This window comes from Candidatus Merdisoma sp. HCP28S3_D10 (genome assembly GCF_052065835.1).
Lineage (GTDB): Bacteria > Bacillota > Clostridia > Lachnospirales > Lachnospiraceae > Laedolimicola.
In genome coordinates this window covers 115,043-312,859 of record NZ_JBQHTG010000004.1, presented here as the reverse complement: position 1 = coordinate 312,859, position 197,817 = coordinate 115,043, and the positions used below count along the sequence as shown (strand labels likewise).

The 197,817-nt window shown below is 51.5% G+C and carries 184 protein-coding genes, 2 tRNA genes and 3 pseudogenes (1 of these 189 running past the window's edge); 172 read left to right on the top strand and 17 right to left on the bottom strand.

Annotated elements, in window-relative coordinates:
* The first annotated feature begins 13 nt into the window (after positions 1–13).
* Positions 14–85: transfer RNA gene (locus tag ACTNCH_RS11830), tRNA-Asn, on the top strand.
* Positions 86–212: 127 nt separating this feature from the next.
* On the opposite strand, the gene ACTNCH_RS11825 is transcribed toward ACTNCH_RS11830, so the two are convergent.
* The 3 genes from ACTNCH_RS11825 to ACTNCH_RS11815 form a co-directional block, all read right to left on the bottom strand.
* Positions 213–1,409 (bottom strand): FprA family A-type flavoprotein, encoded by a 1,197-nt coding sequence (locus ACTNCH_RS11825; RefSeq protein WP_441017840.1) that lies wholly within the window; start codon positions 1,407–1,409, stop codon positions 213–215.
* A gap of 302 nt (positions 1,410–1,711) precedes the next feature.
* A complete protein-coding gene (locus ACTNCH_RS11820; protein ID WP_441017842.1) occupies positions 1,712–2,461 on the bottom strand; it encodes a DUF975 family protein in 750 nt (249 codons plus the stop codon).
* Positions 2,458–2,877 carry a hypothetical protein gene (locus ACTNCH_RS11815; protein ID WP_441017844.1) on the bottom strand — a complete coding sequence of 140 codons (420 nt, stop codon included), beginning with the start codon at positions 2,875–2,877 and terminating at the stop codon, positions 2,458–2,460. Before ACTNCH_RS11815 ends, ACTNCH_RS11820 begins: the two co-directional genes overlap by 4 nt.
* A 162-nt stretch (positions 2,878–3,039) precedes the next feature.
* Between ACTNCH_RS11815 and ACTNCH_RS11810 the strand changes: the two genes are divergently transcribed.
* Positions 3,040–5,346 (top strand): heavy metal translocating P-type ATPase, encoded by a 2,307-nt coding sequence (locus ACTNCH_RS11810; protein ID WP_441018360.1) that lies wholly within the window; start codon positions 3,040–3,042, stop codon positions 5,344–5,346.
* 60 nt (positions 5,347–5,406) lie between these two features.
* Here the strand turns inward: ACTNCH_RS11810 and ACTNCH_RS11805 are convergent, their stop codons facing one another.
* Positions 5,407–7,554, bottom strand: a complete 2,148-nt coding sequence (locus ACTNCH_RS11805) for a Tex family protein (protein ID WP_441017846.1) — start codon at positions 7,552–7,554, stop codon at positions 5,407–5,409.
* 160 nt (positions 7,555–7,714) lie between these two features.
* Here ACTNCH_RS11805 and ACTNCH_RS11800 point away from each other — a divergent pair, with 160 nt between their 5' ends.
* The 3 genes from ACTNCH_RS11800 to ACTNCH_RS11790 are packed head-to-tail and all read left to right on the top strand — an operon-like array spanning position 7,715 to position 11,066.
* On the top strand, positions 7,715–9,001 hold the full coding sequence (locus tag ACTNCH_RS11800) for a bifunctional folylpolyglutamate synthase/dihydrofolate synthase (protein WP_441017848.1): 1,287 nt from the start codon (positions 7,715–7,717) through the stop codon (positions 8,999–9,001).
* An 18-nt stretch (positions 9,002–9,019) separates the two neighbouring features.
* Positions 9,020–10,147, top strand: a complete 1,128-nt coding sequence (gene pheA / locus ACTNCH_RS11795; RefSeq protein ID WP_441017850.1) for a prephenate dehydratase — start codon at positions 9,020–9,022, stop codon at positions 10,145–10,147.
* A 43-nt stretch (positions 10,148–10,190) separates the two neighbouring features.
* Positions 10,191–11,066 (top strand): DegV family protein, encoded by an 876-nt coding sequence (locus ACTNCH_RS11790; protein ID WP_441017852.1) that lies wholly within the window; start codon positions 10,191–10,193, stop codon positions 11,064–11,066.
* Positions 11,067–11,259: 193 nt separating this feature from the next.
* Here the strand turns inward: ACTNCH_RS11790 and ACTNCH_RS11785 are convergent, their stop codons facing one another.
* Positions 11,260–12,276, bottom strand: a complete 1,017-nt coding sequence (locus ACTNCH_RS11785) for an alpha-hydroxy-acid oxidizing protein (protein ID WP_441017854.1) — start codon at positions 12,274–12,276, stop codon at positions 11,260–11,262.
* Between the two features lie 211 nt (positions 12,277–12,487).
* On the opposite strand from ACTNCH_RS11785, the gene ACTNCH_RS11780 reads away from it, so the two are divergent.
* The 25 genes from ACTNCH_RS11780 (at position 12,488) to ACTNCH_RS11660 (ending at position 39,945) form a co-directional block, all read left to right on the top strand.
* Positions 12,488–12,868 carry a BlaI/MecI/CopY family transcriptional regulator gene (locus tag ACTNCH_RS11780; RefSeq protein WP_441017856.1) on the top strand — a complete coding sequence of 127 codons (381 nt, stop codon included), beginning with the start codon at positions 12,488–12,490 and terminating at the stop codon, positions 12,866–12,868.
* A complete protein-coding gene (locus tag ACTNCH_RS11775) occupies positions 12,865–15,078 on the top strand; it encodes a M56 family metallopeptidase (RefSeq protein ID WP_441017858.1) in 2,214 nt (737 codons plus the stop codon). Before ACTNCH_RS11780 ends, ACTNCH_RS11775 begins: the two co-directional genes overlap by 4 nt.
* Before the next feature lie 52 nt (positions 15,079–15,130).
* Positions 15,131–15,790, top strand: a complete 660-nt coding sequence (locus tag ACTNCH_RS11770) for a hypothetical protein (protein WP_441017860.1) — start codon at positions 15,131–15,133, stop codon at positions 15,788–15,790.
* Between the two features lie 50 nt (positions 15,791–15,840).
* Entirely contained in the window at positions 15,841–17,868 is a 2,028-nt protein-coding gene (locus ACTNCH_RS11765; RefSeq protein WP_441017862.1) for a penicillin-binding transpeptidase domain-containing protein, read from the top strand.
* 22 nt (positions 17,869–17,890) lie between these two features.
* A complete protein-coding gene (locus ACTNCH_RS11760; protein ID WP_441017864.1) occupies positions 17,891–19,177 on the top strand; it encodes an AI-2E family transporter in 1,287 nt (428 codons plus the stop codon).
* Positions 19,174–19,956, top strand: coding sequence for a type III pantothenate kinase (locus tag ACTNCH_RS11755; protein WP_441017866.1), 783 nt, complete (start codon positions 19,174–19,176; stop codon positions 19,954–19,956). The genes ACTNCH_RS11760 and ACTNCH_RS11755 overlap by 4 nt, the downstream gene beginning before the upstream one ends.
* Positions 19,953–20,159 (top strand): hypothetical protein, encoded by a 207-nt coding sequence (locus ACTNCH_RS11750; protein WP_441017868.1) that lies wholly within the window; start codon positions 19,953–19,955, stop codon positions 20,157–20,159. Before ACTNCH_RS11755 ends, ACTNCH_RS11750 begins: the two co-directional genes overlap by 4 nt.
* Before the next feature lie 73 nt (positions 20,160–20,232).
* The gene (arcC, locus tag ACTNCH_RS11745; RefSeq protein WP_441017870.1) at positions 20,233–21,174 is read left to right on the top strand and encodes a carbamate kinase; all 942 of its coding nucleotides are present in this window, start codon (positions 20,233–20,235) and stop codon (positions 21,172–21,174) included.
* A gap of 92 nt (positions 21,175–21,266) precedes the next feature.
* Positions 21,267–22,379 carry an O-antigen ligase family protein gene (locus ACTNCH_RS11740; protein WP_441017872.1) on the top strand — a complete coding sequence of 371 codons (1,113 nt, stop codon included), beginning with the start codon at positions 21,267–21,269 and terminating at the stop codon, positions 22,377–22,379.
* Positions 22,380–22,538: 159 nt separating this feature from the next.
* Entirely contained in the window at positions 22,539–23,621 is a 1,083-nt protein-coding gene (gene rfbB / locus ACTNCH_RS11735; RefSeq protein WP_441017874.1) for a dTDP-glucose 4,6-dehydratase, read from the top strand.
* Positions 23,622–23,649: 28 nt separating this feature from the next.
* The gene (rfbA, locus tag ACTNCH_RS11730) at positions 23,650–24,519 is read left to right on the top strand and encodes a glucose-1-phosphate thymidylyltransferase RfbA (RefSeq protein ID WP_441017876.1); all 870 of its coding nucleotides are present in this window, start codon (positions 23,650–23,652) and stop codon (positions 24,517–24,519) included.
* A gap of 31 nt (positions 24,520–24,550) precedes the next feature.
* The gene (gene rfbC / locus ACTNCH_RS11725) at positions 24,551–25,102 is read left to right on the top strand and encodes a dTDP-4-dehydrorhamnose 3,5-epimerase (protein WP_441017878.1); all 552 of its coding nucleotides are present in this window, start codon (positions 24,551–24,553) and stop codon (positions 25,100–25,102) included.
* A gap of 1 nt (position 25,103) precedes the next feature.
* Positions 25,104–25,925, top strand: a complete 822-nt coding sequence (locus tag ACTNCH_RS11720; RefSeq protein ID WP_441017880.1) for a hypothetical protein — start codon at positions 25,104–25,106, stop codon at positions 25,923–25,925.
* Positions 25,912–26,700 carry an ABC transporter permease gene (locus ACTNCH_RS11715; protein WP_441017882.1) on the top strand — a complete coding sequence of 263 codons (789 nt, stop codon included), beginning with the start codon at positions 25,912–25,914 and terminating at the stop codon, positions 26,698–26,700. Before ACTNCH_RS11720 ends, ACTNCH_RS11715 begins: the two co-directional genes overlap by 14 nt.
* A gap of 9 nt (positions 26,701–26,709) precedes the next feature.
* A complete protein-coding gene (locus tag ACTNCH_RS11710) occupies positions 26,710–27,456 on the top strand; it encodes an ABC transporter ATP-binding protein (RefSeq protein WP_441017884.1) in 747 nt (248 codons plus the stop codon).
* A 32-nt stretch (positions 27,457–27,488) separates the two neighbouring features.
* Entirely contained in the window at positions 27,489–29,450 is a 1,962-nt protein-coding gene (locus ACTNCH_RS11705) for a glycosyltransferase family 2 protein (RefSeq protein ID WP_441017886.1), read from the top strand.
* Positions 29,451–29,474: 24 nt separating this feature from the next.
* The gene (locus tag ACTNCH_RS11700; RefSeq protein ID WP_441017888.1) at positions 29,475–31,328 is read left to right on the top strand and encodes a DUF6020 family protein; all 1,854 of its coding nucleotides are present in this window, start codon (positions 29,475–29,477) and stop codon (positions 31,326–31,328) included.
* A gap of 33 nt (positions 31,329–31,361) precedes the next feature.
* Entirely contained in the window at positions 31,362–32,321 is a 960-nt protein-coding gene (locus tag ACTNCH_RS11695) for a glycosyltransferase family 2 protein (protein WP_441017890.1), read from the top strand.
* Complete coding sequence (locus tag ACTNCH_RS11690) at positions 32,318–34,042, top strand: hypothetical protein (protein WP_441017892.1); 1,725 nt, start codon at positions 32,318–32,320, stop codon at positions 34,040–34,042. The genes ACTNCH_RS11695 and ACTNCH_RS11690 overlap by 4 nt, the downstream gene beginning before the upstream one ends.
* 4 nt (positions 34,043–34,046) lie before the next feature.
* Complete coding sequence (locus tag ACTNCH_RS11685; RefSeq protein ID WP_441017894.1) at positions 34,047–35,840, top strand: hypothetical protein; 1,794 nt, start codon at positions 34,047–34,049, stop codon at positions 35,838–35,840.
* Positions 35,837–36,967 carry a dTDP-4-amino-4,6-dideoxygalactose transaminase gene (gene rffA / locus ACTNCH_RS11680; protein WP_441017896.1) on the top strand — a complete coding sequence of 377 codons (1,131 nt, stop codon included), beginning with the start codon at positions 35,837–35,839 and terminating at the stop codon, positions 36,965–36,967. The genes ACTNCH_RS11685 and rffA overlap by 4 nt, the downstream gene beginning before the upstream one ends.
* Complete coding sequence (locus tag ACTNCH_RS11675; RefSeq protein ID WP_441017898.1) at positions 36,957–38,117, top strand: hypothetical protein; 1,161 nt, start codon at positions 36,957–36,959, stop codon at positions 38,115–38,117. Before rffA ends, ACTNCH_RS11675 begins: the two co-directional genes overlap by 11 nt.
* Positions 38,118–38,127: 10 nt before the next feature.
* Entirely contained in the window at positions 38,128–39,273 is a 1,146-nt protein-coding gene (locus ACTNCH_RS11670) for an ATP-grasp domain-containing protein (protein WP_441017900.1), read from the top strand.
* Complete coding sequence (locus ACTNCH_RS11665) at positions 39,270–39,617, top strand: EamA family transporter (RefSeq protein ID WP_441017902.1); 348 nt, start codon at positions 39,270–39,272, stop codon at positions 39,615–39,617. Before ACTNCH_RS11670 ends, ACTNCH_RS11665 begins: the two co-directional genes overlap by 4 nt.
* Entirely contained in the window at positions 39,607–39,945 is a 339-nt protein-coding gene (locus ACTNCH_RS11660; protein ID WP_441017904.1) for an EamA family transporter, read from the top strand. The genes ACTNCH_RS11665 and ACTNCH_RS11660 overlap by 11 nt, the downstream gene beginning before the upstream one ends.
* Here ACTNCH_RS11660 and ACTNCH_RS11655 read toward each other — a convergent pair.
* Entirely contained in the window at positions 39,942–40,892 is a 951-nt protein-coding gene (locus ACTNCH_RS11655) for a glycosyltransferase family 2 protein (protein WP_441017906.1), read from the bottom strand. The genes ACTNCH_RS11660 and ACTNCH_RS11655 overlap by 4 nt on opposite strands.
* 136 nt (positions 40,893–41,028) lie before the next feature.
* Between ACTNCH_RS11655 and ACTNCH_RS11650 the strand changes: the two genes are divergently transcribed.
* The 31 genes from ACTNCH_RS11650 (at position 41,029) to radA (ending at position 74,642) form a co-directional block, all read left to right on the top strand.
* Positions 41,029–42,819 carry an LTA synthase family protein gene (locus tag ACTNCH_RS11650; protein ID WP_441017908.1) on the top strand — a complete coding sequence of 597 codons (1,791 nt, stop codon included), beginning with the start codon at positions 41,029–41,031 and terminating at the stop codon, positions 42,817–42,819.
* Positions 42,820–42,828: 9 nt separating this feature from the next.
* Entirely contained in the window at positions 42,829–44,274 is a 1,446-nt protein-coding gene (locus tag ACTNCH_RS11645) for a glycerophosphodiester phosphodiesterase family protein (protein ID WP_441017910.1), read from the top strand.
* A 22-nt stretch (positions 44,275–44,296) separates the two neighbouring features.
* Positions 44,297–45,754 (top strand): glycerophosphodiester phosphodiesterase family protein, encoded by a 1,458-nt coding sequence (locus ACTNCH_RS11640; protein WP_441017912.1) that lies wholly within the window; start codon positions 44,297–44,299, stop codon positions 45,752–45,754.
* A gap of 6 nt (positions 45,755–45,760) precedes the next feature.
* A complete protein-coding gene (locus tag ACTNCH_RS11635) occupies positions 45,761–46,189 on the top strand; it encodes a GtrA family protein (protein ID WP_441017914.1) in 429 nt (142 codons plus the stop codon).
* A 46-nt stretch (positions 46,190–46,235) separates the two neighbouring features.
* On the top strand, positions 46,236–47,831 hold the full coding sequence (locus ACTNCH_RS11630; protein WP_441017916.1) for a CotH kinase family protein: 1,596 nt from the start codon (positions 46,236–46,238) through the stop codon (positions 47,829–47,831).
* A complete protein-coding gene (locus ACTNCH_RS11625; RefSeq protein ID WP_441017918.1) occupies positions 47,828–49,477 on the top strand; it encodes a CotH kinase family protein in 1,650 nt (549 codons plus the stop codon). The genes ACTNCH_RS11630 and ACTNCH_RS11625 overlap by 4 nt, the downstream gene beginning before the upstream one ends.
* 27 nt (positions 49,478–49,504) lie before the next feature.
* Positions 49,505–50,200: a polyphosphate polymerase domain-containing protein gene (locus ACTNCH_RS11620; protein WP_441017920.1), complete on the top strand. Its 696-nt coding sequence runs from the start codon at positions 49,505–49,507 to the stop codon at positions 50,198–50,200.
* 41 nt (positions 50,201–50,241) lie between these two features.
* On the top strand, positions 50,242–50,916 hold the full coding sequence (locus tag ACTNCH_RS11615) for a DUF4956 domain-containing protein (protein WP_441017922.1): 675 nt from the start codon (positions 50,242–50,244) through the stop codon (positions 50,914–50,916).
* Positions 50,917–50,919: 3 nt separating this feature from the next.
* A complete protein-coding gene (locus ACTNCH_RS11610; RefSeq protein ID WP_441017924.1) occupies positions 50,920–52,392 on the top strand; it encodes a glycosyltransferase family 2 protein in 1,473 nt (490 codons plus the stop codon).
* Positions 52,382–53,353, top strand: a complete 972-nt coding sequence (locus ACTNCH_RS11605) for a glycosyltransferase family 2 protein (RefSeq protein WP_441017926.1) — start codon at positions 52,382–52,384, stop codon at positions 53,351–53,353. The genes ACTNCH_RS11610 and ACTNCH_RS11605 overlap by 11 nt, the downstream gene beginning before the upstream one ends.
* A complete protein-coding gene (locus ACTNCH_RS11600) occupies positions 53,350–54,759 on the top strand; it encodes an undecaprenyl-phosphate glucose phosphotransferase (protein WP_441017928.1) in 1,410 nt (469 codons plus the stop codon). Before ACTNCH_RS11605 ends, ACTNCH_RS11600 begins: the two co-directional genes overlap by 4 nt.
* A gap of 30 nt (positions 54,760–54,789) precedes the next feature.
* Complete coding sequence (locus ACTNCH_RS11595; protein ID WP_441017930.1) at positions 54,790–55,947, top strand: LCP family protein; 1,158 nt, start codon at positions 54,790–54,792, stop codon at positions 55,945–55,947.
* Between the two features lie 59 nt (positions 55,948–56,006).
* Complete coding sequence (locus ACTNCH_RS11590; RefSeq protein ID WP_441017932.1) at positions 56,007–56,951, top strand: glycosyltransferase family 2 protein; 945 nt, start codon at positions 56,007–56,009, stop codon at positions 56,949–56,951.
* Between the two features lie 2 nt (positions 56,952–56,953).
* Complete coding sequence (gene hflX / locus ACTNCH_RS11585) at positions 56,954–58,189, top strand: GTPase HflX (protein WP_441017934.1); 1,236 nt, start codon at positions 56,954–56,956, stop codon at positions 58,187–58,189.
* Between the two features lie 107 nt (positions 58,190–58,296).
* On the top strand, positions 58,297–59,226 hold the full coding sequence (gene pyrF, locus ACTNCH_RS11580; protein WP_441017936.1) for an orotidine-5'-phosphate decarboxylase: 930 nt from the start codon (positions 58,297–58,299) through the stop codon (positions 59,224–59,226).
* 9 nt (positions 59,227–59,235) lie between these two features.
* Positions 59,236–60,006, top strand: a complete 771-nt coding sequence (locus tag ACTNCH_RS11575; RefSeq protein WP_441017938.1) for a dihydroorotate dehydrogenase electron transfer subunit — start codon at positions 59,236–59,238, stop codon at positions 60,004–60,006.
* Between the two features lie 18 nt (positions 60,007–60,024).
* Entirely contained in the window at positions 60,025–60,933 is a 909-nt protein-coding gene (locus ACTNCH_RS11570) for a dihydroorotate dehydrogenase (protein WP_441017940.1), read from the top strand.
* Positions 60,934–61,029: 96 nt separating this feature from the next.
* Positions 61,030–61,521 carry a prepilin peptidase gene (locus tag ACTNCH_RS11565; protein WP_441017942.1) on the top strand — a complete coding sequence of 164 codons (492 nt, stop codon included), beginning with the start codon at positions 61,030–61,032 and terminating at the stop codon, positions 61,519–61,521.
* A gap of 74 nt (positions 61,522–61,595) precedes the next feature.
* Positions 61,596–62,276, top strand: a complete 681-nt coding sequence (pyrE, locus tag ACTNCH_RS11560) for an orotate phosphoribosyltransferase (protein WP_441017944.1) — start codon at positions 61,596–61,598, stop codon at positions 62,274–62,276.
* Positions 62,277–62,289: 13 nt separating this feature from the next.
* On the top strand, positions 62,290–62,442 hold the full coding sequence (locus ACTNCH_RS11555) for a hypothetical protein (protein ID WP_441017946.1): 153 nt from the start codon (positions 62,290–62,292) through the stop codon (positions 62,440–62,442).
* Between the two features lie 18 nt (positions 62,443–62,460).
* A complete protein-coding gene (locus tag ACTNCH_RS11550; RefSeq protein ID WP_441017948.1) occupies positions 62,461–62,934 on the top strand; it encodes a VanZ family protein in 474 nt (157 codons plus the stop codon).
* Positions 62,915–63,226: a DUF6142 family protein gene (locus ACTNCH_RS11545; RefSeq protein ID WP_441017950.1), complete on the top strand. Its 312-nt coding sequence runs from the start codon at positions 62,915–62,917 to the stop codon at positions 63,224–63,226. Before ACTNCH_RS11550 ends, ACTNCH_RS11545 begins: the two co-directional genes overlap by 20 nt.
* A 130-nt stretch (positions 63,227–63,356) precedes the next feature.
* Complete coding sequence (locus ACTNCH_RS11540; protein WP_441017952.1) at positions 63,357–65,402, top strand: aminopeptidase; 2,046 nt, start codon at positions 63,357–63,359, stop codon at positions 65,400–65,402.
* A 202-nt stretch (positions 65,403–65,604) separates the two neighbouring features.
* Positions 65,605–66,105: a 5-(carboxyamino)imidazole ribonucleotide mutase gene (gene purE, locus ACTNCH_RS11535; protein WP_441017954.1), complete on the top strand. Its 501-nt coding sequence runs from the start codon at positions 65,605–65,607 to the stop codon at positions 66,103–66,105.
* A gap of 17 nt (positions 66,106–66,122) precedes the next feature.
* Entirely contained in the window at positions 66,123–67,148 is a 1,026-nt protein-coding gene (gene purM / locus ACTNCH_RS11530) for a phosphoribosylformylglycinamidine cyclo-ligase (protein ID WP_441017956.1), read from the top strand.
* On the top strand, positions 67,142–67,735 hold the full coding sequence (gene purN, locus ACTNCH_RS11525) for a phosphoribosylglycinamide formyltransferase (RefSeq protein ID WP_441017958.1): 594 nt from the start codon (positions 67,142–67,144) through the stop codon (positions 67,733–67,735). The genes purM and purN overlap by 7 nt, the downstream gene beginning before the upstream one ends.
* Positions 67,736–67,738: 3 nt before the next feature.
* Positions 67,739–69,010 (top strand): phosphoribosylamine--glycine ligase, encoded by a 1,272-nt coding sequence (gene purD, locus ACTNCH_RS11520; protein WP_441017960.1) that lies wholly within the window; start codon positions 67,739–67,741, stop codon positions 69,008–69,010.
* 155 nt (positions 69,011–69,165) lie between these two features.
* Entirely contained in the window at positions 69,166–70,206 is a 1,041-nt protein-coding gene (locus ACTNCH_RS11515; protein ID WP_441017962.1) for an SH3 domain-containing protein, read from the top strand.
* A 110-nt stretch (positions 70,207–70,316) separates the two neighbouring features.
* Complete coding sequence (locus tag ACTNCH_RS11510) at positions 70,317–72,767, top strand: ATP-dependent Clp protease ATP-binding subunit (protein ID WP_441017964.1); 2,451 nt, start codon at positions 70,317–70,319, stop codon at positions 72,765–72,767.
* A gap of 84 nt (positions 72,768–72,851) precedes the next feature.
* Positions 72,852–73,265, top strand: coding sequence for an endosialidase (locus ACTNCH_RS11505; protein WP_441017966.1), 414 nt, complete (start codon positions 72,852–72,854; stop codon positions 73,263–73,265).
* A 15-nt stretch (positions 73,266–73,280) separates the two neighbouring features.
* Entirely contained in the window at positions 73,281–74,642 is a 1,362-nt protein-coding gene (gene radA, locus ACTNCH_RS11500) for a DNA repair protein RadA (RefSeq protein ID WP_441017968.1), read from the top strand.
* Between the two features lie 60 nt (positions 74,643–74,702).
* Here radA and ACTNCH_RS11495 read toward each other — a convergent pair.
* Positions 74,703–74,773: transfer RNA gene (locus ACTNCH_RS11495), tRNA-Gly, on the bottom strand.
* A gap of 359 nt (positions 74,774–75,132) precedes the next feature.
* On the opposite strand from ACTNCH_RS11495, the gene ACTNCH_RS11490 reads away from it, so the two are divergent.
* From ACTNCH_RS11490 to ACTNCH_RS11415, 16 genes are all read left to right on the top strand, one after another.
* Entirely contained in the window at positions 75,133–76,011 is an 879-nt protein-coding gene (locus tag ACTNCH_RS11490) for an aldose 1-epimerase family protein (protein WP_441017970.1), read from the top strand.
* A 16-nt stretch (positions 76,012–76,027) separates the two neighbouring features.
* A complete protein-coding gene (locus tag ACTNCH_RS11485) occupies positions 76,028–77,497 on the top strand; it encodes a UDP-N-acetylmuramoyl-L-alanyl-D-glutamate--2,6-diaminopimelate ligase (RefSeq protein ID WP_441017972.1) in 1,470 nt (489 codons plus the stop codon).
* Positions 77,494–79,731 carry a replication restart helicase PriA gene (gene priA, locus ACTNCH_RS11480; protein ID WP_441017974.1) on the top strand — a complete coding sequence of 746 codons (2,238 nt, stop codon included), beginning with the start codon at positions 77,494–77,496 and terminating at the stop codon, positions 79,729–79,731. The genes ACTNCH_RS11485 and priA overlap by 4 nt, the downstream gene beginning before the upstream one ends.
* Before the next feature lie 30 nt (positions 79,732–79,761).
* Positions 79,762–80,241, top strand: coding sequence for a peptide deformylase (gene def, locus ACTNCH_RS11475; RefSeq protein ID WP_441017976.1), 480 nt, complete (start codon positions 79,762–79,764; stop codon positions 80,239–80,241).
* 5 nt (positions 80,242–80,246) lie between these two features.
* Positions 80,247–81,179: a methionyl-tRNA formyltransferase gene (gene fmt, locus ACTNCH_RS11470; RefSeq protein ID WP_441017978.1), complete on the top strand. Its 933-nt coding sequence runs from the start codon at positions 80,247–80,249 to the stop codon at positions 81,177–81,179.
* A 17-nt stretch (positions 81,180–81,196) separates the two neighbouring features.
* On the top strand, positions 81,197–81,910 hold the full coding sequence (locus ACTNCH_RS11465; protein WP_441017980.1) for a zinc metallopeptidase: 714 nt from the start codon (positions 81,197–81,199) through the stop codon (positions 81,908–81,910).
* The gene (gene rsmB, locus ACTNCH_RS11460; RefSeq protein WP_441017982.1) at positions 81,903–83,261 is read left to right on the top strand and encodes a 16S rRNA (cytosine(967)-C(5))-methyltransferase RsmB; all 1,359 of its coding nucleotides are present in this window, start codon (positions 81,903–81,905) and stop codon (positions 83,259–83,261) included. The genes ACTNCH_RS11465 and rsmB overlap by 8 nt, the downstream gene beginning before the upstream one ends.
* A 1-nt stretch (position 83,262) precedes the next feature.
* The gene (gene rlmN / locus ACTNCH_RS11455) at positions 83,263–84,354 is read left to right on the top strand and encodes a 23S rRNA (adenine(2503)-C(2))-methyltransferase RlmN (RefSeq protein WP_441017984.1); all 1,092 of its coding nucleotides are present in this window, start codon (positions 83,263–83,265) and stop codon (positions 84,352–84,354) included.
* On the top strand, positions 84,320–85,045 hold the full coding sequence (locus ACTNCH_RS11450) for a Stp1/IreP family PP2C-type Ser/Thr phosphatase (protein WP_441017986.1): 726 nt from the start codon (positions 84,320–84,322) through the stop codon (positions 85,043–85,045). The genes rlmN and ACTNCH_RS11450 overlap by 35 nt, the downstream gene beginning before the upstream one ends.
* A 12-nt stretch (positions 85,046–85,057) precedes the next feature.
* The gene (gene pknB, locus ACTNCH_RS11445) at positions 85,058–87,529 is read left to right on the top strand and encodes a Stk1 family PASTA domain-containing Ser/Thr kinase (protein WP_441017988.1); all 2,472 of its coding nucleotides are present in this window, start codon (positions 85,058–85,060) and stop codon (positions 87,527–87,529) included.
* Positions 87,530–87,552: 23 nt separating this feature from the next.
* Positions 87,553–88,431, top strand: a complete 879-nt coding sequence (gene rsgA, locus ACTNCH_RS11440) for a ribosome small subunit-dependent GTPase A (protein ID WP_441017990.1) — start codon at positions 87,553–87,555, stop codon at positions 88,429–88,431.
* A gap of 2 nt (positions 88,432–88,433) precedes the next feature.
* Complete coding sequence (rpe, locus tag ACTNCH_RS11435; protein ID WP_441017992.1) at positions 88,434–89,093, top strand: ribulose-phosphate 3-epimerase; 660 nt, start codon at positions 88,434–88,436, stop codon at positions 89,091–89,093.
* Positions 89,090–89,767 (top strand): thiamine diphosphokinase, encoded by a 678-nt coding sequence (locus ACTNCH_RS11430; RefSeq protein ID WP_441017994.1) that lies wholly within the window; start codon positions 89,090–89,092, stop codon positions 89,765–89,767. The genes rpe and ACTNCH_RS11430 overlap by 4 nt, the downstream gene beginning before the upstream one ends.
* Positions 89,754–90,050 (top strand): hypothetical protein, encoded by a 297-nt coding sequence (locus tag ACTNCH_RS11425; RefSeq protein ID WP_441017996.1) that lies wholly within the window; start codon positions 89,754–89,756, stop codon positions 90,048–90,050. The genes ACTNCH_RS11430 and ACTNCH_RS11425 overlap by 14 nt, the downstream gene beginning before the upstream one ends.
* On the top strand, positions 90,031–90,258 hold the full coding sequence (locus tag ACTNCH_RS11420) for an HPr family phosphocarrier protein (protein WP_441017998.1): 228 nt from the start codon (positions 90,031–90,033) through the stop codon (positions 90,256–90,258). The genes ACTNCH_RS11425 and ACTNCH_RS11420 overlap by 20 nt, the downstream gene beginning before the upstream one ends.
* A gap of 158 nt (positions 90,259–90,416) precedes the next feature.
* Positions 90,417–92,774 (top strand): ATP-dependent DNA helicase, encoded by a 2,358-nt coding sequence (locus tag ACTNCH_RS11415; protein ID WP_441018000.1) that lies wholly within the window; start codon positions 90,417–90,419, stop codon positions 92,772–92,774.
* A gap of 1 nt (position 92,775) precedes the next feature.
* Here the strand turns inward: ACTNCH_RS11415 and ACTNCH_RS11410 are convergent, their stop codons facing one another.
* Both ACTNCH_RS11410 and ACTNCH_RS11405 read right to left on the bottom strand, forming a co-directional pair.
* Positions 92,776–93,654 carry a LysR family transcriptional regulator gene (locus ACTNCH_RS11410; protein WP_441018002.1) on the bottom strand — a complete coding sequence of 293 codons (879 nt, stop codon included), beginning with the start codon at positions 93,652–93,654 and terminating at the stop codon, positions 92,776–92,778.
* A 4-nt stretch (positions 93,655–93,658) separates the two neighbouring features.
* On the bottom strand, positions 93,659–95,914 hold the full coding sequence (locus tag ACTNCH_RS11405) for a hypothetical protein (protein WP_441018004.1): 2,256 nt from the start codon (positions 95,912–95,914) through the stop codon (positions 93,659–93,661).
* A gap of 241 nt (positions 95,915–96,155) precedes the next feature.
* On the opposite strand from ACTNCH_RS11405, the gene ACTNCH_RS11400 reads away from it, so the two are divergent.
* The 6 genes from ACTNCH_RS11400 (at position 96,156) to ACTNCH_RS11375 (ending at position 108,806) form a co-directional block, all read left to right on the top strand.
* On the top strand, positions 96,156–99,905 hold the full coding sequence (locus tag ACTNCH_RS11400) for a phosphoribosylformylglycinamidine synthase (protein ID WP_441018006.1): 3,750 nt from the start codon (positions 96,156–96,158) through the stop codon (positions 99,903–99,905).
* A 15-nt stretch (positions 99,906–99,920) separates the two neighbouring features.
* Positions 99,921–102,986, top strand: a complete 3,066-nt coding sequence (locus tag ACTNCH_RS11395) for a glycosyltransferase family 39 protein (protein ID WP_441018008.1) — start codon at positions 99,921–99,923, stop codon at positions 102,984–102,986.
* A 1-nt stretch (position 102,987) separates the two neighbouring features.
* Positions 102,988–104,544: an ArnT family glycosyltransferase gene (locus tag ACTNCH_RS11390; RefSeq protein WP_441018010.1), complete on the top strand. Its 1,557-nt coding sequence runs from the start codon at positions 102,988–102,990 to the stop codon at positions 104,542–104,544.
* Positions 104,519–106,084, top strand: coding sequence for an ArnT family glycosyltransferase (locus ACTNCH_RS11385; protein ID WP_441018012.1), 1,566 nt, complete (start codon positions 104,519–104,521; stop codon positions 106,082–106,084). The genes ACTNCH_RS11390 and ACTNCH_RS11385 overlap by 26 nt, the downstream gene beginning before the upstream one ends.
* An 11-nt stretch (positions 106,085–106,095) precedes the next feature.
* Positions 106,096–108,387, top strand: coding sequence for a hypothetical protein (locus ACTNCH_RS11380; RefSeq protein ID WP_441018014.1), 2,292 nt, complete (start codon positions 106,096–106,098; stop codon positions 108,385–108,387).
* Positions 108,388–108,485: 98 nt separating this feature from the next.
* Entirely contained in the window at positions 108,486–108,806 is a 321-nt protein-coding gene (locus tag ACTNCH_RS11375) for a DUF1540 domain-containing protein (RefSeq protein WP_441018016.1), read from the top strand.
* Between the two features lie 18 nt (positions 108,807–108,824).
* Here the strand turns inward: ACTNCH_RS11375 and ACTNCH_RS11370 are convergent, their stop codons facing one another.
* A complete protein-coding gene (locus ACTNCH_RS11370) occupies positions 108,825–109,199 on the bottom strand; it encodes a TIGR04086 family membrane protein (RefSeq protein ID WP_441018018.1) in 375 nt (124 codons plus the stop codon).
* A 255-nt stretch (positions 109,200–109,454) separates the two neighbouring features.
* Here ACTNCH_RS11370 and scfA point away from each other — a divergent pair, with 255 nt between their 5' ends.
* From scfA to ACTNCH_RS11280, 18 genes are all read left to right on the top strand, one after another.
* Positions 109,455–109,598, top strand: coding sequence for a six-cysteine ranthipeptide SCIFF (gene scfA / locus ACTNCH_RS11365; RefSeq protein ID WP_158362647.1), 144 nt, complete (start codon positions 109,455–109,457; stop codon positions 109,596–109,598).
* Positions 109,599–109,677: 79 nt separating this feature from the next.
* A complete protein-coding gene (scfB, locus tag ACTNCH_RS11360) occupies positions 109,678–111,042 on the top strand; it encodes a thioether cross-link-forming SCIFF peptide maturase (RefSeq protein ID WP_441018020.1) in 1,365 nt (454 codons plus the stop codon).
* A gap of 6 nt (positions 111,043–111,048) precedes the next feature.
* A complete protein-coding gene (secD, locus tag ACTNCH_RS11355) occupies positions 111,049–113,190 on the top strand; it encodes a protein translocase subunit SecD (protein ID WP_441018022.1) in 2,142 nt (713 codons plus the stop codon).
* Positions 113,191–113,299: 109 nt separating this feature from the next.
* Positions 113,300–115,018 carry a single-stranded-DNA-specific exonuclease RecJ gene (recJ, locus tag ACTNCH_RS11350; RefSeq protein ID WP_441018024.1) on the top strand — a complete coding sequence of 573 codons (1,719 nt, stop codon included), beginning with the start codon at positions 113,300–113,302 and terminating at the stop codon, positions 115,016–115,018.
* Positions 115,019–115,070: 52 nt separating this feature from the next.
* Positions 115,071–116,339: an L-cysteine desulfidase family protein gene (locus ACTNCH_RS11345; RefSeq protein ID WP_441018026.1), complete on the top strand. Its 1,269-nt coding sequence runs from the start codon at positions 115,071–115,073 to the stop codon at positions 116,337–116,339.
* A gap of 137 nt (positions 116,340–116,476) precedes the next feature.
* Complete coding sequence (locus ACTNCH_RS11340; protein ID WP_441018028.1) at positions 116,477–117,001, top strand: adenine phosphoribosyltransferase; 525 nt, start codon at positions 116,477–116,479, stop codon at positions 116,999–117,001.
* A 20-nt stretch (positions 117,002–117,021) separates the two neighbouring features.
* Positions 117,022–117,444, top strand: coding sequence for a large conductance mechanosensitive channel protein MscL (gene mscL, locus ACTNCH_RS11335; RefSeq protein ID WP_441018030.1), 423 nt, complete (start codon positions 117,022–117,024; stop codon positions 117,442–117,444).
* 76 nt (positions 117,445–117,520) lie between these two features.
* On the top strand, positions 117,521–119,827 hold the full coding sequence (locus ACTNCH_RS11330) for a RelA/SpoT family protein (protein ID WP_441018032.1): 2,307 nt from the start codon (positions 117,521–117,523) through the stop codon (positions 119,825–119,827).
* 14 nt (positions 119,828–119,841) lie between these two features.
* A complete protein-coding gene (locus ACTNCH_RS11325; protein ID WP_441018033.1) occupies positions 119,842–120,471 on the top strand; it encodes an MBL fold metallo-hydrolase in 630 nt (209 codons plus the stop codon).
* Positions 120,472–120,509: 38 nt separating this feature from the next.
* Positions 120,510–121,967, top strand: a complete 1,458-nt coding sequence (gene hemZ, locus ACTNCH_RS11320) for a coproporphyrinogen dehydrogenase HemZ (RefSeq protein ID WP_441018035.1) — start codon at positions 120,510–120,512, stop codon at positions 121,965–121,967.
* A gap of 12 nt (positions 121,968–121,979) precedes the next feature.
* Complete coding sequence (locus ACTNCH_RS11315) at positions 121,980–122,594, top strand: HD-GYP domain-containing protein (protein ID WP_441018037.1); 615 nt, start codon at positions 121,980–121,982, stop codon at positions 122,592–122,594.
* Positions 122,591–123,832, top strand: coding sequence for a histidine--tRNA ligase (gene hisS / locus ACTNCH_RS11310; RefSeq protein ID WP_441018039.1), 1,242 nt, complete (start codon positions 122,591–122,593; stop codon positions 123,830–123,832). The genes ACTNCH_RS11315 and hisS overlap by 4 nt, the downstream gene beginning before the upstream one ends.
* Positions 123,833–123,879: 47 nt before the next feature.
* Complete coding sequence (gene aspS / locus ACTNCH_RS11305; RefSeq protein ID WP_441018041.1) at positions 123,880–125,655, top strand: aspartate--tRNA ligase; 1,776 nt, start codon at positions 123,880–123,882, stop codon at positions 125,653–125,655.
* A gap of 441 nt (positions 125,656–126,096) precedes the next feature.
* A complete protein-coding gene (locus tag ACTNCH_RS11300) occupies positions 126,097–126,696 on the top strand; it encodes a hypothetical protein (protein ID WP_441018043.1) in 600 nt (199 codons plus the stop codon).
* Between the two features lie 154 nt (positions 126,697–126,850).
* The gene (locus tag ACTNCH_RS11295; RefSeq protein WP_441018045.1) at positions 126,851–127,174 is read left to right on the top strand and encodes a PadR family transcriptional regulator; all 324 of its coding nucleotides are present in this window, start codon (positions 126,851–126,853) and stop codon (positions 127,172–127,174) included.
* Positions 127,167–127,949 carry a DUF1700 domain-containing protein gene (locus tag ACTNCH_RS11290; protein ID WP_441018047.1) on the top strand — a complete coding sequence of 261 codons (783 nt, stop codon included), beginning with the start codon at positions 127,167–127,169 and terminating at the stop codon, positions 127,947–127,949. Before ACTNCH_RS11295 ends, ACTNCH_RS11290 begins: the two co-directional genes overlap by 8 nt.
* A complete protein-coding gene (locus tag ACTNCH_RS11285) occupies positions 127,933–128,460 on the top strand; it encodes a hypothetical protein (RefSeq protein WP_441018049.1) in 528 nt (175 codons plus the stop codon). Before ACTNCH_RS11290 ends, ACTNCH_RS11285 begins: the two co-directional genes overlap by 17 nt.
* Before the next feature lie 7 nt (positions 128,461–128,467).
* Complete coding sequence (locus tag ACTNCH_RS11280) at positions 128,468–129,580, top strand: dipeptidase (RefSeq protein WP_441018051.1); 1,113 nt, start codon at positions 128,468–128,470, stop codon at positions 129,578–129,580.
* On the opposite strand, the gene ACTNCH_RS11275 is transcribed toward ACTNCH_RS11280, so the two are convergent.
* Positions 129,559–130,239: a gamma-glutamyl-gamma-aminobutyrate hydrolase family protein gene (locus ACTNCH_RS11275; RefSeq protein ID WP_441018053.1), complete on the bottom strand. Its 681-nt coding sequence runs from the start codon at positions 130,237–130,239 to the stop codon at positions 129,559–129,561. The two genes, ACTNCH_RS11280 and ACTNCH_RS11275, sit on opposite strands and share 22 nt — an antisense overlap.
* A 159-nt stretch (positions 130,240–130,398) precedes the next feature.
* On the opposite strand from ACTNCH_RS11275, the gene ACTNCH_RS11270 reads away from it, so the two are divergent.
* The 22 genes and pseudogenes from ACTNCH_RS11270 to ACTNCH_RS11165 all read left to right on the top strand — a co-directional run bounded on the left by ACTNCH_RS11270 (position 130,399) and on the right by ACTNCH_RS11165 (position 154,741).
* Positions 130,399–131,097: an ABC transporter ATP-binding protein gene (locus ACTNCH_RS11270; RefSeq protein ID WP_441018055.1), complete on the top strand. Its 699-nt coding sequence runs from the start codon at positions 130,399–130,401 to the stop codon at positions 131,095–131,097.
* A gap of 26 nt (positions 131,098–131,123) precedes the next feature.
* Positions 131,124–132,695, top strand: a complete 1,572-nt coding sequence (locus ACTNCH_RS11265) for an efflux RND transporter periplasmic adaptor subunit (protein ID WP_441018057.1) — start codon at positions 131,124–131,126, stop codon at positions 132,693–132,695.
* A 3-nt stretch (positions 132,696–132,698) separates the two neighbouring features.
* Positions 132,699–133,925, top strand: coding sequence for an ABC transporter permease (locus ACTNCH_RS11260; RefSeq protein WP_441018059.1), 1,227 nt, complete (start codon positions 132,699–132,701; stop codon positions 133,923–133,925).
* A 250-nt stretch (positions 133,926–134,175) separates the two neighbouring features.
* Complete coding sequence (locus ACTNCH_RS11255) at positions 134,176–134,976, top strand: PP2C family protein-serine/threonine phosphatase (RefSeq protein ID WP_441018061.1); 801 nt, start codon at positions 134,176–134,178, stop codon at positions 134,974–134,976.
* Entirely contained in the window at positions 134,970–136,646 is a 1,677-nt protein-coding gene (locus ACTNCH_RS11250) for a serine/threonine-protein kinase (RefSeq protein ID WP_441018063.1), read from the top strand. The genes ACTNCH_RS11255 and ACTNCH_RS11250 overlap by 7 nt, the downstream gene beginning before the upstream one ends.
* Positions 136,647–136,648: 2 nt before the next feature.
* Positions 136,649–136,897, top strand: coding sequence for a hypothetical protein (locus tag ACTNCH_RS11245; RefSeq protein ID WP_441018065.1), 249 nt, complete (start codon positions 136,649–136,651; stop codon positions 136,895–136,897).
* Positions 136,894–140,628, top strand: coding sequence for an Ig-like domain-containing protein (locus tag ACTNCH_RS11240; protein WP_441018067.1), 3,735 nt, complete (start codon positions 136,894–136,896; stop codon positions 140,626–140,628). Before ACTNCH_RS11245 ends, ACTNCH_RS11240 begins: the two co-directional genes overlap by 4 nt.
* Before the next feature lie 210 nt (positions 140,629–140,838).
* Positions 140,839–141,336 carry a translation initiation factor IF-3 gene (infC, locus tag ACTNCH_RS11235; protein WP_441018069.1) on the top strand — a complete coding sequence of 166 codons (498 nt, stop codon included), beginning with the start codon at positions 140,839–140,841 and terminating at the stop codon, positions 141,334–141,336.
* A gap of 80 nt (positions 141,337–141,416) precedes the next feature.
* The gene (gene rpmI, locus ACTNCH_RS11230; RefSeq protein WP_087165851.1) at positions 141,417–141,614 is read left to right on the top strand and encodes a 50S ribosomal protein L35; all 198 of its coding nucleotides are present in this window, start codon (positions 141,417–141,419) and stop codon (positions 141,612–141,614) included.
* A 51-nt stretch (positions 141,615–141,665) separates the two neighbouring features.
* Complete coding sequence (gene rplT, locus ACTNCH_RS11225) at positions 141,666–142,022, top strand: 50S ribosomal protein L20 (protein ID WP_158363222.1); 357 nt, start codon at positions 141,666–141,668, stop codon at positions 142,020–142,022.
* Between the two features lie 77 nt (positions 142,023–142,099).
* On the top strand, positions 142,100–143,149 hold the full coding sequence (locus tag ACTNCH_RS11220; RefSeq protein ID WP_441018072.1) for a GTP-binding protein: 1,050 nt from the start codon (positions 142,100–142,102) through the stop codon (positions 143,147–143,149).
* 13 nt (positions 143,150–143,162) lie between these two features.
* Entirely contained in the window at positions 143,163–144,107 is a 945-nt protein-coding gene (locus ACTNCH_RS11215; protein WP_441018074.1) for a TIGR03943 family putative permease subunit, read from the top strand.
* 170 nt (positions 144,108–144,277) lie between these two features.
* A complete protein-coding gene (locus ACTNCH_RS11210) occupies positions 144,278–144,730 on the top strand; it encodes an Lrp/AsnC family transcriptional regulator (protein ID WP_441018076.1) in 453 nt (150 codons plus the stop codon).
* A gap of 120 nt (positions 144,731–144,850) precedes the next feature.
* Positions 144,851–145,306 (top strand): DUF1653 domain-containing protein, encoded by a 456-nt coding sequence (locus ACTNCH_RS11205; protein WP_441018078.1) that lies wholly within the window; start codon positions 144,851–144,853, stop codon positions 145,304–145,306.
* A gap of 15 nt (positions 145,307–145,321) precedes the next feature.
* Positions 145,322–146,680, top strand: coding sequence for a Trk system potassium transporter TrkA (gene trkA / locus ACTNCH_RS11200; protein WP_441018080.1), 1,359 nt, complete (start codon positions 145,322–145,324; stop codon positions 146,678–146,680).
* A 12-nt stretch (positions 146,681–146,692) separates the two neighbouring features.
* Positions 146,693–148,135 carry a TrkH family potassium uptake protein gene (locus tag ACTNCH_RS11195; protein WP_441018082.1) on the top strand — a complete coding sequence of 481 codons (1,443 nt, stop codon included), beginning with the start codon at positions 146,693–146,695 and terminating at the stop codon, positions 148,133–148,135.
* A gap of 75 nt (positions 148,136–148,210) precedes the next feature.
* Entirely contained in the window at positions 148,211–149,035 is an 825-nt protein-coding gene (locus tag ACTNCH_RS11190) for an Mrp/NBP35 family ATP-binding protein (RefSeq protein WP_441018084.1), read from the top strand.
* A 199-nt stretch (positions 149,036–149,234) separates the two neighbouring features.
* Positions 149,235–150,599 carry a putative DNA modification/repair radical SAM protein gene (locus tag ACTNCH_RS11185; RefSeq protein WP_441018086.1) on the top strand — a complete coding sequence of 455 codons (1,365 nt, stop codon included), beginning with the start codon at positions 149,235–149,237 and terminating at the stop codon, positions 150,597–150,599.
* 49 nt (positions 150,600–150,648) lie between these two features.
* Positions 150,649–151,440, top strand: coding sequence for a TIGR03915 family putative DNA repair protein (locus tag ACTNCH_RS11180; RefSeq protein ID WP_441018088.1), 792 nt, complete (start codon positions 150,649–150,651; stop codon positions 151,438–151,440).
* 95 nt (positions 151,441–151,535) lie between these two features.
* Positions 151,536–152,834: a homoserine dehydrogenase gene (locus tag ACTNCH_RS11175; RefSeq protein ID WP_441018090.1), complete on the top strand. Its 1,299-nt coding sequence runs from the start codon at positions 151,536–151,538 to the stop codon at positions 152,832–152,834.
* A 20-nt stretch (positions 152,835–152,854) separates the two neighbouring features.
* Positions 152,855–153,244: pseudogene (locus ACTNCH_RS11170) on the top strand (HD domain-containing protein); the annotation flags it as partial.
* 210 nt (positions 153,245–153,454) lie between these two features.
* On the top strand, positions 153,455–154,741 hold the full coding sequence (locus ACTNCH_RS11165) for an aminotransferase class I/II-fold pyridoxal phosphate-dependent enzyme (protein WP_441018362.1): 1,287 nt from the start codon (positions 153,455–153,457) through the stop codon (positions 154,739–154,741).
* An 81-nt stretch (positions 154,742–154,822) separates the two neighbouring features.
* On the opposite strand, the gene ACTNCH_RS11160 is transcribed toward ACTNCH_RS11165, so the two are convergent.
* A complete protein-coding gene (locus ACTNCH_RS11160) occupies positions 154,823–155,647 on the bottom strand; it encodes an undecaprenyl-diphosphate phosphatase (RefSeq protein ID WP_441018092.1) in 825 nt (274 codons plus the stop codon).
* 345 nt (positions 155,648–155,992) lie between these two features.
* Between ACTNCH_RS11160 and ACTNCH_RS11155 the strand changes: the two genes are divergently transcribed.
* The 3 genes from ACTNCH_RS11155 (at position 155,993) to ACTNCH_RS11145 (ending at position 158,320) form a co-directional block, all read left to right on the top strand.
* A complete protein-coding gene (locus tag ACTNCH_RS11155) occupies positions 155,993–156,778 on the top strand; it encodes an ABC transporter substrate-binding protein (RefSeq protein ID WP_441018094.1) in 786 nt (261 codons plus the stop codon).
* Positions 156,779–156,888: 110 nt separating this feature from the next.
* Entirely contained in the window at positions 156,889–157,611 is a 723-nt protein-coding gene (locus ACTNCH_RS11150; RefSeq protein ID WP_441018096.1) for an amino acid ABC transporter permease, read from the top strand.
* On the top strand, positions 157,598–158,320 hold the full coding sequence (locus tag ACTNCH_RS11145) for an amino acid ABC transporter ATP-binding protein (protein WP_441018098.1): 723 nt from the start codon (positions 157,598–157,600) through the stop codon (positions 158,318–158,320). The genes ACTNCH_RS11150 and ACTNCH_RS11145 overlap by 14 nt, the downstream gene beginning before the upstream one ends.
* Positions 158,321–158,694: 374 nt before the next feature.
* Here ACTNCH_RS11145 and ACTNCH_RS11140 read toward each other — a convergent pair whose 3' ends face one another.
* Positions 158,695–159,342, bottom strand: a complete 648-nt coding sequence (locus ACTNCH_RS11140; protein ID WP_441018100.1) for a helix-turn-helix domain-containing protein — start codon at positions 159,340–159,342, stop codon at positions 158,695–158,697.
* A 142-nt stretch (positions 159,343–159,484) separates the two neighbouring features.
* Here ACTNCH_RS11140 and ACTNCH_RS11135 point away from each other — a divergent pair, with 142 nt between their 5' ends.
* The 7 genes from ACTNCH_RS11135 (at position 159,485) to ACTNCH_RS11105 (ending at position 162,174) form a co-directional block, all read left to right on the top strand.
* Complete coding sequence (locus tag ACTNCH_RS11135; protein ID WP_441038350.1) at positions 159,485–159,691, top strand: DUF6462 family protein; 207 nt, start codon at positions 159,485–159,487, stop codon at positions 159,689–159,691.
* Positions 159,692–159,694: 3 nt separating this feature from the next.
* Complete coding sequence (locus ACTNCH_RS11130) at positions 159,695–159,985, top strand: hypothetical protein (RefSeq protein WP_441018102.1); 291 nt, start codon at positions 159,695–159,697, stop codon at positions 159,983–159,985.
* Positions 159,982–160,296, top strand: a complete 315-nt coding sequence (locus tag ACTNCH_RS11125; RefSeq protein ID WP_441018104.1) for a hypothetical protein — start codon at positions 159,982–159,984, stop codon at positions 160,294–160,296. Before ACTNCH_RS11130 ends, ACTNCH_RS11125 begins: the two co-directional genes overlap by 4 nt.
* A gap of 283 nt (positions 160,297–160,579) precedes the next feature.
* Positions 160,580–161,200, top strand: a complete 621-nt coding sequence (locus tag ACTNCH_RS11120; RefSeq protein ID WP_441018106.1) for a hypothetical protein — start codon at positions 160,580–160,582, stop codon at positions 161,198–161,200.
* Positions 161,201–161,202: 2 nt separating this feature from the next.
* Positions 161,203–161,478 carry a hypothetical protein gene (locus tag ACTNCH_RS11115; RefSeq protein ID WP_441018108.1) on the top strand — a complete coding sequence of 92 codons (276 nt, stop codon included), beginning with the start codon at positions 161,203–161,205 and terminating at the stop codon, positions 161,476–161,478.
* 2 nt (positions 161,479–161,480) lie between these two features.
* The gene (locus ACTNCH_RS11110; RefSeq protein WP_441018110.1) at positions 161,481–161,933 is read left to right on the top strand and encodes a helix-turn-helix domain-containing protein; all 453 of its coding nucleotides are present in this window, start codon (positions 161,481–161,483) and stop codon (positions 161,931–161,933) included.
* 145 nt (positions 161,934–162,078) lie between these two features.
* On the top strand, positions 162,079–162,174 hold the full coding sequence (locus ACTNCH_RS11105; protein WP_441038348.1) for a putative holin-like toxin: 96 nt from the start codon (positions 162,079–162,081) through the stop codon (positions 162,172–162,174).
* A 179-nt stretch (positions 162,175–162,353) separates the two neighbouring features.
* Here ACTNCH_RS11105 and ACTNCH_RS11100 read toward each other — a convergent pair whose 3' ends face one another.
* On the bottom strand, positions 162,354–162,560 hold the full coding sequence (locus ACTNCH_RS11100; RefSeq protein WP_441018112.1) for a hypothetical protein: 207 nt from the start codon (positions 162,558–162,560) through the stop codon (positions 162,354–162,356).
* 352 nt (positions 162,561–162,912) lie between these two features.
* On the opposite strand from ACTNCH_RS11100, the gene ACTNCH_RS11095 reads away from it, so the two are divergent.
* The 25 genes and pseudogenes from ACTNCH_RS11095 (at position 162,913) to ACTNCH_RS10975 (ending at position 182,573) form a co-directional block, all read left to right on the top strand.
* Positions 162,913–163,188, top strand: a complete 276-nt coding sequence (locus tag ACTNCH_RS11095) for a hypothetical protein (RefSeq protein ID WP_441018114.1) — start codon at positions 162,913–162,915, stop codon at positions 163,186–163,188.
* Between the two features lie 124 nt (positions 163,189–163,312).
* The gene (locus ACTNCH_RS11090; protein ID WP_441018116.1) at positions 163,313–163,717 is read left to right on the top strand and encodes a helix-turn-helix domain-containing protein; all 405 of its coding nucleotides are present in this window, start codon (positions 163,313–163,315) and stop codon (positions 163,715–163,717) included.
* A gap of 68 nt (positions 163,718–163,785) precedes the next feature.
* The gene (locus tag ACTNCH_RS11085; RefSeq protein ID WP_441018118.1) at positions 163,786–163,938 is read left to right on the top strand and encodes a hypothetical protein; all 153 of its coding nucleotides are present in this window, start codon (positions 163,786–163,788) and stop codon (positions 163,936–163,938) included.
* Between the two features lie 161 nt (positions 163,939–164,099).
* Entirely contained in the window at positions 164,100–165,344 is a 1,245-nt protein-coding gene (locus ACTNCH_RS11080; RefSeq protein ID WP_441018120.1) for a tyrosine-type recombinase/integrase, read from the top strand.
* 757 nt (positions 165,345–166,101) lie between these two features.
* Positions 166,102–166,362, top strand: coding sequence for a hypothetical protein (locus ACTNCH_RS11075; RefSeq protein ID WP_441018122.1), 261 nt, complete (start codon positions 166,102–166,104; stop codon positions 166,360–166,362).
* Positions 166,287–171,248 (top strand): N-6 DNA methylase, encoded by a 4,962-nt coding sequence (locus tag ACTNCH_RS11070; protein ID WP_441018124.1) that lies wholly within the window; start codon positions 166,287–166,289, stop codon positions 171,246–171,248. The genes ACTNCH_RS11075 and ACTNCH_RS11070 overlap by 76 nt, the downstream gene beginning before the upstream one ends.
* Complete coding sequence (locus ACTNCH_RS11065; protein ID WP_441018126.1) at positions 171,245–171,613, top strand: SpoVG family protein; 369 nt, start codon at positions 171,245–171,247, stop codon at positions 171,611–171,613. Before ACTNCH_RS11070 ends, ACTNCH_RS11065 begins: the two co-directional genes overlap by 4 nt.
* On the top strand, positions 171,604–172,671 hold the full coding sequence (locus tag ACTNCH_RS11060) for a DNA cytosine methyltransferase (RefSeq protein WP_441018128.1): 1,068 nt from the start codon (positions 171,604–171,606) through the stop codon (positions 172,669–172,671). The genes ACTNCH_RS11065 and ACTNCH_RS11060 overlap by 10 nt, the downstream gene beginning before the upstream one ends.
* A gap of 72 nt (positions 172,672–172,743) precedes the next feature.
* On the top strand, positions 172,744–173,052 hold the full coding sequence (locus ACTNCH_RS11055; RefSeq protein WP_178038033.1) for a type II toxin-antitoxin system RelB/DinJ family antitoxin: 309 nt from the start codon (positions 172,744–172,746) through the stop codon (positions 173,050–173,052).
* Positions 173,049–173,378 carry a type II toxin-antitoxin system RelE/ParE family toxin gene (locus ACTNCH_RS11050; RefSeq protein WP_441018130.1) on the top strand — a complete coding sequence of 110 codons (330 nt, stop codon included), beginning with the start codon at positions 173,049–173,051 and terminating at the stop codon, positions 173,376–173,378. The genes ACTNCH_RS11055 and ACTNCH_RS11050 overlap by 4 nt, the downstream gene beginning before the upstream one ends.
* A 794-nt stretch (positions 173,379–174,172) precedes the next feature.
* Positions 174,173–174,607 carry a bacteriohemerythrin gene (locus tag ACTNCH_RS11045; RefSeq protein ID WP_349165450.1) on the top strand — a complete coding sequence of 145 codons (435 nt, stop codon included), beginning with the start codon at positions 174,173–174,175 and terminating at the stop codon, positions 174,605–174,607.
* Positions 174,608–174,851: 244 nt separating this feature from the next.
* On the top strand, positions 174,852–174,983 hold the full coding sequence (locus ACTNCH_RS11040; RefSeq protein WP_227750867.1) for a sporulation initiation factor Spo0A C-terminal domain-containing protein: 132 nt from the start codon (positions 174,852–174,854) through the stop codon (positions 174,981–174,983).
* A 235-nt stretch (positions 174,984–175,218) separates the two neighbouring features.
* Positions 175,219–175,497 (top strand): hypothetical protein, encoded by a 279-nt coding sequence (locus ACTNCH_RS11035; protein WP_441018132.1) that lies wholly within the window; start codon positions 175,219–175,221, stop codon positions 175,495–175,497.
* 179 nt (positions 175,498–175,676) lie between these two features.
* A complete protein-coding gene (locus ACTNCH_RS11030) occupies positions 175,677–175,886 on the top strand; it encodes a DUF6219 family protein (protein ID WP_008708189.1) in 210 nt (69 codons plus the stop codon).
* A 3-nt stretch (positions 175,887–175,889) separates the two neighbouring features.
* Entirely contained in the window at positions 175,890–176,345 is a 456-nt protein-coding gene (gene bcp / locus ACTNCH_RS11025; RefSeq protein WP_024854727.1) for a thioredoxin-dependent thiol peroxidase, read from the top strand.
* Positions 176,345–177,094 carry a peroxide stress protein YaaA gene (gene yaaA / locus ACTNCH_RS11020; RefSeq protein ID WP_441018135.1) on the top strand — a complete coding sequence of 250 codons (750 nt, stop codon included), beginning with the start codon at positions 176,345–176,347 and terminating at the stop codon, positions 177,092–177,094. Before bcp ends, yaaA begins: the two co-directional genes overlap by 1 nt.
* An 89-nt stretch (positions 177,095–177,183) precedes the next feature.
* Positions 177,184–177,591 carry a Fur family transcriptional regulator gene (locus tag ACTNCH_RS11015; RefSeq protein WP_441018137.1) on the top strand — a complete coding sequence of 136 codons (408 nt, stop codon included), beginning with the start codon at positions 177,184–177,186 and terminating at the stop codon, positions 177,589–177,591.
* Positions 177,584–178,204: pseudogene (locus tag ACTNCH_RS11010) on the top strand (flavin reductase); the annotation flags it as partial. The gene ACTNCH_RS11015 and the pseudogene ACTNCH_RS11010, both read left to right, overlap by 8 nt.
* 18 nt (positions 178,205–178,222) lie before the next feature.
* Positions 178,223–178,765, top strand: coding sequence for a rubrerythrin (gene rbr / locus ACTNCH_RS11005; RefSeq protein WP_441018368.1), 543 nt, complete (start codon positions 178,223–178,225; stop codon positions 178,763–178,765).
* An 11-nt stretch (positions 178,766–178,776) separates the two neighbouring features.
* Positions 178,777–179,151, top strand: a complete 375-nt coding sequence (locus ACTNCH_RS11000) for a desulfoferrodoxin family protein (RefSeq protein ID WP_441018139.1) — start codon at positions 178,777–178,779, stop codon at positions 179,149–179,151.
* A gap of 93 nt (positions 179,152–179,244) precedes the next feature.
* Complete coding sequence (locus ACTNCH_RS10995) at positions 179,245–179,403, top strand: rubredoxin (RefSeq protein WP_441018141.1); 159 nt, start codon at positions 179,245–179,247, stop codon at positions 179,401–179,403.
* Positions 179,404–179,557: 154 nt separating this feature from the next.
* Positions 179,558–180,304, top strand: coding sequence for an SDR family NAD(P)-dependent oxidoreductase (locus tag ACTNCH_RS10990; RefSeq protein WP_441018143.1), 747 nt, complete (start codon positions 179,558–179,560; stop codon positions 180,302–180,304).
* A gap of 92 nt (positions 180,305–180,396) precedes the next feature.
* Positions 180,397–180,702 carry a thioredoxin gene (gene trxA / locus ACTNCH_RS10985; RefSeq protein WP_441018145.1) on the top strand — a complete coding sequence of 102 codons (306 nt, stop codon included), beginning with the start codon at positions 180,397–180,399 and terminating at the stop codon, positions 180,700–180,702.
* Between the two features lie 12 nt (positions 180,703–180,714).
* On the top strand, positions 180,715–181,035 hold the full coding sequence (locus ACTNCH_RS10980; RefSeq protein ID WP_021737561.1) for a rhodanese-like domain-containing protein: 321 nt from the start codon (positions 180,715–180,717) through the stop codon (positions 181,033–181,035).
* 1 nt (position 181,036) lies between these two features.
* Positions 181,037–182,573 (top strand): annotated as a pseudogene (locus ACTNCH_RS10975) (FAD-dependent oxidoreductase).
* A gap of 120 nt (positions 182,574–182,693) precedes the next feature.
* Here the strand turns inward: ACTNCH_RS10975 and ACTNCH_RS10970 are convergent.
* Positions 182,694–183,248, bottom strand: a complete 555-nt coding sequence (locus ACTNCH_RS10970; RefSeq protein ID WP_441018147.1) for a Crp/Fnr family transcriptional regulator — start codon at positions 183,246–183,248, stop codon at positions 182,694–182,696.
* A 24-nt stretch (positions 183,249–183,272) separates the two neighbouring features.
* Here ACTNCH_RS10970 and ACTNCH_RS10965 point away from each other — a divergent pair, with 24 nt between their 5' ends.
* Both ACTNCH_RS10965 and ACTNCH_RS10960 read left to right on the top strand, forming a co-directional pair.
* On the top strand, positions 183,273–184,154 hold the full coding sequence (locus tag ACTNCH_RS10965; RefSeq protein WP_441018149.1) for a tyrosine-type recombinase/integrase: 882 nt from the start codon (positions 183,273–183,275) through the stop codon (positions 184,152–184,154).
* Between the two features lie 230 nt (positions 184,155–184,384).
* Positions 184,385–184,522 (top strand): hypothetical protein, encoded by a 138-nt coding sequence (locus ACTNCH_RS10960; RefSeq protein ID WP_441018380.1) that lies wholly within the window; start codon positions 184,385–184,387, stop codon positions 184,520–184,522.
* Positions 184,523–184,616: 94 nt separating this feature from the next.
* Here ACTNCH_RS10960 and ACTNCH_RS10955 read toward each other — a convergent pair whose 3' ends face one another.
* On the bottom strand, positions 184,617–185,897 hold the full coding sequence (locus ACTNCH_RS10955) for a galactokinase (protein WP_441018151.1): 1,281 nt from the start codon (positions 185,895–185,897) through the stop codon (positions 184,617–184,619).
* A gap of 214 nt (positions 185,898–186,111) precedes the next feature.
* Between ACTNCH_RS10955 and ACTNCH_RS10950 the strand changes: the two genes are divergently transcribed.
* The 11 genes from ACTNCH_RS10950 (at position 186,112) to ACTNCH_RS10900 (ending at position 196,733) form a co-directional block, all read left to right on the top strand.
* The gene (locus ACTNCH_RS10950; protein ID WP_441018153.1) at positions 186,112–187,284 is read left to right on the top strand and encodes a galactose ABC transporter substrate-binding protein; all 1,173 of its coding nucleotides are present in this window, start codon (positions 186,112–186,114) and stop codon (positions 187,282–187,284) included.
* 98 nt (positions 187,285–187,382) lie between these two features.
* Positions 187,383–188,882, top strand: a complete 1,500-nt coding sequence (locus ACTNCH_RS10945) for a sugar ABC transporter ATP-binding protein (protein WP_441018155.1) — start codon at positions 187,383–187,385, stop codon at positions 188,880–188,882.
* A 15-nt stretch (positions 188,883–188,897) separates the two neighbouring features.
* Positions 188,898–189,980, top strand: a complete 1,083-nt coding sequence (locus ACTNCH_RS10940; RefSeq protein ID WP_441018157.1) for a galactose/methyl galactoside ABC transporter permease MglC — start codon at positions 188,898–188,900, stop codon at positions 189,978–189,980.
* Positions 189,981–190,014: 34 nt separating this feature from the next.
* Complete coding sequence (locus ACTNCH_RS10935) at positions 190,015–190,596, top strand: InlB B-repeat-containing protein (RefSeq protein WP_441018159.1); 582 nt, start codon at positions 190,015–190,017, stop codon at positions 190,594–190,596.
* A gap of 22 nt (positions 190,597–190,618) precedes the next feature.
* Positions 190,619–190,891, top strand: a complete 273-nt coding sequence (locus tag ACTNCH_RS10930; protein WP_441018161.1) for a hypothetical protein — start codon at positions 190,619–190,621, stop codon at positions 190,889–190,891.
* 132 nt (positions 190,892–191,023) lie between these two features.
* A complete protein-coding gene (locus ACTNCH_RS10925) occupies positions 191,024–191,665 on the top strand; it encodes an endonuclease III domain-containing protein (protein ID WP_441018163.1) in 642 nt (213 codons plus the stop codon).
* A gap of 4 nt (positions 191,666–191,669) precedes the next feature.
* Positions 191,670–192,872 carry a class I SAM-dependent rRNA methyltransferase gene (locus ACTNCH_RS10920; protein ID WP_441018165.1) on the top strand — a complete coding sequence of 401 codons (1,203 nt, stop codon included), beginning with the start codon at positions 191,670–191,672 and terminating at the stop codon, positions 192,870–192,872.
* Positions 192,873–192,874: 2 nt separating this feature from the next.
* Positions 192,875–194,302, top strand: a complete 1,428-nt coding sequence (locus ACTNCH_RS10915; protein WP_441018167.1) for an RsmB/NOP family class I SAM-dependent RNA methyltransferase — start codon at positions 192,875–192,877, stop codon at positions 194,300–194,302.
* Positions 194,303–194,479: 177 nt separating this feature from the next.
* A complete protein-coding gene (locus ACTNCH_RS10910) occupies positions 194,480–195,211 on the top strand; it encodes an SIR2 family NAD-dependent protein deacylase (RefSeq protein ID WP_441018169.1) in 732 nt (243 codons plus the stop codon).
* Between the two features lie 37 nt (positions 195,212–195,248).
* Positions 195,249–195,818 carry a xanthine phosphoribosyltransferase gene (locus ACTNCH_RS10905; RefSeq protein ID WP_441018370.1) on the top strand — a complete coding sequence of 190 codons (570 nt, stop codon included), beginning with the start codon at positions 195,249–195,251 and terminating at the stop codon, positions 195,816–195,818.
* Complete coding sequence (locus ACTNCH_RS10900) at positions 195,819–196,733, top strand: YitT family protein (RefSeq protein WP_441018171.1); 915 nt, start codon at positions 195,819–195,821, stop codon at positions 196,731–196,733. It begins immediately after the preceding gene.
* A gap of 100 nt (positions 196,734–196,833) precedes the next feature.
* Here the strand turns inward: ACTNCH_RS10900 and ACTNCH_RS10895 are convergent, their stop codons facing one another.
* The gene (locus ACTNCH_RS10895; RefSeq protein WP_441018173.1) at positions 196,834–197,004 is read right to left on the bottom strand and encodes a DUF1540 domain-containing protein; all 171 of its coding nucleotides are present in this window, start codon (positions 197,002–197,004) and stop codon (positions 196,834–196,836) included.
* Positions 197,005–197,211: 207 nt separating this feature from the next.
* Between ACTNCH_RS10895 and sdaAB the strand changes: the two genes are divergently transcribed.
* On the top strand, positions 197,212–197,817 hold the 5' portion of the coding sequence (sdaAB, locus tag ACTNCH_RS10890) for an L-serine ammonia-lyase, iron-sulfur-dependent subunit beta (RefSeq protein ID WP_441018175.1). It continues 63 nt past the right edge of the window; the window shows 606 of its 669 coding nt (coding positions 1–606); the start codon lies at positions 197,212–197,214; its stop codon lies off the right edge, out of view.

The following is a 197,817-nucleotide window of genomic DNA, read 5'->3' as shown; positions in this document are numbered from 1 at the left end:
CTGAAATTGATATTCCTCGATAGCTCAGTGGTAGAGCGTTCGGCTGTTAACCGAAATGTCGTAGGTTCGAGCCCTACTCGGGGAGCTTGAAAACCCTGTAAGCGTTGCTTATAGGGTTTTTTGTTGTATAAAACAGGAAATCATTCAGATAATGGAGAATAAGACCTCTCAATTTTAATTCTGAGAGCTCTTAATAAAGGATGTAAAATTTCTTAGCAGAGCTCGTCTGCCAGAGCTTCTATCTGCGCGCTGCTGTCCTCGTTCAAAGCAGAGAGGATACGGACGTCGGTCTCGGCGAAGGTCAGCTTCTTGCTGCCCTCCAGCAGGTTTTTCATACCCTTTACGGCTGTCGGCGCCCAGGTACCATTTTCCATAAAGGCTACGGTACGGTTCTGGTAGCTGCGGTCAGTCAGATGTTCGATGAAATCACGCATAAACGGGAAGATACTGCCATTGTAGGTGGTGGTAGCCAGTACCAGCTTAGAATACCGGAAAGCGTCTCCCACGGCTTCTGCCATGTCAGAACGCGCCAGGTCGTGGACGATAACGTTGGAGCAGCCTTTCGCATGAAGCTTTTCTGCCAGCAGCTCTACAGCCTCCCTGGTATGGCCATATACAGAAGTGTAGGCGATTACGACGCCCTCGTTTTCAGCCGTATAGGAAGACCAGGTATCATAGAGATTCAGGTAGTAGCCCAGATTTTCCGTAAGGATTGGTCCATGAAGCGGGCAGATGGTCTGGATATCCAGCGTAGCGGCTTTTTTCAGCAAGTTCTGTACCTGTATGCCGAACTTACCGACGATACCGATGTAGTAGCGCCGCGCTTCCGAAGCCCAGTCTTCTTCCACGTCCAGAGCACCGAATTTACCAAAGCCGTCAGCAGAAAACAGAACCTTATCGCAGGTATCGTAGGTGACCATAACCTCCGGCCAGTGAACCATGGGAGCGGCCACAAAGGCCAGAGTGTGGTTGCCGAGGCAGAGCGTATCTCCTTCCTTGATGACAAGCTGTCTGTCAGCAAAGTCTGTGCCAAAGAACTGTTTCATCATGGCAAATGCTTTTGCGCTGGATACAACCATAGTCTTGGGATACTGTTTCATAAATTCAGCGATGTTTGCGGAATGATCCGGTTCCATGTGCTGCACAATCAGATAATCCGGATGACGATCTCCAAGCAGAGCATGGATCTGATCCAGCCATTCCTGTTTGAAACGGGCGTCTACGGTGTCCATAACAGCGATTTTCTCATCCAGGATAACATAGGAATTATATGCCATACCATTGGAAACCACATACTGGCCTTCAAAAAGATCTACGTCATGGTCATTGACGCCTACGTATCGAATATCTTTGGTAATTTCTATTTTCTTACACTCCTTTTGCGAAAAATACATTTGAATCGTTGACATGTCAGCCTGCTGACCTGCATATGTGGATTATAGCATATTTCAGAACAAAAAGGATCGAAAAAGAGCGCTGCCCGTCACATGTTTTTCAATGTGACGGGCAGCACTCTTTTTAACTCTATAGGAAACACCGTGTTATGTTAAAGTACGAAAGCTATGATTCCTATAGAGCAAAAAGCCCTCCGGGGGATCGCACTGCGGCGGAATGGAATGATGTCGCTAAAGCGACCCGCCGCAGGCGGAGAATCCTGCTTCGCAGGATTCTTTCTTAAAGCAGCTTCATAATCTGAAACAGAAATGACCGGCTACCAATTCTCAGATTCATCGCCCCGAAGTTCCAGATATACATGCCCCATACTTACATAAAAGTAAGGGCGGATCCATAAGAATGCAATTCCCATGGAACCGACACCCAGAAGACACAGAGGCAGAAAGCCGATCCACAGGCGGAGAATACGGGCATACTGGCCGCGCATCAGACGGCGGCTGGTGCGGAGCGCTTCAGCGGCAGAGCAGTAAGGGTCATCCAGCAGAACAAATTCCGTCAGGCACCAGGGCAGGGAAAATAAAACAGCCGGGATGCAGGCGATGAGAGCGTAGATAACCATATGTGTCAGCAACTGAAGAACCTCGGCCGACAGATTGGCCAGATCCAGGGAGAGAGGCAGCTTCAGGTAGCAATACAGTGCAGGCGCAAACCAGACGAAGGATACCAGGTAACGGAACAGATAAGTCAGGATAAAGGTATCCGGCTGGGTGCGGAAGGCATAAAAGAGAAGACCAGGCTGTATGAGCGGCTCTTTTTTGCAGAGGGAATAGAGAAAACGAATCAGTCCCACGCCGAGCAGCGCGTTTAACAGGATTACGATCAGGTTCAGAATCCAGAACAGCGCCTGGTTCAGCGGCAGGGGAGAGGTCCCCAGGCTGGTTGTCTGCAGGATAATCGTCAGAGCCATAGTAAAGAGCGTCAGGCTGATCGTCAGATTCACGGCAAAAAAGTATTTGCCCTCCAGAGTTATACGGGCCTTGCGGCGGATTTCCTTTGGTTTCATCATAATGCGCCACCTCCCGTCATCGGAAGCTGTGTGGACAGCTGATTGTAAAGATTGGAAATAGCCTGCTGGAGCGCGTCCGGATCCATCAGGGTTTCCAGTCCGAAAAGCTGAATTGCCAGATAGAAGCCCAGCACCAGTATGACAGCGGCGATGAGAATGGCAAGGATAGATGCGATCATGCCGCCGACAGCCTTTGGAGACATTCGGTAGCTGTCACCCTTGGAGAGATGGGCAAAGAGAATGCTCATACAGCCCAGGGGCAGGGCGAAATATATAAAATAAATGCTGACAACGGAAAGAATAGTCAGCACGCCCAGAACCAGGGACAGGTTCGCCATACGGTTGGGTTTTTTCCGGTAAGGGTTGAAATCCGGCTGTTGAAAGTTTATATTTGGTTGTTCTGTGTTGTAGTCCATAAAAAATCCTCCTGAATCAATATCATATCATAGACAGAAGGGAAAAACAAATTTTTATTAGAAATTATCACCTTGACAAGTATCGGAAAATGTGGTTAAATAAACACATGAACAGTTAATCATATGTAAATATAATTTAAGGAGATAGATACTATGGGAGATATGGAGAAGGAAATCCGGGAGCATGAACATCATCATCATGACCATGAGCACTGCGGCTGCGGTCATGACCATGAAGAGCATGAACACCATCATCACGACCATGAGCATTGCAGCTGTGGCCATGACCATGAAGAACATGTACATCATCACCAGGAACAGGACGCAGCAGATCCGGAAACTGTGGACACATCTGCAAATACAAAGGTCTATATCATTGACGGTCTGGACTGCGCCCATTGCGCAGCCAAGGTAGAGGATCGTATCAATCAGGTGCCCGGCGTCGAGAAGGCGGTTCTGACCTTTGCGACGAAGCAGCTTCGCATTACGGCAGAAAATCCGGACGCTCTGATAGATGAAATCCGCCGGGTCAGCGTGGCTCTGGAACCGGAGGTTACCATTACCGAACGGAATTTTTCCCCGAAAGCTGCTTCGGATAAAACCACAGGAACGGCAAAGGATGAGGAAAAAGAGGAACGCAGAGAACTGATTTCCATCATCATCGGCGCAGTCCTTTTCGTGGTCGGCGAGGTGCTGAGCCACACCGGCGCTGCTTCGATGGTAACGCTGCCTGTATTTATCATCGGCTATCTGATTCTGGGCGCAGGTGTCCTTATGACCGCTGCGAAAAATATTTCCCATGGACAGGTTTTCGATGAAAATTTCCTGATGAGCATTGCCACCCTGGGCGCGTTCGCCATCGGCATGTACCCGGAGGCCATGGGCGTTATGCTGTTCTACCGTATCGGGGAGTTCTTTGAGCATAAGGCGGTGGAGCGCAGCCGTACTCAGATCATGGATGCGGTGGATATGCGGCCCGAGGTAGTCAGCCTGGTACAGGGAAATGAAATCAAGGTAATTCCCGCAGAGCAGGCGATGGTGGGCGACATTCTCATGATTCGCCCCGGCGACCGGATTCCGCTGGATGGCGTAATTGTCGAGGGAGAAAGCCGTCTGGATACCTCCCCCATTACCGGTGAGCCGGTTCCGGTAGCAGTGAAAGCCGGAGATGGTATTACCTCCGGCTGCGTGAATACCTCAGGACAGCTGAAGATCCGTGTAGAGAAGCCGCTGTCGGAATCCATGGTTACCCGGATTCTGGATTCCGTGGAAAATGCGGCCGCCAGCAAGCCGAAGATTGACCGTTTTATTACCCGGTTTTCAAAGGTGTATACACCGGTCGTCGTAACCCTGGCGTTGGCTACCGCTATCATTCCCTCACTGGTCAGCGGAAACTGGCACCAGTGGATCTATACCGCGATTACCTTCCTGGTAATGAGCTGTCCCTGCGCGCTTGTTCTGAGTGTGCCCCTGGCTTTCTTCTCCGGTATCGGAGCAGGCTCCAGGAAAGGCATTCTGTTTAAGGGCGGTGTGGCGATGGAATCCTTAAGCCATCTGGGCGCTGTGGTAATGGATAAGACCGGTACCGTCACGGAAGGAAATTTCAAGCTTCAGAAAGTAGTTTCTGCAGGAACATTGTCTGAGGACGACCTGCTCCGTATCGCAGCCAGCTGCGAACAGTATTCGACCCACCCGATTGCGGCCAGTATTGTCGCTGCTGCCCGGGAAAAGGCTCTGCCCCTTGCGAAGCCTGTTATGCTGGAGGAAATCGCCGGACATGGCGTTTCCGCTTATCTGCCGGAGGGCAAGGTATTCTGTGGAAATAAAAAGCTGCTGGATAAAAATGGAATCGCTATGCATACCCCTGTGGACACCGGTTACGGCTCTGAGGTATTTCTGGCGGTAGACGGCCGTTTTGCCGGATATCTGGTGATCTCAGATACCCTGAAGGCAGATACCGGATCTGCAATTGCCCGTCTGAAGAAAATGGGGCTTCGCACCGTTATGCTGACCGGCGACGCGGAGGAAAGCGCGAAGGCCGTTGCGAAAATGGCGGGTATCGACGAAGTTCACGCAAAGCTGTTGCCGGAGGATAAGCTGAATATCCTGAAGACTATCCGGGAGCAGAAGGGTACGGTTATGTTCGTAGGCGACGGAATCAACGATGCGCCGGTTCTGGCAGGCGCGGATGTGGGAGCCGCCATGGGAAGCGGTGCTGACGCGGCTATTGAAGCGGCTGACGCAGTATTTATGACTTCCAGCATGGAGTCGGTTCCGACCGCCATCGCCATTGCCCGGAGCACCAACCGGATTGCAGTCCAGAACGTAGTATTCGCTCTGGTAATCAAGATTGCGGTTATGATTCTGGGTCTTGCGGGACACCCCAATATGTGGATGGCCGTTTTTGCGGACACCGGTGTGGCAATGCTGTGCGTGCTGAACTCCATTCGGATTCTATATAAGAAGTAAAGATTACAAATAAAAGAGCTTTCAATTTTCCAGATAAAGGAAAATCAGAAGCTCTTTTGTCTAGTTTACATCTTTCATGGTCAATGCAATTCTTTTTTTCTGCAAATCTACGCTGAGTACCTTCACGTCCACGATATCGCCCACGCTCAATACCTCCAGCGGATGCTTGATATACCGATCGGTAATCTGGGAAATATGTACCAGACCGTCCTGGTGGACGCCGATGTCCACAAATACGCCGAAATCAATGACATTTCGCACGGTTCCTTTCAAAACCATGCCTGGCTTCAAATCCTTCATTTCCAGTACATCTGTCCGGAGAATCGGTTTCGGCATTTCATCGCGGGGATCCCGGCCCGGCTTCTCCAGCTCCTTTACGATATCCCGGAGGGTCAGCTCGCCGATTTCCAGCTTTTGGGCCAGGTGCTTATAATCGTGGATTTTTCCGGATAAGCCCCGGATACCGCCCCGGTTCAAATCCTCCAGGGAATAGCCCATACTGTCCAGAAGCTTTTTCGCGCTTTCGTAGGATTCCGGGTGGACGCTGGTGGCGTCCAGGGGATTTTTTCCGCCTGTGATACGAAGAAAACCGGCGCACTGCTCAAAGGCCTTGGGTCCCAGCTTAGCCACCTTCAGAAGCTCCCGGCGGCTGGTGAAGCGGCCGTTTTCTTCCCGGTAGGCTACGATATTTTTCGCCAGTGTTTTACTGATACCGGAGACATACTCCAGAAGAGGCGCGGAGGCAGTATTCAGATCCACGCCGACCTTATTGACACAATCCTCCACTACGCCCGACAGGGCCTCTCCCAGCTTCTTCTGATTCATGTCGTGCTGATACTGGCCGACGCCGATGGAACGGGGGTCGATTTTTACCAGCTCTGCCAGGGGATCCTGCAGGCGGCGGGCAATGGACGCCGCGCTTCTCTGTCCCACGTCGAAGTTGGGGAATTCCTCTGTGGCCAGCTTGCTGGCGGAATAAACGGAGGCTCCGGCCTCATTTACGATGATGTAACGGACGGGGGTGGGCAGCTCCCGGATAAGCTCTACGATAACCTGTTCAGATTCCCGGGAGGCGGTTCCGTTTCCTACGGAAATCAGGGTAATGCCGTAGCGGGCAATCAGCTTTTTCAGTATAGTTTTTGCCTCCGCAACCTTATTCTGGGGCGCGGTGGGGTAGATAACGACCGTATCCAGTACCTTCCCGGTGGCGTCTACGACAGCCAGCTTACAGCCGGTACGGAAGGCCGGATCCCAGCCCAGCACTACCTGTCCCACGATGGGCGGCTGCATCAGAAGCTGCTGCAGGTTCTTTCCGAATACCCGGATAGCGCCGTCCTCGGCTTTCTCCGTCAGTTCATTTCGAAGCTCCCGCTCAATGGAGGGGGCAATCAGGCGGTGATAGCTGTCTGCGATAACGGCCTTCAGAACCGGCGTAGTATGGGGATTGTCCCGCAGGATCACCTTCTTTTCCAGATAACGCAGAATCCGTTCCTCCGGCGCCTCGATACGGACGGTCAGTATCTTTTCCGCTTCGCCGCGGTTCAGGGCCAGTATCCGGTGCCCGGCAGCCTTTTTCACCGGCTCCTCATAGTGGTAGTACATCTCGTAGACGCTTTGAGCCTTCTCATCCTTGGCCTCGGACAGAAGCTGTCCCTCGTCGAAGGTAGCCTTCCGGATATAAGCCCGGTAATCCGCCTCATCGGAAATGGCCTCTGCCAGAATATCTCCGGCTCCGGAAATGGCCTCCTCTGCGGTCAGCACTCCCTTTTCTTCCGAGAGATAAGCGGCAGCCTCTTCCGTAAGCGGCTTCCCTGTCTGCTGCAGGCGAAGGAGATCGGCCAGTCCCTCCAGACCTTTTTCCTTTGCGATGGTTGCCCGGGTGCGCCGCTTGGGCCGGTAGGGACGATACAGATCGTCCACAGCCACCAGGGTCTCAGCCGCCAGAATCTGATTTTTTAGTTCTTCTGTCAGCTTGCCTTGCTCCTCGATGCTTCCCAGCACCTGATTTTTCTTATCCTCCAGACCCCGCAGATAGGTGAGACGCTCGTACAGGCTGCGCAGCACCTCGTCATTCAAGGATCCGGTGGCTTCCTTTCTGTATCTGGAAATAAATGGAATTGTATTTCCCTCGTCGATGAGCTTGACCGCAGCCTCTGTCTGCCAGAGCTGGACGCCAAGCTCCCCGGTTAATTTTTTTAGGATGTCCATAGGGTATTCCTCCTGTTTTTATGTTCGCTGTCCTTTATTATACGAAAATCCGTGAAACCCCGCAAGCGGTAAGTTGCGGACGTTTGCTCTGGGAATGCTTGCAATCACCATAGCGGTAAAGTATAATAAGAGAGAATTTTAGAAAACCGAGGCGTGAAAAATGACATACGAGGAAGCAAGAGCGTTTATTGATGAGACGGCGAAATATGGATATGTGCTGGGACTGGACACGGAGCGTGAGCTCCTCCGGAGGCTTGGCAATCCGCAGGATGATTTAAAATTTGTGCACATTGCGGGCACCAATGGAAAGGGCTCCACACTGGCATATATTTCGACCATTTTAAAGGAGGCCGGCTATAGGGTGGGCCGTTATCTTTCACCGACCATCTTTGACTATCGGGAAAGAATTCAGGTGAATGAGGAATATATCACCAGGGAAGCGGTGGCAAGGTTGGCAGAGCAGGTGGAAGCAGCAGGCCGGGCTATGCTGGAGGCCGGATTCCATCATCCGACCACCTTTGAAGTGGAGACAGCCATGGCGTTTCTTTATTTTAAGGAAATGCAGTGTGACATCGTGGTATTGGAATGCGGTATGGGCGGTCTTACAGATGCGACCAACGTGGTGAAGACAACCGTAGTTTCTGTGTTTGCGGAAATTGGAAAAGATCACATGGGCTTTCTGGGGGATACGGTGGAAGAGATTGCGGCTGTGAAGGCCGGAATTATCAAGCCGGAAACCATTGCGGTCAGCGCGGCACAGCGGCCGGAGGTCAGCGCGGTGTTGAAAAAGACCTGTGCGGAAAAGAACACGGAATACCGTGAAGTCTGCAAAGCCGACATCAAAAATGTAACATATATCTTCGAAAATCAGAGCTTCACTTATAAGGCATATACGAAGCTTAAGCCGGGGCTGACCGGAAGCTGGCAGATTGATAACGCGGCGCTGGCGGTGGAGGCCGTACAGGCTCTGCGGGACCGGGGCTGGCAGATTTCCGATGAGGCTCTGCGGAAGGGACTGACAGAGACCGTATGGCAGGGACGCTTTACGGCAGTCAGCCGTCACCCGCTGTTTATCGTAGATGGAGCCCATAACCGGGACGCCGCAGACAGACTGCGGGAGACCCTGGAACTTTATTTCCCGGAGAAGCGGAAGATTTTCATCGCCGGAGTGCTGGCGGATAAGGAATACGATTATGTGATGAGTCAGCTGACGCCGCTGGCAGAGAAAGTCATTACGGTGATGACCCCCAACAATCCCCGCGCTCTGGAAGCGGATAAGCTGGCGGAGGCTGTGAAAAAATACAACCCCTGTGTGGAAGCGGCAGACAGTCTTGCGGACGCGGTACACCGGGCGCTGGCTTATGCAGGAGAAGACGATATCATACTTGCTTTCGGTTCCCTTTCCTATCTGGGGGATTTGATACGGGAGATCCGGGTACAGGAGTAAGGCAGACGAGGAAAGAGCATGAGAGACTTAAAGGAACTGAGAGTGGACATTGACCGGATTGACCGGGAGATGGTGGCGCTTTTTGAGGAGCGCATGGGAATCGCCAAAGAGGTGGCGGAGTATAAGATTGCCACAGGAAAGAAGATTCTGGATAAGGAACGGGAGAATCAGAAGCTTGAGGCGGTAAAGGCGCTGACGCACAATGACTTTAACAGTCATGGGGTGGAGGAGCTTTATAAGCAGATCATGGGTATCAGCCGGAAGCTCCAGTATCAGCTGATGGAGGAAAAGGCACTGGGACGTCTGCCCTTTATCATGGTAAATGAACTGGAAAAGAAGCAGGTGCGCGTGGTGTATCAGGGCGTAGAAGGCGCGTACGCGCAGCAGGCCATGTTTGCGTTTTTTGGTGAAGATGTAAATCATTTCCATGTGGAACGGTGGCGGGACGCCATGGACGCTATTGCAGAGGGAATGGCCGATTACGCAGTGCTTCCGATTGAGAATTCCACAGCGGGTATCGTAAATGATAATTACGATCTGCTGGGTGAATACGATAATTATATTGTGGGCGAGCAGATCATTTCCATTCAGCATGCGCTGCTGGGTACTCCGGATGCGAAGATTTCCGATATCCGGACGGTATATTCCCATCCCCAGGGGCTGATGCAGTGCGCGAAATATCTGGACGAACACAGAGACTGGCAGCAGATCAGCGTGCTGAATACGGCTGTGGCCGCGAAGAAGGTGGCAGAGGAGAAGGACAAAACCCAGGCAGCCATTGCCAGCACCCTGGCAGGAAGGCAGCAGGGACTGAAGATGCTGGACGAGGGTATCAACCGCAGTATGAATAACTCCACCCGTTTTCTGATTGTGACAAACCAGCCGATTTTCTGCAGGGACGCAAAGAAGGTCAGCATCTGTTTTGAGGTCACACATGAGAGCGGCTGTCTGTATAACGTGCTTTCTCATTTCATTTTCAATAACCTGAATATGTGCCGGATTGAGTCCAGACCCATTCCGGATCGTAACTGGGAATACCATTTCTTTGTGGACTTTGAAGGAAACCTGAATGACAGCGCGGTAAAGAACGCCCTGCGGGGCATCCGGGAGGAAGCGCTGAATCTGAAGATTCTCGGAAACTATTAAACAGCAGCGGAGTGATACATTGCTCATACAAGGAGGAAGTAAAATGAATCCATACGTAATTATGACAGATACGACAGCAGACTTACCGGAGAGCTATATCGGGGAACATGGACTGGAAATTCTTTCCTTAAATTATATTCTGGAGGGAGAAACCTATGACCGGGAGCACCCGCTGGAGGTAAAGGAGTTTTACGCGAAAATGCGGAATGGCTCCATGCCGACGACTTCACAGGTGAATCCGGAGCAGGCAAAGGAAGCGATGTGCGCCTGCCTGGAAAAGGGACAGGACGTTTTATATATCGCGTTCTCTTCCGGACTGAGCGGAACCTATAACAGCGGCCGGATTGCGGCGGAGGAGATTGCGGAGGAAGGACTTTATCCGGAGCGGAAGGTGATTGTTCTGGATTCCCTGAGCGCCTCCCTGGGAGAGGGCCTGCTGGTCCATAAGGCATGGCAGCAGAAGGAGGCCGGAAAATCCCTGGACGAGGTGGCAGAGTGGGTCGAGAAGAATAAACTTCGCATCTGCCATAATTTTACAGTTGACGATCTGTTCCATCTGCACAGAGGAGGCCGGGTATCCAAGGCTACGGCAGTGTTGGGAACGATGATGAATGTGAAGCCGGTGCTGCATGTGGACGATGAGGGACATCTGATTGCTGTGGGAAAGGTGCGTGGACGTAAGAAATCCATTTCTGCGCTGGTGGATCAGATGGCAGAGCAGATGAAGGGCTTCGAGGATCAGAATGATGTGGTATTTATCAGCCATGGAGACTGTATCGAGGACGTGGAGTACCTGGAGAAGATGATACGGGAACGGCTCGGAATTGAGGAGTTTCTGGTAAATTATGTGGGACCGACCATCGGAGCGCATTCCGGACCTGGAACTTTGGCGCTGTTCTTCGTGGGAGAACCACGCTAAGCAAACGATATAAAAACCGGGAGAAACCCCGCTGGATTTCTCTTGCACTACGGTGTCCGGCTTTTCGCGGATTGCTGTCTGGCTGGAGCGGACTGTAAAGTCCGTTCCGGACAAACAGCTGTCCGAGAAACGTCCGAACACCTCGCAAGAGCAATCTGGCGGAGGTTCTCCCGGTTTTTCTGCGTTTACAGCTTTATCTGCGGACGCAGTCCCGGGTGATCTCCGCCAGGGAAGATACGCCGCACATGGCCATGGTATCCTTAAGTTCGGAACCGATTTTGTTGATGTAGGCTTCTACGCCTTCCCGGCCGCCGCCGTATACAGCAGTGACGAAGGGGCGGGCGATGATGACAGCGTCGGCGCCCAGAGCCAGAGCCTTGAAGACGTCAGCGCCGGAGCGGATGCCGCCGTCCACCAGGATTTTCATGGAATCGCCTACAGCCTCAGCAATTTCTTCCAGAACTTCTGCGGTGGCAGGACACTGGTCGAGGACGCGGCCACCATGGTTGGAGACTACGATTGCCGCGGCTCCGGCTTCTTTGGCTTTCAGAGCGCCTTTGACCGTCATGACGCCCTTGACGATAAAGGGAACGCCGGCCTCTTCCGCGATGGCGTGCAGCTCTTCCACAGATTTACTTCCGGCAGGCGGATTCAGGTTCTGGAGGAACGGAAGGCCGGCAGCGTCGATATCCATGGCTACGGCAAAGGGAGCCGCGTCATGAACCAGGGCCATTTTCTCACGGATAGTTTCAATGTTCCAGGGTTTTACGGTGGGAATTCCGAAGCCTCCGGCATGTTTGATGGCTTTGGTGGCTGCTACCATGACATTGCTGTCGGTGCCGTCTCCGGTGAAGGCTGCAATGCCGAATTTGGCGCAGGCAGAAACCAGGATATCATTGTAGGATACATCGTTGAGAGAGTCGCCATAGTGGAGGTTGACTGCTCCTACGGGACCTGCGAAGAAAGGATACTGAAAAGATTTCCCAAACAGCTTCAGCGAGGTATCTATGGGGCGTTTTTCTACCAGGGTGTCCATCTGCACCCGGATTTCCTTCCATTTATCATAGTTACGAATGGCGGTGTCGCCGATTCCCTTGGAGCCCGGGCCCGGCATTTTGTTGCCGCAGGCGCGGCCGTTGCACTCGGGACAGGCCTTGCAGACCTTTCCCACAAGACCTCGGGCGTTCTGGATACATTCATTGTAGTTCATAGTGCGTACCTCTTTCTTTTGTAATCATGGTTCAAGTTTGTGATGATTATAGTATAATTTTTCTTTCTTTACAAGTAAGAATGGATGTGGGCTTGACAGATATGTTCGGCAAATGTAGAATGAAAATAGAATATTAATTCGGCAAATGCAGAAAAGAAACGCACCATGTGGAAAGTGAAAAATGGAATTTTACGAAAGGAGAAATCTGCGCATGAGACGATTACCAGACTCAGAGCTGGAGATGATGATGATTATCTGGGACGTCGGTCGTCCGGTGACCCGGGCTGAAATAGAAATGCAGCTGCCAAAGGAACGGCAGCTTTCAGCCACAACGATCCTGTCCTTCCTGTCACGTTTACAGGAAAAGGGCTTTGTGGACGTATACAGAGAGGGAAAAACCAATGTTTATAAGGCGGTGGTTCCGAAGGAGAAGTATCTCCAGGAGGAGAGCCGCAGTATCTGGAAACGGCTGTATCAGAATTCCGTAGGAAATTTTATGACGGCTCTGGGATCCGGAGAGGAGTTGTCAGAAGAAGATCTGGATGAATTACAGGAGTTCCTGAACCGGGAGAGAAGGGAGCGTGGAATATGAGGCAGGCGAAGTATCGAAAGATTTTCTGGCTGGTGCTGCTTCTGGAGCTGGTGCTTTTACATTTTGTCCTGATGTTCCGACTTTATGTGCTCCGCTGGACGTATCCGCAGGTGCAGAGCCTGAATATCCTGCTTCCGATCTGGGCAGCCGGGGCGGGATTGTTGCTTTTGTGGCAGTTGGGCTCCTATCAGATATTTCGCCGGAAGGCGATCGCGGCGGCAAAGCCGGTGGAGGAAAGCTGGGTGCACAGTGCCTGCGGGCAGGCCGCTTCCGAGGTAGGGCTTGGGAGAACCCCGGATCTTTATCAGAGCGCTGCAGTGACTACGCCGATGATTCTGGGTTTTATTTCGCCGGTGATGCTGATTCCGGATACCCGCTACAGCTACGGAGAACTTCGGATGGTTTTTCTTCACGAATGTACCCATGCAAAGAGACGGGATCTCTGGTATAAGCTGATTTTCACGCTGGGAAGCTGTATCTTCTGGTTTCAGCCTGCAGTCTGGTTTTTGAAAAACGCGGCTTTCAAGGATGTGGAGGTAGCCTGTGATCAGAGTGTGACGATGGAAAGATCAGAGGTAGAGCGGGATACCTACGCAAAATTTTTACTGGCTTCCCTCCGACGGGGACGGGAGCGCACAAAGGCTTATTCCGCATACTTTTATAACAACAAGGCAGTGATGCGCGCCCGGCTTCAGGTAGTGACCCGGGAGCAGGAGCCTGGAGTTTGGACCGGTCTGGCTGCCTTTGCGCTGCTGACGGCAGAACTGGTTGTCTGCGTGGGAATCTTTGGTATCGCGGTACGTCGGGATGTGCGGGAAGAAAATTACCAGCAGGAGGCTGCTGTCAATCTGTATCTGGGCCTGGATGCGCCGGACAGCTTCTCGGATACAGCGATAAAGAAAATGACAGGGCTTCAGCCGGTGGACGGTGAGAGCTATTATGATTGGCGAATGAGCGCCATGGAGCAGTACCCGGAGACGGAGTGGGCAGATATGAAGGAAGCGGTGGACGGTCCCTGGCAGCTGCGGGTAAAGACCCAGGCCTCCTATCTGGATTCTGTGTCGGATTTTGTGTACCGGTATATCATGTACTACGAGGATCCGGAGCGGGGAAGCGCCTACAATCCGGAGGAATCCAGCGGTTACAATACGCTTGAGGTTATCGATCGGACGCTATTGGCGGGAGACGCAGACGAGTATGTCTGCAGACTGCTGTTCCGGGATATTGTGTGGGCTGACGAGAAGCCGGAAAAAGACCTGCCGGTGGAGGGTAAGAGCTATGAGGAAAACGGAACAGAATACCGCTATAATGACTGGGCGGTTCATGTAAAACGGGTGGGCGAGTATACCTATGAGCTGGTGGGTGTGGCAGAGACCTCCCAGGTACTGGCAGCCATGGAGGAAGCCTATCCGGAGGAGGCTGGGACGGCTTATGCCTCACTTCCGACGCTGGATTTGAAGCAGCAGCATTCCGGTCGGGCGACTGTGAGAGACGGAGTGCCGGAGGTCTCCTGGGACAGCGGGGCAGAATGGACGGAGGTTCCGGTTTCGCTGGAAAAGCTTACAGAGCGGGGCGACGAGATGGACGGACAGCTTTCCGGTATACAGGAGAAAAGCTATGTGGTATCGGAGACCATAACCGCCTTTGCTTACGGTGGTTCCCGGACGGTTCCCGTATCCGTGACTTTCAGCTCAGATAAAGGGAAAAACTGGAAAACAATCATTGTGACAAGTGAGGCTGTTAGTGTAAGGCGTCTGTTTTTAAGCTTCCCGGATGCGGAACATGGCTTCCTGATATTCACTGGTGATCGGACTATGCACCAGGAGGGAAGCAGTATCTACCGGACAGAGGACGGAGGCGAAAACTGGTTTGAAGTGAAGCCGGAGCAGGGCTACAGTCAAAGCGGTGGTCATTCCCTGCTGACGGGGGCAGCCTTTGTGACGGCAGAGACGGGCTTTGTGACCGGTGGAGACGGCTGTTATCGGACAGAGGATGGCGGCAGAAGCTGGGAGCCGGTGTATATGGAGCTTCCGGCTGTAGACTGCGCGGAAAGCTATACCGTCTGCTATCCGCCGGAGGTACAGGACGAAAAACTGGTGCTATATCTGGGAATGCAGGAGTATTCAGAGCTTGGAGGGACGAAGCTTCGCTATGAATCCACCGATCAGGGACAGACGTGGACTTACACAGGTGTGGTATACAGAAGATGAGGTTTGCCGGGGATGTTCGGGTAAACGATAACAGGCCGGAGAGGAGAAACAGATGAAAATAGTGGATAAGGCTACGGAAAGACGCTGGAAGCGGAGGCTGGGGCGCCTTTTGTGGGAGCGGCGGTTGTACAGTCCCTGGTTCCTGCTAGTGTATTTCTGGTTCTGGAGGACGCTGTACCGGTTTTGCTGGTTGGGCGGTGTGCGAAGACGGGTGCCGGTTCTGGCAGGCTGTCTGGGATTATTTCTGTTCTATTTTTTCTGGTATCTGTGGGAACGGCGTTTGTATCGGAAAAACAGCTATCCAGGTATCTTAAAAGACATAGAGGTCGAGGACAACCGGCTGCTTTTGCCGAAAGACAAAAGGGTGGAGCTTCGGGAGCTGCGCTGGTACCGGAGCAAAAAAGAGCAGCTATGGATTTTTCTGAAGGGACACCGTTTTCTTTGGATTGATGTGACAGAATTGCCGGACAGGAAGAAGGAGCTGCTCCGGATGAAGCTGACCCAGCGGGGACTGCTGGCAGGACATTTCTGGAAGCTTCCGGTGGCTGTAGGCCTGGCAGCGATAACGATACTTGGAAGCGCTGGCGTAATCTGGATGGGAACACCTTATAACGGCAAGTTGTCCTGGAAGCTGGATCAGTTGCGAAATCCGGAAAAGTGGGAGCTGACAGTGCCGGAAAAAGAAAACACAGATGGGGATAGGCTTTTGTAAAAGAGCGTGTTACAATAGAAAAAAGTGGAATCGCCTAAAGGGGGATAAGAATGAGAAAGATCAAAGGGTTATCGGCACTGCTTCTTGGCATGGGACTGCTGGCCGGCAGCCTGTCCGGCTGTGGGAAAAAGCAGGCGCAGCCGGAGGAACTTCTGACAGAATATATCGGGCTTCTGAATCAGGAGAATTACGGGGATATGTATGAGTTTCTGACAGAGGAGGCGCAGGAAACCACGGACAAGGAAACTTATGCAAACCGGTATAAGAATATCTATGGCGGGATTGAGGCTTCGGATATCCGGGCAGATATTAAGGAGCCGGGCGAGAAAAAGGACGAAAAAGCGGAAACCCAGAGGGTGAAGTATACGCTGACCATGGACACTATTGCCGGGGAGCTGTCCTTTGATACGGTAGCAATCTTCACAAAAAATGAGGACGGGGCTTATAAGATGAGCTGGGACAGCCAGGATATTTTCCCCAATCTCTATAATGAAGATAAGGTGAAGGTCGTGACGACCTATGCCAAACGGGGCAATATCTACGATCGGAATCAGGTGGAGCTGGCCCGGGAAGGGGTGGCGTCTTCCGTTGGCCTGGTACCGGGTAAGCTGCCGGAGGATCGGGAGGGCGCAATCGCGCAGCTTTCCGAGCTTCTGGAAATCAGTACGGAGAAGATAGAGAAAGCCCTGAGCGCAGGCTGGGTGCGGGATGATACCTTCGTTCCCCTGCGGACGGTGGCAAAGGACGCCATGGAGCTGAAGGAACAGCTTCTGACCATTCCGGGCGTGATGATCTCCGATACGAAGGTGCGGTTCTATCCCTTTGGTGAAAAAGCGGCCCAGCTCACCGGCTATGTACAGAATATTACGGCAGAAGAACTGGAAAAACGGGCAGGACAGGGGTATAATAGGAACAGTATCATCGGCAAGGCCGGTGCGGAGCGTATCTATGAAGAACAGCTCCGGCCGAAGGACGGTTACACCATACAGATTCTGAATCAGCTGGGTGACGTGAAGGATACGGTGCTGGAAAAACCGGCCGAGGACGGGCAGGACGTGAGGCTGACCATAGATATCACGCTGCAGCAGTATCTCTATCAGGAGATGGAGGGCGATCAGGGCTGCGCGGTTGCCATGGATCCGACGACCGGGGCAGTCCGGGCGCTGGTCAGCACGCCGGCCTATGATCCCAATGATTTTGTCATGGGGTATACCGCAAGCGCATGGGAGGCCCTGAACGAGGACGAGGCGCAGCCGCTGTATAACCGTTATCTGGCGGCCTGGGTGCCCGGTTCCAGCTTCAAGCCCGTGGTGGCGGCTCTGGGACTGACCGCCGGAACCCTGGATCCGGAGGAGGACGTGAAGAATGAGGGACTCAGCTGGCAGAAGGACGAGAGCTGGGGCGATTACTACGTGACAACTCTGGAGGATTATCCGGTAAAGAATCTGGAAAATGCTCTGGTGCATTCGGATAATATTTATTTTGCAAAGGCAGCCTGCGCCATGGGGACAGACGGTTTTACAAAGGGTCTGAAGTCCCTGGGCTTCGGAGAAGCCCTGCCCTTTGATTTCTCGGCAACAGCCTCCTCCTTTGGCAGCGACGGTAAGATAGGCTCCGAGACGGAGCTGGCTGACAGCGGCTACGGTCAGGGCAAAATCCTGGTGAACCCCATTCACCTGAGCTCCATATATTCCGCGCTGGTGAATAAAGGCAATATGGTAAAGCCCTATCTGTTGGATGGGGAAAGCACTTCCTACTGGAAAGAGGGCGTCTTTACCGGAGAAGCCGCGGATACAGTGCTGGCGGATCTCTATCAGGTGGTGGAGAACAGTGAGGGAACGGCCCATTCCGCTCAGCGGGATGGATTCCGTATGGCAGGAAAGACCGGAACCGCAGAGCTGAAGAACTCGAAGGAGGATACGGCAGGGCAGGAGCTTGGCTGGTTTGTGGGTATCTGCGCGGAAGATACCGGGAAGCCGCTTATGATAACTATGATGATTGAGGACGTCAAGGGCCGGGGTGGAAGCCATTATGTGATTCCGAAGGTTATGAAGGGCTTTGACGAATGGATGAAATAAAGGACAGGAGAGCAGACGGCGTATGAAAGAGAACGGGCAACTGAAAAAATATCTGTATAAGAGTCTGGCGGGAGCAGGATCCATTATCATCTGTATTCTGGTATTCTTTGCCATATATCGGTTTGACCGGGTGATGGCCGCATACGGAGTGATAAAGGGAATTCTGACGCCCTTTATCTACGGAGCTGTTATCGCATATCTCCTGACGCCTGTCTGCAACTTTATAGAAGGGAATATCCTGGTTCTTCTGGAAGGGAAAATGAAGAATTCCCAAAAAGCGAAAAGCATTGCGGGTGCAGCCGGAATCGCTTTCAGCATGATCTTAGGCCTGCTGGTGGTCTATCTGCTGCTGGCCATGGTCCTTCCCCAGGTATTTACCAGTATTGGCAATATCGTAACGGCATTTCCGGGCATGGTCAATCAATGGTCGGACTGGATTCAGAAATTCCTCCAGGATAATGAAACGGTTTGGAATTATGTAAATCAATTTACCAATACCATCTATACCAATGTGGAGACCTGGCTGGAAACCAAGCTGCTGCCCAATATGCAGACCATCGTCAGCGGCGTATCCGCCGGACTGTGGAGCGCCATTGTTGTAATGAAAAATATTCTGATTGGTCTGATTGCGGCGATCTATATGATGGGGAACCGGCGGAAATTCGCGGCCCAGGCGAAAAAATTGATTTACAGCTTTTTCAAGGTATCATACGCAAACGCCATTCTGGACGAATGCCGGCTGATTGATCGGATGTTCGGCGGATTTATCAGCGGAAAGATCATTGATTCCCTGATTATCGGCTGCCTGTGCTTCTTCTTTATGAGTATCCTGAAGCTGCCCTACTCCATGCTGATCAGCGTGGTGGTAGGCGTAACCAACATTATTCCGTTTTTCGGACCCTATATCGGAGCAATTCCCAGCGCGATCCTAGTGCTGACGGTTAATCCGATGCAGTGTCTGTATTTCCTGATTCTGATTCTTTTATTACAGCAGTTTGACGGTAATTTCCTGGGGCCGAAGATCCTGGGCAATTCCACAGGACTTTCCAGCTTCTGGGTATTGTTCTCCATTCTGGTGTTCGGCGGATTGATGGGCTTTGTGGGAATGATTATCGGTGTGCCGGCCTTTGCGGTTATCTATGATCTGGTAAAGAAGAGCTCCAATTACCTGCTGAGGCAGAAAAAACTGACTACGGAAACCGGGGTTTACCAGGAACTGATGTCGGTGGAGCAGCAGGGGGAAGAGATCCGTTATATACAGAACGGGACGCAGCAAAGAGCGGAAGAAAAAGCGGAGGATAAGGCATGATTTTAGCAGTAGATATCGGCAATACCTATATTGTGGTGGGATGCATTCGGGGAGAGGAGATTGTATTCGTGGAGCGTCTGCACACGGATACTAAGAAATCGGAGCTGGAGTATGCCATTAGTATCAAGACGGTTCTGGAAATTTATGGAATCGACAGGAAAGAGCTGGACGGGGCGATTTTGTCCTCCGTAGTTCCGCCGCTGACCTCAGTCATGCGCCGGGCAGCCGAAAAGGTAACGGGACGGGAGGTCCTGGTGGTGGGACCGGGCGTCAAAACCGGTTTGGATATCCGCATTGACAATCCGGCCCAGCTGGGACCGGATCTGGTAGTGGGCGCAGTGGCCGCCATCGAGGAGTATCCGTGTCCGCTGGTGGTGGTGGATCTGGGAACGGCCACGACCTTTACGGTGGTCAATGAGAAAAAGCAGGTCATGGGAGGCATGATTATGCCGGGCGTGGGCGTAGCGCTGGATTCCCTGATTAACCGGACCTCCCAGCTTCCCAAAATCAGCCTGGATCCGCCGAAGAAGTTTATCGGCAGCAATACCGTGGACTGTATGAAGAGCGGTGTCCTCTACGGAAATGCGGCCTGTGTGGACGGAATGATTGGGCGGATAGAAGAGGAGCTTGGGCAGAAGGTATCTGTGGTGGCGACGGGAGGCATGGCAAAATACATCGCGCCCCATTGCAGGCGGAAGCTGCAGATGGACGACGCGTTGCTGCTGAAAGGTTTAAAGCTTATTTACCGGAGAAATCAGACGCAGGGAGAAAAAGTATGACAGAAAACAGAAAGATCAACGCCCGGGAGGAAGAACGGCGCTATACCCAGGTTTTTGAGGCAAAGTGTCCCGTAGATTCCTCAAAGGTAAAACATACGGTGACCTTTATCGCGGCCAGCTGCAGCCGGGTGGACGATATGATAGAGGATTTTCACTGCAGCAGGAACAGCAGCTGCGTCAAATGTCAGCAGAATTATCTGTAGACTTGACATTGCTTTTTATCAGTAAAACAACTATAATAACCCTAACAATTTGATTACAGCGAGGTAACGGAGGATGGAAAAGAAAAAAGTAGTAGTTGCTTTGGGACATAAGGCGCTGGGAACTACGCTGCCGGAGCAGATGGTAGCGGTAAAGGGAGCGGCGAAGGCAGTCGCGGATCTGGTGGAAGAGGGCTGTCAGGTGGCTATCTGCCACAGCAACGCACCCCAGGTAGGAATGATTCACGCAGCTCTGAACGAGTTCGGTAAGGAGCATGAGGAGTATACCTTTGCGCCCATGTCTGTCTGCTCGGCTATGAGCCAGGGCTATATCGGATACGATCTGCAGAACGCGATCCGCGAAGAATTGCTGGGAAGAGGAATCTTAAAGACAGTCAGCACCATTATCACCCAGGTGGTGGTGGATCCCTACGACGAGGCCTTTGGGGAGCCGATCAAGGTGATCGGCCGCTATATGACAAAGGAAGAAGCAGAGGCTGAGGAAGAGAAGGGGAACTTTGTTGTAGAAGAAAAAGGAAAGGGCTTCCGTCGTGTGGTTGCGGCTCCGAAGCCGACGGATATTGTGGAGATCGACGCTATTCGCGCCCTGTTTGCCGCGGATCAGGTGGTTATCGCCTGCGGAGGCGGCGGAATTCCGGTTTTGCGCCAGCGTGGACGGCTGAAGGGAGCCAGCGCGGTTATCGAGAAGGATTACGCAAGCGGTAAGCTGGCAGAGCTTCTGGACGCGGATATGCTGATGATTCTGACCGGAGAGAATAAGATTTGTATCAATTACGGTACAGAGCGGGAAAAGGAGCTGGATGTGGTGACGCCGGAGGAAGTGGAGTCCTACGCGGCGGCAGGACAGTTCCCACGTGCGTCCGTACTGCCGAAGATGGCAGCGGGAGCTTCTTTCGTGGCAGGCCGCGCAGGCCGTGTGGCTGTCATAGCGGATCTGGCTCAAGCAAAGGAAGCGCTGCATGAAAAAACCGGCACCATTATCAGAGAGGCGCAGTAGTTATAAAAATGAAAACCATTAGCTTGAAAATATTTATAGTACTGAGTCTGTTTTTCCCGGCGTTCTGGAGTACCTTTCAGGAAGACTATAAGATGGAATACTACGCGGTGTTCACAGCGGCCTACGCAGTACTGCTGCTGTATATGCTGCTATGTGTTCTGGAAGGAAAATGGAAAAAGAAAATCGGTTTTCCCGTTGTATTAGCAGGAATACTGGTTGTCTATAACGTCCTTTCCCTGTATTTTAACGTAAGTCATCTGCACTGGTACGGGGAACAAATCAATAACAGTATCGCTGTATTGTTTTTTATAGTATTGTGTATGCAGCAGGACGGCTTTGATGGGAAAAGGGAGGAACTGATAAAATTCTTCCTGGGCTGCGCGGTTTTATCGAATGTGCTGAGTATCATTTATTTTTTCGCAGGATACACAAGCTTCCTTGTATGCAACAATCAGCTGTATTTCATGAAACTTCCGGCAGATTATTACGAGTTTCGGCATTATTGGCTTTATAGCCATAAAAGCGATTACGCCCTGATGCTGACACTGTTTCTGGCTGTTGCAGTCAGATACCGGGCTTTGTTTAAAAGCCGTATTTGCTGGGTATTCAGTCTTCTGGTGTTTCTGACGGCTATGTTCCTGTCGCATTCCTGGACGGGATTCGGAGCGGCTGCGCTCGTACTGGCAGGCGGTCTGCTGGATAGTGTGGACTGGAAAAAAATCCATTTCCGGCTGTGGTATCTGGCTGCAGCGGCAGCAGTTCTGGCTGCGGCGGGAGCAGCTGGGAAAATACTTCTGGCAGAACGGAATATCGGATCGTTGGGAGGAAGAAGAGATATCTGGAGCGGAGCGGTAAAGGAGATACTGGCGAATCCGGGAGGCTGGGGAAAACAGTTTGGCGAGCGGCTGTTCCCGGCAACAGAGTACTGGAATGTAAATAACGCCCATAACGTTTTCCTGAACGCGCTGCTTCGGTTTTCCATTCCGGTGGGAATCTGTTTCACCGTAATGATTTTACTGATTATGGGGTATGCCCTGTGGAAGAGCAGAACCTTCCTGGCGGCAGGCCTGCTTCTCGGCCTGTTTGCGTTGATGAATATGGATTATTGTCTGCTGAATTATGAAGTGGGAATGTTTTTGTTCAGTATCTATCTGATATGTATCAGTAGGGAGAATAAAGGAAAAGCAGGAACAGAGTCTGAGTAACCTCAGACTCTGTTCTTATGTATATGTAATAGAAGAAGGGTGTTTGTCAACCGGAGGAGAGGGCCAACTTTTGAAAAACCTTGCCCTCTTTGCTATTTAATGCTATACTAAAAATAACTATGAAGAAAAATAAAAATAAAATCGGAGGATTTTTTTAAAATGAGAACTTATCTTGTAACCGGCGGAGCCGGATTTATCGGCTCCAATTACATTCACTACATGTTCCGCAAGTACGGCGATTCCATCCGCATTATCAATGTGGACGCGCTGACCTATGCAGGCAATCTGGAGAATCTGAAGGATATCGAAGATCGGGACAACTACACCTTTATCCGGGCAGATATCCGCGACCGTGAGGCCATTGAAAAGATTTTTGCGGAAAATGACATCGACCGCGTGGTCCATTTTGCGGCAGAGAGCCATGTAGACCGCAGTATCGTAAATCCGGAGATCTTCGTGGAGACCAATGTGCTGGGCACCCTGGTTATGCTGAATGCGGCGAAGAAGGCATGGGAACTGCCGGATGGCACCTTCAAGGAGGATAAGAAATTCCTGCATGTATCCACCGATGAGGTATACGGATCCCTGGAGGAGGGAGATACTTATTTCTATGAGACGACTCCCATCGATCCTCACAGCCCCTACTCTGCGAGCAAGGCTTCCTCTGACATGCTGGTGAAGGCATACTGGGATACTTACCGTTTCCCCATGAACATCACCAACTGCAGCAACAACTATGGCCCCTTCCAGTTCCCGGAGAAGCTGATTCCGCTGATCATCAACAATGCGCTCCAGGGCAAGAAGCTTCCGGTATACGGCGACGGCAAGAACGTGCGCGACTGGCTGTATGTGGACGATCATGCCAAGGCTATTGATATGGTACAGGAGAACGGACGCCTGGGCGAGCGTTACAACATCGGCGGACATAACGAGAAGCAGAATATCGAGATCATCAATATTATCCTGGAGACTCTGCAGGAGATGCTGCCGGACGGGGATCCGAGAAAGAAGCTGGTAAGCAAGGATCTGATTACCTATGTGACAGACCGTAAGGGCCATGACCGCCGTTATGCCATTGCCCCGGACAAGATCAAAGAAGAGATCGGCTGGTACCCGGAGACCATGTTCAAGGACGGTATCCGTCTGACTATCCAGTGGTTCTTTGAGCATGAGGACTGGATGAAGAACGTAACCAGCGGCGATTATCAGAAATACTACGAAGAGATGTATAAGAATAAATAAGGAACGGAACAGATAGGAGAAAAGATAAATGAAGGGAATTATTCTGGCCGGAGGTTCCGGAACAAGACTTTATCCGCTGACAAAAGCGATTTCCAAGCAGATTATGCCGGTATACGATAAGCCGATGATTTATTATCCGCTGTCTACCCTGATGCTTGCGGGCATCCGTGAGGTGCTGATTATCTCCACACCCCGGGATCTGCCTATTTTTGAGGATTTACTGGGCGACGGTTCCCAGCTGGGTATGAAGATGAGTTATGCGGTACAGGAGAGCCCCAGAGGTCTGGCTGACGCCTTTATCATCGGAGAGGAGTTTATTGGCGACGATCGGGTAGCCTTGGTTCTGGGAGACAATATCTTCTACGGACAGAGCTTCTCCAAGGTTCTGAAGAATGCGGCAGAGCGGGAAACCGGCGCTACCATCTTCGGCTATTACGTAAAGGATCCCCGTGAGTACGGCGTGGTAGAGTTTGACCGGGAGGGCAAGGCTCTTTCCATCGAAGAAAAGCCGGAGAACCCCAAGTCCAACTATGCGGTTCCGGGTCTGTACTTCTATGATAATGACGTGGTAGAGATTGCCAAGAACGTAAAGCCCTCCGCAAGAGGCGAGATCGAGATCACCAGCATTAATAACGAGTATCTGCGCCGGGGAACCCTGCGGGTGGAGACCCTGGGCCGTGGTTTTGCATGGCTGGATACCGGTAACCACGATGCGCTTTTGGACGCTGCAGATTTCGTAGCCGCATTCCAGAAGCGTCAGGGCATGTACATCTCCTGCATCGAGGAGATTGCATACAGACGTGGTTTCATTGACAAAGAACAGCTCATTGAACTGGCGCAGCCGCTTCTGAAGACAGCCTATGGTCAGTATCTGATTGACGTGGCAAACGGCTTATAATAGACAAAACAGATAAGGGAGATATGAAAAAATGGGTAAGATTACAGTCGAGACTTGTCCGATTGAAGGTCTGAAGGTGATTACTCCGACCGTATTCGGCGACGAGCGCGGTTATTTCATGGAGACATACAACTACAATGATTACAAGGAAGCAGGCATTGATATGCCCTTTGTACAGGACAACCAGTCTGCGTCCAAAAAGGGCGTACTGCGCGGCCTTCATTTCCAGATTAACCATCCTCAGGACAAAATTGTCCGGGTGGTAAGCGGCGAAGTGTTTGATGTGGCTGTGGATCTGCGCGAAGGATCCGCTACCTACGGACAGTGGTACGGCGTGCTTCTGTCTGCAGAGAACAAAAAGCAGTTTTTCATTCCGAAGAATTTCGCACATGGTTTTCTGGTATTGTCTGATTACGCGGAATTTGCGTACAAGTGCACGGATTTCTATCATCCGAACGATGAGGGCGGACTTCTGTGGAGCGATCCGGATATCGGCGTAGAATGGCCGATCCCGGAGGGAATGGAACTGACTATTTCTGAGAAGGATCAGAAATGGGGCGGAATTAAGGAGTTGAAGAAGTAAGATGAGTGAGAGCATACAGCTGACAGCAGAGGTATTTATCGATACAGGCAAGGATTTCCGTCCGGAGGATTCCCTGACGGTGCCCTATACCTGCACCCTGGGTGAAGCGGTAACTCTGGACTTTGATCTCACAGGCTTTGAGCATACCTGTGGTTTCCGGTTTGACCCGCTGCTGGAGGACAGCAGCATGGTCAGACTGGATCAGATTGCCCTGACCTATGAGAATGAAGAAACAAAACAGATAGAAGCGGATCGGATCAAAACCAACAGCGATGTGGACTTTGATCCTGTCTTTGTGTACCTGCATAACGATCCGAAGTTTTTCGTGGACGAGGCCCTGTGCCTGAAGCTTAAAGCAGCGAAGGTGACCTTCCGGGTACTGGAGCTGGGCAATGCAAAGCGGGAATACTGGCAGGAGATCAAGAAGCACAGTGTGTCGGAAAAGGAAAAGGCACAGCTTCTGGGCAAGCTTGATATTGCCATGAAGGAAACCCATGCCCTGGAGAAGGAAAACAGACGGCTGAAGGTAGAGGCGGAGGATATCTATTCCTCCGGTATCTGGAAGCTGCAGCATGACGCCCGGGGACCTATGAAGGTGATTTTGGGAAAGGGCAATATCCTGACTTTCCTGGCGGCTGTCTATCTGGCTCTTTGCAGTGAGCTGTTTATCTTCAACAATGCTTATTACTCTACGCCCAGACCCAACGATCAGGTGCTGTGCTTCAGCTTTTTCCGCTTTGGCATGGTATTTTTAGGCGCGTTTGTGCTGATTGCCGTGATAAATAGTCTGATTCAGAAAGGATACCGCCGTGAGCTTGCTTAGTGTGTTTGTAAAATACAGAGCCCTCATCAACCAGCTGGTGATGAGGGACATCAAAACCAAATATCGGCGTTCTGTACTGGGTCTGGTATGGACGGTACTGAATCCTCTTCTGATGATGACCGTACTGTCGATTGTATTTTCCTACTTTTTCTCCCGTTACGGAGATGTGGAAAATTTTCCGGTCTATCTGCTGTGCGGCCAGGTGATCTTCAACTTTTTCAATGAATCGACCAGTATCGCCATGGGCTCTATCGTCCACAGCGGCGAGCTGATCAAAAAGGTTTACGTGCCGAAGTATCTGTTCCCGATTACCAAGGTCATGTCCAGCGGTGTCAACCTGCTGTCTTCTATGATTGCGCTGGTAATCGTGATGGTAGTGACACGATCCCGTGTGACTCCCACCGTGCTTCTGGCGGTATTCCCACTTTTATATGTACTTTTGTTTTCCACAGGCGTGAGCCTGTTTTTGTCTGCGGCAGCCGTAAGCTTCCGGGATCTCATGCATCTGTACAGTGTGGTAACGACTGCCTGGATGTATCTGACCCCGGTCATTTACCCCATGTCCATCCTGGACGGCGCGCCCAGGTGGGCCGTATTTATCATCAATGCCAATCCGCTGACGGCATTTATTAAGATTTTCCGCGCGGTAGTGCTGGACGGCGTGACCGCGCCCTGGATACTCCATGTGCAGAGTATCATATGGTGTACGATTGCTCTGGTTGTCGGCTCCCTGGTATTTAAGAAATCCCAGGATAAGTTTATTCTGAAGATATAGGAGAGCAGCATGAAGTTAGAAAATGCCATAGAAGTAAATAATGTATCCATGTGCTTCAACCTCTCCAAAGAAAAGGTAGACAGCATCAAGGAATATGTCATCAAGGTGTTAAAGCGTCAGCTCTTTTACGAGGAGTTCTGGGCCTTAAATGATGTGAGCTTCGAGATTCGCAAAGGCGATTCTGTGGGACTGATCGGAATGAACGGTTCCGGTAAGAGTACCATGCTGAAAATCATTGCAGGCGTGCTGAAGCCCACCAAGGGAACGGTGGAAACCACGGGAACCATTGCACCGATGATTGAGCTGGGAGCCGGCTTTGATCACGATCTGACAGCCCGGGAGAATATTTTCCTGAACGGCGCGCTCATCGGTTACTCCCAGGAGATGCTGGAGGAGCGTTTCGACGATATCATTTCCTTCGCGGGACTGGAGCGGTTTGTGGATGTACCCATCAAGAATTTTTCGTCCGGTATGCTGGCCCGTCTGGGTTTTTCCATCGCTACCATCGTGGATGCGGATATCCTGATCATCGATGAGATTCTGTCCGTCGGCGATTATCAGTTCCAGAATAAATGTAAAAAGCGTATCCGGGAAATGATGGATCGGAATACCACGGTCCTTTTTGTGTCCCACAGCATTGAGCAGGTCAAGGAAATCTGCAATAAGGCCATCTGGATTGACCGGGGACACGTGCGGATGATCGGCGAGGCGGAAGAGGTCTGCGACGCCTACGAGGATCCCAACGCAAAGGAATAACAGGATTCGTTCACAGTAACATGGGGGAAGTTATGGAAAATAATCAGGAACAAATGGATTATAAAAAGCTTTATGAGGCAGAGCGGGAGAAAACCGAGGTTCTCGTAAGCAAAATCGAAGAGTCCGAGAAGGAGATCGAGGAGCTGAATTTCAAGCTGGATCGGATCAAGGGAAGCTTTGCCTGGAAGCTGGCGATTCCCCTCCGGAAGGGACTGCATTTTTATGAAAAGACAAGGGATCGTCTGACCCGTTACGGCTCTATCCCCGGGATTATGCGGAAGGTAAGAAGCAAGCTGCAGGAGCGCAAGAATATGAAGCGCCACGGCACTGCCAGTTTCCCAAGTCTGGAGGAAGCAAAGGCCCAGCGGGAGACCGTATTTCCCAATATGGTGAAGTTCAGCATTCTGACGCCCCTTTACAATACGCCGGAGAAGTTCCTGACGGAGCTTCTGGACTGCGTACAGGCCCAGACCTATCAGAACTGGGAACTGTGCCTGGCGGACGGCAGCGACAGCGAGCACGCTTACGTGGGCGAGATCTGCAGAAGATACGCGGAAAGCGACGCCCGTATCAAATATCAGGTGCTGGAGCATAACGAGGGAATCTCCGGCAATACCAACGAGTGTCTGAAGATGGCTACCGGCGATTATATCGCCCTGCTGGATCACGACGATATTCTCCATCCGGCGGTGCTGTATGAATACGCGAAGGTTATCAATGAGAAGGGCGCGGATTATATCTACTGCGATGAGATCACCTTTGAGGGAGACAGCATTGATCACATGATCGTGCTGCATTTCAAGCCGGATTTCGCCGTGGACAATCTGCGGGGCAATAACTATATCTGCCATTTTTCCGCATTTTCAAAGCACCTGCTGGACGAGACGGGCGTATTCCGGAGCCAGTATGACGGAAGCCAGGATCACGACATGATTCTTCGTCTGACCGCGAAGGCAAAGCTGGTATACCATGTACCGAAGGCCCTGTATTACTGGCGTTCCCATAAGGCAAGCGTGGCTCAGGACATCAACGCGAAAACCTATGCGGTGGACGCTGCCAAGCGCGCGGTACACGACCATATCAAGGACGTATATGGCATGGACGTCAAGGTGGAGAGCACCCGGGCGTTCCCGACCATTTTCCGGATCCGTTATCCGCTTCTGGAGCGGCCTCTTATTTCCATTGTGATTCCCAACAAGGATCATATGGAGGACCTGTCCCGCTGCGTGGAGTCTATCGTGAATAAGTCCACCTATGAGAATTACGAGATTGTCATTGTGGAGAATAACAGCGAGACAAAAGAGATCTTTGATTACTATAAGGCCCTGGAGCACAATCCGAAGATCCGGATTGTCAAGTACGAGGGCGAGTTCAACTACGCCAAAATCAACAATTTCGGCGTAAGCTTTACCAACGGCAAGTATGTGCTGCTCCTGAACAATGATATGAAGGTCATCACCCGTGACTGGATGGAGGAGCTTCTGATGTACGCCCAGCGGCCGGATGTGGCTGCAGTCGGCGGTAAGCTTTACTATGCGGACAATACCATTCAGCACGCAGGCATTGTCATCGGTCTCGGCGCCCACAGGGCGGCGGGCCATACCCATTACAAGGACGATAAGATGCACCTGGGCTATATGGGACGTCTGTGCTATGCCCAGGACGTGACGGCTGTCACAGGCGCGTGCCTGATGGTAAGCCGGGCCCAGTATGACGAGGTGGGCGGTCTGGACGAAGAATTCCGGGTAGCCTTTAACGACGTGGATTTCTGTCTGAAGCTCCGTCATGCAGGATATCTGAATGTATTTACGCCCTTTGCGGAGCTGTACCATTACGAGTCCAAGACCCGTGGTATGGAGGAGGGCGAGAAGCAGAAACGCTTCCAGCAGGAGGTAGACCTGTTCCGCCATAAGTGGAAGGCGGATCTGGATGCGGGGGATCCCTATTTCAATCCGAATTTCTCACTGGATTATTCTGATTACACGATTAAATAACCGGCAGGTTATCAGGAGAGCAACTTGAGCAGACGAGAGAAGACAGTACGAAACAGCATAGCGGCGCTGGCGGCCTTTCTGGCCGTATGCGGGATCAATGTTCTGTATCAGATCCGATCAGAGAGTACCATGCTGTCCAACAGCGTGACGGCCATGCTGATGTTTGGGGCGTTTCTCTATGTGGGTATGCAATTCCTGAAAAAGGAAGGAAATAGAAGACTTTGGATTTGCGGCGCGGCGGGCGGAATACTGTTCGCGGCGCTGACGGTCTGGGGCTTTTCTCTCAATTATACGGATACGGTATGGAATCCCCAGGTGCTTCCGGCTTTTCTCTGCCTGGCCCCGTTTTTCACGATTTGCGTGAGCGCAGGGTTACGGGCAATTGCGGGGGTGCCGGCAGTAGAGACAACATCGGAACCGGACGCGGCGCGGGAAACGAAGAAGCTGACCGGCGCGTATATTAGCCGTGCAGACGGCCCGACAGCCTACTTCATCGCCTACAGCTTCCCGGTACGAAAGTTTTACTGGTTCTGCTTTGCGGTTCTGTTCCTGTCCTGGGTTCCGGTGCTTCTGGCCTCTTGGCCGGGTATCTTTTCCTATGACTGCGGCTGGCAGCTGGCGGCGGTGGCCGATCACGCATGGACAGCCCATCACCCGATACTCCATACAGCTATGCTATGGCTGACGAGGGAGATTGGACGGGCGCTGACCGGGTCCAATCAGACCGGAGCTCTGCTCTATTCCCTGCTTCAGATGGTTCTGATGTCTGCTCTATACGCAGAGGTCTGCCTGTACCTGCGGCAGAAAAAAGCGCCGAAATGGCTGTGGATTGGATCACTTCTTTTCTTTGGCTTTCATCCGGTAAACAGTCTGATGGCCTTATGCGCCACCAAGGATTCCCTGTTTACGGCGGTATTCGCGGTATTGGTGGTACAGCTTTTGCGGATGGCAGAGTATCCGGAGGTCTTTTTTGCCTCCCGGCGCAGACAACTGTTATTCTGCGTCAATGTCTTTTTCTTATTTGCCTTCCGGAATAATGGGTTTCATACCTTTTTATTCTGTATTCCCTTCCTGCTGTGGGCGTACCGCAGATACTGGAAGAAAATGCTGCTGCTCTGTGTGATCTGCCTGGGACTGTATGGGATCTACACGGGGCCGGTTTACAGTGTGCTTGGCATTGAGCCGGGCGATCCCAGGGAAATGTGCAGCGTACTGATGCAGTCGGCGGCACGGGTCTACAGTCTGGATAACAGCGGACTTACGGAGGAACAGAGAGAAGGCATCCTGAGCATGATTGACGAGGAAGGCCTGAATTCCTATACGTCTCGATTTGCGGATCCGGTAAAGGCCTATTTTCACGGAAAGGAATTTGCGGAAAATCCCCTGCCGTTCCTGAAAACCTGGGTCAGTGTGGGAAGGTCTCACAAAAAGATGTATGTGGATTCCTTCCTGGCCGGAACCTTCGGATACTGGTATCCCGGCAACTCCATTGAAGATACCGGTTCGGGGAGAGATTACTTTGAATACTACTGTAAGGAGTTCCGGGAAGATGTGGACGTGACCATGGAATCCAGAATCTCGGCTCTTTCAGAATTTTATAGAAAAATTGGAAATGAAGCTTCTTTCCAGAAAGTTCCGATAGTTGCGGCAACGTTTAATCTGGGGGCGTATACCTGGCTGTGGCTCTTTACCATGCTGCTTCTGCTGTATAGCCGGCAATGGCGTCGGCTGATTGTGATGGCTCCCTTTACCGGATATTTTCTGACGAATCTTCTGGGACCTGTGGTGAAAATGCGGTATCATTACCCGTTCATAGCCTGCGCGCCGCTGCTGCTTTATCTGTGCTGGCGGGTCTGGCAGGAGAGACAGGAAGCCTGAAAACATGAATGAAAAAAGACGGAGGACGTCATTATGGATAAAGTAGCGGTATTGATTCCCTGCTACAATGAGAGTAAAACAGTAAAAAAGGTAGTAGAGGATTTCCGGCGTTCCCTGCCGGAGGCAGCCATCTATGTCTATGACAATAATTCCACAGACGGAACGGAGCAGCTGGCCCGGGAGGCAGGCGCGACGGTACGCTACGAATATCAGCAGGGTAAGGGCAACGTGATCCGGCGTATGTTCCGGGAGATTGACGCGGAAGTCTATGTGATGGTAGACGGGGACGATACCTATCCGGCAGAGGCGGCCCCTGCCATGGTGGAGAAGGTACGGAAACAGCAGTCCGATATGGTGGTGGGCGACCGGCTTTCGTCCACCTATTATACGGAAAATAAAAGACCTTTCCACAATTTTGGCAATTCCTTTGTGAAAAACTGTATCAACCGTTTCTTTGATACCAATATTCAGGATATTATGACCGGCTACCGGGCTTTCAGTTATTCCTTTGTCAAGACCTTCCCGGTGCTGTCCCATGGCTTTGAAATCGAAACCGAGATGAGCATCCATGCGGCGGACAAACATATGCAGGTGGATCACGTGATCATCGAATACCGGGACCGCCCGGAGGGAAGCGTGTCGAAGCTGAATACCTTCTCCGATGGCTTTAAGGTACTGACCCGGATCCTGAATCTCTATAAGAACTACAAGCCTCTGGGCTTCTTTTCCCTACTGGCGGGGATTCTGACCGTATTGGGCGTGGGCTTTCTGATTCCGATTCTGACAGAATACTGGCAGACCGGGCTGGTTCCCCGTTTCCCGACCCTGATTGTCTGTGGCTTTGTCCTGATTGCGGCCCTGCAGTCCCTCTTTGCGGGACTGGTGCTGCAGAGCATGGAGCAAAAAAACAAGCAGGATTTTGAAATGCAGCTGATTGCGGCCCATGAGAGATTTGCAAAACTGCAGAAGGAAGTAAAGGAGCGGGAAGCATGAACAGGGTGACAAAAAGAACAGGCGCAGCATGGACGGCGTCTGTTCTTCTTGCGTTTATCTGCGGCCTGGCGGTATACAGGAGCATGGGCTTCGTCTATGCCATTGCGGACGATGTGATTATGCGGGATATTGCTTCGGGAGCTTTCACAGGAACGCCGGACGGACATCTGATTTTTGTACAGTATGCGCTGGGCTGGCTGTTAAGCCGTCTGTACCTGGTGAACCGGACGGTGGACTGGTATGGTTTTTTTATGGCCGGAGCCATGTTTTTCAGTCTGGCGGCAGTGCTTTATAGAGGACTGGCGGCGGAAAAGAGCTTTCGCTGGAAGCTAATCTACGCGGTGGCTGCGCTGGGCGCCTGGACGACAACGCTTTTGTTTCACGCGGCCCAGTTCGAGTGGACAGTCAGTGCGGCGGCTCTGGGAGCGGCGGCTCTGTATCTCTATGTATCGGCGGGGCGGGAAAGCAGAACGGTGACAGAAGAAATTCTGATCTGGCTGCTTCTGGTTTTTACCTATGGAATCCGTTCAGACGTTTTTCTTATGACCCTGCCGGGTTTCGGGATCGCCTTTCTTTGGAAGACAGTCCGGAGAAATGGTAAAAAATGGGAAATAAAGTTTCGGGAACTGATTTTACCGGGATTGGTATTTTTCAGCGTTGGATTGCTGATCCTGACAGAGAAGAATGCCTATCGGGGCGAAGAATGGAAGGAATTTCAGCGGTTCCAGACGGCGCGTTCGGAGGTGTATGATTATGAGGGCGTGCCCTCCTACGAGGCCGACCCGGAATTCTTTCAGAATAAGCTGGGAATCAGCAGCGAGGAAGTGCGGGCGCTTCGCCACTATGCCCTGTATCTGGTAGACGGGCTGGATGCCGGAATGATGGAAGATTTAAGTCAGGAAGCCAGCCTTCAGAACGGAGCGGCCCTGGGACTGCGGGTTAGACTGAAAGCGGGGATAAAACTGGCTGTCACAGAGTTCCTGGGCAGCGCCTACGGGACAGTCAGCCTGGCAGCGGCAGCTTTTTTAGTGCTGGGCGTTATCCTGTTGTGGAAAAAGAAAAAAAGCCTGTACATTCCGGTATTCTTATTTCTGTGCGCCCACGGCGGGCTCTGGCTGGTCTTAGGCTATGCCGGGCGGCTGCCGGAGCGGGTGGCATTTTCCCTCCATCTGGTGATGTTGGGAGCCTTTGCCGGCCTTTTTATGGCAGTGTGGAACAGGGAGACAGAACAGAAAAAGAGAATGCAGTTTATTCTGGGCTTTCTCTGTCTTATTTTTGCGGGAGCAGCGGCGTGGCAATGGAAGATCTCCGCGGAAAGTAACCGGGAGAAGCTTGAACTTGATACCTGCTATCAGAGCTTCAAGGAAGCCTGCAAATCCCAGGAGGAACGGCTGTATTTTATCGAGACCTATATGGCGGAGCCGGTGGGCGGCGCAAAGGTAACGGCCCACGGAAATTTCGCCCTGAACCGCTGCCTGACGCTGGGAGACTGGTACAGCACCTCTCCCCTGGATCGGGAGCGTATGGAAGCTCTGGGAATCCGGAATGTGGGACAGACGCTGCTTGAGGATCCGCAGGCGTTTCTGGTAGTGCGGGACGATCCGGATCCGGGCTTCTATGCTTCCTATGTGGACTGGAAATATCCGGAAGCAGAGCTTGTATTAAAGGAAACAACGGAAGTAGAGGGAAGAAATTTCTATCTCTATCAGATACAGGAGTAGTGCGATGGAAAACATGGCTTTGAAAAAACAGAATAGAGGAGCCGGGGTTCCGGGAGCAATGCTGCTTTCTTTTCTGCTGACAGGGCTCTGGTTTATTCTGGTATACAAAACGGTTCCGTTTATCTATGATATCAACGATGATGTGGCCATGCGGAATGTGGCGGCGGGCGTTATTACAGGGACGCCGGACTCCCATCTGCTGCATATCAAATATCTGCTGGGGCTTGGGATCAGCGGTCTGTATCGCCTGCTCCCGGGGCTCGACTGGTACGGACTTACCATGATTGGCGTAATCCTGCTGTCCTTCGGGCTTTGCCTGTACCGTGGACTGGTTTCAAAAAAAGGGATTTTCTGGAAAATAATATATACACTGATTGCCCTGCTTCTGATGACGGCGCTGGGAATCCAACATGTATCGGCGTTCCAGTGGACCACAGCGGCCGGAATCGCGGGAGCGGCCGGAATCTATCTGTTTTATACGGCCGGAGACGGCCCGGACTGGCAGGTGATGATGGAAGAAGGACTGGCGGTCTTTCTGGTTCTGGTATCGCTTCTGATCCGGGACGACGTATTTTTGATCACAGTTCCGGCGGCGGCCCTCTGTTTTTTGTGGAAATATGCGGAGCGAAAAAGCTGGATCTGTGGAAAAGTCACGCTTCCGTTTCGGCTTGGGCATCTTTTCGTGCCGCTTATGCTGGCAGCGGGGGTGTTGGTGATTCTGGCGGTGGAGGCCTTCGCTTACCGGACTCCGGAATGGAGAACCTTCCGGAAGTACAATACAGATCGGGAAGCCATTATGGACTATTATGGCCTGCAGAATTATGAGAGCGATCCGGCTGTCTACGACAGACTGAAGATTACGCCGGAGGAGGCAGAAAATCTGCAGCGTTATTCCCTGTATCTGACAGAAGATTTTTATCCGGAGAAAATGGCGGAGCTGGCACAGCATGAGAAGGAGATCTACCGGGCGTCCCATCCGCTGACGGAACGTCTCCGGACAGCCTGGGTGGAGATTTATGAGCATTTTACCAAGGATACCTATCACCCGGCCAATCTGATAGCGCTTGCAGTCATTGCCATGACGCTGGGACTGTGCGCGGTGGCGGACCGGAAGGAGCTGGGACTGGGACTTGCGTTTCTGGTACTCTGGTTTGGATACTGGGGATATCTGGGCTACCGGGACCGGCTTTTGGAGCGGGTGGGCTTTGTACTGTATTTTATGGCAATCTTTCTGTTTCTGGGAATCTGGTATCGGATTTTGGAATCGGAGGGAGCGGAAGAGAAAACGCTTCAGCCGGGCAATCTGATACTGACCCTGGGAGCTCTTGGGATCCTGGCAATGACGGCTTCCAATACCTGGAAAAATGTGCAGGCTTACAATACCGGACGCCGGGACTATAACCTGGAATTCCTGGACGTGAACCGGTATATGGCAGAGCACCCGGATAACGTATATTTTATGACGACCTTTACCATAGAGACTTATACGGATAATTTTACAGTGAAACGGGAGTTTGCCTTCAGCAATCTGCTGTCGGTAGGCGGCTGGCACACCTTTTCCCCATTGGAAAATGAAAAGTGCGAAGAGCTTGGAATCACCGACCCGAAGCATGATATCGTGGAAAAAGATAAGGTATATGTGATTTCTCTGGAAAATGTGAATCTCAGGTATATGGACCGGTATTTCAAAAGTATCTATGGAACAGCCTATCAGGGAAGAGAACTGGTAGATACGCTTGCCTATGGCGAACAAAGCTTTGAAGTATATGATTTTAATGTCAGGGAGGTAGAAAAATGATTGGATTTAATGTAGCGCCGTTTACAGGGAAAGAATTTGATTATATCAGAGAGGCCATAGCGGCAGAGCATATCTGCGGCGACGGAATGTTTACGAAGAAATGCAATGCCTGGATCGAGGAAAAGACCGGGACAGCGAAGGCGCTTCTGACGACCTCCTGCACCCACGCCACAGAGATGGCGGCTTTGCTTTTGGATATCCAGCCCGGCGACGAGGTGATTATGCCGGCCTACACCTTTGTATCCACAGCGAACGCCTTCGTGCTCCGGGGCGCGGTCCCGGTGTTCGTGGATATCCGTCCGGATACCATGAATATCGATGAAACGTTGATAGAGGCGGCCATCACAGAGAAGACAAAGGCCATCGTTCCGGTTCATTACGCCGGCGTGGCCTGTGAGATGGATACGATTATGGCCATTGCGAAAAAGCATCGTCTGGCTGTAGTAGAGGACGCGGCCCAGGGCGTCTGTGCCTGGTATAAAGGGAAGGCCCTGGGAACCTTCGGGGACTATGGATGTTACAGCTTCCATGAGACAAAGAACTTTTCCATGGGCGAAGGGGGAGCCCTTCTGATCCAGAAGCCGGAAGCGATTGAAGACGCGGAAATCCTGCGGGAGAAGGGAACCAACCGTTCCAAGTTTTTCCGGGGACAGGTGGATAAATATACCTGGGTGAATTCCGGAAGCTCCTATCTTCCCAGCGATATGAACGCAGCCTATCTCTGGGCCCAGCTGGAAGCGGCGGATCTCATCAACGCGGACCGTATGAGCAGCTGGAAGCTTTACCGGGAGCTGCTTACCCCGCTGGCAGAAGAGGGACTGCTGACGCTTCCGACGGTACCCGAAGGCTGTGAACATAACGCCCATATGTTCTATATAAAAACAGCGGATCTGGAAGAACGTACCCGGCTGATCGCCTTTCTGAAGGAGCAGGGAATTCAGACGGTATTTCATTATATTCCGCTTCATACGGCTCCGGCAGGCCAGAAATTCGGACGCTTCTTCGGCGAGGATCGCTACACCACCAAAGAGAGCGAGCGGCTTTTACGGCTGCCCCTGTACTACGGCCTGAAAGAAGAGCAGGTAGTCTATGTGGGAGAAAAAATAAAGGAGTTTTATGGAAAATAAAAAACAAAGCTGGAAAACATGGGGCTTCTGGCTCTGCGTCCTGGTAATGTTCGCAGCGGCCTTTGCCATGACAAAAGTAGAAATCGGGAAAGAGTATACCGACTTTCGGACGCATTCCCGCTGGGCGGTGGGAGAAAAGCTGGAACCGCGGTTTAATAAGTTTTATTTTTACCCGGTATGGCATTTCTGTGTGCGTTTCATCAACTGGCTGCTTCCCTTCGGAAGGGAATTTTCAGCGGCCTTTGTGACAGCCTGTTTTCTTGGCGCGGCAGGGGCGCTTCTCTACAGCTTCCTCTGGAATGCCAATGGAAGAAAATGGGAAGTGTGGAAATGTGTCCTTCTGGGCTTAAGCCTGTTGTTCGTGACAGCCCTCTATATGCCCTGGTATAATCCACAGGTTTATCTGGGACAGAGCAGTCCCACGATCTGGTACAATCCCACGAATCTGGCAGTAAAGCCGCTGGCTCTTCTGATTTTCCTGTGCTTTGTAAAAATATACAGGGAGAGGGAAACCATCGGAAATGCCTGGATTGCCGGGGAATCCGCGCTTCTGCTGCTTAGCTGCTTTATAAAGCCCTCTTTTTTACAGGGCTTTCTGCCGGCAATGGTATTATTTCTGCTGATAGAACTGATACCCAACCGGGGAAACTCTTTTCTTTTCAGCCTGAAGCTGGCGCTGATGTGCGTGCCGTCCGGAATCTACTTTATCGTGCAGTATCTGGCCATGTTTGACAGCGGGGAAAACAGAAGCATTGAACTTTCGCCCTTTGAAGTAATCGGACTGGATGCGCCGAACCCGCTGTTTTCCATTCTGCTTTCCGTGGCGTTTCCGCTGTTTGTGCTGGTGGTTCTGGGAATAAAGAGAGTATTTCAGGACAAAGCGCTGTGGCTTGCCCTGCTGTTCTATATCTGCTCCCTGCTGGAATTTGTATTGCTGGTGGAGCGTCCGGAGGTGTCGGCGGGAAATTTTGAGTGGGCGCTTCAGCTGGCCCTGTTCCTGCTGTTTGTAATGACGGCGCTGCGTTTTTATCAGACCAGGTGGAAACAGAAGGCAATCTGCGTAACCGGGAACCTTCTGTTCCTGTACCATGTCCTGTCGGGACTCTGGTATTATATAGACTTACTGCTGTTCTCCGGATGGCAGTGTTAGGAGTGAGCGTGTGAAAAAGAAGAAGATCGTAATCATCGGCGCCAACAGCTTCCAGAATCCGCTGATTCTGAAAGCGAAGGCGATGGGCTATGAGACCCATGTATTCGCCTGGAAGGACGGCTCCATAGGAGAGCGGACGGCGGATTATTTTTATCCGGTCAGTATCATAGAGCGGGAGGCAATCCTGGAGCAGTGCAGGAAGATACAGCCGGACGCGGTGGCTTCCATCGGCTCGGATCTGGCCATGCTGACGGTCAATTATGTGGCGGAGAAGCTGGGGCTGCCCGGAAACAGTATGGAATGTACGGAAATTTCCACCAACAAATATGCCATGCGGAAGGCTTTTCAAAAGGCAGGGGTGCCGGTTCCCGGTTTCCGCGAGGCAGACCAGACTACAAAGCCGGAGGCTTTGACGGATCTGAAGCTTCCGGTGATCGTGAAGCCTACGGATCGCTCCGGCAGCCGGGGAATAACCAAGGTGACAGAATGGGGCCAGCTGGCTGACGCCCTGCAGGCTTCGGTGGAAAATTCCTTTGAAAAGAAAGCAATCATAGAGGAATACCTGAACGGGCCGGAATACAGCTGCGAGTGCATTTCCTTCCGGGGAACGCATCATTTTCTGGCAGTCACAAAGAAATACACCACCGGAGAACCCCATTTTATAGAAACCGGACATCTGGAGCCGGCGCCTCTGAGCGAAGAACAGAGGGAAGCCATAAAAAAGGCAGTTTTTGCAGGTCTTGACGCCCTGAAGGTAGAAAACGGGGCCTCCCATACGGAATTTAAACTGGAGGGCAATGAGGTCCGTATCATTGAAATCGGCGCACGGATGGGCGGCGACTGTATCGGCTCGGATCTGGTGGAGCTTTCCACAGGCTATGATTTCGTGCGCATGGTCATTGAGGTGGCTTCCGGGCGCAGACCGACCCTGGAAAGGGTGCGGGAACCAAAGACCGCGTATATTCATTTTATTTTTACAAAAGCAGATCGGGAGCTTCTTCAGAAACTGGAGAGAGAGATTCCGGAAAAAATACATTTTATCAGCGAGATGGAGGAAATTCACGAGGGAGCCGTTACCGACAGCTCCACCCGGTTCGGATATTTTATCCTGGCCTTTGACAGTCTCGCGGAAGCAAAGGAGTACGTAACCTTATGAAAAAGATTTCGCCGAAACTGATTCTGGCCCTGCAGCTGGTGGTAATGCTTTATACCCTGTCCAGCGTGGCGGCAAAGCTGGCCTCCGGCCAGCAGCCCCTGAGCCTGCCCTTTCTTGTCTATTACGGTGTGGAAATCCTGATTCTGGGAATCTATGCCATTGCCTGGCAGCAGATCATCAAGCGCTGCGATCTGTCTGTGGCATACGCCAACCGTTCCATGGCGATTCTGTGGTCGCTGGTGTGGACTGTGATTTTCTTCCACGAAGCACTGACGGTAAAAAATATCATAGGAGTACTCATTGTTTTCGCAGGAACAATGATTGTGAACAGCGATGGTGAATAAATATATGCTTCTTCTGGTGGCGTCGGTGGTAGTGGCGTCCCTTTCCCAGATTTTACTGAAAAAGAGTGCGGCAAAATCCTATGAATCTGTACTGCGGGAATACTTGAATCCCTACGTGATTGTAGGCTATGGAATGATGGTCTTCTCCACGCTTCTGACCGTGGGCGGCTACGCAGGCCTGGAATACAAGAACGGAGCGGTGATAGAATCCCTGGGCTTCGTCCTTGTAATGGTATTAAGCCGCCTGGTCTTTGGCGAAAAGATTACCAAAAAGAAACTTCTTGGAAATGCGCTGATTCTTCTGGGAATCTTTGTATTTTACAGTTAGGCCTCCGGTCCGGCACAGCGGTCGGAAGTTACAATCTGACGGACGGTGTACTGGGGCGCGTTGTTGATACTGATATAGATACGGCCGATGTATTCGCCGATCATACCAAGCATAATCAGAATCAGGCCGCCCAGGAAAAAAATGGAAGCAATGATAGAGCTCCAGCCCATTTCAATGGAGGTGTCCACCAGCTTTCGGATCACCACATAGATACCGTACAGAAAACCGATACAGGCACAGGCGGTTCCGCAGAAGGTGGCGACCCGCAGGGGTTTTACGGAAAAGGCGGTAAAGCCGTTGAACCACAGGGCCAGAAGCTTGCTGAAGTTATAACCGGATTCGCCTACCATGCGTTCATGGTGTGTGATGGGCACATTGGCGATGTTCCGGGTAGCCCGGAAGATCAGGCCCTCGATATAGGGGTAGGCGTTTTCGTAACGGAGAATCTCATCGGCAATGAAGCGCCGCATGATAAAGTAGCTGGTGACGCGGAGACCTTTTGGTTTTCCGATGAGACTTTCGGTCATGCGCTCATTCATCCAGGTACCGAAGTTGCGGAAGCCGCTGTGCATTTTATGGGCATAGGAAGCGTATACCACGTCCCAGCCCTCTTTCATCTTATCCACCAGGGTAAAGAGCTCGCAGGCAGGCGTCTGGCCGTCGTCGTCCAGTGAGATGACAAGATCGCCGGTACACTGACGGTAACCGGCCATCAGAGCGGCATGCTGGCCGAAATTTTTGGCCAGATCGATTCCGGTGATACGGGGGTTGGAAAGGGCCAACGCGCGGATACGGGTCCATACCTGATCCGGGGAACAGTCATTGACCAGAATGATTTCGTAATCATATTCCGGCCGCTGTTTCATGGTTTCTATGATTTCGTTTACAACAATTTCAATTGTGGTTTCCGAGCCATAGCAGGGAATCACAAAGGATAGCTTTTCCATGTAAAAATAGCTCCTGTTTTCTTAAGATTTGTTAAAATTCAGTATACCGTCTGCGGGAAGTCTTGTCAATCCGGGGAGAAGACTGTATACTGAATCAGAAAAAAAGCAATCGGGAAAGTGTACAGAGGAAGTTGAAATGAAAGAAAAATTAAAGTGGCCGGTAGCGGCGTTGACACCGGTATTCGGTTATCTTATCTTTGAAACGACAACAGGGAACCTGCTGTCAATCAGCCCCGCGCGGGCGCTGATCAACCTGGTATTTTACTATCTGCTGTATGGTCTGGTGTTTCTGGTGCTCAACCGGTTCCGGGCTGCGGCAGCCGGAACAACGATAGCGCTGTATATTCTGGCGACGGTCGATTATTATGTCCTGCAGTTCAAGGGAGCGCCGCTTCTTCTGCCCCAGGATCTGACGGCCTGGCGAACGGCGGCAGCGGTGGTATCCAATTACCATATCACTTTTTCCAAATCCGTGGCCTGTGGAGCGGTATTGCTGCTTCTGGTCCTGGTGGTTCTGTGGAACACGAGGATTGGAAAGCTGACGATAGGAAAACGGGGAATTGCCGCAGGCGGCTACGCCCTCTGCCTGGCAGCCTGGCTGCTGGCTTTTTATAAGTATGATATCAAATATACGCTGGCCGGGATTGACGACGATATTTTCTGGTGGAGCCTGGAGGGAAGCTATCAGGATTTTGGCTACGCCACCTCCACAGCCATTCTGGCCAAGTCCATGGTCTTTGAAAAGCCGGAGGGATATTCGGTGGAAGAGACAAAAAAGGATGCGGAAGCAGTGGAGTATGAAAGCAGGCCGGCTTCCGATACCAGTCCGGTGAACCTGATTGTTATCATGAATGAGAGTCTGTCCGATATGCGGGTAATCCGGGATTTCCAGACTAATCAGGAATATTTCCCATTTATAAAGAGCCTGGAAGAAAATACCATCAAGGGCGATTTGTATGTGCAGGTATTCGGCGGAGGAACCAGCAATACGGAGTACGAGGTGCTGACCGGAAACAGCATGGCTTTTCTGCCTTATGTCATCAGCGCCTATCAGGCCTACTGTAAACCGGAGGAATATGGTATGGCCAGTACGCTGAAGGCCCAGGGCTATACGACGGTGGCCATGCATCCCAATATCTCCGGCAACTGGAACCGGAAGAATGTGTACCAGTATATGGGCTTTGACGAATTCATATCCAGCGGCGGATTCCGGGATTCCGAGCTTCTGCGCAATTATGTGAGCGATCTGGGGGATTATCAGAGGCTGATAGAGCGTTACGAGGAAAAGGATCCGGGAGAGAAGCTGTTTGTGTTTAATGTAACCATGCAGAATCATGGCGGCTACGAGGAAGAGTCCCCGGATTTCCGGGAGGAGATAAAAGCAGAGGGGGATCTGGCCGGATACGAACAGGCTGACCGGTACCTCTCCCTGATGAAAAAGTCGGACGAGGCGTTCCAGTATCTGGTGGAATACTTTGAACAGGTGGAGGAGCCGACGATGATTGTCATGTTCGGCGATCACCAGGCGGCCGTCGAGACGGAATTTTATGAGACGCTTTATGGAAAATCCATGAAGGAGCTTACGGCAGAGGAAGCGGATAAGCAGTATGTGACGCCGCTGATTATCTGGACCAATTATGAGACAGAGGCACAGCCGGTAGATAAAATAAGTGCCAATTATCTGGGGGCGAAGATTCTGGATCTGGCGAATCTTAAGCTGACTGCCTATGACAGAATGCTGCTGGAGAACTGGGAATCTATACCGGTTCTGGGGAAAAATGGATATTACCTTACGGACGGCACCTATACGGCCTGGGGAAAAAATGCAGAGAAGCCGGATTTGATGAGGGCATATCAGCGAATGGAATATAATTACGTGGCGGATCGAAAAAACCGCGTGGATAGTTTATTTACTATCACACCATAGGGAGAGGGTATGAAAAGGATAAAGTATGTACTTGTGGCAGTAGCGGGACTTGCCCTGGCGGGACTGGTATATTATGGATTGTTCGTATTTCCGATCAAGGAGATCCGTGTGCAGCTTCCGATGGTGGAGGCGGGATACACGCTGATACGTTATACGGAAGACGTGGAGGAGACCATCGAAGCGAAGGTCCGGCGGACCGGTTCCCTGGCTTCGGAGAAGCTGACGTATCAGACCGGGGATCCGGAAGTGGCAGAGGTAACGGCGGAGGGGACTCTGATTGCCAAAAAGGCAGGCGTCACCACTGTGACCGTGAAGTCGAAGGGCAATCCCTTTGTGAAGAAGGTAATCCCGGTGACGGTGATTCAAAAAGCCCTGAGTATGCAGGTATCCATGCCGGAGGAGCTGCCGTCCAACGAATTTTATTATCTGGCGCATACGGGGGATCGGCCTGTTCTGCAGGCTCTGCCGGATCCGGTGGACGGACTGGTGGAAAATCTCACCTATGAAAGCAGCAATCCGGAGATTGTAACCGTTTCCGAAGACGGCGTGCTGGAAGCGCACCAGGGCGGTATTGCGAAAATCAGCGTATCTTGGGTGGGACCCTATACAGAAGCCGGAAAACAGGAGGATCTGGGATCCTTCTGGGTCAATGTATGCCGGAAACAGGATCACGATAAGCTGGAGGAGCATGAAATCCAGTGGTACGAGGAAAGCTGTCTGATTGCCCACGCCCTGGGAAATGCCGGAAATGAAACCTACACCAATACGAAAGACGCCCTGGAAGAGTCCATTGCCGAGGGCTATAAAATACTGGAAGTAGATCTGAACATGACGTCCGATAAGGAAGTAGTCTGCCGCCACACCTGGTATTCCGATGATTTCGGGGTATCCTATGATGGAAGGATCCCGGATCTGGCGACCTTTGAAAAGGAAAAGTATTTTGGAACCCTGACGACGCTGACGGGCAGGGAGCTTCTGAATATCTGGGCAGAGCATCCGGAACTTTATTTTGTAACAGATGTGAAGCAGGACGAGAACACGAATCTTTCAGAGGTTATGGATGGGCTGGTGGCGCTGGCGAAGGAACAGGGGCAGGAGAGCCTGCTGGATCACCTGATTATACAGCTCTATGGAATAGAGGATTATGATCGGATCCGGGAGATCTATCCCTTCCGCCACTGGCTGTTTACCACCTATCAGCTTCCGGATACGCCGGGGGCAGAGATAGAAGCCGCCGCCTTTTCCCAGGAGAAGGATTTTGGGGCCTTTACCTCCCCAGTCTGGTGTATGGGAGACGATTATTTTGTAAATCTGGCAAATGAGTATGATCTGAATCTGTTTATCCATGTGATTGATACGGAGGAGGAAGCGGAACGCTCCATGAAGCGGGGCATTTACGGCTTTTATACAGACTTTATGAGTCCGGCGGGACTGCGGGAAGCCAGAGAGAATTAGAAATACAGACGGAAATGACTACATGAAGAAAAAAATAATCACAACAGCAGCCCTCCTGCTCCTTTTTCTGGCAGCAGGAGGCGTTCTGCTTTATCGGTACATCTATATAGACGCCATCACCGGAATCCGGGTCCTGAACCTGCCGGAGGGCGGTTACACCCTGACCCGTTATACCCGGGAGGCGCGGGTGCCGGTGGCGGCGAAGGCGGAAGTCCGGAACGGACGGGCAGACGGGACGCTTTTGTATGAATCCTCGGATCCGGTAGTGGCAGAGGTGACGGCGGAGGGTGTTCTGATTGGCCATACGCCGGGAACCGTGACCTTACGCATAGCAGCGGCGGGAAATCCGAAGGTGTATATAGAGGTTCCCGTGACCGTGGTGCAGAAGGCGGTGGGTATGCAGGTATCGCTGCCGGAGGAGCTTCCGGCTAATGAGTATTATTATCTGGTGCACCGGGGAGACCGGATATCCTTTACGGCAAAGCCGGTTCCGGCCAGTGCAGAGACAGAGCATATTACCTATGAGAGCAGCCGCCCGGACGTGGCCTATGTGACAGAGAGCGGTGAAATCCGGGCCTTTCGGGGCGGAATCACTCTGGTCAGCGTCTACTGGACCGGACCCTACACCCTGGAGGGACAGAAGGAGCTTCTGGGGGAATTCTGGCTCAATGTATGCCGCAGGGGAGACCATGACAGCCTGGCCAACCATGAAATTCAGTGGTATGAGGAAAGCTGCCTGATTGCCCACGCCCTGGGAAATGCGGGCGAGTACCGCTATACGAATACCCGGGACGCCCTGGAGGAATCCATTTCCGAAGGTTTCCGGGTGATCGAGGTGGATCTGGCTAAAACCTCGGACGGAGAGGTGGTCTGCCGCCACAACTGGAAAAAGGATACCTTTGACGTATCTTATGACGGCAGGATCCCGGATCTGGCGACCTTTGAACGGGAAAAGTATTTTGGAACCCTGACGACCCTGACGGCCCGGGGACTTCTGGAAATCTGGGCAGAGCATCCGGAGCTGTATTTCATTACGGACGTGAAGCAGGACGAAAACACGGATTTGCCGGAGATTATGGGAAAGCTGGTGGAACTTGCCCGGGAAATGGGGCTGGAAAAACTGCTGGATCGTCTGATTGTACAGTTGTATAATGAAGAGGATTATGATAAAATCAATGCGATTTATCCCATGAAGCACTGGCTGTTTACCTTTTATCAGCTTCCGAAGACCAAAGAGGCCGAGGAAGCGGCGGCCAAATACTCCAAAGAGATGAATTTCGGAGCCTTTACCGTTCCGGTCAAATGGAAAAAGACCGGATATTTCGTCGGCCTGGCGGCAGATTTTAAGCTGGATCTGTTTGTACATGTGGTGGACGAGCCCGGGGAGATCCGGAAATATATGAAAAAGGGCATTTACGGCTTCTATACCGATTACTGGAGCCCTCAGGCCCTGGAAGAATGGAGAGAAAACGGAGAGTAGTAACGTATGAAAAAATTATTTGGACAGATTGTCAAATTCGGAGCCGTAGGCTTCCTGTGTTTCTTTATCGACTATTTTATTATGGTAGCGCTGACGGAGGCTGTGGGAATTCCCTCTATCATTTCCAGCGCCTGCTCCTATACCATTTCTACGGTAGTAAACTATATCTTAAGCATTACGGTAGTCTTTGACGCGGACAAGGAGGCCAACAAGACCGCCCAGTTTGCCATATTTGTTATCTTAAGCCTGATAGGTCTGGGCATTAACCAGCTTATGATGTGGGCGGGTACCGGATGGCTGGAGGGCCTGATGAACCGGAGCAGCCTGCTGGCGGCTTATTCCCGTTACGCGTACATGGTTGTGAAGATTTTCGCCACCGCAGTGGTAATGGTATACAACTTTATCACCCGCAAGATTTTTATTGAGAAGCATTGATTCCCTATAGAAGAAATAGAAAATATGATTTCGGAAAGGAGCAGAGATGAGGAAAAAAAGGATAGCACTGGCTGTCTGCCTTGTGCTGCTTCTGATTACCGGAATCTGGCTGGTGAAGTTCCCGGTGAAGGCTCCCGGCATGGAGCATCAGGTTCTGACGGTCAAAAAGTCGGAGAAGCTGATGAAGAGCCTGAAGCCTGCGGGGGAAGGGGAAAAGCTGCTGACGGCGCTTTATTTTGCCGGCGAGGAGCTTCCCTGCGATGTGGAGAGCCGGACCTGGTACCTTCCCGTGGATATGGAAAACCCGGAATGGGAGACAGGGACCTTTCAAGGCGCGGACAGCACGGAGGTCTATCTGCTGGAGGATCCCCTGGCAGATGACAAGCAGGAGGCCATACGGACGGGAAAGGCTTACCGGCTGTTGGCTATAAAGGGCGGAAGCTATGAGATCGCGCAGGTGGTATTTTCCGGTCTGCCCATGATAAGCCTGTCCACAGACAGCGGAGCGGAGATCCGCTATGAGGAAATCTACGGACGTATGCGGTTCTACGCAGCGGATACGAAGGAAAGCTGGGTGACGGAAAGCGTCATGAGCGCCCATATCCGGGGAGGTTCCAGCCGTCTGAATCCGAAGAAATCCTATAAAATGACTTTGTATAAACAGAATCAGATCGGAAGCGGAGCTTTGCGGAAAAACAAGCAGTCCTTCCTGGGAATGCGTACCGACGACGAGTGGCTTCTCTACGCTATGTACAGCGAGGATTCCAAGGTACGTGATAAACTTTCTCAGGATATATGGAACGAATCCGGGGCTTTGGGTATTGAATCCAATGGTTTTTATGGCTATCATATGGAATACATTGAGGTTTTTCAAAATGGGGAATACCGCGGAATTTACGGTCTGATGGAGCCGGTAGATTATAAGCAGCTGGGCCTGACCAGGGAAAACGGAAAGGGTCCGGAGGAATATCTGTATAAACAGAAGGATCCGGACGTCTATGAATTAAAGGGAAACCATTCCGCGGACGATGAAGCCCACAGAGAAGTCCTCGACACATACCTTGCATATCTGGGTGCGGACGACGAGACCTTTGCGGCCCATATCGGCGATTTGATTGATGTGGACAACGCTCTGGATGTCTGGCTGTATCTGCAGGCTGTCATTGGCATGGACAATATCCAGCGGAATATTTTCTATCCGGCGGTCTGGGTGGACGACCAGTACCGGATTCGGTTTCTGCCCTGGGACATGGATTATACCTGGGGAAATGTCCATGATTTTGACGCGGGAAACCGGACCCGGTTTTCAGAGGAAATCCTGACCATGCGGATTGCCTGGAAGATAGGCGACCGCCTGGTGAAGCTTGATGTGGACGGAGCCAGGGAAAAGGTGGCCGCCCGCTGGAAGGAGCTTCGGGAGGACGTATATTCGGACGCCTGGCTCTGTGAGCACATTGATACCTACGCCCACAGGGTAATGGATTCCGGAGCCTTTGAACGGGATCGGGATACCTGGGAGAACGGCGGGCACAATTCCGACTATGAGAGCCTGAAGCAGCTTGCCTGCGAACGGATGGCTTTTCTGGACGAACAGTTTAAAAATCCGCTTTCCTATCTGGATTTGGAGGAGTATGTGGAGTGAAAAAGCAGATAGCTCTTTTACTGAATTTGATATTGCTGTGCGGCTGTCTGGCCGTGCTGTTCTGCTGGCGCTCCCTCTGGAATCCCATGGGAGCAGGCGCGGCAGAGGCCGGCGAGATAGCGGCCATGAAGGAAACCCACCGGGAAGCGGAGGTTCCTTTTTTTACGGGACTCGCTTTTTCCGGGGAGCAGCTTCCCTATGACAGTACCACCTCGACCTTTTATCTTCCCCTGGACAGGGAAACAGAGGCCTGGGAAGGCGGGGAGCTGACCTCGCTGGACAGAAGCGTAAGGCTTCTCTTTGAGGAAGAGATCGCCGATACGGATAAGCAGGAAGCTATCCGGCAGGGAAAAGCCTTCCGTTTCTATGCGGTGAAGGACGGCGCGTACCAGGAATGTAGCCTGGTGGCCACCGGACTTCCGGTGATTTCCATTGAAACCGCGGAGAGTGCGGATACGGAGGTTTTCGGCGGCAGCGCCTTCTTCTGGGACAACAGCACCAAAATCAACTGGACCTCCTCCAGTATTCTGGAGGCCCATATCCGGGGCAATACCAGCCGGGTGTATCCCAAAAAGGGTTACAAGCTGAGCCTGAAAAAGCAGAAGAAAAACGGCGATATCGTGGCGGACAAAAAGTCCCTGTTCGGTCTGCGTACCGACGACGAGTGGATTCTGAATGCCATGTATACAGACTCCTCGAAAATCCGGGATAAGCTGAACGCGGATCTCTGGAGCGAGGTGGGAGCCTCCAGACCGGATTTTTCAAGCGCGTATTTCGGAACCCGGATGACCTATGTGGAGGTTTTCTTCAACCATGAATACTGGGGGCTCTACGTACTGTCCGAGCCGGTGGATTCCAAGCAGCTGAACCGGACAAAGGCAAACGAGGGCCGGGCGGAGGAATATTCCTATAAGTCGGTGACGCCCCAGAGCCTGCCGACCGAAGAACTTCTGAATCAGGCGGAGTACGGGCAGAGCCTGGACGGTTATGAATTGAAGGGAAAGCATGAAACCATCGGACGCTCCGACTGGGAACCGTTGCTTTCCTACCTGCGTCTCCGGGATATGGCTTCCGATACGGAATTCCGGGAAACAGCTTCCGAGCTTACCGATCGGGAGGGCGCGCTGAACGTATGGATGTTTCTTCAGGCGGTGCTGGGAATTGACAACCGTGGAAAAAACATGTATTATGTGGCAAAACAGACAGAACGTGGGGCAAAGATTTATTTTGCGCCCTGGGATATGGATATTACCTGGGGGGACGCTTTAAGCGAGAATGAAAATGGTGGAGATATCGCCTGGAAGGTAGGCCTGTTTACCGGTCTCTATTCCGAGCGGATCAACTGGGCCTACGGGGATCGGTTAATCGAGCTGGACGTGGACGAATCAAAAGATTATGTAAACCGAACCTGGAAAAAGCTCCGGGAGGACGTGTTCTCGGAGGAAAGCCTGACCGGACGTATCGATGACCTGGTGAGGCAGGTACAGGATTCGGGCGCATACGCAAGGGACGCCGCCCGCTGGCCGGAGAGCAACAGCGGACAGGATATGGAGCTGTTTAAGCGGATGGCCTTCTACCGGCTTGGAATTCTGGATTATTATTTTAACGGAAATCTGGAGGAATACCTGGGACTTGGTTATGAATAGGAAGTCCCGGTCTAAAGGAGTGAAAACATGGAGTATCGTCACGAGTTAAAATACGTGGTTACGGCAGCGCAGCTGGCGCTTCTGGAAAACCGGATCCGGGGGCTGATAAAGCCGGACCGTCATGTGGGACCGGACGGCATGTACCATATCCGAAGCCTGTATTTTGACGATTATTACAACAGCTATTATAATGAAAATGAGATCGGCAGCGATCCGAGAGAGAAGTTCCGGATACGAATCTACAATGCCAGCCCGGAGCGGATCCGTCTGGAGCTGAAGCGGAAGGAGCACGGTATGACCCAGAAGCTGTCCTGCCGCCTGAGCGAGGAGCAGTGCCGGGAGTTGATGGCCGGAAGACCCCTGCCGCCGGATCCTGCGTATCCGCCGGTCTTGCAGAAGTTGAATCTGCAGATGCGGACCCGCCTTCTCCGGCCCCGGATTATCGTGGAATACGACCGGGTGCCCTATGTGGATCCGCTGGGAAATACCCGTATCACCCTGGATTTGAATATCCGCTCTTCCAGCTATGCGAGCCTGTTCCTGGAAGAACAGATACCCATGCGGCCCATTATGCCGAAGGGAAAGAACATCCTGGAAGTGAAGTACGATGAATTCCTGCCGGATTCTATATACAGAAACCTGCAGCTGAACAGCTTACAGCAGACAACATTTTCCAAATATTATCTGTGCAGACGGTACTCCTTCACGGGAATACCGGATTGAGAAAAATAAAATTCGAAAATATAATGTGGAGGATATAAAAAATGGGATTTAAAGATGTATTTAAAAAGTCATTTCTGGAAGGCTTTACCAGCATGGACATTTCTGCCGGACGGATTATGGCGACCTTTGCAGTGACCTGTATTCTGGCCTGCTATGTATTTCTGATTTACCGTCTGGTAACCAGAAAGTCCTTTTATTCCAAGGGCTTCAATGTATCTTTGGCAGCCATGTCAGTGATTACGGCAGCGATTATCCTGGCTATGCAGTCCAACCTGGTGATCTCCCTTGGTATGGTCGGCGCTTTGTCTATCGTGCGTTTCCGTACCGCAATCAAGGATCCGATGGATCTGGTTTTCATGTTCTGGTCCATCAGTATCGGTATCGTCTGCGGCGCGGGACTTTACGAGGTAGCGCTGCTTACCTGTCTGGTAGTCACGATTCTGATTCTGGTTCTGGAGAATCTTCCGGCTTCCCGGGCTCCGATGATGCTGGTAGTCAATGTGACAGACGCGGCAAAAGAGGATACAATTCTGGATATCGTAAAGAAGTACAGCAAGTTTTATAAGGTAAAATCCAGAAACCTGACAGCGGGCGCGCTGGATATGGTAGTGGAAGTACAGGTAAAGGAAGAAAGCGCCTTTGTAAAAGAGGTTTCCGCAGTGGAAACCGTGCTTTCTGCTTCTCTGATTGCCCATGACGGCGAAGTCACCTTTTAAGCTATGAAAGAGATAGTGCGGCTTGGCGGGCGCGGACTGCGGTATATCCGGCAGTACGGGCTCGCCCGGCTTTATCGGAAGGTTATGGAGCGGAAGCGGCGCAACGTGGCGGAAGCCGGATATCCGGACTGGCTTATGAGCCAGCTTCCCACAGCGGAGGAGACCGAAAGACAGCGCTCTGTCCAGTTCGCGTACGAGCCATGTATCAGCATCCTGGTTCCGGCCTATGAGACCTCGGAGGTATTTCTGCGGCAGATGATGGATTCGGTGCTGAACCAGAGCTACAGCAGGCTGGAGTTGTGCATTGCCGACGGAAGCCCTTCGGATAAAGTCGAACGGATAGTGAAAGAATATGAAAAGAAGGATTCCCGTGTAAAATACCGTCATCTGACAAAGAATCTGGGGATTTCTGACAATACCAACGCGGCGCTTGCCATGGCGTCCGGCGAATATGTGGGCCTTTTAGATCACGACGATCTGCTGCTTCCGGGGGCTCTTTTTGAGATCCTGAGGAAGCTTAAGGAGGAAGGCGGCGCGGATGCGGTCTATACGGACGAGGATAAGGTCAATATGGATCTGACCCGTCATTTCCAGCCCCATTTCAAACCGGATTACAATCAGGAGTATCTGAGGAGCAACAATTACATTTGCCATTTCTTCGTGGTACGGCGGAGTATTGCCCTGGAGGTGGGTGGCTTCCGGGGGGAGTTCGACGGAGCGCAGGATCACGATTTTATCTTCCGCTGTACGGAAAAAGCGGATCGAGTGCTGCATGTGCCGAAGGTGCTTTATTCCTGGCGGAGCCACGAGGCTTCCACGGCCACCAATCCCGAGAGCAAGCTCTATGCCTACGAGGCAGGAAAGCGGGCGGTGGCGGCCCATCTTGCCCGGACCGGACGCTCCGGAACCCCGGAAAATACGGATAATTACGGCTTTTACCGGGTCTGTTATCCGGGAAGTCCCGCAATCTTAAAGAATTCTTTAGAAAAATTCCATGGACAAACGGGCGTAAACGTTGTATATTATGATATGATATGTAATAATTCCGTAATAAATTGGGGAGAAGATCCGTATGTACTGTTTGTGTCTGGCCGGAATCCGGAAGGCTGCAGGGTGAATGTGGATTTCTTTAGAACCCTTAAGGCCTGCTGTGACAGAGCAGAAACGGGAATGGCCTGTGCGCGGGTCTATGACGCGAAGCGGCGTCTGGCTTCGGAGCTTCGAATGCGCGGCGTCTCTGATCCCTTTTCCGATGGAAGGAAGGGACTGAAGCCAGGTTATACCGGATATTATCACAGGGCCATGCTTCAGCAGGAGCTGGAAGCTCCTACGGCCTGCTTCCTGATGCGGACCGAGGTACTGCGGGTCTGTATGCCGCAGGGAAAACCGCTGTCGATGGAAGCCCTGGCGGAGAGGCTTACGGAAGCCGGTTATCATATCTACTATGAACCCTGGGCGGTGATGTATGAAGGCTGACAGTCAGGTATCCATTGTGATACCCAATTACAATGGAATGGCTTTTATGGAGGCCTGTCTTCGTTCGGTACTGACGGATGCGCCGGAGGCGGAAATCCTGGTGGTGGATAACGGATCTTGGGACGGAAGCCCCGACTATGTGCGGGAGCATTTCCCGCAGGTACGGCTGCTGGCCCTGGATCAGAACTATGGCTTTGCCCGGGCGGTCAACGAAGGAATCCGGGCGGCAAAGCGCCCTTATGTAATTTTACTGAACAATGATACAGAAGTGGAGCCTGGCTTTACCGACGCCCTCTGGGAAGCGCTTGAGCAAAATCCGAAGGCATTTTCGGCCCAGGCGAAGCTGATTCAGCTTCATCAGCCGGAGAAGCTGGATGACGCGGGGAATTTCTACTGTGCCCTGGGCTGGGCTTTTGCCCGGGGAAAGGATCGGTCTTCCGCTCTTTACGAAGCTCCGGATCGGATCTTCGCGGCCTGTGCGGGCGCGGCCATTTACCGGAAAGAGGTACTGGAAGAGATCGGATATTTCGACGAGGCGCATTTTGCCTATCTGGAGGATATCGACCTGGGCTGGCGGGCCGGAATCTACGGCTATGAGAACCGGTATGCCCCGGAAGCCAGAGTGCTTCACGCGGGAAGCGGAACCAGCGGTTCCCGGTACAATGAATTTAAGGTGACTTTAAGTTCACGGAACAATATATGGATTATTTATAAAAATATGCCTCTGCTTCAGCTGGTGCTGAATCTGCCCTTCCTTCTGGTGGGCTTTGGGGCAAAGCAGCTGTTTTTCTGCAGGAAGGGACTGGGCGGAATCTATGCCCGGGGAATCCTGACGGGAATCCGTACCTGCGACAGGGAAAAGAAGGTCCGCTTCCGGTGGAAGCATGTTCCCGCGTACCTGCGGATCCAGTGGGAACTGTGGGCGAATATAGCAAGAAGATTTGTGGGTGAGAGATATTGATAAAAGACAATCAACAGCATTTTAACCGGCTTCACGTGCTGGTGGACGCGCTGGTAATTACCGTGGCCTATCTGCTGGCCTGGACCATACAGTTTAAAATACTGGACAAGATATCCGGTTTCCTGTTCGGGGACTACATGCTAATGCTGATCCCGCTGGTACCCGGCTATCTGCTGCTGTACACGGCTTTTGGAATGTACACCACCAAGAGCGTGCGCAGAAAGCGCGTGGAATTCGAGAAGATCGTACAGGCCAATACCCTGGGTCTTGGTCTCTTTATGATGGCCATGTTCCTGCTTCGCTGGAACACGGAGTTTACCAACAACTTTTCCCGGATGGTGCTGTTTTATTTCTACGCCATCAACATCGTGCTGGAGGCCATAGCCCGGAACTGTATCCGGATCACCCTGCGGCAGCTGCGGAAAAAAGGCTTCAACCAGAAGCACATGATTCTGGTGGGATACAGCCGGGCCGCGGAGGAATATATCGACCGTATCAAGGCCAATCCGGAATGGGGCTATGAGATCATGGGCATTCTGGACGACAATGTGGAACAGGGCATGAAGTACCGCGGGGTACAGGTCTTTGGCCGTACCGAGGAGATCGAGGAAGTGCTGGAGCGGGCCAAGCCCGACGAGATAGCCATTACCCTGGGCTTAAGCGAGTACTCCAAGCTGGAGCATATCGTAGCAGTCTGTGAGAAATCCGGCGTGCATACAAAGTTTATTCCCGATTACAATAATATCATTCCGACCCGTCCCTATACGGAGGATCTGATGGGGCTTCCGGTGATCAATATCCGGCATGTGCCTCTGACCAATACCTTTAACGCGTTTATAAAACGGAGCGTGGATCTGGTGGGGGCGGTCTGTGCCATTATCATTTTTTCTCCGATCATGCTGGTGACGGCTATTGTCATCAAGCTGACCTCTCCGGGACCATTGATCTATACCCAGGAGCGGGTGGGTCTCCACAACCGGAATTTTAAGATGTACAAGTTCCGTTCCATGGGCGTACAGTCTCCGAAAAAGGAACGGGGCGCCTGGACCGTACCGGACGATCCCCGTGTCACCAAGGTGGGCAAGATTATCCGGAAGACCAGTATTGACGAGCTGCCGCAGCTCTTCAATATCTTAAAAGGGGATATGAGTCTGGTGGGTCCCCGTCCGGAGCGGCCATTTTTTGTGGAGAAGTTCCGGGAAGAGATTCCCCGTTATATGATTAAACACCAGGTGCGTCCGGGTATGACCGGCTGGGCCCAGATCAACGGGTACAGGGGTAATACCTCGATTCGTAAGCGGATCGAATACGATCTCTATTACATTGAGAACTGGACGCTGGGGTTTGATATAAAAATCTTATTTCTGACGATCTTTAAGGGCTTTATCAATAAAAACGCCTACTAGACGTCAGCACAGGAAAGGGTTAATACGTTTATGAGAACCAATACAAAAGGCAGAAAGCATTCTCACAGCTCCGGCCATACAGCTCATACGCCGGAGGAGAGAAGACGGATAGCCAGAAGACGGAAGAAGGAAAGACGGAAAAAGAAGCTGATCGCAATTTTGACACTGGAGGTACTTCTGATTCTGGTGCTGGGACTGGGCGTTTTTGTCCTGGGAAAACTTGGAAAAATTCAGAACCTGGGCGTGGACGCTGACGATGTCACCATGAACGAGGATATGGACGCGGATACCGCAAAGCTTTTGAAGGGGTATACCAATATCGCCCTGTTCGGTATCGATACCCGGAAGATTGGCGAACTGGGCGCGGGCAACCGCAGCGATACCATCATCATCGCAAGTATCAACAATGAGACCAAAGAAGTGAAGCTTATGTCCGTATACCGTGACACTTACCTGAACCGTGCGGACGATACCTACGGCAAATGTAACGCGGCTTATAAGAGCGGCGGCCCCAAGCAGGCCATGGAAATGCTGAATGCCAACCTGGATCTGAATATCCAGTATTATGTCAGCGTGGACTTTGTGGCGCTGATCAAGACCATTGACGCCCTGGGCGGTATTGATATCGATGTGCAGGAGGACGAATGGGAGCTGGTCAACAGCTATATGTATGAGACTACGGAGATTTCCGAGGATTATCTGGATCACTACAGCCCCTTCCTGGAGGGACCGGGACTTCAGACCCTGGACGGTCTGCAGGCGACCTCTTATTGCCGGATCCGTTACACGGCCGGAAGCGATTTTAAGCGGACGGAGCGTCAGAGAACGGTTATCAGCAAGATTGTGGAAAAGGCAAAGGGCGCAGGTCTGGGAACCATCAATAAGATCATCGACGATGTATTCCCGCTGGTAGCGACCAATATTCCGAAGACAACGATGATTGGAATGGCGGCCAGCATGATGTCCTATGAGCTGGGTGAGAGCAGCGGCTTCCCCACCTATATCGAAAATGTGAAGCTCAACAAGCAGGCTATCGTGGCCCCGGCGGATCTGGAGCTGAACGTGAAGGAGCTGCATAAGTTCCTGTTCGGCGAGGAGGATTATTATCCGTCGCCGACGGTCCTGAAGATCAATGAGAAGATCAAACTGGATACAGGCGCGGTGGCAAAGACCGCAGCAAGCGAATAAGAACAGATGAGATGGACGGGGAGAAACGAGCCTCGTCCATTTTTTCAGAGGGAGAACCTATGAGAGAGGATGCAACCATTGATGTGATTATCCCGGCTTACCGCCCGGGAGCAGAATTCCGGGAGCTGCTGAAACGGCTGTCCGGGCAGACCAGAGCCGTAAACCGGATTCTGGTGATGAATACCCGGACGGAGGTGGACGTACGGGCGATGCTGGAGGGAATTCCGAAAGCAGAGCTTCACGAGCTTTCCAGAAATGAATTCGACCATGGCGGCACCAGAGACCGGGGGGCGCGGCTGTCCGAGGCAGACTATCTGCTTTTTATGACCCAGGACGCCCTTCCCGCAGACGAATTTCTGGTGGAGCGGCTGGCGGCGGCCTTTACCGGGCCGGAGATCAAAGCCGCATACGCAAGGCAGCTGGCAAAGGAGGATTGCCGGGAACTGGAGCGCTACACCCGGATCTTCAATTATCCGGAGGAGAGCCGCGTAAAGACAGCAAAAGATTTGGAAAATCTTGGAATCAAAACCTTTTTCTGTTCCAATGTCTGCGCCATGTATGAGCGGGAAACTTATCTCCGGCAGGGGGGCTTTATCCGGCGGACCATTTTCAATGAGGACATGATTTACGCAGGGGGACTGATCCGGTCCGGTTATGCCATCGCTTACGCGGCGGACGCTCAGGTCATTCATTCCCATAACTACAGTGGCAGGGAGCAGTTTCACCGGAATTTCGATCTGGCGGTTTCCCAGGCAGAGCATCCGGAGATTTTTGAAGGCGTACCCTCTGAGGGAGAGGGAATCCGGCTGGTGAAAAAAACGGCGGCCCATTGTATGAGGATTGGAAAGCCCTGGCTTGTGGCGGCGCTGATCTGGCAGAGCGGTTGTAAATTTCTGGGTTATAAGCTGGGAAAGAGTTACCGGAGGCTGCCTCGCCGGCTGGTGCTTCGCTGTACTATGAACCGGGCTTACTGGGAGCAGGAAAAGAAAGAGACGGAGGATTGAATTTGACAGAGGTATTTGAAAATACACAGGAAACCCGGGAGCGCGTCATTCTCATCGGCGTCTGTACCCGGGAAAATGAAATGGTAGAGGAATCTCTTTCCGAGCTTGCGGAGCTGGCGGATACAGCCGGCGCGGACGCCGTGGGCCGGGTGATCCAGAACCGGGAGTCCATGCATCCGGGCACCTATATCGGCAGCGGCAAGATCGACGAGGTCCGCAAGCTGGCAAGGGAGCTTGGGGCAGAAGGGGTTATCTGCGACGATGAACTGACGCCGGCCCAGCTAAGAGGCCTGGAGCAGGAACTGGATCTAAAGGTCATGGACCGGACCCTGGTGATTCTGGATATCTTTGCCCAGCACGCCACCACCAGCGAGGGAAAGCTACAGGTGGAGCTGGCCCAGCTCAGGTACCGGCTGGCGAGACTTACCGGAAAGGGTATCGCCATGTCCCGGCTTGGAGGCGGTATCGGAACCCGTGGCCCCGGTGAGAAAAAGCTGGAGACAGACCGGAGACTCATTAAGAGCCGGATTGCCCGCCTGAACCGAGAGTTAAAGGAAATGCAGCTTCACCGGGATACGGCGCGGAAAAAACGTCTGAACGAGAGCATTCCGGTAGCTGCCATCGTAGGTTATACCAACGCAGGAAAGTCTACTTTATTAAACGCCCTGACCGGGGCCGGGATTCTGGCAGAGAACAAGCTTTTTGCTACGCTGGATCCCACCACCCGGCGGCTTAAGCTTCCCAGCGGTCAGGAGATTCTGCTGACGGATACAGTAGGCTTTATCCGGAAGTTGCCCCATCATCTGGTAGAGGCCTTCAAGAGTACCCTGGAGGAAGCCCGTTACGCGGACTTTATCCTTCATGTGGTAGACAGCGCGAATCCGCAGATGGACGCCCAGATGGAGGCGGTTTACGAGACTCTGGATCGGCTGCAGATCGGGGGCAAACCGGTCATCACACTGTTCAACAAGCGGGATCTGGCTCCGGATACAGAGCTTCCCAAGGATCCGAAGGCGGTCCGGGTTCTCGGCATCTCCGCCGGAACCGGCGCAGGACTTACGGAACTTCAGGAGGCGCTGGAGGAGCAGCTTCGGAACAGCCGGGTACAGGTGGAAAAGCTGTTTCCCTACGCCCAGGCAGGGGATATCCAGCGCATTCGTAAAATGGGCCAGGTGCTCTGTGAGGAATACCGGGAGGACGGCATCTATATTAAGGCTTTTATGCCGCGAAATAATTAGGCGCAGAGGCGCTTATGGTTGCATTCTGAAATAAAATACGATATAATGCTTCCCAATAGGCTTTTTTGAGTAACAGAGCCACTCTATAAAAAGAAGGAGAACGTAACATGATTGATAAGCTGATTGCGAAAATTCAGAAAACAGGAGCGCCCATCGTAGTAGGACTGGATCCGATGCTTTCCTACATCCCGGATCAGGTGAAGGAGAAGGCCTTCGCGGAGTATGGAGAGACCCTGGAGGGAGCTGCAGAGGCTATCTGGCAGTTCAATAAAGAGATTGTGGACAAAACCTGTGACCTGATTCCGGCTGTAAAGCCTCAGATTGCCATGTACGAGCAGTTTGGTATCGAGGGTCTGAAGGCATATAAGAAGACCATCGATTACTGTAAGTCCAAGGATCTGGTTGTCATCGGCGATGTGAAGCGCGGCGATATCGGTTCCACCTCCGCAGCCTATGCGGTAGGACATCTGGGTAAGGTACAGGTGGGAAGCAAGTGTTATGTTCCCTTTGATGAGGATTTCGCCACAGTCAATCCCTATCTGGGCAGCGACGGCGTCAACCCCTTTATCGAGGTATGTAAGGAAGAAAACAAGGGTCTCTTTATCCTGGTAAAAACTTCCAATCCCTCCAGCGGCGAATTCCAGGATCAGCTGGTAAACGGCCGTCCGCTCTACGAGCTGGTAGGCGAGAAGGTAGCCCAGTGGGGCGAGGAGCATATGGGAATGTCCGACTACAGCTACATCGGCGCAGTGGTAGGCGCTACCTATCCGGAGATGGGCGCAGTGCTGAGAAAGCTCATGCCGAAGACCTTTATCCTGGTGCCGGGCTACGGCGCGCAGGGCGGAAAGGGCAAGGATCTGGTGAACTTCTTTAACGAGGACGGTCTGGGAGCCATTGTCAACTCCTCCAGAGGCATCATTGCCGCATACAAGCAGGAGAAGTACGCAAAGTTCGGTGCAGAAAACTTTGGCGACGCTTCCCGGGCAGCAGTAGAGGACATGGTTGCCGATATCAGCGGCGCACTGAACGCACGATAGGAGAAGGCTATGAAATATCAGGAAACAGCGCTTATCAAAGAGCAGCGTGAGATTGCCCCGGGCGTCTACAGCCTGTGGCTTCAGACAGAGCATATCGCGGAGGAGGCAAGACCCGGTCAGTTCGTATCCGTCTACTGCCACGATGAGTCCCGGCTTCTGCCCCGGCCCATCAGTATCTGCGAGATTGATAAAGAGAATAAAACCCTGCGTCTGGTATACCGGAAGGCAGGAGCCGGAACCGCGGAGTTTTCCGGCTACGGCGAGGGAGAGACCTTACGTCTCATTGGCCCCCTGGGAAATGGCTTCCCTCTGGACAAGGGCTATCAAAAAGTATTCCTCATCGGAGGCGGTATCGGCGTACCGCCCATGGTGGAGCTGTCAAAGCAGCTTCCCGGCGAGAAGATTGTGGTATCCGGTTACCGGGGCGGGGATCTGTTCCTGAAGGACGAGCTGTCCCGCCATGCGAAGCTTGTGGTAGCTACAGAGGACGGCAGCGCCGGAACCAGAGGCAATGTGCTGGACGCTATCAGAGAGAACGATCTCCACGCAGACGCGATTTTCGCCTGCGGACCGGGACCCATGCTCCGGGCCCTGAAGGCTTATGCGGAGGAGGAAGGTATCGACTGCTATCTTTCCCTGGAGGAGCGGATGGCCTGCGGCATCGGAGCCTGTCTGGCCTGCGTATGCAAGTCCAAGGATGTGGACGCCCATACGAATGTGAAGAACAAGCGTATCTGCAAGGACGGTCCGGTGTTTGCGGCAGATGAGATCGAACTGTAACCGAAGGAGAAAAGAGCTATGGAATACAAGACAAGTGTAAATCTGGCCGGAGTCGAGCTTAAGAATCCGGTGATGACAGCCTCCGGAACCTTCGGTTCTGCCGGAGAATACGGAGAATTTTACGACCTGGGCGAGCTGGGAGCCGTAGTAACCAAGGGCGTGGCCAATGTGCCCTGGCCCGGGAATCCGACCCCGCGTATCGCAGAGACCAGAAGCGGTATGCTCAACGCCATCGGACTTCAGAATCCGGGTCTGGACGTATTTCTGGAGCGGGATCTTCCGAAGCTTCGGAGATACGATACCAAGGTTATCGTCAATGTCTGCGGCAAGACCACAGAGGACTACTGCGACGCGGTGGAACGTCTGTCTGACGCGGACGTGGATATGCTGGAGATCAATGTCTCCTGTCCCAATGTGAAGGAGGGCGGCATCGCCTTCGGTCAGAAGCCGGACGCCCTGGAGGCCATCACAAAGGAAGTAAAGAAGTACGCGAAGAAGCCGGTTATCATGAAGCTGAGCCCCAACGTGACCGACATCACGGAGATGGCGCGGGCAGCGGAGGCAGGCGGAGCGGACGTACTGTCCCTTATCAACACCCTGACCGGAATGAAGATCGATATCAACCGCCGTACCTTTGCCATTGCCAACAAGACCGGAGGTATGTCCGGTCCGGCTGTGAAGCCTGTGGCAGTGCGGATGGTATATCAGGTGGCGAACGCCGTGAAACTTCCCATCATCGGCATGGGCGGCATTACCAACGGCGACGACGCCATGGAGTTTATCCTGGCAGGCGCAACGGCCGTATCGGTAGGAACGGCCAATTTTGCCAATCCCTATGCGGCAAAGGAGACGGCAGAGGGAATCCTGGCTTATATGAAAAAATATCAGGTATCCGACATCAACGAGCTTGTCGGAGCCGTAAGATAGCCCCAGGCGGGTTTACAAAGGCAAAAGCACTGGACAATCCCGGTGCTTTTTGTATAAGCGGGAAGCGGCTCTGCAATAAGGAGGATGAAAAGCCGGATGATTTTAGAGGGATTGTTACATTTGATATCTCCGGAGAATGCGGTAGTCTTTTGTTATCTTGGAATTTTACTTGCGGTGGCCTTGATTGACTGGCGCACCCGGGTCATTCCTAACCGGTTTCATATATTCATTTTGTTACTTGGAGTGGCGCAGCTGTTTCTGGTTCCGGAGCATGGACTTGGGGACCGGCTTACGGGTATGCTGCTTGTGTCAGTTCCCATGCTGCTTCTGACATTGGCTGTACCGGGATCCTTTGGGGGCGGAGACATAAAGCTGATGGCGGCATCCGGCTTTTTCCTGGGTATGGACGCCATCGTCTGCGCCATGATGTTCGGTCTGCTGACCGGGGGCGGCTATGCGGCCTTTATGCTGGCTACAAAGCGATTAAAAAAGAAGGATTCGTTTGCTCTGGGACCGTTTCTGGCTTTTGGTCTGGGGCTGGCGGCTCTGTGGGGAGACCGGATAGCGGCCCGGTATCTGAATTTTTAATTGCCGGATTGCGAAGCAGCGTACTTTATGCTAAGATAAAAAAAATATGGCTTAATACAGGAGGTTCAGATAAAATGGAAGCATACAAGCAGGAATTTATTGAATTTATGGTAGAATCCGACGTTTTGAAGTTCGGTGAATTTACATTAAAGAGTGGCAGAAAGTCTCCATTTTTCATGAACGCGGGCGCCTACGTGACAGGATCACAGTTGAAGAGACTGGGACAGTATTACGCCCATGCCATCCACGACAGATACGGCGACGATTTTGACGTGCTGTTCGGTCCGGCTTACAAGGGCATCCCCCTGAGTGTGGTAACAGCGATTGCCTACAGCGATCTGTACGGCAAGGAGGTTCGTTATTGCTCTGACCGGAAGGAAGAAAAGGATCACGGCGCAGATAAGGGAAGCTTCCTGGGAAGCAGCCTGAAGGACGGCGACCGTGTGGTTATGATTGAGGATGTGACCACCTCCGGCAAGTCCATGGAGGAGACCGTTCCGAAGGTAAAGGGCGCGGCTGACGTGGAGATTGTGGGTCTGATGGTATCTTTGGACCGTATGGAAGTCGGTAAAGGCGGTGTAAAATGCGCGCTGGACGAGGTGAAAGACCTGTACAGTTTTGAGACCAACGCCATTGTTACCATGGCGGATGTGGTAGAACACCTTTACAATCGTCCCTGCCAGGGCAGAGTCCTGATTGACGATACATTAAAAGCGGCCATTGACACATACTATGAGCAGTATGGAGCAAAATAAGGAGGCATAAGGTATGAACGAGAAAGCATATAAGACCATGACACAGACAGGGGCAGGTTCCATCGCCCTTGGAATTATTGTACTGGTGACCGGTATTGTGACCGGCATTCTCTGCATCGTAAACGGTGCCAGACTGCTGAAAAATAAATCAGACTTGATGTTTTAAGGTGGACAGACGGGCAGCATGAAAAAAGATTCCAGAGACAGACTGAGGAGGATTGGACGGGCACTGCTGATGATATATCTGGCGTGCCTGATCTATTTTATGTTTTTTTCCGAGGCTTACGGGAGAACCGATGTCAGTCCGGATTACCGGTATAATCTGGTTCTGTTTCGGGAAATTAAGCGATTTCTGACGTACCGGGACGTGCTGGGGACAGCGGCGGTGCTGATTAATATCTGGGGAAATGTGGCCATGGGGATTCCGCTTGGATTCGCTGTGCCGCTTCTTTTCCCCTCTGTCCGGAGGGCAGACCGGACGATTATTCTGTGCTTTCTGGCCAGCCTGCTGGCGGAGACCTGTCAGCTTATCTTACGGGTAGGCTGCTTTGACGTGGATGATCTTTTGCTGAATACCATCGGGGGAGTCATCGGCTACCTGTTATTTGTATGGTTTATGCATCACTGGAGAAAGAAATATGGCGAGAAGAAGTTATAAATTTACCAATAAAAAGCATACAAAGCAGGGACTCATGTCCGTGGCCTGCGCAGCTGCTTCCCTGATTTTTACAGGGATTTCCCTGGAAATCGCCTACGGAAAGTCAGGACAGGCCGGAAGCATTGTGGGGCTTCTGGGCGTACTGGCCATGGTATCCTGTGTCGCCGGGTTTATCCTGGCGCTGCGGGGAATGAAGGAGGAGGACGTCTATCTGATTTCCGCCCAGGCGGGCGTGGCGGTCAATGGAGTTCTGTTTATCCTCTGGGCTGTGGTATGCGTAATTGGGATGTAGCGATACCAGGGTACAAAGGTCGGAATCCACATGAGCTTGCTCATAAGTGGATGGAAGACCTTGGTACCCGCAACGGTATGAGCATAAAAGTGGGATGGAAATCCCACGATATATAAGGAGGCACTTTTTGATGGATGAGATCAGGGAACGATATGAGCTTACCATGGAGCGGATACGGGCGATGAAGCAGGAACAGACCGTGTCGGCTCCATTTTACGCGTATTTTCGGAGCATGGCAGACTTTATTCTGGAGATGGACGCATACCGAAGAGATGTGGAGGCGGGAAAGCAGGAGACCATGTCCCTGGAGGAATTGCAGGAGCAGAACCGCCGTCTGTACCGGGATCTGATCGGGGAGGCTTATGCGGAAAGTTACGCCAGTCCGACGAAGGCCGTGGAACTTCTGGGAGAAGGCTACGGACAGATCCTGAGTTTTCTGTATACAGAGCTTCGGGGCATGATCATCTGGGCCGCGGAGGGAAGAATGATGGATCTGACCATTACCGCAGAGCTTTTCGTAGAGTTTTACAATGCCTTTGAGGAAGATACGCCTTCCCCGGAGAAGCTGAAGGAGCTGCTGTACTGGCATATGAGCGACTACTGTGACGTCTTGATTCCGGATCGGATTCGGGAGCAGCTGGATCCCTCCCTGGATTTTGCGGCGGACATCATCTGTCATGCAGACTTAGGGGATCCCCGGTATCTGTACCGCTTCGGTGAATATATTTCGGAAAATGAGCTGGGCGTCAGCCGCTTTCTGGCAGGACTGCCGGAGGCAGAGATAGAGGCCATGGCGTCTACCTTTACCGAGGGCTACCGGATGGGATTTGTGGCGGCAGGCATCGATCTGGGCAAAAAGAAGACGGTAAATATCCGCTATTCCCTGGGCTTTGAGCGGGTGGTACGGGCAGCCATCGCCCAGTTTCGGAAGCTGGGACTGGAAAGCATCCTTTACCGGGAAGCCCGCCACAGTATCAACCGCCGTCCCCAGGGCAATCCGGGCTACGGAAGCACAAAGGCCAGCAGGCAGTATGAGTTTGATCACAAAGAGGATATGGCCCTGTATCTGGATAAGAAGCTGAACGAACGGCGCTTAAGCGTTCTGCACAGTGCTTATGAGGAATATAAGGAGTTAGCGGCTGTCCACGCGGGACCGGCGGTAATGGAGATTTTCGGCGAGCATCCCTTTATGCCGGAGAATTGTCCGGAGGCTATCCGCTTTGATGAAAAGCAGCAGGCGCTGATGGTTTCCTATAACAGCGAGGCGGGACAGCTTGTGAACCGGTATATCCCTGGGGACGAGCGCAGCTTTACAATTATCGCCTGGCCTATTCCGGAGATCGGAGAGAATTACGAAGAAATCTTCCGGGAAACGGTGAAGATCAATAACCTGGACTATCATCTCTATCAGGGTATCCAGCAGAAGCTGATCGACGCCCTGGACGAGGGCGAATCTGTTTATATCAAAGGCGCGGGAGAGAACCGTACGGAAATGTATGTACAGCTGTGGCAGCCTGCGGACCGGGAGAAAGAGACCATCTTTGAAAACTGCGTGGCGGATGTGAATATCCCGGTGGGCGAGGTATTTACCTCCCCGAAGCTTCAGGGAACCCACGGAACCCTTCATGTGAGCCAGGTGTATCTGAATGAATTCCGGTACGCGGATCTGGAGCTCACTTTTGAGGATGGGAAAATCACAGCTTATACCTGCCGGAACTTTGCGGATGAGGCGGAGAATAAGCAGTTTATCCGGGCAAATGTCCTGTTCAACCATGAGACCCTGCCCCTGGGCGAGTTCGCCATCGGCACCAACACCACCGCCTATATGGTAGCGAAGAAGTATGACATTGGGGCGAAGCTTCCGATTCTGATTGCGGAGAAAATGGGTCCCCATTTCGCGGTAGGCGATACCTGCTATTCCTGGTGCGAGGACAATCCGGTGTACAATCCGGACGGCAAGGAAATCATTGCCCGGGATAATGAGTGCTCCCTGCTTCGTAAAACCGACGTGTCCCAGGCGTATTTCAACTGCCATACAGACATTACGATTCCTTATGACGAGTTGGATCGGATTGAGGTGGTACGTCCGGACGGAAGAAGGATTGCGCTGATTGCGGACGGAAGATTTGTACTGCCGGGAACGGAGGAGCTGAACCGGCCCTTTGAGGAAGCCTAGAGTAAATCATTTCTGAGGATAGAGACAAGATTGTGCGTTGATTTGCACAAAATTTATACGTTTTAGGTGTTGACAGAGGCGGAAATAGCCTGTAAACTTGATTTATAAGTAAAACAAAATAAAAAGAAAATATTTATAAGTAAAACTAATTAATGCTTATTTGCAACAGAGAACAGAAGAGGAACGAAGGAGGTTCATAATTATGGCTAAGGTTGGTATTGTGATGGGCAGCGATTCTGATATGCCGATCATGAAGAAGGCAGCGGATGTGCTGGAGCAGCTCGGAGTGGAGTTTGAGATGACGATCATTTCCGCGCACCGGGAGCCGGATGTATTTTTTGAGTACGCGAAGAGCGCGGAGGAGAAGGGCTTCAAGGTAATTATCGCAGGCGCCGGTATGGCAGCTCATCTTCCAGGTATGTGCGCGGCGATTTTCCCCATGCCGGTTATTGGCATACCCATGCACACCACATCTTTGGGCGGAAGAGATTCCCTGTATTCCATCGTACAGATGCCTTCCGGAATTCCGGTTGCAACCGTAGCGATTAACGGCGGCGTCAACGCAGGTCTTCTGGCAGCGAAGATTCTGGCTACCTCAGATCCGGAGCTTCTGGCCCGGTTGAAGGCTTACTCCCGGGATCTGAAGGAGCAGGTAGAGAAGAAGGACGCACGGTTGAAAGAAGTAGGATATAAGAATTACTAGAAATGGAGGATAATAAAATGGATTATAAGAACGCAGGTGTAGATATTGAAGCGGGTTACAAGTCTGTAGAACTGATGAAGGAGCATATTAAGCGGACCATGCGTCCCGAGGTACTGACCGGTATCGGCGGATTTTCCGGCGCGTTTTCCATGGAAGCATTCAAGAACATGGAGAAGCCCACGCTGGTATCCGGAACCGACGGCGTAGGAACCAAGCTGAAGCTGGCGTTCCTAATGAATAAGCATGATACGGTAGGTATTGACTGCGTTGCCATGTGTGTAAACGACATTGCCTGCGCAGGCGGCGAGCCGCTGTTCTTCCTGGATTATATCGCATGCGGAAAGAACATTCCGGAGAGAATCGCTACCATCGTAAGCGGCGTGGCAGAGGGCTGCCGTCAGTCTAATGCAGCGCTTATCGGCGGTGAGACCGCTGAAATGCCGGGCTTCTATCCGGTAGATGAGTATGACCTAGCCGGCTTTGCCGTAGGCGTGGTAGATCAGAAGGATCTGATCACAGGCGCATCCATCAAACCGGGCGACGTACTGGTGGGTATGGCTTCCTCCGGCGTACACAGCAACGGCTTCTCCCTGGTAAGAAAGGTATTTACCATGAAGGAGGAGTACCTGAATACATATTTTGAGAGTCTGGGCAGAACCCTGGGCGAGGCGCTGATCGAGCCGACCAAGATTTATGTGAAGGCCCTGCGCACCGTAAAGGAAGCAGGCGTGACCATCAAGGGCTGCAGCCACATCACAGGCGGCGGTTTCTACGAGAATGTTCCGCGTATGCTGCCGGAGGGCGTGCGTGCCGTAATTAAGAAGGATAGCTATGAGATCCCGGCAATCTTCCATATGCTGCGTGAGGATGGCCGTATCGAAGAGCAGATGATGTACAATACCTTCAACATGGGTATCGGTATGGTAATGGCAGTGGATCCCACAGAGGTGGACAAGTGCGTGGCAGCCGTTCGCGCGGCAGGCGAGACGCCGTACATCCTGGGTCAGATCGAAGCAGGTGAAAAGGGAGTGACCTTATGCTAAAAGTCGCAGTTCTGGTATCCGGCGGCGGCACGAACCTGCAGGCGATCCTGGACGCGGTAGACGCGGGAAGGATCCGGAATGCAGAGATCGTATCCGTCATCAGCAACAATCCGAAGGCTTATGCCCTGGAGCGGGCGAAGAAGCATGAAATTCCAGCAGTCTGTATTTCCCGGAAGGAATGCGGCAGCACAGAGGCCTTTAACGCGGCGCTTCTGAAAGCTTTGCAGGAATGTGGCGCGGATCTGGTGGTTCTGGCAGGCTGTCTGGTGGTGATTCCGAAGGAAATCATTCGCGCTTACGAGGGACGTATCATCAACATTCATCCGTCCCTGATCCCGTCTTTCTGCGGCACCGGCTTCTATGGACTGAAGGTGCATGAGGAGGCCTTGAAGCGGGGGGTAAAGGTGACGGGAGCCACCGTACATATCGTAGACGAGGGAACCGACACAGGCCCCATCCTTTTACAGAAGGCCGTGGAGGTAAAAGAAGGAGATACACCGGAGATTCTGCAGCGGCGTGTCATGGAGGAGGCAGAGTGGATTCTGTTGCCGAAGGCTATTGACATGCTCGCCAATAAGGAGGCATAACCTATGAAGATTTTAGTCGTTGGTTCAGGCGGACGTGAGCATGCTCTTTGCTGGAAGATCGCCCAGAGTCCGAAAGCTGATAAAATATATTGCGCGCCGGGCAATGCGGGCATCGCGGAGTACGCGGAGTGCGTTCCCATCGGAGCCATGGAATTCGAAAAGCTGGCTACCTTCGCAAAGGAGCAGCAGATTGATTTAACCGTAGTCGGCATGGACGATCCGCTGGTGGGCGGCATCGTGGACGTCTTTGAAAAAGAGGGCTTACGTATCTTCGGACCCCGGGCCAATGCGGCGATTCTGGAGGGCTCTAAGGCTTTCTCCAAGGATCTGATGAAGAAATACGGGATTCCTACCGCAGCTTATGAGAATTTCGACGATCCGGAAAAGGCGCTTGCCTATCTGGAGACTGCCAAGTTTCCCATTGTCCTGAAGGCAGACGGACTGGCTCTGGGAAAAGGCGTTCTGATTTGTAATAATCTGGAAGAAGCAAAGGAAGGCGTGCGGACAATTATGCTGGACAAGCAGTTCGGCTCCGCAGGCAACCAGATGGTAATCGAGGAATTTATGACCGGCCGTGAGGTTTCCGTCTTAAGCTTCGTGGACGGCAAGACCATCAAATGCATGACCTCCGCTCAGGATCACAAGCGTGCCCTGGACGGGGATCAGGGACTGAATACAGGCGGTATGGGAACCTTTTCACCCAGCCCCTTCTATACAGAAGAGGTAGATCAGTTCTGCAGGGAGCATATTTACCAGAAGACCGTGGACGCTATGGCTGCGGAGGGCAGAGAATTTAAGGGTGTCATTTTCTTCGGCCTGATGCTGACCCCGAAGGGACCCCGGGTACTGGAGTACAACGCGCGGTTCGGAGACCCGGAGACTCAGGTAGTCCTGCCCCGGATGAAGACGGATATTGTGGATGTGTTCGAGGCCTGTGTGGACGGCACCCTGGATCAGATCGATCTGGAATTCGAGAACAACGCGGCAGTCTGCGTGGTGCTGGCTTCCGGCGGTTATCCGGTGTCCTATGAGAAGGGCTTCCCCATTCGCGGACTGGAGAACTTCAAGAATAAGGACGGCTACTATGTGTTCCATGCGGGAACTAAGCAGGCAGACGGACAGATTGTGACAAACGGCGGCAGAGTTCTGGGCGTTACGGCGGTAGGTCCGGATCTGAAGACGGCACGTGCCAACGCCTATGAGGCAGTGAAGCTGGTAAGCTTTGAAAAGGCCTTCTGCAGAAGCGATATCGGAAAGGCCATCGACGAGGCGTAAGATAACAGAATAAAAACCGGTCTCCGCGGGAGGCCGGTTTTTCAGATCTCCACAATCTGTCATTTGACAAGCTTTTATGATCCGATTATAATGGAATCAATATTATGAGGTTCAGGGAATTAAGACCACAATATGTGATGATGGAGGATAAAGCGATGATGAAAAGATACACAGGAGTACTGGCTGCGCTGGCGGCGGGCGTCCTGATTTTTACTTCGGGAATCACCGGAGAGGCAGCCAGAACCGGAACGATTACCACAGACGGTTCCAGAGTCCGCGCTACGGCAGACGCAGAAGGGCAGAAGGTATGCTCCCTTCCCCTGGATACGATCGTAGATATCACCGATGAGACCCAGAGCGGAGGAAAGACCTGGTATCAGATTAGCTTTACGCTGGACGGAGCCCAGAAGACCGGATGGATTCGCTCGGATCTGCTTTCCGTGACGGAGATCGAGGATCCCCAGGAGGAGCAGCCGACGGAAGAGGAAAGCGAGCCGGAGGAAGGAGCTGGCGGCGAAGCCGGAATCGCAGCCATTGGGGCGTATACGATTCAGGAGCCGGAGGCGGAATACGAAGGCGCGGATTCCCTGGAGAAAACTACGGTCAGCGTGGGGGAGCAGAGCTATACCGCTTATCAGAGCGCTCTTTCCGAAGAGCTGTACCTGGTCTGGGCAGCGAAGGACGACGGCAGCAAGGGCTGGTACTGGTACGATCCTTCTGAGGAAACCCTTCAGCGGGATGCGGGACAGTTCAGCCAGAGCGGTCTAATCAATTCTCTGCAGAATGAGCTGACGACCCTGAAAACTACGACGGCGAAGTCCTTAAGCCAGCGCCTGTATATCATGATTGGCCTGGGCGTTTTAAGTGTGATTCTTCTGGTTCTGACGATTGTGTTTGCGGTGAAGAGCCGGAACGCAGATTATGAGTATGAGGACGAGGAGGATTACAGCGGAGAAAGCGCGTATGACGAGGACGTTTATGACATGGTTGCCTGTGAGGAAGAAGAAAAGCCGGATCTCAGTCTGACGGCCAATTTGCCGGAGATTGATCTCAGCGCCCTGGAAGAGGTGGAAGAGGAGCAGGAAGAGAAAACCTCAGAGCCTGTAGAGAAGTCTGAACCTGAGACAGAGCCTGAAACCGACGAGGACGACGGACTGGATATCGAGATTCTGGATCTGGACGACTTAAATCTGTAAGAATAAGAGAATGCATACAAATGAGGCGGGGTGTAAACCCCGCCTGACTTTGCAGTTGCCAGGCAGCTGTAAGGATAACCGACAGAACAGACCGAAGGAAGTGAAACGATATGTTTGAACATTATACGGAAAAAGCGGCCCATGTGCTGAAGCAGGCCAAAAAGATATCTGCGCAGTGCGGGCAGAATTATGTGGGAACGGAGCACATTCTGATTGCGCTTCTCCGGGAAAAGAACTGTGCGGCGGCAGAGCTGCTGGCAGAACGGAAGGTGGAAGAAAGCACCCTGCTGGAGCTGATTCGGCAGCTGATTTCCCCGGAGGGAGGCGTAGCGCTGGCAGAACCGGATGGCTTTACCCCCAGGGCAGAGAAGATTCTCTATGAGGCAGAGCAGGAGGCAGCCCGCTTCCATGAGGAAAAGGCGGGAACCGAGCATCTTCTGATTGCCATGCTCAAGGACGTAGAGTGCGCGGCCAGCCGTCTTCTGAATACCATGGAGGTCAATGTGAAGGAGCTATATTCTGCTCTTCTGGATTCCATGGGCAGAGCCGGAAGGATCTATCGGGAAGAGGTGGCCCGGAACGCCAGAGCCCAGGGGAGAGGAACCTCGACCCTGGCCCAGTATACGAGGGATCTGACCTATCTGGCCTATGAGCATAAGCTGGAGCCCTGTGTGGGCCGGGAACAGGAAATTCGCCGCCTGATTCAGACCCTGAGCCGCAAGACCAAGAACAATCCCTGCCTCATCGGGGAGCCGGGCGTGGGCAAGACAGCCATCGTAGAGGGACTGGCCCAGCGTATCGTAGAGGGCGCCGTACCGGATTCCGTGCGGGGCAAGCACCTGCTGACCCTGGATTTGTCCGGAATGGTGGCAGGCACCAAGTACCGGGGAGAATTTGAGGAGCGGATCAAAAATGTCATGGACGAGGTACGGGCAGCAGGAGATGTGCTGCTGTTCATCGATGAGCTTCACACGCTGATTGGCGCGGGCGGAGCCGAGGGCGCCATGGATGCGGCCAATATCCTGAAGCCGGCCCTGTCCCGGGGAGAGCTTCAGATCATCGGGGCCACTACGGTAGAGGAGTACCGGAAGCATATCGAGAAGGACGCGGCTCTGGAGCGGCGTTTCCAGCCCATTACGGTGGAGGAGCCCTCAGAGGAGGAAACCATCGCCATTTTAAAGGGAATCCGGAAAAATTACGAGCAGCATCACCAGGTTAAGATTACAGACGAGGCGGTGGAGGCGGCTGCGAAGCTGTCCAGACGCTACATCAGCGATCGGTTCCTGCCGGATAAAGCCATTGACCTGATGGACGAGGCGGCGGCCCGGGTGCGCCTGGGGGATACCCAGACAGTACACGCGGCGGCAGAGCTGGAGCGCCGGAGCGGAGAATTGTTAGAGCAGATCGAGGACGCTATCCGGGCGCAGGATTTCGACCACGCGGCAGAGCTTCGCGGCGAGCGGAACCAGGTGGAAGAAAAGCTTGGAAAAGAGCGGGCAAAGGCGAAACGGGCGCGGGGCAGAAAGTCCCTGACCGTCGGGGAAAATGAGATTGCCCAGATCGTAGCGGACTGGACGAAGATCCCGGTCAGCAAGCTTCAGGAGACAGAGACCCAGCGGCTTCAGAAGCTGGAAAAGATATTACACAAGCGTGTCATCGCGCAGGAGGAGGCAGTGACGGCAGTGGCAAAGGCAGTGCGGAGAGGCCGGGTCGGCTTACAGGATCCGGGCCGTCCCATCGGTTCCTTCCTGTTTCTGGGACCCACCGGCGTGGGAAAAACGGAGCTTTCCAAGGCCCTGGCGGAGGTACTGTTCGGCAGGGAGGACGCCATGATACGGGTAGATATGTCGGAGTACATGGAGAAGCACAGCGTATCCCGGCTTATCGGAGCGCCTCCCGGCTATGTGGGGCACGACGACGGCGGTCAGCTGTCGGAGAAGGTGCGCCGGAATCCCTATACGGTGATTCTGTTCGACGAGATCGAAAAGGCCCATCCGGACGTGTTCAATATTCTTCTGCAGGTGCTGGACGACGGACGGATTACCGATTCCCAGGGCCGTACCGTAGACTTCAAGAATACCGTCATTATCATGACCTCCAATGCGGGCGCAGGCTCCATTATCTCCCCGAAGCAGCTGGGCTTTGCGGCAAAAAATGATGAGAAGCAGAATTATGAAGCCATGAAGAGCAGCGTGATGGAGGAGGTGCGCCGGATGTTTAAGCCGGAGTTCCTGAACCGTATTGACGAGATTATCGTGTTCCACGCCCTGAACAAGGATCAGATGAAGGAAATTGTATCTATTTTATTCCGGGATCTGATAAAGCGCTGCAAGAATCAGATGGGAATCTCCTTACGGGTGCGCGACAGCGTCCGGGGCCATATCGTAGATACGGCCTATGATGTGAAGTATGGCGCGAGACCCTTAAAACGGGCGATTCAGACGAAGGTGGAGGATCCTCTGGCCGATGAGATTCTGTCCGGACGGATCCGGCAGGGGGACGATGTGGTCGTAACCCTGCGCAAGGGGAAAATCGTATTTGTGGAAAGTAAAAAAGAGTAGAAAATACTCTGGTAATACAAAGCAGAATCGTATATAATCAGAGATAACAAAAGAAACGAAAGATCCATTAGGAGGACAAAAGAGATGGCAGCAGTAAAAGAATTAATCCGCGCAGAAGAAGACGGAAGCATCAGCTTCGGAGATTACGAACTGGCTTCCAAGACAAAAAAGCAGGATTTTGAATATCAGGGAGATTTGTATAAGGTAAAGACCTTCCGCGAGATTACCAAGCTGGAGCGCAACGACCTGTTCGTATACGAATCCGTACCCGGAACCGCTGTAGAACATTTCAAGGTAAGCGCAGACAGCGTGGAATTTCTGGTAGAAGGACCGGAGGACGCGCAGATTACCCTGGGACTGGAAGACGATACCGAGTATCTGACCCTGGTAGACGGCGTCAGCGCGGGAGCTATCACCACAGGTCTTGGCGGAAAGCTGGTTTTAAGCGTAGAACTGGGCGGCAAGGATGCTGTCTCCGTGAAGGTAAAGAAGGCGTAAGCAGGAAGCAGGTATATGGCAAAAGGAAAATCTACGGTATATTTCTGTCAGAGCTGCGGATATGAGTCGCCCAAGTGGCTGGGTCAGTGTCCGGGCTGCAGGGAATGGAATACCTTTGTAGAAGAAACGGTAGAAAAGAAAAGCGCCGGAAAGGCGCAGGAGAGAAGGGCAGCCGGTGGTCCGGTCTGCCTTTCTTCGATTGAGACGAAGGAAGAAGACCGGGTCACGACCCGGATGAAGGAGCTGGACCGGGTCCTGGGCGGCGGTATCGTGCCGGGCTCCCTGGTGCTGGTGGGCGGCGATCCGGGTATCGGAAAATCCACCCTGCTTCTGCAGGTCTGCCAGAAGCTGTCAGACGACGGACATGAGGTCCTGTATATCTCCGGCGAGGAGTCCTTAAAGCAGATTAAGCTTCGGGCCGAGCGTATCGGTTCGTTTTCCGATAAGCTGCGCCTGTTCTGTGAGACCAATCTGGAGCTGATCGGGGATACGATCCGAAATAATAAGCCGGAGGTCGTGATCATTGACTCCATTCAGACCATGTACAACGAGGACGTCAGCTCCGCGCCGGGCAGCGTGTCCCAGGTGCGGGAGTCCACGTCGGTGCTGATGCAGCTGGCCAAGGGACTGGGAATCTCGATCTTTATCGTAGGACACGTGACCAAGGAGGGTACGGTGGCGGGCCCCCGTGTGCTGGAGCATATGGTGGATACGGTGCTGTATTTTGAGGGAGACCGCCATGCCTCCTACCGGATTCTGCGGGCCGTGAAGAACCGGTTTGGATCAACGAACGAGATCGGCGTGTTTGAAATGCGGGAGAGCGGGCTGGCAGAGGTTGAGAATCCTTCCCAGTTTATGCTGAACGGCCGGCCGGAGGAAGCCTCCGGCTCCATCGTGGCCTGTTCCATGGAGGGCACCAGACCTATCCTGCTGGAGATTCAGGCCCTGGTGGCCCGAAGCCAGCTGGCCATGCCCAGGCGCACTGCGGCGGGAATGGATTATAACCGGGTGAATCTTCTGCTGGCGGTGCTGGAGAAACGGCTGAATCTGCACCTTTCCGGCAGCGACGTCTACGTGAATATCGCAGGCGGAATCCGGATTAACGAACCGGCCATCGATCTGGGCGTAGTGCTGGCTATCGTATCCAGCAGCCGGGATCAGGCCATTGACGAAAAGGTGCTCGCCTTTGGCGAGGTGGGCTTAAGCGGAGAGGTCCGCGCCGTCAGCCAGGCTGCCCAGCGGGTTCAGGAGGCCAAGAAGCTTGGCTTCACCACGGTGATTCTCCCGGAGGTCTGCCGGGAGCAGATCGGAGCGGTGACAGGCGTCTGCCTCATCGGCGTCCGCAGCGTCGGGGACGCGGTAAGGGCGATTTCATAAAAGCAAGCGCATACGAAAAAGGTACCGGTTCACAACGAGCCGGTACCTTTTTGAAACGAGAGCAGATAACGGGAATCGAACCCGCCTCCCCAGCTTGGGAAGCTGGTGTTCTACCGATGAACTATATCTGCGCAATCTGTTCTTTTTATATTACGTTTATAGTATCACTTTCATACACAAAATGCAAACTTCATTCTGCTTAAAATGAAGAAAATTTCAAAAGAAAAACCGCCCGGTTGCCCGGACGGCCTTTCTTTTTCTTATGAGGGGGGAGATAGTGATGTCTTAATCAACTATCTGACGTTTATTATACGCAGAAAATGTGTTCAAAGTATGTCCAGTTTCTAAAAGAATCATAAAAAAAGGACGGATTTTCTTATGAAAATCTTAACAGAAGCGAAAATCAGCCGTAAGGATTGGAAAAGAAGGGACAGGTATGCTATAATGAGCCTCAGAGAAACCGGCGCAGGATCGGGCAGGAGGTATAGAGATGGCAGAAATGCGGACACTGGAAAATGCATATCTTATGGTAGAGGTGAGCGACGCAGGCGCGGAGCTTTCCCGTGTATATGATAAGAAGAAGGAGCGGGAGGTTCTCTGGAACGCGGATCCGAAGTACTGGGGACGTCATTCACCGATTCTGTTTCCTTTTGTGGGAAAGCTGAACGGAGGCGTCTACCGTTATGAAGGAAACGAGTATACCATGGGCGCCCACGGCTTTGCCCGGGATATGGAATTTGCCTGGGTGGAGACGGGGGAAGATTTCGTGACCCATCGTCTGGTGTCTACGGCGCAGACAAAAGAAAATTACCCCTTTGATTTCGAGCTTCTGGTGACGCACCGGATCACAGACAACTGCATCCGTGTGGAGTGGACCGTAAAGAACCGGGACAGCAAAACCATGTACTATGCCATCGGCGGCCATCCGGCCTTCTATGTGGACGCTGTGATGGGTTGCCGTCTGGTATTTGAAGGAAAAGACAGACTGTCCTGTACCGGCATCGACTTGTCCACCGGAACCGCGGATGCGGAGCATCCGGTGACGCTGGCGCTGACCGACCATGTATACACAGTTGGTGAGCATACCTTCGACGCGGATACCATGATATTTGATAAAAGCCAGGTAAAGAAGGTAAGACTGGAGGAGGCAGACGGAACCAGACGGGTGACCCTGATCTGCCCGGACGCGGAGCAGGTGGGAATCTGGTCCCCGGTGCAGAAGCAGGCTCCCTTTATCTGTCTGGAGCCCTGGCTGGGCCGCTGTGACAACAAGGGCTTTACCGGGGAACTGAAGGACCGATACGGCGAACAAAGCCTGGAGGCCGGAGAGATCTTTACGACAGCATATGAAATCGTAGTAGAGAAATAAAGACAGGAGACATTCTATGAGAGCAGCAAGGGAATTATTGAAGGATCTGAAATACCAGGTCGTAAACGGCAGTATTGACGTCAATGTAAGCGAGCTTGTATACAATACAAAAAAAGTAAAGAAGGAGTGCATGTTCGTCTGCATTAAGGGCGCGAATTTCGACAGCCACGATGTGGCGGGCGAAGCGGCAAAGAACGGAGCAGTGGTCATTGTAGCCGAGCATCCGGTGGAGGTTCCGAAAGGGACGGCAGTGGTGATGGTGGAGGATACCCGCTATGCCCTGGCCCTGATTTCCGCGGCCTATTTCGATTATCCGGCGAAGAAAATGAAGGTTATCGGTATCACCGGAACCAAGGGAAAGACCACGACCACCTTTATGATCCGTTCGATTCTGGAGCACGCGGGAATCCCCACCGGTCTCATCGGAACCATCGAGGTCATCATTGGCGACAAGCATATCCCGGCCCACAATACCACGCCGGAATCTTATGAGATTCAGGAATACTTCGCCCAGATGGCGGCGGCAGGCTGCAAGGTAGCCGTGATGGAGGTATCCTCCCAGGGACTGAAGCTTCACCGGACGGCGGGGATTCAGTTTGACATCGGTATCTTTACCAATCTGGCGCCGGATCATATCGGGGAAAATGAGCACGCCAGCTTCGAGGAATATATGGAGTGCAAGAGCCGCCTGTTCCGTCAGTGCGAGATAGGCATTGTCAATGCGGACGATGAACACGGTGCGGATATCCTGAAAGGCCACACCTGTCAGGTGGAGACCTACGGTTTTTCGGAGAAGGCGGACCTTCGGGCTTCTCAGGTGAAGCTGGTGAACCGTCCGGGCTTCCTGGGCGTAGCGTATCACGTATCCGGTCTGATGGATTTCGATGTGGAGATCGATATGCCGGGCCGGTTCAGTGTATACAATTCCCTGGTGGCCATCGCGGTCTGCCGCCATTTTGACATTCCGAAGGAGGATATGCTGGCAGCCCTTAATGTGGTACAGACCAAGGGCCGTATCGAGAAGGTGAAGGTCTCCGACGACTTTACGCTGATGATTGATTACGCCCACAACGCCATGAGCCTGGAAAGCCTGCTGACCACCTTAAAGGAATACAACCCGAAGCGCCTGATCTGCGTCTTCGGCTGCGGCGGCAACCGTTCCAAGCTCCGCCGCTATGAGATGGGCGAGGTGTCCGGACGCCTGGCGGATCTGACGGTCATTACCTCCGACAATCCCCGCTTCGAGGAGCCCCAGGCCATCATCGACGATATCAAGATCGGCATGGCGAAGACCAGCGGAAAATACGTGGAAATCATTGACCGCAAAGAGGCTATCCGCTACGTCATTGCCCATGGACAGCCCGGCGATGTTATCGTACTGGCCGGAAAAGGCCATGAGGACTATCAGGAAATCTGCGGCGTCAAGCATCCGATGGACGAGAGGGTGCTGATAGCAGAGGTTCTGGAGGAGTTAGGTAGAAAGTGAAATTTGCCAACATCATTGTAGATATTTCCCTGGAAAAGCTGGATCGGACCTTTCAGTACCGGGTCCCGGAGGAACTGCAGGACGTCTTAAAAGAAGGCATGCAGGTAAGGGTTCCCTTTGGAAACGGGGGCCGGACGCTGTCCGGCTATGTGCTGGAGCTGACGAATACCTGTGAATGGGAGGCGGATAAAATCAAACCCATTCTGGGTCTGGAGGAAAAGAGTGTCTGCCTGGAGGGGCAGCTGATTGCTCTGGCGGCCTGGATGCGGCGGACCTATGGCTCCACCATGAATCAGGCCCTGAAAACGGTGCTTCCGGTGAAAAAAAGCGTGCAGGAAAAGATTTCCAGGAAAATCCATCTGGCAGTTCCAAGAGAAGAAGCAGAGGCGGCACTTGCGGAGATGGAAAGAAAGCACCAGACAGCCCGGGCCCGGGTGCTCAAGCCCCTGCTTGAGCAGGAGGGACGCAAGGGACTGGACTACGGAGCAGCCCAGCGGGATCTGGGTCTGACGGCAGCCACGGCCAGAAAGCTTCAGGAGCTGGGGCTGATCCGTGTGGAAACGGATACCATTTTCCGGAATCCGATCCGCCCCTCTGAGGTGGCGGCCCATCCCGTCACCCTGTACCCGGCCCAGCAGCGGATTGTAGACGACGTGCTCCGGCGGACGGCGGAGGGGGATCTGCGTCCCTCCCTGATTCACGGCGTCACCGGAAGCGGCAAGACAGAGGTCTATATGGAGCTGATCGCGTCTGTGCTGGAGCAGGGCAGGGAAGCCATTGTGCTGATCCCGGAGATTGCGCTGACCTTCCAGACGGTACTCCGGTTCTACCGGAGGTTTGGGGATCAGGTAGCCGTGATGCATTCGAAGCTGTCGGCCGGAGAGCGGTACGATCAGTTTGAACGGGCCAGACGGGGGCAGGCCAGAGTGATGATTGGCCCCAGGTCGGCCTTATTTACGCCATTTTCCAGGCTGGGCATTATCGTCATGGACGAGGAGCATGAGGGCAGCTATAAAAGTGAAAACGCGCCCCGGTACCATGCCAGGGAGGCGGCTATCGAACGCGCCCGCATGTGCGGAGCCTTTGTGGTGCTGGGATCGGCTACACCGTCGGTGGACTCCTACGCGTACGCCAGGGAGGGCAGATACCAGCTCTATGAGCTTCCGGCCCGGGTGGAAAACCGGGCTATGCCTAAGACAGAGGTGGTGGATCTTCGGGAAGAGCTCCGACTGGGAAATCGTTCCATTTTCAGCGCCCGTCTGAAGGAGCTTATGGAGGATCGTCTGAAAAAGGGCGAGCAAATCATGCTTTTCCTGAACCGGCGGGGCTATGCGGGCTTTGTTTCTTGCAGAGCCTGCGGACATGTGATAAAATGTCCACATTGCGATGTGTCGCTGTCCCTTCATGGAGGAGGCCGGATGATCTGCCATTACTGCGGATACCAGACGGCCGCGCCGAAGAAATGTCCCTCCTGTGGATCGGCTTATATCGGAGCCTTCCGGGCGGGAACCCAGCAGGTGGCAGAGGCGGCAGGGAAAGCATTTCCGGGAGCGAGGGTTCTCCGTATGGACTTCGATACCACCCGGCAGAAGGGCGGCTACGAGCAGATCCTGGAGACATTTTCCAAAAGACAGGCAGATATTCTGGTGGGTACCCAGATGATTGTAAAAGGACATGATTTCCCCGGCGTGACGCTGGTTGGCGTGCTGGCGGCGGATCTGTCCCTCTACGGGGGCGATTACCGGGCGGCAGAGCGGACCTTTCAGCTTCTGGTGCAGGCGGCAGGCCGGGCAGGCCGGGGCAGCAGGCCGGGAACCGCGGTGATTCAGACCTACAGCCCCGATCACTACAGCATTGAGACGGCGGCAGCCCAGGATTATCCGGCATTTTTTGAAAAAGAGCTGAAGTTTCGGCGCATGATGCAGTATCCTCCGGCGGCCCATCTGATGGCCCTGTATCTGATGTCGGAGGACGAGGAAGCCCTGAACCGGGGCGCCGGGCGGCTAAAGGAGCTGGCGGCAGGACACACCCGACGGGAGATCGTGCTGATCGGTCCGGCGGACGCGGGGCTTTCGAAGCTGAAGGACGTCTATCGCAAAGTGCTGTATCTGAAATGTACGGAAATGGTATATTTAACAGAGTGGAAGGAATGGATGGAGAAGACGCTTTCGGAAGAAAGAGAATTCTCTGCCTTCAATATACAGTTTGATATGGATCCCGTGAATCCTTTTTAAGGGGAGTTGGGAGAGAAAGGAAGGAAAAAAATGGCAATTCGAAATATCAGAGAGATAGGAGACGACATTCTCCGTAAAAACTGTCGGGAAGTAAAGGAGATAACACCGAAGATTCAAGAGCTTATCGACGACATGTACGACACCATGTATGAAGCCATGGGCGTGGGCCTGGCGGCTCCCCAGGTGGGAATCCTGAAACGGATCGTAGTGATCGATACAGGCGAACAGCCCTACACCATGATCAACCCCCGTATTCTGGAGACTGCGGGAGAGCAGGATGGCAGCGAGGGCTGCTTAAGCGTACCGGGCAAGGCGGGCAATGTAAAGCGCCCCAACTACGTAAAGGCGGAAGCTTACGATGAGAACATGGAGCGCTACGAGGTGGAAGCGGAAGGACTGCTGGCCCGGGCGATCTGCCACGAGCTGGATCATCTGGACGGCAAGCTGTACGTGGATCTGGTGGAAGGCGAGCTTTACGATGTGGAGACCGGCGACGAGGACGAGGAGTAAGAACGATGAAGATTATTTTTATGGGAACTCCGGATTTTTCCGTGGGAACACTGGAGGCGCTGATCGGGGCCGGACATGAGATTACCCTGGTGGTGTCCCAGCCGGATAAACCAAAGGGCAGAGGCCATGAGCTTCAGCCCACGCCGGTGAAGGAGGCGGCCCTGCGGCATGGTCTGACAGTCTATCAGCCGAAGAAGGTGCGGGATCCGGAGGTGATAGAGAAGCTCCGGGCGACAGAGGCCGATGTGATCGTAGTCATTGCCTTTGGCCAGATCATTCCGAAAGCCATTCTGGAAATGAAGCAGTACGGCTGTATCAATGTACACGCCTCCCTGCTTCCCAAATACCGCGGCGCGGCTCCGATTCAGTGGGCTGTCATCGACGGGGAGAAGGAAAGCGGCGTGACCATCATGCAGATGGACGAGGGACTGGACACCGGAGATATGCTGCTGAAGGGAAGTGTAGCCCTGGCGGCAGACGAGACCGGAGGAAGCTTGTTTGACAAGCTGGGAGCCCTTGGCGCAGATCTTTGCGTGGAAGCGTTGGATAAGCTGGAAAAGGGTGAGCTGAAGCCGGAGAAGCAGGGCGAAAGCCCGACGGAATATGCCCGGATGCTCACTAAGGAGATGGGCTGTCTGAACTGGCAGGAGAGCGCGGAGAAGCTGGAACGGCTGATTCGTGGTCTGAATCCGTGGCCCAGCGCCTATACAAAGCTGGGCGACAAGACGCTGAAGATCTGGTCAGCGCAGGTATGTGAGAGGACGGATGAAAATGCCGCCTGTGGGGAGATTATAGATGTGACGAAGGATGCTGTCTGTGTGGCCTGCGGCGAAGGGGCTCTTAAGATCACCGAGCTTCAGCTTCAGGGTAAGAAACGGATGGATACGGGAGCCTTCTTGAGAGGCTGCCGTCTGGAAACGGGCACAAAGCTCGGTTAAAAAAGGAGTGTTGCAAAATGCCTTATGGATATGGCTATGGTTACTATATGGATCCCACTTATATTCTGATACTGATTGGCGTCGTAATTTCCCTGTGGGCCTCGGCGAAGGTGAAGACGACCTATTCCAAGTACAGCCGGGTCCGCAGTATGAGCGGACTTACCGGAGCCCAGGTGGCAGATCAGATTCTGCGGGCAAACGGAATCTACGACGTGCGGATTGAGCATGTGAGCGGCGAGCTGACGGACCATTACGATCCGAAGAACCGGGTACTGCGCCTGTCGGATGTGGTTTATAATTCCACCTCCGTGGCGGCGCTTGGCGTGGCGGCCCATGAGTGCGGCCATGCGGTACAGGACGACCGGGATTATTTCCCGCTGCGTTTCCGCAACGCCCTGGTTCCGGTGGCGAATTTCGGCACCCAGGCAGCTTGGCCCATTATTCTGGTGGGACTGCTTTTTGCCGGCAGCTCTTTCCTGATTAACCTGGGAATTCTGTTATTCTCCCTGGGCGTGCTGTTCCAGCTGGTGACGCTGCCGGTGGAGTTTAACGCGTCCCGCCGGGCGATCCAGATTCTGGGAAATACAGGAATTTTATACGGAGACGAAATCCGGGATACGAAGAAGGTTTTAAGCGCGGCGGCCATGACTTATGTGGCGGCGGCAGCGGCTTCGATTCTGTCCCTCTTGCGTCTCCTGATACTCTTTGGAGGAAGAAGAAATCGTGACTAAGGGAACGGATATCCGGGAGCTGGCTCTGGGGGTTCTGCTGGAGGTTTCCGCAGGGCAGGAGTACAGCCACATTGCGCTTCGGAATGTTTTGGATAAGTACCAGTATTTGGAAAAACAGGAGCGCGCCTTTTTAACCCGCCTGGTGGAGGGAACCCTCGAGCGGCGGATTGAGCTGGATTATATCATTGATCAGTTTTCCAGTGTAAAAGTGAAAAAACAGAAGCCGGTTATCCGGGAAATCCTGCGGATGTCGGTTTATCAGCTCCGGTATATGGACAGTGTGCCGGATTCCGCCGTCTGCAACGAGGCGGTGAAGCTGGCGCAGAAAAAGGGCTTCCGGCAGCTAAAGGGCTTTGTAAACGGCGTGCTCCGGAATATTGCCCGGAATCTGGACGGAGTGAAGCTGCCGCCGGAGAAGGAGGAGGCCTCCTATCTGTCGGTACGCTATTCCATGCCGGAATGGCTGGTGAAGGAATGGCTCGGGCTCTACGGAAGGGAAGTCACAGAGAAAATGCTGGCGGCCTTCTATGAGAAGGAGCCGCTGACGATCCGTGTAAACCGGAACCGGATTACCCCGGAGGAGCTTCGGAAACGTCTGGAGGAGCGGAATATCCGGGTGAAGGCGGCGCCCTATATCGAAGGAGCCCTGCAGATAGAGGGCTTTGATTATCTGGCAGGCCTGGAGGAATTTCAGGAGGGCCTGTTTCAGGTACAGGACGTAAGCTCCATGCTGGCGGTGGAAGCAGCCGGCGTGAAAGCAGGCGATTTCTGTATCGACGTCTGCGCGGCCCCCGGCGGCAAGAGCCTCTATTTGGCGGAAAAGGCCGGGGCAGAGGGTCACGTGGACGCAAGGGATCTGACGGATTACAAAGCGGGACTGATCCGGGAAAATGCGGAGCGTCTGGGAAGCGCCAATGTGACGGTAGAAGTGAAGGATGCCTGCGTCTTCGATGAGAGCTCCCGGGAAAAGGCAGACGTGCTGCTGGCGGATCTGCCCTGCTCAGGCCTGGGCGTCCTGGCGAAAAAGACCGACGTCAAGTACCGTATGAGCAGGGAACAGCAGCAGGAGCTTCAGGCGCTGCAGCGGAAGATTCTGAGTACGGTAGAGGCTTATGTAAAGCCCAGAGGTACACTGGTATACAGCACCTGTACCATCAATCAGGGTGAAAATGAAGAAAATGTCCGCTGGTTTCTGGAGCATTTCCCCTACGAGGCGGCGTCGCTCAATGACTGCCTGCCAGAGGAGCTTCACAGCGAAACCACAGAAAAGGGATACCTGCAGCTGCTTCCGGGCGTCCGGTCCTGCGACGGCTTCTTTATCGCAAAATTCAGAAAGAATGACGGAAAATAACATGGAACAGAAGGATATCAAATCCCTGACGCTGGAGGAACTTAAAGAAGAGCTTCTGGCTCACGGGGAAAAGGCTTTCCGGGCAGGTCAGATCTACAGCTGGATGCATGGGAAGCTTGCTTCCGGCTTTGATGAGATGAGCAATCTCTCCAAGCCGTTACGGGAGCTTCTGAAAAAGGAATATGAATATACCAGCCTGGAGATTGTGGAGGTTCAGCGCTCACAGCTGGACGGAACCTGTAAGTATCTGTTCCGTCTGGCGGACGGCAACGTGATTGAGAGCGTGCTCATGCGTTATCATCACGGCAATTCTGTGTGCATTTCCTCCCAGGTAGGCTGCCGCATGGGCTGCCGCTTCTGCGCCTCCACCATCGGCGGCGTGGTGCGGTCCTTAAAGCCCTCGGAAATGCTGGATCAGATTTACCGGATTCAGAGGGACACCGGAGAGCGGGTGTCCAATGTGGTAGTGATGGGAACCGGGGAGCCTCTGGATAATTATGACAATCTGCTGCGCTTTATCCGGCTTCTGACCGATGAAAACGGACTGCATATCAGCCAGCGGAATCTGACGGTGTCCACCTGCGGCATTGTGCCCCGGATTCGCCAGTTGGCGGATGAGGATCTGGCCATTACCCTGGCCCTGTCGCTCCATGCGGTGACCCAGGAGAAGCGGGCGGAGCTAATGCCCATCGCCCACAAGTATCCGCTGCCAGAAGTGCTGGACGCCTGCGCCTATTATTTTCAGAAGACGGGACGCAGACTGACCTTCGAGTACAGCCTGGTGGGCGGTGTCAACGATTATCCGGAGGACGCGAGAAAGCTGGCGGCCCTGGCGAAGCCCATTCACAGCCATGTGAATCTGATTCCGGTAAATCCGGTGACCGAGCGCAGCTTTGTGCAGCCGAAGAAGGAGGTCATCGGCAATTTCAAAAAGGAACTTGAAAAATATGGTATAAATGTTACTATTAGAAGAGAAATGGGACGCGATATCGACGGCGCCTGCGGCCAGCTCCGCAGACGTTATCTGAAAAACGGAGAACCCGGAGAGGAGGAGTCAGATGCTGAAAGCCTGGGGCATGAAGGACATCGGTAAATGCCGCGAGATCAATCAGGACTATATTTTTGTGTCGGAGAAGCCGGTAGGCAATCTTCCGAACCTGTTTCTGGTGGCGGACGGCATGGGCGGTCACAAAGCAGGCGATCTGGCCTCTGAATATACGGTTGCGAAGGTACAGGAAGCGGTATCCAGCAGTATGCAGACCATTCCCTATCAGATTCTGAAGGGAGCCTTTCAGTATGCCAACCAGAGACTTCTGGAGAAGGCCGGCGAGTCGGAGAATTACACCGGAATGGGAACCACCCTGGTGGCGGCTACGGTGAAGGGCGAAGAGGTCTACATTGTCAATGTGGGAGACAGCCGTCTGTATAAAATCGGTGACCGGATCGAGCAGATCACAGAGGATCATTCCCTGGTGGAGGAGATGGTCCGCATGGGAGAGATTTCCAGAGAACAGGCACGGAATCATCCCGACAAAAATATTATTACGAAAGCAATCGGCGTGTCAGATAATGTAGAGCCGGACTATTTTGATACAGAGCTTCGGAAAGGCGAATGCCTTCTGATGTGCTCAGATGGTCTGAGCAACATGGTTCCGGATCAGCAGATCAAGGAAATTGTGGATATGCGCACGGATCTGGAATCCTGTGCCAGAGAGCTGATAAGGGCGGCCAATCACAACGGCGGGAGAGATAACATTGCTGTCGTATTAATAGAACACATCTAATGAGGTGAAAGTATGGTTAGAATCGGAATGTTTTTAGGAGACCGTTACGAGATTCTGGAAAAAATCGGATCCGGCGGAATGGCAGAGGTATTTAAGGGAAAGGATCACAAGCTGAACCGCTTTGTGGCTATCAAGGTCCTGAAAGACGAGTTTGTGGAGGATAAGAATTTCGTCCGCAAGTTCAAGGAGGAGGCCCAGGCAGCAGCAGCCCTGGCCCACCCGAATATTGTAAATGTCTATGACGTGGGAGACGAGCAGAATATCTTCTATATCGTGATGGAGCTGGTGGAGGGAATCACCCTCAAGACCTATATTGAGAAGAAGGGACGCCTGACGGTCAAGGAAGCGACCAGTATAGCTATTCAGGTGGCCTCCGGTCTGGAAATCGCCCATAACAATCAGATCGTACACCGGGACATCAAGCCCCAGAATATCATCATTTCCCGGGAGGGCAAGGTGAAGGTGACAGATTTCGGCATTGCCAAATCCATCTCCTCCAACACCAATACGGCGGATGCCATGGGCTCCGTTCATTACACCTCTCCGGAGCAGGCCAGAGGCGGCTACAGCGACGCCAAGAGCGACATCTATTCCCTGGGTATCGTCATGTACGAGATGGTAACCGGCCGGGTACCCTTTGACGGGGAGACTACGGTTGTGGTGGCCGTGAAGCATCTGCAGGAGGATATGGTATCCCCCAGAGTCTATGCTTCCAATGTGCCGGTAAGCCTGGAGCATATTATCTTAAAATGTACGGAGAAGAGTCCGGATCGCCGCTACGCAAGCGCAGCGGAGCTGATTGCGGACTTAAAGCAGTCCCTGCTTACGCCGGACGTGAATTTTGTAAAAGAGATCGTGCCGGACGGAGCTAAGACGGTAGCCATCACCCGGGACGAGATTTCCAAAATCAAACGGGAGACCGGACGGATTCCGGTGACTTCCGATGACGCAGAGTCCCGTTACGCTTACCTGGATCGCCTGAAGGAAGAACAGGAAGATCTGGACGGAGAAGACGAGGACGATTACGAAGACGACTATGAAGACGACGACTACGAGGATGACGAGGACGAAGATTACGGAGAAGAGCGCGGCAGAAAGGGCGGTCTCTTCGGCTTCCTGAAAAAAGGGAAAGAGGAAGACGAGGAGGACGAAGATGAGGACGGCGACGGCGGTATTCTGGATCCGAAGATGGAGAAGATTATGACCATCGGCGGTATCGTGGCGGCTGTCATTATCGTGATTATTCTGGCCGTGATTATCGGTAAGGTGCTGGGCTTTGGAAAAGGCTCTAGCGATAAGAAAACCGACGATACGGAGATTGCGGACGTTCTGGATCAGGAGGTAGAGGTTCCGGATCTGCTGGGCAAGAGCTATTCCGAGGCGAAGGAAGCACTGAATAAGCTGGGCCTGGGTATCAAGCTGGGCGAGACAAAATCCTCAGATAAGTATGAAGCGGGCCAGATTATCAGCCAGAGCGAGGAAGCAGGCACCAAGGTTGACGCCAATACCACCATCGTGGTAGATGTGTGCGGCGATGGCGAGAAGGTGGAGGTTCCCGATGTAAAGGGTTACTCCGAGGCCAAGGCCAAGAGCGCACTGGAGGCGCTGGGACTTTCTGTGGATATTACAGAGGTAGCCAATGAGGAAGTAGCGGCAGGTAAGGTTATTTCTACTTCTCCTGCAGCAGGCAAGAAGATCGATAAGAGCAGCGTGGTAACGATAGTAGTCAGCAAGGGCAAGGAAGAGGATCAGCAGGTGGAGGTTCCGACCATCACAGGCAAGACCGAAGACAAGGCCAAGGAGCTTCTGAAGGCAGCAGGACTGGCTTCCGGTCAGGCTTCCCAGGACTTCAGCGATACTGTGGAGGAAGGAACGATTATCTCCCAGAGCCCGAAGGCAGGCACTAAGGTAAATAAGGATACCAAGGTAAGCTATGTGATCAGTAAGGGCAAAGAAAAGAAGGAAGTGTATATCGGAGACGCTGAAAAGGACGGAAGTACCGAGAGCGCAGTCACCAATTACCTGACAAATAAGGGCCTGAAGGTATCACGTTCGGAAGCATACAGTGATAGTGTACCGAAGGGAAATGTAATTTCTTATAAACCCGGAAACGGTTCCACCGTTGAAGTAGGAAGCACCGTCAACATTGTAGTCAGCATGGGACCGGAGCCGGTGAAGACAGCAACCGTACCGGGTGCAGGGGACAGCGTAGATGAAATTACAAACCGTGGATTTGTAGTTGGCAGTATTTCCAAAGAATACAGCGACAGCATTGCGAAGGATAAGATCATTTCCTGCAGCCCCAATGGCACGCAAAACGTGGGAACTAAGATCAATGTAGTGGTAAGTTATGGTGTGTGTACCCATCCGAACGTGGATTCCAGTGGAAAATGCACCCAGTGCGGTAAGACAGGTCTGACACCGCCGACCCCGACCCCGACTCCGCCTACTCCTTCCGAGGGCGGAGAAGGTAATACACAGTAACCATAACCGAAAGCAGAATTTACATGCAGGGAAAGATAATAAAAGGAATTGCCGGATTCTACTACGTTCACGTAGCGGAATCCGGTATCTATGAATGTAAAGCAAAGGGGAGCTTCCGCAACCAGAAGGTGAAGCCGCTGGTGGGGGACAATGTCCGGCTGGAAGTGCAGGGTGGGGAAGAAAAAAAAGGAAATATCCAGGAGATCCTGCCCCGGAAGAATGAACTGATCCGGCCGGCTGTGGCCAATATTGATCAGGCCCTGGTTATCTTCGCGGCAGCGAAGCCTAAGCCCAATTTCAATCTGCTGGATCGGTTTCTGATTCTGATGCAGTATCAGAAGGTTCCGGCTGTGGTCTGCTTCAACAAGCAGGATATGGTGGAAGAGGAGGAGCTTAAGCTTCTTCGAGACACCTATGAGAGCGCCGGGTATCCGGTCCGCTTCACCAGCGCAGTCCGGGAAGAGGGCCTTGCTGAGATCCGGGAGCTGCTGAAGGGGAAGACCACAACCGTGGCAGGTCCTTCCGGCGTGGGAAAATCCTCCCTCATCAATCTTCTGTCCCCGGAGGCGGGCATGGAGACCGGAGACATCAGCAGAAAGATTGAAAGGGGAAAGCATACCACCCGTCATTCTGAGCTATTTGCCCTGGACGAGGATACCTTTATCTGTGATACGCCGGGCTTCAGCTCCATCTATCTGCCGGAAATGGAGAAGGAGGAGCTGGGGACTTATTTTCCGGAATTCACGGAATACGAGCCCTTCTGCAGATTCCAGGGCTGCGCCCATATCCATGAGCCGGGCTGCGGCGTTAAGGAAGCGCTGGAGGAGAAGAAAATCAGTTCCATAAGATATGAGAATTACAAGCTTCTCTATGAGGAGTTGAAGGATAAGAGGAGGTATTAGTTATGATCAACAGACTTGCCCCGTCCATTTTGTCCGCGGATTTCGCGGCTCTGGGGGAGGACGTGAGAAAAGCAGAGGAGGCAGGCGCGGAGTACCTGCATATCGACGTCATGGACGGCCATTTTGTGCCGAACCTGTCCCTGGGATTTCCGGTGATTGAGTCTATCCGCAGAAAATCCGTGTCAGTATTTGACGTTCATCTGATGATGGACAATCCGGATCAGTATATCAAGGCCTTTGCCGAGGTAGGAGCAGACATTCTGACCGTTCACGCGGAGGTATGCCCCCATCTGAACCGTACGGTGGCAGCCATCAAGGAAAATGGCATGAAGGCCTGTGTGGCCCTGAATCCGACCACGCCGCTGTCCGCGCTGGATTATATCCTGGAAGAGCTGGATATGGTGCTGCTGATGACGATAAATCCGGGCTTCGGCGGACAGAAGTATCTGGAGAGCAGTACCAGAAAGATTCGTGAACTTCGCAAAATGATGGAGGATCGCGGACTGGAAATCGATATCGAGGTGGACGGCGGAATCAAGCTGAACAATGTGCAGACAGTTCTGGACGCAGGCGCCAACATCATCGTGGCAGGATCTGCGGTATTTGGCGGTGACATCGAAAAGAATGTAACAGATTTCAGGAAAGTATTAGGGGAAGCATGAAGACAGTCATTATAAGCGGGGGCAGAATCGAGCGGGATTTTGCCCTGTCTTTTTTAAAACAGGAAGCATTTGATCAGATCATTGCCGTAGATAACGGTTTGAAATTTCTCTATGAGAACGGCATAAAGCCTACCTGGATTGTAGGCGATTTCGACACAGCAGCTCCAGAGCTGGTGGCGTATTACCGGACAAAGACAGAGATTCCGATCCGCCAGTTTAACCCGGTGAAGGACGCCACAGACAGCCAGATCGCCATTGAGCTGGCCCTGGAGCTGGGCAGCGGGGAGATCACGATTCTGGGCGGCACCGGAACCCGTCTGGATCATGTCCTGGGCAATATCCAGAGCCTGATGCTGGCAAAAAAGAAGGGCGTATCCTGCGTGATTCTGGACGAATACAACCGGATCCGGCTGGTAGATGGAACTTTCAAGCTTAAAAAGGAGGAGCAGTATGGCAGGTATGTGTCACTGCTTCCACTGACGACGGAGGTTACCGGGGTAGAGTTGACCGGAGTTAAGTATCCCTTATCGGATTACACCTTTACCAGCACCGGAAGCGCAGGACTTGGCGTCAGCAACGAAATTACCGCGGAAACAGCGGAAATATGTGTAAAATCAGGGGTTTTTATCCTGATCGAGTCTTCGGATCAGCCGAAAAAATTTGAAATTTTATAGAAGAAAAATAGAAATCCGGGGTGAAAAATCCGGTTGTCTGCATGATAAGATAAATGAGAATGTAAAATTATGGGGAAAGCATCTGAAGTTTGAAAAAGATTGTCGAGGAACCGTGAAAAATCTTTGTGCAGAATCACTAAAAAAAGGGGCAAAATCCTTGGGAAACAAAGAGCTTGTCCGGGGATTGACAAATCCGGAGCTTGCTGTCATAATACGTCCATCGAAACGTGAATGCGTATTCAAGCCTGAAGGAGTGAAAAGAAATGCAGACAAAAAAGATTAAGCTGAATGCAACGGAGGATGTACAGGAGTTTGTACAGGGCGCCAGCAAGTGTGATTTTGATGTAGATGTTTTTTACAATCGAATTCTGATTGACGCAAAGTCCATTCTTGGTGTGCTGAGCATGGATCTGAACCAGGTACTGACCGTGAAATGTCATGGTGAGAGCGGGGAATTTGACCGTGTGCTGGCAAAGTATGCAGTTTCATAAATAGGAACGCGGAAGAGGGAGCCTCCGGCAGTATGCCGGGGGCTCTTTTTATATAACAGGAAATTCCGATGGGATTCTATTTGTAATAGGAAACACGGTGTTACAGGATTCTATTTTCATGCTATAATGGATCCCAGAATTCAACAGGAGTCAGGAAAATGGAAGAGACAAGAACCCAGCTTCGTATCTCGGTACGTGATTTAGTAGAGTTTATTCTCCGATCGGGAGATCTGGACAATCGAACAGGCGGAAAAACAGATTTAACGGCCATGCAGGCGGGAGGCCGGCTGCACCGGAAGCTGCAGCGGCGTATGGGAGCCCATTATACCGCCGAGGTGAGCCTGAAATATCTGGTTCCCATGGGAGAGTTTGACTGTCTGGTGGAGGGCCGGGCGGACGGGATCCTGGAAGAGGACGGCAGGATTTACATCGATGAGATCAAAGGAACCTACCGGGACGTGGCCCTTCTGGAGGAGCCGGTTCCGGTACATCTGGCCCAGGCTCTCTGTTATGCCTGTATCTATGCCAGACAGCAGGATTTGCGGCAGATCGGCGTGCAGATGACTTATGGGAACCTGGAGACAGAAGAGCTGCGTTATTTCCGCACAATCCATGAGCGGGAGGAGCTGGATCAGTGGTTTGACGAGCTGATGGGGCGTTATGAAAAGTGGGCCCGGTTCCAGTACGAATGGAAAAAGACCCGGAAGGCCAGCATTCAGCCTCTGGAATTTCCCTTTGTCTACCGGGAGGGCCAGCGGGAGCTGGCCTACAGTGTCTACCGCGCCATTGCCCGGGAAAAACGGCTTTTTATCCAGGCGCCCACCGGCGTGGGCAAAACCATGTCCACGGTCTTTCCCGCAGTGAAGGCGGTGGGAGAAGGACTGGGAGACCGGATCTTTTACCTGACAGCCAGGACGGTAACCAGGACGGTGGCGGAGGAAGCCTTTCTGGTCCTCCGGAAGCAGGGACTGCGCATGAAGGCAGTGACGCTGACTGCCAAAGAGAAGCTGTGTATCTGTGAGACGCCGGACTGCAACCCGGAGGCCTGCCCCTATGCCAGGGGGCATTTTGACCGGATTAATGAGGCAGTCTATGAGCTGCTCACAACCGGCCCGGACGCCCTGGGGCGGGAGGCACTTCTGGCCCAGGCCGGGAAGCATCGGGTCTGTCCCTTTGAGCTGAGTCTGGATACGGCCTCCTGGACCGATGTGGTGATCTGTGATTACAATTACGTCTTTGACCCGAACGTGCGGCTGAAGCGCTTCTTTGGCGAGGGCGTTAAGGGGGACTATCTGTTCCTGATTGACGAGGCCCACAACCTGGTGGAGCGGGGGCGGGAGATGTTCAGCGCCGTACTCTGCAAGGAGGATTTCCTGGAGCTGAAGCGGGCGCTAAAAGGACGGGATCACAAGGCGGAGCGCCTATTAGAACGCTGCAACCGCTATCTGCTGGGGCTGAAGCGTGAATGCGAGAGCTGGCAGCTTCACAAAAATGTGGATCCCCTGATTCTCATGGCGCTGTCTTTGTCTGCGGAGCTGGAGCGCCTGCGGGAGGAGGGACTGGAGCCGGAGCTGGATCAGAAGGTACTGGAATTCTGGTTTTCCCTGCGGAACTTCCTGAATACAGCAGATCTGTTGGACGAAAATTATGTGATTTACAGCGAAATGGGAGAAAATGGAAACTTCTATCTGAAGCTGTACTGCGTGGAAACCGCAGAGAATCTCTGTGCCTGCCTGGATCAGGGGCGCTCGGCCATCTTTTTCTCTGCCACCCTGCTGCCCATGCCCTATTATAAGCACCTTTTAGGGGCGGAGGACGATTATGCCGTCTACGCCCGCTCGCCCTTCCTTCCGGAAAAGCGTCTGCTTCTTCAGGGACAGGACGTGAGCAGCCGTTATACCCGCCGGAACCTTAGAGAATACGGGCGGATAGCCGGATACCTGAAGACCATGACGGCAGCGCGGAAGGGAAATTATCTGGCCTTCTTTCCCTCCTACCGTATGATGGAGGAGATCTGGGACTGTTATCTGGAGCTTGATGGGGGAGAAACCGACTGCCTGATTCAGCAGAGCGGCATGGGAGAGAAGGAACGGGAGGAATTTCTTGCCCGTTTCCGGGAACCGCAGGAAGAGAAAAGCCTTCTGGGCTTCTGTGTACTGGGCGGAATTTTTTCCGAGGGCATTGATTTGAAGGGGGAAAGTCTCATAGGAGCGGCCGTTGTGGGCACCGGACTGCCTCAGATCTGCAACGAACGGGAAATCCTGCGGCAATACTATGAAGGAAGGCAGATGGACGGCTTTGCCTACGCCTACCGCTATCCGGGCATGAATAAGGTCCTGCAGGCCGCAGGCCGGGTTATCCGTACAGAAGAGGATATGGGAGTGGTGCTCCTGCTGGACGATCGGTTCGGAAGCCCGGAGTATACCCGGCTGTTTCCCCTGGAGTGGGGAAACGTGCAGGGCTGCCGGCTGGGAAACGCAGGAGAACAGATAGAGAACTTCTGGAAAATGCGATAAGCTAGACGAAGTATTCCAGGAACTGCTTTGCCGCAGGACTTAAAGGGAGCTGTTCACTGTGTACCAGCATGAGCTGACGGCTGGGCAGCTCCTCGGCCAGGGACAGGGGAAACAGATCCGTGGAATGCTTGGGCAGGCAGTAGTCCGGCACAAAAGCAATGCCAAGGCCGATAGAGGCCAGATCCAGCAGCAGGTCGTTACTGGACAGCTCGATTTCCGGCACCAGATCCAGCTGGTGCTGCTGGAACAGGGCATGCAGGTATTCGCTGGTGGTGCTTTTTCGGTCCAGCATGAGAATCGGATAGTTCAGGAGCTGCCGGAGGGTGAGCTTCTGATTTTCCAGATTAAAATAATTCCGGTTGGCGATAAAGACGTCCTGGAAAGTATGTACCTTCGTCATGTGCCCGGTATTTCCCAGTCTGGAGTTGGGATAGTTGGTAAAAATCAAATCCACCTGGCCGCTTTCCAGCAGATCTACGCAGCCGATGGAGGTATTGTTGGCAACCTTGATATGGATGCCGGGAAATTCCTTATGGAAGCGGCTTAAGTAAGGCACCAGGAAATAGCGGCAGATGGTGTCGCTGGCGCCGATACGGAGCTGGCCGCCGCCCAGGGAGTTGGCCTCCATAATCTGATTTTCACCCCGCTGAATCAGGTTAATGGCCGGTTCAATATGGCGCAGCAGGATCTCCCCCTCCGGGGTAAGCTGTACCCGCTTGGTGCTGCGGATAAACAGGTTCTGGTTCAGCTTTTTCTCCAGCACCTTGATGGACTGGCTGACCGCCGACTGGGAGATAAAGAGCTGTTTGGAAGCCTCGGAGAAGCTTAAGGTAACGGCCACATGATAAAAGACCTTGTAAAGTTCATAGTTGATATCCATAAAATCACTCCTTCTTTTTGCGCAGCATAGGAATCAGGGCAAGCGCGGCAAGTCCAAGGGCAGTGAACAGTGAAATCAGATCGCCTGCCCGGAACAGTGCCGGAAGCCGGAAGGTTACGGTGACAGTGCCAGAGGCCGCCTCCGGGAGAAATACGCGGAGACGGAGCAGCTGATCGCTGACAGCGGTGGTAAGAAGCTGTCCTTCCGTGTCCGAAGCCCGGTAATAGGGATAATAGTTGAAAGGAACGTCCACATAGGCGGCGGAGTCTTCTGCCTTTTCATAGGTGAAGACAGCCTGGCTGCCTTTTCGTCCGGTGTCTGTGAGTGTTACGCCGTCGGAGGCGGTAAAGGTTACCTCCTGGCTGGTAAGCTCCCGGGTGCTGAAATAATCTCCCTCATGGGAAATCAGATACAGGACGTCGGTGGTCTGAACAGAATCCAGCTGATTTTCCACAGAGGCAAAGGCAGCCGCCTCGTTTACATACTGGCTGAAGTAATTGCCTGCGGAACAGGTCAGAAACAGGGCGCAGCCCAGAAACAGCAGCTTTTTGGCTGAGGGTTCCCGGAAATAGCCGCAGACCGCGATGGCCGATACCACACAGAGAAACAGGGTGGCAAAGGGCAGAAACCGGGAGGAAAACTGAATGGCCCCCACCAGATGGTTGAGGAAGCTCAGACGCTGCAGACGCTCCCAAGGAAAATAAATGGTGGAAGCATAGACAGACAGGCTGCCAAAAATCAGGCACCAGACGCCGAGCCGAAGCTGGAAGGCCGGAAGCCGGTTCTGTTTCCGAAGACACAGGGAGAGGAACAGCAGGCTTCCCAGGAGCAGCAGAAGCCCCAGGGAATAAGGCATTTCCCCGGCGATGGATCCCCGGCCCAGGGCGTCGCCCGCCGGGTTTAGAAGTCCGGTATCAAAAAGCTGGACGCCATACAGGGAATATCCGGCCAGGTTGCGGGCGTCGCCCTGGAGGACCAGCGGATACCGCATCAGATCGAGAAGCGGCAGAATGGACCACAGATTCAAAAGCACCGTGGCGCCTCCGGCTATGAGGATATGGATCAGACGCTGCCGATCTTTCAGACAGGGCAGGCTCAGAAGCGCAAAAAGCAGGGCGTATCCCAGGGCCAGCTCGGTGGAAATCATGTGGGACTGGAACAGGCCGGTAAAGGCCAGCACAGCTGTAATCCATTTCTTATCATTTCCATAGAAAAGCTGATACATACCCAGCAGCAGGAGGGGCAGGAACATCGTGGCCAGAACCTCGCCCACCGCGGAACGGGTGTAAAGATTGATGAGCCGGTAGGCTGACAGAGTATAGAAAAAAGCGGCCGTCATGCCGGTTTTTCTGGAACGGAGCAGCCGGGAAAAGGCATAGTAGGAGATACCTGCCGTGGCCAGGTTGACAGACAGCAGGAGCAGCCGGCAGCAGCCGATGGGTGACATGCCAAGGCGGCAGAGCAGGGCGAAGGGATACAGGAACAGTTCCGGGTAGAAAACCGGATTCATGTAGCCGAAGCCGCGGAACAGGCCGGAATGGATGCGCACCGGAAACTGCCCGGTAAAGAGATCCTGGGCCAGATAGAAAATCCGGCTGTAATGGAAGAACATATCATGTCCCCGCAAAAGCCAGGGCAGCGTCAGGGGCATAGAGGCCCAGACTGCCGCAAAGGCCAGGGGAATCAGGACTTCAGCGCGCAGAGGCTTCCGGGTCCGGTACAGCAGAAGCAGGGCAGAGGCCAGCAGAAGCAGGGCGGCGAGAAGCTGCGGATCCCGGTAAAGCCCTCTTTCTGACAGGAGATAGATTCCACGGAAGGTCAGAGCTCCGGCAGCCTGGACCCGGAATTCTACACAGGAAACCGGGTCTTCCACCGTGAAGGAAAGGGATATGGTTTCCTGTCCGGGCTCCACAGGGACTTCCGATAAAATCCGCCCCGGAGTGTTGTCTCCGTTCAGATACAGAGGATCGTATACCTGGACCTTACTGCCCTCCTCCTGGGAGGTGACGGCAAAGGTCAGCTGATAGCTTCCTTTTTTGAAATAATAATCATTGCTGGTCAGGGTGATCGCTCCGGCATCCTCGGGAACGGTCAGCATGTCCTGTTCGGTGCTGACGATACCGATGGCGTCCTCCGGATAATTCATATCTTCATAAGTGAAATTGCGCTCCACGTAATCCTGGAAGGGAGCGGCAAGAAGCATGATAAGCAGAACCAGGGTAAAAAAAAGCTGGCCTTTGTATTGCCTGAGTTGTTTCATAGAGGTCTCCTTCAGTTGAGATAAAAGGTTATTACAGTTTTTTTCAGTATAGCACAGAATGGGAAGAAAATCCATTAGAGAAAGTTATAAATTAATTTAAATTTATTAATTATACTTATGGAAACTTTTATGCTATGATGGGATCAGGAATTGTTGCAAGAGGAATTATATGGTATAATAGCCCATGATATGATAAAGATATTATACCGTACTGAGGATAATACTATTTAGGAGGTCGGTTATGAGCAACGTAAGAAGAATCTATGTGGAGAAGAAGGACGCTTTTGCGGTAAAGGCAAAGGAGCTTCAGGAAGAGATTCAGAGCTTTCTGGGAATCGAAGATGTAAAGGGTGCGCGGGTGCTGATCCGCTATGATGTGGAGAACATCTCGGACGAGGTATTTGCCCGGGCTTGCCGGACCGTATTTTCCGAGCCGCCGGTAGATACTTTATATGAAGAGAGCTTCGAGGCTGCTCCGGACGCTCAGGTGTTCAGCGTAGAGTACCTGCCGGGACAGTTTGATCAGAGAGCGGATTCTGCCGTACAGTGCGTCCGTTTCCTGAAGGAGGACGAGCAGCCGGTGATCCGTACCGCTACCACCTACGTGATTGAGGGCGGCATTTCCCCGGAAGAGCTGGCAGCCATTAAGAGCTACTGTATCAACCCGGTGGATTCCAGAGAAGCGGCTGTAGAGAAGCCGGATACTCTGGTAACCGTATTTGAAGAGCCTGCAGACGTGAAGATTTTCGACGGCTTCTGTGAGATGGACGAGACTTCCTTCCGGGAGCTTTACAACTCCCTGAATCTGGCGATGACCTTCCGGGATTTCCAGCATATCCAGAATTATTTCAAAAATGAGGAGCACCGGAATCCGTCTATGACTGAGATCCGCGTGTTGGACACCTACTGGTCCGACCATTGCCGTCATACCACCTTCTCCACAGAGCTGACCGACGTAAGCTTTGAGGAGGGCTATTATAAGAAGCCCATCGAAGAGACCTATCAGCAGTATCTGGCAGACCGGGCGGAGATTTTTAAAGGCAGAAAGGACAAGTTTGTCTGCCTGATGGATCTGGCGCTGATGGCCATGAGAAAGCTGAAGGCAGAAGGAAAATTACAGGATCAGGAAGAATCCGATGAGATCAATGCCTGCTCCATCGTAGTTCCCGTGGAAATCGACGGGGAGACCGAGGAGTGGCTGGTAAACTTTAAGAACGAGACCCACAACCACCCGACGGAGATTGAGCCCTTCGGCGGCGCGGCTACCTGTCTGGGCGGCGCAATCCGCGATCCGCTGTCAGGGCGTACCTATGTATATCAGGCTATGCGTGTAACCGGCGCGGCAGATCCCACCGTATCAGTAAAGGAGACACTGAAGGGCAAGCTGCCCCAGAAGAAGCTGGTACGCGGCGCAGCCCACGGCTACAGCTCTTACGGCAACCAGATCGGTCTGGCTACCGGCTATGTAAAAGAGATTTATCACCCCAACTATGTGGCAAAGCGAATGGAGATTGGCGCGGTGATGGGCGCGGCGCCCAGAAAGGACGTCATTCGTGAGACCTCCGATCCGGGAGATCTGATCATTCTTCTTGGCGGCGAGACAGGCCGTGACGGCTGCGGCGGCGCAACCGGATCCTCCAAGGTCCATACCGAGAAGTCCATCGAGACCTGCGGCGCTGAGGTACAGAAGGGTAACGCTCCCACCGAGCGTAAGATCCAGAGACTGTTCCGTCGTCCGGAGGTAACCCGTCTGATTAAGAAGTGTAACGATTTCGGCGCAGGCGGAGTATCCGTAGCCATCGGCGAGCTGGCAGACGGCCTGAAGGTAAACCTCGACCTGGTTCCGAAGAAGTACGCGGGACTGGACGGTACGGAGATCGCTATCTCCGAGTCCCAGGAGCGTATGGCTGTTGTAGTAGATAAAAAGGACGAGGCAGAATTCCTGAAATACGCTGCAGAGGAGAACCTGGAGGCTACCACCGTAGCTGTGGTAACCGAGGATCCGAGACTGGTGCTTTCCTGGAGAGGAAAGGAGATTGTCAATATCTCCCGCGCGTTCCTGGATACCAACGGCGCACATCAGGAGACTACGGTAGCAGTGGATCTGCCCACCGAGCAGGATAAATATTTTGTAAGAAATGAGGTAGGGGACGTCCGGGCAAAATGGCTGGATACCCTGAAAGATTTAAATGTATGCTCCCAGAAGGGCCTGGTGGAGATGTTCGACAGCTCCATCGGCGCAGGCAGCGTTCTTATGCCCTACGGTGGCAAGTATCAGCTGACCGAGACCCAGGCTATGGTAGCAAAGCTGCCGGTGCTGAAGGGTAAGACAGACGTAGTAACCATGATGAGCTACGGCTTTGACCCCTATCTGTCCAGCTGGAGCCCCTATCACGGAGCTGTTTACGCAGTCATTGAGTCTGTGGCAAGAATCGTAGCGGCAGGCGGCGATTACAGCAAGATCCGGTTCACCTTCCAGGAATATTTCCGCAGAATGACCGGAGATCCCCATCGCTGGAGCCAGCCCTTCGCAGCCCTTCTCGGCGCTTACAGCGCGCAGCTGGGCTTCGGACTGCCCTCCATCGGAGGCAAGGACAGTATGTCCGGTACCTTCAACGAGATTGACGTACCGCCCACACTGGTATCCTTCGCCGTAGATGTGGCCAGCGACAAGACAATTCTCACACCGGAGCTTAAGAAAGCCGGCAATAAGCTGGTTCTGGTACAGATTCACAGAGACGCTTACGATCTGCCGGATTATGAGGAGATCAAGAGCCTGTATGGCCGCTTCTTCGAGGACGTAAAGGCAGGACGGATTGTTTCCGCTTACGCTCTGGACGGTTCCGGTCTGGCAGCCGCTGTCAGCAAGATGTCCTTTGGTAATAAGCTGGGCGTTCGGATTGAGCACAGCGTAGATAAGAGAGACCTGTTTACCGCAGGCTTCGGCGATATCGTGGCGGAGGTTCCCGCAGACAAGGTGGGCGAGCTTGGCGTAACCTATACCGTAATCGGTGAGGTGACCGAAAGCGGCTTCGCCTACGGCGATATGAAGATCGATACAGAGGAAGCGCTGAAGACATGGGAAGAGCCGCTGGAGAAGGTATTCCCGACCACCGCAGTGGCAGGAGCCGAGAAGGTGGAGAGTCCGCTTTACAAGGCAGACAGCGTCTATGTATGCAAGCACAAGGTGGCGCGCCCGACCGTATTTATTCCGGTGTTCCCGGGAACTAACTGCGAGTATGACAGCGCAAAGGCCTTTGAGCGCGCAGGCGCGGACGTAATTACCAAAGTATTCCGCAACCTGTCCGCAGATGATATCCGCGAGTCTGTAGAGGAGTTTGAAAAGGCCATCGGCCAGGCGCAGATTATCATGTTCCCCGGCGGCTTTTCCGCAGGCGACGAACCGGATGGCTCCGCCAAGTTCTTCGCGACAGCCTTCCAGAATGCCCGGATGAAAGAGGCAGTTATGAAGCTGCTGAACGAGCGGGACGGTCTGGCGCTGGGAATCTGCAACGGCTTCCAGGCTCTGATTAAGCTGGGACTGGTACCCTACGGCGAGATCGTGGGACAGACGGAGGATTCCCCGACCCTGACCTTCAACACCATCAACCGCCACGTATCCAAGATGGTTTACACCAAGGTAATGACCAACAAGTCCCCGTGGCTTGCAGGCGCAGAGCTGGGCAAGACTTATGTAAACCCGGCTTCCCATGGAGAGGGACGTTTTGTGGCAAGCAAGGAGTGGATCGACAAGCTTTTCGCAAACGGTCAGGTAGCGACCCAGTATGTCAATCCGGATGGCGAAGCCAGCATGGACGAGTATTGGAACGTAAACGGTTCCTACGCAAGCATTGAGGGAATCACAAGTCCGGATGGACGTATCCTTGGCAAGATGGCGCACTCCGAACGCCGGGGCGACTCCGTTGCCATCAATATTTACGGAGAGCAGGACATGAAGATCTTCGAGTCCGGCGTAGCATATTTTAAGTAAGACAAAGGAATGTTTATGGACACAAAAAAGTTTGAATTTTTTTGCAGTCGTGTAGCAGCAGGGGTAGGAATCCTAATCTTGGGATTCCTGTCCCTGTATAGTATTTTTTACACAAGAAAATTTCCAACCAATCATGACGAGATGCCGGTGCAGACCTGGGGCTCGCCGGTAAGTCTGGTGATTCTGGTGGTATTACTGATCGCAGCTGTAGGGTATCTCGGACACTGGATTTTAAAAAATGAGAAGCACCGGGAACGGAACATCCGCCTGTTGCTTGCCTTTACCTGTATCTATGCGGCAGTCTACGGAATCGTCTGGGCCTTTGCCTGCAAATACCACATGATGTGGGATCCGCAGCTGGTATCCTTCTGGGGCGATCAGCTGGCACACGGCATGAATGACGTCAGCGCCAGCGATATTGATTATCTGAGCTCCTATCCCCACCAGATGGGACTGATTGCGCTGCTGGAGCTGGTCTACCGGATCTGCGGTCCCGAGAACTATCACGCCTTTCAGGTGCTGAACGGGCTGGGCGCCGGAGCCATCGTATATCTGGGCTGCAAAATCATAAGAATGACCACGAAGCGTCAGGAGCCGGCAGTCTATTTTCTGCTCCTGATGTTGTGCTGTCATCCTTTATATATTTATGTGTGTTTTGTCTACGGAGAGGTGCTGTCTGTGTGCCTTTCTTTTCTTGCTGTTTACGCGCTTTTATTATATCTGGAGCGTCGGCAGATCCGCTACGGCGTGCTGTTGGGCGCGGCGCTGACCCTGGCCTGCCTGGTACGGAGCAACTGCTATATCGTCATTGCGGCCATCGCCTGCGTCCTTCTGGTAAAAATGATTTCCGACAAAAAGCTGCGTCACGGTCTGGTGCTGCTTCTGTGCCTTGCCATGTTTTTCGTGAGCCATACGGCTCTTGATAAGTTCTATGAGCAACGGCTGGGCTTTTCATTGGAAAATGGTATGCCGACGGTGCTCTGGGTGGCCATGGGCCTGCAGGAGGGCGGAAGCGACGGCATTGAGCGGGAGGCCGGCTGGTACAATGGCTTTGCCTACGACGTCTTTGTGGACGAGTGCGGAAGAGATCAGGAGCAGTCGAAGCAGATTGGTATGGAAGCTGTGATGGAATCTCTGACGAATTTTAAAGAGCATCCGGCCTATGCCGCGGACTTCTTCTGGCGCAAGATCGGAAGTCAGTGGGTAGAGCCCACCTATTCTTGTCTGCAGGAGACCAACCGTAGAATCGAGGAGCGGAGCACCTTTATGGATCGGCTTTACAAGGGCGATCTCTGGCCGGGCTTTGTGCGCTTTATGGACGTATATCAGTCCGTGATTTATTTCGGAGCCTTTCTGTTCCTGCTTCTGATAATTCGAAAAAAGATTCCGGTGGAGCAGCTGTCTCTGCTGATTGTAGTTATCGGCGGTTTTCTCTTTTACGTTGTCTGGGAGGCAAAATCCAGGTATGTGTTGCCTTATTTTATTATGCTAATCCCCTCCGCCGCCTGCGGTTGGGATCTGTTCCTGCAGAAATTAGGAAATCTATGGGAAAAATGCGAAGCGGGCAGCCGGGTACGGGCCTTGACAGTGAAACTTCAGACCGAAAAGACAGAAACCATCTGCAGCCGCGTCGTTCTTCTTCTGGCTGGGCTGCCGAGCGTATTTCTGTTTCTGTACAGTCTGGTTTTTACCACCGTTTACGAGAGCAACAATCTGGAGGTGCCCTCCCAGGTGACGGATCCGACGCTGCTTGTGATCCTTTTTGTACTGTTATCTCTGGCGGGGCTTTGGCTGGCCGGACAGTGGATTTTGAAGCAGGAGGCCAACCGGAAGCGAAACCTGTGGATTCTGCTTGGCGTTATACTGGTTCACTGCATGACGTTCTGTACAGCCTGGAATCTCCTGGCTCAGAGCGCATTGCGGGCAGATCCTCTGTATATCCACGCTATCGGAGGAGGCTTTGCCTTAAGCGACCTCAATGAGAGCGCCATGGATTATCTGTATACCTATCCCCATCAGGCGGGGCAGGCCCTTCTGGTGGAACTGGTGTACCGGCTTTTCGGGTATGAGAATTTTCTGGCTGTCCGTCTGGTGAATACTCTGGGAGTTCTGGTTTTCGTACTCAGCGGGTTTGAGATCACGGAAGAACTGTTCCGCAACGACCGGGCAAAGGTGAATTTTTTGTTGCTGGCAGCAGGCTGTATTCCGCTTTTTGTGTATACAAATGTAATTTACGGAGAAGTTCTGGCAATTGCGGCAGTTTCCTTCGGCCTCTGGATGTTCCTGCGCTGGCTGCGGGAAGAAAAGGGCTGGGAATTACTTCTGATGACTCTGGCTCTGGTTTTTGCGGTGTACATGAAAAATAATGCGTTGATTGCGGCCGTGGCGATTGTCATCACGGCGGCGGTAAAGGCTCTGGCAGGGCACAGAAAGAAGCTGGCGGCGTGGATGCTGCCGTTTCTGGCTGTCCTTCTGCTGGCCCAACCGGCCATGACGAAGCTGTACGAGCAGCGGAGCGGCTGGCCGCTTGATCAGGCTATGCCGAAAACTCTGTGGGTGGCCATGGGACTTCAGGGAGAAGGGATAAGGGCCGGCTGGTGGAATGAGTATCCGGATGAGGTCTACAAGGAACAGGCCGGTTACAATCCGGAAGAAGCGGACGCCATTGCCAGAGAAGCAATCGCGTATTCCGTAAAAGGCTTTGCGCAGCACCCGAAGGCCGCGGTATCCTTCTTTGGCCATAAATTTGTCAGCCAGTGGAATGACGCCAGCTATGGCTGTGAAGTGAGCGCAGGAAGCCAGGATACGCCGAAGCTGGAATTCTGGATGAACGGGTATCAGTCCCTGATCCTGCTGGGCGTCTGCAGCTTTGTAATATATGGCTGGAAGCGGCGGTACCGCATGGAGCAGTGTCTGCCGGTACTGATTCTGCTGGGCGGCTATCTGTTCCATCTGGTCTGGGAAGTAAAGGGCCGGTACGGACTGTTTTATTTCGTGCTGCTGCTTCCGGCAGCGGCAGAAGGGCTTTCCGTTCTTGGCAGCAGACTGACGGAATACATGAAACACAGGGAGAAAAAATAGAATGAACAAAAAACATTGGACGCTGGAAACGCTGTCCTGTAAGGTGGTCTGGCTGTTAAGCACCCTGATTTTTCTTGCGCTGACAGGAACCAGCCTGATATTTACCCGGTATTTTGCCGCGGATTACAGCGCGGAAATCCCGTATGAGCGGATTGCGTGCTTTCCGCTGACGCTTCTGGGAGCCGTGGCCCTGGGGAGCGCGATCTGGTGGATCAGCGGACGGATTTCCGAGGAGGAAGAAAAAGGGAAAAAACAGGTGCGCAGGCTCCTGATTGGCGTACTGCTGTGGTGCCTGGTTCTGGGAACCGGCTGGGTACTTCTGGCGATCAGTACGCCGGTGGCAGATCAGATGATGATTACCTCCAGTGCGGAGCGGTTCGCGGAAGGAAATTACGGGCGCCTGGATTACGGAAAATACCTGTATTATTATCCGTTCCAGCTGGGACTGGTGGCCTATATGGAGCTGGTATTTAAACTGTTTGGCACTAACAATTATACAGCGCTTCAGCTTATCAATGTACTGGGAATTGCAGGAAGCGTGTATGGGGGCTACCGGATTGTGAGACTTCTGACAGACAGAAGAAGGGTGGAGGCCTGTTATCTTCTGCTGGCAGCCCTGTGCTTTCCGTTCCTGATCTTCAGCGCCTATCTGTACAGTGACGTGCTCTCTATTTTCCTTTCGGTGCTTGTGGTCTGGCAGCTTCTGGAGCTGCTGAAGGGAGAAAAAAAAGCAGCCCTTCTGTGGATGGTACTGGCGGGGACTGCGGCGGTGCTGCTTCGGAGCAACAGTCTGATTGTACTGATTGCGGTGTGCTGTGTATTGGCGGTAAAAGCCGTTTCGGAGAAAAAATGGCTGTATCTTTTATGCATATTACTTTTGGGCGCAGGCGTGACCGCAGGACGTCAGGCGGTGAACCATCATTATGAGACCGTCTCAGGTACGGCGCTCAACGATGGCATGCCATCTGTGCTCTGGATTGCCATGGGGATGCAGGAGGGCGATAAGGAGGCCGGCTGGTACAATGGCTATTCCATGTATACCTATCAGGACGTATGCCAGTATCATGGGCCTACCGCCCAGACTCTGGGAATTGCGGAGATCAAAGCCCGTGCCAGGGAATTTCTGGGAAATCCGGCTTACGCTGTGAATTTTTATTTCCGGAAATTTACCAGTCAGTGGAATGACCCCACTTACGGTTGTTTTATTATGACTTATGCTACAGAGCGGGAGCGGAGCGAGCTGGGGAAGAGCCTTTATACCGGACGTCTCAAACAGGCTCTGGAAAGCTTCATGGACTGCTATCAGTTCCTGATTTACGGAAGCATTCTGTTTCTGCTGATTTACCGGAGAAAAGAAAAAAGAGGGCTGGAGTGGTATGCGCTTCTGATTGCTGTGATTGGCGGCGTGCTGTTCCATGAACTCTGGGAAGCGAAATCCCGCTATGTGCTTCCGTATTTCGTCATGATGATACCTATGGCAGCTGCAGGCCTTGCGGAACTTGGCGGGGCAATCGGAAAATGGAGGACGAAAGATGAAACTGAAAAAAGCGGCAGATAGGACGGTTTCTGTTCTGGGACTGATCCTGTTTGGAACACTGACTGGCTTCAGTCTGTTCCTGACCTCGTATTTTGGGGCAAATTACGATGAAATCCCCTATCAGAGGGTAGATATTTTTCCACTGGTACTCCTGATCTGTGGATTGCTTACCTGGCTGATGTACCAGGCGTCGGAGTGGATGCTGCGGGATGCACAGAGGCAGGAACGGCGGATCCGGATACTGGCCGGTCTGGTATTCCTGTATACGCTTATTTTCGGAATCTGGTGGGTCGGCGCGGCCAAATGTATTCCGCTGGGGGATCAGGCTTCCGTCTGCACAGCGGCAGAACAGTTCCGGAACGGCAACTATGAAATGCTGACCATTGATTCCTATGAAAAATATCTGTTTATCCATCCCCATCAGCTGGGGTTGACGGCGCTGACGGAACTGATCTTTGTGCTGTTCGGAAATGGAAATTATGAGGCGTTTGAATATCTGAGCTGTCTGGGCGCGGCTCTTACCCTGTATATGGGATATCGGATTACCCGTGTTCTGACCGGGGAAAAGCGGGCGTGGATCTATTATCTGTTTCTGGCGGCAGCCTGCTTCCCGTTTTTATTCTATGTGGTGTTCGTATATGGGGAGATTCCCTCCATCACCTGTTCGATGGTGGCTGTCTGGGGCTTTCTGGAATACCGGAAACGGCGGACGGAGAAAAAGCGCCTGGGCTGGCTGGCCCTGTGCTGCGTGGGAACTGCCCTGGCCTGCCTGATTCGCAATAACTGTGTCATACTGCTGATTGCCTTTGTATTGATTCTGCTGGTCTGCGCGGTCGGTGAAAGAAAGCTTAAGTCTCTGCTGGCGGCAGTTCTGATAGCAGCAGTTTTTATGGGAGGAAGGGCTGCCCTGCGCAAATCCTATGAGCTTCGTTCCGGCGTGGAATTGAACCAGGGAGCGCCCATGCTTCTCTATGTGGCAATGGGAATGCAGAAGGGCGAGGGGGCGCCCGGCTGGTCCAACGGCTACATTTTGCACAATTACTGGGGCGTATCGGATTTTGACAATGAAGTATCGGAGGCTATGGCGAAACAGGATATCCGTAATTCCGCATCTGAATTTCTGCACCATCCTAAATACGCGCTGCGCTTCTATGTGGAAAAATTTACCAGCCAGTGGAACGATCCCACCTATGAGTGTTATGCCATGACCCATATCAGCGGGGACGAACCGAGAGGGCCGGTGGCGGACAGTATCTTCCATGGAAGGCTGCACACCATGTTTGAGTGGTTTATGAACCAGTATCAGACTCTGGTCTACGGCGGCGTCTTCCTGTGGCTGCTGTATGGGTTCTGGAGAAAAAAGGATCTCTCCGTGCTGGTGCTGGTTATCGGCGTAATCGGAGGATTTCTGTTCCACATGCTCTGGGAAGCAAAGGGCCGTTATATTCTGCCGTATTTTATGCTCATGCTGCCGATGGCGGCCGCAGGACTTGCGGAATGTTCCGTCCGGCTGAAAAGCTGGCTTGAAAAGAAAGGAAGACTTCCGGCAAAGGGAGTATAAAGGAGTCGCGAATGAAGGAGTTTTGGAAAAAATATAAAGGGCAGCTGTTTGCTACGCTGATCCTGATGATTCTTATAGCTGCAGCCCCCTTCGAGTCTTATTATCAGAGAAGCTGGACGGCGTCAGATCTGGAGATTCCGGCGGAGACAGAAGGTTTTGCGGCTCTGACGGAGGACGAGGATCCGGTTCTGGAGATAAGAGAGGGCGCAGAGTCCGGAGTGGTTGCAGTGGTGGAGAACGTCACTCTTCAGAAGGGAACCTACCGAATCCAGGCGGTGACTCTTTCAGAAAGCAGCCAGAACACGTTGGAAATCTGGAGCAGCCGTCATCTCAACGGGGACAATACGGAAGGAAAGCTGCTGGGAGAAATGAGCCTGGCTTCCGAAGGGGGACTGAAGGAAGCCATATTCCGTGTAGAGGATTCCCTGGAGGACGTAAGCTTCCGGGTGTTGTACGGCGGAACAGGAAACCTGAATGTCAGCAGCCTGTACCTGACCAGCACCGGACGGATGTACCGGGATCCCTGGATTCTGATGGGGCTGGTTTTACTGGCGTCCCTGCTGGTTCTGCTGCTGCGGATAAAAAAAGGCGATCCGGACAGAATGGGAAAAAGAGCCCTGCTGGTACTGGGGGCGGCGGTCGTTCTGGCGGCGGTTCCGGTAAGCTTTCAGTATGTGTTGGACGGAAATGATCTGTATTATCAGTTTAACCGGATTCTGGGAATTCAGGAGGCTTTGAAGGCGGGACAGTTTCCGGTGAAGCTGCACAGTACCTTCCTGCATGGCTATGGCTACGGTTCTCCGATTTTCTATCCGGAGCTGTTTCTCTATATTCCGGCTGTGTTTGGCTGTATGGGCATGTCTCTGATTGGCTGTTACAGGCTGCTTCTGCTGCTGGTTCATATGGCGACAGCTTTTGTAAGCTACCGTTCCTTTTCTGGCCTGATGCATTCCAGGGAAAAAGGATTGCTGGCAGCCTGCCTGTACACTTTATCCGTATACCGTCTGATTGATCTCTATACGCGGGCGGCCCTGGGAGAGGGCATGGCCATGATCTTTCTTCCCCTGGTTATGTGGGGATTGTATGAGTTGTTCTTGGGAGATTCCGGAAAATGGTATCTGGCGGCTCTCGGATTTACCGGGGTAATGCAGTGCCATATTCTGACCACAGAGCTCAGCGTAGTGTTCGGAGCTGCTTTTGGCCTGATGTATATCCGAAAATTAAAGGAGAAAGGACGGATACCCGCGCTGCTGCTGGCAGGCGGAAGCACAGTCCTGATGAATGTGGGGCTGGTGCTGCCTCTTTTGCAGCATACGGCTTATCCGTTTAAGGTATTTTCTGTGGAAAGCACCTTAAGCTGGTGGACGGTGACGCTGCCGAAGCTCTTTGATCTGCTGTTGTCCAATCCCACGCAGCGAATGTACGCAGGACTGGAAAACAGCGGCGAAATGCCCTGTACCATTGGTTTTGTACTGCTTCTGGGAATCCTTGCCTTTGGGTACAGCTGGGTGATGAATCCGGAAAAACAGAAAGAGGACGTAAGCTTCCGCCGTTATAAGACAGCCTTCGTGCTGGCGGTTATCGGGCTCTATGTATCAACCAGCTATTTCCCCTGGGACAGAGTCCAGAGTATCGGCATACTGAACCGTCTGGTAAGTACGGTACAGTTTTCCTGGCGCTGTCTGGCGATTTCCACAGCGCTGCTCTGTCCGGTGTGCGCGGAGGGCGTCTGGCGGCTGTCAGAGAACCGGGAATTGCGAAAAGGGCTGTGTATCGGGTTCGGAGTTCTGGTTGTCCTGTGCAGCGCGATTTATGTAAACCGATACTGCGAGGAGGCAGGCCCCCGTTATACCAGTGAGAATGCGTACCAGAGAGAAAAGTCACAGGTTGATGAAATGTATTTTGCCAATGTGCCCCACTCCAACAGCTTCCGGATCTGGAACCGGGAAAATACCTTTACGCCCTCCGGGGGTGTGACGCTTTCGGATTGTGTACGAACAGAGAAGCCGTCGGCAGAATTTACCTATGAGAAGCCGGAAGGAATGGAGTCTGCTTTCGTAGACGTATCTCTGACCTGGTATCCGGATTACCGCGCAAGGCTTTCCGACGGTACACCGCTGCTGACCGACGTGGGCGACGGAGGCGTGCTTCGAATCTGGCTTCCGGAAAACGCGGCCGGATCTGTGAAGGTGTATTACCGGGAACCGGGTTATGTAAGGCTTGGAAAGCTGATTTCACTGCTGGCTTTTTCCGGAGTCTGCCTGATGATGGGAAAAAGGAAAAAGAAAGATAAAACCGTATAAAAACAGGGCGGTATACACATACTACCCCCACAGACAAATGCGCGGACGGCGAATGGCCTGTCTGCGCATTTGCGGATTTTGAAGGAGGTATGTGCGTTATGACAAAACTGGATTGTACCGTAAGCAGCTGTCTCTATAACAAGGAGCGGTGCTGCTGCAAGGACAATATCGAGGTATCCGGGCAGGCTGCGAAGCATTCCCGGGAAACCTGCTGCCGGAGCTTCCGGGAGCGGAACGAGGGACAGGCCCTGAGCGTGGTGGATATTCCAACGAAGAATACGGAGGTGGCCTGTGGCGCCTGTGACTGTACCTTCAATGAGGACTGCCGCTGCACCGCGAAGCATATCGGGATCGCGGGCGGAGCCGCCTGTGACTGTGGAGATACAGAATGCGCCACCTTCCGCTGCAAGTGCGAGTAAGGGCAGGCATATAACCTCTCACGACAGCATGCCCCCAAAGCACCCTCCGGCCGTGCAGATCAGCAGTGTAGTCAGGAGACTGGAGGGCGTTCCGGAGGAGCCCTGGCGGGAAGCCAGGGAGATAAGGGCCAGCAGGGCAAAATACAGGAGGCCGCCTGCCGCGCCCCAGAGATACTTGCGGGTTTTCATCATTTTACCCAGGAGAAAGCCGGTCAGAAAGCAGGCCAAAAGGTAAATGGCAGTGATCCCAAGATTTATGACTGCCTCGGACAGACGCAGCTTATAGAGCAGCAGAGCCAGCAGCAGAAGCAGCAGTCCTGTGACAATATAGGCGGCCAGTAGGGCCTTCAGCAGCCGCAGGGCCGCGCCCTGGTAATGCTTCATTTTATCCATATGAATACCTCCCCACGGGCGGCATCTGCAGGAGCCGCCTTTCTGGTTCAGTATATGAGAGGAAATTTTCATCCATGCATAGAAAAAAATGCTTTTAAAATCACGGCATTTATGCTATACTGTTCTGTAACTACAGGGCATGATATCCATAAGCCCTGGAAGAAATAAAGTTACTGTCCACAGGTGCTGTTCCGCGAAGCGTGTTACTGAGAACGGAGTGAGCAGTAACGATAGAGAGACAGGAGGGAAACCAAGATGAAGCATATTCAGACACTGAACACACAGATTCTGCAGAATACCGTGAAAAAAGGTGGCTGCGGAGAGTGCCAGACATCCTGCCAGTCAGCATGTAAGACATCCTGCACCGTAGGAAACCAGACATGCGAGCAGCATAAATAAGGCATTTAAAAAAGCGTTTAGAATACCCCGCCGCTGACGGCGGGGTATTTGATCGATCAAAGATATTTAAGGAGAAAACATGATACATCGTTATTATAATAATGGATATTATATTGTCCTGGACGTGAACAGCGGCGCGGTTCATGTGGTGGACGAGCTGGCATATGAGGTGATTGGCCTGGTAGACGAGGCCTGTCAGCCGGAGGAGATTGTGGCTCGGTTAAAGGACCGCTGGCCCGAGAGCGATATCCGCGAAGTACTGGAAGATGTGGAGGAGCTTAAAAAACAGGGCGTCCTCTTTACCGAAGATACATACAAGGACAAGATTATAGATTTCAAGAAGCGTTCTACCGTAGTGAAGGCCCTGTGCCTGCATATCGCCCATGACTGTAATCTGGCCTGCCGCTACTGCTTTGCGGAGGAGGGCGAATACCACGGACGCAGAGCGCTGATGACCTACGAGGTAGGAAAGCAGGCGCTGGACTTCCTGATTGCGAATTCGGGAAGCCGCCGGAATCTGGAGGTGGACTTCTTCGGAGGCGAGCCGCTGATGAACTGGCAGGTGGTAAAGGATCTGGTAGCCTATGGCCGGGAGCAGGAGAAGCTTCACGATAAGAAGTTCCGTTTCACGTTGACCACCAACGGCATCCTCTTAAATGACGAGGTGCAGGCGTTTGTCAACAAAGAGATGAGCAACGTAGTCTTAAGTATCGACGGACGAAAGGAAGTCAACGATAAGATGCGTCCTTTCCGGAACGGGCATGGCAGCTACGATATCATTGTTCCCAAGTTCCAGAAGCTGGCGGACAGCCGGAACCAGACGAATTACTATGTGCGCGGTACCTTCACCCACAACAACCTGGATTTCTGTGAGGACGTTCTGCATATGGCAGACTTAGGGTTTAAGCAGGTGTCCGTAGAGCCGGTTGTAGCGCCGTCGGAGGAGGATTACGCTATCCGCGAGGAGGATATCCCCTTTATCTGCCAGCAGTACGATAAGCTGGCGGCTGAGATGGTGAAGCGTCACGGCAAGGAGAATGATTTCAACTTCTTCCACTTCATGATTGACCTGACCGGAGGCCCCTGTGTATACAAGCGTCTGTCCGGCTGCGGATCCGGAACCGAGTACCTGGCTGTGACTCCCTGGGGCGACCTGTATCCCTGCCATCAGTTCGTGGGAAATGAAGAATTTCTTATGGGAAATGTCTGGGACGGCGTGAAAAACGAGGAGCTCCGCGATGAGTTCAAGTGCTGTAATGTCTACGCAAAGGAGAAATGCCAGAAGTGCTTCGCCAAGTTCTACTGCAGCGGCGGCTGCGCAGCCAACTCCTACAATTTCCATGGCAGTATCAACGACGCCTATGACGTTGGCTGCGAGCTTCAGAGAAAGCGTGTGGAATGTGCGATTATGATTAAGGCAGCTACGGCCGGACAAGGAGAATAAAGAATCATGAAGAAGAATACAGGAATCATCAGCCTGATTCTGACTGTGGCAGTGACAGCGGGACTGCTGGCACTGGCTGCCGTAGGAGTAGGCGAGAACAAAACAGGAGCCGCAAAGAACATTCCGCTGGGTCTTGACCTGGCAGGCGGCGTAAGCATTACCTATCAGGCTAAGGGAGAGACACCCAGCGCCGAGGAGATGAACGACACCATCTACAAGCTGCAGAAGCGTGTGGAGGGCTACAGCACCGAGGCGCAGGTTTATCCCCAGGGTGACAACCGGATCAACATCGAGATTCCGGGCGTGACCGACGCCAACGCGATCCTGGAAGAACTTGGAAAGCCTGGCTCTCTTTCCTTTCAGGATATGTCCGGTAACGAACTGCTGTCCGGAACAGATATCAAGACGGCAGAGGCAAAAACCTACAAGGACAATTTGAACAATGTCGATTATGAAGTGGCTCTGACTTTGACGGACGAGGGCGCCGAGAAGTTTGCGGAGGCGACTGCGGCTAATATCGGTTCCCGCATTGCCATCGTATACGACGGCGAGACCATCAGCGCGCCCACCGTACAGAATGCTATCACCAACGGTAATGCAGCCATCACCAATATGGAGTCCTATGAGGCGGCTGAGCAGCTGGCTTCCACCATCCGGATCGGTTCCCTGAAGGTAGAGCTGGAGGAGATTCAGTCCAAGGTAGTAGGAGCGCAGCTTGGCGCTGACGCTATCCGTACCAGTCTGCTGGCCGGAATCATCGGCTTTGCGCTGGTTGTAATTTTCATGATTGCGATGTACCGTCTGCCGGGTGTGGCAGCCGGTATCGCGCTGACCTCTTACGTGGGTCTGACACTGGGACTTTTAAATGCCTTTGAGATTACCCTGACCCTGCCGGGTATCGCAGGTATTATCCTGGGTATCGGTATGGCCGTGGACGCCAACGTTATTATCTTTGCCCGTATCCGGGAGGAGATTGGTGCAGGCAAGTCGGTAAAGGGCTCTATTAAGACGGGCTTCCAGAAGGCGCTGTCCGCTATCCTGGACGGCAACATTACCACGCTGATTGCGGCGGTTATCCTGAGCCTGAAGGGCTCCGGATCGGTCAAGGGCTTTGCCCATACGCTGGCTTTAAGCATCGTGGTTTCCATGTTTACGGCCCTGGTGATAACCAGACTGGTTATGAACGCGTTTTACGCGCTGGGCCTTCAGGACGCGAAGCTTTACGGTATCCAGAAGGAGCGTAAGACCATAAACTTCCTCAGCAAGAAAAATATCTGCTTTGTGATTTCCGCAGTGCTGATTCTGGGCGGACTGGCAGTGATGGGCGTGAACGGATCCAAGGGTAAGGGCGCGCTGAATTACAGCCTGGAGTTCCAGGGCGGTACCAGCATTACCATTCCGATGAACGAGGCCCTGTCCATTCAGGAGATCGACGAGACTGTGAAGCCGGTGGTAAGCGAGGTTATCGGAAGCAATGAGATTCAGGCCCAGAAGGTAGACGGCAGCAACGATGTCATCGTGAAGACCAGAGCCCTGGATCTGGAGACCCGAGAGGCCCTGTGCCAGGAGCTGGTGGAGAAGTTCGGCGTAGATGAGAATCAGATCGCTATCGAGAACATCGGCGCGGCAATCAGCAGCGAGATGCGTTCCGACGCCATCACCGCTGTACTGCTGGCAGCCCTGTTCATGCTGCTGTATATCTGGTTCCGGTTCAAGGATATCCGGTTCGCGACCAGCGCGGTGGCGGCTCTTCTGCATGACGTCCTGGTGGTACTGGCCTTCTACGCAGTGGCAAGACTGTCTGTGGGCAGCAACTTCATTGCCTGCATGTTGACCATCGTAGGTTATTCCATCAATGCCACTATCGTTATCTTCGACCGGATCCGTGAGAATCTGGCAGTGGCCGGACGGAAGACGGATCTGCAGGAGCTGGTAAACCGCAGTATTACCCAGACCCTGTCCCGAAGCGTCAATACCTCTGTAACGACCTTTATCACCGTTGCAGTGCTGTATGTGCTGGGCGTCGCGTCTATCCGTGAGTTTGCCCTGCCCCTGATGGTAGGTATCGTCTGCGGCGCGTACTCCTCTGTCTGTATTACAGGCGCGCTGTGGTATGTGATGAAGACGAAGCTGGGTAAGAAAAACTAAACTTTTGTGGGAATTTTATATTGAGGAAAAAGGCAGATGGTGCAACATCTGCCTTTTTATGTTATCATATGATACATACGAAATATGATTTACAGGAGATTGCACATATATGAAGGAACAGTGGATCGAAGCCCCTAGAATCGAAGGCAATCAGGAGCTGGCAGAGAAATTCGGGGTAAGTCCCATGGCCATGCGGCTGCTTCGGAGCCGGGCTGGGGAAAGCGAGGCGGAGGTACGGAGCTATCTGTACGGAACCCTGGAGGATCTGGCGGACGCACGGCTGATGAAGGGCATGGAAGCCGCTGTGGCGCTGCTGCTTCGGAAAATCCGGGAGGGCACGCCGATCCGTATCATCGGCGATTATGATATCGATGGCGTAAACGCCACCCACATTCTGGTGACAGGCTTAAGAAGAGCCGACGCAAGGGTAGATACGGTGATTCCCGACCGCCTGAAGGACGGCTACGGCATCAATGAGCACCTGATAGAGCAGGCGAAGAAGGCGGGAATTGATACCATTGTCACCTGCGACAACGGTATCGCCGCAGCCAAAGAAATCGCCTATGCCAAAAAAATTGGTATGACCGTCATCGTCACCGACCACCACGAGATTCCCTACCGTGAGGAGCCGGACGGAAGTCGCACCACGATTCTGCCTCCGGCGGACGTGATCGTGAATCCGAAGCAGGCAGACTGTCCCTATCCCTATAAGAAGCTCTGCGGAGCGGCGGTGGCCTGGCGGCTGGTGGAGGTACTCTATCAGGAGGCGGGCGTTCCGAGGGAAGAATTCCTGAGACTGGCCCAGTTTGCGGCGGTGGCCACCATCGGCGATATCATGGATCTGACCGGGGAAAACCGGATTCTGGTAAAATATGGACTGCGTCAGCTGGAGCAGACAGATAACCCCGGTTACCGGGCTCTGTTGGCGGTTAACGGCCTGGAAGGGAAGAAGCTGACCGCCTACCATATCGGCTTTGTCATCGGCCCCTGTATTAACGCCAGCGGACGACTGGACACGGCGAGGCGGGCCCTGGAGCTTCTGGGCGCCGGAACCGCTGCAGAGGCAGAAAAGCTGGCAGGCGATCTGAAGGCTCTGAACGACAGCCGGAAGGATCTGACGGCGAAGGGAACAGAAGAGGCTATCCGTCTGGTGGAGAAAACGGAGCTGGGAAAGGACCGGGTGCTGGTGATCTATCTGCCCGACTGTCACGAAAGTCTGGCAGGGATTATCGCAGGACGGATCCGGGAGCGGTATTTCCGTCCCTGTTTTGTGCTGACCGACGGGGAGGAGGGCGTGAAGGGCTCAGGCCGCTCGATTCCGGGTTACCATATGTTTGAGGAAATGACGAAGGTGGCGGAATTATTTACCAAATTCGGCGGCCACCCTATGGCAGCGGGCCTGTCCATTCCCACCGAAAACGTGGAGATTTTGCGGAAACGCCTCAATGAAAACTGCCGTCTGACCGACGAGGATCTGGTTCCGACGCTGTCCTACGACGCGGTCCTGCCTATTCAGTACGCAGGAGAGCAGATCATAAGGGAGCTGGAGCTTCTGGAGCCATTTGGCAAGGGAAATGACAAGCCCCTGTTCGCGGCGGCGAACGTCCGGGTGAAAAGCGCCCGTATCATCGGGAAAAATCACAATGTGCTGAAGACTCTTTTGGAGGATGACAGGGGGAGCCGTCTGGAGGGAATCAGCTTTGGGGACGTGGAGGGGGATCTGCGTTACCTGGAGAAAAAAGACAGGGTCTGCCTGCTCTATTATCCGGAAATCAATGAATTTCAGGGCAGGAGAACCGTACAGGCGGTAGTGGAGAGCTGGCGCTAAGGGAAGAAAAGTAAAAAAATAAAAAATAAAAAAAGAACGGGAAGAGAAGATTATGGAAAAGCATAGTTATGAGGAATATCTGGAAATTCTGAAGGAGGAGCTGGTACCGGCGCTGGGCTGTACAGAGCCGATTGCCATCGCCTACGCGGCTGCGAAGGCCCGGGAGGTTCTGGGGAAAATGCCGGAATCGATTACGGTAGGCTGCAGCGGCAACATCATCAAGAATGTAAAGGCAGTCATCGTTCCCACCACGGGCGATCTGAAGGGAATCGAAACCAGCGCGATTCTGGGGGCTATAGGCGGAAATCCGGATAAAGAGCTGGAGGTTCTGGTGGACGTGACAGACGAGGATCTTAGGCTGACCCGGAAGCTTCTGAAGGAAAAAATCTGCCATGTGGAGCTTCTGGAGGGGGTATCCAACCTGCAGATTATCGTGGAGCTGAAGGCGGGAGAGGATACGGCGCTGGCGGAAATCGCCTTTTCCCATACCAATATCGTAAGGCTTGAGAAAAATGGAGAGGTGCTTTTCCGGAAAGAGAAAAAGGTAGAGAACGCGGCAACCACCGATCGGAGCCTTCTGAATCTGAAGGACATCTACGAGTTTGCCCAGACAGTGAAAATCGAAGAGATTCAGGCCCTGATAGACCGGCAGCTGGCTTACAATATGAGCATTGCCCGGGAGGGACTGACGAAGAAATACGGAGCCAATGTGGGTGCGACCATTCTGAAATACTACGGCGACGATGTGCGCAACCGGGCCCGCGCCCTTCCGGCGGCGGGAAGCGACGCCCGTATGAATGGCTGTGTCCTGCCGGTCATGATCAATTCCGGAAGTGGCAACCAGGGCATGACCGTCAGCCTGCCGGTGGCTGTTTTTGCCGATTACCTGTATGCGGATAAAGAGAAGGAATACCGGGCATTAGTGCTGTCTAACCTAGCGGCTATTTACCAGAAAAACGAGCTGGGTAAGCTGAGCGCCTACTGCGGGGCTGTGTCTGCGGCTGCCGGTGCGGGAGCCGGTATTGCATACCTGCATGGGGCGGATTTTGACACCATAGCCGAGACCATGACCAACACCCTGGCCAATGTATCCGGGATCGTCTGCGACGGAGCCAAGGCCTCCTGCGCGGCGAAAATTGCTTCCTCCGTGGACGCGGCCATTATGGCATACTATATGGCGGCGGAGCACAGGGGCTTCCGCAGCGGCGAGGGCCTGGTAAAGGAAGATGTGGAGGCAACCATCAGGAGCTTTGGCCGTATGGGCCGGGAGGGCATGCGCTCCACCGATGTGGAGATCCTGAAAATTATGCTGGAGCCCTGAGGCTTTGGCGTTCACCCTCCCGTCTTGTCAAACCCCATGAATCATGCTATAATAGGCGGGTATTTAAATACCGTGCGGACAGGACGGTAGTTTTTTGTTCGTGAAATTAACAGAAAAAGGAAAGAAGAGGAAGAAACATGAAAAAGATTGAAGAATACGTCAGAAGCATACCGGATTTCCCGGAGGAAGGTATTATTTTCCGTGATATCACATCTGTATTACAGGATGCGGACGGCCTTCATCTGGCTATAGATTCCATGCAGAAGCTGCTGGAGGGCGTGGACTTTGATGTGGTCGTAGGAGCAGAGTCCAGAGGCTTCGTGTTTGGTACTCCACTTGCCTACAATCTGCATAAGCCCTTTGTACTGGTCCGTAAGAAAGGAAAGCTGCCCTGTGAGACCGTTTCCAGAGCCTATGACCTGGAGTACGGCACCGCAGAGATTGAGATGCATAAGGATTCCATCAAGCCGGGCCAGAAGGTAGTTCTGGTGGATGATCTGATTGCGACGGGCGGAACCATCGAGGCGGCTGCGAAGCTGGTAGAGGAGCTGGGCGGCGAGGTTGTGAAGATTATTTTCCTGATGGAGCTGGCAGGCTTAAAGGGCAGAGAGCGTCTGAAGGATTATGACGTGGCTTCCGTCATCCGCTACGAAGGAAAATAAAAGCCGGGAGAATACGAGTGATGAAAAATTTTATGAATGAATTTAAGAAGTTTATTTCCAGAGGAAACGTCATGGATATGGCAGTCGGTGTGATCATCGGCGGCGCCTTCACGGCGATTGTGAATTCTCTGGTCAATGATATTTTTATGCCCCTGCTTTCCCTGATCACCGGAGGCTTTGATATCGCGGGTATGTCCGTATCCTTCGGCGTGGGAGAGAACGCGGCGACGCTCAACTACGGCGCTTTCCTTTCTGCGGTGATCAATTTTCTGCTGATTGCGCTGGTGATCTTCTGTATCATCAAGGCCATGAATACAGCGAAGGATAAGATGATAAAGAAACCGGAGGAGCCCAAGGCCCCGACCACAAAGAGGTGTCCCTATTGTATGTCCGAGATTGATATCAAGGCAACCAGATGTCCCCATTGTACATCTGAGGTATAAATCCGGTGCCGCCGGAAGCGCGTGCTTCTGACAGCGCGGGAAAGCGATTCGGGAATGTAAAAGGCAGGTGTTGATTATGGCAAATACGAAAATCGGTGTAAAAAACAGAGATCTGGAAGTGGACCGGGACGATGAGAATGTGAAGGCAATGCAGGACTTCACCAGTCCGGAGGTCCTTTATAAGGAGCTGATCGCCAGCGTTCACAAGTATCATCCGTCCACCGATATCTCTATGATTGAAAAGGCTTATAAGATTGCGTCAGAGGCGCATCAGGGCCAGCTTCGGAAGTCGGGAGAGCCGTATATCATTCACCCCTTATGCGTAGCGATTATTCTGGCAGATCTGGAGCTGGATAAGGAGACCATCGTGGCGGGACTTCTGCACGACGCGGTGGAGGATACGGTGATGACCACCGAGGAGATCGCGGCGGAATTCGGAGACGACGTGGCCCTTCTGGTAGACGGCGTCACCAAGCTGGGACAGCTGTCCTATTCGGCGGACAAGATCGAGATCCAGGCGGAGAACCTGCGGAAGATGTTCCTGGCTATGGCCAAGGATATCCGTGTGATTCTAATTAAGCTGGCCGACCGCCTGCACAATATGCGGACCCTTCAGTATATGAAGCCGGAGAAGCAGAAGGAAAAGGCCCGGGAGACCATGGATATCTATGCGCCCATCGCCCAGCGGCTCGGTATCTCCAAGGTGAAGAACGAGCTGGACGATCTGTCGCTGAAGTATCTGGAGCCGGAGGCCTATTATGACTTAAAGGAGCAGATTTCTGAAAAGCGGAGCGTCCGGGAAGCCTTTGTCCAGAAGATTGTGGCGGAGGTCAAGCAGCATATGGACAACGCGGGAATCGAAGCCCACGTGGACGGCCGGGTCAAGCATTTCTTCAGTATCTATAAGAAAATGGTGAACCAGCACAAGACGCTGGATCAGATTTACGATTTATTCGCAGTCCGGATTATCGTGGAGACCGTGAAAGACTGCTATGCGGCTCTGGGTATCATCCATGAGATGTATAAGCCCATACCGGGACGGTTCAAAGATTATATCGCCATGCCTAAGGCCAATATGTACCAGTCCCTCCACACCACCCTCATAGGCCCCAACGGCCAGCCCTTCGAGATTCAGATCCGTACCTATGAGATGCACAAGACGGCCGAGTATGGTATCGCCGCCCACTGGAAGTACAAGGAGAGCAGCGACGGAAAGAAGACGGTGGATCAGCAGGAGGCTGAGAAGATGACCTGGCTGCGCCAGATTCTGGAGTGGCAGCGGGACATGTCCGATAACCGGGAATTCATGAACCTGTTAAAGAGCGACCTGGATCTGTTCTCCGAGAGCGTATACTGCTTTACGCCCTCCGGCGACGTGAAGACGCTGCCCAGCGGATCTACGCCCATTGACTTTGCATACAGTGTACACAGCGCCGTAGGCAATAAGATGATTGGCGCCCGGGTCAACGGCAAACTGGTAACCATAGATTACAAGCTCCAGAACGGCGACCGGATCGAGATCATTACCTCGCAGAATTCTAAGGGTCCCAGCCGGGACTGGCTGAATGTGGTTAAGAGCACCCAGGCGAAAAATAAGATCAATCAGTGGTTTAAAAACCAGTTTAAAGAGGATAATATTTTAAAAGGCAAGGAGATGCTGACCCAGTACTGCAAGACCAAGGGCATCTACATGCCGGATATTATGAAGCCGGAATTCCAGGAAATGATGATGCGGAAATACGGCTTCCGGGACTGGGATTCTGTCCTTGCGGCCATCGGCCACGGCGGTCTGAAGGAGGGCCAGGTGGTCAACAAGATGGTGGAGGAGTATGAGAAGCTCCACAAGAAGGAGATCACAGACGAGAAGGTCATGGAGGCGGTCACAGAGAACAGCGAGAAGAAGCTGAAGCTGGCCAAGTCCAAGAGCGGTATCATCGTCAAGGGCTTAAGCGACGTATCGGTACGCTTCTCCAAGTGCTGCAGCCCGGTGCCCGGAGACGAGATCGTAGGTTATGTGACCAGAGGCCGCGGCGTGTCCATTCACCGGACCGACTGTGTCAATATCATGAGCCTCCAGGAATCGGAGCGGGCGCGTCTCATTGACGCCGAGTGGCAGGATATGGGCTCCTCGTCCTCCGGAGAGAAGTATGCGACGGAGATTAAGATTTACGCCAACAACCGTACCGGACTTCTGGTAGATATTTCCAAGATCTTTACGGAACGGAATATTGATATGACACAGATGAATGTGCGTACCAGTAAGCAGGGAACCGCTACCATCTCCATTACCTTTGAGATCGGCGGCAAGGAAGAGCTGCAGAAGATCGCAGAGAAGCTGTATCAGGTAGAGAGCGTCATGGACGTGGAGCGTGCCACAGGCTGACGCGGGAGGTTTCGATGAAAGTAGAGAGTATGGTGCTTGGTCAGATTGGGACCAACTGCTATTTTGCCATAAAGGAAGACACCAAAGAGGCTGTCGTAATCGATCCGGCAGATCGTCCGGATGCTATTGTAAAAAAGGCTTCTGAGGAAGGACTGGAACTTAAGGCTGTTTTCCTGACCCACGGACATGCAGATCATATGCTGGGCGTGACGGGACTGAAGGAGAAGCTTGGAATTCCGGTCTATGCCTGTGAGAAGGAGCGGGAGCTGCTCTCAGATCCCGGCCAGAACCTGTCTACCGCCCTTTTTGGACGCGGCGTGTCCTTAAGCGCGGACGTCTGGGTGCAGGACGGCCAGATGATTGAGGCGGCAGGACTGTGCTTCTGGGTATTTGCCACGCCGGGCCATACGCCGGGAGGCTGCTGCTACTACAATCAGGAGGCAGGGGTTCTGTTTTCCGGAGATACGCTGTTCGCGGGTTCTGTGGGACGGACGGATTTCCCCGGAGGAAGCATGGGAGAGCTGGTGCGTTCTGTCAAAGAAAAGCTGGCAGTCCTGCCGGAGGAGACGGTCGTTTATCCGGGACATATGGAAACGACCACCATCGGCGCGGAGCGGAGATACAATCCCTATCTGGGCGGCTGACCGGACGCCCCGGGGTTACATGAAAAAGGATAAAAGTAATGATTGAAGTTAAGATCAATGAGGAAAGCTTTGCGTATGATATCCATTCGCTGATTCAGGCCTTTTACGGCGGCGAGGAGGTACAGGTACGCGTAAAGGAAGCTTTTACGGAAGATGTTCCGGTGCAGATGGACGTACAGGTTACGGATCGGGACATCTGCTTTTCCATCATGGAGCAAGGGGCCTTTCAGGAGAAAGGCCATGTTTATGTGGAAAATCCGGAACGAAAAGCAGTTAAAAATCAGCTGAAAAAGCTGATGTACGATAAGCTCTGCGCCTTTACGGGCCAGACGCTTCCCTGGGGAACGCTGACAGGCATCCGGCCTACGAAGATCCCCATGGCTATGCTGGAGGCGGGGAAAACCAATCCGGAAATCGCCCGGTATATGTGGGAGACCTACGACTGCAGCAAGGAGAAAGCAGCTCTGGCTATCTCCATTGCCAACCGGGAAAAGGAAGTACTGAAAAATCTGGATTATGAGAACGGCTACAGTCTCTATGTGGGAATTCCTTTCTGCCCCAGTATCTGTCTCTACTGTTCCTTTTCTTCTTCCCCGATCAAGCTGTGGGAGAAGAAGGTGGAGGATTATCTGGAGGCCTTATTTAAAGAAATTCGATTTCTGGGAGAGGCCTACAGGGGACGAAAGCTGAATACGGTCTATGTGGGCGGCGGTACGCCTACGACCCTGACGGCAGATCAGCTGGACAGGCTGATGACCTGTATCGAAGAGAATTTTGATTTCACATACCTTCAGGAGCTGACCGTGGAGGCCGGACGTCCCGACAGTGTGACGCCGGAGAAGCTGCGGGTTTTAAAAGAACACAAGGTGACGCGTATCTCGGTGAATCCCCAGACCATGAACCAGAAGACCCTGGATCTCATCGGCCGGAAGCATACGGTGGAGGAGACAAAGGAGGCCTTTTGGATGGCAAGGGAGGCGGGCCACGACAACATCAATATGGATCTGATTGTGGGACTTCCCGGAGAGAATATAGAAGACGTGCGCCACACCATGGAAGAGCTGCGGGCTCTGGATCCGGACAGCATTACGGTCCATTCCCTGGCAGTGAAGCGGGCGGCCCGGCTTAAGCTGTTCCGGGATACCTATGAGGAGATGGGTCTGAAGAACAGTCAGGAGATTATGGATTTAACCTATCGGTATTGTGTGGAACAGGGCGTATATCCCTATTACCTGTACCGTCAGAAGAATATGGCGGGAAATTTTGAAAATGTGGGCTATGCAAAGGTTGACAAAGCCGGAATTTACAATATACTGATTATGGAAGAAAAACAGACCATTCTGGCGGCAGGCGCAGGAGCCTCCACCAAGTTTGTCTTTGCGTCCGATCACATCGAGCGCGTGGAAAATGTAAAAGATGTAAAGCAGTATATCGAACGTATCGATGAGATGATTGAGCGGAAGAGAAGCTTTATGGAGAAGAATGGATTGTTGTAGACAGAGGTAGGCATGAGTGAAAGCGAGCAGACTCCCATCTCCTTTTTCGAGGAAGATGTAACGGAGGAGATCAACCATGGAATCCGGGTAAGCAATCTGGCTTACTATGTGGCAAAGGAGCTGGGACTATACGAGAATCAGTGTCACGAGCTGGCTCTGGCCGGTATGGTACATGATATCGGGAAGCTCTGCGTGTCCGGTTATCTGTATGGCCGCAATAAGGATACCCTGAAAATTGAGGAAATGAAATATGTCCGGATGCACCCGCGTCTGGGCTACGACTTGCTGATGCGGGACGATTTCTCTGATTTTGTGGTGGAGAGCATTCTCTATCACCATGAGAATTACGACGGCTCCGGCTATCCGGAGAATCTGGCGGGGGATCAGATCCCGCTGGGAGCGAAGATTTTGCGGGTCTGCGACGTCTACGCGGCACTGACCTCGACCCGGCCCTACCGCGCCGCCTTTGATTCGGATACGGCGGTGGAGCTGATGATCGATGAAGTGAAAAATTTTGACATGAAAGTATTTCTGGCCTTCCAGCGGGCCATTCACGAAGAGGAATGGCAGGATAAATGGGCGCTGCCCGGCATGAAGGTCCGGATTACAGAGGAGGAGACGATATGATAACACAGGCACCAAGAGGAGTGGAAGACTGGTACGGCGAGCGGATGCATAAGCGCGCCTGGGTGGAAAAGCAGGCCAGAGAGCTGGCGCGCACCTACAATATGTCTGAGATTATTACCCCGATTTTTGAGCATACCGTGCTGTTTCAGCGCGGCGTAGGCGAGACTACCGACGTGGTACAGAAGGAGATGTATACCTTCGAGGATAAGGGCGGCAGAAGCATTACCCTGAAGCCGGAGGGAACAGCCGGGACTATGCGCGCTTACCTGGAGCGCAATCTCTATGCCAACCCGGCGCCCACCAAGCTGTACTATGTGACCCAGGCCTTCCGTTATGAGAAGCCCCAGAGCGGACGTCTCCGCCAGCATCACCAGTTCGGCGTGGAGTTCGTGGGATCCAAAAGCCCGCTGGCCGAGGTGGAAGTTATCTCCCTGGCAGCGAGCCTGATTAAGAAGCTGGGCCTGAAGGACGTGAAGCTTCATATCAACAGCATTGGCTGTCCCAACTGTAAGAAGGATTACAATGACGCACTGCTTGCGTATCTGAGAAAGCATGAGGACGCCCTGTGTCCCACCTGCCGGGAGCGTATGCAGAAAAATCCCATGCGTGTCATCGACTGCAAGGTTCCGGAGTGCAAGGAGATTGTAAAGGACGCGCCCCGCACCATCGATTATCTGGACGAGGAGTGCAGAAATCATTTTGAGGAGCTAAAGGCTCTTTTGACAGAGCTGGAGATTCCCTTTGAGGTAGATACAGGCATCGTCCGCGGTCTGGACTATTACACCAAGACCGTATTTGAGTTTGTCAATTCCGAGGGCTTCACCCTCTGCGGCGGCGGACGCTACGACGGCCTGATTCATGAGATTGACGAGAAGCAGGATATTCCGTCGGTAGGCTTTGGCATGGGAATTGAGAGAATCCTGTATTTCCTGGAGAAAGAGGGCGTGGAGCTTCCGGCTATGGAGACTCCGGATCTCTATGTGGGAATTCTGGGTGCGGAAGCGAAGGCAAAGGCGTATAAGCTGGTCAACGAGATCCGCAGCCACGGTCTGATTGTGGAGACCGATTATATGGATCGAAGCGTCAAGGCACAGATGAAGTACGCCAATAAGATCGGCGCGAAGAAGGTCGTGATCATCGGCGCGGACGAGCTTTCTAAGGGCGCGGCCAACGTAAAGGATATGGCGACCGGGGAGCAGACAGAGGTTTCCCTTGCGGAGCTTCCGAGCCTGTTTTAAGAGAGACACTGTTACAAGAATAGCGATAGATAAGAGAGGAAAAAAGTATGTTTCAGTCAAGAACACACACCTGTAACGAGCTGCGTCTCGCAAACGCAGGTGAAACCGTGACTTTGGTAGGCTGGTATGAGAACCTGCGGAAAGTCAGCAAAAACCTTGGTTTCCTGATCCTGAGAGATTTTTACGGAACCACCCAGGCTGTTATCGAGACCGAAGAAATGATGGCAAGACTAGCAGGCGTGAACACCGAGTCTACCCTGTCCATTACAGGCGTAGTCCGGGAGCGCTCCAGCAAGAACGCGGCGCTGCCCACCGGTGAGATTGAGGTGGTTCCCACCGATATCCAGGTGCTGGGACGCTGCCGTTATAATGAGCTGCCCTTCGAGATCAACCATTCCAAGGAGGCAGACGAGAATACCCGTCTGAAATACCGTTACCTTGACCTGCGTAATCCGGCTGTCAAGGATCGGATCGTACTTCGCAGCAATGTGGTAGCAGAGCTTCGGAGAAGCATGACCGATCACGGTTTCCTGGAGATTACCACTCCGATTCTGACCTGTTCTTCTCCGGAAGGCGCAAGAGATTATCTGGTACCCTCCAGAAACCATCCGGGCAAGTTTTACGCGCTGCCCCAGGCGCCCCAGCAGTTCAAGCAGCTCCTGATGACCTCCGGCTTTGACCGGTATTTCCAGATCGCTCCCTGCTTCCGCGACGAGGATGCCAGAGCAGACCGCTCTCCGGGAGAGTTCTATCAGCTGGATATGGAGATGGCGTTTGCCAGCCAGGAGGACGTATTCGCGGTGCTGGAGGATGTACTTCCGCCGGTATTTGAAAAATACGGCACCTACAATACCGCATCCAAGGCTCCGTTCCGTCGGATCTCTTACCATGACGCCATGGAAGTATACGGCTCAGATAAGCCGGATCTGCGCATCGATCTGGTGGTACAGGACGCTACCGAGTGTCTGGCAGACTGCGGCTTCGGCCCCTTTGAGGGACAGACCGTAAAGGCTGTGGTATTCAGCGATTTCAAGGCTACCCGTAAGGTGATTGACAAGATCTGCGCCGATACCGAGGTACAGACCGGCAATAAGGCGTACTGGTTCCGTCTGGACGAGAATGGCGAGCTGGTAGGCGGTATCTCTAAGTTCGTAACTGAGCGCAAGGATCAGGTGGTAGAGGCCCTGGGTCTGAAGGCCGGCGATTTCGTAGGTCTGACCGCAGGCAAGAAACTGGCAGCCCAGAAGACTGCAGGCGCTCTTCGTAAGATTCTCGGTAATACCGTAGAGGGTCATATGACAAAAGAATGCTATGAATTCTGCTGGATTGTAGACTTCCCCATGTATGAGATTGGCGAGGAGTCCGGCGAGCTGGAGTTCTGCCACAACCCGTTCTCCATGCCCCAGGGCGGCATGAAGGATCTGGAGGAGAAGAATCCGCTGGAGATCTACGCTTACCAGTACGATCTGGTCTGCAACGGCGTGGAGCTGTCCTCCGGCGCAGTCCGCAACCACGATCCGGAGATTATGGTAAAGGCCTTCGAGCTGGTAGGTCTGGGAGAGGATGATGTGAAAGCCAAGTTCCCGGCCATGTACAACGCGTTCTGCTACGGAGCTCCGCCTCACGCAGGTATCGCTCCCGGCGTAGACCGTATGGTGATGCTGCTGGCAGGCGAGGAGAGCATCCGCGAGATTATTCCGTTCCCCATGAACAAGACGGCACAGGACGTTATGATGGGCGCTCCGGCGACGGTAGATCCGAAGCAGCTGGCAGATGTGCATATCGCCATCGTAAAGGACGAGAAAGAAGAAAAGGAAGACTAGGAAAAGTAATACTTGTCAAAATTGCTATAAATTGGTAAAATAACAGTGTCGATAAAGGGTATGTCATGTGAAAAAGGCGCATATCCGGTCGGCACTGTTTTCTTATGAAACAGGATTCATTTTACACGATATGCAGCGCGGTGTCTTCCGCAGCTGTTCACGAAAGATAAAGGTCTGGATTTCAGTTCGAAATCAACACACCCAAAGTACGCCCAAGGGCGAAGTATGCAAAAATGATTTGTCCTTCATGTTTGGAGTTACGATGAATCTGTACGAGCATCAGAGTACCTGGAATGAAAACATGCCGCTGCGGGGATTTTTCTACTTCTCGGAATTATATCAGCGGTACTTGAAAAGGCAAAACATTAAGCTGACAGACGAGAAAAAGCCAGTGATGGTTCCATTCCCCAAGTATGTGGTGTTTTATAACGGAACAGCAATATGCCGGATCGGGTGGAAATGAAGCTTTCTGACTGTTTTTTAAAACCGGATCGGGAAGAAGGAGAATCTTGTCTGGAGTGTAAAGCGACCGTATTGAATATCAATGCGGGCCGGAATAATGACATGATGCGGAAATGCCGTAGATTATCAGATTATGCGGAGTTCATCGCGCAGATTCGCTGGAAGATGGATGAAGGCTGGTCCCTGGAAGAGGCAACGGAAATTAGCATCAAGCGGTGCATTGACAGGGGAATACTGGCAGATATCCTGACAAAACATGGAACGGGGCTGTGCAGGATGATACTGACAGAGTATGACGAACAGGAAGAACGGGAATATCAGAGAGCAGAAGGCCGTGCAGAAGGCCGGGAGTTAGGCTTGGCAGAAGGTCTTGCAGAGGGCCGCGCAAGGACTTTGCTTACGCAGATTCAGAAGAAGTATGCCAAGGGGAAATCCCTGCCTCAGATAGCAGAGGAACTGGAAGAAGAGGTGGAAAGCCTTTGTCCGTTATATGACCTGGTGACAAAGTATCCGGACAAAACGGTGGAGGAGCTGTTGGAGCTTTACCGGAAAGATAATCAATCTGTAAACCAATTATAAAAGGAAGACGGAAGGAAGCGGGAAGAGACCTGAAGAATCAGGCATTCCTGCTTCTTTTTTCTTTCTTAAACTATTCTTAAAAATATAGTACTTGACATTACATAGTAGTAGGTGTAACCTAATATCAGATGCAGACAGAACCGGGAGGGATGAGATGAACCCACAATTTAAAAAGGGCGTACTGGAGCTAATTGTGCTGGAGGCGGTACGCCGGAAGGATCGGTACGGGTATGAGCTGGTAGAGGAGGTTTCCCAGGTGATTGACGTCAATGAGGGAACGATCTATCCGCTTCTGAAGAGGCTGACCAACGAGCATTATTTTGAAACTTACCTGCGGGAATCCACAGAAGGCCCCCCAAGAAAATATTATCATCTGACGGCGTCGGGAATTCTTTACCGGGATTCCCTGGAGAAAGAGTGGATGGAATTTCAGCAGCAGGTGGGAAGGTACCTGAAGGAGGGAGAACAACATGAATAAAGCGTCATTTCTGACAGAACTTGCAGGGCACCTGCGGGTATTGGCGGAGCAGGAGCAGCAGGATATCCTGAATGAATACGCTCAGCATATTGATATGAAAATAAAAAAAGGAATGTCCGAGGAAGAGGCCATCGGAGATTTCGGCCCGGTGAAGGAGCTGGCGGCAGAGATCCTGGAGGCCTACCATGTGAATCCGGAATACGGCGATTGCAGCCGGAGAAAGCGGGTGGATCTGGAGAGCGCGGCTCAGTCGGCGGAAAAGGGACTCCGAAACGCGGGCAGCCTGGCCAAAAAGGCAGGAAAAGGAATCAGCAATGCGGCAAAGAAGGCTTCCGGACGGATGCGGGAATTCTTTCGCTGGATAGGGACGCCCTTTCACAGAGAGCCGGGGAAACATGTAAAAGGACAGAAGAAGTTCAGCTGCGTTTCGCTTCTTTACGGCCTTTGGGCCGTATGTGTGGATCTGATCCGCTGGTGCATCCGGCTGTGCTGGAACTGCTTCTGGATCTGTGTGGCGGCAGGTATGGGACTGGGAACCGTGGGCGTGATTTTCTGCTTCGGAACGCTGCTGATTCTCTGTCTGCAGGGTTATCCGCTTGTAGGCCTGACTCTGATGGGACTGGGCGGGATCTTAAGCGGCGGCGCGCTGACCTGTCTCTGCTGGGGACTGATCCGGAGAAAAAAGCAGGAAGAAGAGCCGGAAGAAGCAGAGGAAGAGATGGAAAGCGAGGACGGGGAGCCGGAAAAGGAGGAAGACGATGACCAGATTTCATAAAATCACACTTGGTATTTTCTGCGGCGGGATTCTGCTGGCGGGGATTGGAGCAGGCATATCCTTCGGAGAATTCTCCGGTATGTCTTACGGCGGTGAAGAGACGGTGGGAGCCTATGAGAAAACGACCAGAGAGATTAGCCGGGAAATCGACCCGGAGAGGGGCGTCTGGAGGATCGGCCGCTACTGGGGCGAGGAAATGGAGCCTGAGTTAGATGACAGCGTTCCGGAGAATACCGTAGTGTTCCGGATCACCTATAACGCAGAGCAGGTGGATCCGGAGGTGGAATACGTAGAGACAGAATATGAGGACGGGGAAGAAGGTCCCGCCCTGGAGATTTGGGCCGACTGGTACGGAAGCGACAATGAGCTGAAGGACATGATGGAAGCCAAGGATAAGGTGCTGGCCGGCCTTAGGCGGGGAGAACTGATTTCCATAAAGGGAGCGCCCGGTATCGAAAAGGTGGAGATCCGGATCAATCCGGCCAACAGGAAGGATATCCGAATTTTCTGAGAACAGAGTGAATAAAAGTAGAAAGACAGAAGAGCAGACAGAAGGAAGCATTATGATGATACAGGAACCATATCTCACACAGGCAAGACAAATCCACCGGGAATGTCCGGTGGCAGACGCTCATTTTGATCTGGCGGCGGAGGTGTACGAGCGCCGTCAGGCAGGGGAACAGAACGTGGTGGAACAGCGGTATCTGCCGCATTTTCAGGAGGCAGGGCTGAATATCCTGGTTTCTTCTATCTATCTTACAAACCGGGATTTGCCGGAGCTGGGGCTTCGGAAGGCTCTGGGGCAGATCACGGCCCTGAAGGAGGACATAGAGCCGGTGGGCGACCGCATCCGGGTGACTGTCAGCCGCGCGGAACTGGAAGAGAACCTGGTCGCAGGCCGTATCTCAGTTCTATTGTCCCTGGAGGGCCTCGATCCCCTGGGAAATGATCTGTCCCTGCTTCGGACCTTTTACGATCTGGGCGTCCGGGGCGCAGGCCTCACCTGGAGCCGCCGGAACGCCTTTGCCACCGGTTGCTGCACAGCGGGTCAGTTTAAAGAGATCCCAGGTGGTCTGACAGAGCTTGGCAAAGAGGCTATCCGGAGAATGGAACAGCTTGGCATGTGGCTGGATGTGAGCCACTTAAGCAACGACGGCTTCCGGGACGTCTGCGATCTGGCAGAGCAGCCCTTTATCGCCAGCCACTCCGACGCCTGGGCGGTCCATGAGAATTACCGGAATCTGACAGATAGCCAAATCCGGGACATCGCGGGACGCGGCGGCATCATCGGCCTGAACGCCTGCGGCTATCTGACGGGCGTAATGCCGGAAAAGGGGAGGTCTGCGGCAAAGGAAGCGGACGAAGCCCTCCTTCGCCTCTGTGAACATGCCGAACACCTGGTGCGTATCGCAGGTCCGGAGCATGTGGGCTACGGCTTTGATCTGTGTAAGGGATTAGAGGAGACGACCCCACGCCTCCGGTTTGAGACCGAGAATTATGACATACTGGCCCACCATGGAGAGATGGGGAAGCTGACGGCCCTGCTCTTGCAGCGGGGCATGGCTGCGGAAACGGTGCGGGGGATTGCGGGAGGCAATTTTCTGCGGTATTACCGGAGCATTCTTAAGTAAAATGCCAGCAGTTTTCCACCCTCCTCCCGGCGAAGCCGTTCCGGATGCCACTGTACCCCGATGACCGGCAGTCTTTCGTGGTACAGGGCTTCAACGACAAAATCGGGTCCGTACTGGGCCACCCGGAGTCCTTCGCCCACAGTCTCCACCGCCTGGTGGTGGGCGCTGTTGACCGGAAAGGAAGTTCCATAAAGCTGCGCCGGAAAAGTCCCCGGCGCAGCTTTTGTTGTGTGGATTCGATCCTGACCGTTCCAGGCATGAATCGCCCGGGAGTCTTCGGATAGGTTCTGAATCAGCGTGCCGCCGAAGGCCACATTGATCAGCTGGAGGCCTTTACAGATCCCCAGGACGGGCTTTCCGGCGGTCAGGAAGGCCTGCAGGAGGGAAAACTGTACGGAGTCCAGAAGCGAATCGATATTTACGGATCCTTTGTTTTCCCGGTGATAGAAAAAGGGGCTGATATCCCCGCCGCCGGGCAGTACCAGCCCGGCGAAGACCTCCGGGGAGGGAAGGTTATGCGCTGCCAGCAGGAGAGACAGATCCCGGTCCGTATCGCAGAGGGGCGTTGGCAGGGCGCCCAGCAGGGAAAAGGCTGCGCAGTAATTCCGGGTCTTATCCCGGAACCCGGCAATTAAAATTTTTTCAGGAGAAGGCTTCATATGGATCCCTGTACCAGAAGAATTTCTCATAATGTATGTTACAAAACAGAGAAAAAGAAGTCCTGTTTAAAGATTTTTTAAGAATTTATGAATGTCATTGAAGTTCTGAATATATGTGTTATTGTATTAGATGTTTAATACAGAGAAAAGGAGAACAACATGAGCGCACTGGTGGAAGTGAAGGACATCTGCAAGATCTACAATCCCGGAGAAAATGAGGTCCGGGCGCTGGATCATGTGAGTCTTTCCATAGAAACGGGAGAATTTGTAGCAATCATCGGCCAGTCCGGATCCGGCAAGTCCACTCTGATGAATATGCTGGGCTGCCTGGATACGCCCACCTCGGGCACCTATCTCTTAAACGGCAGAGACGTATCTACCCTGACGGACGATGAGCAGTCGGATATCCGCAATAAAGAAATCGGATTCATCTTCCAGGGCTTCAACCTGATCAGCAACCTGACAGCCCGGGAAAATGTGGAGCTGCCGCTGATTTACCGGGGCGTGCCCAGGCGGGAACGGGAGAGCCTGGCAGTAGACGCGCTGGAAATCGTGGGACTGGGACACCGGATGGATCACAAGCCCAATGAAATGTCGGGAGGCCAGCAGCAGCGTGTGGCCATTGCCCGGGCCATAGCGGCGAGGCCGCCGGTGATTCTGGCCGACGAGCCCACGGGAAATCTGGATTCGGCCTCCAGCAGGGAGATTCTGCAGATCCTGAAGGAGCTTTACAGGGGCGGGCGGACGGTAATCCTGATTACCCATGACAATGGTATCGCGGCCCAGGCAAAGCGGGTGATCCGGATTATGGACGGCCATATTGTAGAAGACTACAGCAACGAAGGCGTTACAGTTTAATACATAGAAAGAATGAGGCATGGAACATGGAAGAGAAGAAGAAAAAACGGCGGAAACGGGTGATCCTTGGAGGCGTGGCTGTGATTGTGGCGGCGGCAGCGATTCTGCCAAAGGCCTGCGGCGGATCCGGCTCCCCGGTGGTAACGGTGACAGAGGTGAGCGTAGGAAGCGTGACCCAGTCTGTGGACGGAAGCGGCGCAGTAGCCTCTCAGGAGGTGAAAACTTATTTTTCCCCGGTATCGGCGACAGTTGCGGAATGTGATCTGCAGGTGGGGGATACGGTAGAGGCCGGTCAGACGCTGCTGACCTATGACAGCGCCGAGCTGGAACAGCTCTATAAGCAGGCAGAGCTCACCGGAAGCGCGGCTGCTTACGGCTATCAGGATTCCCTCCAGAAGGATAGCAAGAATGCTTCCGAATACAGCCGTTCCTCCCAGGCCCTGGATATCATCAACCGCCAGCTTGACGAGGAAGATGACAATGTGGATCACCTGAATAAGCGTGTCAGCGAATATACCGGCTATCAGGGAGATTCCACCAATAAGCTGGCCGATCTGAAGAGTCAGCAGGACGCGGCGAAGGCGGCAATTGCGGAGTTAGATGCAGCAAACCAGACCCTGAAGGACGCAAAATTCGCGCTGGACAGTTCCAGCCTGGCACATGACAGCGAAGAGTATAAGAAGCTTCAGGACGCGGTAACCGTAGCGCAGAATGCCGTATCAGAAGCCACACCGGCGGCGCAACTGGCCCAGACTAATCTTCCGGGAATCGAGAAAAGCATTCAGGAGGAGCAGAAGAATTATCAGGCCATCGTGGAAAAGCTGGACAGCTATCAGGGCCGTTTAAAGGACGCCCAGGAAAATAAGAGTAAGCTGGAAACCAGCAAATCCAAGGAGGAAGGTATCAAGGATTCTGCGGACGCGGCAAAGCTTTCCGGCGCGGCCAAAAGCCAGCTGGCGGCCCAGAATAGCTTAAGTACACTGGAAGCCCAGATGACCAAAGAGGACATTCAGCAGGGCAGGGACGGCGTGAAGGCAGATTTTTCCGGCGTGGTAACGGGAGTTTCAGCCGTGGCAGGCGGTCCGGCAGCCAAGGGTGGAGCGCTGTTCACCATTGCCAGCAGCGAGGATGTGGTGGTGGAAATGAGTATCACCAAATACGATCTGGAGAAAATGGAAGAAGGGCAGAAGGCCACGGTGACGCTGGCAGGCCACACCTACGAGGGTACGGTAGCCAGACTCAGCCGGATTGCCGAGAAAAACGATAAAGGAACCCCGGTGGTAACCGCCCAGGTGAAGATAGACAACCCGGACGAAAACATTTATCTGGGGCTGGAGGCCAAGGTATCCGTACAGGGGCGGGCGGTAAAGGACGTTCTGGTGGTTCCGGCGGAGTGCGTCAACTCCGGGCAGGACGGGGATTTCTGCTATGTAGTCAATGAAAATGGCGTTGTAGAAAAGAAAGAGATTGAAAAAGGACTGGCTTCCGATGACACAGTAGAAATCAAATCCGGCCTGGCGGCAGGCGATAAAGTCATTTCCGGCGGCTTTACCACGGAGATTACCGAGGGAGCCCGTGTGACGGCAGTGGAGGAGTAGGGCATGGCACAGCTTTCAGAATATATAAAAATGGCCCTCGACAATATCCGGGCCAACAAGGGACGCTCCTTTCTGACCATGCTGGGAATCATCATCGGTATCTCCTCCGTCATTATGATTATGTCGGTGGGCGGAGGCGCCAAGGCGGAGATGAGCGATACGCTGAACGCCCTGGCCGGAGGGCAGATTTACATAGAGGTAAATGTAGACGGAAGCGGAGAAGCCCAGTATATTACGCCGGAGGATCTGCAGGCGGTGAAGGATAAAGTCTCCCACGTCAAAGGGGTGACGCCCGGGGACAGCATGTACGGCAGCATTCTGACTCCCAAGGGAAGCTTTGAAATGTACGCGACCACCGGAACGGCGGATCTGGAGTACACCCACAATCCCCAGATGGTGTACGGCCATTATTTCACAGATTCGGACGTGGAGGCTATGAATCTGGTGGCGGTGGTCAGCCAGAATGACGCCGTCAAAATGTTTGGAACCGACGATGTGGTGGGTATGACGGTGGAGGCTACCGTCTACAATGTAACCCAGGAAATTACCATCTGCGGCGTGATGAAGTCAGAGCAGGAAAGCGGAATGATGGGAGCCATGATGGGAACGGAACTGTATGTGAATTTTTATATGCCCTACACAGCCAATTACGCCTTTGGCTATGAGCTGGATTCGTTCTATGGCCTGAATGTGATTTCCGAGGGAAGCCAGTATTCCTCCCAGGTGGGGCAGGAGGCCTTAAGCCTTCTGGAAAGCCGCCATCAGGTGCAGGGAGAAAATGCTTTTATGCTCCAGGACGCGGACAGCCAGATAGCCCAGATTACCGGAGTGCTGGATATGATTACCGCTTTCATTGCCCTGGTAGCGGCCATTGCCCTGCTGGTAGGCGGGATTGGCGTTATGAATATCATGCTGGTATCGGTTACGGAGCGGACCCGGGAAATCGGTATCCGGAAAGCTTTGGGAGCAAGGACCGGCTCTATCATGCTGCAGTTCCTGGCAGAGTCGGCGATTATCACCTGCATGGGCGGCGTGATCGGGATTCTGCTGGGGCTTCTGGGAGCCTATGGGCTCTGCGCCCTTCCCATGCTGGGCTTCCGGCCTGCGGTGAGCCCGGTAACCATCGTGCTTGCCACGGTATTTTCCTCTGGGGTGGGTATTTTCTTCGGCCTTTATCCGGCGAAAAAGGCGGCAAAAATGAGTCCTATCGAGGCTTTGCGGCGGAATTAGTCCCGGCGGAATCGGGGGACAGATTTCGACAAAGAGTCGAAAAAGGTCGAAATTTCAAAGGGCAGAATTTGAGCTTTTTGCTTGAATTCTGTCCTGTTTTGAGGTATTATAAACGTACTTGGATTCCTCCGGCAGTCGTCGGAGTATCAGCGGCAATTCGCCGATTTTACCAAAGAAGAGAATTACAGAATTTTACAGATAATCACACAGGAAGAGTATATTTGACAGTCGGAAATGGAGTGGAAGAAGCTTGCGGTTTTGTCTGGCGGCGTATACAGACAAGGGTAAGACCCGAAAAGTCAATCAGGACGGACTTTTGCTGCAGCAGGCCGTCCGGGGACGGGAGCGGTATGTCCTGGCGGCGGTCTGCGATGGCATGGGCGGCCTGAATAAAGGAGAACTGGCCAGCAGCGAGGTGCTGGGCGGTCTGGCGGCGTGGTTCCGGAGGGAGCTTCCGGCGCTTATGTCCTCCCGGGATCCGGAAGGGGAGCTGCTGGGATCCTGGGAGCAGCTGGTACAGCTGGAAAATGAGAGGCTTTATCGTTACGGAAAGGAACAGGGACTTAAGCTGGGGACGACGCTGACGGCAGCGCTTTTTGCGGGAGACTCCTGGTACAGCGTCCATGCGGGAGACAGCCGCCTGTATGAGATTACGGATCGGACAGAGCAGCTGACCCGGGATCATTCCCTGGCGGCGGAGGCGGTGGAACAGGGAATTCTGACCCGGGAGGAAGGGGAACGGGATAGGAGACGCAGTATTCTGACCCGCTGTATCGGGGCAGGTCCGGAGGTGAAGCCGGAATACCGGCGGGGGTCTTTACACCAGGACGCGGTCTATCTGCTGTGCAGCGATGGTTTCTGGCATGGTAAGGAAAAGGGACAGCTGACAGAGGCATTTCCGCCCGGGAAGCTGACCCGGGAAAAGCAGCTTCAGAGAGCAGCCGCAAGACAGGCGGCAGAGAGCCGGAAAAAAGGGGAGACGGACAATATCTCGGCCTTGCTGATCCGCCCGCTTCCGGAGCGTGGAAAGAAAAGGGGAAAGAGATGCTGAGGCCGGGAACGCTCATAGGCGGAACCTATAAGATCCTGAATATCATAGGAAAAGGCGGCACGAGCGTAGTCTATCTGGCCATCAACGAAAAGGCCAATAAGCCCTGGGCAGTCAAGGAGCTTGCGCGGGAGGAGTTCCGGGATCTGGAGGCGGATAAAAAGGAGATTGCCCTGATGAAGCGCCTGAAGAATCCCCATCTGCCCAGTATCGTAGATGTGCTGGAGGAAGAGGGTCGCCTGCTGATTGTGATGGATTACGTGGAGGGACAGACCCTGGAGGCCCTGATACGGGAAGAGGGAGCCCGGCCGGTGGCACAGGTGCTGGACTGGGCGGGGCAGCTCTGCGAGGTGCTGTCTTATCTGCATGGACAGGATCCACCTGTTATCTACCGGGATATGAAGCCCGCCAATGTAATGCTGCGGCCGGACGGAACCATTGTCCTGATTGATCTGGGGGCCGCCCGGGAATTCAGGCCGGATCAGCAGAACGATACGGTGGCTCTCGGAACCTGCGGTTACGCGGCGCCGGAGCAGTATGAGGAAGAGGAACAGAGCGACGCCCGGACCGATATCTATTGCATGGGCGTGATGCTGTTCCAGCTTCTGACCGGGGAGGGTCCCCATCGCCTGCAGCCGGTGCGGGCCGTACGGCCGGAGGTGCCCGGTGGCCTGGAGGCCATTGTGGAGCGCTGTGTACAGGCAGATAAGGAAAGGCGGTATCAGAGCGCGGAAGAGCTTAAGGACGCCCTGGATCATTATTGGGAGCTGGACGAGGCCTACCGGGAGGCACAGAAGAGAAAGCTGCGGCGGTTCGCGGCGGCGGCCGCAGGGACGCTTTTTCTGGGGATCTGCGCCGGGGTGAGTGCCGGGGCGGAGAGAAGGCTCAGGGGAGACAGCTATGAGGCCTGTCTTTTGGCAGCGCGGAACGCGGCGGAAAAGGAGGTGGAGCTTGGAGCCTATGAGAAGGCCATCGGTCTCAATCCCGTCCGGGCAGAGGCCTGGCTGGGACTTTTGGAGGAAGGCTTTCTGGACGACGGAATTCTGACGGAGCAGGAGAGTGAAAGGCTCCGCCTGCTTTGCCTGCAGTTTGGAAAAGGCGGGAAAACCAGGGAGCAGAAGTTCCGGGAAAATAAGGCAGGCTACGGGGAATTTGCCTACCGGCTGGGCCTTGCCTACTTTTATGAGTACGGGGGCAGCGCAGGGAAGAAGAACGCGAAGCCCTGGCTGGAGGCCGCGGCCCTGGGGGACCGGCTTGGGGATCGGCAGAAAAGCAGGGCTGGGCGGCTGTACGCCATAGCAGAGTATTATGCCCGGATTGGCCAGGCCAACGCAGCCGGAGACGAGCTGATTTCCTACGGGCAGTACTGGGCCGATCTAAGAGAGCTGACCCGGGGCGATCTGGTGGCGGAGGATAATGCCAGAACCGCCCTGGTGATGTACCGGGAGCTGGTGGGGCAGATTTTGGCCCGGGGCGTGGAATTTCGGAAGGCAGGCGTTTTAAGAAAAGATCTGGAGGAGACCCTGGAGGAACTGCGTGTGCGTCTTGAGGAGGATTTTAAAGGACTGTCGCAGGCAGAGCGGGACATGCTTTCAGCGGAGAAGGATAAGCTTAAGGAGCAGCTCCGGCAGGCGTACCGGCTGCTGGAGTCCATCTATGGAAGGAGAGAGTGAATATGGGAGAGGTGACTACAAAGATTTTATTTTTTCACCGGCTATTTTTGGCGTTTCTGGTGGGAACGCTTTTTTCCCTGGTCGGAACGGCAGCCCTGTATGTGCGCTGGCAGATAGGACCGGCGGTGGCATGCCTGATTCGGAGCAGAAGAGAAAAAACGGGCAGAGAAGAGGAGGCGGAACCGGAATTTCAGATAGAGCGGGAGAAGCTTATCGTCTTTAGCCGGGAACGGATAGGAGGAAGAGTGTGAAGAAAAGAAGAAAGCTTCTATATCTTCTTCTGACAGTCTGCAGCGTACTGTGGCTGGCAGCGGGAGACGCCGCGCGGGCAGAGGAAGAGACAGACGCAGTGGAGGAGACGGAGGAAGGGGAAGAGCATCCGGGAACGGAGGAAAAGCCGAAGCTGAAAGAGCTGCAGATCCGGGGCAGGGAGGCAGGCGTTTTTCCGACAGCCGCAGGGGAAGCCATGCTTTACGAAGCCTGCGAAGGGGCGGACGTGCAGCTTACCTTCTGTATCAAAAAGGAGGAGGACTGGAACCCGCAGGAGCTGAAGCTGGAGTTTGTGGAACGGGAGAGCGGACGGAAGGTCTGGGAAGGAACCGGAGAGGATTTAGAAATAAACTGGAAAGAAATGGAAGAATCCGTTCTCCATGCCGGTGTGCTGGAATTTGACGGGGAGACTGACCGGGACGGCGTCTACCAGTTACGGATTTCTTATGGAGAAAGCTGGGAGAGCCAGCCGTTCATTCTGGATCACAGGGCACCCCGGATCCGGGTGGAACGTACGAAGCCGGTACGGATCCTGGACGGAGCGGGGGCAGATCTGGAAAAGGGCGCGGCTCCGACGAAGGATTGTACCGCTTATTATAAAGATGATATCCAGGTGATTCTTACCATCGAAGAAAAGTATGCCAGACCCCTTTGGAAGGACGGGCTTCTGACGGGGCTCGAGGGTCTTAAGACCCGTGTCAACGGAGAGGCGGAAGCGCTTCGTTGGGAGCAGACAGGGGAAGATACCTTTCGGGGAAGCATGACCCTTTCCACAGAGCAGGCCTGGCGCTTTCAGAGCGTCTTTCGGGACGCGGCAGGCAACCGGGCGGAAGCAGAAGACGAGGAAACGCGGGCCTGTCTGGAGGCGGGGATCTACGAGAGCCCGGGGCTTGTCATCGACCGGACAGGGCCGAGGGTAAGCCTTTCCCGGAACCGGGAACCGGAGGCCGAGTATCAGGGACGGAGTTATTTCGCAGAGGCTGTGACGCTTTCGCTGGAGGTCTTCGATGAAAACCTCAGGCTGGGAGAGCTGCAGGCAGCGCTTTCCCGTCTGCGGGCAGAGGACAGCGAGGGTAAGGCTGTGACGGAAACCTCTCTTTCGGGCGTCCTGAAAGAATGGAATCCCGGGGAAATCCTGACGGGCAGCAGGACGTTTCGGCTTCCTGTCTCCACAGAGGCCAATTACCGGATTCCTTTTGGCTTTACCGATCTGGCCGGGAACCCGGCTGTCTGGGCGGAATCGGGAAAAGAGATTGGTTCCTATGCGCTTTGCCTGACGGTAGATGGGACGGCACCGGAGCTGCCGGAGTTTCAGGCAGTGCCTGGGGTTTTTGTGCCCTGTGCCCCCGGCGGCTGGCTGTTTTCCGCTTCTCCGGTGGAACTGACGGTCAGCGGCAGGGACAGGACGGCGGGAATCCGGAGGCTTCGCTGTACGGTGACAGATGAGGAGAGGAAAAGCTCGATCCGGGAACAGACGCTGGAGCCGTCGGCCACCGGAAGTCTTACCTGGGTTTTTCCCGCGGAAGAAATGGGAGCGGACTTTAAAGGAACCCTGAAGGCAGAAGTCTGGGACTGGACGGGAAGACGTTCGGAGAAGCTTCTGAACTGCGGGATAGAGAGCGAGGCCATGCATCAGAAGGCGGCGGAAAATCAGCTGATGATCCGCACAGCGCCCAGCCGGGTGGTGGACGGGCAGACGTATTACAATACCGATGTGGAGCTGGAACTGCAGGCAGCGGATTCATTTTCCGGCCTGCGGGACTGGACTATCCGGGCGGACGGAAGGGTACGGAGCAGACAGACCTATAACCCGGAAGCTTCGGACGCAGAGGCTTATGGGGAAACGCTTGTATACAGAGCAGCAGAGACGCTTTCGCTGGCTGCCGCGGATTATAATCATAATGGGGTGCGTGTAGAGTCGGAATTTACCGATCAGGCAGGACATAAAAGCCGGGCGGAAGTAAACCTGTCGATCGATGTGACAAAGCCGGTGGTTACCGTGGCGTATGAAGAAAATCAGCCGGTTCACGGGAACTATTACCGGCAGCCCCGTACTGCGGTTGTAACGATCCGGGAGCGGAATTTCGATGAGCGGGATGTAAAATTCCGGATAACCGGGCCGGAGGGAGCAGCGCCTGTTGTAAGCGGCTGGACCCACAGCGGAAGCGGAGAAGCGGCGCTCCATACCTGCCGCCTTGTATTCGACAAGGACGGAGTCTATGCGTTTGGAGTGGAGTTTCAGGATCTGGCCGGAAATCAGGCAGATTATGATCGGACAGATCGCTTTGTGATCGATTGCACCGCGCCGGAGCTTACGGTTACCTGGGATAACAGGGAAGCCCGGAATGAGTTTTATTATAAGGAAAAGCGGACAGCCAGGCTGGAGCTTCGGGAAGAGCATTTTGATCCGGAGGAGTTTGATATCCGGTTGGAGACGGAGGAAGCAGCGGGCAGAAAGCCACAGATTTCCGGCTGGAGCAGCCAGGGAGCGGTACATACGGCGTATGTGCATTTTACGGAGGACGGTGCCTATCAGTTCGCCGTGACGGGAAGGGATCTGGCCGGGAATGAATTAAGCCGCTGGGAATCCGAGCGCTTTGTGGTGGATCAGACGCCGCCGGAGCTTGAGATCAGCGGCGTCCGTAACCATTCCGCCAACAATGGGGAGGTGCGCCCGGAGATCCGGAGCGCAGACGCCCATTACGATCCGGCCGGGGAAACTATCTCCCTTAAGGGCCGGAAAAATGGAACAGTAAAGCTGTCCGGCAGTCTGAGCCGGAGTGGGGACGGAATGGAATACCAGCTGGAGGATATTCCCGGGGATCCGGAGTGGGACGATCTGTATACCCTGCAGGCAGCTGTGACGGATCTGGCAGGCAACCGGAGCGAGGAAACGGTTTTATTTTCGGTAAACCGTTATGGTTCTGTCTATACGCTGGACGAGGCGACGGAAGAACTGGCGGGCGAAGGGGGAAGCTATTATACCCGGGAAGCGCCGGAGCCTGTGATTATCGAAACCAACGTGGATACGCTGACCTTCCGGGAGCTGATCTGCAGCCGGAACGGCGAGTCCGAGATCCTTATGGAAGGAACGGATTATCAGGTCACGAAAAGCGGAGAGGAGGGCTGGCAGCAATATACCTGGCGGATCGGAAAAGATAATTTCAGGGAGGACGGAGTTTATGCGCTGACCCTGTATTCGGAGGATCGGGCCTGCAATGCCTCGGACAACCGCAGTAAAGGGAAGCGGCTGGAATTCGCTGTGGATCGGACGGCTCCGGTGATTCTGATTTCCGGAATCGAGGAGAACGGACGCTACCGGGAAGCCGAGAGGACGGTTTTACTGGACGTGGAGGACAATCTGGGACTTCGTGAAGTCCGTGTACGGCAGAACGGAGAACTGCGGATTCTGGAGGGCGACGAGCTTCGAAGGACAGAGGGGCGCTTACAGCTTTCCCTGACGGCCTCCGACGACTGGCAGGAGCTTTCCGTGGAAGCGGTTGACCTGGCAGGCAACCGGGCAGAAGGGAAAACCATTCGGTTTTTACTGACGCCCAGCCGCCGGGTTCTGCTTTGGCAAAACCGGAAGCAGAGGGAAGAACTCCTCCCGGGCTTGACAATTCTGGCCGTAGGGAGTATCATAACAACGGTTTTTCTGTGCCGACAGAAGAGCCGGAAAAACACAAAGCGGAAAAGTGAAAATAAGGATTGACACAGAAGAATAGTTGTGTTAAGATATCATGGTGACAGAAAGCAGAGTATCCACTCTCACCTTAGCGCAGACGGCGACTCGGGTTTATGATTATCGAAGAAGCAGGTTTAAGAACAGCCTTGTGATTAGATATTTAAGTGGATAGTCTGACTATCCACTTTTTTTAGTTTTTTTCTTTCTTAGAAGGAGGGCACTACAATTAGCGATTTAATGATTAACGAACAGATCCGGGATAAGGAGATTCGCCTGATTGGCGCTGACGGAGAGCAGCTTGGCATCATGTCTGCAAGAGATGCGATGAAGATTGCCCGGGAAGCAGAACTGGACCTGGTGAAGATTGCACCGACGGCGAAGCCGCCTGTATGCAAGATCATTGATTACGGCAAGTACAAGTACGAGCAGGCGAGAAAAGAAAAGGAAGCCAAGAAAAAGCAGAGAACCATCGAGATTAAGGAAGTTCGTCTGTCACCGAATATTGAGGAGAACGACCTGAACACCAAGGTGGGCGCTGCCAAGAAGTTCATCCAGAAGGGTGATAAAGTAAAGGTAACCTTACGTTTCCGCGGAAGAGAGATGGCCCACGTACAGAAGACAAAGCAGATTCTTGATATATTTGCGGAGAAGATGGCGGACGTTGCTGTAGTAGAAAAGGCTCCGAAGATGGAAGGCCGTCAGATGATGATGTTTCTGGCAGAGAAGCGTCAGTAAAATATGGAAATCAACCGCGGAAGCGGCAATGATTTGATAGAAATTTGGAAAAGGATACTAGGATAGGAGGAGTATATAAAATGCCAAAAATTAAGACAAGCAGAGCAGCTGCAAAGCGTTTCAAAGTAACAGGTACAGGCAAACTCAAGAGAATGAAAGCTTATAAGAGCCATATCTTAACCAAGAAATCTCAGAAGAGAAAGAGAAATCTCAGAAAAGCTACCATTACGGATGCAACCAACGTAAAGAGCATGAAGAAGATTCTGCCGTATCTGTAAGTTTCAGTACAGAACAGGCGGAAGTGAGAAGTTTCAAGGAGGAAAGAAGAAATGGCAAGAATTAAAGGCGGTTTAGGCGCTAAGAAAAGACATAACAGAGTATTAAAGCTCGCTAAGGGATACAGAGGAGCAAGAAGCAAGCAGTACCGTGTAGCAAAGCAGTCCGTGATGAGAGCACTGACCAGCTCCTACGCAGGAAGAAAAGAGAGAAAGCGTCAGTTCCGTCAGCTTTGGATCGCACGTATCAACGCTGCAGCACGTCTGAACGGACTTTCCTACAGCAAGTTCATGTATGGACTGAAGCAGGCTGAGGTTGAGCTGAACCGTAAGGTACTGGCTGACATGGCAGTAAATGATCCGGCTGGATTCGCTACTCTGGCAGAAGTTGCTAAGAGCAAGCTGGCATAAGACCGAACAAACAGAGCGCATGATGCAGCCGCAGGCTGCGCATGGCGCTCTTTGTTGATTTTCTGGAGGAAAATAAAATGACAGAGATTACCATTATTTCCGGCTTCCTGGGAGCAGGAAAGACAACACTGATTAAGAAGCTTCTGGAAGAGGTATTCAAGGGCGAAAAGATCGTACTGATTGAGAATGAGTTCGGCGAGATCGGAATCGACGGCGGCTTCCTGAAGGAGGCGGGCGTACAGGTCAATGAGATGAATTCCGGTTGTATCTGCTGCTCTCTGGTGGGAGATTTCGGAACCGCTCTGAAGGAGGTCATCGATACCTACGCGCCGGATCGGATTCTGATTGAGCCGTCAGGCGTAGGCAAGCTGTCTGACGTTATGAAAGCAGTCCAGAATGTGGCAGGTCACATGGACGTGCATATCGACAGCTCCCTGGTAGTCGTAGACGGTAAGAAATGCAAGATGTACATGAAAAATTTCGGCGAGTTCTTCAATAACCAGGTAGAACATGCAGGTACCATCGTGCTGAGCCGCACCCAGAGCATGACCGAGGAGAAGCTTCAAGAGGCTGTAGCCATGCTGCGGGAGCACAATGCGAAGGCAACCATGATTACCACTCCCTGGGATCAGTTAAACGGCAGACAGATTCTGGACGCTATGAAGCATGCAGAGCTGGATATGGGCGACCTGCATCATGAGGAACATGACCATGAGCATGACCATGAGCACGATCACCACGACCATGAGCATCATCATGATCACGATCATGACCACGGCGAGGGCTGCACCTGTGGCTGCCATGACCACGATCATCACCATCATCACGATCACGAGGGACACCATCATGCAGACGAGGTATTTACCAGCTGGGGTGTAGAAACTCCGAAGCGTTTTGAAAAAGAAGAGCTGGAGAAGATTCTGGAAACCTTAAGCAAGTCCGGCCTGTACGGCCTGATTCTGCGGGCAAAGGGTATCATTCAGAGCACAGACGGAAGCTGGATGGAGTTTGATTTTGTGCCGGAGGAGTATGAGATCCGCCAGGGCAATCCGGATTACACGGGACGTCTCTGCGTCATTGGCTCTCTGCTTGACGAGGATGGTCTGAAAGAGCTTTTCGGAGTATAAAGAGGAAGAATATATGGCTAACAAGATACCGGTTTATATGGTAAATGGTTTTCTGGAGAGCGGAAAAACCACATTTATACAGGAAACTCTGTCGGATCCGTATTTTTCAGACGGCGGAAAAACCCTTCTCATTGCCTGCGAAGAGGGCGAGGAGGAATATGATCTGCATATTCTGGAGTCCTACGACGTCACCCTGGTTTCCATCGAGGGCAAGGCCGAGTTTACCAGGGAATTTCTGGAGGATTGCCAGAAGAAGTATAAGCCCAGTCAGGTTATGATTGAGTGGAACGGCATGTGGGGCATGCAGCTGTTCCGGGAAATGGATCTTCCCCGGGGCTGGTTCTACGCCCAGGGTATTACCCTGGTAGACGCAGGAACCTTTGATCTGTATATGCAGAACATGAAATCCCTGTTCATGGATATGGTGCAGGATTCGGATTTGGTAATTTTTGACAGATGTGTAGAGGGAACGAAGGCAGCCTCCTACAAGCGCAATATCCGCGCGGTAAATCCCCGCGCCCAGGTGGAATTCGAGCAGGAGGGCGGCGAGATTTTCGAGTTTGAGGACGAGCTTCCCTTTGATCTCAATGCAGAGATCATCGATATCAGTGATATCGACTACGGAATCTGGTATGTGGACGCTATGGATCATCCGGAGCACTACGATGGCAAAACTATCCGTTTTAAGGGCAGGGTTATGAAACCGCGCCGCATGACACCGGGATATTTTGTGCCGGGCAGAAAGGCAATGACCTGCTGCGCGGACGACACGGTATTCCTGGGCTTCCTGTGCAGAAGCCACAATGTGGATAAGCTGAAAAACGGTCAGTGGCTGACCGTGACCGCCAAGGTTTACGTGGAGAAGCGTGACGAATATTCCGGAGAGGAAGGGCCGGTTCTTTATACCAAAGCCCTGAAATCCGCAGAGCCTCCCGAAGAGGAAATGGTTTACTTCTAAAATAAAAACTAAAATTTAGTGTAAAATAATACTTTACAGGAAATATTTTTTCTGGTAAGATAAGTCCAACAGTAAACAAAGGCAGTTTGCGTAAGCAGACTGCCTTTTCTGTTTTTCGGCAGGGGAACATGCCGGGACACAGTCTTACAGCTGGGCGAGGAGGAATTATTATGGACAACATTGATTTGAGTATCTTGAAGTGTCTCAGGGAAAATTCCCGTCAGACGGCGTCAACCATCAGCCAGACCATCAATCTGTCCGTATCGGCGGTCATCGAGCGGATCCGGAAGATGGAAGCAAAGGGCGTGATTCAGAAGTATACGGTGCTGCTGGACGAGAAGCAGCTGGGCAACGACCTGACGGTCTTTATATCCGTACGTCTGGAGCATCCCAAATACGGAAAAGAATTCGCGGAGGCAGCTGCCCGGCATGGAAATGTGTCCGAGTGCTATTATATCGCGGGGGACGTGGATTATCTGCTGAAGGTTGTGACAGATTCATCCAGAAGCCTGGAGGTGATTCATCAGGATATCAAGGAAATGCCCGGTGTGTCCTGGACCAAAACTCTATATGTACTATCGACCATCAAAAACGACGTATCTGTCCTGCCCGGGGAACTTTAATCCCGGGCGGGATTTTTTAGTTCTTTTTCACTTTAGAGGAAAGACTTGACACTTTGGGAAAGTTGGAATATGCTCATAGAACGGACATTTATATTCAGAAAAAGGAAAGAGGAATTTGCCGTGAGAGAAATCAAAGCAGGCGAGTACTATCGCCATTTTAAAGGCGGCCAGTATCAGGTGACAGCCATTGCGCGGGACGCGAATACGGAAGAAAAGGTGGTGGTATACCAGGCGCTTTACGGAGAGGAAGAATTCTGGGTGCGCCCCTACGAAGAGTTTGCAAGCGAAGTGGACAGGGAGAAGTATCCGGACGCAGAGCAGACCTGGCGCTTTGAGAAAATCGAAGAACCACAGCAGATGAATCCGCTGCTGCTCCGGTTCCTGGAGGCAGAGAGCTATCGGGACAAGCTGGAGCTGTTTCAGGCGTGGGAGGCCTATGCGGACGAGCAGCTGCTGGAGAGTATCGCGGTTTCTCTGGACATTACACTGGGTCATGGATCTGTAAAGGAGAAATACAGGGAGATTCTGAACTGTCTGAAAACCATGGAGCATTTTGAGACAGATCGGTTTCGCTAAGAGGGAGAGGAAGGAATGGATATTGTAATCATCGGGGACGGAAAAGTGGGCCATAAGCTCGCTATGCAGCTGTCCGGTGAAAAATACAATGTGACACTGATTGAAAAAAACGAGAGAAAGATAAAGGACGCGATCAATGAGATGGACGTTTCCTGCGTGGTGGGAGACGGAGCAAGCGCGGACATCCAGCGTAAGGCAGATGTGCCCGGGGCCGATCTGGTGATTGCCTGCGCTTCCACAGACGAGATGAATCTGTTCTGCTGTCTGCTGGCGAGAAAGCTGGGAGCCAAACAGACCATCGCCCGTGTGCGGAATCCGATTTATCATAATCAGATCGATTTGCTGAAGGAGGATCTGAAGCTGAGTATGGCGGTAAATCCGGAGCGTGCCCTGGCGGGGGAGATATCACGGGTTCTGATCTTCCCGTCTGCGGCGAAGCTCGAGACCTTCGTAAAGGGCCGGGTCGAGCTGGTGGAGGTGACCTATCCGTCTCACAGCTCCATTGAGGGTCTTTCTTTAAGTGAGTTATATAAAAAGCATCAGATCAAAATGCTGGTCTGCGCGGTGCAGCGGGATGGGGAGGTCTATATTCCCGATGGTAATTTTGTGCCCAAGTCCGGCGACAAGATCAACATCACAGCTTCCCATTCGGAGATTGAGAAGTTCCTGAAGCTTACCAAGGGTATCATCGGCAAGGCTAAAAATGTCATGATCTGTGGCGGCGGCCGGGTGGCCTATTATCTGGGCAGCCAGCTTCTGGAGCTGGGTATGCAGGTCAAGATTATAGAGGTGGACGAAAAGCGCTGCATGGAGCTGTGCGATCTGCTTCCCCAAGCGACGATTATCCATGGCAATGCCACCGATCATGAGCTTCTGGAGGAGGAAGGAATCTCCAAGGCAGACGCCTTTGTAACCCTGACCGGTATGGATGAGGAAAATATCATCATGTCTATGTACGCGAAAAGCCGTCGTGTACCCAAGGTCGTAACCAAGGTCAACGACGAGGGTCTGCAGAGCATGGTGGATCAGCTGGGCATGGAGAGCGTGGTTTCTGCGAAGAACGTTACGGCCAACGCGATTACCAGCTATGTGCGCGCCATGCGGAATTCCATGGGAAGCGCCAATGTGGAGACGGTGTATAAGCTGATTGGCGGCAAGATCGAGGCGCTGGAGTTCCGGATCCGGGAGAAAACCAGGTACACCGGTATTCCGCTGAAGGATCTGAAGCTGAAGAGCAACCATCTGGTAGCCTGCATTGTACGGAACCGCCGTACCATCATACCAGGCGGAAATGATACGCTGGAGGTAGGCGATAGTGTCATTGTCATTTCCATGGGACAGGGTCTCGAGGATTTGCAGGACATCATGCGCTAGTGGGGGAAAGCTATGAATTACGGAATGATAAGATACATTGTGGGGAAAATGCTTCTGACAGAAGGTTTTCTGCTGCTTTTCCCGGCCGTTGTGTCATTTTTATATGGGGAAACGGAAGGTATCAGCTTCCTGATAACCGCGGGATTTCTGGTTCTGGTGTCTCTTCTGGGATCCGGAAAGCCGAAGCATTCCTCCATTTACGCAAAAGAAGGGTTTCTGATTGTGGCGCTGGCCTGGATTCTGTGGTCTGTGTTCGGAGCGCTTCCCTTCGTTTTTTCGGGAACCATTCCCCGGTTTGAGGATGCGGTTTTTGAAGTGGTATCCGGCTTTACGACTACCGGATCTACGATTCTGAAGGAGATAGAGAGCCTTCCAAAGGGCATGAATTTCTGGCGCTGCCTGACCCACTGGGTAGGCGGTATGGGCGTGCTGGTCTTTGTTATGACGGTAATTCCCTTAAGCAAACGGAATTCTATGTTCCTGATGCGGGCGGAGATGCCGGGTCCCACCTGTGATAAGCTGGTGCCGAAGGCGCGTACCACCGCCAGGATTCTGTATACTATGTATCTGGGACTTTCCCTGGCAGAGGTGATTTTTCTGCTGGCGGGAGGCATGAACCTTTACGAGGCGGTTATCCATACCTTCAGTACCGCGGGTACCGGAGGCTTTTCCAACCGGAATGCCAGCATCGCGGCCTTTGACAGCGCCTATATCGACGGCGTGATTACGGTCTTTATGCTGCTGTTCGGCATCAACTTCAACCTGTATTTCCTGCTGCTGATGAAAAATATCAAGGGCTTTTTCCGGAACGAGGAGCTGAGGACCTATCTGGGAATTGTGGCGGCAGCGATTGCACTGATCACGATTAATATTATGAATCTGTACGGCGGCGTGCTGCACGCTTTCCGTTACGCGGCCTTCCAAGTGGTATCGGTTATTACGACCACCGGCTTTGTGACGGCAAATTTTGATTTGTGGCCGGAGTTTTCCAAGACCATTCTGCTGCTTCTGATGGTGGTGGGAGCCTGCGCCGGAAGCACGGGCGGCGGCATGAAGGTGTCCCGTATCATGATTCTGGGCCGGACCATCACCAGGGAAACCAAGCAGATTCTGCATCCCAAGTCAGTCAATGTGGTGAAACTGGATGGCAAGCGCCTGACGGATGAGGAGACCCATGGGGTCTATGTGTATACTATCTGCTATTTTGTGATCTTATGTGTGTCTGTACTGCTGATTTCGGTGGATAACTTTGATTTTACCACGAACTTTACGGCTGTATTGACTACCCTGAATAACGTGGGACCGGGTCTGGCAAAGGTGGGTCCCGTGGAGAACTTCTCCGCCTTTTCCGCCTTTTCCAAGATTGTGTTGAGCTTTGATATGCTGATTGGCCGTCTGGAAATCCTGCCGATTATGATGCTGCTCGCGCCGGTGACCTGGCGGAAGAAGTTTTAAGCGTACGTATCAGTGGCATGTTTGGAAAAACTATGCTATAATCTATGAGAATTGAAAGGGAAAGAAGGTATCTTTATGTCTGAAAAATCATGCAGCAATACAAGCTGCGATAAATCAAGCTGCGAGGGATGTCCCAGCAGAGAGCAGAAGCCGGCAAGCCTGCAGGCAGAGTGCAACGAATACAGCTGTGTGCGCCGGGTTATCGGCGTAGTCAGCGGCAAGGGCGGCGTGGGAAAATCCATGGTGACCGCTTCTCTGGCCAACGAGCTGGCGGCGAAAGGGTATCAGGTGGGTATCCTGGACGCGGATATTACAGGACCGTCCATTCCGAGAATGTACGGCGTTCATGGCGCTGCGGAAGCAAGCAATATGGGAATTGAGCCGCGAATGACAGAAAATGGAATTAAGCTCATGTCCATGAATCTTTTGCTGCCCACCGAGGACACTCCGGTTATCTGGAGAGGCCCCATCATTGCCAATATTGTAAAGCAGTTCTGGACCGACGTCATCTGGGGCGATCTGGATTATCTGCTGGTGGATATGCCGCCCGGAACCGGCGATGTACCCCTGACTGTATTCCAGTCCCTGCCGGTCAGCGAGATTGTAGTCGTGACCTCTCCGCAGGATCTGGTACAGCTGATCGTGAAGAAGGCACTGAGTATGGCAGATCAGATGAAGATTCCGGTAAAGGGCGTGGTAGAGAATTATTCCTGGCTGGAGTGCCCGGACTGCGGAAAGAAGCTTTATCCCTTCGGCAAGAGCCATCTGGAGGAAATCGCAGGTGAGGAGAAGCTGCAGATCATCGGACGCGTTCCCATGAAGCCGGAATTCGCCGAAGCTGCGGATGCGGGAGCATTTGATAAGGTGCGTAACCCGTATCTGAATGTGGATTTTGAATAATTAGGACGGCCGGACCGGGGCGATGTTGTACACTGGATAACAACATCGCCCCGGCCCTGGTTTTGGAGACGCAAAGAGAGCGTCTCTTTTTTTATTGGGGAAAACTTACACTTGCAACCCTGTTATATATGTGGTATAGTGAAACAAACATATGTTTCGAACATACATTCGAAAACAAGGTGCAAGTGAGGTTTTTACCATGACGTTTGTGCAGGGGCGGGCGGATTTGCCTGTGATGGAGAAGCTGCAGATTCTGGCGGATGCGGCAAAGTATGATGTGGCCTGTACCTCCAGCGGGGTGTCCAGAGGGAATTCCGGGCAGGGAATCGGTAATTGCATGGAGGCGGGGATCTGTCACAGCTTTGCGGCAGATGGACGGTGTATTTCGCTTCTGAAGATTTTATTTACCAATGAGTGTATTTTTAACTGCAGGTATTGTCTCAACCGGTGTTCCAATGACGTGCCGCGGGCTACGTTTACGCCGACCGAGGTCTGCGAGCTGACCATGGAATTCTATCGGAGAAATTATATCGAGGGACTTTTCTTAAGCTCGGGAATCGTAAAGAGTCCGGATTATACCATGGAGCTTTTGTATGAAACCCTGTGGAAGCTGCGCCGGGAGTATCACTTCGGCGGATATATTCATGTGAAGGCGATTCCGGGGGCGGATCCGATCCTGATAGAAAGGACGGGGTTCCTGGCAGATCGGATGAGTGTGAACCTGGAGCTTCCCACAGCGGAGGGGCTTCGGACGCTGGCCCCGGCCAAGACCCGGGAGAAGATTCTGACTCCCATGCGGCAGATTCAGAATGGACGGCTGGAGCATGGGGGACAGCTGCAGACGACCGGGCAAAGCAGGGCGGTGGCAGCGCGGCGCAGCCACGGGCCGCAGTTTGTTCCGGCCGGACAGTCTACCCAGATGATCATCGGGGCGACGCCGGAGAATGATTTTCAGATTATGTCAGTGGCGGAGTCCCTGTACCGGAGATTTGAATTAAAAAGGGTCTTTTATTCCGCCTTTGTCCGGGTAAATGACGACAGTCTTCTTCCGGCCCTGCCCGGCGGGCCGCCGCTTCTGCGGGAACACCGGCTGTATCAGGCGGACTGGCTGCTAAGGTATTACGGCTTTGAGGCCGGAGAGCTTCTGTCTGAGGAACGGCCGAATTTTAATGTGCTTTTAGATCCCAAGTGCGACTGGGCGCTGCGTCATCTGGAGCTTTTTCCGGTGGAGGTGAACCGGGCGTCTTATCAGACACTGCTTCGGGTACCGGGCATCGGCGTGAAGTCCGCCCAGAGAATTGTGAAGGCCAGAAGACTTGGTATGGTGGATTTTCCGGATTTGAAGCGGATGGGCGTGGTACTGAAGCGGGCGCTGTATTTTATTACCTGCCGGGGAAAAACCCTGTACCCGATCCGGATAGAGGAGGATTTTATCACGCGGAATCTGCTGGATGTGAAGGAACGGATGCCCTATGGGATCAGCGGGGACGTGACCTACCGGCAGCTGTCGCTGTTTGATGATTATCAGGTACCGCAGCAGGATACGGTCCGATTGCAGGCGTAAGGCGCAAAGCTTATGGGATGTAGCAGGATTTGAGGAGAGAAGGATCGGTATGACGATTTTTGTATGTGAGGACAGCCTGGACGGCATTCTGACGGCTGTTTATGACGCCTGGGACAGTCGCCTGGGACACAGCCGGGTCAGGCTTCGGACGGAAGCAGAGGATACCTACGAACTGTTCTGCGAATACCGGCAGGTGAAAACCGATCTGGATAAGGCGGAGCGGGTGCTTCGTACAGTCAGACAGAGAATGGGAGAGGAAGCCCGGGAAGCGATCTGTTATGCCTGTGCCTGTCCCCATCCGGATAAGGCGGATGCGGTATACCGGCTGATTGTGCGGGGACTGTCTATGGAGGACGGAACCGGGGCGATCCATTATCTTCAGGATCCGTCCATAGCTCTGGTGATGAAACTGCGGCAGAAGGCCTGGCATGAGGCCCACCGGATGCTGGGCTTCCTGCGCTTCGAGGAACTGCCGGGAGGCATTCTGTACGCGCAGATGGAGCCGTCCTGCGCGGTGCTTCCTTTGATAGCGCCCCATTTTGCAGATCGGCTGCGGCAGGAAAACTGGATCATCCGAGATCGGAAGCGGGGACTTCTGGCAGTACACCGGAAGGACAGCTGGTGGATTCTGACGGAGGATCGGCAACTGAATCAGGAGCTGTTAAGCGCCCGAACGGAGGGAGAGAAGGCATTCCGGGCACTCTGGAAAGCCTTTTGTGAGACGATTGCCATCGAGGAGCGGAGAAATCCCCGATGTCAGCAGAATCTGCTTCCTTACCGTTTCCGGCCTTATATGAATGAGTTCGAAAGTACGGAAAAAAATACAAAAAAGGGGCGGTAAAAGTAGGCCGGTTTCCCCGACGCAGAATTGACACTGCCAAAAATTCATAGTAAACTGTATACAGACACTATGACAGACAGGCAGGAGAAAAAACCATGAGTGACGTTCGGATAATAAAAGCTGCGCTTCTGGGTGCAGGAACCGTAGGAAGCGGTGTTTATGAGATTTTACAGTGGCAGAAGGACGAGATGCCGAAGAAGCTGGGCGCAGTGGTCGAGCTGAAGAAGATTCTGGTCCGTGATAAGAAGAAAAAGAGAGAGGGGATGGACAGCAGTCTCTTTACAGACAGCTGGAAGGAGATTCTGGAAGACCCGGAGATTCAGATTGTCATCGAGGTTATGGGCGGAATCGAGCCGGCCAGAACCTATATTACAGAGGCGCTTCACGCCGGTAAGCACGTGGTGACAGCCAACAAGGATCTGCTTGCAGAGCATGGAAAGGAAGTGCTGGACGCGGCAGAGGAGCAGCGCTGCGATCTGATGTTTGAGGCGGCAGTGGCAGGCGGTATTCCGATTATCCGTCCGTTGAAGCAGTGCCTGGCGGCCAATCATCTGACCGAGGTGATGGGGATTGTCAATGGAACAACCAACTATATCCTGACGAAGATGACGAAGGAGCATATGGAATTTGCAGACGCCCTGGCTCTCGCTACGGAGCTTGGCTATGCGGAGGCAGATCCTACGGCCGATGTGGAAGGCTATGACGCAGCCCGTAAGATGGCAATTATGGCGTCTATCGCGTTTAATTCCCGGGTAACCTTCCGAGATGTGTATACCCAGGGCATTACGAAGATTACGTCGTCAGATATTGCCTACGCCGCAGAGCTTGGCATGGTGATTAAGCTTCTGGGTGTGGCGCGCAATACAGAGACCGGTATCGAGGTGGGCGTGTATCCGATGCTGATTTCGGCGGAGCATCCGTTAGCCAGCGTCAACGATTCCTTCAATGCGGTGTTTGTACACGGCGACGCCGTAGACGACGCCATGTTCCAGGGCAGAGGCGCAGGCAAGCTTCCGACCGGAAGCGCGGTGGTTGGAGACGTCTTTGAGGTGGCCCGGGATATTGTGGCGGGAAGCACCGGAAGAATCAATTGTACCTGCTACAAGACACTCCGTATTAAGCCCAAGGAGGAGATTAAAAACCGTTATTTCCTGCGGATGAAGGTGGATGACAAACCGGGTGTGCTGGCCAGCATTTCCTCTGTATTCGGCAATAACCATGTGAGTATCGCCCAGGTGATTCAGAAGAGTGTTGACGAAGGAATGGCAGAGCTGGTTGTGATTACCGATAAGGTGGAGGAATGCCATTTTGAGGACGCCCTTCTGGTATTTGATAAAATGTCGATTGTAAAAGAGATTCCGTCGGTTCTCCGGGTATACGCGCAGAACCGGTAACGGGAAAGCAGAGGCGGGGAATGAAAAAAACACTGACCTTACTGGATAAGGCGATTATATTTGCGACCAAGGCCCATTCGGGAGCTAAGAGAAAGGGTACAAACGTGCCGTATATCGTGCATCCCATTGAGGCAGCAGCGATTGTGTCTGCCATGACGGACGATGAGGAGGTTATCGCCGCGGCAGTCCTGCACGATGTACTGGAGGATACAGACGCCACTGAGGACGATCTGTACGCCCGTTTTGGACGACGTATCACTGAGCTGGTGATGAACGAGAGCGAGGATAAGCGGAGAACCCTTCCGGCCTCCCTGACCTGGAAGACCCGGAAGCAGGAGACCATCATCTTTCTGGAAACAGAGGCTGACCGGGACGCGAAGATGCTGGCGCTGGCGGATAAGCTGGCCAACCTGCGATCCATCTACCGGGATCAGTGTATCATCGGCGATAAAATCTGGGAGCGCTTTAATGAGAAGCATAAGGAGATGCATGCCTGGATGTACCGGTCGATTGCGAAGGCCCTGGAGGAATTGAAGGATCACCCTACTTGGCAGGAATATAACCGCCTGGTAAATGAGGTGTTTGGGGAAGAAAATAATAATGATACAAGGAGGTACATTATGGAACCATACCACGAATTGAGCAGAGAAGAACTTCTCGAGCTTAAGACACAGCTTGAGGCAAAGTACAGGGAGGCACAGGCGAAAGACCTGCATCTGGATATGTCCAGAGGAAAACCCAGTGCGGCTCAGCTTGATTTGTCTATGCCCATGCTGGACGTACTGAACAGTACCAGCGACATGAAGGACGCCACCGGACTGGACTGCCGTAATTACGGTGTGCTGGACGGCCTGAAGGAGGCAAAGGAGCTGCTCGCCGGTATGACAGGCGTCTCCGCCGAGAATGTCATTGTCTTCGGAAACGCCAGCCTGAACATCATGTATGATACGGTGGCAAGGGCAATGATTCACGGCGTTATGGGACACACCCCCTGGTGTAAGCTGGACAAGGTGAAGTTCCTGTGTCCGGTGCCCGGCTATGACCGCCATTTTGCCATTACAGAGTCCTTCGGCATTGAGATGATCAATATTCCGATGACTGCCACAGGACCAGATATGGATCTGGTAGAGGAGCTGGTAAATAACGATCCGGCGGTTAAGGGTATCTGGTGTGTGCCGAAGTATTCCAATCCCCAGGGAATCACCTACTCAGAGGAAACCGTGCGCCGTTTTGCTGCCTTAAAGCCCGCAGCGGAAGACTTCCGTATTTTCTGGGACAACGCGTACTGCGTACATCATCTGTACGAGGAAAAGCAGGATGAGATTCCGGAGATTTTAAGCGAGTGCGCGAAGGCAGGCAATCCGGATATGGTATATGAGTTCTGCTCTACCTCCAAGATCAGCTTCCCGGGATCCGGCATTTCCTGTATTGCCACTTCCGAGAATAATATCAAGGATATTAAAAAGCAGATGACGATTCAGACCATCGGCCATGACAAGATCAATCAGCTGCGCCATGTACGGTTCTTTAAGAACAGCGATGGAATTAAGGAACATATGAAGAAGCATGCCGCTATCCTCCGTCCGAAGTTCGAGGCAGTTCTGGATATTCTGGACAGAGAACTGGGCGGTCTGGAGATTGGTACCTGGGTACGCCCCAACGGCGGTTACTTTATCTCCTTTGACGCGATGGAGGGCTGCGCAAAAGCTATCGTAGCCAGATGTAAGGAGGCAGGCGTGGTGATGACCGGAGCCGGAGCCACCTACCCGTATCACAAGGATCCGAAGGACAGCAATATCCGAATTGCTCCCTCCTTCCCGACTACGGAAGACCTGGCAGCCGCAGCAGATCTGTTTGTTCTCTGTGTTAAGCTGGTAAGCGTGGAGAAGCTTCTGGAGACAAAATAAGAAATAACAGTGTGGATAATAAGGGAAGCCCCGGCGTCGATTTCGCCGGGGCTTCCTGCGTAAAGAAATTGGAAACGTAATTTAGTTAAAAAGCAGGAAATATACGATCACCAGCGCGCCCAGCACGATCCGGTAATATCCGAAGGCTTTAAAGTCATTTTTCTTGATGTATCCCATCAGAAACTTGATAGCCAGTACGGAAACCACAAAGGCTGTCACCATACCCACAATCAGAATCGCCGCTTCGGTTCCGGTAAAAGCAAAACCAAACTTCAGCAGTTTCAGAAGACTGGCTCCGAACATCACCGGGATCGCCAGGAAGAAGCTGAACTCAGCCGCGATATACCGGGAAGCGCCCAGGAGGGTTGCGCCCAGAATGGTGGCTCCGGACCGGGAAGTTCCGGGAATCAGCGCCAGAACCTGGAATACGCCGATGAAAAGCGCCATCGGATAAGAAAGCTGTTCAAAGGAACGAACCCTGGGCTTGCGGCCTTTGTTGTGATTCTCGATTACGATAAACAGCACGCCGTACAGAATCAGGGTAAAGGCTACCGTCTGATAATTATAGAAGAGAGCGTCGATCTTGTCGTCAAAGGGGAGACCGATAAGCGCCGCCGGAAGCACAGCCACGAGAACCTTGAACCACAGAGACCAGGTCTCCTTCTTAATCCAGCCCTTGGAAGGCGTGGTAAAGGGCCACAGCTTTCCGAAGTAAAGAACCACAACGGCCAGAATCGCGCCCAGCTGGATCACCACCAGAAACATTTCCATAAATTCTTTGCTTACATTCAGCCGGATAAATTCATTGACCAGAATCATATGTCCGGTACTGCTGATGGGGAGCCATTCAGTGACGCCCTCCACGATACCCAGAAGTAAAACCTTCAACCATTCCATCACATTCATTGTATACAATACTCCTTATTTGATGTTCTCTTAAAAATATGAGAAAAGATTCGGATTTCAGTATAACATACTGACCTTTTATGTCAATGTCAGGAGAGAAAATTAAGAAAAACGATCTAAATTCCGGAAAAATCCTTTTTTCCCAGTAAGACTATAGGGAATGAAAATGCATAAAAATGGTTTATATACACAAAAATAAGCATATTTATTCATTTAAACATAAAATATTGCATAAAGTATTAAAATTTATGCAATTTAGGTATTGCATTTTTTGAAAATGATGATACAATAGGAAACAGATTTGAAACACAGGAATTACTATTTGAAAATCGGGAGGAAAACATTATGAAAAAAATGGTAGCTGTATTACTGGCAGCTGTTATGTGCGTTTCCATGGCAGCCTGCGGATCTAAGAAAGAAGAGACAACAAAGGCTGAGGCAGACGGAGCATTTACCACCGTTGCGGACGGCGTTCTGACTGTAGGAACCAATGCCACATTCCCGCCCTATGAGTACAAGGACGGAGATGATATCGTAGGTATCGACGCTGACATCGCGCAGGCTCTGGCAGACAAGCTGGGACTGAAGATGGAGATGATTGATATGGAGTTCGGCGCTCTGATTACCGCTATCCAGTCCGGTAAGATTGATGTAGCCATGGCAGGTATGACCGCCACGGAGGACAGAAAGAAGAATGTAGACTTTACAGATTCCTACGCAACCGGCGTACAGGTTATTATCGTAAAGGAAGGTTCTGATATCGCAAGTGTAGACGACCTGGCAAACGACAAGATCATGGGCGTTCAGGAGGGAACCACCGGACATCTGTACTGCTCTGACGACTACGGCGAGGATCATGTAATCGCCTACACCAGCGGCGCAACTGCTATCCAGGCACTGCTTCAGGATAAGGTAGACTGCGTGGTTATCGACGAGCAGCCGGCGAAGGAGTTTGTAGAAGCAAACGAGGGCCTGAAGATTCTGGACAGCGAATATACCGTTGAGAATTACGCAGTAGCGGTATCCAAGGATAACCCGGCTCTGACAGAGGCTCTGAATAAGGCAATGCAGGAGCTGAAGGACGACGGAACCATTCAGTCCATCCTTGACAAATACATCAAGGCTGAGTAAAAAACCAACAGATACGGATGGTATCTGAGAATACAGAGGAGGCGTTCAATTTCATGAACACCTCCCTGTTTTGCGGAAAAAGAAAGTTTACGTAGCGAGGAGAGAAGGATATGTTCGAAGGCTTAAAAAGTGGTCTTTACCAGACATTTATTCTGAATGACAACTATCAGTATTTTGTTAAAGGTATTCAGACCACATTGATTGTTACTGTGTTCGCCCTGGTGCTGGGTGTGATTCTGGGCGTGATCGTGGCGGTTATCCGCTCGGCTCATGATCAGCAACCGGAGCGCAAGAAAAATGTTTTTCTGCGTCTGGCCAATCTGCTTTGTCAGGTATATCTGACGGTAATCCGCGGAACCCCTATGATGGTACAGCTTCTGATTATGTGGTTTGTAATCTGGGCCAGCGCCCGCGCCACGGATGCTAACATGATCCGCTGCGCCATTCTGGCCTTTGGTATCAATTCTGGCGCTTATGTGGCCGAGATCATCCGTTCCGGTATCATGTCCATCGACAAGGGACAGATGGAGGCAGGCCGTTCTGTGGGACTGACCTACGCGACAACCATGCGCTGCATTATTATTCCCCAGGCGTTCAAGAACGTATTGCCCGCCCTGGGAAATGAACTGATTACCCTACTCAAGGAGACCTCTGTCGTGACGGTTATTGGACTCCGCGACCTGACCAAGGGAGCTCTGATCATTCAGTCCAAGACCTACCAGGCCTTTGTGCCGTTCTTTGCCATTGCGGCAATGTATCTGGTGATGGTGCTGGGATTGTCCTGGCTGATGGGTAAACTGGAAAGGAGAATGAGACAGAGTGATTTACGTTAAGGATCTGGCCAAATCATTTGGCGACAATCATGTAATTAAAAATATCAATATGCATATCGCGCCGGGAGAAAAGGTGGTTATCGTAGGACCGTCCGGTTCCGGTAAATCCACCTTCCTGCGGTGCCTGAACCTGTTGGAGCAGCCCACGGAAGGAACCATTACCTTCGACGGACAGGAGATTACCGCGCCGGGCGTGGACGTCAATAAGGTCCGCCGCCGCATGGGTATGGTGTTCCAGCATTTTAACCTGTTCGCGAACCTGACCGTAAAGGAAAATATCATGCTGGCTCCGGTGCAGCTGAAGCTGAAGACCAAAGCAGAAGCGGAGGCAGAAGCCATGCGCCTGCTGAAGCTGGTCAACCTGGAGGAAAAGGCAGATTCCCATCCGTCCCAGCTTTCCGGCGGACAGAAGCAGCGGATCGCCATTGTCCGTTCCCTGGCGATGGATCCGGAAATGATTCTCTTCGACGAGCCCACCTCCGCCCTGGATCCGGAGATGGTAGGTGAGGTTCTGGAGCTGATGAAGAAGCTGGCAGACGACGGCATGACCATGGTAGTCGTAACCCATGAGATGGGCTTTGCCCGCGAGGTGGCAACCCGCGTGGTATTCATGGACGGCGGCTACATTAAGGAAGAAAATAATCCCAAGGATTTCTTCGAAAATCCCCAGGATCCCCGTCTGCAGGATTTCCTGTCCAAGGTACTGTAAAAAACATAGTTTCATCATTCTTTCATAAGAATTTCTTAATTGACTTTATATATTTTTTAGAGGCTAGACATAACTTAGTCACAATTCCCTGCTATAGTATTAGATGTAGCAAGAACACATATCAGTATTTCATTCATAACACTCGGGGACTTCCGGGAGGAAGCCCCCACTCCCTCGTAAACATGGGTTTCTCAGAAATGAGAAGCCCTTTTTTAATGCTGATTTTGGCGGGTTTACCAGAGATTTACCAGATTTGGCGGAAAAGAGACTTGTGTACAATATAAAATCACACCGATGGTTCAGTGTGATTTCATAAATCTGTGCAAAGATAAAAACTTAACAGTTAGACTATAATAGTTCATTTGGAAGGAAAATTATTCCTTGCACAATTCTTCAGGGAGAATAGAAAAAGGGTTGTAATGTCGTATTGTTTCATCAAATTCTTCAATTATATCTGATGAATTGTAAAGTCTTTCTCCGGAAAGTGTATAATTAGAAGCCGCTTTTTTAAATGTGCTATACCATAAATCGAAAACATCAATTCCTTTAATGTCGTGTGTAATTTCTGCAGCTTGTATCGCACGAAAAAGCTGTTCAAGAAAAATTATTTTTAGGGTACGACTTTCAGGGTTACAGGGAGATGATTCAGTATTGTATAAAAATGGATCACTATACTCTAATGTAAAAATATCATGGTCACGTTCTGATGTCATAGAAAAGTGAAAGCCAAATTCTTTATACAGTAATGAAAAAGCATCTAAGACATCTTGGTAGGTATGAGCCAAATTTTTCTGTCTATCTTTGACAGGGTTACCTACAAGTTCATCAATAGATATATTCAGATACTGACTTGCAGAGAATAAAAATTCTACAGGTACAGATGTGTTTCCGTGTTTCATTTTAGAATAAACATCGGGCTGAAGGTCATAAGTTATAGATTTGCAGAATTCTTTTTGAGTAAGGTTCCTTTCTTTTAAAATTCGATCCAGATTTCGAAATAATATCGTTTTATCAAACTCCATGTGCAATTTCCTTTCTTATAAATTGATAATATCGCAATTATACATTGAAAAAATGAACAGGTTGAAAATATTGCTATTGAATTACTCTTATAATATTATAATAGCATAAATTAACAAGACGTCAAGAAAGAAAGGGGAAAAAATGAACGAACGTTTAAGAAAAACAGAATGTGAAATGAACTGCAAAACAGGCCGTATCAGTGATGCGTGTATCAGATATGGTGTAGGGATTACGTCAATGCGAAATATAGCTCGTGAGGCAGGTGCTGTTGTACGCATTGGTCGAAGCTATCTTATCAATTATAGCCGGGTGGATGCATATATGGACAGTCTGTCAGGGGAGGAATAGCAGATGATAGAGGAATATTTGAGAAAGGGTAAAGAAAATGCTATCACATCGCGGAAATTAGCAGAATTGCTGGGGTGTAAATCAGTTCGTGAACTTCAGGAACTGATTGCATCGGAACGGGCGGCGGGCAATGTGATTCTGTCTACCTGTTGCGAGGGCGGAGGCTATTTTCTACCAGCAAATCGGATGGAGGTTTTGGAGTTTATCAAAACCTTGGAAAGCAGAGGACATAACACACTGGCCGCTCTTGGTTCGGCTCGGAGATACCTGAAGCAGGAAGACAGGATGGAATGAAGCATGGCAATAGTTATTTTATGCAGGTCAGTCGGAAGGTGTGGGGGTATCCTTTATCTGACAAGGCAAAGCTGCTGTTCTTCTGGCTCAATGAATTGGAGCAACGGTACACAGGAGAAGATGTAGATTATTTCTATCGAACGGATGCGGATCTTGCTGCCGATATGGGATGGAGTCTGAAAACGTTAAAGGCAGCGAAAGCTGAATTGCGAGAGACAGAACTTATACAACTTCTCAAGATTCACTGGGTCGATCCGAAGACTGGAAAGAAGTCTGAAAAGCGGGTTACAGGGTATCGTATACTGGCATGAATGCAAGATGAATATTGATAGGGCAACGGTGTAATTTTTACCATTCTGCTACGAAGCGGAAGCGTAAAATTTACCCTGCCGGGCAGAAGTGTAAAAATTACTCCTAGGCAATAGTGTAAAAATTACCCTACTAATATAAGAATTAGATTATATCTAAGAATTGGACTATATGTGAATATAAGATAAGTAAATAACATATCGCGTTCTAAAAAACAAAGGAAGGTATTGATGCTAAAAGGCATGATACATAAATAACACAGGGCAAGGCCCGGAAAGGAACAATATGCAGATTGTAAAAAGTTTGAAAACAGAGTTGGAATCATACTATAGCAAGTATGAGAAAAAGCAGCAGGAGGTTGATAAAGCATTAAGATTATATCAGCCTGATGTGGCACAGGAGCAGATTGAAAAAATATCGTTACAGTTCAGTGAGGAAAAAGAGTCCACCATTGCCGCAATTAGGAAAATTGAGGCTGCTGCCACAGAGAGTATCAAAAATTGGGCAGTGTTGAGCGGAGCCAAGATTGACGAAGCAGATGTAAAGCTGTTGGAGTATGATCTGAATTCAGAGCAGTTTGAGGCGCTTGTAGAAAAACACAAGGACAATGGAACAATGTGCTTTGTGCTGGGAGAATACGCAAGAAAGCATAATGCTACGATCGACGTAATGAATCCAGAGGAGTATACAAGAGGGTGGTTAAATGAAAGCATTGTACCGACGGAAAAGAATAAACTGCAAGCATTAAAGCATTTTGTGCAGTCAGCTATGAGCACAATTGAAGCACTTGATTATGAGGGCCCGTATCACATGGCTAAAACTCCGGATGTGCTTCAGCATACAGTAAAAGAATTTGGTGAACCTAGTGCTTTAAATTATGAATTCTTAAGTGTATTGGAGGGATAAGGATGGCGAAAAATATTTTTAACGCAGAAAAAACATATTATTGCAGGTTACATGGGGTAACGTTTTCAAATTTCCCGGAACAGGTAGAACCGAGGGTCCCGGGAAAACTGGCGGCTGATACGGAAGAAGTAACGGATCCTGTTTTTGGAAAGAAAGAGTATGCTGTTTTTACGGTAGAGGAACCCAACGGGGCATTCCCGCCGCAGTGGGTAGGTACATACCGGTTACCTATGGATGCGAAAAATAGGTGGTATGGAGAAGAAAAAAATGAGGTATGAATATGGCGATACGAAAAATCACAGAATGGATTACCGCGGAAGGCTTGGAAAAAGTAGAAGGATGGGCCAGAGATGGGCTGACGGATGAACAGATAGCTACTAAAATGGGAATTTCAGCAAGGACTTTGTATCGCTGGAAAAAGGAGCAGGATCCGATTTGTCAGTCCTTAAAAAAGGGAAAAGAAGTTATTGACAGAAAGGTTGAAAAGTGTCTGTTAAAACGTGCTCTTGGCTATACTTATGAAGAAGTAAGGGACAAGTACGAAGGTGATGTTTTAAAAGAGCGAACGGTTATCACAAGGGAAATACCAGGGGATGTTGCAGCTCAAATCTTCTGGCTGAAAAATCGCAAGCCGGATATATGGAAAGATAGGCCGGAAAACGTGCAGAAGCACGATACAGGCCTATTTACAAGCATAGTGGAAGCAGTAGGCGGAACATTCCGTACAAGCTGATAATCGGGCTTATACACGAAAATTTAGGCATTGTAGAAAACGAATGTTCGTGATATACTTGCTTACAAGGAAAGTCAGAGCACATAAAGGCGGCCTACCCTCTTCGGAGGGATGCTAAACCCTCCAGACGTGAGAAAGGAGGGCGATGCCAATGGTTACATATTCAGAGCTTTTTCAGTTTGGTATGTTCATTGTCGCTCTCGTTGGATTGTGTTATACAATCTTCGGGAGAAAAAAATAGCCGCCACTACTCGCAATAGTGACGGCTGGCCTCGTAAGAGGTAAAAGCTTATAACTATGGGGTAGGCCGGATTGCTCTGGCTTTCCCTATTTCTATCATCAATATATCACATTTAGCAGCAGGACGCAAGGGGATACATACAGAAAATATAAGGATCCTCCGCGTGCACCAGCCAGAATCTATTCTTCAGCAGATGCTTTTATGGAGGTTCGCTCCATTCGTTCATCAATCGCCTTTTTAATATAGCCATTTACGGATTCACCGGAGGCTTCGGCTGCGGCCTTTATTTCCTCGTACTTTTCTTTCTGGACGTCCAGGGGGATGCGCTTAAGGTTCTTTTTAGCGTAGTTATACATGGACTGTTTTTGACCTTCTGTTAATGGCATTCGAATACCACCTTTCATTTTGGAATAGTAAGCTGGCAATATAGAGTCAACTACTCCACCTTACAAAGCGATTATAGCTTAAATTCAAGAATATGTACATATAAAAAATAGACAAAAATATATGTACATATTTGTGAGAAACGCCAATTGAATTATATGTACATATAATATATAATAAAATCATCAAGAGGAACACAGAACAGCCAAGGCGGACGGGAGTACCGAAAGGGAAAGCAAGAACGCAAGGTGACACCGGGGAGCAGGATAAGATAGATTGAGAGGCTCACATGGAGCTAGATGTTTAAAGCCTGCCGGGGCTGGACTGAATAGCCTCAGGAAAGGAGATTCCGACATGGGAGAAAAAGCATTGCAGAACAGATTAACGAAGCTCCAGAAGATTATGGAGCAGCAGGAAGCACTGGAACAGGAGGCCGAGAAGATCCGGCAGGAGATTAAGACTGACATGGAGGCGAAGCAGGTAGAGGAGCTGCGGGCCGGGGCGTTCGTTGTCCGGTGGAAAACACTGGTGAGCAGCAGGCTTGACGGAAAGGCCCTGAAAGCGGCACTGCCGGAGATTTACAAGCAGTATTGTAAGGCCAGCACAAGCCGCCGGTTTACAATTGCATAAAGAAAAAACCCTTGCCAGAGCGGCAACTCTGACAGGGGCAGGTAACCCGTAACAATCGCTAAGTGGGGATTACAGGTAAGATTATAGCATATCTGTAATCCCGAAACAATGGAGGATTATAGGAATGAGCATGGAAAGAGAAATGAGATGCGGCAGGTACCCGCGGATATCGCTGGCGGCCTGCCGGGTGAATGCCAAGATGACAAAAACGGAAATGGCCTACAGATTAGACGTTTCGCCCGTTATGGTGGAAGCATGGGAGAAGGGAGAAGAGGAGCCGGAGCTGGAACAGCTTAGAAAAATCAGTGAGATTTCCGGGGTTCCGATGAATTTTATCTATGTTGAGGATAAATTCGAAGGTTATAAGTCTGCACATCAAGAACGGATGGAGCAGAATAGGAAAGAGATTCTGGAGACAGTGGAGAAAATGGAGCAGAATAGGAAAGAGATTCTGGAGATGGTGGAGAATCTGAAAAATCCCCATCGAATCGGACTGATACATATTTTCGTGTCTAAGTTATGCAAATAAAGAGGCGGCCAGCCGTGTATTTCAGTGATAGTGGCACGAATAAAGAGAAATTACAGGAGGAACAGACAATGGAATGGCATAAGAAAGAGATTGTAAGACTAATAGAGGGGATAGAGGACAGCAAGCTGATGGAGTTCTTATACAGATTCATCGTGAGAATATTGCAAAACAGAGGAATGGTGGTATCAAAGCATGAGGAGGTGCGAAATGACAGACTATAAGGAAATGATTATTGTGATACTGGAAAAGATAAAAAAAGAGGAGAATCTGAGGCGAGTGTATAAGCTTTTAGAATATCTCTGGCTGAACGAGTGATGAAACGTGGCAGAAATGGCAGCAGGGCAGGTTCCTGCTGCCTGTACGAGGATAGAAAGGCAGGTTTATGGCAGAAAAGCGGAAGGACAGCAAGGGCCGCATACTGAAGAATGGCGAATATCAGAAGAAAAGCGGCCAGTATGAGTTCCGGTATCTTCAGGGGAGTGAGTGGAAGAGCGTGTATAGCTGGCGCCTGGTGGACACAGATAAAACGCCAGCTGGTAAGAAAGAAGACGTTCCGCTCCGCGAAAAAGAGAAAGGGATACGGCGGGATCTGGAAGATGGAATCAACAGTACGCTGGCGGCCAAGCTCCAGATGAATGATTTGTTTGAAATGTACCTGAGCAGTAAAAAGAAGCTGAGCGATAAGACGAAACGGAAATATCGGCAGCTCTGGAAACTACACGTAAAGGAAAATAGCTTTGGAACGATGTCACCGGCGAAGATAAAGAAGGCGAATGTACAGCGCTTCTATGCGGAATTGAGCAAAGACGGCCTTTCGGATACGACGATCCGAATGTATCATAACAATCTGATTCAGCCGGCCTTTGTCTATGCGGTGGACAATGACCTGATAAGGAAGAACCCGGCCAAGGGCTGCCTGGAAGAGTACACGGTGGCGAAAAAGCGGCAGGCATTGACGCGGAAGGAACAGGAAATGTTCCTGAATTACGTGAAGAACAGTCCGATCTATTGTGTCTATCTTCCGATGTTCCAGATTATGATAGGCACAGCCTGCCGTATTGGTGAAGTATGCGGCCTTACCTGGAGTAACGTGGACATAAAGCATGGGGAGGTACATATTTGTCAACAGCTTATCTATGAGAAGATAGATGATAAAATGACAATGTACATGGGCGAACCCAAGACAGAAAGCGGCAAGCGCACCATCGGTATGATTCAGCAGGTGCGGAAAGCCTTTATAGAGCAGAAACGGATCTGCCTGCAGCTGGGCCGCCGGAGCGAGATAGAAGTGGACGGGCAGAGGGACTTTGTATTTTTGAATAACTGGAATCGACCTTATACGACAACCGGGGTAAATGAAATATTGAAACGGATTGTGAACCGATATAATGCGGAGGAACGGCAGCAGGCCAGGAAGGAGAAGCGAAAGCCGTTCCTGCTGCCTCATATTTCCAATCATATTTTGCGGCATACCGGATGCACCCGGATGGCGGAGGCCGGAATCGATGTGAAGGTTCTGCAGGTAATTATGGGACACAGCGATCCGGCGGTGACCTTAAAGGTATATGACCACGTGGAGAAGGAGCGGATGAAAAAAGAGATTCTGAAGATGGAATATGTGGTCTGAATTTACCAGATATTTTACCAGATTTGAAAAACACAGGATAAAATGTGATAAAACGAAAATTACCGGAAAAGTCCGATTTTATGCGGAAAAGAAACAGGATAAAATCTGATGGACGGTATGTCGGTCTATTTCATTCATAACACTCGGGGACTTCCGGGAGGAAGCCCCCACTCCCTCGTATTTACTGGATTTTCCGAAGAAGGAAGATCCTTTTTTTTACCCGTTTTTGGCCGTTTGACGACAATTTGACGACAATTGTCTTAAAAAACCTCGGAACGAAAGAATGGCTCTGTACAAATCTAATGTGAAAATCAAATGCGAAAATTATTTTAAAATTTCTTCAAACTCGCCTTTTTAGGCCGAGGACAAATCCCCAAACATCATTTATGATTATATCAGGAACAGCAAAAACCTGTTCACAGACAACTGAATAGCAGTTACAGCATGGAAAATTCCGGCGTATATTCTGCAGAATATCAGCGGGGCCTGCGAGGAGAGTTGATGGACCGAGAGGTGAAGATGGAGCAGGTACAGATTGGATTGATTACGGCGGAAGGATAATAACTCACGAAGGGAGCTACAGTGGTTTCCTGGCCCTCGAAATAAGCAGCAGAGGGGACGAGCGGTATAGAATACCGGTCTTGTGAACATCAGAGGATGTCATGCGGCAGGATTGCCAGTAACTCCCACGTACACGGGGCGAAGAGGAACAAGCGTTTACTTACATGGAAAATATGAAATGGAGGGATAAGAAAGGATGTACAAAGGAATCGAGGTTATAGGGATTGATCATGGCTGGTCGTATATGAAGACGATTTCTCATGTGTTTGTGACAGGTGTGGAAGAGATAGCGACAGAACCGGCCTTTACGAAAAATCTGCTGGAATTTGGTGGAAGCTACCTGAAATCCAGGCCCCTGCAGAACCGATCCTTTCTGGAACAGTGGAAGCTGCGGGAACAGGCGCAGATGCAGGCGGAGGAGATCGTACTGCGCGAGATCGTCTGGCAGTACCATTAGATTTTCACTATGATCTCTGGGAGCTTCCGGAAGGAGGCCCCAAGACCAGATACCAGTGGAACCGGGAGGCTATTCAGACCTTAAAGCGGATTGAGTCAGAGGGCCGGAGGGCGACAGCGGAGGAACAGCAGACTCTATCGAAATATGTGGGCTGGGGCGGTCTGTCCCAGGTATTCGATGAACAAAATCCAGGCTGGGCCAAAGAATACGCGGAACTTAAAGGGCTTCTGAATCCGGAGGAATATGCGGCAGCGCGGGCCTCAGTCAATACCGCGTTTTACACGCCGCCGGAGGTGGCGGCCTGCATGGGGCAGGTGTTGGAACAATTCGGATTTCGATCCGGAAATATATTGGAACCGTCTATGGGAATCGGCAGCTTCTTCGGAAGTATGCCGATTTCTTTGCAGAACAGCAAACGCTATGGCGTGGAACTTGATCGAATATCCGGAAGGATAGCAAGGCAGTTGTACCAGACGGCCAAGATTCAGATTACCGGCTTTGAAAAGACTGCTTTTCAGGCCGATTTTTTTGATGTGGTTATTGGAAATGTGCCCTTTGGCGATTATAAGGTTCATGACCCGGCCTACAACAAGTACAATTTCCGGATTCATGATTATTTTATCGCGAAAGCTCTGGATCTGGTAAGACCCGGAGGCATGGTGGCTGTAATTACCACCAAAGGAACCATGGATAAGAGCAATCCGACCGTGAGAAAGTATCTGGCGGAGCGGGCCGAGCTGAAAGGAGCGGTTCGGCTTCCCAGTACAGCATTTAAGGCGCAGGCCGGAGCCGAGGTGACGGCGGATATCCTGTTTTTCCAGAAGCGGGAGCGGAAAATGGAGGTGGAACCGGACTGGGTACATCTGGGATATACGGAGGACGGCATTGCGGTAAATTCCTATTTCGCAGAGCATCCGGAAATGATGCTGGGCAGGATGGAGTATGACAACGGCCCCTTTGGAGCAGACAGCCATTATACCGCCTGTGTAAACCGTGATCCGGATTTCAATCTGTACGCGGCTCTGCGTAAGGCCATCGGCAATATCCATGCAGAGCTGACAAACTTTGAACATGTCGTGGAAAGAGAGGAGACGACAGAGGAAATCATTCCCGCAGACCCGGAGGTAAAAAATTATACTTTTACGTTTCTAAATGGAAAGCTGTATTACCGGGAAAATTCTCAGATGTATCTGCGTGAGGTGTCCGGGCGGGAAAAAGAGCGAATCCAGGGGCTTGACGTGATCCGGAATCAGGTACGCAGCCTGATCCGTCTGGAGCTTGGAGGATGCACAGAGGCGGAATTGAAGCCGGAGCTGGAAAAGCTAAATCAGATCTACGATGCGTATGTGGAAACGTATGGGTATCTGACGGGCACAGAGAATGGCCGTGTCTTCCGAGATGACGCGGATTATCCGCTCTTGTGTTCGCTGGAATGTGTGGAAGAAAACGGGGCTGTCAAAAAGGCAGATATTTTTTATAAGCAGACCATCAAACCGGATGTGCGGGTGGAGCACGTGGATACGGCCACCGAAGCCTTGTATATCTCCATGAATGAGCGAGGCTGCGTGGATCTGGAATTTATGTATGGACTTTATCAGCCGGATTTACTGAAATACCAGAAAGAGGTGGCGGAGGTCACCGGCCAGCAGCCGGAAGAAATTGCATTTACGGAGGCGGAGAAGAAAGAGCTGTCCCTTAGTGCCATTACAGAGGAGCTAAAAGGCATTATTTATCTGAACCCGGAACGTTATCACGCGCAGAGCCCGTGGGACGGCTGGGAGATGGCCGGGGAATATCTGTCAGGCAATGTCCGGAATAAGCTGAAAATCGCCCAGGAGGCAGCAAAGAAGAATCCAGAGCAGTTCCGGGCCAATGTGGAAGCCCTTGAGCTGGTGCAGCCGGAATATATTTCGGCAGCGGATATCAATGTGCGGCTCGGTACGACGTGGATCGATATAGAAGACTATGAGGCCTTCCTGTATGAGCTTCTGGATACCCTGTATCGGTACCAGAGAGGAAACTGGGACGGAAGATATGAAATACGGATCCAACTGAACCGCTACAATATGGAATATCACATCCTGAATAAGTCCATGCACAGTTCCGGCGTGCTGGTGAAAAAGAACTATGGTACCGAGCGGATGGACGCCTATTCCATCGTAGAAGCGACGTTAAATCTGCGGACAGTCGTGGTCAATGACCGGGAAGAGCTGGGCGGAGGAAAGTACCGGTATGTGGTGAATAAGGTGGAAACCATGCTTGCCCGGGAAAAGCAGAACCAGATTCAGGAGGCCTTTCGGGAATGGATTTTTCGGGACCCGGAGCGTCGGCAGAAATACGAACGGTATTATAATGAAACCTTTAACTGTATCCGTCTGAGGGAATACGAGGGTTCATTTCTGCAATTTCCGGGCATGAACCCGGAGATCGAGCTGCTCCCACACCAGAAAAACGCGGTAGTACGTATTCTTTTCGGGGGAAATACCCTACTTGCCCACTGTGTGGGGGCTGGGAAGACCTTCGAAATGGTAGCGGCCTGTAAGGAGCAGAAAAGACTTGGAATTGCCCATAAAACCGCTATGGTAGTACCCAAAAGCGTCATTATGCAGACGGCCAGTGAGTTCCTGCGCCTTTATCCGTCCGCAAATATCCGGATTGCCACGGAACGGGATTTTGAGAAAAGTAGACGCCAGCAGTTCATCAGCAGAATCGCGACCGGGGACTACGACTGTATTATCATGTCCCATTCGCAGTTCGAGAAAATCCAGATTTCGCCGGAGCGCAGGGAACAGCTGCTCAGTGACAAGGTGGAAGAGCTCCAGGAGGCTATTGGAGAGGAAAAAATGAAAAATGGGGAACGCTGGACGATTAAGCAGATGGAAGCGCAGAAGAAGCGGCTGGAAACACAGTTGTCCATGCTTGCGGACGAGCGGCGGAAGGATGATCTGGTCTACTTTGAAGAGCTGGGAATTGACAGTATTATGGTCGATGAAGCACATTTTTATAAAAATATGGCCATCTTTTCCAAAATGAGCAGGGTGTCCGGTATCACAGCAAATGGAGCAAAAAAATGTACGGACATGGAGATGAAGTGTCAGTACCTGACAGAGCTGAACGGCTCCCGGGGAATCGTGTTTGCCACCGGAACGCCCATCAGTAACACCATGTGTGAGATGTATGTGATGCAGACTTACCTGCAAAAAGAGACGCTGGAGCAGATGGGACTAAGCCATTTTGACGCATGGGCCGCCAATTTCAGAGAGGTGACCGCGGCGCTGGAACTGACCGTGGAAGGAAGCGGCTTCCGGTTTAAAAGCCGGTTTAACCGTTTTGTGAATCTCCCGGAGCTTATGAGTATGTTCCGGGAGGTGGCGGACGTGCAGACAGCGGAGATGCTAAATTTAAATATCCCGAAGCTGCGGGGCGGAAAAGCCATTATCGTGGAAACGGAGCCGGATTTCTATGTAAAAGACCTCATGCAGGAAATGGTGGAACGGGCAGATCGCATCCGAAACGGGGCAGTGTCACCGAACGAGGACAATTTCCTGAAAATCACCCATGAGGCGAGACTTTTGGGAACAGACGCGCGTCTGCTGCGTGCGGATGCGCCCAACAATCCGGATGGAAAACTGAATAAGGTGGTAGAAAATGTATTCTATGAATATAAGAAAGCAGAAGCTGATGGCCGGATAGGCTGCCAGCTTATTTTTTCGGATATCGGTACGCCGGGAGGCAAGGAGTTCGACGTCTACCATTATATCAAGGACGAGCTGATGGAACAAGGAATTCCGGAGGAAGAGATTGCGTTTATCCATGACGCCAAGACAGATAAGCAGCGCGCGGCGTTGTTCCGGGAGATGCGCAGCGGCAAGCGGCGTATCCTGATTGGATCCACAGAAAAATGTGGTGTCGGCGTCAATGTACAGCGCCATATCGTAGCCATCCACCATGTGGATTGTCCGTGGAGGCCGGACGAGATCGAACAGCGGGACGGCAGGGGGCTGCGCCAGGGCAACGAGAATAAAGAAGTAGCGGTCTATCGGTATGTGACGAAGGAGACCTTTGGCGCATATAACTGGTCCCTGATCGAGAATAAGCAGCGCTTTATCAGCCAGGTCATGACGAACCAGGCAGTGGGCAGAACCTGTGAGGATATTGACGAAAAAGTTCTGTCCTATGCGGAGATCAAGGCCATCGCCACCGGCAACCCCCTGATTCGTGAAAAAATGGAAGTGGACAACGAGGTACAGAAGCTCCGTGTACTGAAGGCGGCATATCAAAACCAGCAGTATACTATGCAGGACCAGCTTCTGGTGCAGGGACCGAAGGAACTGAAACGGCTGGAGGAGAAGATAAAGGCAGTCACAGTAGATGAAGCCACAGTTCTGCGGACAGAAGGGACAGACTTTCAGCTCCTTATCCGGGGCGAATGCTACAAGGAAAGGGAAGAGGCAGGAAAGGCGTTGCTTGACGCGGCAGCCCTTAGTGATGATGGGGAAAAAATAGGCGAGTATCGTGGATTTTCACTGCTTTTGGAAAAAGGAGCCGGAGATGAAAAAGAAGTGATACTGAAAGGCGCAGGTATCTATCGAATAGAGTTATCCAAAAGCGCCGTCGGAAATATCAGCAGGCTGGACAATCGAATAAAGGAAATGAGTCTCATTAAGACCCGATATCTGGAAGAGAAGACAGAGTGCGAAAGGGAGATGGAGAAAAGCCGGGAGCTTTATGGGAAGCCTTTTCTGCAGGAAGATGCATATCGGGCGGCAGTAAAGCGGCAGGAAGAGCTGAACAGCCTGCTGGATCTGGAAAACAGAAAAGAAGAAACAGAAATCATAACAGAAGACAAGGAGTACGAGAACGTACAGACAAGGAGGATCATATGAATTATACAGTACAGGTAAATGAGGTAAGAACAACGAATCCGGAGAGTGCAGTCAGGGCTTACGCAAGCGTGACCTTTGATGGCGCTTTTAAGGTGGGCAATATCGCGATTCTGGAAAATCGCGCGACCGGTGAACCTTTTATCAGTATGCCAAATTATAAGACCCGCCGGGTTGATGAAAAGAATCAGCCTCAGTATCAGGACATCTGCTATCCGGTGACCAAGGAGTTCCGGGAGCAGCTCTACGGGGATATCCTGGCGGAGTACCGGAACCAGACAAAGACGAAGCCGGGACAGGGAAGAGAGCAGGAACGGAAGAATAACTACAACAGAACGAATACCTCCGGAGGCCGTGGATGCCGTTAAAGCTCGGCAGTCTGTTTGATGGGATCGGGGTCTTTCCGCTGGCGGCGGTGAACTGTGGTATTACACCGGCGTGGGCCAGTGAGATTGAGAAAGCCCCGGTGTCCATCACCAGACGACATTTCCCGGGGATGAAGCAACTGGGGGATATCACAAAGCTGAACGGCGCGGAATTGGAGCCAGTGGATATCCTCACCTTTGGTTCTCCCTGTCAGAACCTGTCTACGGCAGGGGACAGGGAGGGACTGGCCGGGAAAAAGTCAGGCCTGTTTTACGAGGCCATTCGTATTATCAGAGAAATGAGGGATGCAACCAATGGCATATATCCAGCTTTCACTGTTTGGGAGAACGTCATGGGAGCTTTTTCATCGGGAGACCGGATGGATTTTAGAGCCGTGCTGGAAGCGTTCGCAGGCAGCCCGATTCCAATGCCTCCTTCTGAACACTGGGCCAGCGCCGGTATGGTGCGAGGGGGCGAAAGTGATATCAGTTGGCGGCTCCTGGACGCCCAGTATTGGGGAAGCCCCCGGCTCCAGCAGCGAAGAAAACGGATATTCCTTGTGGCGGATTTTAGAGGAAAGCCTAGCGCCCAGGTATTATTTAAGTGCCGCCCAGTGCTCCCGGATTCTAAGGTATGCGGCCAGTCTGGGCCGCCGTCCACCGGAGAGAGTGGAATATTTTCTGAAGAAACAGGGCGGCACATACCCGTCATCCTTCCGATACAGGAGCGGCAAATGCGTGGAGCAGTCAAAGAAAAAGACGAAACCAAGTTTCTCGTCAGTTTTGGACGGCCAGATGAGCCTTTTCCCACACTTCTTGCCAGCAGCGCAAACAGCTTCAGCTTCTGGTATGAAGGAGAAGACTGGAGAAAAGAGGGAGGTATCCGATACCTGACACCACTGGAATGTGAGCGCCTGCAAGGACTGCCGGATCACTGGACGGCCTACGGGTGCGAAGGAGAGATGATCAGCGACAGCGCCCGGTACCGGGCACTGGGTAATTCCATTGCCCTGCCCTGCGCGGAGTATGTGATGGCGGGGATTTGTGAGGTTGAAAAATGACTTGCTGTTGTGCGGACATTTGCGTATAATAAGGGTAGAAGAAAATACAGCATAAGAAAGGAGACATTCTATATGGCAGCAAAATCAGCGAATTTATATGCGAGAATAGAACCGGATGTGAAAGAGCAGGCGGAAAGCATTTTATCTACCCTTGGAATTCCGGCTTCTAATGCAATCAATATGTTTTATAAACAGATTATCTTACAGAGAGGGCTTCCGTTTGAAGTAAAAATTCCATCTGCAAGACCTGTTGATATCAGCGCATTATCGGAAGCAGAGTTCCATGAAGAATTGGAAAAGGGATATGCAGATGTGCAGGCGGGACGCACAAAAAATGCAAGAGAAGTATTTGATGCGATACGTAAGGATTATGGCTTATGATATATGAAGTAAAAATGACGGGGAAGGCGGAGCTTGATTTGAGAGGAGTCTATGAATATATTGCTTTTGAATTGCAGGCACCGGAAAATGCAGCCGGACAAGTTCGACGCCTGGAAGAACAAATCATTAGTTTGGAAACCATGCCGGAACGATACCGGAGATATGAAACGGAGCCCTGGAAAAGTCGAGGACTTCGTGTATTGCCGGTAGATAACTATGTGGTATTGTATATTCCGGATGAAGACAGGAAAACAGTTGAGATCCTGCGTGTGATGTATGGCGGACGCAATATTGATAAGCAATTAAATCTTTATACAAAGCAATAAAAACCAGTGAGGTGTGTATGGAAAAAAATTTTCCATACACACCTTTTTCATTTTGGCGTGAAATCAGCTTTCAAAGATATTCTGGATTGTACCTGTAGCAGGTGTAGTTCTATAGTTAAGAAAAATAAATAAAAATTTTGTAGCTATTCAGAACAGCCCAAAGTACTAGCTGCTGAGTGCGTATGAACATGATTTGGGAGTGTGAAATTCTATCGGTGAGTCCGATTCTCATGGATTTTGTATACATAACTGATCAAGTACTGAACAGTTACCAAATATGAAAAAAGCTATTCTTTTGAATTGGAGCAACGCAAAAGAGACGATGATTAATGATAAAATGTGTACAGGGTGAAAAATAAATATGAAGACCTTGTTGATATAGGAACTGAAATTCCGGTCATTCTGTTCAGCGAGGTCTTTTATTATTTGAATAATATCCTCATCCGGGGAGACGGATACTTTAACTTTATAAGGTTTATTTTTCATACTAATTCTCCTTTTTTGCTACTTTACTATTGTATATAAAATTAGATAATGATATACTAAAATAGAAATAAATAGCAATAAGTGGCATAAAGTAGTAATAAATATGGAGCGAAGGAAATGAAAAGTAAGATTTTTTATAAACTATTCCCATGATATATACAATATGTAAATGTGCAATTCAAATAGCAGTTTATGCTAAGTGTGAAAGAAAATAATAATAATTACTATTATTGACAAAAGAATAATTATCATGTATAATACAGATATACAAGAAACAAAGTATTTATAAAAGAAATGGAGGTCAAATTATGACTTACGATTTAAACATTACCTTTGATGACAATTTAGTAACAGGAAATAAAACAATCGATACACAGCACAAAGAATTGATTGACCGTATTCAGAACTTTGTAATTGCCTGTCAAAATGGCGACAGCAAGGTAAAAGCGATCAAACTTCTGGATTATCTTAATGAGTATACTGACTTTCATTTTAAAGAAGAAGAAGCACTTCAGGAAAAAGCCGGTTATCCAGAGCGTGAAAAACATTATGAAAGACATGAAGAGTTTAAAAAGACAATTCAGGAACTGTATGAATACCTTCAGGAGTATGAAGGACCAACAGATCGGTTTAGTGAACTTGTACAGAAAAATGTAATCGACTGGCTGTTTGGACACATTAAAACATACGACCGCTCTGTGGCAGAATTTATCTTTATGAGACAAAATCCAGACCGATGCTAAAATAAACTAGGGGCTGTTACACAAATGCAGCCCCTTTCCTGTTATAGCGATATTCTAGGTAATATATTGCGCTGGCATGACATATTATTTTACTACTACTATATGGGAAGAGCAAGCAGCTCTTCTTTTTTTGTCCTTTTTATCCAATTTTAAGTTGTAAAGTCTCTTTTCATGCCAACAGAAATATGTTAAATTGATTTTATAGAACAAGATATAATTCCACTTATATATCGGAGGAAAATGAATGAGAGAGAAAACTATATATGAGAAGATTGCAGAAAAGTATAACACAACACCAGAAGAAGTACGCAGAGAAATGCAGATAGCCATAGATGCAGGATTTGATAATCCTGACCCGGCTGTGCAGGAAGAATGAAAGAAAATGACACTTAAAGGAGACAGGCCCACACCGGAAGAAGTAATCAATTACGCAGTAAAAAAATTAAAAGGAAATTAAAAATATGAAGAAAAAGATAATTGCAGTAATTTCAGGAACAGCAATCTTGATAATTGCTGCAGGAAGTATTTAGGGGGAATTTGAATCCAATCATAAAGAAGGCGAACCAGATGTAGTTGGAACTTTTTCTGTAAATCGGGATGAAAATATAACCGTGGTCGCAAATAGGGAAGATATTGAGGATAGAGAAGCGTTTGCAAGAAAACTTTTGCAGATGTACAAGGATGATTCTTTTCATTCGACAAAATTCTCCACAGACAGAGGATATGCGACGAACATTGATATGAACATCTATTTATGGAAAGAGGATATTGAAGACGGGGAATCGGTAATGACAGCCGAATATAGACCTGTAGAATACGGAAAGGACTATGATGTTGTCAATAATCCTGATAAATTTCAACTATATATAGATGGAAAAGAGATTAAATAGTAATTTCCTGAAAGCAAGCTTTTTGTCAATTATTTCAAAGAAAAATTAAAGGATAACAATACATAGTTTTGACAATGATATTTTGAAAAATTTTATAGGAATGCTCTATTATCAAATTGACATAGGAATATGGTAGCGTATAATTAGAATTGAATACACTGAAAAAATGGAGGAATTACATGAAAGCACATAAATATTGGTCAGTAGGAGCTTTAATCACAATGATTGGAACTTTTTATACAGGATATAAAGGGTTAAAAGCAGCACACAAATACTTTGCATTTGGCTCTCTGATATGCATGATTATGGCAGTCTATTCTGGTCATAAAATGATTTCGGGTAATAAAAGAACAAGAAAACAGGTGAAAAATACAAAAGCGGAGGAATAGTAAATGTTAGAGTTAGGAATAAAAGCACCGGATTTTGAATTGCCGGATCAGAACGGAGAAGTGCATAAATTAAGCGATTATGCAGGAAAAAAAGTGATCTTATATTTTTATCCAAAGGATAATACACCAGGATGTACGAAGCAGGCATGTGGCTTTTCTGAGCGTTATCCACAGTTTACTGAGAAGGGAGCTGTTATTCTCGGAGTAAGCAAGGACTCTGTAGCGTCTCACAAGAGATTTGAAGAAAAATACGGACTAGCATTTACGCTATTAGCAGATCCGGAGCGTAAAGTTATTGAAGCATATGATGTCTGGAAAGAAAAGAAAAATTATGGAAAAGTATCTATGGGTGTAGTAAGAACTACATATCTTATTGATGAGCAGGGAATCATTATAAAGGCAAATGATAAAGTCAAGGCGGCAGATGATCCTGAAAATATGCTTAAGGAATTGGCATAATGAAGATTATTTTATCACCTGCAAAAAAGATGATTGTAGATACCGATAACTTAGCACCGGTTGAACTGCCTGTCTATATTGATAAGACAGCAGAAGTATTAAGCTGGATGAAAAGCAAATCAAAAGAAGAACTGAAAACTATCTGGAAATGTAATGACAAGATTGCAGAGCAGAACTTTAACAGATTGGAAAATATGGATCTTTATAACAGGCTTACTCCGGCTGTTTTAGCATATGAAGGGATTGCATTTCAATATATGGCACCATCTGTGTTTGAAATCCAGCAGTTTGAGTATTTGCAAAATCATTTAAGAATCTTGTCTGCGTTTTATGGCATTTTAAAACCAATGGATGGTGTGACTCCTTATCGTCTTGAAATGCAGGCAAAGGTTGGAATTGGAGATGCAAAAAATCTGTATGAGTACTGGGGAGAATTGTTATACCGCTCAGTAATCGATGACAGTAGGATTATCATTAATCTTGCATCAAAAGAATACTCAAAATGTATAGAAAAGTATCTGACACCACAGGACAGATATATTACGATTGTATTTTGCGAGTTATCCGGAGATAAATTGGTAACAAAAGGTACCTATGCCAAGATGGCTCGTGGTGAAATGGTCAGATTCATAGCGGAAAATAATATTGAAAATCCGGTGGAGATTCAGAAATTTGACAGACTCGGATATTCGTTTAGGTCTGATTTATCTTCAGATTCAGAATATGTATTTGAACGCAAAATAAAATAGTAATAATGAGAATTATTACTATTTTATTGACAACAGGACAATAGTGGTATATAATCTTTATAAAGAACTAATCCTAATAAGGAGGACAAATGACAAGCAGGAGAAATACCATTCAAAAAGATCTTGTAAGAAATACCGTATACGAAATGAGAAGACACGTTACGGTAAATGAAGTGTATGAATTTATAAAAGAAGCATATCCAACAATTGGAAAAGGAACTGTATATAGAAATCTTGATATATTGGTAGAGGAAGGTGCATTAAGAAAGGTTGAAGTTCCGGATGGACCGAACCGATTTGATTTTATATTGAAAAATCATTACCATGTAAGATGTATAAAGTGCGGTGAAATTTTTGATGTGGATATGGATCAAATACCGGATTTGCTGGAAAGAATTCATAACACTCATGGAATTGAATTTGTGGATTATGATATTTCATTTAAAGGTATTTGCCCGAAATGCAGGGAGAAGGTAAAGGAGGAACAGCATGGATAGGAAAGCAATGTATAAGTTGAGTTATGGACTGTTTATATTGACCGCTAAAGAAGCAGAAAAAGATAACGGATGCATCATTAATACAGCCATTCAGGCAGCTTCGGAACCAAACCAGTTAAGTATCTGTGTAAATAAGGCAAATTATACGCATGATATGATTCAAAGAACCGGAAAATTTACTGTATCAGTCTTAAGTCAGAAGGCACAATTTGAATTGTTCAAACATTTTGGCTTCCAATCAGGAAGAGATACCAATAAGTTTGAAGCATTTGAGCAGTGTGCCAGGGGCACAAATGGTATTTATTATATTACAGAAGGTACAAATGCATACATTTCTGTGACAGTTACTAAAACAGAGGACTTGGGTTCACATACGATGTTTATCGGTGAGATAACCGATATGGAAGTTTTAAGCAATGTTCCTTCAGTAACATATGATTATTATCAGAATAATATTAAGCCTAAGCCACAGGAGGTTGGAAAAACAGAGGACAGTCAGACAATATGGCGTTGCAGAATTTGCGGATATGAATATGTAGGCGAGGAATTACCAGATGACTTTATATGTCCTTTGTGCAAGCACCCGGCATCAGATTTTGAAAAAGTAGTAAAGAAAACGGAGGTAAAAGAGATGGCAGCAAACAAATATGCAGGAACACAGACAGAGAAGAATTTACAGGAGGCATTTGCAGGGGAATCACAGGCAAGAAATAAGTATACCTTTTTTGCTTCTGTAGCAAAAAAGGAAGGTTACGAGCAGATGTCAGCATTGTTTTTAAAGACTGCAGATAATGAGAAAGAGCATGCTAAGATGTGGTTCAAGGAATTATCAGGAATTGGTGATACAAAAGAAAACTTAGCTGCTGCTGCAGAAGGAGAGAACTACGAGTGGACAGATATGTATGATGGCTTTGCTAAAACAGCAGAGGAAGAAGGTTTCCCTGAGCTTGCAGCAAAATTTAGAGCAGTAGGAGAAATTGAAAAGCACCATGAGGAGAGATATCGTGCACTTCTTAAGAACATTGAAACTGCTCAGGTGTTTGAGAAGAGCGAAGTGAAGGTATGGGAATGCCGTAACTGTGGACATATTGTAGTCGGAACAAAGGCTCCAGAGGTATGCCCGGTATGCCATCATCCGCAGAGTTATTTTGAAGTACGTGAAGAGAATTATTAAGGGGAATAGACATGGAAGTAAAATATTATGTATGTAAGCATTGTGGAAACATTATTGAAAAGGTAAAAGACAAAAGTGTACCTGTAATTTGTTGTGGAGAGCCGATGCCGGAACTGAAAGCCGGAGTAACAGATGCCGCAGTTGAAAAGCATGTACCGGTATATACACTAGACGGTAATCTGGTTCATGTTGTTGTTGGAGAAATCAAACATCCAATGCTTGAAGAACACTTTATTGAATGGATTACATTAAATACCAATCAGGGCGTTTATAGAAAACAGTTAAATCCAGGACAGGAGCCGGTTGCAGATTTCTGTCTTTGTGACGGAGAGCAGGTGGAGGAAGTATATGCATACTGCAATTTACATGGATTATGGAAATGTTAAAATAAACTTTGTACATACGAATACTATAGAGTAATAAGGATACAAAAGCAAAATAGGTGTGAATGAACAATATTTTACAAGGAGGATTCAATAATGAAATATGTATGTGACGTTTGCGGATGGGAATATGATGAAGAGGAAGGTTATCCTGAAGGTGGTATTGCACCAGGAACAAAATGGGAGGATGTTCCGGAAGATTTTGAATGCCCATTATGTAATGTTGGAAAAGATGAGTTTTCAGAAGTTGAATAGAAGCCTAATCTTTTGTTAAATACGGATGGATAAACCAAAACCCTGGTGCGTGAGCAACAGGGTTTTTTATTGCGATATTTTGTGATGATATCACAGAAAATAATTTACCTTTTGCTTATAATGTAGCTACAAACTAAGTAAGGAGGTAGTCTAAATGAGATTAAAAGATAAAGTTGCAATCATTACGGGTGGCAGTCGTGGTATAGGATTTGCTACAGCTGATAAATTCTTGAAGGAAGGTGCTTCAGTTGTGTTGGCAGCAAGTTCACAGGAATCAGCAGATGTTGCTGTAGATAAATTAAAAGAAAAATATCCCAATGCAATAGTTGCTGGAATTAGTCCAAATCTGGCAAGCATGGAGTCAGTCAGAAAGGCTTTTAAAGAGGTAACTGAAAAATATGGATGTGTCGACATACTGGTAAATAATGCAGGAATTTCAGAAAATACCTCATTTATGGATTATACAGAGGAGACTTTTGATAAAGTCATTGACCTAAATGTAAAAGGAGTATTTAATACTACTCGTGTAGCAGCAGAATGTATGGTGGCAAGAGGCAAGGGGGTCATTCTTTCAACTTCTTCCATGGTGAGTATTTCGGGACAGCCAAGTGGGGTTGCTTATCCGGCATCAAAGTTTGCAGTAAACGGATTGACTGTATCATTAGCAAGAGAACTAGGACCTAAAGGTATTCGTGTTAATGCTGTTGCACCTGGGATTACAGAAACTGATATGATGAAAGCTGTGCCAAAGGAAGTTATCGAACCTATGATTGAAAGAATTCCATTGTGTCGTCTTGGACAGCCAGAAGATATTGCCAATGCGTTTGTGTTTCTTGCTTCAGATGAGGCGAGTTACATTACAGGTGTTATATTAAGTGTAGATGGTATGGCAAGAAGTTAATTTAATGTGGTATGGTGATGTAATCACGGAAAACAAATGAAATTAAGACTATAATAAAGCTACAAAAAGAAAAAGATAAGGAGGACTGTAAAATGTCTGCTATTAATATCAATAAAAATAATTTTCAGAACGAAGTACTGAATTCCGATAAAACCGTTCTTTTAGATTTTTGGGCATCTTGGTGTGCGCCTTGCCGTATGGTAGTACCTATTGTAGAGGAGATTGCAGGTGAGCGTAGGGATATTAAAGTTGGAAAGATTAATGTAGATGAAGAGCCTGAACTGGCAAATAAGTTCAGTATTATGAGCATTCCGACTTTAGTGGTTATGAAGAATGGGAAGCTTGTACAGCAGGTTTCAGGGGCGAGACCTAAGAATGCGATTTTAGAAATGCTTTAGGGAGGTGTGCTAATGGGATTTTTTGATTTCTTCAAACAGTCGAATATTAATCAAGGCATAGAAGAATATAAAAGGACTGCTGGTGCAGTTCTGCTGGATGTCCGTACTCCGCAGGAATATCAGGAAGGACATATACCAGAAAGTAAAAATGTGCCGTTGCAGCAACTAGACAATATTGTTTCTGTAGCGAAGAATAAGGATATCCCTCTGTTTGTATACTGTTATTCCGGTTCTCGGAGCCGTCAGGCAACTGGGATGTTGCAACGAATGGGATATTCTAAAGTAAATAATATCGGTGGCATTGCAGCTTACTCAGGAAAGGTGGAAAAATAAGATGAAGGTAATAATTGTAGGAGGTGTAGCCGGAGGAGCTACAGCCGCAGCAAGAATACGCAGACTGAATGAACATGCAGAAACATGAAAATTCATCATGAAGTTATCTCAATACATCCCGAATGTAAAACTGTTTCAGTGAAGAATTTAGAAAACGGTGAAATATTTGAAGAAAACTATGATAAGCTGATCCTCTCTCCAGGTGCAAAGCCTACACAGCCGAGACTTCCCGGAGTAGGTATTGATAAACTTTTTACACTTCGTACTGTAGAAGACACTTTTCGGATAAAGGAATATATAAATAAGAATCATCCTAAATCGGTTTTATTGGTCTGGAACTGGCAGAAAATTTGAGGGAGCTTGGCATGGATGTTACGATTGTCCAGCGGCCTAAGCAGCTGATGAACCCTTTTGACCCGGATATGGCATCCATGATCCATAATGAAATGAGAAAGCATGGGATAAAACTGGTACTGGGCTATACAGTAGAAGGATTTAAAGAAAAAGACAACGGAGTGGAGGTTCTGTTGAAAGATAATCCATCATTTCAGGCTGATATGGTAGTTCTGGCAATCGGAGTCACACCAGACACAGTATTAGCAAAAGAAGCCGGTCTGGAACTTGGCATCAAGGAAAGTATTGTAGTGAATGACAGAATGGAAACCTCCGTACCGGATATTTATGCTGCAGGTGATGCAGTTCAGGTAAAACATTATGTTACTGGCAATGATGCGTTAATCTCTTTAGCGGGACCTGCCAATAAACAGGGAAGGATCATTGCTGATAATATTTGTGGCGGTGATAGTCGTTACTTGGGCAGTCAGGGAAGCTCCGTTATCAAAGTGTTTGATATGACAGCAGCCACTACAGGTATCAATGAAACCAATGCCAAAAAGTCAGGATTAGAGGTAGATACAGTAATTCTTTCTCCTATGAGTCATGCCGGTTACTATCCTGGCGGAAAAGTGATGACTATGAAGGTGGTTTTTGAAAAAAAGACGTATCGTTTGCTTGGTGCTCAGATTATTGGATATGAAGGAGTTGATAAACGTATTGATGTGCTGGCAACAGCAATCCATGCAGGGCTGAAGGCAACCCAGCTGAAAGATTTGGATCTCGCATATGCACCACCTTATTCTTCTGCCAAGGATCCTGTAAATATGGCCGGATTCATGATAGACAATATAGCAAAAGGGACCTTAAAACAATGGCATTTGGAAGATATGGATAAGATTTCTAAAGATAAAAGTGCTGTGTTGCTGGATGTGAGAATGGTAGATGAATTTAGCAGGGGACATATGGATAGATTCAAAAATATTCCTGTAGATGAACTGAGGGAACGGATCAATGAAATTGAGAAAGGAAAGCCTGTGTATCTGATATGCCAGAGTGGTCTGCGCAGTTATATTGCGAGCCGTATTCTGGAAGGAAATGGTTATGAAACGTATAATTTCTCTGGCGGATTTCGCTTCTATGATGCAGTGGTCAATGACCGTGCGCTGATTGAAAGGGCATATGCATGTGGTATGGATTATTAAAAATAATCACGATATTTTTATAATTTTCTTATAGCATAAAAAGATCCCCCATTTATTAGAATGACTTTCATAATTCTGATAAATGGAGGATTCTTCTTTATATGTTACAGAAAAACAATTTTATGACCTTTGGAGTATTTCCAGTCTTTTTGGATCAAGGATTGTGATTTTGCCGCGGGAGAGTTTGACAAGACCCTCGCCTTGAAAGTATCGAAGCATTCGAGTGATAACTTCCCTGTGGGAACCAAGATGATTAGCAATCGTCTCATGAGTGATTTTCAGCTCGTTTGTTCCTTCGGTAGAGGTCTCTTCTAAAAGAAATGAAGCAACACGCTTATCCAAACTCTTCCACATGATTTGTTCAATCAGCCACATGACATCGGAAAAACGGGTGGCTATTAACTCATTGGTATAGTTTGCGACGGGAGCAGATTCCTTCATAATGCCCTTATAGATTTCATCAGGGATGATCCAAAGATCAGTATCTTTTTCTGCTTCAATGGTTACTTCAAATTGAATGGAGCGTATGATACATGAGGCGGATAAAAGACACATATCCATATCGAACAGACGGTAAAGTGTAATCTCTCGTCCTTCATCTGAAAGTATCTTAGAAGTAAGAAAAAACTGAGCAGCAAGACCAAGGCAAAATATCGTCAGCTCTGGAAGCTTCATGTGGCGGAGAGTCCTCTTGGGCTAATGGCCCCGGGAAAAATGAAGAAAGCGAATATCCAACATTTCTATGCAGGGTTAAGCGATGAAGGACTGTCTGACACTACCATACGAATGTATCATAACAATTTGATTCAGCCGACACTGGTATATGCTGTTGACAATGATTTGTTGAGAAAAAATCCGGCAAAGGGGTGTTTGGACGGGTATGCAGATTATAAAAAGCGAAATGCCCTGACGCGAGAGGAGCAGAGAATCTTTCTTGATTTTGTAAAGAACAGTAAATATTACAAAGTATATCTTCCGATGCTTCAAATTATGATAGGGACAGCCTGCAGAATCGGAGAAATATCCGGTCTTACATGGGACGACGTGGATATGAAGAAGCGGGAAATTCATATTAACCATCAGTTGGTCTATGAAAAGGTGGATGGAAAGGCGACGTTGGATATTGATACACCCAAGTCAGAAAGTGGAAATCGAACAATAGGAATGACTTCCCAGGTAAGAAATGCATTTCTTGAACAAAAAGCGCTTTGCATCAGGCTTGGAAGGAGAAGTGCTGTAGAGGTAGACGGGTACAAGGATTTTATATTTTTGAATAATTGGAACCGGCCATATACAACTACGGGATTCAATGCTGTTTTAGGGAGAATAGTTACCCATTATAATAAGGAAGAGCAAAAGAAAGCAGAGAAGGAAAAAAGAAAACCGCTTCTTTTACCACATATTTCAAATCATATTCTTCGGCATACAGGCTGTACCAGAATGGCAGAGGCAGGAATGGATATCAAAGTTCTGCAAACAATTATAGGACATAGTGATCCTGCTATTACCTTAAAAGTTTATGATCATGTAGATAATGAACGAATGAAAAATGAGGTGTTGAAGGTAGAGTATGTGGTCTAAACTGACGACAGAACTGACGACAATTCTGACGACAATCTCGAAAAAAGAGACAAAACGAGATAAGAAGCAAAATGCCGAAAAAGCCTTATTTTATAAGGAAAAATGGCGCTTGACAAGAGAAGATAAAGGGTAGTTGAAAGTATTTCATTCATAACACTCGGGGACTTCCGGGAGGAAGCCCCCACTCCCTCGTAAACATGGGTTTCTCAGAAATGGGAAGCCCTTTTTTGATGCCGATTTTACCCGTTTTTGGCCGTTTGACGATAGAGGTAATGGGACTTGCCGTGCTTCCGTCGCGGCTTCAGAAGGAAATGGACCAGCTTGCCGGAGCAATTTTGGAAGGAAAGGGATTCCTGGAAGTGTTGTAAAAAGAATTCTGCTAGGCAGATTCTGGAACAAAAAAACGATGGGCCAACCGGCAGGTAGACCGGAGCCCATCGTTTTTTGACTCAGAATCTGGATTTACAGAACCTGCATTCCGCCGTACTTCCGGATCATCAGTACGCTGCAGGCACCCTCGCCGAATACGCTGTCCAGAGCAGCCTTGTATTCTGCTACTGCTTCATTTTTCACAAAGGCCTGGATAGTTCCGGCAAAGCCGCCGCCGTGTACACGGCTGACGCCGTTGCTGCCGAGAATGGCGTCGCTGACTGCCAGGGCCACAGATACGTTCTGGTGGGTAATGTCGTGGTTGGTGTATACATTCTGAAGATACTTGAAGGAGGAATCGCCGGAGGCCTTTACGATTTTCAGGAAAGTGTCGAAGTCCTCTGTCTTCAGAGCGGCCACCTCTTCCTGTACCCGCACGTTTTCCGTTACAAAGTGAATGGCGCGTAAGTAAGCGCGGTCGCCGGCCTTTTCACGAATCTCTGCTGCATGGGAGAGAAGCTGCTCCAGAGTAATACCATGCAGAAGCTCCTGACCGAGTACAGCAGCCACGGCGCGCATTTCAGCGGGAACGGCTGCGTAATCCGGGGTCAGATCCGCATGGGAGCCCTTGGTGTCGGTGATACAGAGACTGTATCCATATTTTACCAGATCGCAGCTTACATTTTCGATAACTGGGTGAGCCACGTCCGCAAAATCAATATGTACCAGATTACCCACGGAGCTGGCCATCTGATCCATCAGCCCGGAGGGTTTTCCGAAGTGGACGTTCTCCGCATACTGGCCGATGATGGCGATATCAACCGGGGAAAGCTTCATCTCATTGTAGAGGCCGGATACGATGGTTCCGATGATGGTTTCGAAAGCGGCAGAGGAAGACAGGCCTGCGCCAATCAGTACGTCGCTGGTCACATAAGCCTGGAAGCCGCCGATTTTGCCGCCATGGTTTTTGATTCCTTCCAGCACGCCGCGGATCAGGGAATCGGTGGTTCCTTTCAGTTCTTCCTTTACCTCCAGATCGTCCAGGGATACGGTAATCATATCGTAACAGTCAGATACCACACGGACAACCGGCTCTGCCAGCGGCGCAGTGATGGCGATAGCGTCCAGGTTGATGGAAGCGGCCAGTACTTCACCGTGCTGATGGTCGGTGTGATTGCCGCCGATCTCGCTGCGGCCCGGAGCGCTGAAGATTGCGATCTCTCCGGCTCCATACAGCTCCTCATAGCGTGTCAGGGCGTCGATGTAACGCTGACGCTGATAGTCCAGACGACTTTCGTCCAGGTAGATGTCCAGTAATGTGGAATCCAACTCCCGGTTTTGTAACAGATTTTTTATTTCTCCCGTTGTTTTCATTAGAACTCTCCTTATATTATGTGAAATTTATACATGATTTCATAGTAAACGATTTTGGATTGTTTGTCAATCACTGGAAAAATCAACAGAAATCAAAAAGCGGAACGTAAAATATTACCCTAAAAAAGTAAAAAAATAACTTTGTTTTAGTTGGGATTGTGTTATAATTTTACTGTAGTTCATAACTGCAACCAAATTAAAGGGAGGATTCACTATGAAAAAGAAACTTTTAGCAGTTGTATTATGCGGCGCTATGGCATTATCCATGCTGGCAGGCTGCGGCGGCAAGAAGGAGGACACTCCGGCAGCTGACGCTACTGCAGAGGCAGAAGCAGGCGACGTAGCAGACGCTGCAGAGGCAACCGGAGATCTCTCCGATGCTAACATCGCAGTATTCTATTACACCTACTCTGACACATATATCTCTTCTGTTCGTACCGCACTGGATGCGAAGCTGGACAGCCTTGGAGTAAAGTATCAGAACTATGACGCAAACAACAACCAGACCACACAGAACGAGCAGATCGATACCGCTCTTGCACAGGGCGCAAACATTCTGATCGTAAACATCGTTACCTCCGGTTCTGTAGACGCTTCCCAGGCAGTTGTTGATAAGGCATCCGCTAAGGGCGTTGACCTGATTTTCTTCAACAGAGCAGTTGAGGATGACACTACAGCAGGACAGGTTCTTGGTTCCTATGACAAGTGCGCGTTCGTTGGAACAGACGCTCCGGAAGCAGGACATATGCAGGGTAAGATGATCGGTGATTACCTGGTTGAGAACTTTGACAAGGTTGACCTGAACGGCGACGGCAAGATTTCCTACGCTATGATGATGGGTCAGCTTGGTAACGCAGAGGCTATTTACCGTACTCAGTTCGCAGTAGAGGACGCTAACGCAGTTCTTAAGGAGGCTGGCAAGCCGGAGCTTGAGTACTTCGACCCGACCAACACAGACAAGTATCAGGTAGACCAGGACGGCGCATGGAGCGCAACCGCTGCAAATAACTACATGACCACCAACATGTCCCAGTACAACGAGGGTAACGGCAACATGATCGAGCTGGTTATCTGCAACAACGACGGTATGGCTGAGGGCGTTATCTCCGCACTGAACGATAAGGGATACAACCTGGGAACAGCTGATTCCACTCTGATTCCGGTATTCGGCGTAGACGCTACAGACGCGGCAAAGCAGCTCATCAGCGACGGCAAGATGGTTGGTACCATCAAGCAGGACGCAGAGGGTATGGCAGACTGTATCTCCATCATGGCTCAGAACGCAGCTAAGGGCGCAGCTCTGACAGACGGAACTGACAGCTACAATGCAGACGCAGAGATCAGCAACAAGATTTACGTTCCGTACGCACCGTACACAGGAGAGTAAATCACAGGAAACGATTGAAAAAGATAGCAAAGTAAGGATACAACAAAGGCGGCCGTAAGTTACGTCCGCCTTTGTGTCAACGAGATGGGAGGAAGAGTATGGAGCATGATGTTCTCTTACAAATGACAGACATCTGTAAAGAATTCCCCGGTGTCAAGGCGCTGGATCATGTTTCTTTGACAGTGAAGAGGGGAACCGTCCACGCGCTGATGGGAGAAAACGGCGCAGGAAAATCCACCCTGATGAAATGCTTGTTTGGTATGTATGCCAAGAATAGCGGACAGATTTTTCTGGAAGGCAAAGAAATTAATTTCAAGAATTCGAAGGAAGCACTGGAAAACGGTGTGGCAATGGTGCATCAGGAGCTGAATCAGGCACTGAAGCGTAATGTAATGGACAACCTGTGGCTGGGACGTTATCCCAAGATTGCAGGCGTCATGGTAAATGAGAAAAAAATATACGATGATACGAAGGCTGTTTTTAAGGAGCTGGGCATCGACGTAGATCCGAAGCGGATTATGAGTACGATGCCGGTATCCCAGAGACAGATGGTGGAGATTGCAAAAGCCGTTTCCTATAATTCCAAGGTCATCGTATTTGACGAGCCTACTTCTTCACTGACAGAGCAGGAAGTAGAGCATTTATTCGAGATTATAAATATGCTGCGTGACAGAGGCTGCGGCATTATCTATATTTCCCATAAGATGGCAGAGATTTTACGGATTTCTGATGAAGTTACCATCATGCGGGATGGTCAGTATGTGGCAACCCGTCCGTCAAGTGAGTTGACTACCGATGAGATTATCCGTCTGATGGTAGGCCGTGAGCTGACCAACCAGTTCCCGCCGAAGACCAATACGCCGGGTGAGATTGCGCTGGAGGTAGAGAATCTGACAGCTCAGTATTCCCTGCTGAAGGATGTATCTTTCAATGTAAGAAAGGGCGAGATCGTGGGTCTGGCAGGTCTGGACGGCAGCGGAAGAACAGAGACTCTGGAGAATATCTTCGGTATTGCTACCCGTCATTCCGGAACCATCAGGCTTCACGGAAAAGAAATGAAGAACCGCAATGCCCGGGAGTCTATCCGCAACGGATTTGCCCTGCTGACAGAGGAACGGCGTGCTACCGGTATCTTCGGCATTCTGAATATCCGGGAGAATACCGTTATTTCCAGCTTAAAGAAGCATTTGCGTATGGGCTTCTGGCTGGACGAAAAGTCCATGAAAAAGGATACCCAGTGGTCTATTGACGCCATGCATACGAAGACCCCGACCCAGGAGACGAAAATTCGTTCCCTGTCCGGTGGAAATCAGCAGAAGGTTATTCTGGGACGCTGGCTTCTGACCGAGCCGGAAGTACTGCTTCTGGACGAGCCTACCCGAGGAATTGACGTAGGAGCGAAGTACGAGATCTACCAGCTTATCATCGACCTGGCCAATAAGGGCAAATGTGTCATTGTGGTATCTTCTGAGATGCCGGAGCTTCTTGGTATCTGCGACCGGATTCTGGTTATGTCCGGCGGACGGCTGGCAGGCGAAGTAAATGCAAGTGAGACGACGCAGGAAGAGATTATGACTCATGCTGCGAAATACGTATAAAGGGGGCGGCGCGATATGAACATTTTTTCTAATATGAAATCCAACTGGAACGCAAAGATTTCCAGTTACCATGCATTGGACAGCAAGGATAAGAAAACCTTCTGGAAAGAGGCACTGATCAACAACGCCATGTATATTCTGATTCTTGTGGCGATTATTTACACACAGGCGAAGAACAGCTATTTCCTGAAGCCGGATTCTATCGTCAATATTATTTCACTTTCCGCGGCAAATATTCCGATTGCCTGCGGTATTGCAGGTTGTATCGTACTGACTGGTACAGACCTTTCTGCCGGACGAGTAGTAGGTCTGACTGCATGTATTTCCGCATCTCTGCTGCAGTCTGTAACTTATGCTACTAAAATGTTCCCGGATCTTCCGGTTATGCCGATTTGGCTGGTTATCCTGATTGCCATCGCAGTGGGCGGTCTGGTAGGCTGGGTCAATGGTTTCTTCGTGGCGAAGTTCTCTCTGCATCCGTTTATCGTAACACTGGCAACACAGCTGATCGTATACGGCTGCCTGCTGATGTACATTATGATCAATGGCAACAATGGTCAGCCACTTTCCGGACTTGACCAGTCCTTCAAGGATTTTGTAACCGGAAGCCACCTGTCTGTAGCAGGCGTTCCGATTCCGAATTATGTATTCTACGCAATTGTAGTTGTTATTTTCATGTGGTTCATGTGGAATAAGACAACCTTCGGTAAGAATATGTTCGCGGTAGGTTCCAGCCCGGAGGCTGCTAACGTATCCGGTGTAAATGTTATGAAGACTACCATTCTGGTACATACCCTGGCAGGCTGTATGTATGGTATTACCGGGTTCATTGAGTCCGCCCGTATCGGTTCTAACCAGGCAGGTACCGGTCTGAACTACGAGTGTGACGCAATCGCGGCCTGCGTTATCGGCGGCGTTTCCTTTGTTGGCGGTACCGGTAAGATCAGCGGCGTAGTAATGGGAGTATTCCTGCTTCGTATTATTTTCGTAGCGTTGCAGTTCCTTTCCATCAACCAGAACCTGCAGTACATCATCAAGGGTATGATTATCCTGATTGCCTGCTCCATCGATATGAGAAAGTATCTGGTACGTAAGTAATCCATTTTCAGAAAAGGACAACTGACAGAAATCTATGGCAGAAGATAAGAAATGGTTCGGAAGGGGCATCTACGGAAGTAAGGATGTCCCCATCCGTATTTTAGACGGATTTATTATAGGCGCGATTTGTTTCGTGGTGATTCTGGTGTTCTGGTTTGCCACCCATGGGGGTTATAATGTGACCTTTGATACAGAGGGCGGGTCGGAGATCGCCGCCCAGCGTCTGAAGCATGGAGAGCTGGCAAAGGAGCCGGAGATACCTTTGAAGCCCGGCTATACCTTCTGTGGTTGGATTACCTCAGAGGATGAAAGCCTGGCGAAGGAATGGAATTTTTCCGAGGACAGAGTGGAAAACGATCAGACTCTTTATGCGGTCTGGACGCCGGCAGAGGTGACGGTGAAGTTCGATTTGGACGGAGGAAAGGCATACGGTGAGGCTTTTATACCGGATAAAACGGTGACCTACGGCGAGGCCTACGGGGAGCTTCCGGTTCCGGAAAAGGAAGGCTTTCTTTTTGACGGCTGGGTATACAGCGGAGCTGTGATTAAGGCAGATACGACGGTGACGATGACCGGAGAGCATGTGCTGACAGCCCGGTGGATTCCGGCAGAGTGAGACTTGGATAAGGAGAAAGAGGATGAATCGTGACAAAGCGAGAATAGCGGTCTATGCGCTAGGCGGCCTGTATCTTTTATATCTGGCATGGCAGATGTTTCAGGGACTGCCCACGGCAGGTTCCGAAAAACCATTGATGATTGTGTTTCTTATCTTTTTTGTCGTGATAGGAGCGGCCATGGTTGGCTGGGGGCTTTATACCAGCTGGAAGGCGGCCAGCGGACGAAGTGCCGGAGTCGAAGGAGCAAAACAGAGCGACGAAGAGTCGGAAGAAGCTTCTGATGAAGTAAAATAAAATTGGAAAAGAATGGAAAAGAGCTTTCTGTAAATGATACAGAGGCTCTTTTTTACTGGAAATTTTACCATACATCAAGTATACTGGATAGCAGAACAGGAAAGTGAATGAAAGGATAAAGGACAGATAAGTATGACGAAGCAGGAACTTGCTCTGGAAATTATTGACAGATTAAAAAAGGAATATCCGGACGCGGATTGTACCCTGGATTACGATCAGGCCTGGAAGCTGCTGGTCAGCGTACGGCTGGCAGCCCAGTGTACCGACGCCCGGGTCAATGTGGTGGTAGAGAAGCTGTATGAAAAGTATCCGGATGTGAAGGCTCTGGCGGCGGCGCCGGTGGAGGATATCGAAGCCATCGTGAAGCCCTGCGGACTGGGCCACAGCAAGGCCCGGGATATCAGCGCCTGTATGAAGATTCTGGAGGAAAAATATGATGGAAATGTGCCGACCACCTTCGACGAACTTCTGGCGCTGCCGGGCGTGGGACGCAAAAGCGCCAACCTGATTATGGGAGATGTGTTCGGAAAACCGGCCATTGTCACCGACACCCACTGTATCCGTCTGGTGAACCGGATGGGGCTGGTGGACGGCATAAAAGACCCGAAGAGAGTGGAAATGGCCCTGTGGAAGCTGATTCCACCGGAGGAGGGCAGTGATTTCTGTCACCGCCTGGTCAATCACGGACGGGAGGTCTGTACGGCGCGGACCAAACCCTATTGTGAGAAATGCTGTCTGCAGGATATCTGCGCGAAAAATGGAGTAGAGGAGTAAAAATATGGAATACGCAATCGTTACACTGAAGAAGGGCGAGGGGCGCGCGCTGAAGGCGGGCGGAGCCTGGATTTACGATAATGAAATCGAATCAGTCATGGGACACTTTGAGGACGGGGATCTGGTTCTCGTCCGGGATTTTGACGGCTATGGACTGGGAAAGGGCTTTATCAACCGTCATTCCAAAATCCGGATCCGTATGATGACGAGAAATCCGGAGCAGGAGATTGACCGGGAATTTATATACAACCGTGTAAAAGCAGCCTGGGAGTACCGGAAGAAGACCGTGGACACTTCCAGCTGCCGTGTGATTTTTGGCGAGGCGGACTGGATTCCGGGTATGGTGGTGGACAAGTTTTCCGATGTGCTGGTGGTACAGGCGCTGGCGCTGGGAATTGACCGGATGAAGGAGACGGTGATAGAGGAACTGAAGAAGGTGCTTGCCGAGGACGGCGTCTCTATCCGCGGCGTCTATGAGCGAAGCGACGCCAAGGAGCGGGAAAAAGAAGGCATGGAGCGGGTCAAGGGCTTCCTGGGCGAGCCCTTTGACACGAATGTGGAGATCGTAGAAAACGGCGTCCGCTATCTGGTAGATGTGAAGGACGGTCAGAAGACAGGCTTTTTCCTGGATCAGAAGTACAACCGTCTGGCTATTCAGAAGCTCTGTAAGGACGCGAGAGTGCTGGACTGCTTTACCCATACGGGATCCTTTGCCCTGAACGCGGGCCTGGCCGGAGCCAAAGAGGTTATCGGCGTAGACGCCTCAGAGCTGGGCGTACATCAGGCGGAGTTAAACGCAAAGCTGAACGGCCTGGAGCAAACCGTGCGCTTTACATGCGCGGACGTCTTTGATCTGCTTCCGGATCTGGAGAAAAAGGGCGAGAAGTTTGATGTGGTGATTTTGGATCCCCCTGCCTTTACCAAGTCCCGGAATTCGATTAAGAATGCCACCAAGGGCTATCGGGAAATCAATATGCGGGGACTGAAGCTGGTGAAGGACGGAGGCTTTCTGGCTACCTGCTCCTGCTCCCATTTCATGAGCTACGAGCTGTTTACCCAGACCATTGCCCAGGCGGCAAAGAGCGTACATAAGCGGATCCGTCAGGTGGAATACCGGACCCAGGCGCCGGATCATCCGATTCTCTGGGCGGCAGACGAGTCTTATTATCTGAAATTTTATATCTTCCAGGTGTGTGAGGAAAAATAAAAATGCAGTTACCGGAATTATTTGAGGAAAAAATGAAAAATCTTCTGGGGGCAGAATATGACGAGTTCCGAAGAAGCTACGGGAAGGAACGCCGTCAGGCCCTGAGGGTGAACCCGGCAAAGCTGTCGGCGGCAGAGATGAAGGAGAGGAGTCCCTTTACTCTGGAGCCGGTGCCCTGGGCGAAGAACGGCTTTTATTACGGAGCGGAGGACCGTCCCGGCCGCCATCCCTGGCATGAGGCCGGCGTCTACTATATCCAGGAGCCCAGCGCCATGTCTGTGGCGGAGCTTGCGGGGGTACAGCCCGGGGAGCGGGTGCTGGATCTCTGCGCGGCTCCCGGCGGAAAAAGCACGCAGCTTGCGGCGGCACTGGAGGGCAGGGGCCTTCTGATATCCAATGAGATTCACCCGGCGCGGGCGAAGATTCTGGCCTCCAACGTGGAGCGGATGGGGATTCCGAACGCTGTGGTAACCAATGAGCCGCCGGAGCGGCTGTCATCTCATTTTCCGGCCTTTTTTGACCGGATTGTGGTGGACGCACCCTGCTCCGGAGAGGGAATGTTCCGGAAGGAGGAACAGGCGGTGCTCCAGTGGAGCCAGGAGAATGTGGAGCTCTGCGCCCGCAGGCAGCAGGATATTCTGGAGGAAGCAGCCGGGATGCTCCGGCCGGGCGGCGTGTTAGTCTATTCTACCTGTACCTTTGCGCCGGAGGAGGACGAGGAAAGTGTGGTGCGCTTCCTTCTGAAGCATCCGGAATTTTCTGTAAAAAAGACGGAGGCGTATGAGGGCTTTGCTCCGGGAAGACCGGAGTGTGTACGGCTTACGGAGGACGAAAAGGAGGGCATAAGCCCGGAACGGCTGGAGGAGATTCTCACCTCTGTCAGAGATACCTTCCGTCTGTGGCCCCACAGGCTTGACGGGGAAGGACATTACGCGGCGGTGCTGGAAAAAGCCGGAACAGGCAAAGCGGAGGCTGAAAAAAAGGCAGGGCGTGCTTCCGGTAAGCCTGGCAGAGGAACAGTGGACGCGGAAGCCTGGAGACTCTACGAGGAATTTGCGGCGGATACCCTGAAGAACCGCCCGGAGGGCGTGCCCATGCTTTTCGGGGAGCAGCTGTATCTGTTGCCCTGCGAGCTTAAGCTGGCGGGACTTAAGGTCTTACGTCCCGGCCTTCATCTGGGAACCGTAAAGAAGAAGCGCTTTGAGCCCGCCCATGCCTTGGCGCTTGCCTTGAGGGCGGAGGAGGTAAGGCGGACGGTGTCGTATCCGGCGGATTCCGGAGAGATCCGATCCTGGCTGTCGGGAGAAACACTTCCGGGAGGAGAGGGCAAGGGCTGGACGCTGGTTCTGGTAGATTCCTTCCCCCTGGGCTGGGGAAAGCTGGCCGGCGGAAGCCTGAAAAATCATTACCCCAAGGGGCTTCGGAAATAAGGGAACAGAACCTGTAAATTTGTGCAAATATCACACAAAATAGAAAAATAAACGGGTTTAGATTGACAAAAGCGACAAAAGGTGGCACAATGAATACAAGGCAGAGCTCAGACCAAATGTTGCGGACCGAACACGGAGGCTGCCGGGTTACATACTATTTCGTGGGAGGATTTTCTTATGAATGATTATGAACTGATCCGGGATATTCTGGACAAAAGCAGCTATACAGTAGCGATGTGTGGAACAGATATGATGAAGGAGTCCGGTATGCCCAGCCTTCGCGCTCCGGAGATTGCCTATCAGGTGGAGAAGGAGTTTGGCTATTCGCCGGAGGAGATTTTCTCTTCTGTATTTTACGCGAACCGCCCGGATACCTTTTTCAAGTATTACCGGGAGTGGATGCTGAAGCCCCATCTGGAGCCCAGCGCAGGCTTTTACGCGCTGGCGGAGCTGGAAAAGCGCGGAAAGCTGCAGTGCAGTATTGCGAATAATGTACACAATCTGCCGGGCCGGGCAGGCTGTCAGAAGGTGCTGAACCTCCACGGAACCATTTACGACAATGAGTGCCCAAGATGCGGAAGAAAGTATCCCATGGAATATATCCGGGATACCAACCGGGTACCTCTGTGCGAGGACTGTATGGCAGTGGTCCGTCCGAAGGTGCTGCTGTTTGGCGAGCAGGTGGACAACCAGATGATGACGGCGGCAGTAGAGGAGATTTCCAAGGCGCAGGTATTGCTGCTTCTGGGAACATCTATCGGCTCCGGTCTTTGCGAGCGGTATGTGAAGTATTTTAAGGGAGAGACTCTGATTATTATCAATGCAGCGGAGCATTTTACCGATGAAAAGGCGGATATTGTGCTGCGGGAGGAAGTGAAAACGGCGCTTCCGAAGATAGTAGGATTATAACAATACGGACAAACGAAGGAAAGGCAGGATGACAGCTATGAAGGCGCTGGAGGAAAAGATATTGCAGGAGGGCGTGGTCGTTGACGGAGATATTCTGAAGGTGGACGGCTTTGTAAACCATCAGATCGACGTGCCTCTTATGGAAGAAATTGGAAAAGACATGGCAGAGCATTTTAAGGGACAGGGAATTACGAAGGTATTTACCATCGAGTCATCGGGAATCGCTCCCGCCCTGTTTACGGCAAAGGAGCTGGGCGTGCCGTTGGTAGTGCTGAAGAAGCAGCAGACGGCAGACAGCCTGAAGACAGAGGTATGGCAGACGGAGGTCGTTTCCTATACAAAGGAAACCTCTTACCGGCTGACTCTGGCGAAGAATTATATTTCCGATGCGGATCACGTGCTGATTGTAGATGATTTCCTGGCAAACGGAGAAGCGGCGACCGGAGCGATCCGTCTGATCCGCAAGGCCCATGCCACGGTGGCGGGAATCGGCGTCCTGATTGAGAAGTCCTTCCAGCCGGGCCACGAAAAGCTGGAGAGCCAGGGCATCCACGTATATGCCCAGGCCAGCATTCAGGCCTTTGACAACGGAAAAGTGGTATTTTAAATGAGAGAGAAGAACAGAACAGGCGCGGACGCAGCAGTCCGCGCCTTTGAAAAGAGCGATATTTCACAGATTCTGCTCACCATCGGCGGTATGCTGATCTACGCCATCGGCATCAATAATTTTATCGTTCCGGCGGGACTCTACAGCGGCGGCATCATTGGTATCAGCCAGATTCTCCGTACCCTTCTGGTGCAGTATGCGCACCTGAATTTCGGCGGCACGGATATCGCAGGTATCATCAGTTTGATTCTGAATCTGCCGCTGTTTGTGCTGGCTTATATGTCGGTGGGACGCCATTTCTTTTGGAAGACAGTCATCTGCGTGGTGAGCCAGTCCCTGTTCCTGACTCTGATTCCGATTCCGGTCAGCCCCATTGTGGAGGATACGATTACGGCCACCCTGATCGGTGGCATCATCGTGGGAGCCGGTATCGGTATTTCCCTTCAGAGTGGCGGATGCAGCGGAGGAATCGATATCCTGGGCATGTATTTTACGAAGAAATACAATGGCTTCAGCGTGGGAAAGCTGAATCTGCTGATTAATCTGGTAATATATGGAAGCTGTGCTTTGCTCTTTGATATCAAGGTCGTGATCTATTGTATCATTTACGCGGCGGTGAATACGCTGATGGTGGATAAGACACACACCCAGAATATTCGGACGGCGGTGATCATCATTACCAAGGAGGATCCGGAGAAAATCAAGCATTATATCATGGACGAGCTGGCCCGGGGAGTCACCCATTGGAACGCGACGGCGGGCTATACGGACGACCGGTCGCATATCCTTTTCACGGTCATGTCCAAGCATGAACTGTCCATGCTAAAGCAGGAAATGAAGTATATCGACCCAAAGGCCTTCATTGTCAGCAAGGATAATGTGGGTATCGATGGAAGATTCGCGAAACATTTATAAAAAAATACGTATAGTATAAGAGGACGGAGGATTCCGGAATCTTTCTATAAGGAAAAAGCCTGCACCCGGATATGTGGGTGCAGGCTTTTTGCGCGGGAAGCTACTGAGCCTTATTTACGAAGGACTGACAGTCGGTACACTCCACCTTGGTGGGATTGGCTTCATGGGTGCCGACCTGGATCTTGTTCAGGGTACAGTAGTTTTCGTTCTGGGCGTGATGGGTACAGTTGTTGACGGTGCAGCCGATGGCTTCATTTTTGTTGGTCATCATATGAAATTCCTCCTTTACGGCGCGGCGAACCGCATTTGTTTGCGTTACAGAAGTATTGTGCGCCCGGCTGCGGATTTTATACACAAAAATTGTGTCTGTACTCTTATCAAATACTTGGGATTTTCTAAAAATTATATAAAATGGAAAATTGTTTCGCATCTCCGGGTATGTTATACTGGAGTGAATGATAGAAAAAGGAGAGGTAGCATGTCGTTTATCAGTGTATTTGATGTATTGGGGCCAAATATGATTGGTCCCTCCAGCTCCCACACGGCGGGAGCGGCCAGAATCGCTTATCTGGCCCAGAAAATGCTCGCGGGTCCGCTGGTGCAGGTAGATTTTATCCTGTATGGATCCTTTGCCCGTACCTATCGGGGACATGGAACAGATCGGGCGCTGCTGGGCGGTATCATGGGGTTTGATACGGACGATGAAAGGATTCGGGATTCCTTTCAGATAGCAGAGAAGCGGGGGATTCGGTTTTCCTTCACCACCAACGAGGAGGAGACGGAGGTGCATCCGAATACGGTGGACATCCATATGGTAAATGAGGCAGGCCGGAAGCTGACGGTCCGGGGAGAATCCCTGGGTGGCGGGAAGGCTCGTATCTGCCGGATTAACCGGGTGGAGGTGGATTTCACCGGAGAGTACAGCGCAGCGATAGTGATTCATCAGGACCGTCTTGGAGTGGCGGCCCATATCACCAGCGTGTTGAGCCGGCAGGGGGTCAATATTGCCTTTATGCGGCTGTTCCGGGAGGGCAAGGGCGATATCGCCTATACCATCGTGGAATCTGACGGGCAGCTGCCGGAG

Bases quoted from the DNA above. Each gene is read 5' to 3' on its own strand.
- ACTNCH_RS11825 (WP_441017840.1), bottom strand. From the start codon at position 1,409: ATGTCAACGATTCAAATGTATTTTTCGCAAAAGGAGTGTAAGAAAATA.
- ACTNCH_RS11820 (WP_441017842.1), bottom strand. From the start codon at position 2,461: ATGATGAAACCAAAGGAAATCCGCCGCAAGGCCCGTATAACTCTGGAG.
- ACTNCH_RS11815 (WP_441017844.1), bottom strand. From the start codon at position 2,877: ATGGACTACAACACAGAACAACCAAATATAAACTTTCAACAGCCGGAT.
- ACTNCH_RS11810 (WP_441018360.1), top strand. From the start codon at position 3,040: ATGGAGAAGGAAATCCGGGAGCATGAACATCATCATCATGACCATGAG.
- ACTNCH_RS11805 (WP_441017846.1), bottom strand. From the start codon at position 7,554: ATGGACATCCTAAAAAAATTAACCGGGGAGCTTGGCGTCCAGCTCTGG.
- ACTNCH_RS11800 (WP_441017848.1), top strand. From the start codon at position 7,715: ATGACATACGAGGAAGCAAGAGCGTTTATTGATGAGACGGCGAAATAT.
- pheA (WP_441017850.1), top strand. From the start codon at position 9,020: ATGAGAGACTTAAAGGAACTGAGAGTGGACATTGACCGGATTGACCGG.
- ACTNCH_RS11790 (WP_441017852.1), top strand. From the start codon at position 10,191: ATGAATCCATACGTAATTATGACAGATACGACAGCAGACTTACCGGAG.
- ACTNCH_RS11785 (WP_441017854.1), bottom strand. From the start codon at position 12,276: ATGAACTACAATGAATGTATCCAGAACGCCCGAGGTCTTGTGGGAAAG.
- ACTNCH_RS11780 (WP_441017856.1), top strand. From the start codon at position 12,488: ATGAGACGATTACCAGACTCAGAGCTGGAGATGATGATGATTATCTGG.
- ACTNCH_RS11775 (WP_441017858.1), top strand. From the start codon at position 12,865: ATGAGGCAGGCGAAGTATCGAAAGATTTTCTGGCTGGTGCTGCTTCTG.
- ACTNCH_RS11770 (WP_441017860.1), top strand. From the start codon at position 15,131: ATGAAAATAGTGGATAAGGCTACGGAAAGACGCTGGAAGCGGAGGCTG.
- ACTNCH_RS11765 (WP_441017862.1), top strand. From the start codon at position 15,841: ATGAGAAAGATCAAAGGGTTATCGGCACTGCTTCTTGGCATGGGACTG.
- ACTNCH_RS11760 (WP_441017864.1), top strand. From the start codon at position 17,891: ATGAAAGAGAACGGGCAACTGAAAAAATATCTGTATAAGAGTCTGGCG.
- ACTNCH_RS11755 (WP_441017866.1), top strand. From the start codon at position 19,174: ATGATTTTAGCAGTAGATATCGGCAATACCTATATTGTGGTGGGATGC.
- ACTNCH_RS11750 (WP_441017868.1), top strand. From the start codon at position 19,953: ATGACAGAAAACAGAAAGATCAACGCCCGGGAGGAAGAACGGCGCTAT.
- arcC (WP_441017870.1), top strand. From the start codon at position 20,233: ATGGAAAAGAAAAAAGTAGTAGTTGCTTTGGGACATAAGGCGCTGGGA.
- ACTNCH_RS11740 (WP_441017872.1), top strand. From the start codon at position 21,267: ATGGAATACTACGCGGTGTTCACAGCGGCCTACGCAGTACTGCTGCTG.
- rfbB (WP_441017874.1), top strand. From the start codon at position 22,539: ATGAGAACTTATCTTGTAACCGGCGGAGCCGGATTTATCGGCTCCAAT.
- rfbA (WP_441017876.1), top strand. From the start codon at position 23,650: ATGAAGGGAATTATTCTGGCCGGAGGTTCCGGAACAAGACTTTATCCG.
- rfbC (WP_441017878.1), top strand. From the start codon at position 24,551: ATGGGTAAGATTACAGTCGAGACTTGTCCGATTGAAGGTCTGAAGGTG.
- ACTNCH_RS11720 (WP_441017880.1), top strand. From the start codon at position 25,104: ATGAGTGAGAGCATACAGCTGACAGCAGAGGTATTTATCGATACAGGC.
- ACTNCH_RS11710 (WP_441017884.1), top strand. From the start codon at position 26,710: ATGAAGTTAGAAAATGCCATAGAAGTAAATAATGTATCCATGTGCTTC.
- ACTNCH_RS11705 (WP_441017886.1), top strand. From the start codon at position 27,489: ATGGAAAATAATCAGGAACAAATGGATTATAAAAAGCTTTATGAGGCA.
- ACTNCH_RS11695 (WP_441017890.1), top strand. From the start codon at position 31,362: ATGGATAAAGTAGCGGTATTGATTCCCTGCTACAATGAGAGTAAAACA.
- ACTNCH_RS11690 (WP_441017892.1), top strand. From the start codon at position 32,318: ATGAACAGGGTGACAAAAAGAACAGGCGCAGCATGGACGGCGTCTGTT.
- ACTNCH_RS11685 (WP_441017894.1), top strand. From the start codon at position 34,047: ATGGAAAACATGGCTTTGAAAAAACAGAATAGAGGAGCCGGGGTTCCG.
- rffA (WP_441017896.1), top strand. From the start codon at position 35,837: ATGATTGGATTTAATGTAGCGCCGTTTACAGGGAAAGAATTTGATTAT.
- ACTNCH_RS11675 (WP_441017898.1), top strand. From the start codon at position 36,957: ATGGAAAATAAAAAACAAAGCTGGAAAACATGGGGCTTCTGGCTCTGC.
- ACTNCH_RS11665 (WP_441017902.1), top strand. From the start codon at position 39,270: ATGAAAAAGATTTCGCCGAAACTGATTCTGGCCCTGCAGCTGGTGGTA.
- ACTNCH_RS11660 (WP_441017904.1), top strand. From the start codon at position 39,607: ATGGTGAATAAATATATGCTTCTTCTGGTGGCGTCGGTGGTAGTGGCG.
- ACTNCH_RS11655 (WP_441017906.1), bottom strand. From the start codon at position 40,892: ATGGAAAAGCTATCCTTTGTGATTCCCTGCTATGGCTCGGAAACCACA.
- ACTNCH_RS11650 (WP_441017908.1), top strand. From the start codon at position 41,029: ATGAAAGAAAAATTAAAGTGGCCGGTAGCGGCGTTGACACCGGTATTC.
- ACTNCH_RS11645 (WP_441017910.1), top strand. From the start codon at position 42,829: ATGAAAAGGATAAAGTATGTACTTGTGGCAGTAGCGGGACTTGCCCTG.
- ACTNCH_RS11640 (WP_441017912.1), top strand. From the start codon at position 44,297: ATGAAGAAAAAAATAATCACAACAGCAGCCCTCCTGCTCCTTTTTCTG.
- ACTNCH_RS11635 (WP_441017914.1), top strand. From the start codon at position 45,761: ATGAAAAAATTATTTGGACAGATTGTCAAATTCGGAGCCGTAGGCTTC.
- ACTNCH_RS11630 (WP_441017916.1), top strand. From the start codon at position 46,236: ATGAGGAAAAAAAGGATAGCACTGGCTGTCTGCCTTGTGCTGCTTCTG.
- ACTNCH_RS11620 (WP_441017920.1), top strand. From the start codon at position 49,505: ATGGAGTATCGTCACGAGTTAAAATACGTGGTTACGGCAGCGCAGCTG.
- ACTNCH_RS11615 (WP_441017922.1), top strand. From the start codon at position 50,242: ATGGGATTTAAAGATGTATTTAAAAAGTCATTTCTGGAAGGCTTTACC.
- ACTNCH_RS11610 (WP_441017924.1), top strand. From the start codon at position 50,920: ATGAAAGAGATAGTGCGGCTTGGCGGGCGCGGACTGCGGTATATCCGG.
- ACTNCH_RS11605 (WP_441017926.1), top strand. From the start codon at position 52,382: ATGAAGGCTGACAGTCAGGTATCCATTGTGATACCCAATTACAATGGA.
- ACTNCH_RS11595 (WP_441017930.1), top strand. From the start codon at position 54,790: ATGAGAACCAATACAAAAGGCAGAAAGCATTCTCACAGCTCCGGCCAT.
- ACTNCH_RS11590 (WP_441017932.1), top strand. From the start codon at position 56,007: ATGAGAGAGGATGCAACCATTGATGTGATTATCCCGGCTTACCGCCCG.
- pyrF (WP_441017936.1), top strand. From the start codon at position 58,297: ATGATTGATAAGCTGATTGCGAAAATTCAGAAAACAGGAGCGCCCATC.
- ACTNCH_RS11575 (WP_441017938.1), top strand. From the start codon at position 59,236: ATGAAATATCAGGAAACAGCGCTTATCAAAGAGCAGCGTGAGATTGCC.
- ACTNCH_RS11570 (WP_441017940.1), top strand. From the start codon at position 60,025: ATGGAATACAAGACAAGTGTAAATCTGGCCGGAGTCGAGCTTAAGAAT.
- ACTNCH_RS11565 (WP_441017942.1), top strand. From the start codon at position 61,030: ATGATTTTAGAGGGATTGTTACATTTGATATCTCCGGAGAATGCGGTA.
- pyrE (WP_441017944.1), top strand. From the start codon at position 61,596: ATGGAAGCATACAAGCAGGAATTTATTGAATTTATGGTAGAATCCGAC.
- ACTNCH_RS11555 (WP_441017946.1), top strand. From the start codon at position 62,290: ATGAACGAGAAAGCATATAAGACCATGACACAGACAGGGGCAGGTTCC.
- ACTNCH_RS11550 (WP_441017948.1), top strand. From the start codon at position 62,461: ATGAAAAAAGATTCCAGAGACAGACTGAGGAGGATTGGACGGGCACTG.
- ACTNCH_RS11545 (WP_441017950.1), top strand. From the start codon at position 62,915: ATGGCGAGAAGAAGTTATAAATTTACCAATAAAAAGCATACAAAGCAG.
- ACTNCH_RS11540 (WP_441017952.1), top strand. From the start codon at position 63,357: ATGGATGAGATCAGGGAACGATATGAGCTTACCATGGAGCGGATACGG.
- purE (WP_441017954.1), top strand. From the start codon at position 65,605: ATGGCTAAGGTTGGTATTGTGATGGGCAGCGATTCTGATATGCCGATC.
- purM (WP_441017956.1), top strand. From the start codon at position 66,123: ATGGATTATAAGAACGCAGGTGTAGATATTGAAGCGGGTTACAAGTCT.
- purN (WP_441017958.1), top strand. From the start codon at position 67,142: ATGCTAAAAGTCGCAGTTCTGGTATCCGGCGGCGGCACGAACCTGCAG.
- purD (WP_441017960.1), top strand. From the start codon at position 67,739: ATGAAGATTTTAGTCGTTGGTTCAGGCGGACGTGAGCATGCTCTTTGC.
- ACTNCH_RS11515 (WP_441017962.1), top strand. From the start codon at position 69,166: ATGATGAAAAGATACACAGGAGTACTGGCTGCGCTGGCGGCGGGCGTC.
- ACTNCH_RS11510 (WP_441017964.1), top strand. From the start codon at position 70,317: ATGTTTGAACATTATACGGAAAAAGCGGCCCATGTGCTGAAGCAGGCC.
- ACTNCH_RS11505 (WP_441017966.1), top strand. From the start codon at position 72,852: ATGGCAGCAGTAAAAGAATTAATCCGCGCAGAAGAAGACGGAAGCATC.
- radA (WP_441017968.1), top strand. From the start codon at position 73,281: ATGGCAAAAGGAAAATCTACGGTATATTTCTGTCAGAGCTGCGGATAT.
- ACTNCH_RS11490 (WP_441017970.1), top strand. From the start codon at position 75,133: ATGGCAGAAATGCGGACACTGGAAAATGCATATCTTATGGTAGAGGTG.
- ACTNCH_RS11485 (WP_441017972.1), top strand. From the start codon at position 76,028: ATGAGAGCAGCAAGGGAATTATTGAAGGATCTGAAATACCAGGTCGTA.
- def (WP_441017976.1), top strand. From the start codon at position 79,762: ATGGCAATTCGAAATATCAGAGAGATAGGAGACGACATTCTCCGTAAA.
- fmt (WP_441017978.1), top strand. From the start codon at position 80,247: ATGAAGATTATTTTTATGGGAACTCCGGATTTTTCCGTGGGAACACTG.
- ACTNCH_RS11465 (WP_441017980.1), top strand. From the start codon at position 81,197: ATGCCTTATGGATATGGCTATGGTTACTATATGGATCCCACTTATATT.
- rlmN (WP_441017984.1), top strand. From the start codon at position 83,263: ATGGAACAGAAGGATATCAAATCCCTGACGCTGGAGGAACTTAAAGAA.
- ACTNCH_RS11450 (WP_441017986.1), top strand. From the start codon at position 84,320: ATGCTGAAAGCCTGGGGCATGAAGGACATCGGTAAATGCCGCGAGATC.
- pknB (WP_441017988.1), top strand. From the start codon at position 85,058: ATGGTTAGAATCGGAATGTTTTTAGGAGACCGTTACGAGATTCTGGAA.
- rsgA (WP_441017990.1), top strand. From the start codon at position 87,553: ATGCAGGGAAAGATAATAAAAGGAATTGCCGGATTCTACTACGTTCAC.
- rpe (WP_441017992.1), top strand. From the start codon at position 88,434: ATGATCAACAGACTTGCCCCGTCCATTTTGTCCGCGGATTTCGCGGCT.
- ACTNCH_RS11430 (WP_441017994.1), top strand. From the start codon at position 89,090: ATGAAGACAGTCATTATAAGCGGGGGCAGAATCGAGCGGGATTTTGCC.
- ACTNCH_RS11420 (WP_441017998.1), top strand. From the start codon at position 90,031: ATGCAGACAAAAAAGATTAAGCTGAATGCAACGGAGGATGTACAGGAG.
- ACTNCH_RS11415 (WP_441018000.1), top strand. From the start codon at position 90,417: ATGGAAGAGACAAGAACCCAGCTTCGTATCTCGGTACGTGATTTAGTA.
- ACTNCH_RS11410 (WP_441018002.1), bottom strand. From the start codon at position 93,654: ATGGATATCAACTATGAACTTTACAAGGTCTTTTATCATGTGGCCGTT.
- ACTNCH_RS11405 (WP_441018004.1), bottom strand. From the start codon at position 95,914: ATGAAACAACTCAGGCAATACAAAGGCCAGCTTTTTTTTACCCTGGTT.
- ACTNCH_RS11400 (WP_441018006.1), top strand. From the start codon at position 96,156: ATGAGCAACGTAAGAAGAATCTATGTGGAGAAGAAGGACGCTTTTGCG.
- ACTNCH_RS11395 (WP_441018008.1), top strand. From the start codon at position 99,921: ATGGACACAAAAAAGTTTGAATTTTTTTGCAGTCGTGTAGCAGCAGGG.
- ACTNCH_RS11390 (WP_441018010.1), top strand. From the start codon at position 102,988: ATGAACAAAAAACATTGGACGCTGGAAACGCTGTCCTGTAAGGTGGTC.
- ACTNCH_RS11385 (WP_441018012.1), top strand. From the start codon at position 104,519: ATGAAACTGAAAAAAGCGGCAGATAGGACGGTTTCTGTTCTGGGACTG.
- ACTNCH_RS11380 (WP_441018014.1), top strand. From the start codon at position 106,096: ATGAAGGAGTTTTGGAAAAAATATAAAGGGCAGCTGTTTGCTACGCTG.
- ACTNCH_RS11375 (WP_441018016.1), top strand. From the start codon at position 108,486: ATGACAAAACTGGATTGTACCGTAAGCAGCTGTCTCTATAACAAGGAG.
- ACTNCH_RS11370 (WP_441018018.1), bottom strand. From the start codon at position 109,199: ATGGATAAAATGAAGCATTACCAGGGCGCGGCCCTGCGGCTGCTGAAG.
- scfA (WP_158362647.1), top strand. From the start codon at position 109,455: ATGAAGCATATTCAGACACTGAACACACAGATTCTGCAGAATACCGTG.
- scfB (WP_441018020.1), top strand. From the start codon at position 109,678: ATGATACATCGTTATTATAATAATGGATATTATATTGTCCTGGACGTG.
- secD (WP_441018022.1), top strand. From the start codon at position 111,049: ATGAAGAAGAATACAGGAATCATCAGCCTGATTCTGACTGTGGCAGTG.
- recJ (WP_441018024.1), top strand. From the start codon at position 113,300: ATGAAGGAACAGTGGATCGAAGCCCCTAGAATCGAAGGCAATCAGGAG.
- ACTNCH_RS11345 (WP_441018026.1), top strand. From the start codon at position 115,071: ATGGAAAAGCATAGTTATGAGGAATATCTGGAAATTCTGAAGGAGGAG.
- ACTNCH_RS11340 (WP_441018028.1), top strand. From the start codon at position 116,477: ATGAAAAAGATTGAAGAATACGTCAGAAGCATACCGGATTTCCCGGAG.
- mscL (WP_441018030.1), top strand. From the start codon at position 117,022: ATGAAAAATTTTATGAATGAATTTAAGAAGTTTATTTCCAGAGGAAAC.
- ACTNCH_RS11330 (WP_441018032.1), top strand. From the start codon at position 117,521: ATGGCAAATACGAAAATCGGTGTAAAAAACAGAGATCTGGAAGTGGAC.
- ACTNCH_RS11325 (WP_441018033.1), top strand. From the start codon at position 119,842: ATGAAAGTAGAGAGTATGGTGCTTGGTCAGATTGGGACCAACTGCTAT.
- hemZ (WP_441018035.1), top strand. From the start codon at position 120,510: ATGATTGAAGTTAAGATCAATGAGGAAAGCTTTGCGTATGATATCCAT.
- ACTNCH_RS11315 (WP_441018037.1), top strand. From the start codon at position 121,980: ATGAGTGAAAGCGAGCAGACTCCCATCTCCTTTTTCGAGGAAGATGTA.
- hisS (WP_441018039.1), top strand. From the start codon at position 122,591: ATGATAACACAGGCACCAAGAGGAGTGGAAGACTGGTACGGCGAGCGG.
- aspS (WP_441018041.1), top strand. From the start codon at position 123,880: ATGTTTCAGTCAAGAACACACACCTGTAACGAGCTGCGTCTCGCAAAC.
- ACTNCH_RS11300 (WP_441018043.1), top strand. From the start codon at position 126,097: ATGCCGGATCGGGTGGAAATGAAGCTTTCTGACTGTTTTTTAAAACCG.
- ACTNCH_RS11295 (WP_441018045.1), top strand. From the start codon at position 126,851: ATGAACCCACAATTTAAAAAGGGCGTACTGGAGCTAATTGTGCTGGAG.
- ACTNCH_RS11290 (WP_441018047.1), top strand. From the start codon at position 127,167: ATGAATAAAGCGTCATTTCTGACAGAACTTGCAGGGCACCTGCGGGTA.
- ACTNCH_RS11285 (WP_441018049.1), top strand. From the start codon at position 127,933: ATGACCAGATTTCATAAAATCACACTTGGTATTTTCTGCGGCGGGATT.
- ACTNCH_RS11275 (WP_441018053.1), bottom strand. From the start codon at position 130,239: ATGAAGCCTTCTCCTGAAAAAATTTTAATTGCCGGGTTCCGGGATAAG.
- ACTNCH_RS11270 (WP_441018055.1), top strand. From the start codon at position 130,399: ATGAGCGCACTGGTGGAAGTGAAGGACATCTGCAAGATCTACAATCCC.
- ACTNCH_RS11265 (WP_441018057.1), top strand. From the start codon at position 131,124: ATGGAAGAGAAGAAGAAAAAACGGCGGAAACGGGTGATCCTTGGAGGC.
- ACTNCH_RS11260 (WP_441018059.1), top strand. From the start codon at position 132,699: ATGGCACAGCTTTCAGAATATATAAAAATGGCCCTCGACAATATCCGG.
- ACTNCH_RS11250 (WP_441018063.1), top strand. From the start codon at position 134,970: ATGCTGAGGCCGGGAACGCTCATAGGCGGAACCTATAAGATCCTGAAT.
- ACTNCH_RS11245 (WP_441018065.1), top strand. From the start codon at position 136,649: ATGGGAGAGGTGACTACAAAGATTTTATTTTTTCACCGGCTATTTTTG.
- infC (WP_441018069.1), top strand. From the start codon at position 140,839: ATGATTAACGAACAGATCCGGGATAAGGAGATTCGCCTGATTGGCGCT.
- rpmI (WP_087165851.1), top strand. From the start codon at position 141,417: ATGCCAAAAATTAAGACAAGCAGAGCAGCTGCAAAGCGTTTCAAAGTA.
- rplT (WP_158363222.1), top strand. From the start codon at position 141,666: ATGGCAAGAATTAAAGGCGGTTTAGGCGCTAAGAAAAGACATAACAGA.
- ACTNCH_RS11220 (WP_441018072.1), top strand. From the start codon at position 142,100: ATGACAGAGATTACCATTATTTCCGGCTTCCTGGGAGCAGGAAAGACA.
- ACTNCH_RS11215 (WP_441018074.1), top strand. From the start codon at position 143,163: ATGGCTAACAAGATACCGGTTTATATGGTAAATGGTTTTCTGGAGAGC.
- ACTNCH_RS11210 (WP_441018076.1), top strand. From the start codon at position 144,278: ATGGACAACATTGATTTGAGTATCTTGAAGTGTCTCAGGGAAAATTCC.
- trkA (WP_441018080.1), top strand. From the start codon at position 145,322: ATGGATATTGTAATCATCGGGGACGGAAAAGTGGGCCATAAGCTCGCT.
- ACTNCH_RS11195 (WP_441018082.1), top strand. From the start codon at position 146,693: ATGAATTACGGAATGATAAGATACATTGTGGGGAAAATGCTTCTGACA.
- ACTNCH_RS11190 (WP_441018084.1), top strand. From the start codon at position 148,211: ATGTCTGAAAAATCATGCAGCAATACAAGCTGCGATAAATCAAGCTGC.
- ACTNCH_RS11185 (WP_441018086.1), top strand. From the start codon at position 149,235: ATGACGTTTGTGCAGGGGCGGGCGGATTTGCCTGTGATGGAGAAGCTG.
- ACTNCH_RS11180 (WP_441018088.1), top strand. From the start codon at position 150,649: ATGACGATTTTTGTATGTGAGGACAGCCTGGACGGCATTCTGACGGCT.
- ACTNCH_RS11175 (WP_441018090.1), top strand. From the start codon at position 151,536: ATGAGTGACGTTCGGATAATAAAAGCTGCGCTTCTGGGTGCAGGAACC.
- ACTNCH_RS11165 (WP_441018362.1), top strand. From the start codon at position 153,455: ATGGAACCATACCACGAATTGAGCAGAGAAGAACTTCTCGAGCTTAAG.
- ACTNCH_RS11160 (WP_441018092.1), bottom strand. From the start codon at position 155,647: ATGAATGTGATGGAATGGTTGAAGGTTTTACTTCTGGGTATCGTGGAG.
- ACTNCH_RS11155 (WP_441018094.1), top strand. From the start codon at position 155,993: ATGAAAAAAATGGTAGCTGTATTACTGGCAGCTGTTATGTGCGTTTCC.
- ACTNCH_RS11150 (WP_441018096.1), top strand. From the start codon at position 156,889: ATGTTCGAAGGCTTAAAAAGTGGTCTTTACCAGACATTTATTCTGAAT.
- ACTNCH_RS11140 (WP_441018100.1), bottom strand. From the start codon at position 159,342: ATGGAGTTTGATAAAACGATATTATTTCGAAATCTGGATCGAATTTTA.
- ACTNCH_RS11135 (WP_441038350.1), top strand. From the start codon at position 159,485: ATGAACGAACGTTTAAGAAAAACAGAATGTGAAATGAACTGCAAAACA.
- ACTNCH_RS11130 (WP_441018102.1), top strand. From the start codon at position 159,695: ATGATAGAGGAATATTTGAGAAAGGGTAAAGAAAATGCTATCACATCG.
- ACTNCH_RS11125 (WP_441018104.1), top strand. From the start codon at position 159,982: ATGAAGCATGGCAATAGTTATTTTATGCAGGTCAGTCGGAAGGTGTGG.
- ACTNCH_RS11120 (WP_441018106.1), top strand. From the start codon at position 160,580: ATGCAGATTGTAAAAAGTTTGAAAACAGAGTTGGAATCATACTATAGC.
- ACTNCH_RS11115 (WP_441018108.1), top strand. From the start codon at position 161,203: ATGGCGAAAAATATTTTTAACGCAGAAAAAACATATTATTGCAGGTTA.
- ACTNCH_RS11110 (WP_441018110.1), top strand. From the start codon at position 161,481: ATGGCGATACGAAAAATCACAGAATGGATTACCGCGGAAGGCTTGGAA.
- ACTNCH_RS11105 (WP_441038348.1), top strand. From the start codon at position 162,079: ATGCCAATGGTTACATATTCAGAGCTTTTTCAGTTTGGTATGTTCATT.
- ACTNCH_RS11100 (WP_441018112.1), bottom strand. From the start codon at position 162,560: ATGCCATTAACAGAAGGTCAAAAACAGTCCATGTATAACTACGCTAAA.
- ACTNCH_RS11095 (WP_441018114.1), top strand. From the start codon at position 162,913: ATGGGAGAAAAAGCATTGCAGAACAGATTAACGAAGCTCCAGAAGATT.
- ACTNCH_RS11090 (WP_441018116.1), top strand. From the start codon at position 163,313: ATGAGCATGGAAAGAGAAATGAGATGCGGCAGGTACCCGCGGATATCG.
- ACTNCH_RS11085 (WP_441018118.1), top strand. From the start codon at position 163,786: ATGGAATGGCATAAGAAAGAGATTGTAAGACTAATAGAGGGGATAGAG.
- ACTNCH_RS11080 (WP_441018120.1), top strand. From the start codon at position 164,100: ATGGCAGAAAAGCGGAAGGACAGCAAGGGCCGCATACTGAAGAATGGC.
- ACTNCH_RS11075 (WP_441018122.1), top strand. From the start codon at position 166,102: ATGTACAAAGGAATCGAGGTTATAGGGATTGATCATGGCTGGTCGTAT.
- ACTNCH_RS11065 (WP_441018126.1), top strand. From the start codon at position 171,245: ATGAATTATACAGTACAGGTAAATGAGGTAAGAACAACGAATCCGGAG.
- ACTNCH_RS11060 (WP_441018128.1), top strand. From the start codon at position 171,604: ATGCCGTTAAAGCTCGGCAGTCTGTTTGATGGGATCGGGGTCTTTCCG.
- ACTNCH_RS11055 (WP_178038033.1), top strand. From the start codon at position 172,744: ATGGCAGCAAAATCAGCGAATTTATATGCGAGAATAGAACCGGATGTG.
- ACTNCH_RS11050 (WP_441018130.1), top strand. From the start codon at position 173,049: ATGATATATGAAGTAAAAATGACGGGGAAGGCGGAGCTTGATTTGAGA.
- ACTNCH_RS11045 (WP_349165450.1), top strand. From the start codon at position 174,173: ATGACTTACGATTTAAACATTACCTTTGATGACAATTTAGTAACAGGA.
- ACTNCH_RS11040 (WP_227750867.1), top strand. From the start codon at position 174,852: ATGAGAGAGAAAACTATATATGAGAAGATTGCAGAAAAGTATAACACA.
- ACTNCH_RS11030 (WP_008708189.1), top strand. From the start codon at position 175,677: ATGAAAGCACATAAATATTGGTCAGTAGGAGCTTTAATCACAATGATT.
- bcp (WP_024854727.1), top strand. From the start codon at position 175,890: ATGTTAGAGTTAGGAATAAAAGCACCGGATTTTGAATTGCCGGATCAG.
- yaaA (WP_441018135.1), top strand. From the start codon at position 176,345: ATGAAGATTATTTTATCACCTGCAAAAAAGATGATTGTAGATACCGAT.
- ACTNCH_RS11015 (WP_441018137.1), top strand. From the start codon at position 177,184: ATGACAAGCAGGAGAAATACCATTCAAAAAGATCTTGTAAGAAATACC.
- rbr (WP_441018368.1), top strand. From the start codon at position 178,223: ATGGCAGCAAACAAATATGCAGGAACACAGACAGAGAAGAATTTACAG.
- ACTNCH_RS11000 (WP_441018139.1), top strand. From the start codon at position 178,777: ATGGAAGTAAAATATTATGTATGTAAGCATTGTGGAAACATTATTGAA.
- ACTNCH_RS10995 (WP_441018141.1), top strand. From the start codon at position 179,245: ATGAAATATGTATGTGACGTTTGCGGATGGGAATATGATGAAGAGGAA.
- ACTNCH_RS10990 (WP_441018143.1), top strand. From the start codon at position 179,558: ATGAGATTAAAAGATAAAGTTGCAATCATTACGGGTGGCAGTCGTGGT.
- trxA (WP_441018145.1), top strand. From the start codon at position 180,397: ATGTCTGCTATTAATATCAATAAAAATAATTTTCAGAACGAAGTACTG.
- ACTNCH_RS10980 (WP_021737561.1), top strand. From the start codon at position 180,715: ATGGGATTTTTTGATTTCTTCAAACAGTCGAATATTAATCAAGGCATA.
- ACTNCH_RS10970 (WP_441018147.1), bottom strand. From the start codon at position 183,248: ATGAAGCTTCCAGAGCTGACGATATTTTGCCTTGGTCTTGCTGCTCAG.
- ACTNCH_RS10965 (WP_441018149.1), top strand. From the start codon at position 183,273: ATGGCCCCGGGAAAAATGAAGAAAGCGAATATCCAACATTTCTATGCA.
- ACTNCH_RS10960 (WP_441018380.1), top strand. From the start codon at position 184,385: ATGCCGATTTTACCCGTTTTTGGCCGTTTGACGATAGAGGTAATGGGA.
- ACTNCH_RS10955 (WP_441018151.1), bottom strand. From the start codon at position 185,897: ATGAAAACAACGGGAGAAATAAAAAATCTGTTACAAAACCGGGAGTTG.
- ACTNCH_RS10950 (WP_441018153.1), top strand. From the start codon at position 186,112: ATGAAAAAGAAACTTTTAGCAGTTGTATTATGCGGCGCTATGGCATTA.
- ACTNCH_RS10945 (WP_441018155.1), top strand. From the start codon at position 187,383: ATGGAGCATGATGTTCTCTTACAAATGACAGACATCTGTAAAGAATTC.
- ACTNCH_RS10940 (WP_441018157.1), top strand. From the start codon at position 188,898: ATGAACATTTTTTCTAATATGAAATCCAACTGGAACGCAAAGATTTCC.
- ACTNCH_RS10935 (WP_441018159.1), top strand. From the start codon at position 190,015: ATGGCAGAAGATAAGAAATGGTTCGGAAGGGGCATCTACGGAAGTAAG.
- ACTNCH_RS10930 (WP_441018161.1), top strand. From the start codon at position 190,619: ATGAATCGTGACAAAGCGAGAATAGCGGTCTATGCGCTAGGCGGCCTG.
- ACTNCH_RS10925 (WP_441018163.1), top strand. From the start codon at position 191,024: ATGACGAAGCAGGAACTTGCTCTGGAAATTATTGACAGATTAAAAAAG.
- ACTNCH_RS10920 (WP_441018165.1), top strand. From the start codon at position 191,670: ATGGAATACGCAATCGTTACACTGAAGAAGGGCGAGGGGCGCGCGCTG.
- ACTNCH_RS10915 (WP_441018167.1), top strand. From the start codon at position 192,875: ATGCAGTTACCGGAATTATTTGAGGAAAAAATGAAAAATCTTCTGGGG.
- ACTNCH_RS10910 (WP_441018169.1), top strand. From the start codon at position 194,480: ATGAATGATTATGAACTGATCCGGGATATTCTGGACAAAAGCAGCTAT.
- ACTNCH_RS10905 (WP_441018370.1), top strand. From the start codon at position 195,249: ATGAAGGCGCTGGAGGAAAAGATATTGCAGGAGGGCGTGGTCGTTGAC.
- ACTNCH_RS10900 (WP_441018171.1), top strand. From the start codon at position 195,819: ATGAGAGAGAAGAACAGAACAGGCGCGGACGCAGCAGTCCGCGCCTTT.
- ACTNCH_RS10895 (WP_441018173.1), bottom strand. From the start codon at position 197,004: ATGATGACCAACAAAAATGAAGCCATCGGCTGCACCGTCAACAACTGT.